This window comes from Arthrobacter sp. 210 2 (genome assembly GCF_059093025.1).
Window position 1 is genome coordinate 111,654 of the sequence record NZ_JBNHIE010000002.1, and the last position, 225,231, is coordinate 336,884.

Genomic DNA, 225,231 nt, shown 5'->3' on the forward strand with positions numbered 1-225,231 from the left:
ATGATCCGGTTCCTCTAGAACCGCGCGGAACCGGGTCAGGGGCGCGAGCGCGGGGTCGTCCCATCGTGCCTAGTACTGTGCCGGATTATGGATGATTTTTGGGCTCTTCCTATCCATCCATTCGATGGATAAACTGGTTGAGGCTTGCTGGGGAGCAGCCCAACTAGTGAAAGCCAGAAATGCAGAATCTCCCTACCCATACGGCAAAAACCGAACTGCAGCTCCTTGTCCGCGGGCTGGTTTATGCCCCCGGCGACTCTTCCTATGAATCAGAAGCCGCAGCTTTTAATCTCGCCACCCGGCACAGGCCGGACCTGGTCCTGGCCGCAGTCAACGCCGATGACGTCGTGGCTGCGGTCAAGTGGGCTTCTGCCCGCAACATGTCCATTTCCGTCCAGTCCACGGGCCACGGCGCCGCGAACGCCATCACTGACGGCCTCCTTATCAGCACCCGCTACATGCTGGAGCTATCCATCGATCCGGAGGAGCAGTCTGCCCGCGTTGGGGCCGGCATCCGCTGGCGCGACGTCCTCCGCGCGGCTGCACCGCACGGCCTGACCGGCCTGCACGGTTCCACCACCGACGTCGGCGTGGTCGGTTACACCCTTGGCGGCGGGCTGCCGCTCCTGGGCCGCAAATACGGCTTCGCCTCGGACCATGTCCTGGCTTTTGACCTGGTCACGCCCGACGGCGAACTGCGGCGTGTGGACGCCGTCAGCGAGCCGCGGCTGTTCTCCCTGCTTCGCGGCGGCAAGGGCAACTTCGGCATCGTCACCGCAATGGAGTTCTCTCTCTTCCCGGCCGGCCAACTGTATGCCGGCGGCATTTTTTACGACGGTGTGCATGCCAAAGACGTCCTTGCCGGCTTCAGGAGCTGGACGCGGGACCTTCCGCTGGGGGCCTCTGCATCACTGGCCTTCCTGCGGCTGCCGGACATGGAAGAGGTGCCCGCTTTCCTGCGGGGCACGTTTGTGATGCACCTGCGGTTCGCCTGGCAGGGCAGCGAAGCGGAGGGTGCCGCCCTTGTTGCTCCCATGCGGGCCGCCGCGCCGGTTCTGGTGGACGCAGTGGGACCGCTCCCTCATGACAGGGTGGACGAAATCCACGCAGATCCGCAGCATCCCGTCCCCGTGCGCGAAGGCGGCATGCTCCTCAAGGGCTTTGGTCCCGGGCTCGAGGACGTCCTGCTTGACCTTGCCGGCCCGGACAGCCGCGCGCCGCTCCTGCTGACCGAAATCCGCCTGATGGGCGGCGCCCTGGCCGAACCCCTTGCCGGGGCCGCTGCCGGGGCGGATTGTCTGGGCGGCCGCGACGCCGGGCTCTCGTTCTTCACCGTTGGCATCATGGCGCCGCCCATCGCACACCTGGTTCCTGAAGCAATCGAGGCTGCCCGGGCGGCGCTGAAACCCTTCGGCACCGGCGGCACCCTCGTGAACCTGCACGGCCATCTCGCCTCCCCGGACCTTGCCGCCAGTGCCTGGCCCGAAGAATTGCGGGGAAAAATGGCCGCGGCCAAGGCGGAGTTCGATCCAAAGAACCTCTTCCGCCACGGCCATGCCGTCCTCCCTTTGGTCCAGGAAGCCGCGGCGGCCTAGCAGCGTCACATATGGCGGCCATTGGCTTTATTCGAGTTGATGGATAAACTACTCGAGGCCAGGAATGGGGGGCCTCAGGAAAGGGACAGTCATTGGGGGCTGTCCCTTTGCTGCGTCTGCCTCCCACCAGCGGAAATCTACCGTCGCGCGGTGTGCCGGTAGTAGGGTCAAAGGGATACCCTCCAGGAACACGGCCAGGAGCACCGCCATGAAAAAGCTCATCAACGATCCCCGGTCTGTCGTCGAAGAATCTGTCCAGGGCTTCGGCCTGGCGCACGCAGGCCTGGTCACCGTCAGCACGGACCCAACGTTCATCACCCGCAAGGACGCGCCGGTGAACCGGAAGGTCGGGCTGGTTTCCGGAGGGGGCAGTGGCCACGAGCCGCTGCACGCAGGCTTCGTGGGGCAGGGAATGCTCGACGCCGCCGTGCCGGGGGCGGTGTTCACCTCACCGACGCCGGACCAGATCCTTCCCGCAACCCTCGCTGTGAACTCAGGCGCCGGCGTCGTGCATATCGTAAAGAACTACACCGGCGACGTGCTGAACTTCGAGACGGCTGCCGAACTGGCCGAAGCGGAAGGCGTCAGTGTCCGTACCGTCCTTGTCAACGACGACGTCGCCGTCGAGGATTCCCTGTACACGGCAGGGCGCCGCGGTGTGGGCGGAACACTGCTGGTGGAGAAGATTGCCGGCGCCGCCGCCGAAAGGGGCGACGACCTGGAATCCGTAGCCGGCATCGGTGAGCGCGTTAATGCGAACGTTGGCACGATGGGCGTGGCCCTCTCCGCCTGCACCGTTCCCCACGCCGGGTCACCCAGCTTTGACCTTGGCGAGGATGAGATAGAGATCGGGATCGGAATCCACGGGGAACCGGGCCGGCACCGCATCCCCATGGAAAATGCGGACGGAATCACCGAACGCCTGCTTGAGCCGGTCCTGGGTGACCTGAAAGTCCAGTCCGGCGACAAGGTGCTGCTCTTCGTCAACGGGATGGGCGGCACTCCGCTCAGCGAGCTGTATATCGTCTACCGGCGGGCTGCGCAGATCCTGGCAGACAGGGGAGCCGTGGTGGAACGCTCACTCGTGGGAAACTACATCACAGCCCTGGAGATGCAGGGCTGCTCCATCTCCGTCCTCCGGCTGGACGATGAACTGACCGAACTGTGGGACGCGCCCGTGCACACCGCAGCGCTCCGCTGGGGCGTGTAGCCGTGGTGCTGGATGTTGTATGGGCAGTCAAATGGCTGACGCTGTGCGCCCAGGCCATGGCCGAACACCGGGTTGAACTGATTGAGCTTGACCGCGCAATCGGCGACTCCGACCATGGCGAGAACATGGATCGCGGCTTCCAGGCCGTGCTGGACAAGCTGGCCGAAGCCGCGCCGGAAACACCCGGTGCGGCCCTGAAGCTGACGGCGATGACCCTGATGTCCAAAGTGGGCGGCGCGGCCGGGCCCCTCTACGGCACGGCGTTCCTCCGCGCGGCCGCGGCACTGGGTGACTCAGCGGAGATCGAACCGACCGCCTGGGCCGGCGCCCTGGCCGCTGCCCGGGACGGGATCGTGGCCAGGGGCAAGGCGGAGCCCGGGGACAAGACGATGGTGGATGCCTGGGCGCCCGCAGCCGAGGCTGCCCGGGCCGCTGCCGAGAACGGCGGCCCTGACGTCCTGACCGTTCTGGTGGCGGCGGCGGAGGCTGCTGAAGCCGGGGCTGTGGCCACCGATCCGCTGATGGCGCGGAAGGGCCGGGCCAGCTACCTGGGCGAGCGGAGCATCGGGCACCGTGACCCCGGGGCGGCGTCCACTGCACTGATTCTTCGGGCTGCGGTGGGGGCGGCTGCGTGACCGTAAGCATTGTGGTGGTCTCCCATAGTGAAAAGATTGCCGACGGCGCCGTGGAACTCGCCGCCCAAATGGCGCCCGACGTCGTGATCGTCGCAGCCGGCGGCACCAGCGACGGCAGGATCGGCACCAGCCTTGAGAAGGTGCTGGCCGCCCTGGACCAGGCCGCCGGCAGCGACGGCGCCGTGATCCTCACGGACCTGGGGTCGGCGGTCATGACGGCGGAGTCCGCCCTGGAGTTCGCGGACAACCCGGCCGGTGTGGTCCTGGCCGACGCGCCGCTGGTGGAGGGGCTGGTGGCAGCCGCCGTCGCGGCACAGGGCGGAGCGGACCTCCAGGCCGTCAAGCGCGCTGCCGAGGCAGCGGGCGGCCCGCCGCGGCGTACCGACGTTCCGCCGCAGCAGGTAGTGGAGGAGGGCTCGGTCACCGGCCAGGGTCCGGCCTGCACCGGCGAGTTCGAACTCATCAACCAGGCCGGAATGCATGCGCGGCCCGCAGCGAAGATCGCCGGCGGGCTGTCCTCGCTGGATGCCGAGGTCACCATCAACGGGGTGGACGGCACTTCCATGACATCGCTCATGACGCTCGCTGCCGGCAAGGGGTCCTTGCTGCATGTTGAAGCGTGGGGCGTGGACGCCGAACGGGCCGTGAACTACGTGGGCGGGCTGGTGCAGGCGGGCTTCGGCGAGCCGTAGGTTATTCCGCGAGTGCCGAATCGCGACATCGCGGTGTGTTCAGGGCATCTTTGGGGAAAGCTGCGAATAAGCTCGATGCCATGGAACGGCTCCACCTTGACGACAACTCCCCCGAAATTGAAGTGCTGGACGGGCAGATGTCTGTGGAGGAGCTGCTCGCCGAACTGGGCCTGGACTGGGATGCCGAAGCTGCGGCTGCCGGTGCCGCGGGGGAAGCGGGACATCCCTTTAGCCAACCTGCACTGTTCTGAATCAAGCCTTCCCGGGTCAGATCCGCTCGCTAAGGCCGGAGGCGTCCAGGGTCACTGATGCAGTGACGAACCTGCCGCACTGCTCCCCGAAGGGGTACTCACCGCGGGGCCGGAAATCAAGGGTGCGAACAGGCAGGGCGGTCCCGTCGGCGGCGGTCCCGGACGCAGTTACCGTCATGGGCGATTCCGTCAGCGTCTCCAGCATCAGCACCCCCACTTTGGTGCCGTCCGGCGAAGCCGTTGCGGAACAGACGCCGTCCGGGGTGCAGCCCTGGTCAATTGAGGCGCTCCCGGGATGCAGCTCGACGCCGGATTCCTTGCAGGTGCCGTCCTGGCATGCCTTGAGGTGGAGAGCGCCAACCTGCGGCGCGTATTCTGCCGCGACCGTCACGGAAACTGCCGTCGCCTGCGCGATGGCAGGGCAGGGGACGGCGCCAGGGCCGGGCCCGCATCCGGAGGCGAGTCCCGCCGTCGTCATCAATGCCAAAAGCAGCCCCGGCTTGCGCATACTTCAGCGTAGGACCGGCCCGCGCAAGTGTTCCCCGGAGCGGCCAAACTGGTACCGGCATTGTTATGGCTGCAGCCCTGTCGACAGCCAAAAGGAGACCGGGCGCCGCGTCAGCCCACCGGGAAGATGCCGATGAACCAGAACAGGGCGATGGCAAAGACTGCAAAGAACGGGACAAGGCAGCCGAGCGTGGTCCGCGGGGCCGACGAAACCTGCAGCGATTCATTCGGGTCGGCGGGGTTGTAGGCCACCTCAATGAGCGAACCGGGAACGGGCTGGGCGGCAAGGGAGATCTCGGACCTGCCCATGAACAGGGTGCCGCGGGTGTCGGTGAACTGGTAGGTGGGGAAGAAGCGACGGTTCCGGCTGGAGCCAACGCCGCCGCTTGTCCAACCAGCCACGCTTCCGGTCACTGTAGCCTGCGCCTTCGGCCAGCCCGTCATGAGCTGTTCCTGGCGCCTGATCTTCCGCGCCGCGTGGATCAGTGCAAAGACGGCGGCGGCGACGAACAGCGCCCACACGATGTACAGGATGATTTTCATGGCTTCCCCCCGGCTCCGGTCACCATGAAGTATGCCAGCTCAGGCATAATTGCACGTCAAATCCTGGTGGGCTCAGGCAGGAAGCCGGTATCCGCCGTCGTGAATTTCGGCGAGTCCGTCCGCGAGCAGCCCCGACAGGGAACGTTCCAGCTGCCCGGGCGGCGGGTTCAGCCGGTGCAGTGCTGCCAGCGGCACGCCGATTCCTTCGGGCGCAAAGCCCAGGTCGGCGGGCTCATGGGTAAACATCTCGGCCGGCACAGGGGTTTCAGCCAGGCGCAGCACGGCTATCACGGCGCCGCGGACCTGGCGGTCAGTGCCGTGCCAGGCCTGGCCTTTGGGGACGTACGACGGCGGCGGCTCACCTGCCGCGAGCCACGCACAGGAGTCCCTCACAGGGCAGGCGGAACATTTGGGCGCACGCGCGGTGCATACCAAGGCGCCCAGCTCCATGACCGCGGCGTTCCAGCGCACGGACGTGCCGTCGTCGTCCGGCAGAAGGGAGGCGGCCAGGCGCATCTCCGCTGCGGTCAGCGCCGGGGCGGGAAGCGCGACGCCGGAGACCAGCCGTGCGTGGACGCGGCGGATGTTGGTGTCCACCACCGTCTCCCGGCGGCCGTAGGCGAACGCCGCCACGGCTGCGGCCGTGTAACTTCCCACGCCGGGAAGAGCCAGCAGTTCCGCGTAGGTGTCAGGGACCTTCCCTCCGTGATCCTGGACGATGGCAACTGCCGCCGCGTGCAGGCGAAGGGCGCGGCGGGGATATCCCAGCCTGCCCCATGAGCGGACCGCCTCACCGGCAGGTTCACCAGCCAGACCTGCCGGGGTGGGCCAGCGTTTGAGCCATTCCTGCCAGACCGGCAGCACGCGGACCACGGGCGTCTGCTGCAGCATGATCTCGCTGACCAGCACGCCCCACGCGGAGCATGCGGGTTCGCGCCAGGGCAGGTCGCGGGCGGTTTCGGCGAACCAGCCGGTGATCCTGCTGTGCAGCTGCTGAAGCTCCACGCCGCTTCCCTGCAGTGTTGCGGGCGCGGCCGGAGGGGGAGTCTTAGTGTCGATCCCAACACTGTAATGGATGTGTTCCGGGAGCCTGAAAAGCGGATGTGACCAGAGCAATGGCGGCCCGGCGGCGTGGTGGGCAGGCAGAACCGGTGCGCTTCTCTAGCCTAGGAGGATGGGCAGGCAAGGGGATTCATCAGCGCGCGGCAAAGCATCGGCATCCGGTTCCAGCAGCGTCCGGAAGGCCAGCCCTGCCGTTTACCGCCGCCGTCGGCTGTTTGCGGGCGGCGCGCTGCTGATGGTCATCGCCCTGGTGGTCAGCGGGTTCGCCCTGGCGGGAGTGTTTTCGGGGTCCGAACAGGCCTCGTCCACGGATCCCGCGGGCAGCCCTGCGGCTTCAGAGTCGCCAACCGCCACGCCTGAACCGTCCGCGTCCGCTCCGTCCGCCACACCCACTCCTTCCCCCACGCCCACCTGCAACCAGAACCTGGTTACGGTCTCCGCCTCCACGGACAAGGCCGCGTACGGTCCGGAGGAAAACCCCCTGCTGACATTGAAGGTGACCAACGGCGGCACCATGCCCTGCCAGGTCAACATCGGCACCTCCCAGATGGAATTCCTGGTGACCAGCGGGCCGGACCGGATCTTCTCGTCGCGGGATTGCCAGGCCACCAGCGAGGACCTCGTGAAGACCATCGCACCCGGCGCGAGCGAGACGGCCAACTTCCCGTGGTCCCGGAACAGGACCGTGGAGGGCTGCCAGGCGGTGGAGTCCAAGCCGGGAACCGGCGGGGCGTACTACATCTTCACCGCGAAGCTCGGTTCGAAGGCCAGCCCCAAGGCTGTTTTCCAGCTGAACTGAGGCTCACGACGGCTCCGGGGGGCTGCCTAGAGGAAGCGGTCCAGCAGGCTTGCCTCAGCCATGCGGCTCAGGCCTTCGCGGACTGTCCGGGCGCGCTGGTCGCCGATCCCGTCCACGGTCATGAGGTCGTCGATGGTGGCGGCCATCAGGAACTGCAGCCCCCCGAAGTGGTCCACCAGGCGGTCGGCGACGGCCTTGGGTACTGCCTTCAGGCCGGACAGGAGGCGGTAGCCGCGGGGCTGGACCACGGCGTCAAGGTTGGCTTCACCGCCGGCGAAGCCAACAATCCCGGAGATTTTGCCGAGGTCGATCAGCTCGGTGGGGCCGAGGTTCACCAGCTCGCTGACGGCCTTTTCGATGTCCTCGGCGGAGGCATCCGGGCTTGCATAGTCGCGGATGATGACGTCGCTGCCCGGCCCGCGGCCCACGGTCAGTTCGTCAAGCTGCAGCGAGAGCAGGCGGCCATCCTCGCCGAGTTCCAGGACGTACTGGGAGATCTCCTCCGAGATGCGGCGGACCATTTCCTGCCGCTGCAGTGTGACAGCGACGTCCCGTACGGTGACCATTGCTTCGATCTCGAGGGCCGAGAGTGAGCTGGTGACCTGGTCCAGGCGGGAGCGGTAGCGTTCCAGGGTTGCCAGTGCCTGGTTGGCCCGGGCCAGGACCTTTTCCGAGCCTTCCAGCACGTGGCGCAGGCCGTTCACGTAGAGGGCGATGATCTGCATGGACTGGCTGACCGAGATCACGGGAACGCCGGTCTGGATTGCCACGCGTTCCGCGGTGCGGTGCCGGGTGCCGGATTCCTGCGTTTCGATGCTTGAGTCCGGGACAAGCTGGACGGCGGCGCGGAGGATGTTTCCGGCGTCCTTGTCGCAGATGATGGCGCCGTCCATCTTGGCGAGTTCGCGGAGGCGGGTGGGGGAGAAATCGATGCCGATATCGAACCCGCCGGAACAGATGGAGTCGATGGTCCGGTCCGAGCCCAGGACAATCAGCGCGCCGGTCCGCCCCCGCAGGATCCGCTCAAGGCCGTCACGGAGGGGGGTTCCGGGTGCCACCCTGCCCAGAGTTGCCCTGAGTGACTCTTCGGGGCTCCGCGCCATAGGTGTTCCCTTCAAAGGTGCGGACCGCCGCCCGCAAGAATGCCGGCTTTATTGGATGGCCGGCAGGATCTGAAAATGCTCAGTTTCCCGCAAGCTCAATGATAGGGGTAAGGAACCCCAACTTCCGCACGGGCAAGCCCCAAAGTGCCCCATTAGGGGCTGCCGCGGAAGCCGCTGGAAGCGCGTTCCGCGGCGGGTGCCCGAAAGGCACTTTGGCTTGGACCTGCTTCCGGACGGAGAAGCAGGTTGGGTGCACCCGGGCGCTGGCACCCTCCCTGTTAACGTTCCTGCTCTCACCGACGCGAGTCCCGCCGTCATATACTCCAAACATGCCAAACACGCGCCTGAACCGACGCATCTCCGCCCAGCCGTCCGCCGTCGCGCAGCACGGGGACCTCCTGTGAGCGGCGGCCTCGTCGCCCTGCTGGACGATGTCGCAGCCCTGGCCCGCATCGCGGCAGCCTCGGTGGACGACGTCGCGGCCGGCGCCGCCAAGGCAGGCGCCAAGGCCGCCGGCGTGGTGATTGACGACGCCGCCGTCACACCGCAGTACGTGTCCGGGAGGGACCCGTCCCGCGAACTTCCCATGATCAAGAAGATCTTCTGGGGCTCACTGCGGAACAAGCTGCTCATCATCCTGCCGGCGCTGCTGCTGGTGAGCGCCTTCGTCCCCTGGGCCATCCCGTTCATCCTGATGCTGGGCGGCACCTACCTCTGCTACGAGGGTGCCGAAAAGGTCTGGCATAAGCTCCGCGGCCACCACACCGCCGAGGAGGACGCACCGGCGGTGGACCGCGGACCGGGCGCGGAAGCCAAGGTGGTCAAGGGCGCCATCACCACCGACTTCATCCTGTCCTGCGAAATCATGGTCATCTCGATGAACGAGGTGGCCGATGAATCCCTGTGGGTCCGCGCACTCATCCTGGTAGTGGTGGCTCTCGTCATCACGGTGCTGGTCTACGGTGCCGTTGCCCTCATCGTCAAGATGGACGACATCGGCCTTCACCTGGCCACCAAGGACTCTGCCGGCTCCAAGCGCTTCGGCGAGCTGCTCGTCAAGGGGATGCCCGCCGTTCTGGCCGGGATCACGTTTGTGGGGACGATCGCCATGCTGTGGGTGGGCGGCCACATCATGCTGCAGGGTGCACACGACCTTGGCTGGCACGCCCCTTATGACCTGGTCCATGTCCTGGAGAAGCCGTTCGCCGGCATCGCCGTAGTTGGCGGCTTCCTGGGCTGGCTTGTGAACACCCTGTGCTCGGCCGTCATCGGCCTGGCCTGGGGCCTCGTCGTCATGGCTGTTGTGCACCCCCTGCTGAAAGCGCTGCCCATTGGCAAGAAAAAGGGCGGGCACGAGGAAGGCGACATCCGCGCCGAACTCGCCGGCTACAAGCCGACAAAGCCTCACGATCCCGCCTCTTAGGTTCCGGCCGGTACGCCCAAGACCGGAATTAGGGGTGGCTTCCCAGTGACGTGACCGTCTTGGTGCCGCTGTCCCACAGCCTGGCGTCGGTGCATTCGCCCTCCAACCGCAGGTCCAGAAGTTCCGCTGCCCTGCCGAGCAGGTGAGGCGGGACGCGGCGGGCGAGGGTGACGTGCGGTGTCCAGGCATCGGGCCGCGTGAGGGGTACGGCTCCAGCCGCCGCCTCATGCACGAGGCGGTGCAGTTCCAGAAGCTGCCGGGTCAGCACGATGGACCGGGAGAGAACGTACTTTCCCGGACCGCCGGGAAAAACGAGGACACCGGAAAACTCAACAGGAACGGGCAGCATCTGCAGAAACTCCTGATTTTCGCCGGAAAGCTGCAGGCCGGCACCCGCCGCGAGGGTGATGTGCGGGCGGTTGCTGGGGGCCGTGTGGGCAGCAAGGCTGGGCACGTCCGCCCCGGCGAGCATGGCCCAATCGGACCTGATGCGCGCGTCCGTATCGTCGTCGAACGTCAACTCGATACTGCGCATGCACCCATCATGCCGCTACAGGCCATAAACACCAGGAAGCGTCACCGGGAGCGTGTGCGCTCCCGCACCATCCGTTCCAGGTCCCTGCTGACTTTCACAAGGGATGCGGCGCGGAGCGCCTTCTGTTCGGCCAGCGTCTGCGTCCCGCGGCGCGGGGGCATGCCGCCTGCACCGTCCACGGGTTCGCCGCCGCGCACACCGGCGCCACCGCCGGGTGCTGACAGCCCGCCCGCAAGGGGATCAAAAAAGAGGTTGCCCGAAAAAGAGATACCGTGCACGGCTGATCAGTTCCTTTCCCCGCAGGATGTGCAACTGCCGCGGAAGGCATTGCCACGCGTCATCATGCGGCCACGGTAGCGGGGACTCATTTCGCGGCTTTGAACTGCTGGTTTCGGCGGCGTTAAGCGGGACCGCTGGGATTTGCCGCCCTGCGATAAACTGGAACTTGGCTTTCCGCCAGCCCGTTTCCCGGCCTCGGGCCGCAGCGCCCCGGCGCGCAGTGCCCGAAAGGCGCCCGGGCAGTCCCACCCGCAGCGAAAGTAGCACCGTGTCCCAAGATGTCCTGACCCCCGCCCGGATCTCGGCGATTCACAAAGAGGCAGGCCGCCGTCGGACCTTTGCTGTCATCTCGCACCCTGACGCCGGCAAGTCCACGCTGACCGAGGCGCTTGCACTGCACGCCAAGGTGATCGGCACGGCCGGCGCCTCCAGCGGCAAGGCGAACCGCAAGGAGACCGTCTCGGACTGGATGCAGATGGAAAAGGACCGCGGCATCTCCATCAGCTCGGCCGCCCTGCAGTTCTCCTACCGGGACACCGTCATCAACCTGCTGGACACCCCCGGCCACGCCGACTTCTCCGAAGACACCTACCGCGTGCTCGCCGCGGTCGACTGCGCCGTGATGCTGGTGGACGCCGCCAAGGGCCTGGAAACCCAGACCATGAAGCTGTTCGAGGTCTGCAAGCAGCGCAACCTTCCCATCATCACCGTCATCAACAAGTGGGACCGCCCCGGCCTGGACGCCCTGGCCCTGATGGACGAAATCACCGAGCGCACCGGCCTGCAGCCCATGCCCCTGACCTGGGCGGTGGGAATCTCCGGCGATTTCCGCGGCGTGTGGGACCTGCGCAATGACCGCTTCGCCCGGTTCCAGCGCAACAACGCCGGCGCGCAGATCGCCATCACCGAATACTTCACCCCCGAGGAAGCAGCGGAAAGCCAGGGCAGCAACTGGTCGGACGCCGTGGACGAGGCCGGCCTGGTGATCGAATCGAACCTCGAGTTCGACGTCGAGAGCTTCCACGCCGGCAAGGCCACCCCCATCCTGTTCAGCTCCGCCGCGCTCAACTTCGGCGTCAAGGAACTGCTGGACGCCCTGGTGGACTTCGCCCCGCCCGCAGCGCCCCGCCCGGACGTGGAAGGCACCCCGAGGCCCGTCGAATCACCGTTCTCCGGCTTCGTCTTCAAGGTCCAGGCCGGCATGAACAAGGCCCACCGCGACCATGTGGCCTTCATCCGCGTCTGCTCCGGCGTCTTCGAGCGCGGCATGGTGGTCACCCAGACCCGCACAGGCAAGTCCTTCGCCACCAAATACGCCCAGCAGGTGTTCGGCCGGGAACGCGAAGTCATTGACGAGGCCTACCCCGGCGACGTGGTGGGCCTGGTCAACGCCTCCTCCCTGCGCGTGGGCGACAGCCTTTTCCTGGAAGAACCGGTGGAGTATCCCGCCATCCCGTTGTTCGCTCCCGAGCACTTCCAGGTTGCGCGCTCCAAGGACCCCAGCAAGTTCAAGCAGTTCCGCCGCGGCATCGAACAGCTCGAGCACGAGGGCGTCATCCAGGTGCTCCGCTCCGACGTCCGCGGAGACCAGGCGCCGGTGCTCGCCGCCGTCGGCCCCATGCAGTTCGAAGTGGTGGAGGACCGCATGGCCCACGACTTCAGCGCCCCCATGCGCCTGGAGCGCCTGCCGTACTCACTGGCCAGGATTTCGACGGCGGATGCCATGCCGGCGCTGGCAAACGTGCCGGGCGCCGAGGTGCTGTTGCGGTCAGACGGCGAATACCTCGCACTGTTCAACGACGTCTGGGCGCTGCGGCGGATCGAAAAGAACCACCCGGACCTCACCCTGGTGCCCATCGGCACCCACAACCCCGCGAAGTAGGGCGACATGACAGCATCACAACCACGCGCGCTGGTCACCGGTGCCGGGACCATCAACCCGCTCGGATCGTCGGTGGCCGAAACCTGGACGGCCCTCCTGGCCGGGCAGTCCGGCATCGCCGCCCTGGAGGAGGAGTGGGCTGAGCAGCTGCCCGTCAAGATCGCCGGCCAGGCGCCCGCCGATCTTTCGGAGCACCTGAGCACCCGCGAGATCAAGCGGATGGACCGCTGCGGCCAGCTCGCGCTCATTGCCGCGCGGGAAGCGTGGAAGCAGGCCGGTGCTCCTGAGGTGGACCCGGAACGCTTCGCCGTGGTGATCGGCTCCGCGTACGGCGGCCTTGGCTCCACCCTGGAACAGGACCGCACCCTCGCGGAATCCGGGCCGCGCAAGGTGTCTCCCCATACCCTGACCCGGCTCATGGTCAACGGCCCTGCGGCCTGGGTATCGATCGACCTCGGCGCCCGCGGCGGCGCCCGCACGCCCGTCAGCGCCTGCGCGTCCGGGGCCGAGGCGATCGTCCAAGCAGCCGAGATGATCCGCTCCGGTGCTGCCGACGTCGTCATTGCAGGCGGTGTGGACGCATCCGTCAACGACCTGGTGATCACCGGTTTCTCCCAGATCCGCGCACTGTCCACCCGCTCCGACGATCCACAGCGGGCCTCGCGCCCGTTCGACGGCGGCCGGGACGGCTTTGTTCTCGCGGAAGGCGCCGGCGTGGTGGTGCTGGAAAGCGAAGAGCACGCCCGCGCCCGCGGCGCTTTGGTGCTGGGAGCCGTAGCCGGCGGCGCGGTAACCTCCGACGCGAACGACATCGTGGCGGCAGACCCCGCCATGCAGCGGCGCGTGATGCAGAAGGCCCTGGAATCGGCCGGTATGCAGCCCGCGGACATCGGCTTCGTCCACGCCCACGCCACCTCCACCCCGGTGGGGGACCGGCTCGAAGGCCAGGCCATCAACGCGATCTTCGGCGCGGACGTGCCCGTCACCTCCACCAAGGGACACACCGGCCACCTGCTGGGCGGGGCCGGCGCGCTGGCCGCCGTCGTTGTGCTTGAAGCCCTGCGCACCGGCCAGCTTCCGGGCACCCTAAACGTTGAGGCGCAGGACCCCGAAGTGGACCTGAACGTCATCACCGAGGAAGCGCACGCCCTGCCGGCGGGAAACCCCCGGGCCGGCCTGGTGAACGCCTTTGGTTTCGGCGGGCACAGTGTCGCCTTGGTGATCACCGGGGAGTAAGCACAGCAACGCGGGGTCACTACGGGCCCAATCCGAGGTGCGGATTGGGCCGAAAGTGACCCCGCGTTGCTTTAACCAGACTGCGGTAAAAAGATTGTTGAACAATCTTGATCCGTAAGGCATGATGGATGAAGAATCCAACCTGAGACGAGGGTCACATGCCTTTCATCGATTTGAACAGCGACGTCGGGGAATCCTTCGGCAACTGGACCATGGGCGACGATGCCGCCGTCTTCCGCCACGTGACCAGCGCCAATGTGGCCTGCGGCTTCCACGCGGGCGATCCTTCCACCATTGCCCGCACCTGCCGGGATGCTGTCGCCGCCGGCGTTACCATCGGCGCGCACGTGGGCTACCGTGACCTTGCCGGCTTCGGCCGCCGGTTCCTCGACTGCTCCGCCACCGAGCTTGCCGATGATGTCCTGTACCAGCTCGGCGCGCTGCAGGCCCTTGCCCGCGCAGCCGGCGCCGAGGTCAAGTACGTCAAACCCCACGGCGCCCTCTACAACACCATCGTGCACCACGAGGTCCACGCCCAGGCCGTGGTGGACGCCGTTCATGCGTTCAACCCGCACCTCCCGCTGCTGCTCCTCCCGGGCGCCGTTGCAGCGAAAAAGGCCGCTGCCCGGGGCCTTACGCCGCTCTCCGAAGCCTTCGCGGACCGCGCCTACAACCCCGACGGAACCCTCGTCTCCCGCCGGGAGGAAGGTGCCGTACTGCACGACCACAGCGCCATCACCGAGAACATGGTCCGGCTCGCCACCGACAGGACGATCATTGCCCGTGACGGGTCCGTGCTGCAGGTCCAGGCGGACAGCATCTGCGTCCACGGTGACACCCCGGGGGCGGTTGCCATGGCCGGAGCCGTACGCGCGGGACTCGAACAAGCCGGCGTCACCGTCCGGAGCTTTGTATGAGCATCATCGGCCTCCGCTGGGCCGGCCCCCGTGCCGTCCTCGTAGAGCTGACCGACCTCGCATCGGTCCTCGCCCTGCACCACCGGCTGGAGGCCGAACCCCTGCCCGGCCAGCTCGATGCCATCGCCGGCGCAGCCACCGTGCTGGTCAAGTTTGCTTCCCGGTTCCACACCGGCGCCGCCCGCGAACTGCTTCCGAACCTTGACCTCACGGCCCGCCACCACGGGACCGGCAACGAGGTCACCATCGAAGTGGTGTACGACGGCGAAGACCTCGCCGAAGTGGGCCGGCTTACCGGACTGGGTGCCGACGGCGTGATTGCCGCCCACACCGGGCAGGCATGGACCGGGGCGTTCGGCGGCTTTGCCCCCGGCTTCACCTACCTGGTGGGCGAGAACGACTCGCTGAACGTGCCCCGCCGCAGCTCGCCCCGCACCGCCGTGCCCGCCGGCTCCGTGGCGCTTGGCGGCGCATTCTCCGCCGTCTACCCGCGTCAGTCCCCGGGCGGCTGGCAGCTCCTCGGCCACACCAGCGCGGTGATGTGGGACCTGGGCCGGGAGTCCCCGGCACTGGTCCGCCCGGGAGATACCGTCCGCTACGTCGCGGTGCGGGAAGCAGTGGCAGCCCCCTCAGCTAAAGAGGCGAAGCCGGCTGCTCCAGAAAACACGGAATCCCGCTCCGGGCTCACCCTCCAGGCCCCGGGGCTGCAGTCCCTGGTCCAGGACCTGGGCCGGCCCGGTTTCGGAGACCTCGGTGTCTCCGTGTCCGGCGCCGCCGACCAGCGCTCCGTCCGCCAGGCCAACCGTCTGGCAGGCAACGAACCCGAAGCCGCCGTCGTCGAAAACCTCCTCGGCGGCCTCGCCGTGCGGGCGAATGGCGACCAGGTGCTGGCTGTTGCCGGTGCTCCGGCTGTCCTTGAAATCCGCGACGAATCCCGGACGCTCTTGCGGCACCCGGCCATGCATACACCCTTTGCCCTGCTCGACGGCGAGACGCTCACCATCGGTCCGCCCAGCGCCGGCGTGCGGAGCTACCTGGCCGTGCGCGGCGGGTTCGATGTTCCCCCGGTCCTGGGCAGCCGTTCCAGTGATTCGATGTCCGGTATCGGACCGGCCCCGCTGGCGGCGGGGACTTTCCTGCCCGTTGCCCCGGTGACGGGAGTCCGGCCGGTGGGAATACCGGAGGACGGCATGCTGGAAGTCGGGACGTCAACCACTACCCTGCGCGTGACACTCGGCCCCCGTGACGACTGGTTCGACGCGGAAGCCATCGGTCTCTTCACCGGCCAGCAGTGGCTGGTCACCGAGCAGTCCAACCGGATCGGTGTCCGGCTCGCCCCGCCGGAGGAGGGCCGCGCCCTTGAACGCGCCCGGGACGGCGAACTGCCCAGTGAAGGAACGGTGGCCGGGGCGCTGCAGATGCCGCCCAACGGACACCCGGTCCTGTTCCTGGCCGACCACCCGGTGACCGGCGGATACCCGGTGATTGCCGTCGTCGTGCCCGAAGACCTGCCCCTTGCTGCCCAGCTGCCGCCCGGGCACCACGTGGAGTTCACCATCGTGGACCCCCGCACCCTGGACCCTGTTGACCAGGAACTTGTTGACCAGGCAGCAGCCCGCCAGGAAACCCCCCGTGAATCAGCCGTAGGCGCCACCACGTTTGAAGGAAGCCAGCCATGAAAAAAGTCCTGATTGCCAACCGTGGCGAAATCGCAGTGCGGATTGCCCGGGCGTGCTCGGACTCCGGGCTCGAGTCCGTGGCCGTCTACTCCGACCCGGACGCCGACAGCCTGCACGTGCGGCTCGCTGACGAGGCCTACGCCCTGGGCGGCACCTCCAGCGCGGAAACGTACCTGGACATCGCCAAGCTCCTGGACGCCGCCCGGCGCTCAGGCGCGGACGCCATCCACCCCGGCTACGGCTTCCTCTCCGAGAACGCGGACTTTGCCGAAGCCGTCATCAATGCCGGCCTGGCCTGGGTGGGGCCGTCGCCCGATTCGATCCGTGCCCTGGGCAACAAGGTGACCGCCCGGGAGATCGCCGTCCGGGCCGGCGCACCGCTCGTGCCCGGCAGCGACGGACCCGTAGCCAATGCCGAGGAAGTGCTGGCCTTCGCCCGGGAATACGGCCTGCCGGTGGCCATCAAGGCCGCGTTCGGCGGCGGCGGCCGGGGACTGAAAGTGGCCCGGCGGATGGAGGACGTGGAGGACGCGTTCGAATCGGCGGTCCGTGAATCCACCGTGGCGTTCGGCCGCGGCGAGTGCTTTGTGGAGCGGTTCCTGGACCAGCCCCGGCACGTCGAAGCGCAGGTCCTGGCCGATACCCACGGCAACGTGGTGGTGCTGGGAACCCGCGACTGCTCACTGCAGCGCCGCAACCAGAAGCTCGTGGAGGAGGCCCCGGCACCGTTCCTCACAGCGGAGCAGCGCTCGCTGATCCACGAATCCGCCAAGGCGATCTGCCGGGAAGCGGACTACCACGGCGCCGGGACCGTCGAGTTCCTGGTGGGCAAGGACGGGATCATCTCCTTCCTTGAGGTGAACACCCGCCTGCAGGTGGAGCATCCCGTCACCGAAGAAACGTCCGGCGTGGACCTGGTCCGCGAGCAGTTCCGCATCGCCGCCGGCGGTGTCCTTGGCATCACGTCTGACCCCGAGCCCCGCGGCCATGCCATCGAATTCCGGCTCAATGCCGAGGACCCGGCCCGCGGCTTCCTCCCCGGTCCGGGAACCATTGAGGCCTTTGAACCGCCCACCGGCGCCGGCATCCGCGTCGACTCCGGCGTCCGGTCCGGCTCCGTGGTCCCGGGTGAATACGATTCCCTGCTCGCCAAGCTCATCGTCCACGGCGAGAACCGGCCGCAGGCGCTCCGCCGCGCCGCCGCCGCGCTCGAGGAGATGCGCATCGTGGGGCTGCCCACCGTCCTGCCGTTCCACCGTGCCGTGGTCCGCCATCCCGCCTTCACGGCCGAGGAAGGACTGGGCGTGCACACCACCTGGATCGAGAATGAATTTGCGGAGCAGCTGGCGGCCTCTCCGGAGATAGCCCGCACCCAGCCCGGTGCCGCCCGCAGGACCCTTACGGTGGAGCTGGACGGCAAGGCCGTGCAGCTCGGGTTGCCGGCGAAACTGTACGAAGCCCTGCTCAGCGGAGGCGGCGGCGCGGGCCATTCCGCAGCGGCGGCCGAGGAAGAGGACGGCGCCGAACTCGCCTCGCCGATGTCAGGTTCCCTGGTGAAATGGGTGGCCGAGGATGGCGAACACGTTGAGGCCGGCCAGCCAGTGGCCGTGCTGGAGGCGATGAAGATGGAAACCGTGGTGCCCGCCCACCGCAGCGGCACCCTGGCGCGGGGCCCGCAGGAGCCCGGCAACGCCGTCGGCCGCGGTGACGTCCTTTGCCGGATCGCATAGCGGCCGCCTGAACTGGGGAAGGCCAATCTTTCGATAGATTGGAACGATGCCCATGAACGCAGCACTCCAGGGGATCGCCGACGGCGCCCAGGCAGCCCACGCCCACACGGGGGCGTGGGTGGCCAGCGTGCTCCGCTCGCGCATTTCGGCCGGTGAGCTTCCGCCGGGGACCAAACTCTCGGAGCAGAAGCTCTCTGAAGCCCTCGGCGTTTCCCGGAATACCCTGCGCGAGGCCTTTACGGTCCTGGCCGGGGAGTCGATGGTGCAGCGGATTCCCAACCGGGGCGTCTATGTTGCCGCTCCCGGAGCTGAGGATGTGCGGGAGATCTACCGGGTTCGCCGGCTGATCGAGCCGGCCGCCGTCCAATGGGGCGAGATGCCGCCCGGGGCGCTGGAACACCTGGAGGCCATTGTTGCCAGGGCGCAGGCGGCCAAGGCTGCCAACTCGGTGCCCGACATGGCCGACGCCAACCAGGAGCTGCACAAGGCCCTGGTGGCCCTGTCCGGCAGCGCATCACTGTCCGAGCTGATGGAAAAGGTGCTCGCGGAAATGCGCCTGGTCTTCCATGCGATGGCCACCACGCCTGACTTCCACAGCCACTACGTGGACCGGAACGTCGCTCTGGTGCAGCAAATCCGTGCCGGCCAGCGCGAAGAGGCAGCCGCCGAGCTCCGGCGCTACCTGGACACCGCTGAGCATGAGCTGCTGGTCCATATCGGCGCTGTCCCGGCCGGGCCGGCCGCCGTGGATCCTGCCTAAGCCGCCTGGCTTCTGCAGCAGTGCCTAGGGCACCAGGTAGGAGCTGTCCCGGGCGTCCGTAATCAGCATGTGCCCCGGCGCGTGCCCGATGGCCAGTGCCGGCCGGGATTCCATCACCATCGCTTGCGGGGTCACCCCGCATGCCCAGAACACCGGAATGTGCCCCTCCGGAATCCGGACGGGATCGCCGAAGTCGGGACGGGACAGGTCCGCGATGCCAATCTCGGACGGATTGCCCACGTGGACCGGGGCGCCATGGACGGCGGGGTAGCGGGACGTGATGCGGACGGCGTCGGCCACCTGGGAGGCCGGGACGGGCCGCATGGACACCACCAGGGGCCCAGCCAGGGCGCCGGCCGGTTCGCAGCGGACGGAGGTCCGGTACATCGGGACGTTGACGCCCTGGTCGATGTGGGCGATGCGGATGCCGCCCTCCTGCAGCGCGGCCTCGAAGGTGAAGCTACAGCCCACGATGAAGGTGACCAGGTCATCCCGCCAGTACTCCGTGATGTCCGTTGGCTCGTCCACCTTCACGCCGTTTTCGTAGACGACGTACTTCGGCACGTCAGTCCGGATGTCACCGCCGGCGAGCAGCGCACTGCTTGTTTCGCCGGCGTCGAGCACCCCCAGGACGGGGCACGGCTTGGGGTTCCGCTGCGCGAACAGCAGCACGTCGAAGGCCTGCGCCTTCGGAACGATCATCAGGTTGGCCTGCGTGTAGCCTGCACTCCACCCTGACGTGGGCGTTACCAGGCCGGCCCGGAAGAGGTCCCGCGCCTGGGCGGGGGACAACGCGGCCGGGTTATCCGGACGCACGACGGCGGCGGGCGGGTTTGCGGGGATGGTCATGGCGGGCTCCTGCCGGGCACAAAGGGGGTTCAGTGACTGCAGTCACAGGGTCTTTTGCCAGCTTAACGACCGAAGGGCGGGCCGCGCAAGAGATTGTTGAACAATTTTTGCGGGCCCGCCCTGAGGTCCTTGTTGCGGAGGTTCGTCAGCCGTGGCGATCAATACCCCAGTGGCGCCTGGCGCCGCCGTCGTGCAGTCCCCTTAGGCGCGGCTGCCGACCGGCTCCTGCGCGGCGGCTTCCTCAACCTGCCCGGGAGCGGCATCGGTACGGCGCTCTTTCAGGAAGTACACCAGCCCGGCGGCGATGGTGGAGGCAGCGGCCAGCGCGAACAGGCCGGGGATAACGCTGCCGGTCTGCTCCTTGATGATGCCGAAACCGAACGGGGCCACAAAGCCGCCCAGGTTTCCGAGCGAATTGATGATGGCGATGGCCGGGGCGAGGATCATCGGGTGCAGCCCGGACTGCGGGATGGTCCAGAACAGTGGCGAGGCGCTCTTGAAGCCCATGGCCGCGATGGCCAGGAAGACCAGGGCCATCACCGGGCTTGCGATGGCCGCGGCGAACGTGCCAACGGCGGCGACCAGCAGGGCAACCACCAGCAGCGGGCGCTTGGACTTGGCCTTGTCCTGCAGTTTCGCGGCGAAGTACATGGCGAAGACGGCGCAGACCCACGGGATGGAGGACAGGAACCCCACGGTCAGGTCCGTAGTGCCGGGGATCTGCTTGATGATGCTGGGGAGCCAGAACGTGTTGGCGTAGATGGACAGCTGCACCGAGAAGTAGATGCCGCACAGCAGCAGGATCTGCGGGTTGAGCAGCATCTTCCAGCGGTTGATCTTGGCGCCGCCGGCCGTGGTGTGCTGTGCGTCCTCGTCGCTGATGGCCTGGGACAGGGCGTCCTTTTCGGCGGGGGAGAGCCACTTGGCGTCCTTGATGCGGGCGTCCAGGACAAAGAACACGGCTATGCCCACCACCACGGAGAGGGCGCCTTCGAAGCCGAAGAGCCACTGCCAGCCGCGCAGCCCCAGGGTGCCGTGGAGGCTGAGCAGCATGCCGGCGATGGGGCCGGAAATTGCCGCGGCGATGGAGGAGCCCGCGATGAAGATCGCGGTGGCCTTGCCGCGCTGGCCCGCCGGAACCCAGCGGGCAAAGTAGAAGATGACGGCGGGGAAGAAGCCCGCCTCCGCGGCACCCAGCAGGAAGCGCAGGACGTAGAACATGGTTTCGTTCTGCACGAACGCCATCAGGAACGAGACGATGCCCCAGCTGATCATGATGCGGGTCAGCCAGACCTTGGCGCCGTACTTTTCCATCATCACGTTGCTGGGGAGTTCAAAGATGGCATAGGCGATGAAGAACAGGCCAGCGCCGAACCCGTAGGCGGCGGCGCCGATGCCCACATCCGCCTGGAGGTGGTCCTGGGCATAGCCGATGTTGGACCGGTTCAGCTGGTTGCAGACCAGCATGACCAGCATGATGGGCAGAACGCGCTTGAAGAACTTCTTCGTGGCTGTCGCCACGTCCGAGACAGCATTGTCTGCAGACTTCATTGAATGTATTTCCTTTGGATAGATAACGCAGGCCGGCTGCGGGGCCCAATGCGGGGGCATAGGAAAGTAGTGGGGCACGCCACAGCGGACCCCACTACTTTACCGAAAGTGCTGCCGGAGGCTGCTAACGGACCAGGCAGGGCCGCTTCGGGTCGAAGGACCAGCCCTCGATGTAGTACTGCATGCCGATGCTGTCGTCGCGGGCATTCAGGCCCTGTTCCAGATAGAGCTGGTGTGCCTTGTCCAGGGCATCGCGGTCCAGCTCGATGCCGAGGCCCGGGGCGGCCGGAACCTCGATGGCGCCGTCCTTGATCTGCAGCGGTTCCTTGGTGAGGCCCTGGCCGTCCTGCCAGATCCAGTGCGTATCCAGGGCGGTGATTTCACCCGGAGCCGCGGCACCGGTGTGGGTGAACATGGCCAGCGAGATGTCGAAGTGGTTGTTCGAGTGCGAGCCCCAGGTGAGGCCGAACTCGTGGCACATCTGCGCCACCCGCACTGAGCCGTGCATGGTCCAGAAGTGCGGGTCAGCCAGCGGGATGTCCACGGCGTTGCTGCGGATCGCGTGCGACATCTCCCGCCAGTCCGTGGCGATCATGTTGGTGGCCGTCTTCAGGCCCGTGGCCCTGCGGAACTCCGCCATGACTTCTCGGCCGGAGAAGCGGCCTTCTGCACCGCAGGGGTCTTCCGCGTAGGCCACAACGCCCTGCATCCGCTTGCCCAGCCTGATTGCCTCGTCCAGGAGCCAGCCGCCGTTGGGGTCGAGGGTCACCCTTGCCTCGGGGAAGCGCTTGGCGAGGGCCGTGACCACGTCCACTTCGTCGTCGCCGGACAGCACGCCGCCCTTGAGTTTGAAGTCGCTGAACCCGTACCGTTCCTGGGCGGCCTCAGCCAGCGCCACCACGGCCTCGGGCGTCATGGCTTCCTGCCGGCGGAGTTCCTCCCAGCGGTCCGCGGGTGCGTCCTCCACGAGGTAGGGCAGGTCCGTCCGCTTGTGGTCCCCCACGAAGAAGAGGTAGCCGAGCATCGGGACGGAGGTGCGCTGCTGGCCGTCGCCGAGCAGTTCAGCCACGGGAACGCCGAGGTACTGCCCGTGCAGGTCCAGCAGCGCGGATTCGACGGCGGTGACGGCATGGACCGTGGTGCGCAGGTCGAAGGTCTGGAGGCCGCGGCCGCCGGCGTCGCGGTCAGCGAACTCGGCAGCGATTTCACGCAAAAGCGAGCGGTAGCGGGCCACCGGCTTTCCGGTGATCAGGGCGCCGGCTTCCTCGATGGTGTTGCGGATCTTTTCGCCGCCGGGAACTTCACCCAGGCCGGTCCTGCCGTCCGAATCGGTGATGATCACAACATTGCGGGTGAAGAACGGGCCGTGCGCGCCGCTGAGGTTCATCAGCATGCTGTCGTGCCCGGCAACCGGGACAACCTCGACCCGGGCAATGCTTGGCTGGGTGGTCATGCGTTAATTCCTGCTTTCTGTGCTTCGGCGGCTTCCACAACGCCATCGATCCTGCGGTTCAGGTGCCAGGGGTTGGTGTCCTGCAGGGGTGTGGGGAGGAGTTCCTGGGGGATGTTTTGGTAGGCGACGGGGCGCAGGAAGCGGTTGATCGCGAGGGTTCCGACGGAGGTGGTGCGGGAGTCGGAGGTGGCGGGGAAGGGGCCGCCGTGGACCATCGCGTGGCCGACTTCGACGCCGGCGGGCCAGCCGTTGACGATGATGCGGCCCACTTTCTGCTCCAGCGCGGGGATCAGGGGTGCCGCGGTGGGGTAGTCCTCTTCGGTGAGCTGCAGGGATGCGGTGAGTTGGCCTTCGAGGCGTGTGATGGCTTCGAGGAGTTCGTCGGTGCTGCCGTAGCGGATGACCAGGGAGGCGGCGCCGAAGATTTCCTCGTGCAGGACGTGGTTGGTGACGAAGTCGCGGACCTGGGTGCCGAAGATGGTGGGTGCCGGAGCGTTTTCGGTGGCGCCGGCGGTGCCCTTGCCGATCAGGTTCACGCCGTCGGCGTTGCCGAGGGCTTCTGCGCCGGCGTTCCAGGAGCCGGCGATGCCGGCTGTGAGCATGGTCTGTCCGGAGCAGCCGGAGACGGCACGGCCGACGGCGGCAGCGAGTTTGTCGCCCAGTTCACCTTCGGGGGCGAACAGCAGGCCGGGGGAGGTGCAGAGCTGCCCGGAGCTGCCGGTGACGGCGGTGACGTACTGGGCCGCGAGGGCGTCGATGTCTTCGGCGGAGCCTTTGAGGGCGCCTTCGAAGACGAAGACGGGGTTCAGGGAGGACATTTCGGCGTAGACCGGGATGGGTTCGCGGCGGGCTGCCGCGGTTTTCATCAGGGAGATGCCGGCGGCCTGGGAGCCGGTGAAGCCGACGGCCTTGATGTTGGGGTCGGCCACGAGGGCCTGGCCGATGCTGGCGCCGGGGCCGTAGATGAGGGAGAACACACCGGGGTGCAGGCCGAAGTCTTTGACGGCTTTGGCCACGGCCTGGCCGACAAGTTCGCCGGTGCCGGGGTGGGCGTTGTGTGCCTTGAAGACGACGGGGCAGCCCGCGGCCAGGGCCGAGGCGGTGTCGCCGCCGGCGGTGGAGAAGGCGAGCGGGAAGTTGCTGGCGCCGAATACCGCAACGGGGCCGAGCGGGATCTGGCGCTGGCGGATGTCCGCCCGGGGCAGCGGGGTGCGGTCCGGGATGGCGGGGTCCACGCGGACTCCGCGGAAATCGCCCTGGCGGACCACGTTCGCGAAGAGCCGCAGCTGGCCGGTGGTGCGCGCACGCTCACCCTGCAGGCGGGCGGCGGGCAGCCCGGTTTCCTGCCCGGCGCGGACGATCAGTTCCTCGCCGATGGCTTCGATGTTGTCCGCGATCGCTTCAAGGAACCCGGCGTGGGTTTCCGGGTCCAGTGTGGAGAAGGACGGGTACGCGTCAGCTGCCGCGGCGGTGGCCAGCTTCAGTTGGTCCTCGGTGATCAGGGAGTACGCGGGATCGAGCTGTTCATTGGTGGCCGGGTTGAAGCCGAATGCTGTCTTGCCGTCGCCGACGACGGTCTGTCCGGCGATCAGGGAGTGTCCGGTGAGGGTCACGATGGTTCCTCCTGGGAAGCGGTGGATCAGGGTCAGGATACGCGGGCGATAAGGGCCTTGAGGTCCGCCAGGTCCTGCTCCGCCATGTTCTGCAGAGGGGGACGGACCGGGCCGGCGGAGCGGCCGATGGCGTCCAGACCGCCCTTGACGATGGAGACAGCGTAGCCCTTCACGCGGTCACGGATATCCAGGTAAGGGATCACGAAGTCGTTCAGCTTCTTGTTGACGGCCACGCGGTCGTTGTTGCGGACATCCTGGTAGAAGTCCAGCGCGAACTGCGGGACGAAGTTGTACATCGCGCTGGAGTAGGTGCTCATGCCCAGCTGCAGCAGGGGGAGGGCGAAGGTTTCCGCGGTGGGAAGGCCGCCCAGGTAGAAGAGGCGGTCGCCAAGCTTGGCGTAAACGCGGGCGTCGTGTTCGAGGTCGCCAACACCGTCCTTGAAGCCGATGAGGTTTTCGTGCCGGTCCGCGAGGGTGGCAACAGTGGTGTCCTTGTAAATGGCGTTGGCGCGGTTGTAGATGATGACACCCAGCGAGGTGGCGCTGCAGATGGCGCTGACGTGGTCGATCAGGCCGCCCTGGTCGGCTTCGGTCAGGTACGGCGGGAGGAGCAGGAGGCCGTCAGCGCCTGCTGCTTCTGCAGCCTTGGCATTCTCAATTGCCTGTGCTGTTGATCCGCCGGCTGATGCAAGTACCGGCACCTGGTTGCCGACTTCTTCGACGGCGGTGCGCACCACGTGGGCGGATTCGGCGGGGGTGAGGGAGAAGCCTTCGCCGGTGCCGCCCGCTGCGAACAGGCCTGCCACCGGGAAGCTCGCCTGCCAGGCAAGGTGCTTCCGGTAATTTTCCTCGTCGAACTGCAGCTGGCTGTCAAAGGACGTCACCGGGAACGACAGCAGGCCGTCTTTCAGGGTGTTTGCCAGTTCCTGCGGGGTGTACTTTGCCACGATGTTGTCCTCTGTGTGAGCGCCGGGAGGGCGGCTGGTGGTGGATTCCTGTTCAGGTTAGGCAGAGGACGTAATGCCTGTCTAAGTGCATTTTTGTATGTATTGATACCTTCGGTGCATGATCCGTGTGCCGTCTACTCCATGGCAAACTCAAGGTCGCGCAGGAGGCGGGCCAGTGCCGGGTTGGTGATCCTGCGGTTCCAGAGCGCGTGCAGCTCCACCTGTTCCTCCCTCCCTGCTTCCAACGGCAGGAATTCCACGCCTTTGATGCCCAGGAGGGTAGCCGAATGGGGCACGAAGGCCAGCCCGCGTTTTGCCGCAACGAGCGAGACCATCGTGAGGATCTGGCTGACCGTGTGCACCACGTTGGCATGCTGGATGGGGAGCATGCGGACCACCAGGTCATAGAAATAGCGCGCCTGGGTGGGGGAGTGCATAATCAGGGGCTCGTCCTTGAAATCCTCGGCGGTGAGGTCCCGTCCCAACAGCGTCAAGGGATGGCCCGAGGGGACCGCCAGCACCATGGACTCGCGGTAGAGCAGGTGCGAATCAAAGGTTTCGCTGTCAAAGGGAGGGCGCGCGAAGCCAAGGTCGAGTTCGCCGGTCAGCAGGCCGTTGAGCTGCTCGCGCGTCACCAACTCCTGCAGGTCGATGTCCACGTCCGGCATGATGCCCGAGATCTCTTCCAGCAGAGGGCCCAGGATGCTGAAACCACTTGCTGCCGTGAAGCCGATCCGCAGGACGCCCGAGCGTCCGGACGCGATGCGGCGGGCTGTGACCGGGGCACGCTCCGCCAGCGCCATCAGCCGGCGCGCTTCCTCAAGGAACGTCTCCCCTGCCGAGGTGAGCTCCACCCGCCTGTTGTCCCGCTCAAGGAGCTCAGCGCCGATGATTTTCTCCAGTTTCTGGATCTGCCGGCTGAGAGGCGGCTGGGTCATGTTGAGCCGCTCCGCGGCGCGCCCAAAGTGGAGTTCCTCTGCGACGGTAATAAATCCCGCCAGCTGGTCAAACGTAAACATGATGCCTTCCGGGTATCACTTGATGCTGATTTGGGCTTAGACAGGCATCATAACGCGTCCCTAAACTCGATCCAGCAACCCGAAGTGATTCGGTTCACAGCACCGTCCGGGAGCATCCCGGAGCTTTTATGAGGAGTCCCAATGAAGCACTTCCCCACCCGCCGCTCGGTCCTCGGCGCGGCATCGGCCATCACCCTGCTGGCCATGACTGCCTGCGGCAACGTCGCCGGTGGCCAGTCCACCACGGCCGAGTACCCCTCCGGACCGGTCAACCTCACGGTCGGCCAGGCAGCCGGCGGCAGCACCGACCTGATCGCCCGTGCCCTTGCCGAGGGAGCCTCGAAGACGCTCGGCAAGCCGATGCCCGTGGTCAACAAGCCCGGCGCCAACGGAGCACTCGCTACCAAGGAAGTTGCCGGCAAGCCGGCCGACGGGCAGGAACTGGTCCTGCTGACCGCGTCCCTGATCACCATCACGCCGCTGGCAGTCTCCGCCGACGAAGCGGTCAACATCGACGATCTGGACATCATTGCCGGCCTGTCCCAGGACGACTACGTCCTGGTGGCCAGCCCGGAGTCCGGCTTCAAGTCCTTCAAGGACGTGACCGACGCCGGCCGCAACGTCACCTTCGGCACCACCGGCGTTGGCACCGGAAGCCAGCTGGCGCAGACCGTGCTCTTCAAGCAGGCCAGCGTCACCGGCACGGACATCCCGTTCGACAGCGGCAAGCCGGCGTTGACGGCCGTCCTGGGCAACCAGGTGGAACTCGCCACCATCCAGCTGGGCGAGGCCATGCCCCAGATCGAGGCCGGCAAGGTATCCCCGCTGCTGGTCTTCTCGGAGGAGCGCAACAGCTTCCTGCCCGACACCCCCACCGCCAAGGAAGCCGGATACGACGTTCCGGTGGCGCAGTACCGGGCGGTCGCCGCCCCCAAGGGCACTCCCCAGGACGTCAAGGACAAGCTGTACTCGGCATTCCAGGAGACCTTCAAGTCCGAGGCCTACAAGGAGTTCAACAAGAAGAACATGCTGACGCCCAAGGAGATCTCCGGCGAGGAAGTAGTCACCGAGTGGAAGGGCTACGCAGCGAAGTACAAGGAGCTGGTGGAGAAGTACGACATCAGCCTGAGCGGAAATAAGTGATTCCTGTGAAAGGAACCCCCGCAGTACCCGCCGGAGGAAGCAGCATGGCTGCTCCCTCCGGCGGGGGCACCCCCCACGCTCATAACGACGTCCCGGGCGACGTCCTTGATGAACTGACACCGGAGCAACTGGCAGCCCAATGGGAAGAGGAAAAGCCGCCGGCGGCCGGTCCGCTCGCCAGCATGGCATCCTCGCTGGTGGTCCTCGGCGTCGGGATCGGTGCCATCATCCTGTCCGTCGCCATGGGACTGGGCACCCCGGCCAGCCCGCAGCCGGGCCTTTGGCCCTTCATCATCAGCTGCGTCATGGTGGCGCTGGGCCTGTTCCAGCTGGTCCTGGGCCGGCACAACCGGGATGCCGAAAAGTTCACGCGCATGTCCCTTGCCCCTCTCACAGGCGTGGTGACACTGGCAGCGATGGTTGCCCTCATGCCGCTTATCGGTTTCGAGATCCCGGCGCTGATCCTCTGCATCATCTGGATGCGCTTCCTGGGCGGCGAGACCTGGCGTTCCACCCTGCTGGTCAGCGTCATCATTGTCGCGGCGTTCTACGGCATCTTTGTCCTGGCGCTCGGCACTTCCATCCCCCACCTCTTCTAGGAGACCCCCGTGGATTTTCTGAATCCCGTTATCAACGGATTTGCGGTTGTCCTGGAGCCGACCAACCTCCTCTACTGCCTGGTCGGCGTCGTCATCGGCATGCTGATCGGCGTACTGCCCGGACTGGGGCCCGCGGCAACCATCGCCATCCTGCTGCCGCTGACCTACAACGTGGAACCCGTCACCGCCATCATCATGCTGGCCGGCATTTTCTACGGCGCCCAGTACGGCGGCACCATCACCTCCGTACTCCTCCGGCTTCCCGGCGAAGCGTCCTCCGTCGTCACGGTTTTTGACGGCTACCAGATGGCCCGGCAGGGGAAGGCCGGCACCGCTTTGGGACTTGCATCCATCGGATCCTTTGTTGGCGGCACGGCAGCCATCATCGGCCTGACGTTCCTGGCGCCCATCGTTGCCAGCTTCGCGCTGGACTTCGGCCCGCCGGAGTACACCGCCCTTGCGCTGCTGGGCATCCTCCTGGTGGCAACCATCAGCAGCGGCGCGAAAGCCAAGGCGCTGATTGCCGCCGCCCTCGGTCTCCTGCTCGCGACAGTGGGCCGGGACGTCTTCACCGGGGAAAGCCGGTTCACCTTCGGCAGCCTGCAGCTGGCCGACGGCATCGACTTCGTGCCGATTGCCATGGGCATCTTCGGGCTGGGTGAAATCCTCTACAACCTGGAGGAACGGCACCGGGCCGCGAAGGCGCCGTCGAAAGTGGCCAACGTCTGGCCGTCCCGCAAGGACCTCAAGCAGGCCTCCGGTTCCATCGGCCGCGGATCCGTCCTCGGCTTCTTCCTGGGCATCCTCCCGGGCGGTGGCGCCACCATTGCCTCCATGGCCTCCTACGCCATGGAGAAGAAGCGGGCCAAGCAGCCCGAGCGGTTCGGCAAGGGAGCGCCGGAAGGCGTCGCCGGCCCGGAGACGGCCAACAACGCTGCGGCCACGTCGTCGTTCATTCCGCTGCTGACGCTTGGCATTCCGGCCAACGCCACCATGGCACTGATGTTCGGTGCGCTGCTCATCCAGGGTGTGACCCCCGGCCCGCAGCTGGTGGAACAGAACCCGGATCTGTTCTGGGGCGTTGTGAACTCGATGTACATCGGCAACATCCTCCTGCTGATCATGAGCCTGCCGCTTGTGGGAATCTTCGTCAGGATCCTGCGCGTCCGCGCAGCCATCCTGGCTCCCGTCACTGCTCTGATCACGCTGCTTGGCGCCTACACCATCAACAACAGCATGTTTGATGTCATGCTCGTGGTGGTCTTCGGCATCATCGGCTACCTCATGAAGAAGTTCGGCTTCGAACCGGGCCCCCTGGTGCTCGCCTTTGTACTGGGCGAGCTGCTCGAGAGCTCCATGCGGCGTTCCCTGCTGGTCTTTGGCGGTGACCCACTGGGCTTCTTCGGCCGTCCCATTTCGGCCACACTGCTGGTCGTTTTTGTCCTGGTGGCAGTGCTGCCGTTTATCCGCACCTCCATCGCCAAGCGCAAGCTACCCGCTACTGCATCTGCAGCCCGGCCGGACATCAAGGAGAAAGTATGAGCATCGTCGTCGGATTCGTTCCAACACCCGCGGGAGAAGCCGCCCTCAAGGCCGGCATCGCCGAAGCCCGCCTGCGGAATGAGGATCTCCTGATCGTCAACTCCGCCCGGGAAGGCGCACTGGTGGACAAGTCGGTGGCACCCGAAGAGCTGCTGGAGCAGGCCGCCCGCCGGGCCACCGAGGCCGGTGTCCAGGCGAGCGTCATCCAGCCGCCGTACCAGCATGATCTCGCCGACGAGTTCCTGGATGTGGCCCGGGACGCCAATGCATCCCTGATCGTGATCGGCCTCCGGCACCGCACCCAGGTGGGGAAGTTCATCCTGGGCAGCCACGCGCAGCGCATCCTGATGCAGGCGGACCGGCCGGTGCTTGCGGTCAAGGCCGACGGCGGAAACTTCTAGCAGAGAGCCCTTTGGAGAGGCACCATGTACATCCACAAACCGGCCCGCCGGGGAACAGTAAGCGCCGCACCGCCCCTTCCTGACTGGTCCAGGCTCTGCCGCAAGGACCACGTCGAGGTCCACACGGGCGGCCACGGCCCAATGTCCGGAATCATCGACATGATCGCCGCGGACCGCAGTGTCTTTTGGATGATCCGGGACGACGGCGCGGGCAGGACCATGGTGTGCTGCGGAGACGACGTGACCGTGGTCAAGGTTGCATCAGCCAACACGATGGCAGGGCGAATCCACGCAGCTGCCTGACAACATGCAACGTCTGGCGCAGACACGAAGGCCGGGAATCCCAGCGGATTCCCGGCCTTCGTGTGTCCTGGGCCGTGGGCGGGCAGCTTCCGGTGCAGGCCCCTTGACTGTGACCCGGCGTACTGGAAGTTCGCTTACCAGGACTTCGCGCGGACGTGCTCGGCGAGGGCGTCGAGGACCGGAATCTGGCCCTTGACCAGCTTGAGCCTTGCCTCCGGTAGTGGGAACCAGCGGGCGTCATCGATCTCCGGGTACTCCTGGATCCTGCCTGACCCCTTGGGCCACTCGAGGGGAAAAGTGTTGCTGGCAATCCGTTCCGGCTGGAAGTCCTGATCGGCCGCATAAACGGTGATGATCTTGCCGGAGGGCTGGCGGAATTCGCCCAGGTGTTCGTAGTCAGCAGCAGGTGCGGGAGTTCCCATTTCCTCGGCGAATTCCCGCAGGGCGGCCGCGAGCGGATCCTCGTCCTCGGTGTACTCGCCTTTCGGAATGGACCACGCGTGCGCGTCCTTGCGGGCCCAGAATGGCCCGCCCATGTGGGCGATCCACACCTGCAGTGCCCCGGGAACATCGGATGCGCTGGCTGGCTGTTGGCCGGCGGCGGCCCCGGGCGTTGTGCCCAGCCTGTACAGAAGGATTCCTGCGCTTCGGACCGGCATGTGTCCTCCATTTCCAGCCGCATTCAACAAGTAGCAAATTCGCCGTCCAGCGTTAACCGGCAGTTCACGGCCCTGCTTTAGGTTATTCCTTCAGGCACTTTCCTCGAAGGGACCCGTCATGGCCAACATTGCTGAGGTTTTGGGCCGGCTGACGCCGGAAGAACTTGATGAGCTTCGCAGCCTTGGCCCGCAGGGCCACCTGCCGCGGCACCTGCTCGATGCCCTGGACCGTGCTGCGGGCGGCCCCGGAAACGGGCGCGGGTACTACGTGCCCACCGGAAACGTCAGCGCCACCGGCGGCCCGCTGCTGGTGCTCCGCAGCGATGTGTCCGGCTGGCTCTTCAACGCCCACCGGGACGATCCGGAGCAGCTTCCGCGGCACCCTTAGCTGCTACCCGATCAGCAAACTCAGCGCCTCCGTCAGGTGCTCCACTTCCCGCACGGAGAACCCGGCGGGTATGGGTCCCGGCCCGGCATGGCTTGCCGGGACCACTGCGTGGGTGAACCCCAGCCGGTGGGCTTCCTGGATGCGCTGGTTGATGCCGGGCACCGGCCGGACCTCACCCGCGAGCCCCACCTCGCCGAAGGCAATCAGCCGGATGGGCAGGGGTTTGCGCGCCTTGGCTGAAGCCACGGCAAGGGCAACCGCCAGGTCCGTGGCAGGTTCACTCAGCTTCACGCCGCCCACGGTGGCCACATAGGAATCGTCCTTGTGCAGCAGGGTTCCGGCACGCTGCTGCAGCACCGCCAGGAGCATCGAGACCCGGGAACTGTCCAGGCCGCTGGTGGCACGGCGCGGCTGCGAGTTGGGGCTCTCGGCCAGCAGCGACTGCACCTCCGCGAGCAACGGCCTGCGGCCTTCCATGGTCACGGTGATGCAGGTGCCGGAGACCGGATCCTTGGTGCGGCTGACGAACAGTCCGCTGGGATCCGCGAGCCCTTCGATGCCGTTTTCGTTCAGGTCGAAGCAGCCCACGTCGTCGGTGGGTCCATACCGGTTCTTGACCGCACGGAGCAGCCGCAGCCGCGAGTGCCGTTCGCCTTCGAACTGGCACACCACATCCACCAGGTGCTCCAGCAGCCGGGGCCCGGCGATGGACCCGTCCTTGGTCACGTGGCCCACCAGCAGGGTGGTCATGTTCCGGCGCTTTGCCGCGGCGATGATGGAGGCCGCCACTTCGCGGACCTGGGAGACACCGCCGGCACTGCCGTCCACGTCCGCGCTGCTCAGGGTCTGGACCGAGTCCACGATCAGGAGCCGCGGCTCGATCTTCTCCACCTGTCCCAGCGCCTGGCCCAGGTCCGTCTCGGCGGAGAGGTACAGGGATTCCGCGACGGCGTCGATCCGCTCCGCCCGCAGCTTCACCTGCGCCGCGGATTCCTCGCCCGTCACGTACAGCACGTCCTGCGCCGTCCGGGCGAACTTCGCCGCGACATCCAGCAGGAGGGTGGACTTGCCGACACCCGGCTCACCCGCCAGCAGGATGACCGCGCCCGGCACCAGGCCGCCGCCGAGCACACGGTCCAGTTCATCCACCCCCGTGGGCAGGAAAGCCGCCGTGGTGGCGTCAACCTCGGCAATCCGGCGGGCCGGCTCAAGGACCGTTGTGGCCGCCGTCGTACGCGCAACAGCCGTGCCCGTTTCCTCTACGGTGCCCCACGCCTGGCACTCGCCGCAGCGCCCCACCCATTTGACGGTGGTCCAGCCGCATTCGGCGCATTTGTAGGCGGGCGCTTTGGAAGCCCGGGAAGTCTTTGTTGCCATGCGTTCAACCCTAGCGGCGGCCACCGACAATCCAGCGCCCGGCGTTTCGACAGGCTCAATCACCCGGCTGTAGGCCCGGCCACTCCCGATCCGGGGTGCTCCGGAGATGTTCAGAGAGCGCTCTCTTGACAGTGATCTGCGCCACGCTTACAGTTGAGGAACTTGCCAGAGAGCGCTCTCTCAGCGCCGGTAGTTCCCCCACAAAGGAGTGACCTTGAAATTCGCACGTCGACATACCGCGGCCGCCATCGCGGGCGCAGCGGCCCTGGCCCTGATGGCCACCGGCTGCAGCGGCAGTTCAGAACAGGCAGCAAGCGCAGATAATCCCGTGGAACTCACGGTCACCACCTTCGGAACGTTCGGCTACGACGATCTTTACGGTGAATACGAGCAGGCCAACCCCGGAATCAAGATCAAGGCCACCAACATCGACCGCGGAGCCAATGCCCGCACCGACGCCTTCACCAAGCTCGCGGCCGGCTCCGGCCTGAGCGACGTCGTCGCCATCGAGGAGGGCTGGCTGGGATCCATCATGGAAGTCTCGGACCAGTTCGTGGACCTGAACGAGCACGGCGCAGCTGACATCAAGGACAACTGGGTGGACTGGAAGTTCAAGCAGGGCACCGATCCGGACGGCCGCGTCATCGGGTACGGAACAGACATTGGACCGCAGGGCCTTTGCTACAACGGGAAACTGTTTGAGGCTGCCGGCCTGCCCAAGGACCGCGAATCCGTCGCCAAGCTCTTCGGCGGCGAGGACGCCACCTGGGAGACCTACTTCAAGCTCGGCGAACAGTACAAGGCGGCCACCGGCAAGGCCTGGTACGACCAGTCCGGCTTCGTCTGGAACTCGATGGTGAACCAGATGGAAGAGGGCTACTACACCAAGGACGGCGACCTTAACGTCGACGGCAACGCGGAGATGAAGGACAAGTTCGAGCTGCTGGCCGCCGGTACCGCCGCAGGACTGTCCGCCAACCAGACCCAATGGGACTGGGGCAACGGCAAGGCGTTCACTGACGGCTCCTTTGCCACCTTCGTCTGCCCGGGCTGGATGCTCGGCACCATCAAGGGCCAGCTGGAATCAGCAGGCGGCGGCACGGACAGCGGCTGGGACTTCGCCGACGTCTTCCCCGGCGGGGCCTCCAACTGGGGCGGCGCTTTCCTCTCCGTGCCCAAGACCTCCGAACATCCGGCAGAAGCTGCAAAGCTCGCCGCCTGGCTGACCGCACCTGAGCAGCAGGTCAAGCAGTCGGCCGCCGCCAACAACTTCCCCAGCACCCTCAAGGCGCAGGAGAAGCTCGTAGCGGACGCCACCCCCAACGTGCTCTTCAACAACGCCCCCACCGGCGTCATCCTTGCCAACCGCGCCAAAGGTGTGGTGGCCCAGTTCAAGGGACCCGACGATTCCGTCATCCAGGAGAACGTGTTCGGCCCCGCGCTGAAAATGCTCGACGCCGGCACCGCCGACGCTGACAAGGCCTGGTCAGAAGCACTGACCCTCCTCAACGACCTGGTCGTAAAGAACTAGCACCACCCGCTGTGGGGCCTCCCCGACGGGAGGCCCCCCGATGGAGGGCAAAAGCCCATGACAACCACCCTGAACCGCCCCGCGAAACCCGCGGCCATCAAACCGAAACCCACCTTCAGGCAGCGCCTTAACGTCTTCGACGTCAAAGCATCGCCCTACCTCTACATCGCCCCGTTCTTCATCCTCTTCGCCCTGGTGGGACTCTTCCCCCTGATCTATACCTTCGTGGTGAGCCTCTTCGACTGGCACCTGCTCAAGGGCCAGGGCGAATTCGTGGGCCTGCAAAACTTTACGGAGGTCCTGCAGGACCGCTTCTTCTGGAACTCCCTGTTCAACACCGTGAGCATCTTCCTGCTCTCCGCCATCCCGCAGCTCGCGGTCGCGCTCTTCCTGGCCGCCATGCTCGACCAGAACATCCGGGCCAGGACGTTCTGGCGGATGAGCGTCCTCCTGCCGTACATCGTGACGCCCGTGGCCGTGGCCATGATATTCACCAACATGTTCGGCGAGCAGTACGGCCTGATCAACAACGTGCTGGGCAACTTCGGCCTGGACCCCGTGATGTGGAAAAGCGAAACACTGCCCAGCCACATCGCCATTGCCACCATGGTGAACTGGCGCTGGACCGGCTATAACGCCCTGATCCTGCTGGCCGCAATGCAGGCCGTTCCCCGCGACCTCTACGAGTCCGCCGCCCTGGACGGCGCCGGAGCCGTCCGCCGGTTCTTCAGCATCACCCTGCCCAGCATCCGTCCCACCATGGTTTTTGTGGTCATCACGTCCACCATCGGGGGCCTGCAGATCTTCACCGAACCGCGCCTGTTCGATCCCGCCACAGCCGGCGGCTCCCAGCGGCAGTTCCAGACCACGGTCCTGTACCTCTGGGAAATGGCCTTCCAGCGCCAGAACTTCGGCAAGGCATCCACCATCGCCTGGCTGCTTTTCCTGATCATCGTGCTGTTCGGCATCATCAACTACCTCATCTCCCGGCGGATCGCCACCGCCGACGCCGCCAAGCCCTCCAGGGCTGCCCGGAAACGTGCCGAAAGGACCAAGCGATGAGCACCATCGAGGGGACAGCGCCTGCCGGATCCAGCACCGCCGGCAGACCCGCGCCCGCGCCTGCCCGTTCCACCCTCCGCAAGCGCATTTTCGGCTCCGGGGAAAAGCCCGGATTCCTGACCTACGGCCTGCTCCTGGCGTTCCTGCTGTCCTCGGCCTACCCCCTCTGGTGGTCCGCCGTGATCGGCAGCCGTTCCAACGAGGCCCTCGGTGAAACCTGGCCGCCCCTGCTGCCGGGCGGAAACTTCTGGACCAATGTGGGCGAGGTCTTCGACACCATCCCGTTCTGGCTCGCGCTGGGCAACAGCGTCCTGATTTCCTGCATCATCACCGTCTCGGTGGTCGGGTTCTCCACCCTTGCCGGGTACGCCTTCGCCAAACTGCGCTTCAAGGGCCGGAACGGGCTCATGCTGATGGTCGTGGCCACCATGGCCATCCCCACCCAGCTGGGCATCATCCCGCTCTTCATGGTGATGCGCACCCTGGGATGGACCGGCGAGATCGGCGCCGTGGTGGTGCCCACGCTGGTCACGGCATTCGGCGTCTTCTTCATGCGGCAGTACCTGGTGGATGTGATCCCGGACGAACTCATCGAGTCCGCCAGGATGGACGGCGCCAGCATGATTTCCACTTTCCGGCACGTGGCCATCCCGGCCGCCCGGCCCGCCATGGCCATTCTGGGGCTCTTTACTTTCATGACGGCCTGGACCGACTTCCTCTGGCCGCTGCTGGTGCTCGACGCCGGCAACCCCACTTTGCAGACGGCGCTCAGCCAACTGCAGTCTGCCCGCTACGTGGACTACTCCGTAGTCCTCGCCGGAGCGGTGCTGGCAACCCTCCCGCTGCTGGTGCTCTTCGTACTGGCCGGCAAACAACTCATCTCAGGAATCATGCAAGGAGCAGTGAAGGGCTAATGCAGCACCCAACGTACGCAAGGCAATGGCCCGAGGGCTTCCTGTGGGGATCGGCGACGGCGGCCGCACAGATCGAGGGCGCCGGCCACGAAGGCGGCAAGGAAGACTCCGTGTGGGACCACTTTGCCAGGATTCCCGGCGCCATTGCCCAGGGCGACAACCTTGAGCAGGCAGTGGACCACTACCACCGGATGCCCCAGGACGTCCGGCTGATAAAGGAGCTGGGACTGGACTCCTACCGGTTTTCCACCAGCTGGGCCCGGGTGCGGCCGGGGGACAGGGGCATCAATCACGAGGGCCTGGATTTCTACTCCCGGCTGGTGGATGAGCTCCTCGAAGCGGACATCCTGCCGTGGCTTACCCTTTACCACTGGGACCTGCCCCAGGCGCTTGAAGAAAAGGGCGGCTGGGCCAACAGGGACACCGCCTACCGGTTCGTGGAGTACGCAAACGACGTCTACTCGGCACTGGGGGACAGGGTCCGCCACTGGACCACGTTCAACGAGCCGTTCTGCTCTTCACTCCTCGGCTACGGATCCGGCGTCCACGCTCCCGGCCGGCAGGACCCGGCGGCGGCCATCGCCGCCGTGCACCACCAGCACCTGGCCCACGGGCTGGCGGTAAATGCGCTGCGCAGCCGCGGAGCGCAGCAGCTGGGGATCACCCTCAACCTGAGCAATTCCATCCCGCGGGACAGCACGGACCCGGTGGACCTCGACGCCGCACGCCGGTTCGATTCGCTGCAGAACAGGATCTTCCTTGACCCCCTCCTGCGGGGAAGCTACCCGGAAGACACCCTCCGTGACCTGGCCCCGTTCGGCTTGCAGGACGTCATTCTTCCGGGGGACCTGGAAACCATCAGCGCCCCGCTGGATTTCCTGGGAGTGAACCACTACCACGACGACCTCATCAGCGGCCACGCCGACGACGCCGGAAGCGACGGCCACTCCGGCGGCGCCGAACGGCCCTCCGCCTCACCCTGGATCGGTTCCGAGGACATCGCGTTTCCCAGCCGCGGGCTGCCGCGGACAGCAATGGGCTGGGAAGTGAACCCGGGCGGGCTGCGCACCCTGCTGGTCCGGCTGGGGGAGGAGTACCCGTCGCTGCCGCCGTTGTACATCACCGAAAACGGCGCCGCGTACGAGGACATTGTCAGCCCGGACGGCGCCGTGCACGATGAAGAGCGGACCGGGTTCATCCTGGAGCACGTGGCCGCCGTCGGCGAAGCAATAGACCAGGGCGCGGACGTGCGCGGCTACTTCGTCTGGTCCCTGCTGGACAACTTCGAATGGTCGTGGGGCTACGGGAAGCGCTTCGGTATTGTCCGCGTCAACTACGGCACTTTCGAAAGAACGGTCAAGGATAGCGGCAAGGCCTACGCGGAACTGATTGCCGCCGCGAAGCGGAACGCCTCCCGGCTCGCTGCATCCCTGCCCGCCTAAACTGAAATCCCCGGCGCAGTGCCAGCTAGATCACTGTGCCAGCTAGATCACGGAGCGAAGATTGTGAAGCCAGACCCGAGCGGAAGCCGGCCAACGCCCACCCTTGAAATGGTGGCAGCGCTGGCCGGCGTCTCCCGTGCCACCGTCTCGCGGGTGGTTAATGACGTGCCCAGCGTCGATGAGGAGATAGCTGCCAAGGTGCGGCAGGCCATTCTCGCAGTGAACTACACGCCCAACCGGGCGGCGCGTTCCCTGGCCAGCAGGCGGCCCAACTCGGTGACGCTCATTGTGCCGGAGTCCACGTCCAAGGTGTTCGCGGACCCGTTCTTCGCGTCAGTGGTGCAGGGTGTGGCCCTGTACCTGGCGGACACGGACTACACGCTGAACATGGTGATCGCCTCCGAGGCCAAGCCGGAAAAGACCAGGGCATTCCTGCTGGGCGGCAATGTGGCCGGTGCCCTGGTGGTGTCACACCATGCGGGGGACAGGTCCTGGACGCACCTGAGTGACTACATCCCCATGGTGTTCGCCGGCAGGCCGCTGGGCGAGAGTGCCAGCTACTACGTGGACGTGGACAACGAGGCCGCAGCCGCGGGAGCAACCCGGTTGCTGATCAAGCGTGGGCGGACCAACATTGCCACCATCGCCGGGCCCCAGGACATGCCGCCGGGCATCGACCGCGTCAGCGGCTGGAGAAAGGCCATGGCGGAGGCCGGACTGGATGACTCCCTGGTGGAGTACGGGGATTTCACCCTTGCATCAGGAGCGAAAGCGATGCGCCGGCTGCTGGGCAGCGGGCGGCCGGTGGACGGGCTCTTTGTCGCCAATGACCAGATGGCCGCAGGTGCCTACACGGTACTGCAGGAACGCGGGCTGCGGATTCCCGATGACGTTGCGGTGGTGGGGTTCGATGACGATTCGTTCGCCACATCCGTCAATCCCCAGCTGACCACGGTCCATCACCCGATTATCGAGATGGGAAAGAAAATGGCCGAGATCCTGGTGAACCTGATTCAGGGGAAGGACGCCGACCGTGTCACGCAGATTCCCACGTCCCTCGTGGTCCGGGACTCCGCCTGATGGGGGCGCCAGGAGAAAACATCGCCGGCAACGCCAAGCGCGTCCTGCGGTGGGGTGTTGTTGCCACGGGAAGGATCGCCCACCGGGTCACCCGCGACCTTGCCTGCCTTGAGGACGCGGAACTGCAGGCCGTGAGTTCCCGGAGCGAGGATTCCGCCCGCGCCTTCGCCGAGCAGCACGGCTTTGCCCTGAGCTACCACGACACACCGGCCGCAACCGGCCACCGGCAGTTGTTTGCCGACCCCCTGGTGGACGTGGTGTACATCGCCACGCCGCACGCCCAGCACTTCGAGGTTGCCCGTGCAGCCCTCGACGCCGGCAAGCATGTGCTGTGCGAAAAGCCGCTCACCATCAACGCCCGCGAGGCCCGGGAGCTGGTCCGGCTGGCCGGCGAACGGGGACTGTTCCTGATGGAGGCAGTCTGGACCCGCTTCCTGCCGGCAACCCGCCGCGTCCTGCAGCTTATACGCGAGGGTGAGATCGGCGCCGTCCGCTGGGTGCAGGCGGATCTGGGGTTCCCCGCTGTGTACGATCCGACCGACAGGCTGTGGGATCCGGCTGCCGGCGGCGGCGCGCTGCTGGATCTCGCGGTGTATCCGCTGACCTGGGCGGTGGCGGCCCTCGGATTTCCCGCCGCGCTCAAGGCCAAAGGGCATCTGAACCAGGACGGCGTGGACGTGCAGACCACCCTCTCCCTTGAGTACCCGGAGGGCGCCGCAGCCCAGCTGATCTCATCGATCCAGGCCGCCGGTCCGGGCATGGTCACCCTCAGTGGAACGGCGGGCTGGATCAGGACAGGAGCTCCGCTGTACAACCCAAGGACTGTGGAAATCTGCGGCCGCGACGGCCGCACCAGGATCGAGGAGTTCCCCGAGGACACCGAAGGCTTCATCCACGAACTGCGCGAAACGGCCCGCTGCATCCGCGCCGGCCTGCAGGAGAGCCCGCTGATGCCGTGGACCGAAACGGTGCAGGTGATGCAGCTGCTTGACGAAGCACGGCAGCAGCTGGGGCTTCGCTACCCGAACGACGCCGTTTCGTCCCCAGCCGCCGGGAACTAAAGCGCCGGCAGCACGTCCCGGGCTTCGCGGGCGTCCATGCCGGTGGCCTCCAGCAGGTCAACCATCAGCGGCCGGTACAGCATCACCACGGTTTCGCCTTCCAACCGCTGTACCTCCAGCAGCCTCGGGTGCAGCCGCAGCGCAATCTCGCTCAGGTCCCGCCGGGCCGTGCGCAGGTGGGCGCGGCGGACGCCGTCGTGCGTTTCCGCGAGGCCCAGCGACAATTCGTCAATCGCGGCAGCGGTCTCCTGCAGCACCTCCGCAATGTTCGCGGTGGCTTCGTCGGAGAGGGCGGCGTGGTTGATGGCGCTGGTGAGGCGGCGCGCAAAAACCCGGCTGTTCCTCAGCGCCAGGTCGATGAAATCGAGCGACTGCTTCAGCTGGTCCAGTTCCTCACGGTGCCGGCGGTAGGCGGGCGCGAGCCTGGCCACCTCGCCCGACGCCCGCAGCGAATGCCGCATAGCGTCCACCAGGGGCTGGCAGTTCCTGCCCCGCACCAGCGCATGCCAGGCCCGCGTCGAATCGCTGTCAGCCAAGGCCTCCGCGCACTCACGCAGCACCTCCGCCAGCTCATGGAGGAGCTTCTGCACGTCCTTCCGGGGCTCCCTGCGGGGATCCTTGGGGACCAGGATTGTCACCAGCAGGGCGAACAGCCCGCCGATGACGGCGTCGATGCTCCGGGTGAAGGGCCCGCCGGGCGGGGCCGGGAGCAGCACTACCAAGAGAGACTGCAGGCCCAGCTGCGTGGTGAAGATGTTGCCGCTGTCCAGGAAGCGGGCCAGCAGGATGGAGAACAGAAGGACGACGGCGGCCTGCCAGATTCCGCTGCCCAGCCAGTGCAGGAGCAGGTCACCCACCGCGATGCCGATGGTGCAGCCCAGGCCCACCTCCACCACGCGCCGCAGCCGCGGTTCCCGGGAAAACCCCAGCGCAATCAGCGACGAGGTGGCCGCGAAGAGCGGCCCCGAGTGGCCCAGGACGTATTCGGCGAAGGCGTAGGCACCCACCGCACACACGGTCATCTGGATGGCCGGAACAAGCGAGTTCCGGCTCCGGATCAGTCCGGTGCGGATACGGCCGCGCAGGAAACGCCTGCCTGCTGAAAGTCCTGCTGCGGGAGCCATGCCGTCCAGTCTATTTGCTGCCTGTGACGTTTATTTTGCGGCTGGCCCACTACGGCCGCAGATGTGATCCGCGCAATGGTGACCCGGCATTTGTAAGCCAATATCCCGCGGTCGTTAATGTTCCGTTCACCTTGGGCAGGGCATCCCTTTACCTGCGGCCCCTAACTTCGATGAAGGTACAAAACGTACGCATCGCGCTGCAGGGTTCTCCGTCCCTGTCCCGCACCTGAATAACCCTGGAAGGGGTACATCTAGTGAAGGCACTCCGCTTCGGCCGCCACGCGGCTATCGCTGTTATCGCAGCCGGCGCACTCGCGCTCACCTCCTGCGGTTCAGACAACGCCACCAACACCGCGCCCGGCGGCACCCAGACTGCTGGCGGCCCCAAGGTCACCGGCACGCTCACCGGCATCGGCTCCTCCGCGCAGGGCGCGGCAATGGACGCCTGGAAGACAGAGTTCGCCGCCGCCAACCCCGGCGCCACTGTGCAGTACTCCCCGGATGGTTCCGGTGCAGGCCGCAAGGCCCTCCTGGACGGATCCGCCCAGTTCGGCGGCTCCGACGCTTACCTGAAGGACGACGAGTACGCCACCTCCCAGACCGTCTGCGGTCCTGACGGCGCACTGAACATCCCGGTCTACATCTCGCCGATCGCCGTCGCGTTCAACCTGCCCGGCATCACCGAACTGAAGCTTGACGCCGCCACCGTTGCCAAGATCTTCCGCGGCGAGATCTCCAACTGGAACGATCCCGCCATCGCCGCCCTCAACGAAGGCGTGGACCTGCCGGACCTCAAGGTCACCCCGGTGAACCGCTCCGATGACTCGGGCACCACCACCAACTTCACCGACTACCTGGCTGCTGCTGCACCCGAGGTCTGGACGGACAAGGCCTCCGGTGTTTGGCCTGCATCCCTGCAGGGCGAGAACGCCAAGGGCACCTCCGGCGTGGTCAAGACCGTCACCGACACCCCCGGCGCCATCACCTACGCGGACGACTCCGCAGTGGGCGGAACCCTCGGTGTTGCGCAGATCAAGGTCGGCGAATCCTTCACCGAAATCTCGGCCGAAGCCGCAGCGAAGGCTGTTGACGCAGGCACCCCGGTTGAAGGCCGCTCCGCCAACGACCTGTCCATCAAGCTGGACCGCAAGACCACCAACGAGGGCGCTTACCCCATCGTGCTGGTGTCCTTCCACGTCGTCTGCTCCACCTACGACAGCCAGGAAACCGTTGACCTGGTCAAGGCCTTCGAGAACTACGTAGTCTCCGAGGAAGGCCAGCAGGCCGCCGCGGATTCCGCCAAGTCCGCTCCGCTCTCTACCGAGCTGGCTGAGAAGGCCGCCAAGGCCATCGATTCCATCAAGGTCAAGTCCTAATCACCGCTCCAAACCCGGGTTCCCCGCCTGCCACAAGGCAGTGCGGGGAACTTCGGTTTGACCGCAACATCTTCCAGTGTCAGTAAACGATCGAAGGGCCGTCGAATGACCGCCACCCCCTTGACCAGTAACCAGGGCGCCGCCCGCGCCGGGGACAAGATATTTTCCGGCGCAGCACTGGCCGCCGGTTGCCTCATCCTCGCCGTCCTCTTCGGCGTCGCGCTCTTCCTGGTGGTCCAGGCAATCCCTGCGCTCACAGCCCCGGCCGCCGAGATCCAGGGCGGGGAAGGCTTCTTCGCCTACATCTGGCCCATCGTGATCGGCACGCTCATTGCGGCTGCCATCGCACTGGTGATCGCCACTCCGATCTCCATCGGTGTGGCCCTGTTTATCTCGCACTTCGCCCCCCGCCGCCTGGCGGCAGGACTGGGCTACGTGGTGGACCTGCTCGCTGCCATCCCGTCCGTGATCTACGGCGCCTGGGGTGCCGCTTTCCTGGCCAAGGAAATCTCCCCGGCCTACAACTGGCTCGCCGCGAACATGGCCTGGCTGCCCATTTTCCAGGGACCTGCCTCCGCCACCGGCAAGACCATCCTGACGGCCGGCATCGTCCTGTCCGTTATGGTGCTGCCCATCATCACCTCCCTGTCCCGCGAGATCTTCCTGCAGACCCCCAAACTGCACGAGGAAGCCGCGCTTGCCCTCGGTGCCACGCGCTGGGAAATGATCAAAATGTCCGTCCTGCCCTTCGCCCGGCCAGGGATCATCAGCGCCGTCATGCTGGGCCTGGGCCGTGCGCTCGGCGAGACCATGGCCGTGGCCCTGGTGCTCTCCTCCGGCGCACTGACAGCCAGCCTGATCCAGTCCGGCAACCAGACCATCGCCGCGGAAATCGCCCTGAACTTCCCGGAGGCAAGCGGTCTCAAGGTCAGCACGCTGATCGCCGCCGGCCTGGTCCTGTTCGTCATCACCCTGGCCGTGAACATGATCGCGCGCTGGATCATCACCCGGCACAAAGAATTCTCGGGAGCCAACTAAATGACCTCCACGCTTACCCCGGTGCGCAGCAAGCGCTCGGCACTCACCAAGGGCCAGCTGCCCAAGTACGCCCCCTACGTGGTCCTGGCCGCCTCGCTCATTGTGGGCGCGGCCATCCTGGCGCTCGTGGGCTTCAATGCCTTCGGCTGGGGGATTGTCTCGGCACAGCTGTTCGCCATCGGCCTGGTGTCCTGGAGCGCGGTGGTTGAGGGTTCCCGCAAGGCGAAGGACAAACTGGCCACCTGCCTGGTGGTGGGATCCTTCCTGGTGGCACTGCTTCCGCTGATTTCGGTGATCTGGACCGTCCTCGTGAACGGCGTGCCAGGCCTCCTGAACCCCGGGTTCCTCACCACCTCCATGAACGGCGTCACCGGCGTGTTCGACAACCGGGCGGTGGAGAACGGTACCCCTGTGCTGGGCGGCATTTATCACGCCCTCCTGGGCACCGTGCAGATCACCCTGCTGGCCACCCTCATCTCCGTCCCGGTGGGCCTGCTCACGGCCATCTACCTGGTGGAGTACGGCAACGACGGCCGCCTTGCCCGGGCCATCACCTTCTTCGTGGACGTGATGACCGGCATCCCGTCCATCGTTGCCGGCCTGTTCGCCGCGGCCTTCTTCTTCGCCGTGGTGGGCCCGGGCACCAAGACCGGTGCCGTGGCCGCCGTCGCCCTCTCAGTGCTGATGATCCCCGTGGTGGTGAGGTCCAGCGAGGAGATGCTGAAGATTGTCCCCAACGAGCTGCGCGAGGCGGCGTACGCCCTGGGCGTGCGCAAGTGGCGCACCATCGTCAAGGTGGTCATCCCGACGGCGATCTCCGGCATCGCATCCGGCGTCACCCTGGCCATCGCCCGGGTTATCGGCGAGACGGCTCCCATCCTGGTCACGGCGGGCTTTGCCACCAGTATCAACTCCAACGTCTTCGGCGGGTGGATGGCTTCGCTTCCCACGTTCATCTACACGCAGATACTGAACCCCACCTCGCCGGCCAACCCGGACCCGTCCTCCCAGCGGGCCTGGGGCGCCGCCCTGGTGCTGATCATCCTGGTGATGATCCTCAACCTGGGGGCCCGGCTGATCGCCAGGGTCTTCGCCCCCAAGACGGGGCGCTGACCGCCCGCAGTGCCCTTCCGGTACACCCCGCCGGATCCTAGACTTCAATTCATACCCAGTTAGTGAAGGAACACCATGTCTAAGCGCATCGACGTCAAGGACCTGAACGTGTACTACGGCGACTTCCTCGCCGTGGAGGACGTCACCATCAACATCGAGGCCAAGTCCGTCACCGCCTTCATCGGCCCGTCCGGCTGCGGCAAGTCCACGTTCCTGCGGACCCTGAACCGCATGCACGAGGTCCTCCCCGGCGCCCGGGTGGAGGGCGAGGTCCTGCTCGACGGCGACAACCTGTACGGCCCCGGCGTTGACCCGGTCACGGTGCGCTCGCAGATCGGCATGGTGTTCCAGCGCCCCAACCCGTTCCCCACCATGTCCATCCGGGACAACGTGCTGGCGGGCGTCAAGCTGAACAACAAGAAGATCTCCAAGGGCGAGGCGGATGTCCTGGTGGAACGCTCGCTGAAGGGCGCCAACCTGTGGAACGAGGTCAAGGACCGCCTGGAGAAGCCCGGTTCGGGGCTGTCCGGCGGCCAGCAGCAGCGCCTCTGCATCGCCCGCGCCATCGCGGTGGAGCCGCAGGTGATCCTCATGGACGAGCCGTGCTCCGCCCTGGACCCCATCTCCACCCTGGCCATTGAGGACCTCATCAACGAGCTCAAGGACCAGTACACCGTGGTGATCGTGACGCACAACATGCAGCAGGCTGCCCGCGTTTCGGACCGGACCGCGTTTTTCAACATCGCCGGCACCGGCAAGCCGGGCAAGCTGATCGAGGTGGGCGATACCCACACCATCTTCAGCAACCCGAGCCAGAAGGCCACTGAGGACTACGTCTCCGGCCGTTTCGGATAAACATCCGCTTCGGATAAACATCCGCTTCGGATAGACACCGCTGGGAACGCCGCTGCCGCCTGAGGGTTGGCAGCGGCGTTTTTGTGCTTGTGGCGGCCGTGCTATTCCGGGACTTCCAGCTGGAAGCCGCAGCGGCAGCGCAGCACCCTGGTGGGCAGGCACACGGCGCTGAGCCCGCTTCCGCTGGTGCTGCTCCGGTAGCAGAGCCGTTCGATCTCGAACTCGGCTTCCTCCATGGGAAAGCCGCAGTGGATGTAGTCGTCCCCGAAAACAATCACTTTCGCCATCCAGCGCACCTGGTGCAGTGCCGCCGCAACATCGGCGGCGTAGGCAAGGTGCTCCTGGAACAGGTTGCAGTCATTGCAGGTGTAGGAGACGGTGACCAGGTCCCCGCCCACGGCTCCCAAGGCCATGATGGCGTGGATGGTGAGCCGGTGTTCGGTTCCGCAGGTCCCGCATTGGAGCGGCCGTGGCTGGGGGTGCCGGGGATTCGAGGTAGACATGATGCCTGCTCATTTCCGCGATGTGCATCCGGGCCGCCGGCATCCTGCAGCGGCTAACGCCCGTGGCCCTGCACGCGGCGGCGGGCGGCAGTCCCCGGCGACAGTGCGGAGGGGGCTTCATCCGAATCTACGTCACCGGCGTACGGCTGTACAGGGTTTTGGGGGTCAGCCGCCGATCGGGGAAAGCGCCAGTGCCAGGACGAAGGCCAGGGCGGCCGTGGCGGCCGGTGTCAGGACCCAGAGGCCCACAATCTGGATCACCAGCTTCCGGTTGGTGACCGAAAAGTGCTGGTTCTCGCCCGCACCCAGGACGGCCGAGGTGACCGTATGCGTGGTGGACAGCGGCCAGTGCAGCCCGATGGCGCCCAGGAACAGTATTACGGCGCTGAAGATTTGCGCCACAGAGCCCCTTAGCGGATCGATGCGGGTGATCTTGTATCCGATGGTGTGGGATATCCGCCAGCCGCCGAACAGCGTCCCCGCCGTAATCATCACCGCGGAAAGCAGGGCCACCCACATAGGGATGGTGCCGCCGTCGGAATAGCCTGCGGCCAGGAGGGAAAGCAGCAGGACCGCGCTGACCCGCTGGCCGTCCTGCAGGCCGTGGCCGAAGGCGACGGCCCCCGCCGCGATGGCCTGGCTGCGGCGGAACCGCTGGTTGACCACGTTGGGCTGGGTGTGGCGTGCCGCCCAGGTGGCGGGGTAGACCAGCATGAATGCTCCGCTGTAGGCCACCAAGGGGGACAGGACCAGCGGGAGGACCACCTGGAACAGCAGTGACTGGTCCACGCCGCCCACGCCGGTGCCGCCCACCGCCAGGCTCGCCAGACCGGCACCGGCCAGGCCGCCCACCAGCGCATGGGTGGAGGATGCGGGAATGCCGCGCCACCACATCAGCAGCCCCCAGGCGAAGGCGCTCGCCAGTCCCGCCACCACGATGCTCAGGCCGTCCGTCCCCGGCGGCAGGGTGATCCAGTGCTGGCTGACGGCCACGGCCAGGGTGGCACTCAGCAGTGCACCAATGAAGTTGAAGAAGGCGGCCAGCAGTACCGCGACGCTGGGAGTCAGCGCACGGGTACGGGTGGCCACCGCAACCGAGGTGGAGACGTCGCGGAAGCCGTTCAGGAATGCAAACCCGGCGGCCAGCAGGACCACCACGCCGAAGATGACTGGCGTCACCCTAGGATTCCTTGACGATGATGCTGCCCACCTGGGTGGCGATCCGCCGCATGTCCTTGGTGACCTCCACCAGCTGGTTGGCGATGTCCCGGTTGCGCGAGTACTGAGCCCACTTCATGTCCTTGATCATGTCCGCCACCCACACCCGGTGCGTCCGCTCGGCGCGTTTGGCCAGGCGCAGGATTTCGATCCAGTAATCCTCAAGGTCATCGAGGTTGTTCAGCCGGCGCATGGCATCCACGGTCAGTTCGGCCTGCCGGCTGATGATCTCCAGCTGGTCCGCCGCCCGCTTGGGCAGCCGCTCCAGCTTGTACAGGGCCACCAGCTCCGCGGCGGCGTCCAACTTCTCCATGGCTTCGTTGAGGTAGCGGGAGAGGGCGTACATGTCCTCCCGGGGGAGCGGGTTCACGAAGCTGGTGCGCATGTGGGTCAGGAGGGCGAAATGCAGTTCCGCGGACTTGGCCTCGTGGTTGTGCATGTCCTCAACGAGTTTGCCGTGTTCTGCCGCGGGGACTCCCAGGATTTCCGCGAGGGTGGCGCCGGCCAGCACAATCTGCTGTGCCATCTCAGAGAGGAGGTTCAGCCCGGCGGGCTCCTGGGGAAAAAGGCGCAGCTTCACAGTAATTACCGGTCTCCGGGGAAAGTACAGGGCGGGGATTGCCGCCGTGTGACTTGACCCCGGCAGGCAACTGACGCTAACTCTACCGGTCCGTAACTGCACGGCTGAAAAGGGCCCGCGGAAAATCGGCTGACAGGAAACGGGCAGAAAAATGGTGCCGAACCGGATACGCCTCTCGGCGGTAGGCCGCTCTAGGCGGCTGAGTGTTGAAGCCCGGGGGTTTCGCGGTTCGGCACCGGTTTCAGTTTTCTACGTTGCCGCCCGCAAGTCAATCTTGACAGGTGGGCCACTGCGGGGGACGGGTCAGTCCAGTTCGCCCAGACGCCATGCGTTGGCGGCATGCTCCAGGTCTTCGGCTGTTTTGACCAGCTGGTGCGAATTGCGCGTCAGCCTGCTGGCGTGCGCCTCGTTGGCGTGCTCGGCGCCATCCGCGATGGTTGCCTGGCCGAGGGCTACCACGCGGCAGAAAGCGGCGGAACGTTCCAGCGCGACGTCGAACTCGCCGTCGAACGCCCCGGACAGGATGGCATCGGCCATGGCGATCATCTCGTCCGCGCCGGGAGGCTCGGCTGCACCTGCCACCACATTGGAGACCTGCGCGGTGTCCTTGCCCGCACGGAAGTACACGGAGATACGCTCCGGGTCCTGGACGGTGGCGGCACGCAGGGCATAAAGCCGCCACAGCGCACCGGGAAGTGAACGGGCGGGACTTTCGGCCCACATCTCCGCGATGGCTTCAAGGCCCTGCTCGTCGGCGAGCTTCACCAGCCGCTCGGTAACCACGGGATCGTCGCTGTCCCGGCCGTGGCGGACCAGCGCCTGGGCGGCAAGGTGGGCGGCCTCCGAGACGCGGGCGGGATCGGCGCCGCCCGCGAACGGCTCGAAGTCGATGGGAGCGAAGGGTTTGGGCTTGTGGTGCCGGTTCGCGCCGCCGTAAGGACTGGATCCTGCTTGCTCACTCATGCCCCCACGCTACTCCTGTGCCGCAATGGAAATCGAGCATCCGGGGGCCCTCTTCCATGTCCGACGGCGGCGCCCGGGTTGTGTGCGGAGACGCCGGAACCATGGGTTAGAGTATTAACGTCCAGAAATGGATTGGGCCGGACGGGCGGACACAGCGTGTTCCAACCAGCCGGCAGGGGCCTTTAGCTCAGTTGGTAGAGCATCGGACTTTTAATCCGTGGGTCGTGGGTTCGAGCCCCACAGGGCCCACCGTTTAAGCAGGCCAGAGGCATTTAGCCCCTGGCCTGCTGTGGTTTTCCGGGGCACGGCGAGGGGCTGCTGGACGGCATCGGAAACCTCACGCCTGAACCGACGGAAGTAAGCGGCACCCGCCTGGTGACGCATGGTCCCGAGCGCCTGGGCGGAAACAAGGCGCCGCCCCTGGCATCCTTGACTCTGGCTGAACTCAAGGATGCGGTCGTTCGGAATATGGCTCCAGCGGACCGTCTGCGACGACGGCACCCATAAAGGACCCTCAGCCCATACCGAGCCCGTGAACACGCACTCCCTGTTTGGCCAAGACAAGACAGCGGGGCCACCCGTAAGGTGACCCCGCTGCACATGCGATGTGGTGGCGCCGTCGTTTGCTGCGAACGCCGTTACAAGTGGATGTCAGTGGCCGCCGCGCCACTTCTTCCCGGAGTCAACAACCTGTACTGCGGCGGCCAAGGTGCCGTCAGCCAGGCTGCCCCAGGCATAAATGATCGTGTTTTTGCCGCCCTCAACGGTAAAGTCGGCCGGCCCGATCACGGGGGCGGTTGTCCCGGCGGCGGCAACGGAGGCTGAGATGGTGCCGGCCTTCAGCTTCAGGGTCGCCTCGTCAGGATTGCTGAGCCCTTCGATCACTGCGGTTCCACCGGCCAGGACGTCGACGGCGGGGGCTGCGGCTACGTGCCTGACCGTCAGCTTGCCTTTATTGTCGTTGCGGGGAGCCTTGGTGTCGTTGGTGAAGAGTGTGGCTGTTGGGGCACCGCCGGCGTCGAGGTGGGCCACCGCAGTGTAATTTCCGCCGTTGTCGAGTTCAACGGTAACGGGCCCGATCACCGGATTGTCGGCGTTGGGGGCGTCGGAGCCGGTGATGGCGATTTTGTAGTCGCCGGCTGCAAGTTCCAGGGGACCGGCCAGGCTTCCGGGTTTGAAGTTGTCCAAGGTGCGGTTGCCGTTGACCCATACGTCCACGGTCAGGCCGGGTACACCGTGCAGGACCGAGAGCTTGGCTGGGTCCTCACCGTGGTGGTGCCAGCCTCCGGCCTGGGCTGGAGCCGCGAAGGTCAGTGCGGCTGCGAGCGACAGTGCTCCGGCGGCGATGGGTGTTTTGCGCATTTCAAACTCCTCAGAGGGACGCCCGGGGACGGGCTGTGTTTGTGCTGACACCTCTACTACCGGCGGACTGTCCTCCGTGGATGCAAATTCATGAATCTTTTAAACGCGGGGCTGGTTGCCGTCACCCCGCTGCTGCTACGCCAGGATGATTGTGCCGTTCGGCGGCAGCCCGTCCGGGAACATGATGGGAACCGGGGCAGCCACTGCCGGGTCGGGGGAGTCCATCGCCTGCAGGTGAAGGTGCGGCTCGGTGCTGTTGCCGGAGTTGCCGCAGGTCCCCACCGGATGACCGGGTACAACTGCCTGGCCCGGTTGCACGCAGATGCTCCCGCGCTTGAGGTGGCACAGGGCGATGAACACCCCGTTGCTTTCGAGGACCACGTGATTGCCCGCCAGGCCAACCCAGCCTCTGCGCACCCTGCCGGCCTGGGTGGCTGCGTAGCCGATCGACGGAAAGCCACGGAAGCTCCCGTGATCCGTTTCGCCGTCATGGACCGTCCTCACCGTCCCTGCCACCGGAGCGATCACAGGCCGCCCGAACCCGATGAACTTCTCCGGCCGCTCGGGCCGGAAGGCCGACAGCAGGCTGAACGGCGCAGAGCGTCCGCTGCCGTCGACCGGTGTGAAATCTATCGAATACCCCGTGCCGAACAGGTGCGTGCCGTGGCTGGGCACCCGGTTCGCGGGGGAGTTCTGCACCAGCCACCGGCCCCTGAACGGATAGGAGAGGTTCACCGTCATGCACCGAGCCTAGGCCCGCCCGCTGCTCCCGGGCTTGTTCGCGGGTCAGAACCTTGAAGGCCCGGATCCGCGAACAAGCCCCGGACGGCCCCCCGGTTGTGCCGTGGACGTCCTCCCCGCCCACAATAGGCACATGGCAAAAAGCAGCAAGGGCAGGATGCCGCGTCTGGAAGACGTGGCGGACGTTGCCGGTGTTTCCCATCAGACGGTCTCCCGCGTGGTCAACAACCATCCCAACGTGAGCAAGGCCACCCGCGAAAAGGTGGAGGCCGCCATTGCGGAGCTGGGGTACCGGCGGAACACCGCTGCCCGCAGCCTTGTAACCCGGCGCTCGCAGACCATCGGCGTGCTGGCCAGCGAGCTGGCCCAGTACGGCCCGGCCAACACGCTCCTCGGCGTGGAGCAGGCCGCCCGCGACGCCGGCTACTTTGTCAGCATCGCCGCGCTGCGTGAAGTCAGCCGCGACGCAATTTCGGACGCCGTCAGCCACTTCATGGACCAGGCCGTGGACGGGATCGTGGTGCTGGTGCCGCACTCGGACACCCTGCTGGCCCTGGACGAAATGGAGCTTTCAGTTCCCGTGGTTGCGGTGGGGTCCCTCGGCAACAGCAACGTCAGCGGGGCAATGGTGGACCAGCGCCACGGCGCCAAGCTCGCCGTCGAGCATCTCATCGGCCTGGGGCACCGCCAGATCGGCCACGTCTCCGGGCCGCCGGACTGGACGGACGCCGGCGAGCGCGCCGAAGGGTGGCGGGAGGCCCTCGGGGAGGCCGGGCTCCCTGACGGCCTCCTGGCGGAAGGCGACTGGAGCGCCGGCAGCGGCTACGACATCGGCCGCACGCTGGCGGCCCGGCGCAATGCCACGGCGGTTTTCGTGGGTAATGACCAGATGGCACTGGGCCTGCTGCGGGCGTTTGCCGAAGCGGGCGTCCGGGTGCCCGACGACGTCTCCGTCGTGGGCTTCGATGACCAGCCGGAATCGGGGTACTTCACCCCGCCCCTCACCACCGTCCGCCAGGACTTCGAGGAGCTCGGCCGGCGCTGCATGGACATCATGCTGAAGGAGATCGAAGCCGGGGCAGCCGTCAGCTCCACCGTTGTCACCCCGGAACTGGTCCTCCGGGCCAGCACCGCGCCGCCGGCCGCCGCCGGATAAGGGACCGCAGCGGCGCACCGCAAAAATCCGCGCAAAGAATTTTCCATGAATCTGCATCCAACTCCGGGCCTGCGCCAGTAGTAGAGGTGTAAGCAAAAAACGCCCGCCAGCCGGGCCGATCAAGGAGAAGGACATGCGCAACACGATCTTCACAGCAGGTGCCGGTGCAGCGGCAATCGCGGCTGCAATCGCTCTCGCCGGCCCCGCCCAGGCAGCCGAAGGAGACGCACAGCTCTCCGTGCTGCATGGCGTCCCCGGACTGACCGTGGACGTCTGGGTCAACGGCGAACGCACCCTGGACGACTTCACCCCGGGCACCCTGGCCGGACCGCTCGCCCTGCCGGCCGGAGCCTATGACCTGGCCATCACGGCCTCGGATGCCGCCGACGCTTCCGCCGCCGTCATCGGGCCCGTCAGCGTAACCCTGGCCGCCAACGGAAATTACACCGCCGTCGCCAACCTGGACGCCGCAGGAAAGCCCACCGCCAACCTCTTCACCAATAACGTGTCGCAGATCGAAGCTGGCAAGGGCAAGCTGACCGTCCGCCATACCGCGGCTGCCCCCGCCGTTGATGTCCTGGCCGGTGGCACCGCCGTCATCAGCAACCTGGCCAACCCGAACGAGCAGACCCTCACACTGGATCCCGGAACCATCCCGGCAGCAGTTGCCGCCGCCGGCACCACGGCCCCCGTGATCGGCCCGGCCGATGTCACCGTTGCCGAGGGTACGCACACCATCGTCTACGCGTGGGGCAGCCTGACGGACAAGAACCTCCAGCTGGCGGTCCAGACCATCGAAGGCCTGCACTCCGCTCCGGGTTCAGTACCGGGCGCCCTTGACGGCTCTGCCAAGACGGCAGCGATAGAACCGGCCGCCATCGCCCTCGGCTTCGGCGCCATCGCGATCGCCCTCCTGTTCGGCGGCATGGGTGCAGCCCGGGCACTGGGCGGACTGCGCAAGCAGCGGTAACAAGAAAAAGCAGTAACAGCAGTTTTTACGAACTGCAGGAGCAGGCCGGCTGCCCGGGGCAATCCGGGCGGCCGGCCATCATCCATCGAAAACCAGCAATCCTCCGGTGATGCGGGAAAGGCCAGCGAGATGAACAGAGGTACGACGACGGCAGGGGAGTCCCGCCGTCGTTCTTTCGATTTTGCGGGTGCTGCCTTCCTCGCGGCGGCCGCGCTGCTTCTTCCCGCCTGTGCCCCTGCCGGTCCCACCCCGCCGCAACCTCCGGCCGCAGCTTCCAGCCCCGCGGCCACCTCCAGTCCGGCTGCCACAGTGGACGGAACAACCTCCCCGCCTGCGCCTCCCGACACCACCGCTCCCGCGGCAGTGCCGGAAGCGGCGGCGCCGGTCGTCCCGGTCCGGCCCGCCACCCTACCGGCGGCGGCGCCGCAAGAGCCCGCCCCAACGTCCCTTACCGTCGCCGGAACGTCGATCGACTTCCCCGTGGTGCCCGGGGGAGTGTCGGACGAAGGGGCGATGGAGATCCCGGACGCGTTCGATGTGGCTGCCTGGTACCGGTTTGGCCCTGCCCCCGGAGCAACGGCCGGCACTGCCGTGATCGCAGGCCACATCGACACAAAGTCGGACAATGCACCGTTTTCGCAGCTGAAATCGCTGGCCGCAGGAATAGCGATCCGCGTGGGGCGTGATGGTGCTCCCGCCCTGAATTACCGGGTGGTCAAGGTCGAATTGATGGCCAAGGACAGCTTTGACGGCGAGGCACTGTTCCGCAGGTCCGGGCCGCACGAACTGAAAGTGGTGACCTGCGGCGGCAGGTGGCTGGACGAGCGGATGGACTACAGCGACAATGTGATTGTCACCGCGGTCCTTGAATGAGCGGTGAGCCAGCCGTGATTCTCGCCACCGATGCCGGGAAGGAGTCCCTCGTGACACTTCCTGGGCAGCCTTCCCGTGGATGGGAAGACGGGCTGACCGATTCCTTCCTCGCAGGGGATGAGCAGGCACTGGCCACCGCCTACCGGGAATTTGCGCCGCTGGTCCACACCCTGGCCCTGCGCTCGCTGGCGGACCGTGCGGCTGCCGACGACGTAACCCAGGAAGTCTTCATCCGGGTCTGGCGCTCCCGGGGCACGTTCAATCCGCAGGTGGCACGGCTCCCCGCCTGGATCGTGGGCATCACCCGGAACGTCATCTCGGACATGCATTCCGCGTCGGCACGGGAAGTACGCAAGGCCGTGGCCGCCGTGGGTGCCGGGATGGCCGATGAAGCAGGTCCGGGAACCGAAGCAGCCGAGGCGCTGGCGGACCGGCTGCTGCTGGACGGGGAACTGGACAGGTTGGGCGAACCCCAGGGCTCCATCATGAAACTCGCCTTTTACGAAGACCTGACGCACGAGCAGATTTCGCGGAAACTGGACCTGCCCCTTGGTACGGTCAAGAGCCACATCCGCCGCAGTTTGACGCACCTGAGGAAAAGATTGGAGGTTGACCATGCCGCACCTTGATCCGGAAGAGTTGAGCCTCCTTGCCCTGTATGGCGACTGGGAGGACGAGGCCAGCAGGGAGCACCTGAGGGTTTGCCCTTCCTGCGCCTCGGACTATGCGGCGCTGCGCCGCACCGTGGACGCCGTGAAAACTGCGCCGGACACCAGCAGCCTGTCCGTCCCCGGTCCGCAGGTATGGGCCGGCATTCACCGCGAACTTGGCCTGTCACCGTCGGTTCGGGAGGATCCGCTGAGTGCCGCCCGGCGTGACAGCGAACGGCACGCCGCCCTGCCCCATGCGGAACGGCCGGTTGCCGGCGATCTGCAGTCCGCCGCCCCTCGGGAGGCCGATCAAGGTGCCGACCCGCAGGATGCCGACCCGCGACGTGCAGTGCGGGACGCTGGACAGCAGGGCCGCGTCCCGCCGTCGGACGCTCCCCATGCCCGCATCTACCCGCGCAAGAACCCCGCCTGGTGGCAGCGCACCGGAACCTGGATGGCCGCGGCTGCGGCAGCGGTCCTGGTGGCCGTGGGCGGGATCTGGGCGCTCAACCGCCCGCCGCAGCCACAGCCGCTCGCGGAAGCCCAGCTGACGCCGCTGGCAGAATACTCAGCCACGGGATCGGCGCGGGTGGTTGAAACGGCGGGCGGCTCGCGCACCCTGGAAGTCACCCTCGACAAGGACGAGGCGCAGGGCTACCAGGAAGTGTGGCTGATCGCTCCCGATCTTTCGCGGCTGGTGAGCCTGGGCGTGATGAATGCGGACTCGGGGACGTTCCAGGTGCCCGAGGGACTGGAGCTCGCCGACTATCCCATCGTGGACGTCTCGGACGAACCCGTTGACGGCAACCCCGCGCACTCCAGCGTCAGCATCGTCAGGGGAACGCTCTCTTCCTGACGCGGCTTCCTGACGGGGCCCCTGCCGCCTCCTGACCGGGCCCTGCCGCCCGGGATTTTCAGTCCTTCCCGGCGCGTTCCTTCCGCCGTTCCTGGAAGAGCAGGCCCAACCTCCCCATCTTGCTCCACTGCGTGACAACGGCCATGGTTACCAGCGCGGCGGCCGTGTGCGCGTACAGCATGAGGTGCAGCGAATGCGGGGCCGCAGCTTCCTGGGATCCTGGTTCGGCCGGCGGAGCTCCCGCGTCATGCCCGTGCCCCGGCAGCGGAACGCCGGAAGAGACCGAGAAGGCGGCGAAGGCCAGGTGCAGGAGCTGCTGCACAAGTCCGGCTGCCAGCAGGATTGCCCAGGCCGGGAGCTGCCGGGGCCCGACCATGGACGCGGCCATCCCGAGCAGCGCGGCCAGGGCCAGGACGATCAGGACCGCCGGGGACTGGCCGCCCGACGCCACGTGCGCGGCCCAGCCAAGTCCGGTGGCAAGGGGACCTGCCAGCCAGACCGGGGCCCCGCTCCCCGCGGGAACCGGGTGCCGGGGGTTGTGCATGTGGTTCCCCTGTCCGTTGAGGTCTTTCCCTGCCTCCTGTCCTTACCCATTCTGCAGCCCAAGCACCCATGGGCTGCAGGGAAACTGCGGCAGATGGCTGTCGAGCTGTTGACTTGGTTCTTGTTAGCGCTCACAATTAAGAGCAAGCCGCGATGTTGCGGCAGCTATTGGAGGAACATTCTTATGAACGCAGTGGACGGCTCGGACGTCTTTGTCATCGGCGTGGACTACGGGACCCTTTCCGGCCGTGCCGTCGTAGTGCGGGTGCGGGACGGCAAGGAGCTCGGCAGCGGCGTGTTCGACTACCCGCATGCAGTGGTTACCGATGCCCTGCCCCGGGACGCGGCAGGGGGCGGGGCAAGCGTCCGGCTTCCCGGCGAATGGGCGCTGCAGGTGCCGAACGACTACCGGGATGTCCTGCGGAATGCCGTTCCCGCCGCCGTCGCGGACGCGGGGATCGACCCGGCCGCCGTCGTCGGAATTGCCACGGACTTTACCGCCTGCACCATGGTGCCGGTGAAGGCCGACGGTACCCCGCTGAACGAACTGCCCGGCTTTGCGGACCGGCCGCACGCCTATGTCAAGCTCTGGCGCCACCATGCGGCGCAGCCGCAGGCAGACCGGATCAACCAGCTGGCCGCCGAGCGCGGGGAGGAGTGGTTGCCCCGGTACGGTGGGCTGATTTCCTCTGAGTGGGAGTTCGCCAAGGGCCTGCAGCTGCTGGAGGAGGATCCCGAAGCGTACGCCGAGATGGACCACTGGGTGGAAGCGGCCGACTGGATCGTGTGGCAGCTCTGCGGCCGGTATGTCCGCAACGCCTGCACGGCCGGCTACAAGGGGATCTACCAGGACGGGCGCTACCCGTTGGAGGACTTCCTGGCCGCCCTGAACCCGCAGTTCAAGGACTTCGTCAGCAGCAAGCTCGAGCACACCATCGGCCGGCTGGGCGACGCCGCCGGATACCTCACGGCCGAAGCGGCCGCGTGGACGGGGTTGCCGGAAGGCATCGCCGTTGCAGTGGGCAACGTGGATGCACACGTCACTGCCCCCGCAGCAAGGGCGGTGGACCCCGGCCAGCTGGTGGCGATCATGGGCACCTCCACCTGCCACGTCATGAACGGCACCGAGCTCCACGCAGTCCCGGGCATGTGCGGCGTGGTGGACGGCGGCATCGTGGAGGGCCTCTGGGGCTACGAGGCCGGCCAGTCCGGCGTCGGCGATATCTTCGGCTGGTTCACCAAATACGGAGTTCCGCCCGCGTACCACCAGGCCGCCGAGGCCGCGGGCCTGGGGATCCACGAATACCTCACCGAACTCGCCTCATCCCAGGCCATCGGCGAGCACGGCCTGATCGCCCTGGACTGGCACTCCGGCAACCGCTCCGTCCTGGTGGACCATGAGCTCTCCGGCATTGTGGTGGGCCAGACCCTCGCCACCAGGCCCGAGGATACCTACCGCGCCCTGCTCGAAGCCACCGCCTTCGGTACCCGCACCATCGTGGACGCTTTCCGTAACTCCGGCGTTCCGGTGAAGGAGTTCATCGTTGCCGGCGGGCTGCTCAAGAACAAGCTCCTGATGCAGATCTACGCGGACGCCACCGGGCTGCAGCTGTCCACCATCGGCTCGGAGCAGGGCCCGGCGCTCGGGTCCGCCATCCACGCTGCCGTCGCCGCCGGGAAGTACGCGGACATCCGGGCGGCCGCCGCCGCCATGGGAGCGGAGCCGGGCGAGGTGTACACCCCCATCCCGGAAAACGTGGCAGCGTACGACGAACTCTTCCAGGAGTACAAGAGCCTGCATGACTACTTCGGCCGGGGAAGCAACGATGTGATGCACCGGCTCAAGGCCATCCAGCGCAGGGCTGCCGGCCCGCTCCCGGGTTCCCCGGCAGTCACAACCCAGGTCGCCGAGGAGGTGTCCGCATGAGCCCGGAAATCCTTGGGACCATTGCACGGATCCGGGAAGAGGTCTGCGCCCTGCACGCCGAGCTGACCCGCTACGGACTGGTGGTGTGGACAGCGGGCAACGTCTCCGCCCGGGTACCGGGCCATGACCTGATGGTCATCAAGCCGTCAGGCGTGTCCTATGACGCCCTGACGCCGGAGCAGATGGTGGTCACCGACCTCTACGGCGTTCCGGTGGCGGGCAACGACGACGGCGAGTGGGGCAATCCGGCGCTGTCGCCGTCGTCGGACACGGCCGCGCATGCCTACGTGTACCGGCACATGCCCGACGTGGGCGGGGTGGTGCATACGCATTCCACCTACGCCACGGCCTGGGCCGCCCGCGGGGAGGCCATCCCGTGCGTGCTCACCATGATGAGCGACGAGTTCGGCGGATCCATCCCCGTGGGGCCGTTCGCGCTGATCGGCGACGATTCGATCGGCCACGGCATTGTGGAGACGCTGAAGAACTCGAACTCGCCCGCGGTGCTGATGCAGAACCACGGTCCGTTCACCATCGGCAAGGACGCCGCATCGGCAGTGAAGGCGGCGGTGATGTGCGAGGAAGTGGCCCGCACCGTCCACATCTCGCGGCAACTGGGTGAGCCCGTGCCCATCGACCAGGGCCACATCGACTCGCTCTACGCCCGCTACCAGAACGTCTACGGCCAGTAACAGCCGGTCACCAACAACGCGGGTAACAGCGCCCGTCGTTGTCACGAAACCTTTTCCAGGAGAACCCATGAGCACTGCAGCAAACACCTCCCTCGACGGTTACGAGGTCTGGTTCCTCACCGGCAGCCAGCACCTCTACGGCGAGGACGTCCTCAAGCAGGTGGCAGCCCAGTCGCAGGAAATCGCCAACCAGCTCAACGCCAGCTCCGCCGTCCCGGTCCGGATTGTCTGGAAGCCGGTCCTGACCGACTCGGACGCCATCCGCCGCACCGCCCTCGAGGCCAACTCGGATGATTCCGTCATCGGCGTGACCGCCTGGATGCACACCTTCAGCCCCGCCAAGATGTGGATCCAGGGACTGGACCTGCTCCGCAAGCCGCTCCTGCACCTGCACACCCAGGCCAACCGGGACCTGCCGTGGGCGGACATCGACTTCGACTTCATGAACCTCAACCAGGCGGCGCACGGTGACCGCGAGTTCGGGTACATCCAGTCCCGCCTGGGCATTGCCCGGAAGACCGTGGTGGGCCATGTGTCCAACCCCGAGGTGGCGCGCCAGGTGGGCTCCTGGCAGCGCGCGGCCGCGGGCTGGGCCGCCGTGCGGACCCTGAAGCTGACCCGCTTCGGCGACAACATGCGCAACGTGGCCGTCACCGAAGGCGACAAGACCGAGGCCGAGCTGCGTTTCGGCGTCGCGGTCAACACGTGGTCCGTCAATGAGCTCGCCGACGCAGTGCACGGCGCTGCCGAGTCCGACGTCGACGCGCTGGTGGCAGAGTACGAGGACCTTTACGACGTGGTTCCGGAACTCCGCGCAGGCGCAGCCCGCCACGAGTCGTTGCGGTATGGCGCCCGGATCGAACTGGGACTGCGGAGCTTCCTGGAAGCGAACGGCTCCGCCGCTTTCACCACCTCCTTCGAGGACCTCGGAGCGCTCCGCCAGCTTCCCGGCCTGGCTGTCCAGCGGCTGATGGCTGCGGGTTACGGGTTCGGCGCCGAGGGTGACTGGAAGACCGCCATCCTGGTCCGCGCCGCGAAGGTGATGGGCGGTGACCTGCCCGGCGGGGCCTCCCTGATGGAGGACTACACCTACCACCTGGAACCCGGCGCGGAAAAGATCCTGGGTGCGCACATGCTGGAGGTCTGCCCGTCCCTGACCGCCGCGAAGCCCAGGCTTGAAATCCACCCGCTGGGCATCGGCGGCAAGGAAGACCCCGTCCGCCTGGTGTTCGACGCCGATGCCTCCCCGGGCGTCGTCGTCGCCCTGTCCGACATGCGGGACCGGTTCCGCCTGGTGGCCAACGCCGTCGACGTGGTGCCGCTGGACCAGCCGCTGCCCAACCTGCCGGTGGCACGCGCCCTCTGGCAGCCCAAGCCGGACTTCGCCACCTCCGCCGCCGCCTGGCTCACCGCCGGGGCCGCGCACCACACCGTCCTGTCCACGCAGGTGGGCATGGACGTCTTCGAGGACTTCGCGGAGATCGCCAGGACGGAACTGCTCACCATCGACGAAGGCACCACCATCCGCCAGTTCAAGAAGGACCTGAACTGGAACGCCGCGTACTACAAGCTGGCCGGCGGCATCTAGGCTGCACGCCCGGGCAGGACAGACACAGCAGGCTCCGGGGGCAAAAGCCTCCGGAGCCTGCTGTGTCTGCCCGCGGTTCGGCGGTCAGCCGTCAGTGACCGAAATGTGCGCGCGGCGGACCTTCCGGAAGCCGTTCCAAGATGTCCTCGGCGATCCTGCGCACCTTGATATTCCGGTGGCTGGACGCTTTGGCAAGGATCGAAAAGGCCTCATGGTACGAGCACCTGTTCTGCGCCATGATCACACCGCAGGCAACGTTGATGGACGTGCGGCTGTCCAGGGCGGAGCGCAGGTCTGAGGCCATGGAGCGGGCCGTGTGCAGGTCGATGGCCATCTGCAGGCTCTTGGCTGCCAGGCCGGCGAAAGCGCGGGCTTCGGCGATGACCTGGAGCGGGAACGCCTTGGCGTCCTGGGCAAAAAACGCCAGTGCCGCGGGAGTTTCCTGTGCCCCGGCGTCATCGTTGCCGGCACTGCTGTTCACCAGCAGCCGCACGCCCAGCACGCTGCCGAATCCGGCCAGCTGGAGCTGGTTGCAGTAGTGCGGCCAGCGGAAGTCCCCATTGCGCTGGAGCACGGCCACTGGCTGGCCGCCGGTCAGCACCTCGCACACCGGTCCTTCCGCCGCCTGGTGCTCCCATTCCAGCAGTTTCACCACGTCGTCGGAGGTGCCGGTGATGGCGGGTGCCCTTTTGGGCTGGTGCACTACCACGCCGCACTCGATCCGGAGCCCTGCCGTCCGGACCACCGACTGTGCGGAGGCGGTCACCAGCCGGTTGAGGGACTCTGCCAACGAGTCCGTGCCCGTGACCAGGTCCAGCAGGAGGCCCGGATTTCCGTTGTCCTGGGGCTTGGCGTCCCGGGATGCTTTGTCCGGGTGGGCGGCCATTCCGACGGCAGGAGCCGGGCGGGCGGTGTGGGTCCTCGGAGGAACAAGAGGGCCGGCGACGGCTGGGGGAGAGGCCTTGGTCTCAAAGGCCTCCTCGTCGCCGGCCCCGCTCATTACCCGTGTCCGTCGGACCGGGAAGCCTGAGCTTATATGTCGTGCATGCATTGCCAGTCTCACACCCCCTCGTGAGCAAGTACCGCGAGCCAGAACACGTCTTGTCTCTGAGATGAACTTAGTTGGGCGGCCGCGGGCGGTGAACGCGTAGGAGGTACTCGTTTTTGAGATTAGGTACTACTTGGTTTTGGGTGCCGATTACTTGCTTTCGGTGTTGCCGCAGGTGGGCGGCCCGGACGTCTCAGCCGGGAAATTAATCCCGCCCTTCCGATTCGCGTCACCCGACCGCTTGACTCACGGAGCACGAGCACCAACAATTATTTCTATAACGTTGTAAATCAGAATTGAGGATGTTCCGTGACCACAGCAGAACCAGCCGCGGCGAAAATCACCATGGACCCCGCTTTCACGGTGGGACCGGTCCGGCGGCGCACTTTCGGTGCCTTTGTGGAGCACCTCGGACGCTGTGTGTACACGGGCATTTTCGAGCCGGAGCACCCGAAGGCGGACGGGGACGGGTTCCGGAAGGACGTCCTGGAACTGACCCGGGAGCTGGGAATTTCCACCGTGCGCTATCCGGGGGGAAACTTCGTGTCCGGCTACCGCTGGGAGGACGGCGTGGGCCCGGCGGAGAAGCGCCCCGTGCGCCTGGACCTTGCCTGGCACTCGACCGACCCCAACCTGGTGGGCGTCGACGAGTTCGCCAAATGGTCAGCCAAGGCCGGAATCGAAACCATGATGGCCGTGAACCTCGGCACGCGCGGCACCCAGGAGGCGCTGGACCTGCTGGAGTACTGCAACATCGACGGCGGGACCGCCCTGTCCGACCAGCGCAGGGCCAACGGTGCGGAGAACGGCTACGGCATCAGGATGTGGTGCCTGGGCAACGAGATGGACGGGCCCTGGCAGATCGGGCACAAGAGCGCGCAGGAATACGGCCGGCTGGCGGCAGACACCGCGCGTGGCATGCGGATGCTCGACCCGGACCTCGAACTCGTGGCCTGCGGCAGCTCCGGTCCCACCATGAACACGTTCGGGGAATGGGAACGGGTGGTGCTCACGGAGACCTATGAGCTGGTGGACTTCATCTCAGCGCACCAGTACTTCGAGGACTTCGGCGACCTGCAGGAATTCCTCTCCGCCGGCCATCGGATGCAGGCGTTCATCCATGACATTGTGAGCCACATCGACCATGTGAAGTCGGTGAAGAAGTCCACCAGGCAGGTGAACATCTCCTTCGACGAGTGGAACGTCTGGCACATGAGCCGGGACGCATCGAAGCCTCCCACCGGCAAGGACTGGCCCGTGGCCCCCGTCCTGCTCGAGGACACATATACGGTGGCGGACGCCGTCGTCGTGGGTGACCTGCTGATCACGCTGCTCCGCAACACGGACCGTGTCCACTCCGCCAGCCTGGCGCAGTTGGTGAACGTCATCGCGCCCATCATGACCGAGCCGGGCGGGCGCGCCTGGAAGCAGACCACGTTCCATCCCTTCGCACTGACTTCCCGGCATGCCTCCGGCACCGTGCTGCAGCTCGCCGTCGAGTCCCCGTTGTTGAGCGGCGGCAAGACCGCAGACTTCGCCGCGGTCTCCGCCGTCGCCACCTATGACGCGGAGAAGGGCGAGGCAGTGGTGTTCGCCGTCAACCGCTCGGCAACGGACGCGCTGCGCCTGGACGCCGTGGTGTCCGGGCTGGGCACCGTGCGCGTTGTGGAGGCCGTCACCTACACGAACAAGGACCCGTACTGGCAGGCCACCGCTGATGATTCCACCTCCGTGCTTCCCACGGAGAATGTCACGGCAAAGGCCGACGACGGCTTCCTCACCGCCGAGTTGCCCGCTGTGTCCTGGTCCATGATCAGGCTGGCCGTGGGCGGATAACCCGCCTGGCAGGACCAAGCCCGGCGGGGTGCCCGATGCAACAATCCGGCACCCCGCCCCTGCCAACCTCTGGGAGGATGGACCGCATGGAACTGCACATCACGGGCGACCCCGCCGCGGACAAACTCTTGAGCGAGGACGACTTCGCCCTGCTGACCGGCATGCTGCTTGACCAGCAGGTGACCATGGAATCCGCGTTTGCCGGGCCCGAAAAGATCAAGACCCGGATCGGGTCCATGAAACCCGAAGCCATCGCCGCCCACGATCCGCAGGCCTTCGTGGAAATGTTCAAGGAACGGCCGGCCGTCCACCGTTTTCCCGGTTCAATGGCTGCTCGGGTGCAGGCGCTCGCCGAGGCGGTGCAGAGTGAGTGGGACGGCGACGCCGCCGCGATCTGGACCAAGGGCGGCCCGGATGGTGCGGAAGTGCTCCGACGGCTGAAGGCCCTGCCGGGGTTCGGTGAGCAGAAGGCGAAGATCTTCCTTGCCCTGCTGGGTAAGCAGCGCGGACTTCAGGCGCCCGGCTGGCGTGAGGCCGCCGGGCACTACGGCGAGGAGGGTGCCTACCTGTCCGTCGCGGACATCGTGGATCCCGAATCCCTGGTCAAGGTGCGCGCCAGCAAGCAGGCCGCCAAGGCGGCGGCGAAAGCGGCGAAGGCCAAGGACTGACCCGCCCGCGGACCGCCGTCGGGGGAAGGGATCGGAAGCCGGGGACTCCCTTGTGACGGGCGGTTCCCGTGCGGAGGCCTTTCTCTGCAACGATGTATCCCGGAAACCGGCGGAACCACACGAAGGAGCCAGACATGGCGGTCACCATGAACGACGTAGCGAGGGCGGCGGGTGTGTCGCTCAAGACGGTCTCCAACGTCCTGAATGACTACGAGTTCATCCGCCCTGCCACCAAGCAGCGGGTCCAGGACGCCATCGCAGAGCTGGGCTACGAAGCGAACCTCACCGCACGGAGCCTGCGGTCCGGAAAAACCTCCATGCTCGGCCTGGTCCTGTCCGATCTCTCCGCGCCCTACTACGCCGAGCTTGCGTCCAAACTAATGAAGGCGGCCGCGCAGCGCGGGTACCGCGTCCTGGTGGAACAGTCCGACGCCGAAGGCAGCGTGGAATTGAATGCCCTGCAGGGGCCGTTCCGGCAGCTCACCGACGGCCTGCTGTTCACCCCGCTGGCCATCGACGCCGATGCCGTCGCCGCCCGGGTGGGAAAGAAGCCCCTGGTGATGCTCGGTGAACACATCGTTGATCCGCGCTTTGACCTGGTCACCATGAAGAACCGGGAAGCTGCGGCTGCCATCACCACCCACCTGCTAAACAGCGGCCGCCGCCGCATTGCCGTGATCGGCGCCCATCCCGGGGAGTCAACAGGCAGTGCCGGGCTGCGGCTCAACGGTTACCGGACGGCGCTGGAGGAGGCGGGGGTCCCGTTTGATCCGGCCCTGGTGGCACCGGCAGTGTGGCGCCGCGACAACGGGGCAACCGCCCTGGCAGGGCTGCTGGACGCCGGCGTCCGCTTCGACGCCGTGTTCGGCCTCAACGACGTGCTGGCGCTCGGCGCCCTGCACGAGCTGCAGATCCGCGGAGTCAGGGTTCCGCAGGACGTTGCCGTGGCAGGCTTCGACGACATCGATGAAGCCCGGTTTGCCTCGCCCTCCCTCACCACTGTTTCCCCGGGCATGGATGAGATTGCCGAACGCTCCATCGGCCTGCTCCTGGACAGGATCACAGGGAACGAGACCGCCGCCACGGGCGTGCACGTGGAGGCCGGCTTCCAGCTGAAAATTCGCGAATCCGCACCCTAGGATCCCCCCTGCAGGTTTCGCCGGCGCCACGGGCGGGTACGGATCTGGCACCGGTTCAACAAGGGAAAGGTGCCTCCATGATTGCTCTTCTTGTCATCGACATGCAGAACGCGTACTTCGAAGCACCGGAGCTGGCGGCCCGGCAGGAGCAGCTGGTCGCCTCCTGCAACAGGCTGGTGGAGGGGTTCACGTCCAGCGGCCACAAGGCATTGCTGGTGGGCACGGAGCACGAGCGGGACAAGTCCACCTGGACGCTGAACATGCTCGACGACGACCAGGGCTTCATCTTCCGCGGCAGCAAGCAGGCCGAGGCTGTTCCCGGCCTGGCGAAGGATGGCCTGCCCCAGTTGAACAAGACCCGTGACAGCGCCTTTGTGGGGACCAACCTGCTGTCCCGGCTGCGGAACTGGGGCGCGGACGAGGTGGTGCTGGCCGGCGTCTCCACCCACAACTGCATTGCCCAGACCGGGGCAGACGCCTTCGCCCACAACATCCGGGTCACCTACGCCGAGGATGCTATGGCCTCGGAAGACAACCAGGACGCAAAGGACATGCTGCGCATCCTCTCCACCAGTTACCGCCAGCCGGTCCAGTCCACCGACGAGATCCTCGCCCGCCTCAGTGAGGCAAAGTAGGCCGCTGATGGGGAAGGGCACGTAGAGCCCCGGATTACACCCCCGAAACGTGGCCGAAACGTTCGGCACCTACTGTGGGTCCCACGCCGTCCGCAGGCCGTTGAAGGGGACCCTCATGCATCTGATGCCACGTGAGCAGGAAAAGCTCATGATCGTGGTGGCCGCCGACCTCGCCCGCCGGCGCCAGGCCCGCGGCCTCAAGCTCAACTACCCCGAGGCTGTGGCCATCATCAGCTACGAGCTGATCGAAGGCGCCCGGGACGGCCGCACCGTGGCTGACCTGATGAGCTACGGCACCACGCTGCTGGCCCGTAACGACGTGATGGAGGGCGTGCCCGAGATGATCCACGACGTCCAGATCGAGGCAACCTTTCCGGACGGCACCAAGCTCGTCACCGTCCACGATCCCATCCGCTAAAGGGGCAGGCCATGATTCCAGGGGAGTACATTCTTCGCCCCGAGCCAGTGACGGCCAACGCCGGACGCGATGCGGTCGACGTTGCGGTCACCAACACCGGCGACCGGCCCGTGCAGGTGGGGTCCCATTTCCATTTCGCCGAGGCGAACGCTGCCCTCACCTTCGACCGGGACGCCGCCTACGGCCGCCGGCTGGACATTCCCGCCGGAACTGCCGCCCGGTTTGAACCGGGGGATTCCCGGACTGTCCGGCTCATCGAACTGGCCGGCACCCGGGAAGTGTACGGACTCAGCAACGCCGTCAACGGCCCGCTGACAGACGCGAAGGCGGGAAACAAGTGAGCTTCGACATTCCCCGGCGGCAGTACGCCGACCTGTACGGCCCAACGACAGGCGACAAAGTCCGCCTGGCCGACACCGAACTGTTCCTCGAGATCGAGAAAGACCTCACCGTGTACGGCGAGGAAGTGGTGTTCGGCGGCGGCAAGGTGATCCGGGACGGCATGGGCCAGAACGGCCAGGCCACCAGGGATGGCGCTGGTTCCGGCGAAGACGTCCCGGACACCGTCATCACCAATGCCGTGATCCTCGACTACACCGGCATCTACAAGGCCGACGTGGCTATCAGGGACGGCCACATCTTCAGGATCGGCAAAGCCGGCAACCCGCAGATCACCGACGGCGTGGACATCGTGATCGGCGCCAGCACCGAAATCATCGCGGGGGAGCGGAAGATCCTCACCGCCGGCGGCGTGGATACGCACATCCACTTCATCTCCCCGGACCAGGTGCCCACCGCACTGACCAGCGGCATCACCACCATGATCGGCGGCGGCACCGGCCCGGCCGAAGGCACCAAGGCCACCACCGTCACGCCCGGAAAGTGGCACATCCAGCGGATGCTGCAGGCGGCGGAGGGGCTCCCCGTCAATATCGGCCTGTTCGGCAAGGGTCACGCGTCCGCCGTCGAACCCCTCGCCGAGCAGATCCGTGCCGGTGCCATCGGCCTCAAGGTCCACGAGGACTGGGGCTCAACGACCTCCTCCATCGACACCTCCCTGAAAGTGGCCGACGAATACGACGTCCAGGTGGCCATCCACACCGACACCCTCAATGAGTGCGGCTTCGTGGAGGACACCATCCGCGCCATCGACGGCCGGGTCATCCACACCTTCCACACCGAGGGCGCCGGCGGCGGGCACGCCCCGGACATCATCAAAATCGCCGGGATGCCCAATGTCCTTCCGGCCTCCACCAACCCCACGCTGCCTTACACCCGCAACACCATCGAAGAGCACCTGGACATGCTGATGGTCTGCCACCACCTCAACCCGGACATTCCGGAGGACGTGGCCTTCGCCGACTCCCGGATCCGTGCCGAGACCATCGCCGCCGAGGACGTCCTGCAGGACCTGGGCATCTTCTCCATCACCTCCTCCGACTCGCAGGCCATGGGCCGCGTGGGCGAGGTGATCACCCGCACCTGGCAGGTGGCGGACAAGATGAAGAAGCAGCGGGGTGTGCTGGAAGATCCCCGGGGGGACAGTGCTGCCGGGGTCCACGGTTCGGCGGGCAGCGATAACTTCCGCCTCAAGCGCTACGTGGCCAAGTACACGATCAACCCGGCCATCGCGCAGGGCATCGCGGACTCCATCGGCTCCGTAGAGGAAGGGAAGTTCGCCGACCTTGTCCTCTGGGATCCCGCGTTCTTCGGCGTCAAACCGGAGCTCGTGATCAAGGGCGGGCAGATCGCCTACGCGCTCATGGGCGACGCAAACGCCTCCATCCCCACACCGCAGCCCCGGACCATGCGGCCGATGTTCGGCGCGTACGGGAAGGCTGTGCAGCAATCGTCCATCACGTTCCTGTCCCAGGCGGCCATCGACGCCGGCGTCCCCCAAGAGCTGGGGCTCGGGAAGGTCATCCGGCCCGTTTCAGGGATCCGCACCCTCACCAAAGCGGACCTGAAATACAACGACGCCACCCCGGACATCCAGGTGGACCCGGAAACCTACCAGGTAACGGTCGACGGCGAGGACGTCACCTGCGAGCCGGCCGACGTCCTCCCCATGGCCCAGCGCTACTTCCTCTTCTAGATTTCCGGAGCCCACATGATCATCGACAAAGTCCTCGGCAACCTCCATGAACTGCCCGCGACCGACCTCGTCGCCTACGCCGGCCTGCACCAGGAAAAAGTGGTGCTGCCCAGCGCCCAGCTGGTCAAACGGATCCAACGCGCAACGACGGACCACGGCAAGGAAATCGGCATCCGGCTGCCCTCCGGCTCCGGTGACCTCCGCGACGGCGACATCCTGCACGTCGAGGACTCCAACATGATCGTGGTGTCCGTGCTGCCCACCGACGTCCTGGTCATCGCACCCCGGTCCATCCACGAAATGGGCGTCGTGGCCCACTCCCTCGGCAACCGGCACCTCCAGGCCCAGTTCTTCGACTCGTCGTCGGAGTACGAAGCCGACGTCATGGTGTGCGCCTACGACCACACCGTCGAGGACTACCTTCGCCACGTCGCCGTGCCCTACTCCCGGCAGGAACGCGTCATGCCTGTTCCTTTCCGACATGCTGAACACAGTCACTAAAGTTTTCACCGCGGGTGCGGCTGGGGACGCCGCGAGGGATGTGGGGCCGTGCCCGCTCCGCGGTGCCCGCCACGCCGCGGCCCCATATCCCTCGCGTCGCTTGCGTTCCTCACCTTGGGCGGCAGTGCGGTGAACAGTTACCAACTTGCCTTGCAGCAGCTCACTGACTCTGCGCTTCCTACTGGGGCCTTTGCCCACTCACTTGGCTTTGAGACGTACATCGATGCCGGTGTGGTTCGTGATGAGGCTGGTTTTGGGGTGTGGCTCGGTGTCTTTATCTCGCAGTCGCTTTCTTACTCTGATGGGCTTGCCATTCGGTTCTTGTATGAGGGTGTTGATGTTCTTGAACTTGATGCTCTTTTGTCCGCTTCTCTTTTGCCGCGGCAGGTTCGGGAGGCTTCCGTGAAGATGGGGCTCCGGTTGCTGGAGATTGGGGGTGAGGTGTTTCCCTCGGATGAGCTCGCATCCTACCGGGAGCTGGTTTCCGGTGGCCGGGCTGCGGGGCATCAGCCGCTGGCGTTCGCCGTCGTCGCCCGTTCACTCGGCGTGCCGCTTCCGGAGGCGCTCGCCGCCTATCTTTTTGCCACCGTCACGTCGCTCACCCAGAACGCCGTCCGGGCCATCCCGCTCGGGCAGAACGCAGGCCAGCGGCTCCTGCGGCAAGCGGCCGACGACGTTGCTGCCGCCGTCGAACGGATTGCCCACCTCACGCCGGACGACTTCGGGGCCGTGACGCCCGGACTGGAAATTTCGCAAATGCGGCACGAACGCCAACGTGCCCGGATGTTCATGAGCTGACTGTGCTTGTGATTCAAAGGAGGACACATGTCTGAACCCATCAAGATCGGCATCGGCGGACCCGTCGGCGCAGGCAAGACCCAGCTTGTGGAGCGCCTCACCCGCCACATGAGCGGCGAAATCTCCATGGCTGCCATCACCAACGACATCTACACCATCGAAGATGCCAAAATCCTCGCGGCCAACGGCATCCTGCCCGTGGACCGGATCATCGGCGTCGAAACCGGCGGCTGCCCGCACACCGCCATCCGCGAAGACACCTCCATGAACACCGCCGCCATCGAGGAACTCAAAGCCCGCCATCCCGACCTGCAGGTGATCTTCGTCGAATCCGGCGGCGACAACCTGTCCGCCACCTTCAGCCCTGAACTCGTCGACTTCTCCATCTACATCATCGATGTGGCCCAGGGCGAGAAGATCCCCCGCAAAGCCGGCCAAGGCATGATCAAGTCCGACCTCTTCATCATCAACAAAACCGACCTCGCACCCCACGTCGGCGCGGATTTGAACGTAATGGAGCGGGATTCGCGGGAATTCAGGGGCGACAAACCATTTTGCTTCACCAACCTCAAAACAGACGAAGGACTCGACGCCGTCATCGAATGGGTTCGGCGTGACGTCCTGATGCTCGATTTGGCGCAATGAGTACGGCGGCGGCAGCGACGGGCGCTTCACCGGGGATAAGGGGCCGTGCCCGCTTCGCGGTGCCCGCCACGCCGCGGCCCCTTATCCCCGGCTCCGCTTCAGCTGTCATGTCACCTCGTGGGCGGCTTGAGCTTGGCATCAGTTTGCGGGGAGGTAGGTCGATTGCCTCGCGCCAGTTCCATGAGGGCGCTCTTCGTGTACTGCGGCCGCACTATCTGGACGACTCGGGGCAGGTTTGCTACGTCGTGGTGAATCCTGGCGGCGCTTATCTTGGCGCTGATCTTTTTGTGCTCGATGTGGAAGTCGAATCAGGTGCTGATCTCTTGTTGACCACCCAGTCGGCCACGAAGGTGTACCGGACTCCCGGGTCTTTTGCTGAGCAGCGGATGACTGTCCGGCTGGGGGAGGGGGCCCGGTTGGAGCTGATGCCGGACCAGCTCATCGCCTACCGGGAGGCCAGCTACCGGCAGCGGACCTCCATTGCCCTGCGGCCGTCGTCGTCGCTGGTCGTGGCTGAGGTGGTGACCCCAGGCTGGTCGCCGGACGGGGCCGCCTTCCGGTACGAGGAAGTCCGGCTGCGCAACGAGATCCGGGTGGAACCCGACGGCGGCGGCGGCGGGACGCCTGAACTCCTGGCGCTGGACAACCTGCTGATCCGGCCGCCGTCGGGCGACGTCACGGGGCTCGGGTTCATGGAGGGTTTCAGCCACGTGGGGTCCCTCGTGGTGGTGGACGCTCGCGTGGACCAGGTGCTCGCCGATGAACTGCACCTGATCGCCACCGGATTCGATGCGTTGACCGGCATTTCCCTGACCCGGGCCGTCGCGGGTACTTCCGGCCTGGTGCTCCGCGCCCTGTCCAACTGCACCGGGGAACTGAACCTCCTCCTTTCGGCCTGCGCCAACCTCCTGCGGGAACGCTGGCACGGGCAGGGACCGCTGAACCTGAGGAAGCACTGATGACGGCCATCACGGACATCGCCGCCTACTACCGGCAGCGGGAAACGCTGCCGGTGCGGACGCGCCTCATGTTCACCTTCGGTGCGGTGGCAGCGCTGCATGCGGCCGCCGTCGTACTCCTGCTCGCAGGGAACGCCGGTGCGGCCGGTGCCCACGCGCTCACGTGGGGCCTGGTCCTGACCGCCTACCTGGCCGGCGTGAAGCACAGCTACGACTGGGACCACCTGGCTGCGATCGATAATTCGACGCGGAAGTTCGTGGCGCAGCGGCAGGAGCCTGTGAGCGTCGGCTTTGCCTTCAGCCTGGGGCACAGCTCCGTGGTGACCCTGGCCGGGGTGCTGGTGGTCGCCGGCGCTGGCGCCGTGGGCGGGTTCATGCAGGACGGGTCCGCGGGCAACCTGGTGCTCGGGTTGATCGGGAGCGGCGTTTCCGGGCTGTTCCTGCTGGCGATGGGCCTGTTCAACGGGTCGGCGTTCGCCAGGTCGGCGCGGGCCTACCGCCGGGCCCGCAGCGGCGCGGCAATCAGTCCGGCGGACCTCGAACAGCAGGGGCTCGTCGCGCGGCTGCTGGCCAGGCCACTGTCCAGGGTGCGTCGGCCACGGAACATCTACGTGATCGGCTTCCTGTTCGGGCTGGGCTTCGACACCGCCACCACCATCGGGCTGCTGATGATGACGACGGCGGCGTCCCTGGCCGGGGTGCCGCCCTTCGCGCTGCTTGTGCTGCCGCTGGCGTTTACCGCCGCGATGACCCTGTGTGATTCGGTCAACGGCATGGCGATGATGCGGATGTACCGCTCCGCCATGGACCACCCGCAGCGCAAACTCGGCTTCAATGCCTTGGTGACGGGCCTTTCCGCCGTGTCGGCGCTGTTCATCGCAGCCATCACCCTCGGCGGGTTCGCCCATGCCGCCTTTGGGCTGGATGATCATGTCACCGCCTGGCTGGGCGATATCGACCTGGGCGAGGCAGGGCTCTTGCTGGTTGCGGCCTTCCTTGCCGTTTGGGGCGGGGCGGTCCTGCGCGGCGGCCGTGGCAACAGAAGGCGGCTGCCGGCCCGGAGGCCGGCAGCCCGGGCTCCAGTTGCCCGTGAAAACCCCTCGGCGCAAAGGGTCAATTTTCGGCAGGGCGAGGATGGGAACGTTGGTCGTTTGATGATTGTGACGCGACCAGTTGCTTCTATTGCAACAGCTCCGAGACGGGCTGATCACGCGGAAAATGGAGGCTCAGATCACATCCGGGGCGGGAAAGCGGCCGATCCTCCGTTGTCTTTCTGGCACAATACTTACCAGCCTCCCCTAGGGGATTCCGGTTGACCGCCGGTACTCCTGCCCACCCGTCATCCGGTACAGAGACAGGACAAAGATGTTCGAACACTCAAAAGAAGAGCACCCCGTGCGCCACAAAACTGCCCGCCGACTGACGGCGGGCGACTGCATCATCGTGGATAAGAACGAACTGCGGAAGGCGCAGGTAGGTGCTGGGGTAGGCAACTTCATTGAGTGGTACGACATCGGAGTCTACGGCTACCTGGCCGTCGTCATGACCTCCGTGTTCACGGAGGGCATGGACGAACGCATGGGCCTGCTGGTCACCCTGCTCGGTTTCGCTGTGTCCTTCATCGTTCGCCCCCTGGGTGGAATGATCCTCGGTCCGCTGGGTGACAGGATCGGCCGGCGCAAAGTGCTCTTCTTCACGATGGCACTGATGGCCGTGGCCACAACCGGGATCGGCCTGCTCCCCACAGCAGGCGAGGTGGGCCTGTGGGTCATCATCCCCCTGTACCTGCTCAAGATGCTGCAGGGTTTCTCCACCGGCGGCGAATATTCCGGTGCCGCCACCTACATCTCCGAGTTCTCGCCCGACCGCAACCGCGGGTATATGGCCTCCCTGCTTAACTCCGGCTCAATGCTCGGCTTCGCTGCCGGTGCCAGCATGGTGGCCGCGACCACCGCCATCACCACGTCCGCGTGGGGTGACAGTGCAATGCTGGACGGCGGCTGGCGCATCCCGTTCCTGATCGCCCTTCCCCTGGGCATCGTGGCGATTCTGATGCGGCTCCGGCTCCCGGAATCACCCAGCTTCGAGGCCGCCCACGCAAAGGCCGGAACCGAAGACGTTGACCCCATCTTCGTCCGGCACAACCTGCCGAACATCTTCAAGCACTACTGGCCGCAAATCCTGATCGGCTGCTCCCTCGTTGCCGCCGACGGCACGACGGGGTACCTGCTGACCAGCTACATACCCACGTACTTGGAAACCCAGGTCGGATCCGACCCTATGCACACGGCCGTTGCCGCCGTCGTCGTCCTGGTTCTGCTGGCGCTCATGATCCCGCTTGTGGCCCGCTGGTCCGACCGCATCGGCCGGCGCCCCATCTACGCGATGGCCACGATCGGAAACCTGGTCCTGCTGCTGCCGGCCTTTACCCTGATGCAGCTGGGAACGCTGTGGTCCCTGTACCTGGCACTGTTCCTGGTGTCGCTGCCCTCGGCGTTTTTCCTCGCACTGACGGCGGCCGTGATGTCGGAGCTCTTTCCCACGGCCTCCCGGTTCGGATCGGTAGGCGTCACGCACAACCTCGCCATTTCGGTTTTCGGCGGCACCACGCCCCTGGTCAGCCAGATCCTCGTTGAGGCGACCGGGAACCTGTACGCTCCCGCGTTCTACGTGATGTTCTTCTCGCTGGTGGCGCTGTTTGCCTTGCTGAAGATGCGGGAGTCGGCGTCCCGGCCCCTGCTCGGGTCAGTGCCCGTGGTTGCCAGCCGCGAGGAGGCGGACGAACTGGTCGCCCGGCAGGACACTGATGAGCGCATCGATACCGCAACCATGCTGCTCGCGCCTGCCCCTGAGGTTCGCGAGGCTGCCGGGGCGCGCTAGCAGCCTCAGGCGGCGATCCTGCCCCTGCCGCTGCGGTGCGGCCGCTTCCGCGCCGCAGCGCGTTCCGGGGTCCGCGAACCCAGCAGGACCTGGCCGCCGTCGGGCACGGTGCTGTCCGCGTGCACGTGGACCCCGTGCTCAATGAGGACCCCGGAACCAATGCGCGAGTGGCTGCCGATGTGTACCCGGCTTCCAATCACCGTCGCACGGCCGATGCGCACGCCGTCACCCACCACCGTCCGGTCGCCGATCCTGGCTTCACGGTCAATCCAGCTCCCATGGCCGATCCGGCAGCCGGGACCGATCTGTGCGCCTTGCTCCACGTACGTCATGGCGCCGATGCGGGCGCTTTCGGCCACGACTGCCCCGGGCGCCACGAGGCCCCCGCCGTTGCCGTGACGGACGTAGCGGGTGACCTTCCCGGCGTCGTCCTCAACAGATACAAACTTCCCGTTCATTCAATCCCTCGTTTACGCGCGGGTAACTTACCGAACATTCAGTTAACGGTTGAGAACCCACAGGGATTCCCGCGCGGCCGCAAGGAAAATCAGCCCACGGGTGGTGCAGTAACGCCGTCCTCCTGCCCGGTCTCCTCTTCCTCTGTCAGCTGCAGGACCGTGCCCTGGTAAGCGGGCAGTTCAAGGAAGAAGCTGTGCAGGTCATCCACCTGGCCAACGGCATCGCCGGTGAACAGGTCGTGGACGGCAGCCCCGGGCACCAGGTGGCTGGACTGGATGCTGCCGGCAATGTCCTGGTCGGAGAAATTCAGCACCGTAACACCCAGTGCGCCGTTGTTCAGCCGGACCACCATCACCAGCAGTCCGCGGTTGGAGACGTCCGGTACATCCAGCAGGGCGCCGGTGGCGATGCCGCTTTCCTCGCGGACCGCCAGGATCCGCTGCAGGCGCCTCGCGAAGGAGGACGGGTTCTGCAGCTGCTCGGGGAGCGGGCCGTACAGGCTCCGGGCCCGGGGCATACCGGCGGAGGAGGTTACCGCGTCCGGGCTGGTGCCCATGATGTCGTGAGCACCGCGGTTGATCCAGCGGGTGTCACCCTGGGCGGTGAGTTCGGCGACGCTCTTGCGGTCCAGTGCCATGATGCCGGCCAGGTCCCAGCCGGAGAGTGCGAAGACCCCGGGCTGGAGCGCGTTGTACATGGCGAGGAGGATGTGGACATCCAGGATCCGCGCCTCCTCTTCCGGGGTCACCGCTTGGGGGTCCTTGATGCCCAGTGCGGCCATGATGAAGCTGACCGACGTGCAGGCGATGCCGTTGGTGGTGAACGTGGCGTTGTAGGGCGCGTTCTCCCCGGTCAGGCGCTCCCGCATGGTCTGCTGCACCTGTTCGGCGACCTGGGCGCCCGTCAGTTCCTGCCCGTTGAGCTCGAAGATCTCATCCCGGTGCCCCGCGGCAAAGTGCATCAGCTCGTACGTCAGTTCGTCATGGTTCTGCAGGGCGTGGACCAGTGATGCCTGGTCGACGCCGATTTCCATGGACAGCTTGAGCGTCAGCCGCAGGAACTCGGTATCGGCGGTGACCAGCGCGTAGTGGTAGGCCGGCCGGGTGATGAAGTCGTAGGAAAGGTCCGGGCCCGCCTCGGACGTCGCCTTGATGTCGTCGATGGTCAGGTTCAGCTCCTGGAAGGAGAACCCGCCCACCTTGCGGATCATGGAGCCGATGAGCTGGTTGGCTGCCTCGGACAGCGGATGCCCCTCGGACCAGCCCGGCTGCTCCTCGGCGCTCTTTTCCACCCCGAGGAAGCCGTTGGCATCCAGCCGCAGTGCGCCGGTGCCCAGGTCCACCAGGGAATGCAGTGCGTCCCCCACCACAAGGCGCATGCCGGCGAATGTGGGATCCAGCCAGTTGATGGACGGCTGGCCTGCCTTGAAGTAGTGGAGGTAGACCCAGCGGCGGGTCTTTCCTGTGGTGTCCACGATGGGCCGGGTGGCGCTCCAGTTGGTTTCCTTGACGCCCGGTTCGTAGAAGATCACCCGCTGCAGCCGGCCAATGATGTACCCGGCCTTCTGCAGGGCCTGCTCGGAATCGGGGCTCAGGTTGACGGAGTCCTGCCCCTCGGGGACGTCCGGCAGCAGGTGCCAGTCCTCCTCCGGGATATCCACCATGTGGTAGATGCCCGGGTAGTCCCGGAAATTCATTTCGGCCAGGCGGAAATCGGCGCCCTTGCCGGTGTGGCCGGGAACGATGTCATCGATGATGGTTCCGCCGTGTTCCGCGGCGACCTCGCACATCCGGCGGAACTCATCCTCGGTTCCGAACACCGGATCGATCGCCATGCTGATCCGGTCGAAGTGCCCGTCCACGCTGGGCGTCTGGGACCAGCCGCTGATGCCGCCGGCCAGTTTCACCGGACCGGTGTGGATGGCTCGGATGCCTATTTCGCTGAACGCTTCCCACATGGCCGGATCGCCCAGGGCTGAGAGGAAGGACTCAGTGGACCTGGTGATGAAGGACAGCGGATAGGCAGTGAACCAGACGGGTGCCCGCTCCACGGCAGCCCGGGGGTTCGGGTGAGCGTAGGAGTTCTGCCACATGCTGGCTTGCCCGGAGAGCTGCCGGGCCAATGTGTTGGCGTCGCCCAGCATCGCCTGGTTCCGCAACCATTCAACATAGGCCGCATTGCGTCCATCGAATTCGAAGGATGGCCTGGTGGCAAAGTATTGGCGCCGCCGGGCGGTGGGCCTTAGGGCCTTGGGCCGGGCCGGATAAAACTGCTCGTCGAAATTGACGTCCGGGTCCGCTGACGGTTCAGCAGCTGCTTCTTCGTTTTCGCCGGCAACGGTCTCCGCTTCAAAAACATCGTCGCTGGTCATCGGTTCCCGCATTGAGTCCTCTTTCTACAGTTGGTCCCGCGGTCCCAAGGCATACTGCCTGGCCACCCTGCTCATAGTCCAACGTACCCGGGGGCGCGGGGACTATTCGCGCGAACTACGAAACTACCAAGAAGTGGCTAGGACACCAGGGTGGCCGCGGCCGTGTCCATGTGCTCGAGGATGGTCTTGCGGACCAGGGCGGCGTCACCGGTGTCGATGGCGGCGACGATGTCCCGGTGACGGTCCACGCTCATGTTGCTGACGCCCTTTTCCCGGCCGGCGAACATGATGGACATCCGGATGGAGCCTTCCAGCGATTGCCAGGAATGCAGGAGCGTCTCGTTGCCGGTCAGGCGGCACAGGGTGCGATGGAATTCGAGGTCCGATTCGATCCGTTCCTCAAGCGTCCCGTCAGCTGTCGCGCTCATCGCGTCGATGGCTTTGTGCAGGGACTGCGTGACGTGTTGCCGGTCCGGAAGTTCGCAGAGGGTCCGGGCGGCAAGCGACTCCAGGGCGGCGCGGACGGCGAAGATATCCCGAATTTCCTTTTCATCCAGGTGCCGGACGGAGAGCCGGCCACGGGGCCCGGCCGAGAGCAGGCCTTCCTGTTCCAGCTGGCGCAGGGCTTCACGGAGTGTTCCCCGGCTGATCTGCAGCATCTCGGACAGCTCGGTTTCCACCAGGTGCCGCCCGGGTTCCAGCTCGCCGCTGGTGATGGCGGTCCTCAGTGCCGCGAGCGCCTGCTCGCGCAGGCTTTTCTTTTCCAGTCCCAGCAGCGGGGCTGTCAGTCCGGCCATGGCTTCCGTCCTCAATGTTGTAAGTCGACTGTTTACAGTCGTACGTCGATACTACGACAGAAAGCACGGCACCGGCCGGGACCGGTGCCGTGCTCTTTGATGCTGAAGGTCAGCCGAGTTCGGCGAGGACCTTTGCGACGATCCGGTCCACGGCAAGCCCGTAGCGGTCGTGCAGGGTGGGCAGCGCCCCGGCGTCGAGGAACTGGTCCGGCAGCGCCACGGGGACCACGCGCTTTCCTACGCCGGCGGTCACGACGGCGGAGGCGACGGTTTCGAACAGGCCGCCCACCACGGAGTGGTTTTCCAGCGTCACGGCCAGCCGGTCGGTGTTGATCTCCTTGAGAACGGTTTCGGCGTCGAACGGCTTGATGGTGGGGGCGTGCACGACGGCGACGTCCACGTTGTGTGCCGCCAGCGCTTTAGCGGCCTGCAGGGCACGCATGGTCATCAGGCCGGAGGAGATGAACACAACGTCGTTGCCGCCGCGCAGGACCTTGGCCTTGCCGAGCTCGAACGTGTAGTCGTATTCGTCCAGGACGGTGGGCACGTTGCCGCGCAGCAGGCGCAGGTAGGTGGGTCCTTCGGACGCTGCGAGCTGGGGGACAGCCTGCTCGATGTCCACCGAGTCGCAGGGGTCCACGATGGTCAGGTTGGGCATGCCGCGGAAGATCGCCATGTCCTCGGTGGCCTGGTGGCTGGGGCCGTAGCCGGTGGTGAGGCCGGGCAGGCCGCCCACGATGTTGACGTTCAGGTTGGGCTCGGCGGCGTCCAGGCACAGGAAGTCGTAGGCGCGGCGGGCAGCGAACACCGAGTAGGTGGACGCGAACGGCACCAGCCCGGTTTCCGCCAGGCCGGCCGCGGCGCCAAAGAGCAGCTGCTCGGCCATGCCCATCTGGAAGAACCGCTCCGGGAATGCCTTGGCGAAGATGTGCATGTCCGTGTACTTGCCCAGGTCCGCGGTCAGGCCGACGATCCTGTCGTTTTCCTGCGCGGCCTTGACCAGGGCGTGCCCGAACGGTGCGGACGCCGTCTTCTGGCCCGGGTCAGCGAAGGAGGCGATCATGGCCGAGGTCTTCAGCTTCGGCTTGACGGCTGTCGTGGTGTTGGGGGCCTCGGTGGTGGTGCTCATGCTGAAGCCTTTCCTTCATAGCCGGCGGTGAGCTGCTCGCGGCAGGTCTGCCATTCGTGTTCTTCGATGCGCATGAAGTGCGCCTTTTCGCGGTTTTCGAGCAGGGGTACGCCGCGGCCTACCTTGGTGTCGCAGAGGATCACGGAGGGGCGTCCGACGGCGGCGGCCTGGGCGGCTGCGTTGTCGAAGGCTGCGAGCAGCGCGGCGACGTCGTTGCCGTCCACCCGCTGGGTGTACCAGCCGAACGATTCCCACTTTTCGGTCACCGGCTCGGTGCGCAGTACCGTGTCCGTCTTGCCGTCCGCCTGCAGGGCGTTGATGTCCACCATTGCTGTGAGGTTGCCCAACTGGTGGTGGTGCGCGCCCATGGCCGCCTCCCAGGTAGAGCCTTCGTCCAGCTCGCCGTCGGAGAGGAAGTTGAACACCCTCGAATCGGAGCCCTGGTACCGGAGGCCCAGGGCCATGCCGACGGCGATGGTCAGGCCGTGGCCCAGGGAGCCGCCGGAGATCTCCATTCCGGGCGTGTAGGTGGACATGCCGGACATCGGCAGCCGCGAATCATCCGAGCCGTAGGTTTCGAGCTCGTCGACCGGGACGATGCCGGCTTCGGCCAGCGCGGCGTAGTGGCCGATGGCGTAGTGGCCGGTGGAGAGCAGGAACCGGTCCCGGGCCTCCCAGTGCGGGTCCTCGGCGCGGAAGCGGAGCTGGTCGCCGTAGACCGTGGCCAGCATGTCCGCTGCACCCAGGGCCTGGCCCACGTAGCCCTGGCCCTGCACCTCGCCCATGTTCAGGGCGTGGTGCCGGATCCGGTAGGCGGCGGCGGCGATTTTGGCGATCCGCTCCTGAGCCGCTTGGCTTTTGATGGCCGGGGCTTGGACGGTTTCTGTCGGCATGGCTTGCTCCGTGTTCGTATCGTGCGTGACGGTCATTAGACGCTCACCGTGTTGGGGGTGCTTTTGGTGGCTTCATCGGCCAGCTCGCGCTCGCGCTTTCCCCAGGTTTCGCGGGTGGCGAGTGCGGCCCACAGGCCCACTGCTGCATAGGCGCCGAACAGAAGGGCCGGGCCCATCCAGCCGAAGCTGACGAAGAGCAGCGTGGTGACGAAGGGGGTGAAGCCGGAGACCATGGCGGAGATCTGGTAGGCAAGGCTGGCGCCTGAGGCGCGGGTCTTGGCCTGGAAGAGCTCCGGGAACCAGGCGCCCTGGGCGCCGGCAAGCGAGTTCTGGCAGACGGCGTAGGAGATGGCGATGGTGGCGATGATGAAGAAGAACAGGCCGGTGTTGACCAGCAGGAACATGGGCACGGCGAACAGGACGGCGAAGGCGCAGGACCAGAGGTAGACCGGGCGGCGGCCGATGCGGTCGGTGAGGCGTGCCCAGGCGGCGGTGGCGAAGATGCCGATGAAGGATGCGATGCAGAGCGCTACGAGGGTCTGCGTCTTGTCCGCCAGCTGTTCGGTGTGCAGGTAGGAAATCATGTACGTGATGGACACGGCGTAGCCGGCAGTCTCAGCAACGCGGAGGCCGATGCCCTTGACGATGTTGCGCCAGTCGGTCTTGATGACCTCCACGATGGGGGACTTGACGATGTCACCGCTGTCCTTGACCTCGTCGAAGACGGGGGACTCGGGAACCTTGGAGCGGATGATCAGGCCCACAACCACCAGCACGATGCTGGCCAGGAACGGAACGCGCCAGGCGAGTTCGCCACCGAGATTGACGCTGACCAGGAAGACCAGGTTGGCGAGCAGGAGGCCTACCGGGAAGCCGGCCTGGACAATGCCGGTGTACTTGCCCTTGGACTTCCATGGTGCGTGCTCGTAGCTCATCAGGATGGCGCCGCCCCATTCGGCGCCGAAGGCCAGGCCCTGGACGATGCGGACAAACACCAGCAGCGCCGGAGCCAGCAGGCCCACCTGGCTGTAGGTAGGGAGCAGGCCGATCAGGAACGTGGCCACGCCCATCAGGATCAGCGAGGTGACCAGCACGGGCTTGCGGCCCACCTTGTCACCCAGGTGTCCACCAATGATGCCGCCCAGCGGGCGGGCAGCGAAGCCAACGCCCAGGGTGGCGAAGGCGGCCAGGGTGCCGGTAACGGGATCGCCGGTGGGGAAGAAAGCGGTCCCGAAGTACAGCGCAGCGGCGGTGCCGAAACCGATGAAGTCGTACGTCTCGATTACTGCGCCCACACCGGAGCCAATGGCGACGCGCTTCGCGTCCTTGGTGCCATGCACTGGACCGCGCATGTTCAGAGCATCTTTGCCCATGGTGGTTCCCTTTCGGAAAGCGGCTCGTTGGGGTAGCCGCTGTCGACGGTTAACAAAATGATAGGTCCAGTGTGATCGGCGTCATGAGCAATGTCAACAGTCAATGTCGGAGGTTGACTGTTAACATTGACAGGACTAATGTGGTCCCCATCACGAATGCCCGTGCGAGCCGGGCCAGCCAACCCAAGGGACCAAAGATGTTCCATCACAGCCAAGGAGCACCATCATGACCACCATCCAGCGCACCGCAGTCCTCACCGGGGCAACCTCGGACCGGGGCATCGGCATCACCACCGCACGCCGCTACGCCAACCAGGGCTGGGCGGTGGTGATCCTGGACCTCGACGGCGAGAAGTCCGCCAAGGTCGCCGCCGAGATCGGCAACGAATTCAACGTCCCCGCCTTTGGCCACGAAATCGACGTCGCCAACGAAGCATCCGTCAACGCCGCCTACCAGGCCGTAGCCGCGGAGGTCACCGCCGGCAACCTGCGGCCGGTAGGGGCCCTGGCCAACATCGCCGGGATCACTTCCCCCGTCCCGTTCCTGGAGACCACCCTTGAGCTGTGGCATAAGGTGATGGACGTCAACGCCACCGGCACCTACCTGGTGACCAAGGCCTTCCTGCCGGACATGATCGCCAACGGCTGGGGCCGGATCGTCAACATGTCCTCCGTATCAGCCCAGCGCGGTGGCGGGGTCTTCGGCAAGGTCCCGTACTCCGCAGCCAAGGCCGCCATCCTGGGCCTTACCAAGGCACTGGCCCGCGAACTGGGCACCACCGGCGTGACCGTCAACGCCATCACCCCGGGCGCGGTGGACACCAACATCCGGGTGGGCAGCACCGAGGAGCAGGAAGCGGCCATCAACGCCGGGATTCCGCTGGGCCGCAACGCCACCACGGAAGAAGTTGCTGCCGTGATCACCTTCCTGTCCTCCGAGGAATCCGCCTACCTCACCGGCACCACGGTGGACATCAACGGCGGAAGCCACATGCACTGACCGCGCCATGAAGTGGTTTCGCTTTCACGACTGGAGCCGGCTCGTCGGGATTCCCGTGGAGGTCCGGAAGGATTTCCAGCTGGTCCGGGCAGGGGTGGTGGATGACGCCATGCAGGATTCCTCCGCCCTCTGGCTTGCAGCGGACATGACAGCGGGCAGGGCCCTGTTCTCGGCAGCCGAGGGCTATGAGGTGTGGATCCATCCCCGCGAACTCGGCGGGCAGCTGTGCTACAAAATGGCGTCCGTCCAGCTGGCCGGACGGAAAACGGCTGCGGCGGCCGGGCGGGCGTAGGGCGGCGGGGCTGTGCATCCCGCCAGCCCGTTCCTACACTGGGGTGATGATCACAGTCACCGGAAGCGTGGAAACCAAGCTGTCTGCCGAAAAGGCCTTTGCCTTCATGAGGGAGTTCGAGAACACGAGCACGTGGGACCCCAACACTCCCGTGATGGACAAGCTGACGCCGGGCCCGGTGGCGGTGGGCCACCGCTACCACGCGGAGTCCGAATTCCGGGGGAAGCGCCAGACCCTGGAGTACGAGGTCATCGAGCTGACGGAGAACCACATCAAGCTCCGCGGCGAGAACAAGACCGTCACGGCCTTCGACTCCGTTGACGTAAGCCCGTCCGGCACCGGGTCGCTGGTGAAGTACACGGCCGAGTTCAGCATCAAGGGACCGGCCAAGATTATTCAGCCGCTGCTGAAGCCTGCCTTCATGCAGCTCCGGGACCCCGCGTTGAACGGGATCCGGGACACCCTCAACGCCCAGGCTGCAGGCTGACCCGGTTCGCCTCGAAGAACTTCCTGATGTCCCGGCGCGGATCCGCGTCCACCCGGGGTGCCGCGCCGAGGATCATGGTATTGCGGTGCCGCCCGTATTCCGGCCACTCCAGTCCGGGCAGGCCGGGTATTCCGGTCCGCGCGAATGACGCCCATGCACCGCTCATGGTGTCGCTGAGGGATTGCGGTGCCCGGCCGCGGGTGAGGAAGGCAGCCTCCGGCGCATCCAGGTGCCGGAAGACGAACGGGATGTCCAGGGCGTGGCATGCTCCGAGCTTTCCGCCCATTGCCGGGCTGCGCCAGGTGAAGAGGTAGGAAAAGGTCCGGCCCGGCGCCCCGTGCCGGGCGCCACTACCGCGCGCGTCCAGCAGGTTGTTGCTGGGCTGGCGGTAGACGGAATCGGCAATGGCGGCTTCGAGGAGTTCCTTGCCGGACACATCCCGTGACAGGCCTGCGTCCCGTGACTGGCCGGCGTCCTGCGGCAGGCCGGCCTCCAGCGACAGAACCTTGGCGAGGGCGGACGCGTAATCGGCCGCCCGATCCCCGGCAATCCCGGCGGCCGTGAGCACGGCGGCGGCGCGTTCCGGATAGCCGGGATCCTCCGGGGCAGTGGGCCGCATTTCCACCGCGAAGGACCCCTCGTTGAGGTTGGTCCCAACAATAAGATCCACTCCGGCGTTGAACCCTTGCCGGACCGCATCCAGGGGCGGCTGCGGCAGTGAGGGCGTCCCCACCGTCGGCTGGAAGGGCAGGGGAACGGCGAATGTTTCCCGGCCCACCTCCTGCACCAGCTTTTCCTGGGCCTCCAGCAGCCGCTCCACGGGCAGGGCCAGCAGCTCGGCGGCCGAATGGCTGTCCAGGCCGCACAGGGCGAGGAACTTCCGGCTGATGCTGGCAGAGTCAACGGGCGTGCGCCAGCGTTCGGCGGTGCCGCTTTGCATGATGGCCCGGCGGAACAGGCCTTCCGACGCCGGCATGCCCAGGAGGGTGCCGATGGCCGCGGCCCCGGCCGATTCCCCAAACAGGGTCACGTTCTGCGGGTCCCCGCCGAACCCGGCGATGTTGCGGCGGACCCAGCGCAATGCTTCAAGCTGGTCCAGGAGGGCAATGTTGGAGGAGTCTTCGTAGCCAGGTCCCAGGAGGTCCGCCAGGTGCAGGAAACCGAGCGCTCCCAGCCGGTAGTTGATCGTGACCACCACGGCATCGCCCGCGGCGGCGAGGTTGGCGCCGTCGTACATGCCGTCACTGTTGGAACCACTGAGGTAGGCGCCGCCATGGATCCACACCATCACGGGCCTGGCCGGGCCGTCCGTGGCGGGAGTCCAGATGTTGAGGTTGAGGCAGCCCTCCTCGCTCCAGATCCGCGGTTTGGCGCCGGGCGGTGCCGGCGACTCGGGGTTCTGCGGGGCGGCCGGACCCGGCGCGGTGCCGTCGAGCACACCGGGCCATGGGGACACGGGAACGGGCGGGCGGAAACGGCGTTCCCCCGTCGGCGGCTCCGCGTACGGAACCCCCAGGAAACTGTGCACCGGGACGCCGCCGGCCGTCACTGTTCTACCGCGGACGGAGCCGCTGTGGCTGGAGGCGGGCTTCATGGTTGACAGGTTACGTCCTTCGCACGGGTAGGCTGGAATGACCGTTTGGCAGTGAGCGGCCATGTTGTTATGGCTTTTCATTTTCGTCCGGGAGGAAAGATCCTTGGTGGTCACCGATGTTGCGGATGGCAGAGTCTTTGCCGATGTTGCAGCGCACCTGCAGGACCTGGTCCTCGGGAACCGCGGCGTGGAGCAGCTCCTTCGGGACCTCGCAGAGTACTCTGCCGCGCGCCTGGGCAGTGCCGGCCGGGACGTGTCCTGCGGCATCAGGCTGACCCGCCCCAAGAAGCCCACCGCCATGGCCGGCAGCAGCCCCGGCTCCTGCCTGCTCACCGAGCTGGAAGACACGCAGGGGGACGGCCCGGGCCTGGCCGCCATCCGGACCAGGGGAACAGTCCTCGTCCCGGACCTGGAACACGAAGACCGCTGGCCGGAGTACGTGGTGGCCGCCCGGGAGCAGGGCATCGGGTCTGTGCTGGGCATCCCGCTGATCCTGGAAGGCAAGGACCTCGGCGCTCTTACCCTTCACTTCGAGCAGCCGGGGGCGTGCAGCGGTGACGACGCCGCCACCGCCGAGGCTTATACCGAACAGGTCTCCAAGGGGCTCACGCTTGCCCTGCGGATGGCCAGGCTTCAGGAGTCCAGGGACGGCATGAGTGCGGCCATGCAGTCACGGACGGTCATCGACCTGGCCACCGGTGCCATCATGGCGCAGAACCGCTGCAGCCAGGCCGCCGCCTTCCAGGTCCTGCGCGAGGCCTCCAATTCCAGGAACGTGAAGCTGCGGGACGTCGCGGCCACCGTGGTCTCCTCCGTGGCGGGCGGCACTGACACCTTCACCTACTTCGACGAGTAGGGATCCTGCCGTTCCTTCTGCGGAAGCGCGAGGAGGGAACCGCTGAAGGGTGCCCGGACCAGTGCGTTCGCCGCGGCACAGTGCTCATTCACTGCCTGGGTCAGGGCGTCCCGGTCATCTTTTGACAGTGCCGCCGTCCCGGAGCTGTAATCCCTGATGTCCTGTTCGGAGGCGTCCCCGCCGAGGGCAACAAAGTCGAGCCACACCTCGGCGAGGTCGAGGCTGTGCCTCTTGATCACCGCTCCGGTCAGGGCCTGCTGGTCCGCTTCATCCATCGTCCCGTCCTAGCTTTGGGAGTTTTGTCCCAAGGGATTCGGAGCGGGCGGCCGGACTGATGGGTGAAGTGCCGGATCTCCCTAGGCAGGCTGCGTCACGTGTGACAGCGCATGCTCACGGGCGAGGCTCCCCAGCCAGTGGGCGCTTTCCTTCGGAGTGCGCTCCTGCGTGCCGCGGTCGACGGCGATGAGCCCGAACTTGGGCCGGTAGCCGAAGATCCACTCGAAGTTATCGAAGGCGGTCCAGGCGATGTAGCCCCGGACGTCGATGCCGTCCGCCAGGCAGGCCGCGACGCCGTCGACGGCCACCTGAAGGTAAGCCACGCGCTGGGCGTCGTCCTCGGTAGCCAGGCCGTTCTCCGTCACCATGACGGGAATGCCCGCGATCCGGTGCGCTTCGCGGATGGTCGCCTCCAGTGCCTGCGGGTAAATTTCCTCGCCCATCTGGTTGACCTCCGCGCCTTCGGGCGCCGGTGCGTGGCCGTCCGGACCGTATACCGTGCGGCCGTACGTCTGGATCCCCACGAAGTCATCGCCCCGGGATGCTTCGAGGAAGCGCTCGTTGACGTCCCGGCGGACCCGGTCTGCGAGCTCGCGGCCGCCCTCGATGGACTGGATGTCCGAGTTGGCAAGCGTCCAGCCCACCTGCAGCCCGGGCCGGTGCGCCTTGATCGCTGCGGTGGCGGCCCGATGAGCCGCCAGCTTGACGGCGAACCCGGCCTCGGTGGAGCAGAACTGGAAGGGCGCCACGGTGCTGGCATCCACGCGCAGGCGTTCCGCGGCGGCAGCCCACATGGGCACCGAAACACGGTTTTCCGGCGCTTCACCGCCGATGCCGAACGATTCCAGCAGCCACGGCAGGTTCGGTTCATTCAAGGTGCAGGCGACGCCGACCAGGTCACCCAGGTGCGCCATCACACGGTCGCAATAGCGGGCAAAAAGCTCCGCCGTCCGCGGGCCCTCCCACCCGCCCATGGCCAGCAGCCACCGCGGTGACGTGAAGTGGTGGAAGGTCACAACCGGGGTCAGTCCATGGTCACGGCACGCCTCCAGCATGCGGCGGTAATGGTCCAGTTCGGCAACCGAGAAATGGCCTTCCTCGGGTTCTATCCGCGCCCATTCCAGCGAGAACCGGTAGCTGGTGAAGCCGAGTCCGGCGATCATGGCGATGTCCTCGCGGTACCGGTGGTAATGGTCCACGGCGTCACCTGAGGGCTCGGCAAAAATCGTTCCGGGCAGGTGCTCCAGGAGCCACGTGTCGCTGTTGATGTTGTTTCCTTCCACCTGGTGCGCGGCGCTGGCCACACCCCACAGGAAGTCGGGCGGGAAAAAGGGGGAGACGGTCATGGTGATCCTTTCGGTGCAACGCCGGGTCCCGGCGCCAGGCTTCGCTGCCTTGACATTCATCCTGTCCTGCGCCGTGACCCGCGCCACAGAAGTATTCCAACCAATGAAATAGTCGTGTCTGGCGAAAACGTGCCCACAGCATTCTTGAGGAAGCCGGCCACTCGCCTGGCCCACACAGTCCTCTCCGTTGTCACATCAGAATGCAAAGGCGCACTACATGAAACTCCTGAACTCCACCGGCCGTGGCAGCTCCGCCGTTCTGGCCGGCGCCCTCCTGCTGGGATCACTCACCGCCTGCGGCGGCGGCTCCGGCCAGGCGGCCGCCAAAGTGGACACCAGCACCCTGACCCTCGCCATCGACAGCGACTCCGCATCCTTCGGCTTCGATCCGCTGCGTGTGTCGGCCGCCCAGCGGCAGTTCTTCGAAGGGCTCTACGAAAGCCTGATGACCCTGCAGCCGGACGGCTCGGCAGGCCCGGGCCTGGCCAAGGAGTTCAGCTACAACGCTGACAACACGGTCCTGACCCTGACCCTCAAGGACGACGTCACGTTCACGGACGGGTCAAAGCTCGACGCCGAACTGGTCAAGGCAAACCTCGACCGCCGCTCCGACCCGGCCTTGACTGCCTACTCCGCCGTCGCCAAGGGCGGCGCGCAGGAGATCGCCTCGGTGGACGTCGTCAGCCCCACGCAGGTGGCCCTGACCTTCGCCAAACCGCAGCCGGGGTTCGAAAAGAACCTGGCCTCCACCACCGGCATGATCGTCGGCAAGACCGCCGTTACAGACACCGCGAGCCTCGCTGCAACCCCGGACGGCTCAGGCCCCTACACGCTTGATCCCTCCACCGTGAAGGGCAACAAGTACGTCCTGGTCAAGAACAGCAAGAGCCCGGAAGCCTCCAAGTACGCCTTCGACAAGGTCATCTTCAGTGTGGTCCTTGACCCGCAGGCCCGGGCGAACGCCCTGGTCTCCGGCCAGGCCGACGTTGCCATGCTGACGTCCTCCACGGTGGACTTCGTGAAGACCAAGGGCGTGGGGGTGTCCCAGATTGGCGGCACGGTCAACACCATGATCTCCTTCGACAAGATCGGTAAGACTGCTCCGGCGTTCGCCGAGGAAAAGGTCCGCCAGGCCATCCAGTACGCCATCAACCGCCAGGCTCTGGTGGACGCGCTCCACAAGGGTGACATCCCGGCCTGGAACGCCCTGCCCAAGGACTCCGCCGGCTTCACCAAGGACCTCGAAACGGCGTTCGCCTACAACCCTGAGAAGGCCAAGAGCCTGCTCGCGGAAGCAGGCTACCCGGACGGCTTTGAGTTCACCATCATTGCCGGCGCCCAGACCCAGACGGACCTGCAGGCAGTCCAGAAGGACCTCGCCGCCGTGGGGATCACCATGAACGTCAAGATGGCCGCCTCAACGGACGAGGCGTTCGCCGCCGTCGCCACCACCCCGCTCGGCTACGCACCGCTGAACTGGGACAACCCCGTGGGCGTGATGTACGGAGCAGTCCTGAGCGGCTTCACCAACGTCCAGAAGGCCACCGACGAGCAGCTCAGCGCCGCCACCGGTGAGCTGGCTGCCGCGAAGGACGACGCCGCCGTCAAGGCCGCGGCCACCAAGCTGAACACCCGGCTGGTGGAATCCGGCTGGATGATTCCGCTGTACGAGGCGCTCACCAACCAGGGCTACAACACCAGGAAGGTGGCGCCGGTGGAGTTCGCCGGCACCAACGCCTACCCGCTCCTCTCGTCCTACAAGCCGGCCAGCTAACACCCGCACCTGCCGGACGGGCCTTCCCCCACAGGAGGGCCCGCCCGGCAGGGCCTGACCGATGGAGGTCACCATGGCACTATTCATCACCAAACGCCTGCTGATGGCGCTTGCCACCGTTCTGGTGGTTGCGGTGCTGGCATTCCTGCTGGTGCACGCGATGCCCGGAAGCCCCGGAGCCGTCTCGCTCGGAGCCGGCGCCACCCAGGAGGCCATCGACGAAGTCAACCAGCGGCTGGGCTGGAATGATCCGCTGCTGACCCAGTTTGTCCGCTGGCTGGGCGACGCCGTCCAGGGCAATCTCGGCACTTCGCTGATTGACGGCCGCTCCGTCAGCGCCGACCTGGCCAGCAGGCTTCCCGTCACCGCGTCCCTGGCCGCCGGGGCCACGCTGCTCAGCGCTCTTTTGGGCATCACCCTGGGCGTCACCGCAGCGGTCCGCGGGGGAACGGCAGACCGCATCATCGGCGCTGCCTGCGGCATGGGTGTGGCCCTGCCCAACTTCTGGGTGGGCGTCATCTTCGTGTACCTGTTCGCGGTCCAGTCCTCCATCTTCCCCGCCACCGGCTACGTCCCGTTCGAGGCATCCCCGCAGGACTGGGCACTGTCCCTTGCCCTGCCTGTCATCACCCTGGCAGTGGGCGGCGCAGCGTTCATCGCCCGCCAGACCAGGGCCTCCATGCTTGAGGCGCTGCAGCAGGAACACATCCGGACCCTTCGCGCCACCGCTACCCCCACCTGGAAAATCCTCTACGTCCACGCCCTGCGGTATGCCAGCCTCCCCATCGTTGCCGGCATCGCACTGCAGTTCATCCAACTGTTCGGCGGCTCCGTCATCGCGGAGCAGCTGTTCGCCATGCCGGGCCTGGGCCAGGCTGTCCAAACCTCCGTCAGCACCCATGACGCTCCGTCCGTCCAGGGCGTGGTGGTGATCGCCACCGTTGTGGTGGTTGCCGTGAACCTGGTGCTGGAACTCGCCACCAAGTTCCTCGACCCGAAGTTGCGTGCCTCATGATCCCCTCAGTTGCCCCTGCCCCCGCGGATTCCCCCGCCGAGGCTCCCGCCGCCGGTGCCGCAGCGCCCACAGTGTCCCGCCGGCCGGCACTTACCCGCTTCTCCGGGAGCAAGCTGTTCGCCTCACCGGGAAGCATCGCCGGGGTGGCCTGGCTGGCCGCCATGGTGGCCGCGTCCGTGACCGCGCCGCTCTGGCTGCCCTTCAAGACCGAGGACCAGGACTTCACCGCAGTCCTCTCGGGCCCCACGGCCGCGCACTGGCTCGGCACCGACGAACTGGGCCGGGACCTCCTCAGCCGCATCTTCGCTGCCGCGGCCGGCACCCTGGGAACGTCCATGATCACGGTGCTCGTCGCCGTCGGGCTCGGGACCATCCTGGCCATGCTGGCAGCCGCCGGCGGGGACCGCACGGAGTCGGTCATCAGCCGCACCACCGAGATCATGATGTCGATCCCCGGCACCGTGATCATCCTCGCCGTGATCGGCGCGGTGGGCACCAACATCCCCGTGGTCATGGCCATCCTGGGCATCCTCATTTCCGCCGGCATCTACCGCGTCATGCTGGGCCAGGCCAAGTCGCTGCAGTCCCAGCTGTATGTGGACGCAGCCAAGGTGGACGGCGTCAGCATGCTGGGGATCAGCCTCCGGCACGTCCTTCCCGGACTGACCAACACCATTGTGGTGCAGTCCGCCCTCATCTTCGCGGTCGGCATGCTGATCCAGGCCGGCCTCGCCTTCATCGGGTTCGGCCCGCCCATCCCGCAGCCCAGCTGGGGCGGGATGATCCAGAGCGCGTCCCAGCACGTCTACGACGCCCCCTGGCTGATGGTTCCCACCGGCGCCGTGCTGGCCCTGACCGTGCTTGCCGCCAACGCCATCGGCAACGCACTGGGCAAGTCGCCCAACGCCACCGCCTCCCACCTGCCGTCCGCAGCAGCCCGCCGCCAGCGGGCAAAGGCCGTCTCCGCCATCGCCGCAGCATCCCCGGTAAACCCGGAGGAGGCACCGGCGCAGGACCAGCTCAGCGTCCGGAACCTCTCCGTGGGCGTGGACGGCAGCGTCCGCCTGGTCACCGACGTCTCGTTCGACGTCGAACGCGGCACCGTGCTTGGCCTGGTGGGGGAGTCCGGCTGCGGCAAGACCATGACCGCACTCTCGCTGCTGGGACTGCTGCCCTCCGGAGTGTCCGTGACCGGCGGGGAAATCCTCTGGAACGGCAGGAACCTGGCCGCGGCAACCGACAAGGACATGGAAGGCATCCGTGGACGGGAAATCGCCCTCATTTCGCAGGAACCCATGCGCGCCCTGGACCCGATGTTCACGGTGGGCTACCAGCTGACCGCGGCGATCCGCCGGCTCCGCGGCATGGGCAAGGCCGAAGCCCGCACCGAAGCCCTGGGCCTGCTGCAGAAGGTAGGCATCGTGGACGCCGAACGCATCCTGAAGACCTACCCGCACCAGATCAGCGGCGGCATGGCACAGCGCGTCGCCATCGCCCTGGCACTGTCCGGCAGGCCCCGCCTCCTTGTCGCCGACGAACCCACCACCGCCCTGGACGTGACAGTGCAGGCGGAAATCCTCTCCCTGCTGCGCTCGCTGGTAAAGGACACCGGCATGTCGGTGGTCATCGTGACGCACGATCTCGGCGTGGTGGCCGACATCTGCGACAAGGTGGCAGTGATGTACGCGGGCCAGGTGGTGGAAAGCGGCCAGACAACCGCCATCCTGGACAACCCCCGGCACCCGTACACCCTGGCGCTCCTCGCGGCCGATCCGCACGCCAATTCCGCCGCGGACATGCCGGAGCGGCTGGCCACCATCAGCGGCCAGGTGCCGCAGCCCAAGGACTGGCCCGCAGGCTGCCGGTTTGCCGCCCGCTGCCAGTTCGCCGGCTCCGCCTGCGCCACCCCGGTGCCGCTGCTGCCGTCCGGTTCGGAATCCGGGCTGGTCCGCTGCGTCAAGGCGGACGAACTCGCGGTTGAGGGCCTGGCATGGGTGCCCACCGAAGTGCCCACCCACCGTCTGCTGGACGTTACCCCCAAGGTTATGACTGTTGAAAAGGACCTGGCATGAGCATCGAGACCCCGGCCCGACAGGCACCAGCGGCCGTCCTGGCCCCCCCCATCCTCGAGGTCAACGACCTCGTGGTCCGGTACGGCCGCGGCCGCAAGGCTGCCGCAGCCCCTGCCGCGGTGGACCGCGTCAGCTTCACCATCCAGCCCGGCGAAACCGTTGGCCTGGTGGGGGAGTCCGGCTCCGGAAAGTCCACCATCGGCAAGGCCATCCTGGGCCTGCAGAAGGTCTCCGGCGGATCCATCAGCTACCAGGGCAAGGACATCACGCACGCCGGGTCCGGTCAGCGGCGGGCCCTGGGCAGCGAACTGCGGGCTGTGTTCCAGGATCCCAACTCCTCGCTCAACCCCCGCCAGACAGTGGGCGCCTCCCTGGCCGAACCCCTCCGGATCCGCGGCGTTGCCGCACCGGAAGCCCGGGACAGGGCAGAAGCCATGCTGGAACGCGTGGGCCTTCCCCGTGAAGCCGTGGACCGGTACCCCAGCCAGTTCTCAGGCGGCCAGCGCCAGCGCATCGCCGTGGCCAGGGCGCTGATCTGCGAACCCAGCCTGGTGGTGTGCGACGAGGCCGTGAGCGCCCTTGACCTATCCACCCAGGCCCAGGTGCTGAACCTCCTGGCAGACCTTCGCGATGAGCGGGGACTGAGCTACCTGTTCATCGCCCACGACATCTCCGTGGTGCAGTTCCTGGCCCAGCGCGTCGTGGTGCTGTACCGGGGGCAGGTGATGGAGAGCGGGCCTGCCGCCGCCGTCACGGAGGACCCGAAACACCCCTTCACCCAGGCGCTCGTGGCAGCGTCCCCCGTGCCCCGGCCGGCCGAGCAGGCCGAGCGGCGAACGCTGCGTGAATCCATGGGAGTGCGGACGGCATCGTCGGTTTCCGCCACCCCGGGCGGCTGCCCGTTCCGGCAGCGTTGCCCGCTGGCCACTGAACTGTGCGCCACGGAACGTCCCGCCCTCCGCGCGGTGGGCGGATCTGACGTCGCCTGCCACTACGCCTGACTCCACCACTGCCCCAAGCACGCCTCCCTGCAGACCTATAGAACGGAACCCTTCATGACACCCACGTGGCACGCCGCCATGATTTCACCGCAGCAGGACTTCGACGGCGCCCCGCGGCTCCGCAAGGAGTTCCGGCTTGAGGAGGGCCACGGGGCCATGGTGAAGGCGACGCTGCGCGCCACCGCCTTCGGTGTCTACGAGGCCTTCATCAACGGCGCCCCGGTGGGCGACGACGTCCTGAGCCCGGGCTGGAGCTCCTACGAATGGCGGCTCCGCTACCGCACCTACGATGTGACGGCCCTCGTGGCACCGTCCACCGTGATCGGCGTGGAACTGGGCAACGGCTGGTACCGCGGCCGGCTTGCCTGGCACGGCGAATCCAACCTGTACGGCAGCGAGCTGGGGTTCTACGGGCAGCTGGACATCGAATACGCGGACGGGCACGTCCAGTCCGTCGCCTCGGACAGCACGTGGCAGGCCGGCCCCTCCGCCACCACCTTTAACGAGATCTACGACGGCCAGGCCATCGATGCCCGCCGCACCCAGCCCGGCTGGACCAAGCCAGGCTTCGGCGGCGGCGGCTGGACGGGCGTGCGTGAGGTGGAGTTCGACGCCGGCCGGCTGGCAGAGCCGGTGGGCCCTCCCGTGGTGCGTGCCGGCGTCGTCAAGCCCGTCAGGGTCTTCACCTCACCCGCCGGAAAAACCCTCGTGGACTTCGGCCAGAACCTGGTGGGCTGGCTGCGGTTCACGGTCCAGGGCGGGCCCGGTGAGGTAATCACGCTGCGGCACGCGGAGGTGCTCGAAGACGGCGAGCTGGGCGTCCGCCCGCTGCGCTCGGCCAAAGCCACGGACACGTTCATCCTCTCCGGAGGGCAGGACTTCTTCGAGCCCACCAAGACCTTCCACGGCTTCCGCTACGCCGAGGTGACCGGCTGGCCCGGCACCCTCACCGAGGACTCCCTCGAAGCCGTGGTGGTCCACTCCGAACTGGAGCGCACGGGGACTTTCGAATGCTCCAACGAACTGGTCAACCAGCTGCACCGCAACATCGTCTGGGGGCTCCGCGGCAACTTCCTGGACCTCCCCACCGACTGCCCGCAACGCGACGAGCGGCTCGGCTGGACGGGCGACATTGCCGTCTTCGCGCCCACCGCGGCGTTCCTCTACGACGTCAAGGACTTCCTGCAGGACTGGCTGCTGGACCTCGCCGCCGAGCAGGAAGCCGCCGACGGGCTGGTCCCCATCACCGTCCCGGATATCCTCAAGTACTGCCCGCAGCCGCCGGAGTTCCCGAAGCCCGAGTCATCCGCGCTGTGGAGCGAAGCCTCCGTCTGGGTGCCGTGGGCGCTCTGGGAGGCCTACGGCGACGTCGGCGTGCTGGAAAACCAGTACGCGTCGATGGCCTCGCACACCCGGCGGGTGGAGGGCCTGCTCTCACCCACGGGCCTGTGGGACCAGGGCTTCCAGTTCGGCGACTGGCTGGACCCGGATGCCGCACCGGACGAGCCGTGGGCTGCGAAGGCTGACACCGGCGTGGTGGCCACCGCCTGCCTCTACCGCACCGCGTGCATCACCGCCCAGACCGCGAGGCTCCTGGGCAAAACGGACGACGCCGCGTACTTCGAGCAGCTTGCCGGCCGGGTCCGGGCGTCCTTTGCCGAGCACTATGTGGCCGCGGACGGAACCATCCGCAGCGACTGCACCACCGTCTATGCCCTGGCCATTGCCTTCGACGTGCTGCACACCGAGGGCCTGCGGGAGTTCGCCGGGAACCGCCTGGCGGAGCTGGTCCGGGACAACAACTACCGCGTTTCCACCGGGTTTGCCGGCGCGCCGTTCATCACGCACGCCCTCACGGACACCGGCCACGCCGACGAGGCCTACCGCCTGCTCCTGGAAGAGGGCTGCCCCTCCTGGCTCTACCCCGTAACCATGGGCGCCACCACGGTGTGGGAACGCTGGGACTCCATGCTGCCGGACGGGACCATCAACCCCGGCGAGATGACCAGCTTCAACCACTACGCCCTGGGCGCCGTGGCCGACTGGATGCACAAGGCCATCGGCGGCATCCGGCCCCTCGCCCCGGGCTACGGAAAAGTCCGGATTGCGCCGCTGCCGGGAGCCGGAATCGACTGGGCCAGGACTGCGCTGAAGACCCCGCACGGCACCGTCAGCGTGGAATGGCGGCTCGACGGCGGCGCCCTCCACGTGGAGGCGACGGTCCCTGACGGGCTGGAGGCCGACGTCGACCTTCCGGGCCGCGAGCCCTTCACTGTCCTCGGCGGCACCCACCGCTTCACGGCGGATGCGGGCCTGTTGGCGACGTAGCCTACTTGGAAAAACGCAAAGGCCGGGGGCCGGAACAGATGTTCCGGCCCCCGGGCCTTTGAGTGCTGGCTGGCGCTGCAGCGTCAGTTGGCGGTGCCTTCCAGCAGGTACTCCTCGTCCTCCGCCACGTTCGAATCCCGGCCGAGGGCCAGGCCCACCATGGTGAGCAGGCAGGCAGCGGTCAGGTAGATGGCCACCGGGAGCCAGCTGTTGAAGGCGCCCATCAGGAGGGTGAACATGAACGGTGCCAGCGCGCCGCCGATGATTCCGGCGAAAGTGTAGGCCAGGGAGCTGCCGGTGGACCGGAGCCGCGGGCTGAACTGCTCCACCACGAAGGCTGCCTGGGGGCCGTACATAAAGGAGTGGAACACCAGTCCCATCACCGTGCCGATGATCAGGACCGTGGGCGACTTGCCTTCGAGGACGAAGAAGAACACGAAGGCCCACACTGAGGCGCCAACGGCAGCGGCACCGTAGACGAGCCGGCGGTTGATGCGGTCCGAGATGGCTCCTGCCAGGGGCATCGTGAAGAGCTGGAGTGCCGAGCCGATCATCACTGCCACCAGGACCTGGCCGCGGTCGAACCCGAGTTTCTGGATGCCGTACGTGAGCGTGAAGACGGTGCACAGTGCGTACAGCACGTCCGGGCCGATGCGGCTCAGGATGGCTGCTGCCAGCGGGCGGCGCTGGGTGAGCAAAACTTCGCGGATGGGTGCGTTGGGCTTTTCGCCGCGGGCCTCAAGTGCGCGGAAGACGGGGGTGTCCTCAAGCTTCAGCCGGATCCACAGGCCGAACGCCACCAGGACGGCCGAGATGAGGAACGCGATCCGCCAGCCGTAGTCAAGGAATGCCTGCTCGGAAAGGACCAGGGTGAGGACGGCCAGGGCGCCGTTGGCCATCAGGTTGCCGGCGGGCGGGCCGATCTGCGCGGCGGAGGCCCAGAACCCGCGGCGGTTGGGGTCGCCGAACTCGCTGGAAAGCAGGACGGCGCTGCCCCACTCGCCGCCTACTCCCACGCCCTGGGCAAACCGCAGCAGGACCAGCGCGGCCGGGGCGATGATGCCGATGTTGCCGTACGTCGGCAGCAGGCCGATCAGGAAGGTTGCGACGCCGATCAGCATCAGCGTGATGACCAGCACCTTCTTGCGGCCGATCTCGTCCCCAAGCCGGCCGAAGATGATGCCGCCCACGGGCCGGGAGATGTACCCCACGGCGTAGGTGGAGAAGGCGAGCAGGGTGCCGGTCAGCGGATCCTGGGCGGGGAAGAAGATGAGGGGAAAGACGATCGCGGCTGCTGCCGAGTAGACGGCAAAGTCGTAGAACTCAAGCGCGGTGCCGGTGAGGCTGGCGGCAAAGGCTTTGTACATGTCCTTGCGTCCGACAACCGTTGTCGGCTCGGCGGCAGGTACTGGCGTGATGGCCATTGGTGTCCTCCAGAGGGGATGCGGTGCGGTGTTGCGTACGGCTGAAATTGCCGGCGGTGGCCGACGACGCGTCCGGGTCATGGCGGCATGGCCTGGCGAAGACGCTGGGTTGGGCGGGCATCCGGCGCTGTGCAATAGCCGCTTACCGGACGGTAACTTCTCGACTCAGGTTGTTGAACAATCTGAGGTTGTTGAACAATCTAATGTGAAGTGGGCCACTACGTCAAGGGGTGGGCACAAAAGAGGCATCCACCCGCCGCCGCAGCAGAAGTGGATGCCAAGCCGCACCAGGTGAAGGGCGGCTACGGGTCAGCGCCCGAAGGGACGCGCCTCCAGCCGTTGTTTGGTCTGCAGGCCGCACTGATGGATGGCCCGAAGGAACAGCGCTGCGAGCCGCGGAAGGACCACGGCATCCGCCTCGCGTGTCTGGATCCGGATCTCGCCCTCCAGGTCCGTTAACAGGGCGGACAGCCGCTCGGCACCTACGGCATGGCTGGACAGCTTGAGACCCTGGACGGCGTCCAGCGACCCCTCGAGGTCGCCCGTGGTCAGGGCCAGGCGCAGCTGGTTGAAGCGCCGCGGCAGGCCCTCGATAAAGTCGTCCGCAAACACCCTCCGGCAGCCTTCGTATTCGTCCAGCTCCTCGCGAAGCCCGTCAAGGAATGACGGCCCCACCACCGGCAGTGTGGCATCGCCCAGGGCGCCCGTTGCGCCCCTGCGGCCGGATTCCGCGGAAGGGGCGGTGCATTCGGTTCGCAGCTTCATCGTTGTCCATCCCCTGCCGGCAGCCTGCACCAGGACAGCTGCCCGGCGGCGCCGGTGCTGTGCTGGTTTTGTGCCACGGTAGGCCGGAGGGCTTGGAATTTGTTTGGCGGATCAGGTCCGGTTCCGGGCCCGGCCGCCTAGGGTTTTTCCAACGTTTAAATCCCGTTGCCGATCGTTATGGATCGCCTGACCCAAACAGGGATTGGAGCCGTTCAGCCCTGGGAGTGGGTCCGCACATCCGGGCTGACCGCAGCCTGGTGCCCCAGGCTGCGGGACACCGCCCTGGCGGCGGCACGGACCGCCGGGGCCAGCACATTCGGGGGAGTGGAACCGTCCGGAACCACGATGGACAAGGCGGCCACCACCGCGCCCTGTGCATCGAAAATCGGCGAGGCGACCGAGACGGTCCGGGACGGGACGGTGCGGCGGATCATGGCGATGCCGGTACGCCGCACATCCGACAACGTCCTGCGGACCTGGCCTTCCGGCATGGCGGCCACGCCGGGCTCGTTCTCCGGGGCTTTCGCCAGGATGGTTTCCTGGAACTGCTGGTCCGCGCCGGCCAGCAGCACGAGTCCGACGGCGGTGGACCGCAGGGGTGCCCGGCCTCCCACCCGGTAGGCCACTTCGGTGGCGTCCTTGGCGGAGAGCCGCTCGATCAGCACGGCTTCCTCGTTGTCCCGCACGGCCAGCAGGACGTGGTGCCGGGTGACTTCGAACAGGTCCTCCAGGTACGGCAGGGCGATCTCGCGGACGCCGTGGCCGCGCGGGGACAGCGACGCGACTTCCCACAGCCGGACGCCTACGACGTACCGCCCGTCGTCGAGCCTTTCCAGCGCGCCCCAGGCCACGAGCCGGGCAATCAGCCGCAGCGCCGTGGGGGCGGGCATGTCCGCGTACCGCGCCATCTCTGACAGGGTCAGCGCCCTGCGCCGGTCGGAGAAAACTGCCAGCAGGCTCAACGCGCGGTCGATGACCGGCTCACCCTGCTTGGGCCGCTTTCCACGGGCAGGAGGGGTGTCCGTTCCGGAGGGTTGGGTCATGGCAGAAGTTCCTAGCGCCGTTGATCGATGCACCCAAGGTCATGGGGTCCGCAGTGAGCTGCCCCACAATACTATTCCAGTCAATGAAAGTGAGCTGTGGGCCGAGGTAGTCCGGAAACGAAGCTGGAAGCGTCAGCCACCCCACGTTCAGGAGTCCGCCCCATGACTGCCCCCACCCGGCTTCGGGCCGAGCACCTGGCCGAAGCCATCGGCCTCACCACCACGCGGCCGCGCCTGAGCTGGACACCGCCGGCCGGGACCACAGCCCAAACGGGCTACCAGATCCAGGCCACCAACGGGTGGGACACCGGCCGGGTGCCCTCCGGCCGGCACCTGCTGGTGCCGTACACGGGCCCTGCCCTGCAGTCGAGGAGCCGCTTCGAATGGCGTGTCCGGACATGGAACATCCGTGACGACGGCACCGAAACGGACAGCGGCTGGTCCGCGCCGATGGCCGTGGAACTGGGACTCCTGCACCCTTCCGACTGGCAAGCCCGGTGGATCGGCCCGGAGGAGCGGGAAACCCCTCCGCCGGGACAGCGCCCCGGCTATGCCCTCTCCACCAGCTTCTCCCTGGCGAACGCCCCGGACGTGGCCCGCGCCTACGCCACCGCTCATGGCATCTACGAACTGTTCATCAACGGGCAGCGCGTTGGCAACCAGGAGCTCACGCCCGGATCCACCAGCTACCACAGCACCCTCCAGGTCCAGACGCACGATGTCACCCCGCTGCTGCGCGCGGGCACCAACACCGTCACGGCGGTGCTCACCGACGGCTGGTACCGCGGCACGTTCGGCTACACGCGCGACGCCGACATGTACGGAACACAGACGGCCTTCCTTGCCCAGCTGGAACTGGAGTCCGGGCCGGGGCGGAGGGTCATCGGCACCGACGCGTCCTGGCACGTCGCACCCACCGAAATCGTGGCCGCAGACCTGATGGCGGGCCAGCGCGTGGACTTCCGGGTTCCCGGCAACACGGGGACGGCCGGCGGCGCACCCACGGCGGGTGCCGCCGTCGTCCGCAACTGCTCGTACCGCAACCTGGCAGGACCAACCGCGCCGCCCACCCGCGTGGTCCGGGAGTTCGCACCGGTGTCCATCACGCGCCTGGCGGGCGGGAACCAGGTGGTGGATTTCGGCCAGAACATCCACGGCTGGGTGCGGCTCGGAAAGCTGGGGGACCCGGACGAGACAGTCACCCTGGCCTACGGTGAGGCGCTGGACAAAACCGGCGACGTCACCCGCGACCACCTCCGCCCGCACGACTTCCGTTCCCCCGGCGCCTTCCTTGACGCGGGGCAGGTGGACTCCGTCACCGCCTCGGGAACGCCCGGGGAAATGTTCGAGCCGCGGCACACCACGCACGGCTTCCGGTACGTCTCCGTCCAAGGGCTCCGGGCCGATCTGCTGCCGGGGGACATCACCGGCTGCCTGGTCCAGACCGACCTGGAGAGCATCGGCTCCTTCAGCTGCAGCGAAGACCGGCTGAACCGGCTCCATGACATCGTGGAATGGAGCTTCCGGGACAACTCCTGCGAGGTCCCCACCGACTGCCCGCAACGCGAAAAGGCCGGCTGGACCGGGGACTGGCAGCTCTTCGTCCCCACCGCCGCCTATCTGTTCGACGTCACAGGCTTTTCCCGCAAGTGGCTTCGGGACGTGCGGGCGGACCAATGGGACAACGGGATTATTGCCAACATTTCACCTTCGCCCGGGCCCGCCGCCACCTCCGCCGACTTCATGGCCTTCGTGAACGGGTCCGCCGGTTGGGGCGACGCTATCGTGATGGTCCCGTGGGAGCTGTACCTGGCCACGGGGGACGCTGACATCCTTGCGGAAAACTGGGACGCCATGAACCGCTGGCTCGGCTTTGTCCGTTCCACCGCCGAATCGCAGCGGCACGCCTCCCGCGCAGCCGCCGGTCCCGTAGCCGCGCCGCACGAGAAGTATTTGTGGGACACCGGCTTCCACTGGGGCGAATGGATGGAACCGGGCGGGCCGCCGCCCAACCTGTTCGCCGCCCGCGATGCCGACCACGGCATCGTGGCCACCGCCTTCTACCGGAACACCACCGCGCTGATGGCACGGATCGCCCACGTCCTGGACCTCCCCGCCGAAGCCCGGGACCTGGCCGCGCTCTCGGCCGGCATCCGGCAGGCATGGGAAACCGAATACCTCGATGCTGCCGGACAGGTCACGGAGGCCAGCCAGGCGAACTGCGTCCGCGCCCTGGCCTTCGACCTGGTCAGCCCCGAATACCGGGCCGCCGTCACCGCGCAGCTGGTGTCGCTGATCCAGGACGCCGGCACCCACCTGGGCACCGGCTTCCTGGCCACGCCCTACCTGCTGCCCGTCCTCGCGGACAACGGCGAACTTGACCTGGCGTACGAGCTTTTGATGCAGGACACCGAACCGTCCTGGCTGGCCATGGTGGACCGGGGCGCCACCACAATGTGGGAACTCTGGAACGGAGTGGATGCGGACGGCACCCCGCACCAGTCGCTCAACCATTACAGCAAAGGCGCCGTGGTGTCCTTCCTGCACCGCTACACCGCCGGGCTCCGGCAGGCGCTGGGCAGCGCGGGCTACAAACAGGTCATCATCGAGCCGCGCCCCGGGGCAGGACTGACGTCAGCCCGCACCTCCCACCAGGGCCCGCAGGGCCTGATTGAAGTGCAGTGGGCAACGGACGACGGCGGGCTGACGCTCACCGCCGTGGTCCCGTCCGGCACCAGCGCCGAGGTACGGCTGCCCGGCCGGCCCGCCGCCGTCGTGGGCCCCGGGACACACACCTTTCTTGCCGCCGCCGGCGGCGTCCGGAAACCCGAGCTTGTGAGGAGCATACGATGACAGTGGAAGAAGCAACCGACGTATTCGATCCTGCCCGCCAGAATGTCGCCCCGCTGGACACTTCCCGACTGGACATTTCCCCGCCGGACACTTCCCGCCCTGGCGGGGTGGATGTTCCGCCGTTCCCCGTCTTCGACGCCCCCGGCACTCCGGAACCGGCCTCGGACATTTCAACCGTGCACCGGGAACTCACCTATGCGCGCGCCATCGGGTTCCGGCCGCTGAAGATGGACGTCTGGCTGCCCCGCCAGGCGTCCGGCCCGGTCCCGCTGGTGCTCTGGGTCCACGGCGGCGCGTTCCAGCTGGGGGACCGGCGCGAGCTGCCGCCCACGTTCGCGCCGGACTCGGTGTTCCGCCTGCTCAACGAGGCCGGCATCGCCTGTGCCACTGTGGACTACCGGCACTCACTTGAAGCACCTTTCCCTGCGCAGCTGCATGACCTCAAGGCCGCTGTCCGCTACCTCCGGGAATTCGCGGAGGTCCTGGGCGTGGACCCCGCCCGGTTCGGGGCCTGGGGCGAATCCGCCGGCGGCCACCTCGTGGCCATGCTGGGGCTGACCGGGAACCGCGGGGACCTTGACGGCGGGCTCGGCGCGCAAGGGCACCCAAGTGCCATCAGCGCCGTCGTCGATTTCTACGGCGTCTCCTCCCTCGTTGACATCCCGCCCATGGCCAGGCCGGACGGACTGTTTCCGCCGGCGTTGACGGCCGCAGTGCCGGCCGGGATGTCACTGCAGCCCGAGTACATGCTGGTGGGCGGCTCGGATGATCCTGCGCTGCTTACCGCCGCAAGCCCGGTCACGTATGCCGATGCCGGGGCGCCGCCATTCCTTCTGGTCCATGGCGACCGCGACGGACTGGTGCCGCACGCCCAGACCGACCTCCTGGCGGCGGCGCTCGCCGCTGCCGGAGTGGAGCATGAAGTGGTCACCATCAAGGGCGGTGACCACTGCTTCTTCGGCGCGGAGGACCAGATGGACACCATCCTGGCTACCGCCGTTTCGTACCTCTCCCAAAAGCTGGGGCAGCCGTGATGTCCCCGCAAACAGGACATACCGCTCCGGTTGCCGGCAGCGGCCTGGCACCCGACGCCGGTTTTGCCGAATACCTGGCCACCCCGGAAGGCCCTCAATTCCTTAACCCGGACGCTGTCCGCTCCCCGGGGCCGGACGTTCCCATCCGTACCGTCTCCGCTGACGGCCGGCACGGTCCGGTCAGTGTCCGGATCTACGGTGCGGCGACTTCCCCGGACAGTCCGGCCCTGGTGTGGCTGCACGGGGGAGGGTTCGTCAGCGGCGGGCTGGACATCCCCGAATCCGACTACCTCGCCCGGGTGCTGGCCGACGGCGGGACGCCGGTGCTCTCCGTCGACTACCGGCTGGCCCGGGACGGCGTCTCTTTCCCGGTTCCGCACGACGACGCCCTGACAGGGTGGTTCTGGGCACGGCAGAACGCCGGGTCCCTTGGCCTGGACCCGGAGCTTCTGTGCTTGGGCGGGGCGGGCGCCGGCGGAAACCTTGCGGTGGGTGCCGCCCTGTACTTGATTGACGCCGGAAAACCACTGCCGGCCAAGCTCCTGCTGGCGTACCCGTTCCTGCACGCGGAACTTTCGCCGCCGGCGAAGGGCCTGGACGAGGAAGTGATGGCGCGGCTGCCGCGGCACCTGCGGTTTACGCCCGAGGACTGCATCCGGCAGGCGGAAAACTACGTGGGCGGGCCGGTGAGCATGGCATCGTCCTATGCGATGCCGGGCTACGCCGACCCTGCCGGGCTTCCGCCCACGGCCCTGCTGGCGTGCGAGTACGACGACGCCCGCGGCTCGTCCGAGCTGTTCGCCTCGGCCCTGGAACTGGCAAAGGTTCCGGTGACGTACTTCCTGGCGGAAGGTGCGTTCCACGGTCACCTGAACCACACGGCCGGACTTCCCGAGGGTCAGCCGGCGCTGGATTTCCTGGCCAGGGAGCTGTCCTCGGCGCGTGCCCGGTGACTGCTTCCAGCGCCTGCCGGGGCCTGTCCAGACCCAGCCGAACTCTTTTCATTCAGTGAAACCGCCCGCGCCGGGCAGCAGCCATATGCCCGAAAGTGGAGTCAGGACGCAGCCCGCACGGCAGGCCCGCGGACAACAAAAACACGGACAGAACGGCGTAGTGCACATGGAGTCAACGATGACGGCAGGGCGGATCCTTCAAGGCATTGAGTTCGCATGCCCCGAGGGTTCGAGCCCGCTGCTGCTGGATCTCTACCTGCCGGCTGGCGCATCCACCGGAGGCACTTTTCCCGCCGTCGTCCATTTCCACGGCGGCGGCTGGCGGACCGGCGGGCGCTCCTCGCTGGGCCCCACCGTCGATAGCTTCGGACTCAGCCCCATCGAGCAGCTGGTGGACGCGGGCTTTGTGGTCGCGTCCGCCGACTACCGGTTGACCACGGTTGCCACCTTCCCGGCGCAGCTGCTGGACGCCAAGGCGGCGGTTCGGTGGCTTCGGGAACACGCCGCCGAATACAACGTGGACCCGCACCGCATCTACGCCTGGGGTGATTCGGCAGGAGGGCACCTCGCCAGCCTGGTGGGCCTAACCGCCGGCGCCAAGGAATTCGGCGAACCCGGCAACGCAACTGATGAGGCAGTGGCCGCAGTAGCCGCCTGGTACCCGCCCACCGACCTGAACCGGATGGGCGCACAGGCCCGGCCGGACGCCGTCGCGCGCGCCGACGATCCCGGCTCGCGGGAAGCCCTGCTGATCGGTGCGCAGCCCGCGGACGCTCCGGACAAGGCCGCCGCCGCCAGCCCGATCACCTACGTACACCCGGATGCGCCGCCCTTCCTTCTGGCCCACGGAACCAGCGACCGGTACGTCCCCGTGGCCCAGTCCGCCACCTTTGCCGCGGCGCTGGAAGCCGCAGGCGCCGCCGCCGAACTTCTCCTGATCGATGAGGCTGACCACATGTGGGCCCTTCCGGATGCGAGCCAGGCCGCCGCGCAGCAAGCCACCACCGCCACCATCGATTTTTTCCGCCGCCAGGCGCAGAACCACTGAACAAGACCACCCAGCAGAACCACAGACCAGCAACCCGGCACCCAAGCGTGCCGGGCAGACCCGAAAGGCTTCACATGCAGTTCATCGGCATCAACCACCTTGGCGAACCCTGGGCAGCGGCCCTCGCAGGCACGCGCGTTGTCCCGCTCACCCCGGTTTCGGACTTCTGGGCGGACGCGGAGGGCTGGCAAGACAAGTCTGTCTCGCTGGTGTCTGCAGCGTCCGACGCCGGCACCTCGCTGGAGCGCGGCAGCGTCGCTGAAGTACCGCTCGTCCCCGCCTCCGCGCGGGTCATCTGCGTGGGACTGAACTACAAGGCCCACGCCGCCGAGGGCAGCTACAAGGACCAGGAACTTCCGCCGTACCCCACCCTGTTCGGGCGCTGGACGGCATCCCTGTCAGTTGGCAACATTCCCGTTCCCGTCCCGGCGGGCGAAGCGGGCCTGGACTGGGAAGGCGAAGTTGCCGCCTACATCGGCCGCCGGGTGGAATCTGCGGACGAGGCCACGGCCGCAGAGGCGGTCTTCGGCTATTCAACCTTCAACGACATCACCTCCCGCACCGCCCAAAAGCTCACCTCGCAGTGGACGCTGGGCAAAAACGGCGACTTCAGCGGCCCGCTCGGCCCGCTGGTAAGCCGCGATGAGGTGGGCGACCTCCGGGACGGGCTGCAGGTGCGCACCCGGGTCAACGGTGTGGAGGCCCAGAACGGCAACACCCGGGACATGATCTTCTCCGTACCGGCCATCATCTCGCTGATCAGCGGGACCTTCACGCTGCACCCGGGCGACGTCATCGCCACCGGCACCCCAGAAGGTGTCGGCTACGCCCGCACGCCCCAGTGGCTGCTCCAGCCGGGCGACACCGTCGAGGTGGAGATCGACAAGCTCGGCACCCTCACCACGCCCGTCGGTGATGTTTCACTCCGGAGCCGTGCCTGATGCCCACCTTCCAGGACGCCCCGGCAAGCGGGATCCCGGAGGAGGCGCAGGTCCTCATCTCCGGAGGCGGCCCCAGCGGGCTCTTCCTGGCGCTGGACCTGGCCGCCCGCGGTATCCCCAGCACAGTCATTGAGCCCCGGACAACCGTGGACCACACCCGGCCGAGGGCGAAGACCACCAACGCCCGCACCATGACCCACCTGCGAAGGCTCGGCCTCGCCGACGCGCTCCGGAACGCCTCACCGCTCCCGGTGGAATACTCGCAGGACGTCATCTTCTGCACGGGCCTTACCGGTCCCGCCGCGCATGAGCTGCGCCGTTTCCGCAACGCGTTCCAGCTGGTCCCGGGCCGGTACGGCCCCCAGCCCGAATGCGGACAGCAGGTTCCGCAGCCGGTCCTGGAGGAGGTGCTGCGCGATGCGGCGGTACACAATCCGCTGGTGACCTTTGTGACGGGCTGGTCCGTGACGGAGGTTTCCGGGGAAGACGCGCCGTACGCCGTCGCCGTCGCCAGCCCTTCCGGCGGCAGCCGGACCATCACCGCGGACTACGTGATCGGGGCCGACGGCGGATCCTCCACCGTGCGGCGCAGCCTTGGCATCAGGCTGGAAGGCGGGTCCGCGGCGCTGTCCAACATCAGCATCCTCTTCCGTTCCAGCGGGCTCGCTTCTGCCGTGGCACTGGACCCCGCCGTCCAGTACTGGGTGGTGGGCTCGGAGGCAGCAGGCATGGTGGGACCCATGGACCTGCAGGACACCTGGTGGGCCATTGTGCAGGGGGTTGACCCGGACCGGGACGTGGACCAGGAGGAGGCCGGCGCCCTGGTGCGCTCCCTGGTGGGTTCGGACGTGGATGTTGATGTGCTTGCCACCGACCCCTGGACGGCCCGTATGCTGCTGGCCCCCGAATACAGCAGAGGCAGGATCTTCCTGGTTGGCGACGCCGCCCACCTCAACCCGCCCTGGGGCGGACATGGCTTCAACACGTGCATCGGTGACGCCGCCAACCTGGCCTGGAAGCTCGCCGCCACCATCACGGGATGGGCCGGTCCCGCGCTCCTGGCCAGCTACGGGGAGGAGCGCCGGCCGGTGGCCGCCCGCACCATCAGCGACGCCGCGGCCAACGGCAAGGCACTGGCCTACCATTTCGCCGACCCTGGTTTGGTCGCGGCAGGCCCGGCAGGCGAAGCCGCCCGGCAGGCGGCGGAGCAGGCACTCGCCGTGAAGCAAAGCGAGTTCGATTCCCTGGGCCTGGTGCTTGGGTACGCCTACGGTGATTCATCCGTGGTGGTGCCCGACGGTTCGCCAGTCCCCGCCGAGGACCCCATCCGCTATATTCCCTCCGCGAGCCCCGGCGCACTGCTGCCGCACGCCTGGCTGGAGGACTCCACGTCTGTCTACAGCCGGCTGGGCTCTGGCTTCACCCTGCTGGCCGATGCCGGTGCGCTGGGTGGAGTGCCGGTAGCCGAGGCGTTTGCGCCGGTGCTGGACGCCGCCGCCCGGCTGGGCATCCCGGTGGCCGTTGCCGCCGTCGGCCCTTTCGACGACGGAACACCGCCCTCCGAGCTGTGGGGAGCGGACGCCGTGCTGGTCCGTCCGGACCAGCACGTGGCATGGCGCGGCAGCTCCACCGAAGCTGCGGCCGCAGCACTGTCCACCGCCGCCGGCTGGGCAGCAGCCCGGCAGCCGGAATCCCGGCAGCCCGAATCCCAGGAGCCGGTCTTCGAAAGCCCGGCATCCCACGACGATTTCAGGAGCACCCGTGTCGACGCTGTCATTCCGTGACTTCCTTTTTGCCCCGGACCACCCCCGGGTGGCGGAAATCAGGGGCCTGAACGCCCGCGAATACGCGGAAACGGCCACCACCGATTCCTTCGCCGGGCCCATGATTGAAGGCTGGAAAAAGCTCTATCCGCAGCCCTTCACCGGCATTACCAGCGACGGCGTCCGCCGTGAAGGCCTGTTTCCGCTGGCCGCCGCACGTCCCGGCGAAGAAGCGCCGACGGCGGACATGGTGGCGGCAGCCGGCAAGCTGCTCGGAGCGGTCACGCCCGAGCAGAAGCTGAAGCTGTGCTACGCCGTCGACGCTCCGGGATGGCAGAGCTGGGCCAACCCCGAGTTTATGCAGCACGATACCGGGCTACGGCTGGATGAGCTGGAACCGCCGGTCCGCGACGCAGCCCTGGCGCTGGTGGAGGCAAGCCTGAGCGCCGAGGGCTACGGGTTGGTGCGGAACCTGATGCGGATCAACGGATTCCTGGGTGACCTGGTGGAGTTGCCGCTGCTGATGAACGAGTTCAGCTACAACGTGGCCCTGTACGGCGAGCCGTCCGAGACCGAGCCGTGGGGCTGGCAGATTTTCGGCCATCACGCCGCGCTGAACTGCCTGATGGCCGGGACGCAACTGGTGATCTCACCTGTGTTTATGGGCGCCGAGCCGGACATGATCGACGACGGCCCCTATAAGGGGGTCAAGGTGTTCAAGGAACGGATCGCCTTGGCCCGCGCTCTGATGGCTGCGCTGCCGGACGGCCTCCGGGCGGAGGCAACCGTGTACCAGGAGATGGTGGATCCCGCCATGCCCGAGGGGCGCATCCATCCCGGCGACGAACGCCACCTGGGCGGCTGCTTCCAGGACAACCGGGTGATCCCGTACGAGGGCATCCCGGTGACCGGCATGCCGGCGGACGCCCGTGCGCTGCTGGATGCCGTGGTGGACGACTTCATCGCCTACCTCCCGGATGGTCCGAGGGCTGCCCGACGGCGGGAGATCCAGGAGCACTATGGCGAGACCTTCTTCAGCTGGATCGGCGGCTGGAAAGGTGAGGAGGCGTTCTACTTCCGGATCCAAAGCCCGGTGGTGGTCCTGGAACTCGACCACCACACAGGCGTGTTCCTCAGCAACGACGAGCCCGCACCGTTCCACATGCACACAGTGGTCCGCACGCCCAACGGCAACGACTACGGCCGCGAACTGGTAAAGCAGGCCCGCTAACACAGCAAGAAGGCCCGGACTTTCAAAAGTCCGGGCCTTCTTTGGTGCTGCTTTTTGGCATTGCGGCGGGACGCTAGGGGATGTCGAGTGCCGCCCGGCGCTGCGGCGGGGGACCCACCACGGTCAGGTCCATCTCGGCCTGGGCCCGGCCGAAGCCCTCCATGTCCATGTAGGGCTCGCCGCCCTCCGTGTACATGTAGTCCTCGGTGGGCTTGTTGAAGTACTCGAAGAAGCCGTTGAAGACGGACGGCGTCAGGAAGCCCAGCATCTGGGTGTTGTGGGAATCGAACGCGAACGAGTGGATGGTGCCGGCGGGGGCGTGCACAAAGTCGCCCTTGGTCAGCAGCACCTCCCGGCCGTTGGCGTACAGCCACATCCGGCCCTCGGTGCAAATGAAGTTCTCCGTGTGCTCGGAGTGGAAGTGCAGCGGAATGTAGGGCGACTTGGCGCCTTTGGTGTGCACCGCGAAGTAGTTGGAGCCGGTGTTGGCGGGCCGGGACAGGTAGGTGAACATGGTCTGGTAGCTGACCAGGCGCTCGCCTTCTCCGGCACTGAGGAAGTAGGGGCTCTGCGTGGGCGGCAGGCCGGCGTCGTGCTTGAACGAAGGGGCCGCGCGCTCCACGTCGGGGAAGGTGATGCCGAACTCGGCACCTACCTCGGCCTGCTCCTGCAGGCTTGCCGAGTGGCCGGCGCGCACCGGCGGGACATGGGAGTTGATGGGGGTGCCCACCCGCTCGTAGTACGCCTCCGCGCCGCCGGGGGTCATCCAGTTCAGGAAGCGGGTGTAGTGGCTGGCCATCCGGTAGGCGTGCGGGGTGTTCGGCGGGATGACGACCGAGTCGCCCGGGGCGAGGATCCGGCTTTCGCCGGGCAGCCAGACGTGCAGGATGCCGTCAAAAACGTAGAGGGTTTTGTGCTCCACCTTGTGGCTCACGAAGGGGGATTCCGCGCCCATGCCGCCCGAGATGTAGGCGGCGCTGAAGATGCCGCCGGTGTCCGCCGCGCGGGCGATTACCGTCACCAGCTGGCCATTGATTTCGTAGCGTGCGCCCTCGCCGGACGCCATGTAGTAGGGGACCGCTTCGCCGGGCAGCACGTTGGCTGCCGGGAGCTGGGTGTTCATTTCCTCAACGCTGAGGGACATGGTTTCCTTCTTTCCAGTCGGCCGGCCCTTGCCGGAGCGTGACCTACATCATGGCTGGCAGCAGCTCCGGCCACGACCGGAAATTCCAATGGATGAAAACCAAAACCCCAGGCAGCTGTGATTCCCGGCGGAAGCGGAGTGGCCCGCTTCCGCCCTGCAGCTGCTCCCCGTCAGGACTCGCACTCCCGGCAGTACTTGTTGCCGTCCTTTTCCCTCGCCAACTGGCTGCGGTGGTGAACCAGGAAACAGGACATACAGGTGAATTCGTCGGCCTGGACCGGGACCACCTGGATCTGGAGTTCCTCGTTCGAAAGGTCGGCTCCGGGCAGCTCAAAGCTGTCCGCGAGGTCCGTCTCGTCAACGTCGGGGGTTGCCTCCCGGCGCCCCGGCTTCTCGGTCTTGAGCTCCTCCAGGGCGACATTGGGTTCTTCCTCCGGTGTCACCCGCGGAGCGTCGTAGTCAACTGCCATTGATGCGTTCTCCTGTCCGGCTTCTGGTGCCCAGATTATTCTGGACAGAGCGAAAACCCGGGGCGGTCCCCAGATATTCCCGGCGCTGCCAAGATACTGAATTACGGTTGCAGACGCCATAGCGCTGGGACGGCGCCAGCCACGGCTCCCACGATGCCGATGGGTTCCTGCTGGTTGTGCTTGCCGGATCGACCTGCCGGCTCACTTTATGGTCCGGCCGCGGTGTGGGACTTTCCTGGGTTGATGGGCGGGTTGTCCCGGAGCGCCAAAGCGGCCTGCACCAGCGCGGCGTGGGTGAGGGCCTGCGGGTAGTTGCCCAGGAGCGCGCCCGATGCAGGGTCCAGCTCTTCGCTGAAGAGCCCCAGCGGGGAAGCCAGGTCCAGCAGGGAGCGGAACGCCGCCTCCGCCTCCGCGCTCCTGCCGGTCATGGCCAACGCCTGCACCAGCCAGAAGGAACACGGGAGGAAGGCGCCTTCGCCGCCGGCCAGCCCGTCCTTCCCCGGCGGGTATCGGTACAGCAGGGGGCCGCCGGCGGCCAATTCCGTCCTGACGGCATCCACGGTGGCCCGGACCCTGGCCGATTCCGGTTCGTCCAGTCCAATCAGCGGAAGAACCAGCAGGGCTGCGTCCAGGTCCTGCGAACCGTAGGTCCGGGTGTACGTGTTCCGGGCCGGATCCACGCCTTTGCTGCGGATCTCCGCCGCAAGCGCTTCCCGCGCCAGCTGCCAGCGACGGCGGTGGCCGCTGCTGAGGCGGTGCGTGGTTCCGATGCGCAGCGCCCTGTCCAGTGCAAGCCAGGCCATCAGTTTGGAATGGACATGGTGGGCGGCGTCAGCGCGGATCTCCCAGATGCCGGCGTCGGGTTCGGCCCATTGCGCCGCCACAAGGTCGGCAAACCCGCGCATGGCCCGCCACGTTTCCGAATAGAGCGGGTGACCGCCGTCCACCAGGACGGATGCCGCGTCCAGCACCCAGCCGTATCCGTCCAGCTGGTGTTGACCGGCCGCGCCGTTGCCGGTCCGCACCGGCCTGCTCCCCGCGTAGCCGGGCCAGCCCTGAAGCACCCGTTCCCGAGGAACATGCCCGCCGGCCAGCGTCAGCAGTGCGGGGAGCCGGGGGCGCTGGAGCCGGCTGGCATGCAGCAGCCAGCCGAGGAAAGCGAGGGCTTCGTCGGTTTTGCCTGCCCGCAAAAAGGCGCCGACGCCGATGCTTGCGTCCCGCGGCCAGGCGTACCTGTAGTCCCAGTTCCGTATTCCGCCGGGGTCCTCCGGCAAGGATGTTGTGGGGGCGGCGACCGGAGCGCCCGAGGGGGAGTAGGTGAGCAGCCGGAGGGTGAGCAGGCTCCGCAGCACGTGCGCGCGGAACGGCATGTCCGCGTCGACCGCCTCCGACCAGGCCTCCCACCGCTGTTCGTCCCGGCGGAGCAGGTCCCAGGCTGCCGATGGGTCCAGATGGATGAGCGGTTCCCCGTACGCCTGTGCGAGGACCAGCGTGACCGGCCGGCCGGGGTGCACGGTCAAGGTCTGCTGCGTGCCGCATTCCAACGGAAACTCCGTACTGCAACCCAGCGAGAGCGCCAGCGGTCCCCACTCGCAGACCATGTCCCGGCCGCGTTTGCTCACCCGTGGCCGGCGGTGGTGTTCGCCCAGGCGAGGATTGAAACTGACGGTGGCGGCTATGGGGGCACCTTCAGCACTGAGCCGCCTGACAAGGACCGACGCCGGGAGAAGGGCTCCCGAGACTTCGGCCACCATCGCCTCCGTCAGGGTCAGCCGTCCCCTGCCGGACTGCCAGACGGTTTCCAGGGTGGCGGTGTTGCCCCGGTACCGGCGCCCTGCCAGTTCAGCCGGTCCGGCGGGACCTGCCAAAAACCAGCCGGCCTCCTCTCCTCCCAGCAGGGCACCGAAGATGGGCTCGCCGTCGAAAGCCGGAGCACACATCCAGTCCACCGACCCCCGGGCGGACACCAGGGCCGCCGTCCGGGTGTCGCCCACCAGCCCGTAGTCCGCGATGGGCGCCGGCTGCCAGGGGTGGGCAGGACGGGGAGGTGGGTGAGCCGGAAGGGGTGGTGCCGTGGCCTTCCTGCCGGGCATGGCCTGTTGCCACGGCGCCGGCCCGCGTTTCATAGCGCCCTCAACAGGAGTCCGAGCATGGCGCCGTAGACCAGATGGGCCACGACGGCGACTGCCGGCGTCTGGATGCCGTAGTTCAGTCCCAGCAGCCCGGGGGGCTCCAGCACGGCTGCAGTCCCGGGGCCCGCCCTGGTGGACGCCATCCTCGGATGGACGCCCGGCAGCAGGGGCAGGATGACAGTCAGCGCCACCGCCACGTGCAGGAGCCCCAGCAGTGCGCCGATCCACCAGGTTGCCCGGCCCAGCAGTGCGAACGTTGCGGCGTACCCGAGGGCGAACACCTGGCCAACAACGAGGTGGATGAAGAAGCCCACCACCCGTGCCCGGTCCGGATCCGGCGTCACCATGGTGCCGAGCACCAGCGGAAGGTCAAGCCGCGTGAGCCCTGCCATCTGCGCGGCGATCAGGACAACTGTCAGTGCCGCCGTTGCAAGCAGCCCGAAGAGGGCCCACCCTTGCCAGTCCATCTCATGCCGCCCCGCTCCGGGCTTGCCCTCCGGAGGCCCGGGCCGGTGCAACGCCGGCGAAGGTATGGATTGTGGGAGAAAGCATGGCTCCTCGCTCTAAAAAGGAATACCTTGAATTTAGAACCGGTGCAGGGGCGTGTCAAGACGCTTCGAGCAGGGCGTGAGGAGCTGCGTCGGACGGCAAGGTGGCGGCTGAACGGACGCGGCCGTAGTCGAGAAGGATTGCTCGAGATGCGAGATGCGAGACCGGCGCCTGCGGGAGAAGGTCGCCTTACGGACGATTGGCGAGCCGGGAGCACTCTTCCCAAAGCCGCCGGCGAGCCTGTGGGTCGGCGCCCATTCCCGGCGTCGGCAGTTCCTTGCGCCGGGCCCACAGCTTGCCGGTTACTCCAGCAGTTTCGCTTGAGGTGGCCAGCCATAGGGGGGTGTCGGCAGCCTTTTCGGCCGGGCTGCCGAACGTGTTGGTGACCCACCGGAAGGGCCCGCCCACGTCCCGCAGCAGTGCGGTGTTCTTGACCAGGCCCGGATGTGCAGCGTTTGCCACAACGCCGGATCCCTTCAGCCGCTCCGCGAACTCCTGCGTCAGGAGGACGCGGGCGAGCATGGTGGGTGGAGTGGAGCGGAGGTAGCTGTACTTGCCCTTGGTGGTCTGCAGGTCGTCAAAGGTGAGCCGCGTATTCCCGTACCTCGAAGCGATGTTCACAATCCGTGCAGACCCGTTCGTGGCGGCACCTCTCTTGAGGGCGTCCAGCAGAAGGCTGGTCAGCAGGAAGTAGGACATCACGTTGGTGGCGAAGGTAAGTTCAAGCCCGTCGGCGGTCTCGTGGCGTTCCTTGCGGAACACCCCCGCCGCGTTGACCAGGACATCGAGCCGGTCATGCCGGGACAGGAACGTGTCCGCGGCGGAACGGATCGAGGATTGCAAGGAAAGGTCACAGGCGAGCGGCTCAAGCGTCGCTGCCGGAACCCGGCTGCGGATTTCCCCCATCGCTTCGTCCGCCCGCGCCGCGGTGCGGCTCACCACCACGACCGTGGCGCCTTCCCGGGCCAGGCCGGCGGCCACTGCCTTTGCCAGGCCGCCCGTCGCCCCGGTTACCAGCGCAACGCGTCCATCCATCGAACCCACGGCCATCGCCTCCCGACGCTTCCCATCCCGTCAATATCCCAGCACGAATCACCGGTCCTGGCCATAGTCAAGGGATTGCCCGAGAAGGCTGGTGAAATCTCTCCACGTAGGTAGACTGGTCTACCTACTCTTAGGAGCTGTATGTCCCACAACGTTTCCATCCCGCCCAGGCGTCGGGCCCGGGAGTTGCTCCTCGAGGCCGCTTCCCGGCTGTTCTACGCCCGGGGCGTCGCCGCCACCGGTATCGACACGATTACCGCGGAAGCGGGAGTGGCAAAGAAGAGCCTGTACAACAACTTCTCGTCCAAAGCCGACCTGGTGGCGGCCTACCTGGAAGCCCGGCATGAGGAATGGCTCAGCCTGTACCGGGGGAGGCTGGAGGCGGCGAGGGGTCCCCGGGACGGCGTACTTGCCATCTTCGACGCCTATGTGGACCACGCCAACGCCGCCTACAGCCACGGTTTCCGGGGTTGCGGCCTCCTCAATGCGGCAGCGGAACTGCCGGCGGGCGACCCCGGCAGGCTTGCCGTCCGGCAGCATAAGGACGAAGTGGAAAGCCTCCTGGCGGAGCATGTGGCCGGGCTGCTGCCGGGGGAGGAAGAACGGGCCGCGGACCTGGCCCGGCACCTGTCCTTCCTGCTGGAGGGTGCCATGGCCAGGGCAGGCCTGGAGGGCCGGGATGACCGGCTCCAGGACGCCCGGGCCATCGCCATGCGGATGCTGGAAGACCTGTGACAGCAGATCACAGCCACCCGAACGCCCCGCTCTGGGGCGCCCTCTTTGTGGTGGCGGCGTCAATACTCTGGGGAACCACAGGAACAGCGGCCACGTTTGCCCCGTCCGTGAGCCCGCTTGCCATCGGAGCCGTAGCGATGGGCATCGGCGGGCTGCTGCAGGCGGTGTACGCGGCCAGGCACATCATGGACCAGCGGCGCGGCCTGCTGGAGCGATGGCGCCTGGTATCCCTGGCGGCAGCAGCCGTGGCCGTCTACCCCCTTGCCTTCTACAGCTCGATGCATTTTTCCGGGGTGGCCATCGGAACCGTGGTCTCCATCGGTTCGGCCCCCGTTGCCGCGGCGCTGATCGAGCGGTTCGCGGACCGCAAGCCGCTCACCCGGCGGTGGGTCATCGGTGCGGCGCTCGGAGTGGCCGGCGCGGGGCTGCTGTCCCTTGCCGGCCATAGCCCGTCCGGCCCCGAAAGCGCCGGCCCGTGGGCCTCGACCGCTGGGATCCTGCTGGGGCTGGTGGCCGGCGGCACATATGCCCTTTATTCCTGGGCTGCACACCGGCTGATCGGCGGCGGTATCACGTCCAGGGCCGCCATGGGCGCGGTTTTTGGCATCGGCGGGCTGTTGCTGATGCCGGTGCTGGCTGTGACGGGCAGGCCACTTTTGGAGTCGTGGACCAACTTCTCGGTGGGCGCGTACATGGCGCTCGTTCCGATGTTCGCAGGGTACGTCCTGTTCGGCTGGGGGCTGGCCCGCATCCGGGCAAGCACTGCCACCGGCATCTCCCTGCTGGAAACGGTGGTAGCCGCGGTCCTCGCCGTGCTGGTGGTGGGGGAACGGCTCCCGGCACTTGGCTGGCTTGGCGCCGCCGTCGTACTGGGAAGCCTGTTCATCCTGACGCCGGTCACCCGCCGTGCCACGGGCCGCACGCCGGGCGGCAGAGGGCGTGCGTCAACCGGTGGGCTGTTCCCGCCGCCGCTGCCAGTGGGGGAAGAACCGGGCCAGTACCAGGCAGGCGCCCAGCCCCAGCAGCAAAATACCCAGGACGACGGCGGCAGGCGCCTCGCTGCCGATTCCCGCCATCAGGAGTACGAGCCCTATCAGGCAAACGGCTGAGCCAGTGAAAAGGCCTGCCGGAAATCGGCGGGCCGGGTAACCGGAGAGCAGCTCCATGGCCAGGTGGGGATCGTCGGCAATCAGGCCCAGCTCCAGCTCCTTGAGCAGCCTCCGCTCCTCTTCGGACATTGGCATTGCATGCCCCTGCATTTCATGAGATGCGGATATCGGTATTGACCGTAGGAGCGTTATCCCGCCCAGTCAAGACCTGCCGGCGCCGGGCTTGACGCCCCTCTCCACCCAGCCCTTCTCTTCGGACCAGCTGGTCTTTATGGACGGCACGGCCAAGGCGGGTTAGAGGCTGATCCTGGCGGGACTCCCCGCCCTGGCGCTCCGGGCGGGTTACCATGTGGCCCTGCGCCGTGTCCGGCGGCGGGGTAGCCCACCGCAGCTACCGCCGTCGCAGTTCCGCGAACTCGATGGACGGGACAATTGCGCCGGCGTCGCGCTCCACGAAGTTGGTGCCCGGCGGTACCAGGTCATCGATGGCGTCCAGGACGGATTCGCCGAGCCGGACATCCGCCGCGCGCAGGTATGCCTGCAGGTGCTCCTCGTTGCGCGGGCCGATGATCACGCTGCTGATGGCCGGGTGGGCCAGGGCAAAGCCAACCGCCAGGTCCACGAGCGAGAGCTCCAGCTTGTCCGCCAGCCGGGCCAGTGAGTCCGCGGCCAGGAGTTTGCGCTCGCTGGACGGTCCGGAGATGTCATACCGTCCGGGGAGCGAATGGACCCGGGTGGGCGCCTGGCCGGACTCGAGCACAAAGTTGCCGGACAGCCAGCCGCCTGCCAGCGGCCCGTAGGCCAGGACGCCCAGGCCGTACTGCTGGGCGATGGGCAGCACGTCGCGCTCGTTGCCGCGCACCAGCATGGAGTACGGCACCTGGTTGCCCAGCGGCGGAATGAGGTGGTTGGTGGTGGCCAGCCACTGCGCCTCCACGAGCTGCGCCGGGGTGAACACGGACGTGCCGTAGTAGAGGATCTTGCCCTGCCGGATCAGGTCGTTGAGGGTGGTGATGGTTTCCAGGACATCGGTGTTGTAGTCCGGCCGGTGGGCCTGGTACAGGTCGATGCGGTCGGTCTGCAGCCGGCGGAGGCTTCCCTCCACGGCCTGCGTGATCCAGCGGCGCGAGTTTCCGGAATGGGCGGGGTTGGCACTCATTTGTCCATGGAACTTGGTGGCGAGGAAGACGTCGTCGCGGCGGCCGCGCAGTGCCCTGCCCACCACCTGCTCGGACTGGCCCTGTGAGTAGACGTCCGCGGTGTCGATGGCGGTGATCCCGGCGTCGAGCGCCGCGTGGATGATGCGGATGCTCTCCTCGGCGCCGGTGGGCGCGCCGGACGGTCCGCCCGTTCCTTCGCCGAGATTCATGGTGCCCAAAGTGAGCGGACTGATGGGGGTCCCCGACCGCCCGAACACCCGCAGTTCGCTGAGGCTCATCCCCGGTCTCCTCCCGATGCCTTGCGTTGCATGCCCTTGATCGTCACGAGGCTACACAGATCCGCCGGAGGCCTGAAGATTCCTGCCTTAGTCCTTCTCTTTTCGACGCACGGAGTAACCATGAAGTGCCGCGATGACGTTTTATGGCGCGCGCGGAGCCCGTCCCCAGGCTTATATTGGGGAATGGCCACCCCAAGTTCTGACGAGCAGTTCGCTAAGCTGCACGACCTGATAATCGGCAGCACCAACGTGAACGGCTTCCTCGGCGAGCTGTCCACGGTGGCGGCCTCATCTGTGTCCGAATCCGCCGGTTCGGTCATCGAATGCGGCGTCACGCTCCGGCGGCGCAAGCGCAGCACCACGGTTGCGGGCAACAGCGACCGCGCACGCGAGCTGGACGAGCTGGAACAGGCGCTGGGCCAAGGGCCTTGCCTGACCGCACTGGAGATAATGAAGCCCGTTGTCCTGGCAGACGTGGACACGGAACCGCGCTGGCCGCAGTACCGGAAAGTCCTCGCCGAACACGGCTGCCGCAGCGCCCTGGGAGTTCCCCTGGAACTGGACCAGCACCAGTCGGCCGCGCTGAACTTCTTTGCTTCCGAACCCGGGGTCTTTTCCGATGCCGTCATCTCCACGGCACAAGGCTTTGCGGACCTCGCCGGCCGTGCACTGCGGCTGGCCCTGAAGATTGCCGATGCGCAGAACCTGGCCGATGACCTGACGGCAGCCATGGAACACCGCACCACCATCGACCTCGCCTGTGGCGTGATCATGGCCCAGAACCGCTGCTCCCAGGAAGAGGCGATGGCGCTCCTCACCAAGGCGTCCAGCCACCGCAACCAGAAGCTCCGGGAACTGGCGGCGGACATCCTGGTGCGGGTGAATGGTGGAGCGGTCACCACGCACTTCGAGCCCTGAACCGCGCCCTGCGGGCCTTGAACCACACACTTGGAGCCCTCATCGGGAGGGCATGGAGGAAGTCCGGCTGAAACCGGCGCTGCGGACGGCAGCTCCGGTTCCAGCCGGACGGCGTTACAGGTGGGCAGCAGCTCTAGGAGACCGCGGCCACCGTGTAGTCGAACCTTCCGGAGCCGATCTCCACGGGTTCCTGCCCGGGCAGCTCCACCCGTGCAGTGGTTCCGGTGGGCACCTCAACCTCTACGCTCAGGCCGGTGTCTGTGGTGCGCCATGAAATGGCGGCCCGTCCGTAGGGGGTTTCATGTGCCGCCGAGGCCCAGGCGAGACCGCCGCCGGGCTGCGGCCGGAAGAGGATCCGCCTGTACCCAGGCTCCAGGGGCGCCAGGCCGGCGACGCAGCGGTGCATCCAGTCCGCCACCGCGCCCAGCGCGTAGTGGTTGAAGGACGTCATTTCGCCGGGATTGACGGTGCCGTCGGGAAGCAGGGAATCCCACCTTTCCCAAATGGTGGTCCCTCCCTGTTCCACGGAGTAGAGCCAGGAGGGGCACTCCTTCTCCAGCAGCAGATCGTACGCGGTTTCCAGCTCATCCACCTCGGCCAGCGCGTCGGTGATCACCGGGGTTCCTGCGAAGCCGGTGGCGATGCGGTTGCCGGCTTCCCGCACCAGCACGGCCAGCCGCTTCCCGGCGAGCTTCCGAAGCTCCACAGTGGGAAAGAGGTCAAACACAATTGCCAGCGCGTAGGCCGTCTGCGCGTCGCTGGTCATCCGGCCATCAGGCAGGATGTACTCGGCGGCGAAGGCAACAGCCGCAGCCCGCGCCAGCTCCAGGTAGTGCAGCTCATCCCCGGACTTGCCCAGGACGCCGGCCATTTTGGCAAGGTGCCGGGCAGACCAGGCAAAGTATGCGCTCGCCACCAGATGGCGGTCGGTCTTTGCCTCGCTCGGCTTTTCGGGCGGGGCGCTGGGGTCCAGCCAGTCACCCAGCTGGAAACCTGTATTCCACAGATGGCTGTCTCCGGCCAGCTTGTCCAGCAGGTCCACCCACGCTTTCGCGCTGGGGTACTGGTCAGCCAGGATCCCGGGATCGTTAAACCGTTCATGGAGGACCCACGGAGTGAGGACCGCGACGTCGCCCCACACCGCGCCGGGCCGCACGGGCGTCCAGTAGTTCCCGCCGGGAATAACGGGAACATACCAGGGAACGGTTCCGTCCGGCGATTGTTCGGCGGCCACGTCCTTGAGCCACGAGGAGAGCATGCCCGAGCAGTCATAGAGGAAGGTGGCGGTAGGGGCAAAAACCTGGAGGTCCCCGGTCCAGCCCAGGCGCTCGTCGCGTTGCGGGCAGTCGGTGGGGATGTCCACGAAGTTGCCCTTCATGCTCCAGCGGACGTTTTCGTGCAGCCGGTTGAGGCCGGAGTCGGAGCACTCGAACCAGCCGGTGCGTTCCATGTCGGTGTGGTAGACGCGGGCCACGACGTTTTGGGCGACGTCCCCGCCGGTCCAGCCCTCGATCTCGGCATAGCGGAAGCCGTGGATGGTGAAGCGGGGCTCCCACGTTTCCGGTGCTCCGCCTGCCAGCGTGTAGACGTCCGTCGCGGCTGCTCCCCGCAGCGGCCGGGTGTAGAGCTCGCCGTCCTGCAGAACCTCCGCGTGGCGCAAGATGACTTTGGCACCTGTTTCGCCGTGGACAGTGATCCGAAGCCTGCCCACCAGGTTCTGCCCGAAGTCCAGGATGAGTTTCCCCGACGGCGACGTGGAGACGTTCAGCGGCTTCACCTCATCGGTGCACCGTACAGGAGGACCTTCGGGAGCCACCAGGGTGGCAGGGTCCCTGGTGACGGCGGCAACGGGCTGCCAGCCGCCGTCGTCGAACCCCGTGCTGCTCCAGCCCGCGGGGAGCTGGCGGGCGTCGTGGTCCTCGCCCTCGTACAGGCCGGTGAACAGGATGGGCCCGAAGGCGGCCTTCCACTCGCTGTCCGTTCCCACTATGGTGACGGAGCCGTCGTCGTGCGTGACATGCAGCTGCGCCAGCAGCGCCACCTTGTCGCCGTAGAGGTTCCGGTGCCCGCCGTGGAAGCCGAAACGGCCGCGGTACCAGCCATCTGCCAGCCAGGCGCCCATGGCGTTCTCACCCTCGGCAAGCTGGGCCGTGACGTCGTAGGTGTAGTAGCGCAGCCGTTTGCCGTATACGGTCCAGCCGGGGGAGAAGGCGTCGCTTCCGATCCGGGTCCCGTTGACCTCCATTTCGTACAGCCCGTGCGCGGTGACGTACAGGCGGGCCGACGCCACCGGCCTGGACAGCGTGAAACCGCGCCGCAGCAGGGGCGGACGCCGGTCCGAATCCGGGTCCTCATCCCAGGCAGGGGTGATGGGGGTTGCCGTCCAGTCAGCAGGTGACAGCAGGCCGGTTTCGACGGCGGCGGCGGGACTCCAGGGGCCGGGCGCCTCATCTGCGTCCCCCCAAAGCCGCACGCTGACGTCCGCGCGCTCGCCGGAACCAAGCGGCCGGGCCGGCCACGGCTGAAGCACCGAGTCCTGCGACTCGATGCGCTCACTGAGCCAGGTGCCCGCCGCCGAGGTCACGGACACCTGGTAGGCGGACTGGGCCCAGCCGGGATCGGCGCGGGTCTTCCAGGAGATACGGGGTGTTGCGGTCCCGATGCCCAAGGCACCGGGAAGATGCTCGAAGGTCACCGGTTGGACGGTGGCAGACATAAGGCCTCTTCCATGCAGGGGTGATGAACGTGGGGGCGGCGGCAGGGCCACCGCGGAGTTGGTATAAGGGGTCCGGGTCCTAGCCCTTGACGGCGCCGGCAGTCATTCCGGCCACGATCTGGCGGTTGAAGAACAGGTACATGACCAGCGGCGGGATGGTGATCAGCAGGATGTTCATGAAGAGCAGGTTGTAGGCGGTGGTGAACTGGCTCTGGAAGTTGAACAGGGTCAGCTGGACAGTGGCGTTGGCGTCCCCGGGCAGGAAGTAGAGCGGGTGCTGGAAGTCGTTGAAGACGGCAACGGACTGCACCACGATCACCGTGACGATCACCGAGCGCAGCAGCGGGAAGATCACCCGGAAGAAGAGCCGCACGGGCCCGCACCCGTCAATGACCGCAGCCTCGTCCAGTTCACGGGGAATGGTGGAGATGAACGCCCGGAACAGCATGATGCAGAACGACAATCCAAACGCGACTTCGATGAGGATCAGGCCGGGCAGGGTCTTGAACAGCCCCAGTCCTTGGAGGACCCAGATGGTTGGCACCACGGCAGGCGGGATGATCAGGCCGGACAGGATCAGGAAATTGATCAGCGGATTCCAGCGGCTGCGGCGGCGCTGCAGTACCCAGGCAACCATGGCCGCCAGGATCACCATGATGGCTACGCTGGCGACGGTGAGGATGGTGCTGTTGATGAAGGCCGTGACCAGCATGAACCTGCGGGCGGAGAGGACTTCCTGGAAGTTCTCGATCAGGGCGAAGTTGGTGGGCCAGGAAAATTCGAGCTTGTTGGCTTCCCGGCGGTCCTTCATCGCGGTCAGGGCCATAAAGAGCAGCGGAATAACAAACAGCACCACGGTGACGGCGATGGCCAGGATTCCCACGCCATAGCGCTTCAGGGCGGCGGTCATGCCTCTACCTCCTTGCGGTTCAGGATCATGGACAGGGGCACGATGACGGCCGTGACAATCAGGAACAGAACCACGTTGCCGGCGGTGGAGAGCCCGTAGAAGCCCGCCTGGTACTGCTTGTAGATCACCGAGGCGATGACGTCCGAGGTGAAGCCGGGTCCGCCTTTGGTCATGGCCCAGATCAGGTCGAAGGAACGCAGCCCGCCGATCAGGGACAGGATGATGACGGTTGCGGTTGCGGGACGGGCCAGCGGCACGGTGATATTCCAGAAGCTCTTGAATGAGCTGGCGCCGTCAACTTTGGCGGCCTCGAAATACTCCTGCGGAATGGACACGATGCCTGCGATGAAGATAACGGTCGCGAGGCCAACGCCCTTCCAGACGTCCACGAAGGCCACCGACATCAGCGCCCAGGCAGGGTCCGTGAGCCACTTCGGGCCCTCGATGCCGACGACGGCGAGCGCTTCGTTGATCATGCCCCGGGAGGGGTCCATCAGCACGGTGAAGACAATGCCGACGCCGATGCTGCTGAGCAGGACGGGGAAGAAGATCACGGAACGGAGGTAGCCGCGGGCAATAATCTGCGAGGTGAGGAGCACTGCCAGCAGCATTCCGAGGACCACCTTGAGGGTGGAGGTCACCACGCCGTAAATGAAGGTGTTGGTCAGCCCTTTGAGGAGCGCTGGTTCCGAGAAGAACTGGACGAAGTTGTCCATGCCGATCCACGTGAATTCGGTCAGGTTCCAGCGCGTGAAGCTGAAGAAGAACGAGGCAAAGGTCGGAACCAGGAACAGGGTTGTGTAGACGAGCGCGGCCGGCAGGTAGAACCAGTAAGGGTAGGACGACTTGCGCTGGCGCCTCTTGGGTGCCGCGGCTGTCAGGGTCCGCCCGGCAGGAGCGGCCACGGTGGTGTTGGTTGTCATGTCAGTATCTCCAGTTGCCGTCCGGGCCGGCGTGCGGCCCGGACGGCAGGGTTGGTGGCGGAGGTCAGTTCCAGCCGGGCAGGTTCAGCTGCTGAGCCTGCTTCTTGACGTCCTCGTCGTAGAGGGCGGCGCCGTCATTGGCCGAACGGATGCCCGAACCCACCTCGACGGTGATCTGTTCCAGGGCCGGGCCCTTGACGGGGGAAAGGAACTCGAGGGCCGGGCTGTTCTTGCTCTCGTCCTCGAAGAACGGCAGCATATCCTTCACCGCAGCGGGGACATCATCAGGCAGGTCGCACCCCTCCACCAGGTAGGGGCCGTTTGCGCCCACGGCTTCGGTTTGGGAATCGCAGCCTTCCTTGCTGGCAATGAAGGCCAGGAACTTCTTGGCTTCCTCCACGTTCTGCGTGGACTTGGGCAGGTAAACGCCGCCGGGCAGCCAGACGGTCAACGGGTTCTTGGATGCGTCATCACTGGGAAGCGGGAAGATGCCCAGGTCATTGATCTTGTCCGGGTAGCTGACCTGGATCTCAGGCAGCGCGAAGCTGAGGATCGGGTAATGGGCGCCTTCCGCGTTGACCAGCTTCTCAAGGCCCTGGGCATAGGTGGCAGAGGCGAAATCTTCATTGAAAAGACCGGCCTTGAAGGCTTCCTCCTGGTGTTCGAAGCCCTTGATGGCGGCGGGGTCGGTAGCGTATTTGACCTTGTTCGCCGTGTAGTCCTCCGCAAAGGTGGGATTGGCCGCGGCAACGTTGGCAAAGTCGCCCAGGACGAACAGTTGGGATGTCCACGTGGTCTGGTACGTCTGGATGATCGGATCGATGCCGGCGTCCTTGACCTTCCGGCTGTTCTCCATGAATTCGTCCCAGGTCTTGGGTACGGAAAGGCTCAGCTGTTCGTAGACCTTCTTGTTGTACATGACGCCGCCGGCCGAGCCGGTTCCCACCGGGACACCGTAGACCTCGCTGCCGGATGTGACGACGGGCTTGTAGGAATCCGACACGTTATCCATGTAGGGCTCGCTGGTAAGGGGCACCAGGTTCTGCTCCGGGTTGATCTGCTGGAACAGCGATCCGGTGTTGTAAGAGAACACATCGGCCATATCGCCGGTGGCCAGTTTCGTCTTGACGATGTTGTCACCGTCGCCGCCCTGGGGCCGGGTTTCGATTTCGACCTTGATGTCCGGGTTGGCTGCGTTGAAGTCTTCGGCGAGCTTTTCCGCGTAGGTGATGGTGTTCTCGGTGTTGTCGACGAGCCAGGTAATGGTCTTGGCATCGCTGCTTTCGCCGCCGCCGGCGGAGCAGCCGGTGAGGATCAGCGCTGCCGCCGTCACGCTTCCGGCGATTACGGGCCAGCGCCGTTTAGGGGTGGTGTTCATCTTTACCTCCTCGTAAAGCCGCAGGCCCTTACAGGTCCTGTGGAACGTTTCAAGGCAGTCATTGCATTCCGATTACTGAGGGATGACTGCCGGAGATCTTGTAGATCGGTCTACGTTTTTAATGTAAGCCACGCCACGTCCAAGGCGCAAGGGATTTTCGTAGATCAGTCTACAATTTCTTTAGAAGCCAATCGGATGGGGGCGTTGTGGACGGGCAGCAGAAGCGGGCAACTATCAGTGATGTTGCCGAGCACGCGGGTGTCTCGCGTGCTGCTGTCTCCAAGGTCCTCCGCGGCGCGTACGGCGTGAGCGACGTTATGAAAAAGCGCGTCGAGGAGTCGATGGAAGCCTTGGGGTACCGCCCCTCGGCCCTGGCGCGCGGCATGCGCGGCAGAAGCTTCACCCTGGGCGTCTTCGTCGTGGATCTCTCCAATACGTTCGTTACCGTCCTGATTGAAGGCATCCGTGCTGAAGCGGAGAGCCGCGGCTACCAGGTGTTCATCGGCGAGGCGGACATGGGGCTGGCCCAGCAACAGCAGATGATCGATGCCATGCTGGACAGGAAGATGGATGGGCTGGTACTGATTGCCCCGTTCGGCCCCGAGGAAGAGCTGGAGAGAATCGGCAGAAGCACCCCCACGGTGGTGCTCGGGCGCCACGGCCCGGGCCAGGGTTATGACACGGTTGCCAGTGACGACATCGCCGGCAGTGCCCTGATTGTTGACCATCTGGTGTCCCTTGGCCACCGCCGGATTGCGCACCTGAAGCACGTCGGCCGGGAGAAGAACGAGAGCACCATGCCGCAGTCGGTTCGTGCCGAAGGCTACGTTCAGGCAATGGTGCGCAACGGCCTGGAGAAGGAGGTGGATGTGATCGAATCGCGGTGGAACCACGAAGGCGGCGCCGCAGCCGTTGACCTCATGCTCAAGCGCGACACTCCGCCTACTGCCGTGCATACCGGAACCGACATGGCAGCGTTCGGTGTGCTTGCCCGGTTCTTCGAGCTGGGTCTGCCCATTCCGGAGAACTTTTCGGTGGTCGGCTACGACAACGCCCGTGCTGCATCTCTTCCCCAGGTTGCCCTCACTACCGTGGACCAGTCCGGGTTCGAAATGGGCACCCTGGCCACGAAATTCCTGGTGGAGCGGATCGAAGGACGCCAGGAGCCCCAAGCCGCACTGGTCCAGCCGACGCTGATGATCCGCAGGACCACCGGGCCGGCGCCGGACGCCGGCTAGGCGCAGCGGAAGGTTGCGGCACGACGGCTGAAAGCCCGGGTGTGAAGCGGCCCGGTTTCGTCTCCGTGCCGCCCTGCAATAATCTGAACCAACGGTTGTGCGCGGGGTGCAAACGCCGGTACAACAAGCAGCACTGTAAGTTCGGGCCCATCACACCAGACGAGGCGGACACGCATGACGGCTTCAGACCAGCAGCACGCACCACGGCCAGGGATGCCGGTGGATCCACCGAATGTTCCTGCCGGTGCCCGCGGAAGTGCTGCCCAAGACGCTGAAGCACGTGGAGCCGTGGACCCCCACCTTCTCCAACAGCTGGCGGACGCGCACGGAGTGGGCACTTCATTCCAGGGCTGGGACGGGTTGCCCCATGCTGTTGCCGAGGAAACGCTCATCAAAGTCCTGGCTGCCCTTGGCGTCCAGGCCCAAACGAACCAGCAGATCCAGGCAGCCCTTGCGGAAGCGGAACTGGCTCCCTGGCGGCGGATGCTGCCTCCCGCCGTCGTAATCCAGCAGGGTGAACCCGCGCAGGTCCCGGTCCATGTGCGGGACGGTGCGACGGCGGACCTCACCATCACGCTCGAAGGAGGGGCGGGCACCCGGAAAGCTGTGCAGCAGGATGTCCGGATGCAGCCCCGCGACGTGGACGGCGTGTCCGTCGGGCGCGCCACCTTTGCCCTCCCGCAGGACCTGCCGCTGGGCTGGCACACGCTTCACGTCGAATCCGAAAGCACCACCGCGTCAACCACCCTGGTGGTGGTTCCCGCGAGGCTGGAAACTGCCAAAGCATTGGAAAAGCGCCGCGGCTGGGGCTTGGCGACGCAGCTGTATTCGGTGCGGTCCAAGCGGTCGTGGGGAATCGGCGACTTCGCGGACCTGGCTGACCTGGCCGCGCTGACCGGTGCCCGGGGTGCCGACTACGTGCTGGTCAACCCGCTGCATGCTGCCGAACCGGTGCCGCCCGTCCAGCCCTCGCCGTACTCGCCGTCCACGCGGCGGTTCTTCAACCCGCTGTACATCCGCATCGAAGCCATCCCGGAATTGGCCTACCTCAAACCCCGCAAGCGCGCCCTGGTGGAGCGGCTCCATGAGGAGGTGGCCGGCTTGAACAAGGACGCCAACCGGCTGGACCGGGACGCGGTCTATGCCGCCAAGCTGCAGGCCCTCGAACTGCTGTACCACACCCGCCGGTCGCCGGCCCGGCAGGCCGCCTTCGATGACTTCTGCCGGATTTCGGGCAGTGGCCTGGACGACTTTGCGCTCTGGTCGGCCATCCGCGAGGACCTCACCCCCGATGATCCGCTGTGGAAGGATCCCGCCTGTGCCCTGGGCACTCCGGAGGCCGAAGCCCTCCGTGAAAAACTCGCCGACCGGATTGGTTTCCACCGCTGGCTGCAGTGGATCTGCGACGAGCAGCTTGAGGATGCCCAACGGACCGCACTGCGGTCGGGAATGCGCCTCGGTGTGGTCCATGACCTGGCCGTCGGCGTCGACCACAGCAGCGCCGACGCCTGGACCCTGCATGATGTGCTGGCTCCCGCCACCAGTGTTGGTGCGCCGCCGGACATGTACAACCAGCAGGGCCAGGACTGGGGCCAGCCGCCATGGCACCCTGCGCGTCTTGCCGAGGCCGGCTATGCGCCGTTCAGGAACATGCTGGCCACGGTGCTGCGGCATGCCGGCGGCATCCGCGTGGACCACATCCTGGGCCTGTTCCGGCTCTGGTGGATCCCGGTGGGCAATGCCCCCGGCGACGGCGCCTACGTCCGCTACGACCACGAGGCACTGATTGGCATCCTTGCACTCGAAGCGCACCGTGCCGGCGCCGTGGTGATCGGCGAGGACCTGGGCACCTTCGAGCCGTGGGTGCGGGACTACCTTGCCGCGCGCGGCATCATGGGCACGTCCATCCTCTGGTTCGAGTACGACGGCGATTCGCCCCTTGCGCCCGAAAAGTACCGCACGCAGGCGCTTGCCAGCGTCAACACGCACGACCTGCCGCCCACCGCCGGCTACCTCGCCGGGGACCATGTGGCCCTGCGAAGCCGGCTTGGCCTGCTGGAGCGCTCCGAAGCGGAGGAGCGCGCCGAGCACAACGCGTCCCTCGAGAAAATGCTCGCCTTGCTGCGGGAACGGGGCTACCTGCCCGACGGCGGCGCCGGCGGCGGACCTTCCGCGTCTGAAGAGCAGACCATCGAAGCTTTGCACCTGCTGCTGACGCAGACGCCGTCGGTATTGCTTGGCGTGGCACTCGTGGATGCGGTGGGGGAGCGGCGCGTACAGAACCAGCCCGGAACCACGGAAGCCCTTTACCCCAACTGGCAGGTTCCGCTGGGTGGACCGGACGGCAGGCCAGTGTTCCTTGACGACCTTCCCGCCAACGCGCGGTTCAACACGCTCCTCGCGGCGGTGGAGGAGGCCTTGCACCCATAGGCCAACAGCGAGGACACACAGCAACGCGGAGTCACTTTTCGCCCGATCCGATGCCTCGGAGCGGCCAAAAGTGACCCCGCGTTGCTCGGTGAAGCGGGCCTACGTTACTGCTGTTCCGGTTAGCTAACCCGCCGTGATGATGTGGTTGAAGTGGTCGTAGCGGAAGGTGACCGGTCCGCCGTCGTGCTCATACAGAATGTTGGCGCCGGGGGACACCCCGCCCGCGCCGTAGCTGACGTCCCAGGTACGGTTCAGGGCTGCCTTGAACTCGTAACTGCCCGCAGGAAGGTTCCCGACGGTCAGTTTCCACACGAGGTCAGCCGGGTCCAGGGTGAGCTGGGCCTGGTCGCAGCTGGGCTCCCAGTCCGTGGCGCAGCCCAATGCCTTGTTGAGGCTGCCCGCCACGGCCACCGCCGAGGGCTGCTGGGCTGCATACACGGCACTGATGACATGCGTGCTGTTGTCATAGCGGAACGTCACTGTGCCCCCGGGGTGGTCAAGCACGATGTCCCCTCCGCCGGCCGAGCCGCCGGCTCCGTAACTCACATCCCAGGTGCCGTTAAGCGCGGCCTTGTACCCGTACTGTCCCTTCGGCAGGTCCACCGTCAGGCGCCAGATCTTGTCTGCGGGGTCCAGCTTCAGCATGGCCTGTGTGCAGGATGGCTGCCACGGTTCGGTGCAGCCCATCAGCTGGTTCATGGATCCGGCCACCGTCACAGAGTCCGGCTGCGGCGCGTCACCCACTGTCACGGTCCGCACGTCGCTGACCACGTTGAAACCGGCTCCTGTCATGGAGGCGCGGTACCGCACAGTGATGCCGTCCGCCAGCCGGGACACGTCATCTGTTACCGAGTAGACGGGCGACGAATCGTCGGTTCCGACGGCGGTCCACTCACCGCCGCCCACGCTGCGCTCGAAGGACACCACATGGCTGGCCTTCTCCGGGTCGGCGGTGGCGCTGAGTTCCACCGTGCCCTTGGCGCTGCTGCCTTCCACGGGCTTCTGCAGGGTCAGCACCGGGGCAGGAACGCTTGCCGTGCGCGGCTGGCTCGTGGCCGTGTGTCCGCCGTTGTCCAGCACGGTGGCGCGGTACTCCACAGCAGTGCCGGCGTTCAAGTCCGCCACATCATGGAACACCTGGTAGGGCGCCGTGTCGTCGGTGCCGACCGCCTGCCAGTCCCCGCCTGCCTTCTTCGCTTCGAAGGTGACCTCGTAGAACGAGGAACCGCCGACGTCGGCCGTCACCTTGAGGCGCCCGTTGTCACCGGGCGCCGCCGCCGGCTCCTGGAGGACGACGGCGGGGGCGTCCTTTGAGTGCGGGATCCTGCCTGAGGACTGGTACACCACGGCGGAAAGCGGCGGGACGGTGACCGTCAGCTTTCCGTCTGCGGAGGTCTTGGCTTCCTCTGCCCCATTCCCGTACACCCGGGTGTAGTTGCGCTTGCTGATGTAGGTGGGCACCTCCGCTGTCTTGGCCTGCTCGCTGTTGTTCAGTGCCACCACATACTCGCGCTGGTCTTCGGCGTCCGTCCGCGAAAAGGCATAAATTCCGGCACCCTCGGATGCGTAGCGGTGCTGGTGGGCGCCGTCCCGCAGCGCGGGATGCTCCTTCGTCAGGGCAGCCAGCTCACTGATCTTCGCGTACAGGGGGTGGCTTGTGTCGAAGTTGTCCGTCCCGTGGGTGGCGTCGGTTCCCAGCAGGTCGTCGTCAAGGTACTCCGGAACCTGGCTGGCGAAGAGCGTCTGCCGGGCGTCCTGGTCCCCGCCGGGGCCGGTGAAGCCCTGCTCGTCACCGTAGTAGATCACCGGGTTGCCGCGCGAGAAGTACATCAGCTCGTGTGCCAGCTGGTCGCGGGCCACCTGCTCGGCGTCGGTTGACCCGGGGTTGTCCGCGGCGATGAAGCTGCCAATGCGGCCCATGTCGTGGTTCCCCAGGAAGGTGGGCAGCTGGTAGACGTTGGAATCGGCGTCGGTGTACCAGTCGTCGCCGGCAAAGAAGGTCTCCAGGCTCTTCGTGCCCTGGCCCTTCGAGGCGAAGTTTCGGGCGGCATCCTGGAACGGGAAGTCGAGCACTGCCTGCATGTGGTTCCGTGTGGTGAACTGCGAGGTGAAGCTCTTGCTGGTGTCGAAGACCTCGCCGAACATAAAGAACTCGTCCTTGCCCTGTTCCTTGGCATAGTTCAGGACGTCCGGGCCGAATTCCTGCCAGAACTCGTTGTTGACGTGTTTCATGGTGTCGATCCGGAAGCCGTCCACGCCGAAGTCGCGGATCCACGTCTTGTAGATGTCCTTCATGCCGTCCACCACGGTGGGGTGCTCGGTGAAGAGGTCATCCAGGCCGAAGAAGTCGCCGTAGTAGGCGTCCTCGCCTGCAAAGGTGGTGTCGCCGCGGTTGTGGTAGAGCGTGGGATCGTTCAGCCAGTCCGGAACTTTGAGGTCCTCCTCGCCCGGTTGCAGGACAGGAACGTAGGGGAAGGACGCCGCGGGGTCGAGCTTCGGAAAGCTGTCAGAGCCTGCGAAGTCACGGTCATCGAACTCCTCGCCGTCCGCGGTCCTGTAAGGCTCTGCATCCTTGGACGTGTAGCCCTTGCGAGCACCCTTCCCATCCGCGCCCTCGTAACCTATGACGTCGGCAGTGTGGTTGGTGATGATGTCGAAGTACACCTTCATGCCGCGGGCGTGGGCCTCATCGATGAGCGTCTTCAGTTCGGCATTGGTGCCCAGGTGCGGATCGATCTGGGTGAAGTCGGTGATCCAGTAGCCGTGGTAGCCGGCGGACTTGTCCTCCGGCTGGACGGCCTTGTTCTTGAAACTGGGGGTAAGCCAGATGGAGGTGGTGCCCAGGCCCTGGATGTAGTCGATCTTGTCCAGGAGGCCTGCGAGGTCTCCGCCGTTGTAGAAGCCCTTCTTGGTTGGATCAAAACCCGACACCATGGGATCGGAGCCGAGGCCGCCCTGATCGTTGACGGTGCTGCCGTTACTGAACCGGTCCGCCATGACAAAGTAGAAGTTTTCGTCAGTGACAGGGGCACGGAGTGAGTGGGTCGCGGCTACCGAACCCGGATCCTTTGTACCGGGGGCGGCCTGGGCGGGAATTACTGCGGCGGAAACGGCGACAGCTGCTGCGAGGAGCCCTGCTGCCGACCGGAAAGCGGCTGTGCGCGCTGGAGTTCCGGTGTGGCGTGCTGTTGTTTTTGCACACGGGGGCGCGCTGGATGGGGTGCGAAATATCAAGGTTGAGACCTTTCCTGGAGAGCGGCGCTGCTGTACAGGCTTGCGGTGGCAAGGTTGTGCGGCGAGGATGCCAGGTTCACAAGACAACATGCTGACTTGTGAACCACGTCACAACTGTAAGCGCTTGCACCGGATAACTCCAGCGTTTAGGTAATGACCTTCCGCGGTGGGATGCTCACCAGTGTTGAGCCTGTTGTCAGACCCGTCCGGACTATCGGCACGTCTGCTTTCAGCGCCGTCCGAACCAGCGGCAGGGCGGGCAATCAGCTGGCGGGGACCAAGGCAGTGGGCGATGGCGCGTGCACATCGTGGATCACGGGACCGGGCAGTCCGGTGACCGGGTCCAGGGCGAAGGAGGCAACGTTGTCTGAGCGTTCATGGGCCACATGCAGCCACGTTCCCCGCACCAGGTGATGACGGGGCCAGTCGCCGCCGCTGGGTGTGTCCTGCACAGGCAGCAGTTCGGTGCCGCCGGCGCCGACCTCCAGGGTGCTGATGATGTTGGTGCCGCGGACGCCGGCATAGGCGTAGCTGCCGTCCTGGCTGAGGCAGATCTCGGCCGCGGAGTCGCCCTGCTGGCTGCCGCCCGATGTGGCGGGGCCCCGGAATACAAGTTCGAAGGTGCCAGCTTCGGGCCGGACGATGAAGACCTCCACGGAGTACTCGGAGACCACAAAGACGCTGCCGCTCGAGTGCTGCACAAGGTGCCGGGGGCCGCTGCCGAACGGGAGGGCCACTTCGTGGTCCGCGACCAGGCCTCTGCCGGGCACATAGTTCCAGACGCGAAGGATGTCATGGCCCAGATCAGTGGTCATGATGCGTCCATCCTGGAGCATCAGGCTGGCATGGGCCCGGCTTTGCCGTGGTTCGCCGGGAGAAAGGCTGGCATGCGGGTCCGCCGACGGTGGGGCGGGGAAGCGCCCTGTTATGCCGCCGTCGGAATCCAGCTCGTAGAGAAGGACCTGGCCGTCGCCCCAGCAGGCGGCGGTGACGAAGCGTCCATGTGGGTCAACGGCAACATGGCAGGTGGCCTCGCCTGCCGGCTGCGGTGCCCCTTGGGGCTCCAGGCCAAACTCTCCAGCCCTGCGGTAGGCCTGAACCATCTTCCGCTGCTCCGCCACGGCGTACACAACGGGCACCGTGGGGTGCACGGCAACGAACGACGGCGACTGCGCGGCCACAGCGGTGCCCAGCCATTCAAGGCTGCCGTCCTGGTGCGCGCGGAGGGCGCCGATGCCCTCGGCCCGGCCACCTCCGTCCGGGGTGTAGGTGCCGGTCCAGATGATGGTGTTGTCCGTGGCGGAGGTCATGGTTCCATCCTGCCAATAATTCTGCTTCCTTCGGGTGCAACCCGGCGTCCGTTAGCATGGAATTTCCAGCACCGGCAGAAGGAGGTGAGTCCGATTACCGCTGTACCAGTTTCGGGTTCACCCTTCCACCGCTGTCCGGTCCGCTTGGCCTAAATCATGTGCGGGGTGCCCATCGGCTCACCGAAAGGGCGTTCCATGCCGGCTCCTGAATCATTAACCGCTTCCCCTGCTTTTGCCCGTATCGTCTCCGAACTGCGGCGCGCCGGCTGCGTTTTCGCCGAGGAGGAGGCGGAACTCCTCATAGCTGAGGCTTTCGACCCAGTGGAACTTGAGGGCGATGTCCGGCGCAGGGCCGCCGGCATCCCGCTGGAGTACATCCTGGGCTGGGCCTGGTTTGCCGGACGGCGCGTCATGGTGGAACCCGGCGTTTTTGTGCCGCGCCGCAGAACCGAATTGCTGGTGAACGAGGCCGTCGTAATTCTCGAGGCCGCTGGTGCTTCGCAACCCCGTGTGGTGCTGGACCTCTGCTGTGGATCCGGGGCGGTGGGCGTCGCCCTTGCCATGCGTGTCCCGGGGCTCGAGCTGCACGCCACGGACATCGACCCTGTCGCTGTCAGGTGTGCCAGAGGAAACGTCGAGCCTATGGGCGGCCACGTACACGAGGGCGATCTCTTCGGAGCACTCCCGCTGCTGCTCCGCGGCCGCGTGCAAGTGCTCGCCGTAAACGCACCGTATGTTCCCACCAGGGCCATCCGGACCATGCCGCCGGAAGCCCGGCTCCATGAATCAAGACTCTCCCTTGACGGCGGTGCGGACGGTCTCGATGTCCACCGGCGGGTGGCCGCTGCTGCCCCCGAATGGCTTGGTCCTGCAGGTCATCTGCTCATCGAAACGAGCGAGCAGCAGGCCTTGGCAACCGCCTCGATTGTGTCTGCTGCGGGCTTCACAGTGAGGATCGTCCGCTCAGAGGAGTTGGACGGCACGGTTGTTGTTGGGGTGCTGCCTGACTTTGCCGGAGCACTGCCGCGCTAGTTCCGGGGTTTCCTCCCGGCAGTGTTCGGTACATGTCCTCCGCGCACACCTATTCAGGGAAGGGCATCTCCTCCGCATATCCAAGGAGCGGCATCGGTTGGAGTTCAGCTCCCCGGATAACATGTCACGCTCGCTCTCCCATGACCGCCCACTTGGGATGATTCCGGTGCCGTGCCTCAACGCACGCCTTGGCGGTCTGCGGAATCAGTCTTTTGCTTCGGTGCGCGACGTCAGCCCACTGCTCCTTCGGGTTCCCCGCTTTATTCCCTGGGGTGGGGTGGTGGTGGGGGTTTGAAGTAGTGGTTTTGTTGAGGTTTTTGGGTGGGGTCGATGTGGGGTGGGGGGATGAATGTTGGGGTGCCGTGGGTGGTGGTGATGGTCCATTGTTCTTTGTGGATGAGGTGGTGGTGGTGTGTGCAGAGGAGGGCGCCGTTGGTGGTGGTGGTTGGTCCGCCGTGTGACCAGTAGGTGATGTGGTGGGCTTCGCACCAGGGTGCGGGGATGGTGCAGTTGGGGAAGGTGCAGCCTTGGTCGCGGGCGGTGAGGGCGAGGCGTTGGGCGGGGGTGAAGAGGCGTGTTTTGCGGCCGAGGTCGAGGATTTCGCCGTTGGTGCCCAGGAGTGCGGGGATGATGTCGGCGTCGCAGGCGATTTTGCGCAGGGTGGTGGCGGCGACGGGGCCGGTGAACACGAACGCCCCGGTCCCGGCCCCGGCCCCGGCTACGGTGTGGGTGCGCGTTTCGCTTCCGGCCCCGGTTGCGTTGCTGGTGTTTGTCGTCGTGCTGGTGGCCCTTGCGCCGGTGTCTGTGGGTGTTCCGGGGCGTGGGGTGGTGCGGGGCCCGGTGGCTGTGTCTGTGGTTGGCCAGGGGTTGTTGGTGGGGTTGGGGAGGTGGGGGAGGAGGTCTTGGTAGTTGATGGTGGCGATGATTTGGGGGCGGTTGCCGCCGGTGGTGGGTAGCAGGTTGGTGGTGAGGGCTGCTTTGACGGCGGAGACGAGTCCGTCGAGTTGTTGCTGGGCCCGGGTACGCCGTTCCAGGTCCACGCTGGCCTCCCGCCCGGGGTTGGCGCGTTCGTCCGGGTCAGGGTCGGGGCCGGGGTTTGTGGTGCTGGTGTTGGGGGTGGCGGTGCGGGGGTTGGTGGCGGTGTTCATCACGGTGAGGAGGTGTTCGTATTGGTCGGTGGTGGCGAAGATTTCGAGGCGGTGCAGGCCGTGACGGGGTTTGCGGATGAACGCGCCTTGGGTGTGGCGGAGGGCTTCTTCGGTGGGTTCGGTGCCGTCGGCGTCGATGGTGTCGTTCCAGCGTTGGGCCAGGCGGGTGAGGAAGTCGGGGTCGGCGGTGATGGCGGTGGTGGTGAGGTGCTGTTCGATCCGGTCGAGGGTGTCGGGGGTGGTGTGGTGCTGGAGCCGGTCCAGGGTGGCGGTGATGATGGTCGCGGCGTGTGAGGAGAGCACCGGCCCCGCAATCAGGCCCGGATCAGTGGTGGTGTGGGCGGGTTCGCCGGTGGTGGTGTTGGTGGGGGTGAGGGCTGTGGTGAGGTGTTCGCGTGCCGGCGGGAGGGGTTCGCCGGTGAGGCTGGTGCCGGGCAGGGCCTGATGGGCGAGGGTGAGGCGGCGGCGGGCTTCGCGGAGGGGGATCCGGAGCCGGAGCCTGAGGAACTCGGCGGTGTTCCTGCACCCGTCATCGGCCGGCGACGTCACCACCGGCGCTGTCACCACCGACGAGGTCAGCACGGGGGATGTGCTCGCCGGACGGGTAACCTCGGCTCCTGATACTGCCTGGTTGGGTGGTGCGGGCTGGTTGGGCGGTGTCCCGTTGCCGGTAGCTGCGGGGTCGCCGGTGGGTGCGGGCCAGTTCGCGTCGGTTTCGTTGAGGGTCTCGACGCCGTTGGCATCCCAGCCGGTTACCCAGCCCCGGCCCGGTCGCCCAAGTCGGCCCGCCCTGGCTTGGCTGGTGCGGGCGGCGTCCGCGGCGGTGATGGCCTGGGTCCGGGTCCGGTCCACGGTGGAGGCGGCGAGCAGTTGCAGGTACTCCACGGTCCGGGAAAAGTCCTCGACCTGCCCGGCGAAATTGGCCGCTGAAACATAGTCCGCCCTGGCCAGCTCATCGCGGGCGGCAACAGCAGCCGCCACCAGCAGGGCTCCGATCCCGGCCAGGCCAACCGGATCCTCAACGACGGGTGCAGGGGTGGGATCGGGTGCGCTCGGTGACCTGTATGTCCCAGTGCCAGCGGATGCCGAAAAAGGGGCGGTTTTGGATTCAGTCGCAGCGCTGCCGGGGTCAGGTTCGGAGGCAGTTGGGCCGGCGCCGGGGCAGGGGCGTGGGCCCGGAACGGGAATGTCAGGAGCCGTCGTGGCCGGAATGGCGTGAAGGCGCACGGGAAGCCTGAGCGGGGCGTCGCCGTCGTACCCGTCACGCCGGGAACCACCGCCAGGGTGGAGAACCCGCGGGAGCGCGGCGGTGGGACTGCCGAACTCCGCAAACTGCTCCCCAATGGCCTCCATGGGACAACTCTGCCAGTGACCACTGACAAAACAGCCTGCCCAAAGCTGCTATGTGGAAAACCGGATGCATCCGGTTGTCATCCCTCCGTCACTTCACCAGAACCGACCGGATTGCGAGAGCAGCGGGTCCTAAATCTGTTGGTGGGGCCGTTTGAATCGCTGGTTGGACCACCGTGGCCTCGTTGCTTCAATGAACCAATGCGCGGACCATGAAGGCATGCGCAGAACCAATAGTCCTGGCCGCCGGCGGCTGTGGGCGCTGACAGTAGCGGTTGCCAGCCTGGGCCTGGTGATTGGGCTTGTGGTGTTCAAGCCCTGGCTCCTCTTCGTGGATGTGCGCGTGGATGAGCAGCTCCCGATCGCCGCGAGCGCGCCTGCCGGGACGCAATCCGCCGTTGCCGAACCGGTGCCGCCTGCCACAACTCCGGCTGGTTCTGCTGACACCGCGCAGGGGTCCTCGCCGCCTGCCGGTCCGCAGCAACTGGCGGTGGGCACGCTGGTCAGTCACGAACACACGACGACGGGCACGGTGCGTATCGTCCAGCAGCCGGATGGCTCCCGCTTCCTTACGCTGGAAAACCTCGACACCTCCAACGGGCCCGATGTGCACGTCTGGTTAAGCGCGGCCCATGTGGTGGAGGGGACGGACGGGTGGTTCACAGCAGGCTCTGCCGAACATTACGACCTGGGCCTCATCAAGGGAAACCAAGGTAACCAGGTTTATGAGATACCCGCCGGAGTGGACCTCTCAAAATACCGGTCAGTGGATTTGTGGTGCGTGCAGTTCAGCGTATCTTTCGGTGCTGCTGAACTGGGGGCCTGAGGACTGGAAACCCGCGCCCAGTCAGCGGAAACGCCGCCGGCCGCCGCGTCCCCCAAGGATCGCGACGGCCGACAATGCGATTCAGTTGTAACACAGAGTTCCAGCAACCCCCGTGTCAAGAAAGGCTTCCGCGTCATGAAACGGAAGCCGTGGCTTCAGCTAGGGCTTGGAGCCAGCTTCACCGGAGGTGCCCAAATTGGTTGTTTCCGGGTGCGTGCTGTGGGCGGGGATGTGGTCCTCGCCAAGCTCGCTGTCGTCGCTGAGCGTTCCGGAGGTCCCGGCCGCACCGGCAGTCCCGGCGGACGTGCCAAGGGTGCCCGACGTGCCGAGGGTGGCTGACGTCCCGAGCGTATCCGTAGTGCCGGCAGTACCCGACGTGCCGAACCCGCCCGATGTACCTGAAGTACCAGCAGCACCGGTGCCGGAAGCGCCCGCGGAAGTGGCGTCGTCGGAGGTTGTGGACTTGGCGCCGCCCGGGGAGCTGTCACGGTGCATGGCAGAGCCGATGACGGTGCCTGCCCGCCGTGCCGCCTCGGTCAGCTGGTCGGCAACATCGGGTGCCTTTTCCTTGATGGCTTCGGTGGCAACAGCCACTTTGTCCTGGACAGGCTTGCTGTCCCAGATGCCCGCTGCCCGCGCCTTGAGCTTGTCGTAAGCGGCGCGGCCGGACCGCGATCCGAGGACGTAGCCTGCGGCAATTCCAACGCCCAAAAGAAGTTTGTTTTTCACGATGAACTCCTGCTCCGTGAGAAGGTTTTCAGTTCCGGCCTCGTGGCCGGGAAAGTGAAAACCGGCCTGGGGGATTGTGGTCCCCAGGCCGGTTTCCTGGCTTGCGCGCCGTGTTAGCCGCGCACGCTGCGCTTGGTGATCATGCCGTACACCAGCAGCACGATGAGCGCGCCACCGATGGCCAGCAGCCACGTCTGCAGGGAGAAGAACTCCTGCAGTCCGGTGCCGAAGATCATGCCGCCGATCCAGCCGCCGAGGAGGGCCCCAACGACGCCGAGCACGAGGGTGATGAGCCAGCCGCCACCCTGCCTGCCCGGAAGGATCGCCTTAGCGATCGCACCAGCAATAAGTCCGAGAATCAGAAATGCAATAAATCCCATTTTTCGTTCCTCTTCCTAAGTAAAGGAGGCCTCCGGATCCCGGAAGCACTTCATCCTTCTGCATCAATAGTAATCATGCTTACTATCTCTTTGCCAACCCCGAAGATAACAAAAAGCGCACTTCAGGCCTGTTTTAGTGCCCGGTTACGTCGGAATCATTGCCGGCCCCGGGACCCTCGTCGAGGATGGACAATTCCGCGAGATCCTGCGGATCCAGGGCGAAATCAAAGATGTCCAGGTTCTCCCTCATCCGGTCCGGATCAGCAGTTTTCGGAATCGTTACAAGTCCATGCTGAATATGCCATCTCAGGACCAGTTGGCCGGGCGTTTTTCCATGCTTTTCAGCGAGCTGCGTCAGGATGGGAGCGCCCAGCAGGCCTGCCCCTGATCCGCCGAGCGGGCTGTAGGACTGGGTGACAATCCCATGCTTTTCGTGGAACTCCCGCTCGGCGGCCCGCGTAATGGCCGGAGTGAGCTGAATCTGGTTGACCGCCGGGACCACGTTGGTCTCCGCCATCAGCCGTTCCAGGTGGGCGGGCTTGAAGTTTGAGACCCCGATGGACCGGACTTTACCCTCCGCCTGCAGCCGTTCGAATGTTTTCCACGTGGAGATGTACTCATCCCGTGCAGGCAGCGGCCAATGGATCAGCAGCAGGTCCACGTACTCCAGCCCAAGCCGCCTCAGCGAGCCCTCCAGGCCCTCCACCGCCCTGTCCTTGCCCTGGAACTGGCCGTCCAGCTTGGTGGTGACGAAGACGTCAGATCGGTCCACGCCGCTGGCACGGATGCCGTTGCCGACACCGCGTTCATTGCCGTACTTCACGGCGGTATCGATGTGCCGGTAGCCGGCTTCCAAGGCCTGCACGACGGCGGTGGCCGCCTGATCGTCATCCAGCGGCCAGGTGCCAAGACCCAGCTGCGGGATGGAGTATCCGTCATTGAGTTTGATGAGCGGTGCAAGTGTCATTTGAACAGTCTCTCCCGTAGAAGGCGGCCTAGCCCCCAAAAGCCCGGAGAATATTCTCCGCATTGTGGTTCAGCACCACCCGGGCAGTGTCCGATACCGTGTCCGGACCCTTCTGCTGGGCAAGGAAGTCCACAAAGCGCTGGACGGTCCGGGCGGCCTTGCCGGCGTCGCCATCCTCCACCGCCTTGCCTGCCTGCTGCACGCTGGCAGCCAGCTGGCTGGCCACCGGTCCGGCAACATCGCCCGAATCCACCAGGTCCTCCAGGACGTGCTCCAGTGCCTTGACGCTGCCGGGCAGCCAGGCGGCGCGCAGCGGGACGTTGGCGAAGTCCATATCGGAGGCGAAATAGAAGTCGGTGTAGGACGGCTGGTTGTAGGTGGTGTTCTGCCGGGCAACTTCGGCGCGGTACTGCGGATCGTGCATGAGCGTGTACAGCTTGTGGCTGGTCACTTCCGTGCTCATGTACATCCGCAGGGCGGAACTGTCGGCGGTCCGGACCAGCATTTCCTCGCGCCAGTCGCCCACCACGTCCGCCACCAGGCTGGGCGTGCCCTTGGTGCCGTTGTTGGTCCGGGTGCCATCCGCGGTCAGCAGCCGGCCGCGCTTCCAGTCGTCGATGGTGGGGGTCTGGTCTCCGGAGCCGTTGACGATCTGGGTGGTCATGTCCGCCGCCCACTTGATGCTCATGTTGGTGCCGGGCCCGGTGGAGGAGAGCTTGTCGCCGTCGGCGGACTGCATGCCGATGGCCCAGTTCTCGATGCCGGGTACGGCCGGATCCACGTCACCGATCATGCCGCGGCCGGTGTCCTTGCCGGAGTAGGCACCGAACAGCACTTCGCCGGTGGCGGCGTCGCGCATGGCGTAGCCGTAGGGCGCGTAGGTGGCGCCCTCGTGGACCGTGAAGATCTCCTTGCCGGGCCGTGCCGGATCGATGTCCGTCACGTGCATCGCATCGCCGTGGCCCAGCCGCGCCGCTTCGCCGGGCGCGGCGCTGCCGGCGGGCAGTGTGCCGAACGAGCTGTACAGCAGCGAGCCGTCGTCGTCGATCGTTGCGGAGCCGTAGACGATCTCCTGCTTGCCGTCGCCGTCCACGTCCGATGCGCTCAGCGAGTGGAAGCCCTGCGTGGTCAGCTTCCCGTACTCCGGATCGGTTCCGTCGCGGCCGTGCGGCGAATCGTTGAACGGGTTGGTCATGGGTGTCCAGCCCGAGTCGATGTTCCACACGGGGGAGAGGTTCGTCCCGTCCCAGGTGTAGGTGGCCAGGGTGGTGCGGGTGTAGTAGCCCCGGGCGAAGACCGCCGCGGGCTTCTTGCCGTCAAGGTAGGCCACGCCGGCGAGGAACCGGTCCACGCGGTTGCCAGGCTCAATGCGGCCCATGGCGTAGTCGCCCCACATCAACCCGTCGTCGTGCCTGCCGGGCTCGTAGGCTACCGTCTTCAGCTCCTTGCCGGTGGCGCCCTCGAAAACGGTGAGGTACTCCGGCCCGGACACGATGAAGCCCTCGAATGCCCGCAGGTTGTTCCGTGCGCTGCGGGAGGGGGCGTAAACGTCCATGAAGTAGTCGGCCAGCGCTTTGGCGTCGGATGTGGACAGCGGGTACTGGTACTTCGGCGCAATGCCGAAGGCTTCCTCGAGGGTGGCGGGCCAGTTGCCGGCCTTGACCTCCGGGTGCTCGGTCCAGCCTTGGAACGTCTTGACCATGTGCTGGTAGTAGTCCGCCGCGCTCATCCGGTAGTCGTCCGTGTTGGCGTAGCCGGCGTCGACGTCGGACTGCAGCAGGGTGATGAACGCGCTGGAGGCAATGCTGCCGTCCGCGTTGTAATTGGTGCTCTTGGTTCCCGGCGCGGTCTTCATCATCATCTCGGCGCGCCCGTCGCCGTCGAAATCGTTGACCAGCAGTTGGGTGTAATGCGCGCCGGAGCGGATGTTCACGCCCAGGTCGATCCGGTGCAGGAGCGTGCCGTCCGCTTTGTAGGTGTCCACGTAGGTGTTGCCCGTGTAGCCCACCTGTGAAACGTCCTTGGAGTTGTTCGGGTCCCATTTGACGATGAACTCATACTGGCCGTCGCCGTCCACGTCGCCCACCGACGCGTCATTGGCCGCGTAGGTGTAGGCCTGTCCGGAGGGCGTGACACCGTCGGCCGGCTTCTTCAGCGGGATGTCCTTGAAGTTGCCGCCCCAGGATGTGGCGGTTGCGCTGCGGTCCAGTTCAACGCCCCCGACGACGGCCCGCACCTGGTACTCCGACGCTGCGGTTCCAGCTGGGTCTAGGTAGTTGGTGCTGTCGGTGACCGTGGCGAGCTTCTGGCCGTCGCGGTACACGTTGAAGTCGGTACCGGTAAGGCCGGTGGCTGAGGACCCGGTGGCTTCATGCCCCAGGAGGCGCCAGCTCAGGAAGACGCCCTCGGACGTTCCGGCGGCCACCAGTCCACGGTCGAGGTGGTCCAGCTGGACGGCGGGGTTGGCGGGCTTGGCGGAAGGTCCGACGGCGGATGCAGGGGCGGCGAGGCAGCCGATGGTCAGTGCGAGGCCGACGGCCCCTACCGAGAGGAGGCGCAGGGGAGTCCTGTGGGGATTCATCGATGAATCCTTTCAATCGTGAGACGGGAAAACGCTTCCCCAGTAACTTAGAGTGGGGGAGGGGACAAAACAACCCCTTGCCAGAGTTGCCGGAAGAGGGTATTTAGAACGTTGTAGAAACGCCCGATACCAAGCCCGGAGTCGCCCTTATACGCCCTTGCGGGCCCATCCGGTAAGGCGGTCGCTGAGGTCCATGTAGCTCCGGTCCACCACCTGCAGTCCGGGGTTGGCGTCATACCATCGAACAATCTCGCGTGCACCGTCCGCGAAGGGGATGGTGGCCGTGTAATCCGGAACCAAGGATTTGATCTTGGTGTTATCGAAAATTACCGAATGGGACCGGTCGCCGAGCAGGTTGGAGCCAAGTTCAGGGCTGTGCGCAGCGATGGTTTCGGACGCAACGTGGACGAGGTCAGGCTCAGGGGTGCCCGCGGCCCGCGCGAACAGCCGGTAGATCTGGTTCCAGGGCAAGTACTCGTCCGACGTGATGGTGTAGCTCTCACCCACCGCCTGCGGCCTGCCGAGCAGCCCCACGAAAGCCTTCGCGAAGTCGCGGCTGTGGGTGAGCGTCCAGAGGGATGTGCCGTCGCCGTGCACCATGACCGGCAGCCCGGAGCGCATCCGGTGGATGTCGGTCCAGCCGCCCACCATGGCGATCTTGGTGCGGTCGTAGGTATGCGAGGGACGCACCACCGTGAGTGGAAAGTCTTCCTCCCGGTAGGCCCGGTAGAGCAGTTCCTCGCAGGCGATCTTGTCCCGCGAATATTGCCAGAAGGGATTCTTCAGCGGGGTGGACTCCCGGATCGGCAGGCGGGAGGGCGGCTTTTGGTAGGCCGAAGCGGAGCTGATGAAGACGTACTGCCCCGTCCGGCCCCTGAACAGGTCCAGGCTGGTTTGCGCCTGATCCGGAGTGTACGCAATAAAGTCGGCAACGGCGTCGAACTCCCGCCCGCCCAGCACGTCCCGGACGGAGGCTGCGTCACGGACGTCGGCGGCCAGGACCTCCACCCCTTCCGGGACAGGCCGCGTGGACCGGCCCCGGTTCAGGATGGTCAGCCGGTGGCCCAGCGCGGCGGCCCGTTCGGCCGCCGCTGTGCTGATGACCCCGGTGCCGCCGAGAAACAGGATTGTCCTCGGCGCCACCGTATCGGCTGCGTGCAAAGCGTCTACCACGCGTAGTCTTCCGGGGCCGTCCGGTGCCCGGGGAAGATGTCGTCCAGCCGCTTGAGGGCGTCGGCGTCCAGGGTGACATCAAGGGCGCGGATGGCGGCGTCCAGCTGTTCCTGCGTCCGCGGACCCACGATGGGCGCCGTGACCGCAGGCTGGTGCAGCAGCCAGGCCAGGGCCACGTCCCCGGGTTCGTGCCCCAGTTCGTCCGCAAAGTCCTCGTATTGGCGGATCTGGTCCTCATGCTTCTTCAGCGTCTCCGCTGCCCGTCCCTCGGTGCGGCGGACGCCGTCGCGCTCTTTCTTCAGTACCCCGCCCAGAAGCCCGCCCTGCAGCGGGGACCACGGAATAAGGCCGAGGCCGTACTGCTGCGCGGCCGGGATGACCTCGAGTTCCACCTGGCGCATGAACAGGTTGTAGATGGACTGTTCGCTGACCAGCCCGGTGTAGTGCCGCCGGCGGGCCGCTTCCTGGGCCTGGGCGATGTGCCAGCCGGCAAAGTTGCTGCTGCCGGAGTACAGGATCTTGCCCTGCTGCACCGCCACTTCGATGGCCTGCCAGATCTCGTCCCAGGGGGTGTCCCGGTCGATGTGGTGGAACTGGTAGACGTCGATGTAGTCCGTCTGCAGCCGCTTGAGGCTGGCATCCAGGGCGCGGCGGATGTTGAGCGCGGACAGCTTGGACTCATTGGGGCGGTCAGTCATGGTGCCGTAAAGCTTGGTGGCCAGCACCGTGTGTTCACGGCGCTCGCCGCCCTTCGCGAACCAGCGCCCGATGATTTCCTCGGTCCACCCGCGGTGCCCGGCACCGCCGTAGACGTTGGCGGTGTCGAAGAAATTGATGCCGTTGTCATGGGCGGAATCCATGATGCTGTGGGCGTCCGCCTCATCGGTCTGCGGCCCGAAGTTCATGGTGCCCAGGCAGAGTCGGGAGACTTTCAGGCCGGAGCGGCCCAGATGGGTGTACTGCATTGTTGGATCCTTTCGGTAGTACTGCCTGCCGAGCCGGTGGCTGAGCTTCTCGAAGCCGGCTAAAGCTGGCTGAAGGAAGCGACGGCGGGATCGGAACCGAGGCGCGCCCCCGACTCGAGGGCGGTGATGGCCGCGAGCTCCTCGCCGGAAAGCGTGAGTGACGAGGCCGCGAAATTTTCCCGGATGCGGGCCGGATCGACGGACTTCGGGATGACGATGTTTCCGGTGGCGAGGTGCCACGCGAGGACTACCTGGGCAGTGGTGGCGTTGTGCGCATTCGCGATGGTGGTGACGGCGTTTCCGTTGAGGTCGGCGCCCCGGCCCAACGGACTGTAGGCCTCCACCTCGATGCCCAGGCTCCGGCACTTTGCTGCCAGGTCCGCCTGCTGGTAGCTCGGGTGGAGTTCGATCTGGTTGACGGCGGGGACGATCTCGGCGGACTCAAGCAGGGTGTCCAGGTGTTCGGACAGGAAGTTGGAGACTCCGATGGCCCGGATCTGGTTGTTCTCGTAGAGCCGCTCCATCTCTTTCCAGGCCTGGACGTACAGGCCCTGCGAGGGGACCGGCCAGTGGATGAGGTAAAGGTCCACGAAGTCCAGGCCCAGCGCCTTGCGGCTGTTCTGGAAGGCCTCCTGTGCCCGGCCCTGCTCGCCGTTCCGGAGCTTGGTGGTGACAAAGATGTCCTCACGCGGGATGCCGGTAGCGGCGATGGCCGCCCCCACGCCTGCTTCATTCCGGTAGCCGGCGGCGGTATCAATGTGCCGGTAGCCTGCTTCGAGGGCGTCCTCCACGATCCGCTGGGTGTCCTCGGGCGGGACCTGGAAAACGCCGAGGCCAAGCTGGGGGATGGTGACGCCGTTGTTGAGTGTCAGCTCTGACATGGGTGCTCCTTGCATAGTGCTGGTGCTGTGCTGCTGGGAAGGTGCCGGTTGGTCGACGCCGAGAAAGCGGTTTCCGCTGGCTCAACATTGAGCCTATGCAGTTTTTGTCCCATAGTCAGCAGGTAAGGCTGATTCTGTTTTTCCTAGGATTGCCAGTCCTACCTTCGTTGTAGAAGGGATCACTCTTGCCGGGCACAATGGTCACCATGGGTCAAAGCGCCGAGTTCGGAAAGTTCCTCAAAGCCATGCGGTCCCGGCTAAGCCCGGAGGACGCGGGAGCGGGCCCCACCTCCGGCGCCCGCAGGGTCCCCGGCCTGCGGCGCGAGGAGGTGGCCCGGCTGGCAGGGGTCAGCACCGATTACTACGTCCGGCTGGAACAGGGCCGGAATATCCACCCCTCACGCGCCGTGCTCGAGGCCGTGTCACGGGCGCTCCGCCTGGACAGCAGCGAGCATGTGCACATGATGGACCTGCTGGAGAACTGCGCGAACAATCCCCGCACCCCCGGCAGCCCGTCAGTCCAGGGTGTCCGGCCGGCGCTGCGCCACCTCCTGGAGGCTGTGGGCGATGTGCCGGCCATGCTGCTGGGACGTCGCAGCGACGTCCTGGCGGGCAACCGGATGGCGTTCCTTCTCTTTACGGACTTTGCGGCGCTTCCCGCCGGGGAACGGAACCTCACCCGCTGGCTGATCCTCGATCCGGCGGCCAGGACCTTGTTCCGCGATTGGAAAACCGTCGCGGCGGAAGCCGCCGGGGCCCTTCGGATCGACGTAGGGCGGCACCCCAACGACCCCCAAACAAACCAGTTGGTGGGCGAACTCGCAGTGAACAGCGAGCACTTCCGGCAATGGTGGGCAGGGCACCGGGTGGCAACCCGGTCTGCCGGGACCGTCAGGCTGCACCACCCGGCCGTTGGCGACCTGGAACTGAACTTTGAAAACCTTGCCCTTCCCGACGAGCCCGACCAGACACTGCGGGTGTACTCCGCCCGGCCTGGATCGCCGTCGTCGGACGCCCTCGCGCTGCTGGCCAGCCTGGGCGCCGGCCCCGCCCCGGTGGGGGAGCGCAGTATTTCCAGCCCGGACGCGGCAGTCGTCGAACGGGGAGAGGTGTCCTGAGCGCGCCACTCCTGCTGTGCATCTGGCCAAGCCAATACGCCAATTCTGGCCAGCCGTCCATTGGTTGGCGATCGTCCTGTTCCTAGGCTGGAGAAACAAGCTTTTCGCCACCAAGGATGGTCTCAACGATGAAACGCATCGCACTGCTCAAGGAACGCCAGGCGGGTAACGCCGGCACCGCCTCCTCCACGGCCACCGGCTCGCATTGCCCGGTGTCCGGCCTTTGGAGCCCGGACCACGACCCGCACACCGTGCTGTCCTTCTTCGAAGGGCACGTGTTTCCCGCGTTCGACGGCATTCCCACCGTGTGGCGCCGCCGTTCAGCCGGCACTGTCTCGGCCAACTAGCGCCGCTTTAACCCAAACTGACCCGCAGCCAACCCCGTCAAAACCAGGTTTTGCGACGTTTGACTGCGGGTCAGTTGGGTGTATCTAGTGCTCTTCGAGCCGGAAACCGAGCTTGATGGTCACCTGCCAGTCAGCGATCTGGCCTTCTTCCAGGTGGCCGCGGATTTCCTTCACCTCAAACCAATCGAGGTTGCGGAGGGTCTGCGATGCCTTGGCGATGCCGTTGCGGACGGCGTCATCCACTCCCTGGGTCGATGTGCCGACAATTTCAGAAATGCTGTACGTGTGGTTGGACAACTTCGCTCCTCTTGATCATCGTTGCTCCCGGTTGCGGGCCGTTCTTGAAGACTAGTAGCACTCCCAGAGCCCTGACCAGCCCTTATCCGCCTGCCCTTTGTGGATATGACGTGGTGTCATTTCTCCTATGAGGATCGATATAGTGCGTGACGGATGAATCCAGCTGCCCGGATCCGGCTCCCCGTTCAACCCGTTCTTGTGCGGCAGGTGCGGGTTCAATGGGCAGATGCGGGCCGGGTATGCCCGATACTTCCGGAGCCAGTAATTCGACCGGAGTGGCCGCGTTATAGGCGTCCAGCACGCTGACATGGCGCCCGTTCACCCATGTGCCCTCTTCATCTATTCCAGTGCCACCAAAGTTCCGGATGATCTGGGCAGCAGGAATGCCCGGCGCCAGCTCAAACGTGTTGTTCCGCGCGATGATGCTCGACTCCACGCCGACGCCCCAGGAGTACTGGTAGCGGTCAGGGCTGGTTACCCTGTACACGTTGTTATATACATGGGCCTGCCCAAACCGCACGCGGGGTGCGCGCTGATCAAGATCAATCAATTCGTTGTGGTGCAGCGTAACGCGGAGGCGGCCACGATCGCCGATGGCACCGTCGCCATTGCCCCACAGCAGGGATTTGTCATGCCCCACCATCCTGCTCCACGAAATGGTCACCAGGTCTGCCTGGCGGACGACGTCCAGGAGACCGTCGTGCCGCAGGAAGGGCTCACCAAAATACTCGGGCTGCTCAGCGTCGGCTGTCCCGCCGTCATCCAGTGTCAAGTGGTCCAGCCACACGTGGGTGGAGCCTGACACCACCAGGTTGTCCCACTCCGTTTTCCAGGTGTCCCCGTTCCAACCCGGGAAGCAGTCATAGGCGTCGGACAGGCGGAGATTGCGGACAATCACGTTGTCCACCCCATCAATATTCAACGTAAAGCCCGTGAGCTGGACATCGCCCAGGCCAACAATGGTTGTGTTGGCGCCGATGTCGATCCGGATTTGCTTCCGCTGGTTGGCGCTTGATGCCTTGCGGGCATCTTCGAGGGGGCCGGATGCCTGCCCCGCCCAGTGCGCCGGGTCGAACGCTGCGAGGTAGGCGTCCAGGGAGTAGCCGTCCACGGCGTAGTCTTCGCAGGCGATCGGAGTCCCGTCCGGGGCGGTATTTGCGTTGATGTGCTGTTCTACGTACACAATCTTGGGCTCGTTTCCGGCCACTGCCGCGGCAAGTTCATCCCTCGTTGAAACCTTGTGCACGTCTTCCGGCGCTGCATTGGCACCCCCGGTGGTGCCGCCGTCGGCAGACGCCCATCCGTCGCCTGCCGCAAGAGTCTGCCTCCCAAGGTCGGTGGAGATCGGGTTGCGGTCAGCAGCATGCGGCGCTGGTGCGGGAACTGACGAACTGAGGGCAAGGCCGGTGGCCATGACGATGGACAGGGGGATGGACATCATCTTCGATGCTCCTTGGGGTGTTTGCTGCCGGCCATCTCAACCACGTCCCGCCGGGGTCCAGTCGCCAAGGAAGGTTTCCTTGGTGAATTTCGGGGCGTTTTCCGGTGAGAGCTGCGGGTGGAATTCGTTCACCTGGGCGCCCGGCCCTGAGTTGTTGTACTCGGCAAACCGTCCTTCCTTCCAGGAGTGGCCGCTCATGTCCGCCCAGCCCTGGACGGCGATATGGCTGCCCAGCACCGAATCCCGGATGACCGCCATGGGGTGCGCCTGCGGATCGCTGCTGGCGAACCACGGACGGCCCAGGCTGACGGTGCCGGCTGCCGCGTCAGAAGTGAGGGCGCTGTTGACGATCAGGATGCCGTAGGGGTTGGAGTTCTTGGTGCTTGGAGCCACGATGTAGCCGTTGTTGGTGCTGCTTCCGCGGTCCAGGGAGTGGATGGTGCAGCCGTCCAGGACAGCAGTTCCCCGGCCGTAGATGAAGTCCACGTCACCTTCGATGTAGCAGTCCTTGAGGTAGGTGCGGGCAGTCGCGTCCCGCCCTGTGGTGTCTGCGAGATAGGTGTCCTGATTGCCCAGGAAGCGGGTGCCGTCGAACGTTACACGGTCCGCCACGCTCCGGACCGCAAGTGCCTGGCTGCCGCCGTTGGCGGCTTCGTCGTAGGCGTTTTCCACCGTCAGGTTGCGGACGGTGGTGCCCTCGGCGAGGACGTTGAGGGTGGCGCTGCCGCCCGCGCCCCAGGTGCCGCCGAAGAACTTCACGCCGTTGGCCGGAAGGTCGTAGGTGATGACGACGTCGGCCGGGTTGGCTGTTGCGCCCTGGATGGTGAGGTTGGGCCGGTCAGCCCAGATATTGACGGATTCCCGGTACGTGCCGGGCTTGACCGTGATGGTGCGCGGCAGCGTGCTGCCGCTGGGGATCGAGCCGATGGCGGCCTGCAGGCTGCCGAAGTCCCCGGTGCCGTCCAGGGCAACGGTGATCTCCGTCGTCGTATTCGGGGCGCTGTTCCCGCGGGGGCCCGCTCCGGCTGCCACGATTTCCGGCACCCGGGCGGCGTCGTCCTTCTGGTAGCTGTAGTTCTGCGTCGGATCGAAGGCGGATCCCACGTTGTCCTTGCGGCCGCGGGTGCCGTTGAAGACGTTGTCCCGGTTCACTACTTCGGTGGCGGGGTCCTTGGCGACGATGGGGTCCTGCACGGCGCTGAAGCTGTTGCCTTCGAGGACCACCTTGGCGGCGTTGCGGCCCATCATGCCGTACTGGCCAATGTCCTGTAGGAAGTTGTTGTAGACATGCGCCGCCGCAGTGTTGTCCAGGCTGAAGTTGCGCTGGGTGGTGTTCCGGATCCAGTTGTGGTGGATGGTCATCCGGGTCACGGCGTTGGCGGTCCAGCCCACGCCGAGAGCCTTGTTGTTGTCCGCGAACACGTTCCACGAATAGGTGACCAGGTCCGAGTCCTTGCGGGTGTCGATCAGTCCGTCGCCCATCCGCTGGATGGCCATGTGGTCAACCCAGACGTGGTGGGTGGTGTCCAGCTGGATGCCGTCGCGGTCGTTGTCCGGGCGTTTGCCGTCCCAGTCGCCGGGGATGTAGGAGTCCCGGATGGTGAAGTTCCGGAAGATGACGTTGGAGACGTTGATGAGTTTGAAGCCGGCATTTACCACTTCCGCGCCCGCTCCAACACCGATGAAGCTCTTGTTGGCGGCGACGGGAATCTTGATGTAGTCCGTGGCGGCAAGGCTGCCGCTGATGAAGATGACCAGGGGCTCGTCGGCCCCGGCATAGTCCTTGAGTTCCTGGATGGTGGACGCGGTGACCATCCTGCCGGACTGGCCGCCAGTTGTTCCCGGCAGCCCGTATCCGGGCAGCGCCGCGAAGCCGTCCGGCGTCTGCTTCCAGAGCGCTTCCGGAGTGCCTTCGGCCTTGGCGGCGGTAGTGGCAGGTGTGCCGGCTTCCTGGCCCGGACCGGGCGGTGCTGCCTGGGCTGGTGCCGCCGTGAGGCTTCCCAGCATAACGACGGCGGCAGCCGCGCCGAATAGACGTCGCAAACTCATGCAAAACTCCTTTGTTTTGTTCCCGGGCAGCCTCCAGCCCAGGGTTCAATAGGGTGTTCAGTGATGCGCGCGGAAGGGAAAGGGGCTTGCGTCAGCCCCGGGCTATTTCAAACCCGTGGTGGCGATGCCGTTGATGAGGTATTTCTGGCCCGCAATGAAGAATCCAATGATCGGGGCGATGGATACCACCGACATGGCGAACATGGGACCCCACATACTTTGGCCTTCCGAGTCCATGAAGGCGCGCAGCGCCAGGGGAACGGTGTAGAGGTCCTGGTTCTGGATATAGAGCAGCGGACCGAAGAACTCGTTCCAGGTCGAGATGAACGTGAAGATGGCGGTGGTGGCCATGGCGGGAACACACAGCGGCAAAATGACCCGGAGGAACGTGCGGAAGGGGCCGCATCCGTCGATCTGCGCGGCGTCGTCCAGCTCTTTCGGCAGCGCCTTCATGAACTGGACCATCAGGAAGATGAAGAACGCGTTGGTGGCCATGAAGTTCGGCACGATCAGGGGCAGGTAGGTGTCCAGCCAGCCGAGTTGGGAGAAGATGATGTACTGCGGGACCAGGAGCACGTGGCCGGGCAGCATCAGGGTGCCCAGCATCAGTGCGAAGAAAAGCTTCCGGCCCGTGAACTCCATGCGTGCGAACGCATAGGCGGCCAGGGCACAGGAGAAGATGTTGCCCACGATCGAGAACACCACCACGATCATCGAGTTGATCAGGTATACGTGGAACGGCTGGTTCAGTGCCGTCCAGCCCTGTTCGTAGTTGCTGAAGTCCCAGTTTTCCGGCCACAGCCCCAGCTGCCGGAAGATGTCATTGCTCGGTTTGAAGGAGCTGGAAACCAGCCAGAGCAACGGGTACAGCATCACCAGGCCCACCAGGCACAGGATCAGGTGGCGGGAAAAGCGGGTGGTGGGTGTCCCCGCCAGGGCGTCTTCCGGGTCCTTCGGCTTGGCGGGCTTGTCTTGTTTGCGCTTCGTGGGTAGTTCGAGGAGTGCCATGGGGGTTGCCTTAATTGTCGTAGAAGACCCAAAACTTGGATGCGATGAAGTTGATGGCGGTGAAAATCGCAATGATCATCAGCAGCAGCCAGGCCATCGCGGAGGCATACCCCATCTCGAATTCCGTGAAGCCCTTTTGGTAGAGGTACAGGTTGTAGAACAGGGTGGAATCCGCCGGTCCGCCGGTTCCGCCGCTCATCACGTAACCCTGCGTGAAGGTCTGGAAGGACCCGATGAGCTGCATGATCAGGTTGAAGAAGATGATGGGGCTGATCAGCGGAATGGTGATGCTGCGGAACTGCCTCCACCTGGACGCACCGTCAATCGAGGCTGCCTCGTAGTACATGGTGGGGACCTGCCGCAGGCCTGCCAGGAAGATCACCATGGGCGAGCCGAAGGTCCAGACATTCAGCACAATAAGGGTGCTCAGCGAGAAGTCGGGGTCGGTGACCCAGGCGGGCCCGGCAATCCCGAACAGGCCCAGGAAGCCGTTGACGATGCCGTCGTTCCCGAAGATGTAGCGCCAGAGCATCACGATGGCCACGCTGCCGCCCAGCAGTGAAGGCAGGTAGTAGATGGAACGGTAGATGGCCAGCCCCTGCAGCCCCCGGTTGAGCACCAGGGCGATCAGCAGGGCAACGGCCAGCGAGATGGGCACGGACACGAACGTGTAGATGAACGTGACTTTCAGTGACTGCCAGAGCCGGGGGTCTTCGGTCATGGCCTGGAAGTTCGCCAGGCCCACGAAGTTCGGCTCGGTGAACAGGTTGTAGTCCGTGAACGCCAGGTAGAGGGATGCGAAGAACGGGATGATCGTGAACAGCATGCCCAGGAACCAGGGCAGCAGGAACAGGTACCCCGAGCGCTGGTTCTTCCGCCGGGCAGTTCCCCTCCTGGATTTGCCCGGCCCTCCGGAGGCCAGGGCGGCGGCCGCGCCGGGGGCTTGTTTGGTCAGCACTGACATGCGTCAGGCTCCTATCTGCTTCTGGTGCTGCGGTGTCCGGACGGAATGGCCCGGATTACTTGTTGATGGCTGCATTGCTCTTCTCGAGGAAGGTCTTGGCGGCGTCCGCCGGAGTGACACGGCCGAATTCAACCTCGGTGGCAAGCTGCTTGAGGGTGTCAGCCACCACGCTTGCGCCCTTGGGGTACACGTAGGCCGGTGCAAGCTCGTCTTCCTGGATGGCGGCCACCATGTCCACGAAGGCGGTGTCGTCCTTGCCAAGCTTGGGTTTGATGGCATCGGCCACATCAGGATTGATGGGCACACCGCGCTGGGTCAGCGTCTCCACCGCTCCGTCCGCGTCATTGATGAGGAAGTTCAGCAGTTTGGCAGCTTCCTTGGGGTGCTTGGACTTTGCGGCGATGGACCACAGCATGCTCGGGTCAGCGGAGTAGCCGCGGCGCTCGCCGGTGGTTTCGCCGGGCATGCGGAGCAGCACCAGGTTTCCGCCGGACGCCTCGTTGTAGCCCTTGAAGTTGTTGATGGGAATGATCTGGGAAGCCACCGTTCCCTTGGCCAGGTAGGACTGCGCGGGCGAGCCGCCGATTTGTTCGAAGAAGCCCGCCGGGGGATAGCCGCCGGCATTCCGCAGGTCCACGCTGTACTGGAACCACTCGCGGATGGTTTCCTCGCTGACGCCGAGCTTGTTGTCCTTGGTGTAGAAGTCCTCGCCGCGCTGCCGGGCAAGAAGGATGGGCCCGGTTTCCGTGGCCACGTCGTACCCGGCCCCGTAGATCTTTCCTCCCGTTTTTTGGGTCACCTCGGTGGCAAATTTTGCGTAGTCTTCCCAGCTCCAGGTCTTGTCGTCCGGGATGGTGACGCCGGCCTGGTCCGTGATGGTCTTGTTGACCACCATGCCGATGGTGGTGACGCCGGTGGCCAGCCCGTACAGCTTGCCGTCCACCTCGCCGCGGCTCTGGATAGTGGCGGGAATGTTGGCGAGGTCGATCTCAGGCAGGGACTTCAGGTCCGCCAGCGTGCCGCGCTGCGCATACTCAAGCAGGCTGCGGTTGGCCATGTTCAGCACGTCCGGCGGATTGCCGCCGGCGAACCGGGTAGCAAGCTTGTCCGCGTAGGGGCCGCTGTCCTGGTATTCGCTCTTGACGGTGATGCCGGGGTTCTTCTCCTCAAAGATCTTGATGGCCGCGTCGGTCATTTTGGCCCGGTTGGAGTCGCCCCAGTAGACAAAGTTCAGTTCCACGTTCCCGCCTGCCGACGGGGACGACCCACCGCCGCAGCCGCTCAAGGCCAATCCTGCGGCTGTTATGGCCGCGCCCAGGAAGACCCTGCGCGGGACCCCGGTGGTTGCTGTCTTCTTCATTGAATGACGCCTTTCTGTGGCTGCCCGGTGATGGGCGATCGGTACATCCGAACGGAAACTTTCTGATTCTCTTGCGCGAGACACTGCTGAGTTGCGGTTGCGGAGCGCGGGTTTTCGGCAAGAGGAAAAGGTGAGTAAACGATTTCTAGCAAGGAAGGACTGTGACTGTCAACACAATTTTCTAAAGCTGCATCACTCTAAATCAGAAACTTTCTATGCTTATTGCTGATTGTTTCCGCGATGCCTATGCTGTTCTCCATTGCCACGCAGCAACTCGCAGGAAGGAGGCCTGATGGCAGAGCGAACTCCCAATCTCAATACCCTGGTGGGCCGGCATAGCGGCCGGGACCTTCCCGGGCCCAGCTCACCCCGGCCATACCTTCATCCGGTCCGTTCTCTGGCAGGGACCCGGCTCACGGAGGTGGCACCGGAAGACCATCCTCACCATCTGGGGCTGTCGATCGCCTTCGCCGACCTCAACGGCACCAATTTTTGGGGCGGCTCCACCTTCACGCCGGACGGCCCGGCCGTATTGCCCAATCATGGGCGCCAAGTGCCCTCGGGCTGGACAGACTCCCCAACCGAAGCTTCCCCAACCGGGGCCGCCGGCACGGTGGTGTGGCGCTCGGAGCAAGGGGTGGACGTGGCCGTTGAACAGCGGAACATCCGCTGCTTCAGCCACCCGCAGCCGGGGACCTGGAGCCTGTCCGTGGAGTCGGTGATGGTTCCCGCCGGCAACGTCGGCCGCCTGGAGGTCTCGTCGTCGGCCGTTAAAGGACGGGCGGGCGCCGGCTACGGCGGGATCTTCTGGCGTTTCCCGGCCCCGCGCTCCCAGCCCTTGGTGCTGTCAGCCAACGGTGAAGGAGCTGCGGCTGCCCACGGAAGCCGTTCGCCCTGGCTGGCCATCAGCACCACCGTCGACTGCGCCCCGGTCAGTGTTGTCCTGGGCCAGGGCGGCAGCCTCCGTCCCTGGTTCGTCAGGACAGCCGGCTACCTGGGCGCGGGACCTGCCGTCGCGTGGTCTGAAAAGGCCGTCGCCAACGCCGCCAGCCCACTGGCCCAGTCCCTGCATGCCGTCATCCACGACGGGCTGGTGGATACACCAACAAAGGCCGTGGAACTCCTTCAGCACCATCCCGGAATCCCGGCCCTCAGCCCTCCCGACAGGACACCATGACATCCCGAAACGCCGTCCCCGTGTACACCAACCCGATCCTCAATGCCGACTGGCCGGACCCGGACGCGGTCCAGGTGCAGGGTGTCTACTACCTCATCGCCTCCAGCTTCAACCGGGTGCCAGGGCTGCCCGTCCTGCGTTCCCGGAACCTTGTTGACTGGGAGCACGCCGGGCACGCCCTTCCCCACCTGCCGCAAGGCAGCCATTACTCTTTGGTCCGCCATGGCGGCGGGGTGTGGGCGCCCTCCCTGCGCTACCACGACGGGCGCTTCTGGATCTTCTATCCCGATCCGGACCACGGCATCTTCGTCCTGAGCGCCGAAAAGGCGGAAGGCCCGTGGACCGAGCCGCACCTGCTCTACCCCGGACGCGGGCTCATTGACCCGTGCCCGCTCTGGGATGACGACGGCCAGGCGTACCTGGTCCACGGTTGGGCCCACAGCAGGGTGGGGGTCAAGAACCGGCTCACGGTCCACCGCATGAGCCCGGATGCCAGCCGCCTGCTGGACCACGGCACACACGTCATCAACGGCGAGGACCTGCCCGGCTACACCACGTTGGAGGGGCCGAAGTTTTACAAGCGGGACGGCTGGTACTGGATTTTCGCTCCGGCGGGCGGCGTGGCCACCGGCTGGCAGTCGGTGTTCCGCTCCCGCTCCCCGTTCGGTCCCTACGAAGGGCGCCGCGTCCTGGAGCAGGGGGATACCGCGGTGAACGGTCCGCACCAGGGGGCCTGGGTAACCAGTCCACGCGGCGAAGACTGGTTCCTGCATTTCCAGGACCGCGGACCCTACGGCAGGGTGGTCCACCTGCAGCCCATGGGCTGGGATGACGACGGCTGGCCATGGATGGGCGCGCGGGCGTCCGACGGCGGACCGGGCACCCCCGTCTCCAGCCACCCCTACCCGGCGGGTACTTCGCCGAAGGATGCAGCGCCACCTGCCAGCGACGATTTTTCGACGGCGACGTTGGGGCCGCAGTGGCACTGGCAGGCGAATCCGCAGCAAGGCTGGGCGCACCAGTGCGGGGGTGGGCACCTTGTGCTCAGGCCAAAAGCCAACGATCCGGTGAACCTGAGGGAGCTTCCCAACGTGCTCGGGCAGATCCTCCCGGGCACGCCCTCCACCTTCACCACGTCCCTTGAGCTGCAGGATGTTCCGCCAGGAACGCGTGCCGGCGTGGTGGTACTGGGCCAAAAATACGCCTGGCTGGGAATTGTGCGGACGTCCGAGGGATACGTCCTGGGAAGCGGCACCGGGGGAGACGGGCCCCACGAGCAGGCGCCGGGCCGGAGGGTTATGCTGCCGGGTTCGAGGATCGAGCTCCAGATCCGCACGGACGGCACACCCCGGTCCACCTTTGCCTGGCGCACCGGCCCGGGTGAACCGTGGGAAGTCCAGGGCTGGAATTTTGAGGTGGTGGAAGGGAGGTGGATCGGTGCCGAGCTAGGCATCTTCGCCACGTCACCCCTGGGATCGCAGGAAGGCGGCAGTGTTATCGTGGGACCCGTGCGGGTGGACACCGCGCCCGTGCGCCGGGCCACAGCCCCGCAACTCGCCGCCGCAACCACATGACCCCAAGGACTGCACCGTTGACCGCCACCCCGCGTCCCAAGATCGCTGACGTCGCGGCGGCTGCCGGCGTCTCCGTGCCCACCGTGTCCAAGGTGCTCAATGGACGCACCCACGTCTCCGAGGCTACCCGCGCCAAGGTGCAGCAGGCGTTGGAAGAACTCGACTACTCCAAGCGCAACACTCCGGCGGGCCAGCCGGGAATGCTGCAGCTGGTGGTCAACAACTTCGATTCGCCCTGGATCCTGGAAACGATGGCCGGCGTGGAAGCCGCGGCGGACCGCCTGGGCTACGCGGTGGCGTATGCCCGGGCGGAGCACGCCACGGCCGAGCGCTGGCGGAAGCTGCGGGAACCATCGGTGAACCGGCTGGACGGGGTGCTGCTGCTGGCTCCCAGGAAGGGATCCATGCTGGTGACCACCCTTCGGACGCTGAAAATCCCGGCGGTGGCGATCGATCCGGAGGGTACCGAGGGCCTGCCCATCCCCAGCGTCAGCCCCGCGTCCTTCTCCGGTGCGCTGACCGCCGTCGGACATCTGCTCGAACAGGGCCACCGCCGCATTGGCATCATCACGGGACGGAAACACAGCCCCGGGCACGGCCGGGCGCGGTATGCGGCCTACGCGGCAGCCCTGCACGAGGCAGGCCTTCCTGTGCTGCCCGAACTGGTGCGGGACGGCGACTTCAGCATTGAGTCCGGCATGCGGCTTGGCGCCGACCTGCTGGATCTGCCCGAGCCGCCCACGGCCATCTTCACCGGCAGCGACCTGCAGGCCATGGGCGTGATGAATGCGGCGGGGCAACGCTCGCTGCGGGTCCCGCAGGACCTGAGCATTGTGGGCTTTGACGACATCGCCCAGGCGGCGCTGACATCGCCGCCCCTCACCACCGTCCGCCAGCCGCTGGCGCAACTGGCCTCCATGGCGGTGGGCATCCTGGCCGAACAACAGGACCAGCAGCTTGCCCAGCTGCCTTCTGCCCTCGAAGTGGCAACGGAGCTGGTGGTCCGCGGAACAACGGCCCCACCCGGGCGGCAGGCGCCGTAACGCATCCGGGCCGGCCGATCCGTATGGTTGGAACAGATATTGGTTGCGTAAGGAAGGCCGCCGCATGATCGAGATCCTGAACCCCGCCGAACTGCTCAGGGCCAAGGAGACGGGCTCGCTAGTCGCCAACATCCTGCAGACCCTGAAGAGCCGGAGTGCGGTGGGCACCAACCTCCTGGACATCAACCGGTGGACCAAGGCCATGATCGTCGACGCCGGAGCGCAGTCCTGCTACGTGGACTACGAGCCCTCCTTCGGACGCGGGCCCTTCGGCCACTACATCTGCACGGGCGTCAACGATGCCGTGCTCCATGGGAAGCCGCACGACTACACGCTTGCCGACGGCGACCTGCTGACCCTCGATCTCGCCGTCACCAAGGCCGGAGTTGCTGCAGACGCTGCCATCAGCTTCATCGTGGGCGAATCAAGGCCGGCGGAGAGCGTCGCCCTGATCAGCGCAACCGAACGCGCCTTGAGTGCAGGAATAGCCGCAGCCGGGCCCGGCGCCCGCATCGGTGACATCTCGCATGCCATCGGCTCCGTCCTCAGCGAGGCGGGGTACCCGATCAACACCCAGTTTGGCGGTCACGGCATCGGATCGACCATGCACCAGGACCCCCATGTTCCCAACATCGGACAGCCGGGCCGGGGATACAAACTCCGCCCCGGGTTGCTGCTCGCCCTGGAGCCCTGGGTCATGGAGGATACTGCCCAGCTCGTCACCGACCCCGACGGGTGGACGCTCCGAAGTGCCACCGGCTGCCGGACGGCACACACCGAGCACACCATCGCCATCACCGCTGACGGAGCCGAAATCCTCACCCTGCCACAGCAGGCGCAGACGTAACAGGGCCGCTGAAAACGGACCTGTCGGCATCCTAACCGCGCACAGCCCGTTCCGCGCCAAATCCCCGTTAGCGCCGCCACCGGTTATTTGGCGGGCAGCACCAGGTTCTTCAGGTCATCCAGGGTCTGCTGCATGTGCGCATCCATGGCCTCCCGTGCCCGTGTTGCATCCCGGGACTGGAGTGCATCCGCGATGTTCTCGTGATGCCCAATGGCATGGACCTGGATTTCCGGTACGGCCGAAGTTTCTGCCCGCCGCTTTTCCAGGACCCGGTGCAGCGGCTCGAACAGCACGGACACAAACACGTTGCCCGAGGCGCGCAGGATCACGTCGTGGAAGGCAAGGTCGGCCTCGACAAAGGCGGTAACGTCATTGATGGCATGGGCTGCCTTCATGGCTGAAATGTAGGAAAACAGGGACGCGATGTCCGCTTCCGCGATCCTCCCGGCGGCCAGTTCGCAGGCGCCCGTCTCCAGCATCCTGCGGAGCTCGATGAGCTGGACCGAAGATTCGGCCTCGTTCTTACCCTCGGACGCCGCCCGCAGGACGGCTTCCAGCGAGGTCCAGCGGTTCAGGGGATTAACGAACGTGCCCCGGCCCCGCTCCACGCTGAGGATCTGCTGGGCCTGCAGGGTTTTCATGGCTTCCCGCACGGTCATCCGGCTTACCTCGTGCCGCGCGCTCAGTTCGTGCTCCCCGGGAACTGTGGCGCCAGGCGGAAATTCGCCTTCGATGATGCGGTCCAACAGCTCGTCGGCCACGACGCCGACCAACGATTTCCTTGCCATGATGCCCCCGATTCCTGCCCGCGCCCTTGCCCAGCGGATATGTCGGACAAGTCTACTTGCGCGTCTTTATGTCCTATGCCACACTAGCATCAGATGCAAGATGTCAGACATCTTACAGATACATTTACATCAGGATCCGCCACCTCGGATCACTACACAACGGAGTGCACTGTGACGCTTGAAGCAGACCTTCTGGCCGCCTACCCGGCTGAAATCCAGATCCCGGCGGGGCTGGTTGCGGACACGCTGGCCGCGTCCAATGCAGAGGTTCCCCGGGTGCTGGTAGTGCTCGACGACGACCCCACGGGAACGCAGTCCGTGTCGGACCTGCCCGTGCTCACCCGCTGGGAGGTTGAAGACTTCATCTGGGCCTTCGGCCAGGCCAAGCCCGCCGTATATGTCCTGACCAACACCCGCAGCCTCGATCCGGCCGAAGCAGCCGCCCGCAACGGGGAAGTGGTCCGCAACGCCCTCTCCGCCGCCGGCTCGCCGGACGCACTGCGCCTGGGGTTTGTCAGCCGCAGCGATTCCACCCTCCGCGGCCATTACCCGTTGGAACCCGACGTCATCGCCGCCACCGTTGCGGAAGTCAGCGGCGAAACCACCGACGGCGTGGTCCTGGTCCCTGCCTTCCCCGACGCCGGGCGCGTCACCATCGGCGGCGTCCACTACATGCGGGGCACCGGTGACGCCGCCGGGACGCTCACCGCGGTCTCCGAAACCGAGTTCGCCAAGGATGCCACCTTCGGCTTCACCACCTCCGTGATGGCCGAGTACGTCCAGGAGAAGTCGCAGGGCCGCTTCGCGGCGGACTCGGTGATTGTCCTGGACCTCAACATCATCCGCGCTGGTGCCGCAGCAGGGAACCCCGCCGAGAGCGCAAAGATCAGCGCCAACACAATCGCCGACGCCATTGCCGGCGCCACCCATTCCACTCCGATCGTGGCCGACATCGTCACCGAAAACGACCTCCGCGCCCTGGCCCTGGGCCTGGAAGAATCAGAGCGCCGCGGCAAGAAGCTCCTTTACCGCGTGGGCCCGCCCTTCGGCCGCGCCAGGATCGGCCAGGACATCCGCGCCGAATTGACCGGAGCCGAGGCCTACGCCGGCAACACACCGTCCGAGGCCGGCGGCCTGATCGTCGTCGGATCGCACGTGGGAGTCACCACCCGCCAGCTCAAGGCACTGACCGAACAGCACAGCTCGGCCCGGATCATCGAGATCGACGTCGAAAAGCTGCTGGGCGATGAAGCAGCCGCCGCCAACCACCTGGAACAGACAGTGGACGCCGTTGTGGAGGCCCTCCGCGGCGGCGACGTCATTGTGCACACCAGCCGCCTGCTGATCAAGACAGACGACCCCGCCGAAAGCCTGCGGATCGCGCGCACCGTGTCCGCCGCCGTCGTCGCCGTGGTCAACCGGACCCTGAAGACCTTCCCGCCGCGGTTCGTCATCGCCAAGGGCGGGATCACCTCCTCCGACGTGGCGGCCCACGGCCTGGAAATCCGCCACGCCATCGTCCGCGGCCCCATGCTCCCCGGCATCGTCAGCCTGTGGGAACCGGTTGACGGCCCCGCAAAGGGCATCCCGTACATCGTCTTCGCCGGCAACGTAGGCGACGACCAGTCCCTCGCCGACGTCACCCGCAAGCTCAGCACCACCTTCTAAAAGTTCCGCACACATTCAATGGAGAACACCATGACCAGCAACTACACCGTCACCGTCCTGGGCCTCGGCGCCATGGGCCTGCCCATGGCCACCCGCCTCGCCAGCCAGCTGACCGTCCACGGCTTCGACATCGCCGAACCTCGCCTGAAGCTCGCCGAAGAAGCCGGCATCGCCACCTTCGCTACCGCCCGCGAAGCGGCCAAGGGCGCCGACGCCGTCCTGCTCGCCGTCCGCAATGGCGAACAGCTCAACGACGTCCTCTTCGGCGAGAACGGCGTGGCCTCCGTGCTGGAACGCGGCGCCGTGGTCATCCTGGGCAGCACCGTGGGCACCGAAGCCATCCCCGCCACCGTGGAGAAGCTGGCCGAATACGGCGTCGAACTGGTGGACGCCCCACTGTCCGGCGGCCCCAAGCGCGCCGGCGAAGGCGACCTGCTGATCGTGGTGGGCGCTTCCCCCGAAGCCCGCGAAAAGGCTGCTCCCGCCCTTGAACTCCTGGCTTCCACGCTGACCGTGGTGGGTGACAAGCCCGGCGATGGCCAGGCCCTCAAGACCGTCAACCAGCTCCTCTGTGGCGTCCACATCGCCGCCGCCGCCGAGGCCATGGCCCTCGCGGACGCGCTGGGACTGGATCAGGCCAAGACGCTCGCCGCCCTCGAAGCCGGTGCCGCCGGCTCGTTCATGCTCTCCAACCGCGGCCCGCGCATCCTCGAGGCCTACACCGAGGAAGGCGCCGAGGTCCTGTCCCGCCTGGACATCTTCGTCAAGGACATGGGCATCGTTGGCAAAGCCACCCGCGCCGCCGGCCTCGCAGCCCCCGTGGCTGCGGCAGCGGAGCAGCTCTACCTCCTGGGCCAGGCCCAGGGCCTCGCCGCCGCCGATGACTCCGCCGTCATCAAGGTCGTCGCGCCCACCAAGCGCACGAAGTAGCAAGCCACCTCCCCCCTCAACGTACGGCGGCGGCGGTCCCCCCTCCGCCGCCGTCGTACACACCCAGCTCGCTAGGCTTAACTAGCGACGTCAAAGGAGACACACGATGAGCGCACTAGCTCTCCTGGCCATCGCAGTTGCGGGCGTCGCCCTGCTGCTCGTGGCCGTCATAAAGTTCAAGATCCCCGCCTTCCTTGCCCTGCTCGTGGTCAGCGTCTCCGTGGCGCTGGTGGCAGGCATCCCGCTGCCGGACGTCATCAAGACCGTTACAGAAGGCATGGGCGGCACCCTTGGGTCCGTCGCCATTTTGGTGGGCCTCGGCGCCATGCTGGGCAAGATGATCGAGATTTCCGGCGGCGCACAGTCACTGGCCGGCAAATTCACCCAGCTGCTCGGTCCCCGCCGCGTCATTGCCGCCCTGACCTCCGCAGCCTTCCTGCTGGCAATCCCGGTCTTCTTCGACGTCGGATTCATCATCCTGATCCCCATCATTTACGGTTTCGCCAAAGCTGCCGGGGTCAACCCGGTCAAGATCGGCCTGCCCGTCGGCGGCATCATGCTGGCCATCCATGTTGTTGTCCCGCCGCACCCCGGCGTTGTTGGCGGTGCTGGAATCCTCGGCGCAGACATCGGCTGGACCACCATCATCGGCCTCGCCCTCTGCATCCCCGTGGGCGTCCTGGGCTATTTCGTTGCCCGCAGGCTCAACCGCCGTGATTTCGCCATGCTGCCCGCCACGGCCGAGCAGTTCCGCCTCTTTGGTACCGGCACTTCACAGGTCGAGCAGGAAGCTGCCCAAGGCACGTCCAACGTCGCCGTCAAGAGCCAGGTCAAGACGGCTCCCAGCCCGACCATGATCATCACCCTCATTGTCCTTCCGATCCTCATGATCATGGTGGGCACGGTGGGCGCGGTGATCCTGCCCAAGGACAGCTTCGCTTCCCAGCTGGCCGCGTTCATCGGAGCGCCGCTGATTGCACTCCTCACCGCGCTGGGCCTGGCCTACTACTTCCTGGGCATCCGCCGCGGCTGGTCCTCCCAGCACACCGGTGAGGTCATGGACTCCGCGCTGGCTCCCACCGCCATCGTCATCCTCGTCACCGGTGCCGGCGGCGTCTTCGGCAAGGTCCTGACTGTATCCGGCATCGGCAAGGCCCTTGCAGAAGGCCTGCAGACTGCCGGCCTCCCGGTCATCGTGATGGCCTTTGTCCTGGCAGCCATCCTGCGGGCATCGCAGGGGTCTGCAACGGTGGCCATCATCACCACCTCCGGCTTGCTGGCAGCCTCCGTGGCGGACGGCGGCTTTTCGCCGTTCCAGACGGCACTCATCCTGGTGGCCATGGGCTTCGGCGCCTTTGGGCTCAGCCACGTCAATGACTCCGGCTTCTGGATCGTGACGCGCTTCCTCGGCTTGTCGGTGGCAGACGGACTCAAGACCTGGACTGTGCTCACCACCGTCCTGGGCCTGGCCGGGTTCGCGCTCACGTTCCTGGTCTGGATCGTTACCGGCGGACTCACCGTCTGATGCGCACCCGACTGGACCACCTCGTCACTTCCGCCCTGCAGCAGGGCTCAGCAGTCCCCGCCTTCACCTGCTACGACTTCACCACCGCCCTGGCCGTCGTGGGCGCTGCTGAGGAGTCGGGCCGCGGCGTCATCCTGCTGGTGGCGCCCAAAACCGCCGCCACCGCCAACGGCCTGCGGCTGATCGCCGCGCTCCGAGGCCTGGCGGATGCGGCGTCCGTGCCTGTGGCGGTCCAGCTGGACCATGCCTCGGACCTTGCAGTGATGGCCGACGCCGTCGCGGCAGGGGCGGATTCCGTCCTTGCCGACGGTTCCTCCCTTCCCTACGAGGACAACATTGCGCTGGTCCGGAAGGCCCGCGCACTGCTGGGCTCCGACGTCGTGCTTGAAGCGGAACTTGGCGGCCTGGCCGGTGACGAGGACCGCGCCTTTGGTGCGGATGAGGCCGGCGTGTCTGTGGCCGGCCTGACCGACTCTGCCCAGGTGGAAGACTTCGTGTCCCGCACCGGAGCTGAGCTCCTTGCCGTGGCCGTGGGCAATGTGCACGGCAAGTACAAGGGAGAGCCGCAGTTGCGGTGGGACGTGCTGCAGGACATCGCGGTGCGGACCCACATTCCCCTGGTGCTGCACGGCGCATCCGGCATTCCGGCGGAGGAACTGGTGAAGGCGGCGTCCATGAACGTGGGCAAGGTCAACTTCAACACCGAGCTCCGTGCCGGCGTGCTGGCCACCCTGCAGGAGCAGCTGCCGGCGCACCGCGCCGACGGCGAAAACCTGCAGGCGCTGCTGGGCCACTGGAACCGGTCTGCAGGAGGATTCGCCACGGCTGCGCTGGGCATGCTGACGCGCTGACGGACTGCGCTGCGGCTACCGTAAGGGCGCCATAAGGCAGGGAGGCTAGGATCAAGCAATGATCCTGGCCTCCCTCCTTTTTGCCTTCCTCGCTGCCGCCCTCCACGTTTTCATCTTCACCATGGAGTCCCTGACCTGGACCCGGCCGGCCACCTGGAAGCGCTTTGGGGTTGCCTCCCAGTCCGACGCCGAGACCACCAGGCCGCTCGCCTACAACCAGGGCTTCTACAACCTCTTCCTGGCCATCGGCGCCTTCATCGGCATCGGCTGTATCGCGCTGGCACCCGAAGGATCAACGCAGTCCATAGCCGGGCAGTCCACAGTGGGTTGGACGCTGATCTTCGCCAGTTGCGGCTCGATGGTCCTCGCCGCATTGGTCCTCGCCCTGACCGGCAAAAAGTACCTCCGCGCGGCCGTGACCCAGGGCGCCACGCCGCTCCTCGCCGTCGTCCTGGGCCTCCTCGCGGTGGTGCTGTAAGCATCGGCATGCACTTTTTTCGTAGCCCTAGTCTTGCTGCGCGGGCATTGCCAGCAGGATGAAGTAGTGCCAATGTCGAACCATGACCGAGAACACGATGTCCACCGAGGATAAGTTCACGCCGGATGTCACGCTGCGGCGCAATGATGCGCAGCACCGCTACGAACTGCTGGTGGGCGGCACGCTGGCCGTCCAGTCCTTCTTCGAGGACCTTCCCGGACACATCGACTTCATCCGCACGGAAACGGGGCCGGACTTCGAAGGCCGGGGCCTGGGAAAAGTCCTGGCGCACTTCGCCCTGGATGATGTGGTGGCCACCGGCAAACGCATCGTCCCGCATTGCCCGTTCATTGCCGGCTACCTGCGGAAGCACGAGGGGTACGAACAGTTCGTCGACTGGCCTGAGTGAGCACAAAGCCTTCCCGTCGTTAGAGGCCTGTCCCACCGGGTAATCCATCTGCAGGAAATCAAGCCGATGGCAGACCGGGAGGGACTATATGGTTCATGGGGAACTGTTCGACGTGGCAGTTATCGGCGGCGGCCCGGCGGGCCTGAGCGCGGGCGTCGCCCTGGCCAGGGCCTTGCGGTCCGTTGTGGTGATCGACGCCGGGGAACAGCGGAATCTGAAGGCCGAGGGAGTGCACGGTTTCCTCAGCCGCGAAGGCATGAGCCCGAGGGAGCTTGTTTCCGCGGGCCGGGAGGAGCTTGCCCGGTATGGCGGGACGGCCGTTGAGGGGTTCGTGACGTCAGCCAGCCGTGACGGCGGCAATTTTATCCTCAGCCTCAAGGACGGCTCCACCATGAGCGCCCGGCGCCTGCTGATCGCGTCCGGGATCACCGACGAACTGCCGGAGCTTCCGGGCGTGGCGGAACGCTGGGGACGGGACGTCCTCTATTGCCCGTATTGCCATGGCTGGGAAATCCGGAACCAGCGGATCGGCATCCTGGCATCGGACTCCAATGCCGCTCCTGAGGCGCTGACCTTCCGGCAGTGGAGCCCCGACGTCACGCTGTTCCTGAACGGCGCATTGTCCCTGAGCTTGGAAGAGGAAGAGCAGCTGCGTGCCCGGGATGTCCGCGTGGTGGACGGAAGGGTCCAACGGCTGGAGACCGGCAATGACAGGCTTGTGGGGGTGGTGCTCGACGGCGGTTCCGTTGTCCCGCTGGATGTGCTGGCCGTCAGTCCGGCAACCGTCAGCAAAGCGAGTATGCTCCAGCGCCTTGGGCTTGAACCGTGTGGCCTGGACGAGGGGGAGGGCACCTGCCTGGAGACGGATGAATCCGGGCTCACGTCCTGCCCCGGAGTGTGGGCTGCCGGTAATGCCACGGACGTCTCGGCCCAGGTGATGACGGCGGCGGCAGCCGGCCTGCGGGCCGCCGCCGCCATCAATGCTGATCTGGTTCTTGCTGATACACGGCAGGCCGTGCAGGAGGCCAGGGCCTACGCGCGGTAGCCGCAGCGCATTGGGAACGGCGGTAGCCGCACAGTCCGGGAACAGTGCCTGCAGCTGCCGGTAGTTCCAGTGCCAGTCAGCTGGCCAGGGCGTGACCGCCCGCCGCCGGGTTGAACGGGGTTGTAGTGAATTCGGTTGCGTTGAATTCGGTTGCGTTGAAGCAGGCGGCATCAGCTGCGGGATCATCGATGGTGAAGCCGCAGGCGCATCGGTAGGTCACGACGTTGCCGGCGGCGGCGCCTGCACCGAGGGGAACCACTCCTGTCCCGTCAACGTAGACAGGCTGCCGTACGGGCAGTTCGTTAGGATCAATGCGCTGCATCGGGGTGCGGCAATGCATCCGCGAATTCAGGGTGAACAGAAGCCCCACGTCTACGGGCCCGTTGGTTCCGACGGGAGCCAGTGCTCCCTCTGTGCGTTCCCCAAACGCCGTCAAGTGATCTTCTGTAACGCTGGTCATGATGTTCATCCTTGGGCTTCTTCACGAAGCTGCCGGCGTTGGCAGCTCCGCCGCGAACTGCTTGCGGAGGTTCATTTACCCCAATACCTAAGCATGCTTACTAATCGTCACGCAAATCAGCTTGTGGTCCAGGGCACACCCCGCGTCAGCGGATCCGGTGTCACGCCGAATGGGTTTTGGCGACGTGTCTTGCGGGTGGCTGCGTAGGCTGCTTCACCTATCCGCGCCGCTTCTGCCACTGCAGCGCGTGCCAGAACAGCAGGCACAAAAGTGCTGCGATTCCGAGGAGAATAGCGTAGGGCGCGTTGGTCAGGACCAGGAACGACACGGGCACCTGCCCGTTCGGGGAGAGCTGGTTGCCCATGCCGTAGAAGAAGGCCGCAGCGCCACCGGCAATGAGCCCAATGGCAAACAGCCACAGCACCACAATGAACGGATTCACGGCCGCCCACGCGCCAGGCGTCCAGGCAGGAGCCTCTGTTGCCCCGGTTTCATGCGGCAGCGGGTTCCCGTCGCGGTCCACTTCCCGGAATCCGGTGGCTCCGGATGGCGGCTGATCCATGCTTCCCCCCTTGCATTTCAGCGTTCCGGCCAAGCTGCCGGAAACCCCAGCCTAGCCGAGAGTCTTCCGGCCTTGGGCAGTCGCGGGGTGAAGGGCATTTTGCAGCAGAACGCTTCCGCCCGCCAGTCAATGACCTCTTTGGGACTTCAAAAACCCCGGGTTTCTGCGGCTCCAGCGAAATACAACACAAAAGTTTGATTAAAAGGTTCGCCTAAGTAAGGCTTGCCTTTGCAATCCAAGAAAAACCGCTGACCGAAGGATGACCAGTGTCGCTGATGCCCCGCCTTGACGAGTTACACGTGCATGACCCGCACACCAGCGAAGTCCATGCCAAACAGGATCCGCCGGGGCAGGATTTCGGCTCGCGGGTGGAGCTCGCATTGGGGGCAACCAACCATCTCTTCAACGCCAGGAACTCACCCCGCTACGTGGCGCAGGTGCTGCAGGGCGTCACCGCAGTGGCAACCAAGCTGGAACGGACCACCCGGCCCTTTACCGGCGTCGGGCCTTCCGAGATGAAGGCGCGCGTCGGCGCCGTGGACCTGGACACCCCGCTGCCGGACACGGCGGCCGCGCTGCAGGAACTCGAAACCGTTTATCTGCGGGACGCCATCTACTTCCATGACGCAAAGTACGCAGCCCACCTGAACTGCCCCGTGGTAATCCCCGCACTGGTGGGAGAGGCCATCCTGTCCGCCGTGAACTCCTCCCTGGACACCTGGGACCAGAGCGCCGGGGCCACCATGATCGAACGGCGCCTCATCGACTGGGCAGCAGAGCGGCTGCACCTCGGTGACAACGCGGACGGCATCTTCACGTCCGGCGGCAGCCAGTCCAACCTCCAGGCCCTGCTGATCGCGCGCAACCACGCCGTAGCCGGCCTCCGCCGGGACCCCGCCCGCAGCGGGCTCCGCCTTCCGGCCCTGCTGGATACGCTGCGGATCTTCACCTCCGAGGACAGCCACTTCAGCATCCAGAAGTCTGCCTCCATGCTGGGCCTCGGCTTCGACGCCGTCATCACCGTTCCCTGCACGCCCGACCACCGGATGGACCCGGCCGCGCTCGCTGAGGCCATGGCGTCAGCCAGGGATGCCGGCCTGACACCGATGGCCGTAGTTGCAACCGCCGGAACCACCGATTTCGGCGCCGTGGATCCGCTCGCCGAACTCGCCGCATTGGCCCGTGCCTACAGGGCCTGGTTCCACATCGACGCCGCATACGGCGGCGGGCTGATGGTCTCCGGGCGCTACCGCCACCTGCTGGACGGAACCCGCCTGGCGGACTCAGTCACCGTTGACTTCCACAAGACCTTCTTCCAGCCGGTGAGCTCAAGCGCCCTCCTGGTCCGCGAGTCTGCCATGCTGCGCCACATCACTTACTACGCCGATTACCTGAACCCGGAAAGCGCGGCACTGGCGGACATCCCCAACCAGGTGGACAAGAGCATCCAGACCACCCGCCGGTTCGACGCCCTGAAACTGTGGCTCACCCTGCGGATCATGGGTGCCGACGCCATCGGCGCGCTGTTTGACGAGGCGATCGACCTCGCCGCCCGCGTCGGCTCGCTCCTGGCTGCCGACGACGACTTCGAACTTGCCGCTGCACCCCAGCTGAGCACCCTGGTGTTCAGGTACCGTCCCGTCGTCGACGGCGTCCGGCTCCCGGAAGATACCGCCGACGTCCTCAACCCGGCCATCCGTGCCGCCGTTTTCGCCTCCGGTGAGGCCGTGGTGGCCGGCACCAAGGTGGGCGGCCGCCACTACCTGAAGTTCACCCTCCTCAACGCCGAGGCCACCCTCGAGGACATCGCCGAGATCATCGGGCTCCTGCGCCGCACCGGCGCGGACCTGCTGCAGAGCGAGGTGTCCGCATGACCCGCATACACGACTTCGCTGCCATCGGCGCCGGGCCCTTCAACCTGGGCCTCGCCGCGCTCACCGAACCGCTGGAGGACGTGGACGGCATCTTCCTGGAACAGCGGGCGTCCTTTGACTGGCACCCCGGAATGATGCTGGAACCCGCCCACCTTCAGGTCCCGTTCATGGCGGACCTGGTCACCCTGGCAGACCCCACCTCGCCCTACTCGTTCCTGAACTTCCTGAAGCAGACAGGGCGCCTGTACCGCTTCTATATCCGGGAGAACTTCTACCCCCTGCGGGCTGAGTACAACCAGTACTGCCAGTGGGTGGCCGGCCAGCTGCCGTCCGTCCGTTTTGGCACGGCTGTGCTGGATGTAACGTACGACGCCGGCGTGTACCGGCTGGCTGTCTCCGGTCCGGACGGGCCGGAGGTGCTTTTGGCGCGGCGGCTGGTGCTGGGCACCGGCACATCCCCCTATGTTCCGGAAGCGGCTGCCGGAATCGTTGCCGACGCAGCGGCAGGGCGCGGGGGAGTGGTCCTGCACAACGCCGACTACCTGGCGCGGAAGGCCGAACTCCAGCAGCAGCGCAGCATCACCATCCTGGGCAGCGGCCAAAGCGCGGCCGAGATCTACTACGAGCTCCTGCAGGAGGCCGACGCCCACGGTTACCAGCTCAACTGGGTCACCCGCTCGGGCCGGTTCTTCCCGCTGGAATACACCAAACTGACCCTCGAATTGACGTCCCCCGAGTACGTGGACTACTTCCATGGCCTCCCGCAGCACCAGCGCGACCACCTCAACAAGACGCAGAAGAACCTCTACAAGGGGATCAACTCCGATCTCATCGACGCCATCTACGACCTGCTCTACACCAAGAGCCTTTCCGGCATGGTGGACACCCAACTGTTGACCCACTCCACCCTTACAGCAGCACAATGGGACGCAACGGCTGGAACCCACATCCTGCACCTCCACCACGGCGAACAGGGCAGCTCCTACACCCTTGACAGTGAAGCGGTCGTCCTGGCCACGGGCTACGGCTACCGGGAGCCCGGGTTCCTGGCCGGCGTGCAGGACCGGATCTCCCGGGACAGCGCCGGACGGTTCGCCGTGGACCGGAACTACAGCACGGGTGTCGAACCCGGCGAGATCTTCGTCCAGAACGCCGAGCTGCACACCCACGGCTTCGTCACCCCGGACCTGGGCATGGGCGCATACCGCAACTCCTGCATCCTCCGGGAGATCACCGGCCGCGAGGTCTACCCGGTGGAGCAGAGCATCGCGTTCCAGCAGTTCGGATCACCTACGGGTATTGGCGCCCGGGCGGACGTGGGGACAAGCGCGGACGTGGGGACAAGCGCGGACGTTAGCGTTGCGGCAGGGGTGTCCGCATGAGGTTCACGTTCCGCTGCCTTGACGCGAAGGCCGACGCACCGCTCCTGCACAGCTGGGTGACCCAGCCGTACGCCTCGTTCTGGGGAATGCTCTCCGCCGGCGTGGAGGATGTGGTGGAGGAATACGCCAGGATCCAGGCCAGCGGGCACCATCACGCCCTGCTGGGGCTCGACGGCGGCGTCCCCGCCTTCCTGATGGAGGAGTACCTTCCGGAGTCCTCGCCGCTGGCAGGCCTGTACGCCGTCCAGCCCGGCGACGTGGGCATGCACCTGCTGGTGGCGCCGCCGTCGGAAGGCCCGGAACCCGGGTACACCACGGCGGTGATGGACGCCGTCCTGGACCACCTGTTCGCCAGGCCGGAGGTGCAGCGCGTCGTGGTGGAACCGGATGCGCGGAACACCAAAATCCACGCGCTAAATGAACGGCTTGGATTCCAGCCCGCAGGCATAGTCACCCTGCCGGACAAGGACGCCCTGCTGAGCTTCTGCAGCCGCTCCGACTACCTGGCCGCCCGCGCCGCACTCGACACTCTGTCCACACCCGTCCCGCAGGGAGCTGCATTGTGACCGTCCATCTCGATTCCGCCGTGTCCGCCCTTGCCGCGGGCCCTGCCACCGCCGGCACTGCCAATGCCGCACCCCACCTCGCCGGAGACCGGTGGGACCAGGCCAACCGGCACCTGCTCCGTAAGGCACTCGCCGAGTTCTCGCACGAACGGATCATCGCTCCGGACCTCCTGAGCGGTGAACCGGGGGACAAGGGGACCGGCAGCTACCGGCTCCGCAGCGACGACGGCTCGCACGAGTACCGCTTCTGCGCCCGGATCCTGGAACTTGACCACTGGTCCATCGACGCCGGCTCCATGCGGTGCTTCCGGGACGGCACCGAAGCGCCGCTGGACGTGCTGGAGTTCATCACGGCGTTCCACACCACCCTGGGCATCAACGTCCAGATGCTCCCGGTCTACCTGGAGGAGATCAGCAGCACCCTGGCCAGCCACGCCTACAAGCAGTGGGCCGGGCAGCCGTCCGCCGCCGAACTCGCGGCCGGCGTCACGGGCGGGCGCGATGCCGCCGCCGACTTCCAGGCCATCGAACGCAGCATGACCGAGGGCCACCCCTGCTTCGTGGCCAACAACGGCCGGCTGGGCTTCGGCATCAGCGACTACCATGCGTTTGCCCCGGAGACCGGCGCCCCGGTCCGGCTGCAGTGGATCGCCGTCCACCGCAGCCACGCCGTGTTCACCTCAAGTGCAGGGCTGGACTACCAGGCGCATCTGGACGCCGAACTCGGCCCGCTGGCCGGCCACTTCACCAACGAACTGCAGCTCCAGGGCCTGGACCCCGAGCAGTACTTCTTTATGCCCGTCCACCCGTGGCAGTGGGAGAACAAGCTGACGGTCACGTTCGCGGCTGAAATCGCCCGCCGGCGCATCGTGTACCTGGGCGCCGGGACGGACGTGTACCAGGCCCAGCAGTCCATCCGCACCTTCTTCAACACAAGCGCCCCGGCCCGGAACTACGTCAAAACCGCCATGTCCGTCCTGAACATGGGGTTCATGCGCGGGCTGTCGCCGCAGTACATGAAGGCAACACCGGCCATCAACGACTGGCTGCGCACCCTGATCGAGGATGACGGGGCGCTGCAGCAGCGCGGATTCACCATGATCGGCGAAATCGCCGCCCTCGGCTACCACAACGGGTACTACGAGGCGGGGTCAGCGCCCGGTTCCCCCTACCGCAAGATGCTCTCTGCCCTGTGGCGGGAAAGCCCCCTGCCGCTGCTGCGGGACGGGCAGCAGCTGGCCACCATGGCCTCCCTCCTGCATGCCGATGCGGCGGGCAAACCGATGGTTTCCGCGCTGATCCGGCGCTCCGGGCTGGCGCCGGCGGACTGGCTGCGCCGCTACTTCGAGGCCTATCTCGTTCCGCTGGTGCACTGCCTCTACCGGTACGAGCTGGCGTTTATGCCGCACGGCGAGAACGTCATCCTGGTCCTCGAGGACGGCGTTCCCGTCCAGGCCATCATGAAGGACATCGCCGAGGAGATCGTGGTCATGGGGGACCGGCTGGACCTTCCCGAGGAGGTGTCCCGGATCCGGGCTGCCATCCCGGACGGGGAAAAGGTGCTGGCCATCTTCACGGACATCTTCGACTGCATCTTCCGCTTCCTCGCAGCACTCCTGGAAGAGGACGGGATCCTGGGCCAGGAGGAGTTCTGGCGGACGGCAGCAGCGGCCATCAGGGACTATCAGGGCCAGCACCCGGAACTGGCGGACCAGTTCGCCCGCCACGACCTGTTCGCCCCGGACTTCGAACTGTCCTGCCTCAACCGGCTCCAGCTCCGCAACAACCAGCAGATGCTGGATCTCGCGGATCCCTCGGGCGGGCTGCAGATGGCCGGGCGCCTGGCCAACCCGCTGGCGAAGTTCGCCGGGCGGTAAGAGCCGGGAACATCCGCCGGAGGTCAAAGTGGCTAGGCTGGCAGCATGATGCCAACCACTTCCCGAACAACCGCACTCGTCACCGGGGCCAGCGCGGGGCTGGGCGCCGAGTTCGCCCGCCAGCTCGCTGCCCAGGGCACCAACCTGGTCCTGGTGGCGCGGAACCGGGCCCGCCTTGAACATACGGCGGCGGACCTGGAACGGCGCTACGGAATCATGGCTGAGATGCTTCCCGCGGACCTGACCGACGACGCCGGCGTGACCGCCGTCGTCGGACGCCTGTCCGATGCGCAGCGGCCGGTGGGCATCCTGGTGAACAACGCGGGGATCGGGCTGCTTCACAACTTCGAGGACAACTCCATCACCGAGGAGAAAAAGCACCTGAAGCTGCACGGCGAAACGGCCATGGTGCTCACGCACGCTGCCCTCAAAGGCATGCTGGAGCGCGGCGAGGGCCGGATCATCAACGTGGCCAGCATTGCCGCGTTCCTGCCCCGGGGCACGTACTCGGCGGCAAAGGCGTGGCTGGTGAGCTTCAGCCGGTGGGCCAACCTCGCCTACCGCAAGCAGGGCATCAAGGTCACGGCGGTGTGCCCCGGCTTCACCCACACCGAGTTCCACGACCGGATGGGCATGGACAAATCCGTGGCGCCGTCGTGGGCCTGGCTGCACGCCGGCCGTGTGGTCCGCGAAGGCCTTGCCGACAACGAACGCGGACGGGCGGTGTCCATCCCGTCCAAGCGGTACAAGGTGGTGGCCGCGGTGGCGCGCGTAGCTCCCGCCAAGCTAGTGGCGGGGCCTCCCCGCACGCCCAAATAAGGGGAGGCGCCCCAACAGGGGAGCCCGTCCCAGCAGGGCCGCAGGGCTCCGCGACCCCGCCCGCCGCACGGCCACCACCACCAGGATTCCCACCAGGGCGCCCACCAGCGTTTCCACGCCACGCTCCAGGATCAGGAGGGCAGGGTCGATGGGTGCGGCAAGCTGTGTCATCAGCAGGATGACGGGTGTGAAAGAGACCATGGCAAAGCCGTAATGGCGGGCCATGAACAGCTCAGTGGTGAACTGGAACAGGATCACCAGCAGCGCCAGCAGGATGGCCTGCTGCCCGGGGAAAAGCCCAGTGAGGGTCCATGGCTCAGGGAGAATGACGACGGCGGTGACCGCCAGCCCCACGAAGGTCCCCACGATGCGGTGGACGCCGCGGCGGACGCTGCTGGGGAGGTCTGCCCCGGCCAGCGGGACGGCAGCCGCCGCCATGGCCCAGTGCGGGTGGCCGCTGCCGCTGAGCACGCCCAGCGAACCCGCAGCCCCTACCGCCAGCACATACCTGACGGCGTGCAGCATCACGTCCCGGCGCCCGGCCGAACCCGGATTCCTCGCCGCGCCGCGCTGCCAGGACCGCCGGCGCAGCCAGCCGCTGAAACCCACCGCCACGGAGAACGCGGCACTGCCTGCGGCAATCAGCATGGCCACGTACCAGGGAACCACCGTGGGGACGGAGGCGCAGGCGCCCAGCGCGAGGATGCCGAAGAACGGGCCGTTGGGCTTGAGCCGCACCCGGTCGGAATACACGGATCCCACCCCGGCAAGCACGGCTTCAACAGCCACCAGCCACCAGGAGTGAAGATGGTTGACGGACAGGAACACGCCCACGCCTACGCCGGACAGGAGCACCAGTGCGGCCTGGGCCTGGTGGCGGAGCCGCAGTTGATGCTGCTCGTTCCGCCCGTACATACCCGTAAGTGCCCCGAACACGGCATAGATGATGAGGTCCGGCCGGCCGGCAACCAGAAGCAGCAGCGAAGGGACTGCCACGCTGGCGGCCACCCGGAGCGCCGCGAGGTGGTCATTGTTGGCAGGCTCCAGCCGGTGGAGGGCGCGGACCTGCTCAACCACCCGTTTCATCCCGCACCATCCCCGCCGTTGTTGTCCGGGCCCTTTACCGGCCCACCAAAAATTATTGCCGGACGGCCTGAACGGAGTCATATCCTTCGGCGCCGTACGGACACACAAGGACATGGGCCGCCCAGGAGAGCCGGCCCAGCACACAGGCCTGCCTGTCCCGCCGCGGGGCAATGAAAAAGCGGTACGGCAAAGGCCCGCCCTGCATGCTTCCCCCAAGGAAACATGCCGGACGGGCCTTTGAAGCGTGGGCTACAAGACGCGCCTGCCTCCCGCCGGAAATCTAGACCCCGGTGGGAACCTTTTCGGCCGCACGGGCGTCCGTGACGTCCTGCGTTTCGAATGGCAGCTGGTCCAGGTCGATCAGCGGGTTCTCGTCCTGGGTGGCCACCAGTTCCCGGGCTTCCGCCTGGGTGTCAACGCTGGGCATGGAACCCGGCAGCGGACGCTGCGCTGATTCCTTCAGGAAGTAGATGGCCACCGCACCCACCAGGGACGTGCCCATCAGGTAGTAGGCGGGCATCATGTCGTTCCCGGTTGCACTGATCAGGGCGGCAACAACGAAGGGGGTGGTCCCACCGAAGATCGCCACCGAGAAGTTGTAGGCGATGCCCATGGCGCCGTAGCGGCTGGACGTGGGGAACTGCGCCGGCAGTGCGGAGGCCAGGTTGGCCACGTAGAAGGTCACCGGGAAAGCGATCAGGGCGAGGCCCGCAAGGGTGGACCAGATCTCACCGATGCCGATCAGCATAAAGGCCGGCGTTGCCAGGACCACCGTGCTCAGGGCGCCGATCCACAGGACCGGCCTGCGGCCAATCCGATCGGACAGCTTGCCGGTCAGCGGAATGCAGAGGCTCATGACCACCAGGACGGGAATGGTCAGCAGGGTGCCGTGCACTTCGTCGTAGCCCTTGGCCTCGGTGAGGTACGTGGGCATGTAGGAAGTGAGGGCGTAGCCGGCCGTGTTGGCGGCGGCCACCAGGATCATGGCCACGATGATGGAGCGCCAGTAGGCCTTGACGATGCCCACCGGGCCCTTGGCCGCGGCTTCGTCAGTGGCGGCAGCGTTCTTGGCGATGTCCTCCTGGGCATCCAGGGTGGCCTGGAACTGGGGGGATTCCTCGATCCTGCTGCGGAAGTAAATGGCGACCAGGCCCAGCGGACCGGCAATCAGGAACGGGATGCGCCAGCCCCATTCCTCCATGGCAGCCTGTCCCAGGGTGAGCTGGAGGGCAGAGACCAGGGCGGCACCCAGGGCGAAGCCCAGGTAGCTGCCCATGTCCAGGAAGCTGGCAAAGAACCCGCGGCGCTTGTCCGGCGCGTACTCGCTGACGAACGTGGTGGCGCCGGCGTATTCGCCGCCCGTGGAGAAGCCCTGCACGATTTTCAGCAGCACCAGCAGGCCGGCGGCCCACAGGCCGATCTGGGCGTAGCCGGGCAGGAGGCCGATGGCGAAGGTGCTCGCGGCCATCAACATGAGGGTGGCGGCAAGGATCTTCTGCCGGCCCATTTTGTCGCCCATCCAGCCGAAGATCACACCGCCCAGGGGACGGGCGATAAACGTGGCGGCGAAGGTTCCGAGCAGGAACAGGGTCTGCGTGGTGGGGTCGGATTCCGGCAGGAAGACCGGCCCCATGGTGGTGATGAGGTAGCCGAAAACGCCTACGTCGTACCATTCCATGGTGTTGCCGACGATGGTGCCGCCGAGTGCCTTTTTGAGCATCGGCTGGTTCACGACGTTGACATCGGATTCCTTGAGCCGGCGGCGTGGCAGCCGCCTGGGCTTCTTGGCAGCCGTGACGGCTGCCTGGTCTGTTCCGCTGGCGTTCCTGGCGCCTGCTGAAGAGTCGGTCATGCTTCGGTCTGTGGGCATTTGGGCAACTCCTGTGGAGGTCATTTGCTTGCGACTTGTAGCTGCCCCGCTCCGGGCAGGCCTTCAATTTTACGGGAAAACCATGGCTTCCCCGCCCGAAATGCCGTACGATCAGCTCTTTTGGGGCCGTTTACGCTGACTTTTCCCACATTGTTTTCCCGCCTTTTCCCGCGTCATTACGGGGATGGCGCCCGCCAGCACGGATCGTTACCGAATTTTTTTGGCTGCAACCCGGTTGGGGATGCTTTTTGCGGGTACTCCGTCGCCAAAAGTGAGCGCCCTCACCCAGTCTCCGTGCCTCCCTTCCGTCCCCGCAGCGGCGTCGTGGCGCGGGCCTCAAGGACCGCCATCGGCCTTCTTTTCCGTCCTCGAGCCAAGGGGTTCACAGGCGGCTGTGCGGTGCCTATGGTGGACCCATGGAAAACCTTCCCTTTGAGTAGGCGGACGTGTGCGGCCGGACCCGGTCCGGCTGCGCCCCGCCCATCCGGTCAGGCCCGCGCAACACTTGCTGGGCACGGTACGCATTACAGTCCGCTGGCATTTTCAGCGATCCCCGGACGCCCCCGTGGCGGCAACGGGCAACACTTCGTTTCATCGCGGAAAGGAAGATCACATGGCTGACAAAGTCCGTACATCACACATCAAACCCGAGCTTGCCGACCACCTGGCGGCGGCGATGAACACTCCGGACCTGCCTGGTCCCGCAGTGGCCGGTGCAACCGGAATGCCGCAGCAGAACGCGTGGCCGGATGGCAACGGAAAGCGGCGGCACCCGAAGGAACGCGGCTCCGGCCTTGGCAGGATGGGCCACGAAGCCGCGGTGACGGCCGTTCACCGCACCAGCCGGCCGCAGATGCCGCATTCGTCCTGACCTGGCCCGGACAACCATCGCGCTGGCGACACCCTGAATAACCATCGACACGCAAATTGCCTGGCGACCCCACTATGTGGTGGTCGCCAGGCAATTTCCGCGTCACGGATGAAGGTGTGCGTCGAAAGCCCGGCTCAGGCTTCGCGCACCACCTCGGACGGTTCCTTGTCGAGTCGCCAGCCCCGCCATACCGGGTGGCGCAACCGCCCGGGGCCGGTCCACTCGCTGTAGGTCACCTCACCCACGAGCTGCGGGGCAATCCAGTGGGCGTCCGCGGCGTCGGGGCGTGGGACGTCGTGGAACGGTGAGGTTTTCCTCGCGAGGCGCTCCACCGTCTGCCGGAGTTCGGCCAGCTCGCGGGTGCTGAACCCACTGCCCACCCGCCCCACGTACTGCAGTTTGTCCCCATCAGGGATGCCCACCAGCAGTGAACCCACAGTGTCCTGGCGGCCGCCCTTGCCCGGCCGCCAGCCGCCCACCACCACTTCCTGCGTCTGTTCAATCTTGAGCTTGATCCACGTGCGGGTCCGCTGCCCGCTCACATAGCGGCTGTCCGTCCGTTTGGCCATCACGCCTTCGAGGCCCAGCTCCCGGGCGCTTTCCAGGATGTGTTCAACCTTGTCCTCGAGGACAAGGGAGAGGTCCACCGGGCAGCCGGAGGGGCGAAAGAACTGCTCCAGCCTTTGGCGCCGCTTGGTGAGCGGCAACCGCCGGAGGTCCGTCCCGTCGTTGTACAGCAGGTCGAACAGCACCAGCCGCACTGGGATGGCTGTCCGGGCCTTCGCGACGTCGGCCGGTCGGGTCAGCTTCATCCGGCCTTGCAGCAGTCCGAAGTCAGGCCTGCCGGCGGGCCCGACGGCGATGATCTCACCGTCCGCTACGAAGGGCTGCTCGGGCCAACACGACCGGTCCGTCAGCTCCGGATAGGTCCGCGTGACGTCGTTGCCGTTGCGGCTGAAGATGCGCACAGTGGTCTCGTCCGCGACCATGATGGCGCGCACCCCGTCCCACTTGAGTTCGAACTGCCAGTTGCTGCCCTGGAGGTCGGCGGTGTCACCGGAAGTGGCCATCATGGGCCCGAAATCCTGGGGTGAGAGATTCGGGCGCGAAGCGGCAGCCGGCGCCTCCTTCTTTTCCGGCGCGTCCTCCGGCGCCTTCTTATCCGGGACGTCCTCAGGCTCCTCTTCCGGCACCTCCGCCGGCTCTGGAGGCGGCGCCGCGTGCCGTCGTCGTCCGCGTTGATGCTCCGTGTCCATGAGGTGGATGAGCCACTGCCCTTCAGCGTCCTTGCCCTGCCCGCGGCCGGTGTGGATCAGCGCGACCTTTTTGGTCCCGCCCAAGCCGCCGCCCTCGGACCCATTGAGGGTGACGATGACCTCGCGGCCGTTGATCCACTTGTGCAGCTCATAGGTGCCGGTGTCCCAGATGGTCATCTCGCCTGCGCCGTACTCCCCTTTGGGGATCGTGCCGTGGAAGGTGAGGTAGTCCAAAGGGTGGTCTTCGGTCTGGACGGCAAGGTGGTTCTTGCCGCCGGATTCCGGGACGCCCTTGGGCAGGGCCCAGGACACCAGGACGCCCTCGTGCTCCAGCCGGAGGTCGAAGTGAAGCCGGCTGGCGTGGTGCTCCTGGATGACGAACGCGTCGCCGCTGCCGGCCGCGCCGCTGAACGGTTCGGGCGTCTTCTGCGGGTCGCGCATGGAGCGGTACTTCCCCAGGCGCGGGTTCCCGTCGTGCCCATCGCTGCCGTGCCCGTTCCCGCCGTGCCCTCTGGCGTCGCCGGAAGGATGGCCCGCGGCCTGGACGACGGCGGCAAACGGGTCCTTGCCGTCCTGCACCCGCCGCAGGACTGCTTTATAGTCCAGGTGCTTGAGCCCCGGAGAACTGATTTCCCGCCACGTGCGGGGCGCAGCGACCATGGGCGTGGGGCGGCCGCGCAGTGAGTAGGGCACGATGGTGGTTTTGGCCGCGTTGTTCTGGCTCCAGTCCACCAGCACCTTGCCCTTGCGGAGGGTTTTCTTCATGTCACTGACGGCCAGGTCCGGATGGTCCGCCTCCAGGGCGCGCGCCAGTTCCCGGGCGAATGCCGAGATCTGGTCCGAGCTCTGGCTGCGATCCAGGGCGGCATACAGGTGGATGCCCTTGCTGCCGCTGGTCACCGGTACCGGGTCCATGCCCACGTCCTGCAGGATGGCCCGCGCCAGGAGCGCCACCTCAACGCACTCCTCGATGCCCGCGCCCTCGCCGGGATCCAGGTCCAGGACCAGCCGGTCCGGGTTCAGCTGGTTTCCGTGGGAGTCCACCTGCCACTGCGGCACGTGGATTTCCAGGGAATTGATCTGGCCGAACCAGGTCAGCGTGGCGGGGTCGTTCACCATGGGGTAATGGATGGTCCGGTCTTTATGGGTGATGGCGGCCCGGGGGAGCCAGCCCGGTGCGGAGTCCTCGAGGTGCTTCTGGAAGAACACCTCGCCGGGTTTTTCGGCGGTGCCCACTCCGTTGACCCACCTTTTGCGGGTGGCCGGCCTGCCGGCTGCCGCGGGGATCAGGACGTGGGCGACGGCTGCGTAGTAGGCAAGGACGTCGGCCTTGGTGGTGCCGGTCTCCGGATAGATTATTTTGTCCAGGTTGGTGAGCGTGAGTTCACGTCCGGCAACGCGGACACGCTCCTTACTTGCCGCCATAGGGCTTCACCTCCGGCCCGGACTGATGTTGACTGTAGGAATGAGAGCCATCTGGAAAGGTGCCATCGCGTTTGGCCTGGTCAACGTGCCCGTGAAGGTCTACAGCGCCACTGAAGATCATGACATCAGTCTGCACCAGGTTCACAATGCCGACGGCGGCAGGATCCGCTACCAGCGCCGCTGCGAGGTCTGCAGCCAGGTCATCGACTACTCCGACATCGAGAAGGCCTACGAGGAAGACGGCCGGACGGTCGTCCTGTCCAAGGACGAGCTCAAGTCCATTCCGGCGGAGAACAGCCACGAGATCGAGGTGGTGCAGTTCGTCCCGTCCGAGCAGCTGGAACCCATGATGTTCGAGAAAAGCTACTACCTGGAGCCGGATTCCAAGACGCCCAAGGCCTACGTGTTGCTGCGGCGGGCCCTTGAGGACACGGACCGGGTGGCCATTGTCCAGTTCGCGCTGCGGGAAAAGACACGCCTGGGCGCCCTGCGGATCAAGGACGACGTGCTGGTGCTGCAGTCCCTCCTGTGGCCGGACGAGGTGCGTGAAGCCAACTTCCCCGCATTGGACACGTCCGTCAAGATCTCACCCCAGGAGCGCGAGATGTCAGCCGCGCTGGTGGAATCCATGGCGGCGGACTTCGATCCCGTCTCCTTCACGGACGAGTACCAGGTGCAGCTGCGCCAGCTGATCGAGGCCAAACTCGAGCAGGGCGACGCCCTGGATACGGAAGCAACCTTTGGCGTGGAGGAAGGCGAAGGCGGCAAGGGTGAAGTCATTGACCTGATGGAAGCCCTGAAACGGAGCCTGGACCGGAAGCGCGGTGCCGGGGCGGCTGCCTCGTCCGGTGATGAGTCCGGCGGGGAGTCCGATGAGGAGGAGGACAGCGGCGAGGAGGAGGCCAAGCCCGCGCGCCGGGCCTCCGGAACAAAGACGGCGGCAGCCAAAGCGGGGACCACCTCCACGGCATCAAAGCCGGCCACGAAGTCCACGGCTGCCAAAGCCGGGACCGCCAAGACCACGGCAGCCAAGACCACCGCTGCGAAGTCGACGGAAACGAAGTCCACTGCCGCGAAGTCACCGGCCACGAAAGCAACCGGCACAAAGACCGCCGCCAAGACCACGGCAAGCAAGACCGCAAGCAAGACGGCGTCCGGCAAAGCCTCCGCTGAACCTGCCGCGAAGTCCACCTCCACCAGGGCCCGCAAGCCAGCCTGATCCGGGATCCGGGCAGTACGCCAGCCGGATCCGAAGGGGACTGCCCGACGCGCCCCCGATCCACCTGGGTCAGCCTCGGAAGCAGTGCGATCTTTACAGCGGGCTACTGCGCGTCCACAATGAGTCGCATCGCAGCCTCCGCTGTGCCCACAGCGCGCTGACACCTGAGCGGCCAGTAAAGGAGCGCGGACCATGAACGATCAGACGGATACGGCGGAGGCGGACCGGGCGCTGAAGCAGAAGCACCGGGCCATGTGGGCGTCCGGGGACTACCCTGCCTTGGCGGACGAGATGCTGCTGGAACTGGGCGCCATCCTGGTGGAAGCATGCGGAATCACGTCCCGCCACCGGGTGCTGGACGTGGCAGCAGGCTCCGGCAATGCGGCAATTCCGGCGGCGATGATGGGCGCCAAGGTGGTGGCCAGCGACCTCACGCCCGAGCTTTTCGAGGCCGGCCGCCGGGAGGCCGCGAACCGGGGAGTCAGCCTGGACTGGCAGGAGGCGGATGCCGAGGCCCTGCCGTTCGGCGAGGCCGGGTTCGACGTGGTGATGTCCTGCCTCGGCGTTATGTTCGCGCCGCACCACCAGGCTGCTGCCGACGAACTGGTCCGGGTCTGCAAGCCCGGCGGCACCATCGGCCTGCTGAGCTGGACCCCGGAAGGGTTCATCGGCAAGATGTTCGCCACCATGAAGCCCTTCGCCCCGCCGCCCCCGCCCGGTGCCCAGCCCGCACCGCTGTGGGGGAGCGAGGAGCACGTCCGGGAACTGCTGGGGGACAGGGTTACCGAGGCCAAGGCGCGCAAGCAGACGCTGGCGGTCCGCAGCTTCCATCAGCCAGCCGATTTTGTCCGCTATTTCAAGTCCCACTACGGACCCACCATCTCGGTGTACAAGTTCATCGGCGAGGACCCGGAAAAGGTCAAAGCACTGGACCAGGCCCTCACGGAGCTGGCTGATTCCTTCGGGGACGCGCACGGCGATTCGCCGTTCCAGATGGAGTGGGAGTACTTGCTGTTCACCGCGAAGAAGGCTGGCTAATGCCGGGAAACCACGTGGCAACGTCGTCCATCGTGATCGGTGCTCCGGCGAGCCATGTCTGGGACGTCATTACCGACCCTCGGGCCGTCAAGGAGTTTATGTTCGGCGCGGACCTGGTGACGGACTGGATTGTTGGCGGGCCCATCGTTTGGCGCGGCGAGTGGGAGGGCAAGGCCTATGAGGACAAGGGCTACATCCTCGAGGTGGAGCCCGGCCAAAGGCTTGTCCATACGCACTTCAGCCCGCTCGGCGGCGAAGACGACAAGCCGGAAAACTACCACACGCTGACCTGGACCCTTGAGGACCAGGGCGGCGCCACCAGGCTCACCCTCAGCCAGGACAACAACGCCACCGAAGAGGCGGCCGCCCACGCCCAGGGCATGTGGGACATGCTCGTGGCAGACGTCAAGAAGATCGCCGAGCGCGGCTGACCTACCCTGGGCACCGGGATTAACGCGGCGGGACTAAACAGCAGCGGCCGCCGTCGGGCGCATCCCCTGGGGGACACGCGCGACGGCGGCCGCCGGCACGCTGCTGTCACAACGCGGTGCTGCTACTCGGCGTCGTGATCCGTTTCCAGGATCTGGACCAGGCGGTCCAGTGCGGTGTCAGCGCCGTCGCCTTCGGCGCGGAGGACCACCACGTCGCCGTGGGAGGCACCCAGGCTCATGAGGGAGAGGATGCTGGCGGCATCCATGGCCTCGTCGGCCGGCTCGCCTTCACGGGCGATGGTGATGTCCAGGTCGAACTCTCCGGCTGCCTCGGCAAAGATGGCGGCGGGGCGGGCGTGCAGGCCTACGCGGCTGGCGACGGTTGCGGTGCGTTCTGGCATTGTTGCTCCTTTTGTCTTTCGGCTTGCTGTGCTTCAGCGCCGGATGGGTAGGTGGCCGGATCAGACCGTTGCTGGAACGGTTTCCACCGTAGCAGCGGTCTTGGGGGCTGCCCAGCGTTTGAGGGCTACCACGGCCAGCGCGCTGACGATGGTTCCGGCGAGGACTGCGACGACGAACATCAAGAAGTTACCGATGGCGAAGAAGACGAATAGTCCGCCGTGGGGTGCCTGTGACGTGACGTTGAAGGCCATGCAGAGTGCGCCGGTGAGGGCACCGCCCACCATGCTGGCAGGGATGACACGCAGCGGATCGCTCGCGGCGAACGGGATGGCACCTTCCGAGATGAAGGACGCGCCCAACAGCCAGGCTGCCTTGCCGTTTTCACGCTCGTTCAGGGTGAAGAGCTTCTTGTCCAGAACGGTGGCCAGGGCCATGGCCAGCGGTGGCACCATGCCTGCAGCCATGACGGTTCCCATGATCAGCCATGGCGCCTGGTTGTCGGCGTTGCCGGCACTCAGGCCGGCGACCGCAAAGGCGTAAGCCACCTTATTGACCGGGCCGCCGAGGTCGAAGCACATCATCAGGCCGAGGATGACGCCCAGGACGACGGCCGAGGCGCCGCTCATGCCGGTGAGCCAGCCGTTGAGGGCTGCCGTCAGGCCTGCGATGGGACCGCCAAGGACCAGGAACATTGCGCCGGAGGCAACTATTGAGGCGAGCAGCGGGATGATCACCACGGGCATCAGGCCGCGCAGCCAGCGGGGCACCTGCCAGGTCCCGATCAGGTGGGCGATGTAGCCGGCCAGCAGGCCGCCGATGATGCCGCCGAGGAAGCCGGCATCCATGAATCCTGCGACGGCACCGGCAACGAAGCCGGGTGCGATGCCGGGCCGATCAGCAATGGCGTAGGCAATGTAACCGGCCAGCGCCGGGACCAGGAAGCCCATGGAGAGGGCGCCGATCTTGAACATCACCGCGCCGAGATAGATGGCAAGGCCGCCCTCGGGCAAGTTGCCGAAGCTGTTGTTGAGAACCACGTCGTCTGCGACTTCAGTGATGTCGTAACCACCCAGCAGGAAGCCCAGGGCGATCAGCAGGCCGCCGCCGGCGACGAACGGAATCATGTAGCTGACGCCGGTGAGCAGCGCACGCTTCAGCTTCTGGCCGATGTGCTCGCCCTTTTCCTCGGCGTCGTGCTCGGCCTGTTCCTCGGCACCGAAGTGCGGGACGCGGCGGGCGTTCGGGTTGTCCGCGGCGGCCAGTGCTTCCTGGACCATCTTGGCGGGCTCGTCGATGCCGCGCTTGACGGGAGCGTTGATGACCGGCTTGCCGGCGAAGCGTTCCTTGCCGCGCACGTCCACGTCCACCGCGAAGATCACGGCGTCGGCGGCAGCGATCACGGCGGGGTCCAGCGGCTTGGCGCCGGAGGAGCCCTGCGTTTCCACCTGCAGGTCAACGCCGGCTTCCTGGGCCGCGGCCACGAGGGAGTCGGCAGCCATGTAGGTGTGGGCGATGCCGGTGGGGCATGCCGTCACGGCAACGAGGCGCCTGGGGCCGGAGGAACCAGCCGCTGCACCTGCGCCCGCACCTGCCACTGCCGAAGCCCCGGACTGGCCGGTTGAGTTCAGCGATCCAGCTGCCTCCGCCGGGGCGGCGGCAGCATGGGCGGCCGGCTTGTCGGCGAGGGCGCCATCCACCAGCTCGACGATTTCCTCCCGGGAGGACGCGGCGCGCAGGGCTGCGGTGAAGTCCTTTTTGATGAGGGAGCGGGCCAGCTTGGAGAGCAGCTTCAGGTGCGCCTGGTCTGCTCCGTCCGGGGCGGCGATGAAGAAGATGAGGTCGGCGGGGCCGTCCTTGGCGCCGAAGTCCACCTTCGGGTCCAGGCGGGCCATGGCCAGGGTGGGCTCCGTGACGGCGGCCGAGCGGCAGTGCGGGATGGCAATGCCGCCGGGGATGCCTGTGGCGGTTTTCTGTTCGCGGGCGAAGGCGTCGGCGAAGAGGCCTTCAACCTCTGTTGCGCGTCCGGCGGCAGCTACCTTGCTTGCCAGATGCCGGATCACCGCCTCGGGCGCGTTGCCCAGGTTCTGGTCGAGCTCGACCAGTTCCGTGGTGATGAGCTGAGTCACTGTCAATCCTTTCGAAGGGCCGTGATGGTTACGGCATCCGGGGTGGTTTGGTGAACTGCCGGAACGGTGGAACCGGGCAGGGAGGCGGCAGCGGCACCGTGGGCCACTGCCTGGCGAAGGCAGTCGGCCGGGGCGGCGCCCTGGCCGTGGGCGAGCAGATAACCGGCCAGCGCGGAGTCGCCCGCGCCCACCGTACTGACCGCGGCGACCGGCGGATGCGTGGCCAGCCACGCGCCGTCGGCCGTTACCAGCACAGCTCCCTTGGATCCGAGAGTTGCCAGCACAGCACCCACACCGGTACGTACGACGGCAGCGGCGGCTGCCGCTGCAGCCGCCGGGTCCGCTTCCAGTTCGTCAGCGGTGGCCGGGGCAAAGCCGGCCGCGGCGGCCAGTTCTGCCAGTTCTTCGGCGTTGGGCTTCAGGAGGTCCGGCATGCCCGCCGCCCCGCCAGTGAGGGCGGCGGCGAGCGGCTGTCCGGATGAGTCGACGGCGATGCGCGGGGCGGCGCCGTCGGCGGAGGAACGGAGGCGCTGGGCCGCCGTTGCGTAGAAGTCTGCGGGGAAGCCCGGAGGCAGGGAGCCGGCCATGACCACCCAGCTGGCGCCGCGGGAGCTTTCCAGCAGCAGCTTGATCAGGGCTTCCTGCTGGTTTTCGTCCAGCAGGGGGCCCGGCTCGTTGATCTTGGTGGTCACGCCGCCGGGCTCGGTGAGCGCAACGTTGGTCCGCAGCGGCTCGCCGATCGGCAGGGAGACGAAGGGTACCGCGCTGTCCCGGAGGCCGGCGAGGACCGGATCGCTGTCGGCGCCGGGAAGGACCGCCACCGACTCCAGGCCGGAGGCCACCAGGGCGCGCGAGACGTTGACGCCCTTGCCGCCGGATTCCTGGCTGACGGAGACGGCGCGCTGCACCTCACCGCGTTCGAGGGGACCGGGAAGGGCAACGGTGCGGTCCAGGCTGGGGTTGGCCGTGAACGTGACGATCATGCGATCACCACATCGACGCCGGCCTCTTCCAGGGCGGCTGCGAGTTCAGGTCCGGGTTCGCTGTCTGTAATCAAGGTGTCCAGATCTTTCAGGGAGGCGAACTGGACCAGGGTTTCCGTGTCCAGCTTGGTGGAATCGGCCAGCACCACAATGCGGCGTGCCGAGTGGACGAATGCTGCCTTGACGGCGGCTTCTTCAGGATCGGGGGTGCTGAGGCCGAAGCCTGCGTGGATGCCGTTGGTCCCCACGAAGGCGATGTCCGGGCGGATCCTTCCCGCGGCGTCTACGGTTGCCTGGCCCACGGCTACCTGAGTGATGCCGCGAACCCGCCCGCCCAGGATGTGCAGGGCAATCCCGGGAACACTGGAGAGCTTCCCGGCGATGGGAACGGCATGGGTGATGGCCACCAGTTCGGGCCGTGGCCCGGCGCCATCGGAATGTTCGACGGCGGTGCGCCGGGCGAGCATGTCCGCCAGGACTTCCGTGGTGGTGCCGCCGTCGATCAGGACGCTGCCGGGGGAGTTGCGTGGGATGAGGGCCAGGGCGGCTTCGGCAATCCGGACCTTTTGGTCGGGCCGCTGGATGGCGCGCTCGTTGACGCTTTCCTCGGTGGTGCTGAAGCGGTCGGCCGCCACGGCGCCACCATGGACCCGGCGGACGGTTCCGGCGTTTTCGAGGGTGGCAAGGTCCCGGCGGACCGTTTCGGTGGTGATGCGGAAGCGCTCGGCCAGGAGGGTCACGCTGACCCGGCCGCTGCCGGCAACAAGCTCGGCAATCTTTTGCTGGCGCTCCTCGGCGAACACGTACCCTCCGTTGCGTAGTGGCTGGGATTGCGGTAATTACTCGGCGTGACTGGCATCACATGATGTTGAGTTACTTGACTTTATCTTTGATTCTGTTGGTTTGTCAACGGAAACCAACACGAAACAAAATGCCTGCTGATTCGGGAGTGCTGAGCGCGGCCACGGAGCAAGCGAAAAAGCCGGGCCGGACCATGGTGGTCCGGCCCGGCTTTCGGGCTTGGGGGGCACGTCGTGCCTGGTCACTCCTGCAGCGCTCTCCCGGCGCTTCCGGCCCGGCTAGATTCCGCCGTCCCTGCTTTCGTTGCGCGTGATGCGCTCGCCAGTGTTGGGGTCCACCACGGAGCGGGTTTCGCTGACGCGCCTGCTGCGGCCCGGGGAGGCGAGAATGAGTGAGGCGATAAGCCCGATAACGCCCACGGCCATCAGGATGTAGCCCACCAGGACCTGGTCCACAAAGGGGATAAGTCCTGGGGCCACGGCCCAGGCGAGGATGGCGCCCAGGGCGATGAGGAAGATTGACGATCCGATTCTCATAACGTGCTCCTTTATAGGCCGCGGAAAGTGCGGCGCCGGTAGGGCATTGTTGGAACGGTATTGCCTGCGTATCAACTGCTCAGCATGCTGCTGTTAGGCGCCACGCTACAGCGCGGAGTTGCCGGATTCAATGACCCGCGCGGTGCTCCGGCAGCGGAAAGGCCTGGTGCAGGAGGGAAAGCAGTGACGCAAGGGCTTTGTCCCGGGGGTCACCGGCATCGCTAGGCTGGGCGGATGGAAACAGTTGTGTGGTCCAAGCCGGAGGACCAGCGCGCAGGAACTCCGCTGCTGGTGATGATGCACGGTTACGGCACCGACGAGTCCCGCATGGTCCGCCTCTTCGATTACCTGCCTGCGGAATTCACCTTCGCCGCGCTGAGGGCGCCGATGCCCATCGGCGACCACTATGGCTGGTTCCTGCTGGACTACTTCCTGGCCAATGATTTCGCCGACGTCATCACCATCACCAGCAAGGTTCACGGCTGGATCAGGTCCGTCAGGGACCAGCACACCAGTGTCAGCCTGATGGGATATTCGCAGGGGATGGCCATGGCGAGCACGCTCCTGCGGTTGCATCCGCAGGAGTACAAAGCAGTGGTGGGGCTGTCCGGCTTCGTTTTGGACAACGAGCTCCTGGCGCTGACCGACTCATTTGATCCCAAGCCGCCGTTCTTCTGGGGCCGCGACAAGGCGGACCTGGTGATCAATGAAGACGCCATCGCCCACACCGCTGACTGGCTTGAGAAGAACACACTCCTGACCGCCCGGACCTACCCTGGCATGGGGCATGCCATGTCCAAGGCCGAGATGGTGGACGTCAGCGCGTTCCTCAGGCACTACGCCCTGCGCTAGGGGCTGCCCGCCTCCGAGATTTCCGTCACATTGGCGCGCCAGGCCGGCGGGTCGAAAAAACAGTTGCCAGCCAAATTTGTAAGCGCTTACACTCATCTTCGGCCGTAACAGCGCGGCCCTGAACTGGGCGGACGAGGAGGCCAGTGACATGCAGGCACCATGCCGCGGCCGCAACACCTGCGCCGGCCGTCCCACTGCAGGCACTCTCCTGCACGACACCGGCCGGGCAGGGCTTGCCCGCCGGGTTGTTCCGTGGGGCCAACAGCCCCATCATGGAAGAAGTATCTGGATTAGCAGGCCCCCGCGCGCCGCAGCTTCTTACGCCGGCAGCCGCCCGCCGCACGTGCAGATCACCCCGGGCACCGAAGCCAACACTTACGCCACCAACCCGTCTTCACGGCTGCCCGCCGTCTGAAAGGACAATGTACTGCTGATGACTGCACCTTCCGCAACCGAGACCGCCGCCTGGACCGGGGCTTCCGCCATCCTGTTCGACCTGGATGGAGTCCTCACACCCACTGCAACCGTGCATGAGCAGGCATGGCAGGAACTGTTTGAGGGCTACCTTGCCTCACAGCCTCAGGTGCCCGGCTACAGCGAAAGCGACTACTTTGACCACATCGACGGTAAGCCGCGCTTCGACGGTGTCCGCGACTTCCTGGCGTCCCGCGGAATCGTGCTTCCCGAAGGCTCCTTGGATGACGACCCCGCGAACTCCACGGTCCAGGGCCTGGGCAACCGTAAAAACCGGATCTTCAACGACATCGTGAGCGCCGGCGTGGAACCGTTCGAGGGCTCAGTGCGTTTCCTCAAAGCCGCGCTGGACCGCGGCCTGAAGGTCGCCGTCGTCTCCTCCTCCCGCAACGCCCCCGCGGTCCTCGAAGCTGCCGGCCTGAGCCGCCACTTCGCCGTTGTGGTGGACGGTGTGGTGGCTGCGAAGGAAGGGCTGCCCGGAAAACCCAGTCCGGCCACCTACGACTATGCCGCCCGGTTGCTGGAGTTGCCCAGCGAGGAGTGCGTGGTAGTGGAGGATGCCGTGTCCGGCGTGCAGGCCGGCCAGGCCGGATCCTTCTATTCCGTCATCGGAGTGGACCGTGGCGCCGGACGGCAAACTCTCCTGGACGCCGGGGCAACCCTGGTGGTCAACGACCTCCAGGAACTCCTGCCGTAGCCCGCCCGCCGCCTTCCCCCGGGCGGCACCGGCTGCCACCCCCGGCAGCGGCAATCCAAGCACCTCCCTCCCTACGAATACCCTGTGCCGGCCGTGCCGGTTGTACAGCACACGCCTAAGGATCCCAACACCATGGCCATCATCACCGCGGACCGCGAGCGGTTCCCGAACACCCCTTGGCAGCTTGTGGAAACACGCCACGAACCGGGTGACGCCGGGACCCTGGAGACGCTTTTTTCCCTGGGCAACGGGCACCTGGGCATCCGCGGTGCCCACTGGGCTGCCGCCGACTCCGACCTGCCGGGCAGCTTTATTAACGGCCTGCACGAGATCTGGGACATCAAGCACGCCGAGAACGCTTTTGGTTTCGCCAGGACGGGCCAGCGCATCCTGTACATCCCGGACGCCAACAACTTCACGGTGATCATTGACGGCGAGACCCTGAGCCTTGCCGAATCCGAGGTGCTGGACTACATCCGCTCCGTTGATTTCGCCACCGGAACCTACGAGTGCCGGATCACCTGGCAGTGCCGCTCCGGCGCCTCCGTGACCACTACGGAACGCAGGGCCCTGGGCTTCGCTTCCCGGGGCAGCCTGGGGATTTCGCTCCAGGTGGCGGCCGACCGCGACGTTGCGCTGGACGTGACGTCATCCGTCATCAACCGCCAGGACCAGCCGGTGGAGGACCACTCCGTGCACGATCCCCGCCGGGCCGGCCGCCACGCCGGCCGGGTGCTGCTGCCGCTGCGGCTCGACGGCGGCGACGGCTCGCTGCGCCTGGCCTGGGAAGCTGCCGAATCGAAGCAGCGCGTGGGCATCGCCGTGGACCACTGGACCTCGGCCGGCTACCAGCCGTTCGACACCCAGGTGGACCAGGACGACAGCAGCGTCCGCTACGTGCTGGCCGTCAGCGCGGACCAACCCTTCACGCTGGAGAAGAGCGTCAGCTATGCGGCCGGGCGGGCAATCCAGGACGCCGGAATCGACGCGGCCGAGGTGGCCGAAGCAGGCCTCCGGTCCGTCCAGGACATCTTCGCCGAGAGTGCAGCCCACTTCCGCGACTACTGGGCAACCTCGGACATTGTGGTTGACGGCGGCAGCCCGGAACTGCAGCAGGCCATCCGCTGGAACCTGTTCCAGCTGGCCCAGGCCACTGCACGTGCCGGCGTGGCCGGCATCCCCGCGAAGGGTGTCACCGGCTCCGGCTACGAGGGCCACTACTTCTGGGACCAGGAGGTTTACCTCCTGCCGTACATGACCTACACCAACCCGGAGGGCGCCCGCCAGGTCCTGGAGTTCCGCCACGGCATGCTTCCCGAGGCCAGGATCCGTGCCAAGGAGCTCAGCGTGGACGGCGCACTGTTCCCCTGGCGCACCATCAACGGGCTGGAGGCCAGCGCCTACTACGCAGCCGGCACGGCACAGTTCCACATTGCCGCAGCGATCGCCTTCGCCACGAACAGGTACCTCTGGGCTACCGGGGACACCGCGTTCCGTGACGGGATGGGTGCCGAGCTGCTGATCGAAACCGCACGCATGTGGATCTCACTGGGCTTTTTCGGCAAGGACGGGCTCTTCCACATCCACGGCGTCACCGGCCCGGACGAGTACACCGCCGTGGTCAACGACAACCTCTACACGAACGTCATGGCCCGCTTTAACCTCCGCGCTGCTGCCGCCCTGGAGCATGCCGGCGTCACCCAGGAAGAACGGCAGCTGTGGGAGGCCGCGGCCAACCTGATGCAGCTGCCGTACGATGACCGCATGCAGGTCCACTCCCAGGACAACGACTTCATGACCCTCGAAGCCTGGGACTGGACCACACCGCGGTCCAAATACCCGCTGCTGCTGCACTTCCACCCGCTGGTGATCTACCGCCACCAGGTCCTCAAGCAGGCTGACACCGTCCTGGCGATGTTCCTGCAGTGGCAGGACTTCACCGCGGAGGAAAAGCAGCGGGCGTTCGACTTCTACGACCCCATCACCACGGGCGATTCCACCCTCTCCGCCTGCGTGCAGGGCATCATGGCCGCCGAGGTGGGGTACTCCAAGGAAGCACTGGACCACTTCACCAATGCCGTGTTCATCGACCTTGATGACACCCACGGCAACACCATCGACGGCGTGCACATCGCCTCCACTGGCGGGGTGTGGAGCTCGCTCGTCTGCGGCTTTGCCGGCCTCCGCGACCAGGGGCCGGTGCCCTACTTTGACCCGCGCCTGCCGGCTGAGTGGAACGGGCTGACCTTCCACCTCAAGATCCGGGGCCGGCTGCTGCTCGTGCAGCTCGCGTCCGGTTCGCTGACGCTGACAGTCCAGGACGGCGAAACACTCGAGGTGGATGTCCGCGGCCAGCGGCTGTCTGTTGGGGCCGAGCCGGTCCGGGTGGCACTTGAGCCCGTCATTGAACCGGAGCCCACGGTCTTCCCGAGCGGACTTCCGACGGCGAGCATCCCGGTGGTGCGCGGCCACAGCTGAGCCGCTGCCCACCCCAGCGCGGGCTAAGCGGGGGAGGAGGCGGCGGCTGGCCGCCGCCTCACTCTCCTGCCGCCGTCGTCCGTTCCACCTCGGGTGACCGGTCCAGGGGGTGGGCCAGTTCGTCGTCGGGCATCCTTGCCACTGCCATGGCGACCACCGCCATGACGGGGCAGACGCCGCCGGCCAGCAGGAAGATCAGCCAGATGGGCAGGACCTCCGCCGCGGGGCCGGCCAGGGCCATGGACACCGGCATCAGGGCGAGCGACACGAAGAAATCCAGGCTGGAAACCCGGCCCAGCAGGTGGGGCGGAACACGCCGCTGGAGCAGCGTGCCCCAGATGACCATGCCCACGCTGCCGGTCACGCCCCACACAAACAGGGCTGCGGCCATGACCCAGAAATTGTCCATGAGGCCGACGGCCGCCAGCGGCATGCTGCCGATTCCCCAGGACACCATCATCACCGTGAGGTAGCGCCGCGGCAGCCGAAGCGACGCCGTGACGAGGGAGCCCGCTGCCGCGCCGACGCCCATGACGGCCAACAGGAAGCCGAACATGCTGGAGTCGCCGCCCAGCTGGTCGCGCACCACGAACGGGAGCAGCACCTCGATGGGGCCGATAAGGAACAGCACGGAGATGCATGCCCAGATCAGGGTCCAGAGCAGCCACGGCGTACGCAGGGTGTAGCTGACGCCCTCGCGAAGGTCATTCAAGAATGACTGTTTCCGGTGCTCCCCGGGGGTCTGTCCATGCCCGCCGTGCTGCGTGGCCAGGGTATGGCGGCCCAGGAAGTTCAGCACGATGAATGCCAGCAGGTGGCACATGGCCACACCCGTCACCGCATGCGACGGCGAGAGGGCGGCCACCAGGATGCCCGCCACGGCAGGGCCTGCAGCCTGCTGGAGGACCGGCCGCATGGTGCCTTCCATGCCGTTGGCTGCCAGCAGGTCCTCGGCAGGGAGGATGCGCGGCAGGATGGCCGAATAGGCGGGGAAGAAGAAGGCGGCGCCGACGCCCAGGACGAACGCGCCCGCCGCAACATGCCACAGCTGCAGCCAACCGGTTATCGCCAGTCCGCTGATGGTTGCGATAACCGCCAGGTTGGCGCCTTCGACGGCGATGATCAGCTGGCGCTGCGGGATCCGGTCGGCTGCGATGCCGCCGGCCAGGACGAACGCCACCAGGCCGATGCTGCCGGCAGCCGCCACCATGGAGAGTTCAAGCGGTCCGCCGCCCAGGTGGATTACCTGGTAAACCATGGCCACGGCCCACATGCCCGAGCCGAAGATGGAAATGGCCAGCGCTGCGATCAGGACCCGGTACTCACGGTGGGCAAACGGGCGCAGGGCTTTGGGGGCGGGCATGGGGTTAATTCTAGGCTCTGGGCGACAGCCGGGGACCGGCCCGAAACCCCCTCCCGAAGGCAACGCGGGGTCACTCCCGGCCCAATGTCCGCCGTTCTTTGGGCCTGTTCTGACCCTGCGTTGCTTCGCCTTAGCCGGCGAGGAGGGTGCTGGCTTCCTGGCGTGTGGTGCCGGAGTCCTGGATGCCGTCGGCGATGTGGGCGAGGGCGGCGGGGATGTCGCGGCCTTTTTTGCGCATCGCGGTGGCCCAGAGCCGGCCGGCGCGGTAGGAGGAGCGGACCAGGGGCCCGGACATGACGCCGAGGAAGCCGATCTCGTCCGCTTCCTGCTGGAGGTCCACGAATTCCTGGGGTTTGACCCAGCGGTCCACGGGCAGGTGGCGTTCGGAGGGGCGCAGGTATTGGGTGATGGTGATCAGGTCGCAGCCGGCGGCGTGCAGGTCGCGGAGGGCTTCGGAGATTTCCTCGCGGGTTTCGCCCATGCCCAGGATCAGGTTGGATTTGGTGACCATGCCCAGGTTCCGGCCCTGGGTGATGACGTCCAGGGACCGGTCGTACCGGAACGCGGGGCGGATCCGCTTGAAGATGCGGGGCACGGTTTCGACGTTATGCGCGAACACTTCGGGCTTGGAGTCGCAGATCGCGGCGATGTGCTCGGGTTTGCCGGAGAAGTCCGGGATGAGCAGTTCGACGCCGGTGCCGGGGTTCAGTTCGTGGATTTTGCGGACGGTTTCGGCGTAGAGCCAGACGCCTTCGTCTTCGAGGTCATCGCGGGCCACGCCGGTGACGGTGGCGTAGCGCAGCTGCATGGCCTGGACGGAGCGGGCCACCTTGGTGGGTTCGAACCGGTCCACGGGGGAGGGTTTGCCGGTGTCGATCTGGCAGAAGTCGCAGCGGCGGGTGCATTCGGAGCCGCCGATCAGGAAGGTGGCTTCCTTGTCTTCCCAGCATTCGAAGATGTTGGGGCAGCCGGCTTCTTCGCAGACGGTGTGCAGGCCTTCCTTTTTCACCAGGTTTTTCAGCCCGACGAACTCCGGGCCCATCTGGACCTTGGCCTTGATCCAGTCCGGCTTGCGCTCCACCGGGGTGGCCGCATTGCGCTGCTCGATCCGCAGCATCTTCCGGCCTTCAGGTGCCAGTGTCATGGTTGTTTCCTTTGTTCGTGCGGGGTTGTTGTGCTCCGGCCGGCAGCGGTTGCTAGCATTCGACGACGTTGACGGCGAGGCCGCCCATGGCGGTTTCCTTGTATTTGGAGGACATGTCCTTGCCGGTTTCGCGCATGGTGATGATGACCTCGTCGAGGGAGACGCGGTGGGTGCCGTCGCCCCAGAGCGCCATTTTCGCGGCGTTGATCGCTTTCGCGGCGGCGATCGCGTTCCGTTCGATGCACGGGACCTGGACCAGCCCGCCGATCGGGTCACACGTCAGGCCCAGGTTGTGTTCCATCGCGATTTCCGCGGCGTTTTCCACCTGCGCCGGGGACCCGCCCATCACCTCGGCCAGGCCCGCGGCCGCCATCGACGACGCCGACCCCACCTCGCCCTGGCAGCCCACCTCCGCCCCGGAAATGGACGCCTGTTCCTTGTAGAGCACCCCGACGGCACCGGCCGCGAGCAGGAACTTCACCACGACGTCGTCGCGGTCCTGCTGGCCGGCCTGGTCCATGCCCGGGGCGAAATGCAGCGCGTAGAACAGCACCGCCGGGATGATCCCGGCCGCGCCGTTGGTCGGGGCGGTCACCACCCGCCCGCCCGAGGCGTTCTCCTCGTTCACGGCCAGGGCGATCAGGTTCACCCACTCCTGCCAGTACTTCGGGTCGTGGAAGTCCTGGGTCTGGCCGTCACTGTCCGGGGTGCCAGGTTCCAGGCGTGAGCTTTCCTTCTTCAGCCGCTGGTACCAGTCAGGGGCCCGGCGGCGGACCTTCAGCCCGCCCGGCAGCACCCCCTCACGCTTCAACGACGTGTGAACGCAGTCCTCCATCACGGACCAGATATGCAGCAGCCCGGCGCGGATGTCCTCCTCCGTGCGGGAGGCCTTCTCGTTGACCAGCATGACATCGCTGATGCCCAGCCCGGTTTCGCGGCAGTGCTCCAGGAGCTCGGCGGCGGTGCGGAACGGCAGCGGCAGTTCCTTCTTCGACTCCTCCAGCTCCTGCTGCGCCGCGTCCTCCTCACCCTCACGCACGATGAACCCGCCACCGACCGAGAAGAACGTCGCCGTGTGCAGCACCCGACCGTCTGCGCCGGTGACGGTGAAGGTCATCCCGTTGGTGTGCCGCGGCAGCACGGTCAACGGCCGCAGCACCATGTCCTTCACCCCGTACGGCAATGCCACCGCCCCGGCCAGCTGCAGCACACCGGTCTCCGCTATCGCAGCCAGCCGGGCCTCCACCTCATCGGGCAGGATCAGCTCCGGATGGAACCCCTCCAACCCCAACAGGATCGCGGTCATCGTCCCGTGCCCGTGACCGGTCGCGGCCAGCGACCCGTACAGGTCCACCCGCAACCCCGCCACCTCCGCCAGCACCCCGGAAGCGTTCAACTCCTCCGCAAACATAGCAGCAGCCCGCATCGGCCCCACAGTATGGGAACTCGAAGGCCCGATCCCAATCGAAAAGAGATCAAAGACTCCAACAGCCATGGCAGGTCTTCCTAACTGAATGGAGAAGGGGAAAGGAACAGCGGGGCCGGGGTTTCGACAGGCTCAACCACCGGTGGTTGAGCCTGTCGAAACCTTGCCGGTTCAGCTAAGCGGTGCTATGCCCGGGTAGAGGGGGTGGGCTGCAGCCAGGGCCTCGACGCGGTTCCGCAGCCCGGAAAGGTCCGTATCGGCGTCGGCCGTTAAGGCCTCGGCGATGATGTCCGCAACCTCGCGGAACGCTGCTTCGCCGAAGCCGCGGGTGGCGAGTGCGGGCGTGCCGATGCGGAGGCCGGAGGTGACCATGGGCGGGCGGGGGTCGAAGGGGACGGCGTTGCGGTTGACCGTGATGTCGATCGCCGCGAGCCGGTCTTCGGCCTGCTGGCCGTCGAGTTCGCAGTTGCGCAGGTCAACCAGGACCAGGTGGACGTCGGTGCCGCCGGAGATCACGTTGATGCCCTTGGCGGTGACGTCGGGCTGGACCAGGCGCTCTGCCAGAATGCGGGCACCGGCCAGGACGCGCTCCTGGCGTTCCTTGAACTCGGCAGACGCCGCGATCTTGAACGCCACGGCTTTGCCGGCGATGACGTGCTCGAGTGGCCCGCCCTGCTGGCCCGGGAACACTGCCGAGTTGATCTTCTTGGCCACGTCGGCGTCGTTGGACAGGATGATGCCGCCGCGTGGACCGGCGAGGGTCTTGTGCGTGGTGGACGTGGTGACGTGCGCGTGCGGCACGGGGGAGGGGTGCAGTCCGGCGGCAACCAGGCCGGCGAAGTGGGCCATGTCCACCATCAGGTAGGCGCCCACCGAATCGGCGATGCGGCGGAATTCGGCGAAGTCCAGCTGCCGTGCGTAGGCGGACCAGCCGGCCACGATCAGCTGCGGCTTGTGCTCCTGGGCCAGGCGCTCCACCTCTGCCATGTCAATGGTGTGGGTGTCTTCGCGGACCTGGTACGGAACCACGTTGTAGAGCTTGCCGGAGAAGTTGATCTTCATGCCGTGGGTGAGGTGCCCGCCGTGGGCCAGGTTCAGGCCCATGATGGTGTCGCCCGGCTTGATCAGCGCGTGCATGACTGACGCGTTCGCCTGGGCGCCGGAGTGCGGCTGGACGTTCGCGTACTCGGCGCCGAAAAGGGCCTTGACGCGGTCGATCGCCAACTGCTCGATCACGTCCACGTGTTCGCAGCCGCCGTAGTAGCGCTTGCCCGGGTAACCCTCGGCGTACTTGTTGGTCAGCACGGAGCCCTGCGCCTGCATGACAGCAGCGGCCGTGTGGTTCTCGGACGCGATCAATTCCAGGCCGTCGCGCTGGCGGCCCAGTTCGTCGTCGATCTTTGCGGCGATCTCAGGGTCCAGCTCGGACAGGTCTGCGTCCAGGGACGGGGAGATGACCTGCTCGAAGGCTGCCGTTACGGCAGCGGTGCCGCTCACAGCTCGCCGCCGTTGGCTGCGGCGTACTCTTCAGCGGACATGAGCGGGCCTTCTTCAGTGACCGCCACCTTGAAGAGCCAGCCGGCACCGTAAGGGTCGGTGTTGATGAGGGCGGGGTCCGAGACGACGCCGTCGTTGATCTCGACGACCTCGCCGGTGACCGGGGCGTAGAGGTCGGAGACAGACTTGGTGGATTCCACCTCGCCGCAGGTTTCGCCGGCAGTAACCGTGGAGCCAACCTCGGGGAGGTCCACGTACACAATGTCACCCAGGGCGTCGGCAGCGACAGCGGAAATCCCTACCCCCGTGGGCCCGGACCCGTCACCGGCAACCCATTCGTGCTCGGCGGAGTACTTCAGTTCAGCAACAACTTTGCTCATGTGTAATTCCTTAGTTCTTGGAGTGTGAAAAGTGAAAGAGCGTTTGGTTCAAACCTGCGAAAGGTGAGAGAGCGTCGGAGGGCTACCTGTCGCGCTTGTAGAACGGGAGTTCAACGACCTCGAACTTCTCTGGCTTGCCGCGGAGGTCGATGTCCAGGACGGTGCCGGGGGTGGCGAATTCGACGTCGACGTAGGCCATGGCCACGGGGTAGCCGAGCGTCGGGCTGGGCTGGCCGGAGGTGACTTCCCCTACCAGGGTGCCGTCCTTGAGGACGGGGTAGTGGGCCCGGGCAGCGCGGCGGCCGGTTCCCTTGAGGCCCACCAGCTTTTGGCCGACCGTTGATCCGAATCCGGCAGCCTTGATTGAGGCCAGCGCCTCCTTGCCCACGAAGTCGCTCTCCTTGGTGAGCGACACAACGGGGCCGAGGCCCGCGGAGTAGGCGTTCACGTGGCGGGACAACTCATTCCCGTACAGCGGCATGCCGGCTTCAAGGCGGAGCGAGTCGCGGGCGGCGAGGCCGGCGGGGATCAGGCCGGAGCCTTCACCTGCTTCCAGCAGCGCGTCCCAGAGCCCGGCCGCGTCCAGGTTGCCAATGTAGATCTCGAAGCCGTCCTCGCCGGTGTACCCGGTGCGGGCCACAAGGAGATCCTGGACCGCACCGCTGACGGTGATGCCCACCTCAACGGCGGCGTAGTACTTGAGTTCCGTGACCAGCGGGTGCTGGTGCGCCGGGACGAGCTTCAGCAGGATTTCTTCGGCCGCCGGTCCCTGGATGGCGATCAGCGAAATGTCGGCAGAGGCGTCATCGACGGCGACATCGAAGTCCGCCGCCCGCTCCAGGAGCGCCCTGGCCACGACGGCGGCATTGCCCGCGTTGGGAACCACCAGGTACTGGTCCACGCCTTCCTCCGGCGAAGGGCGGCGGTAGGTGATGAGGTCGTCGATGATGCCGCCGTCGGCGTCGCAGATCAGTGAGTACTTCGCCTTGCCGACGGCAACCGCGGAGAGTTTTCCGGCCAGGGCGTAGTCCAGGAACGCTGCGGCGTCGGGACCGGTCACCCAGACTTCACCCATGTGGGACAGGTCGAACAACCCGGCAGCATTGCGGACCGCGTGGTGTTCCGCCAGCTCTGATGCGTACTTGAGCGGCATCTGCCAGCCACCGAAGTCCGTAAAGGAGGCGCCGGCTTTTTTGTGCTGCTCGAACAGGGCAGTGTATTTCTCGGTCATCAGGAATCCTTACTGTTGCCGGTGGTTGAGCCTGTCGAGATCCAGGTTTCGACAGGCTCAACCAACGGGCGAATTAGTTTTCGAAGTCTTCGAGCGGCGGGCAGGAGCAGATGAGGTTGCGGTCCCCGGCTGCGCCGTCGATGCGGCCGACGGGCGGGAAGTACTTGTCCTGCCGCAGTGCAGAGACAGGGAAGGCGGCCTGCTCGCGCGGGTAGGCGCGGTCCCAGTCAGAGCTGACGACGGCGGCTGCCGTGTGGGGTGCGTTGCGCAGCGGCGAGTTTTCCAGGGTGAAGTCCCCGGCGGCCACCTGATCGATTTCGGCGCGGATGGTGATCATCGCGTCGATGAAGCGGTCGATCTCGGCGAGGTCCTCGGACTCGGTGGGCTCCACCATCAGCGTCCCGGCCACCGGGAATGCGAGGGTGGGGGCGTGGAAGCCGAAATCGATGAGCCGCTTGGCCACGTCCTCGGCGGTGACACCCGTCTTCGCGGTCAGTTCGCGCAGGTCCAGGATGCACTCGTGCGCCACGAGCCCGCCCTCACCGGTGTACAGGACCGGGAAAAACTCGTTCAGCCGGGAAGCGACGTAGTTGGCCGCCAGGAGTGCGGCCTTCGTTGCCTCGGTCAGGCCCTCGCCGCCCATCAGCTTCACGTAGGCCCATGAAATGGGGAGGACACCGGCGGAGCCGTATCGTGACGCGCTGATGGCCACGCCGTGGCCCTCCTCATGCGCGGCTTTGTTGGCGTCGCCCGGCATGAAGGGTGCCAGGTGTGCCTTGGCAGCTACGGGTCCGACGCCGGGGCCGCCGCCGCCGTGCGGGATGCAGAAGGTCTTGTGCAGGTTCAGGTGGGACACGTCGCCGCCGAACTTGCCGGGTTGAGCCAAACCGACCAGGGCGTTGAGGTTTGCCCCGTCGACGTAGACCTGCCCGCCCGCGGCGTGGATGGCGTCGCAGACCTCGCGGACGTCGGCGTCGTACACACCGTGGGTGGAGGGGTAGGTGATCATGATGCAGGACAGGACGTCCCTGTTGGCCTCGATCTTCGCGGTCAGGTCCGCGTGGTCGATGGTTCCGTCGGCGGCGGTGGCCACCACAACAACCTTCATGCCGGCCAGGACCGCGGAGGCAGCGTTGGTGCCGTGCGCGGAGGCCGGGATCAGGCAGACGTTGCGCTGGTCGTCGCCGCGTGACAGGTGGTAGCCGCGGATCGCCAGCAGCCCTGCCAACTCACCCTGGGATCCGGCGTTGGGCTGGATGGACACCTGGTCGTAGCCGGTGATCTCGGTGAGGTCGGCTTCCAGGCCTTCAATCAGTTCGCGCCAGCCCTCGGTCTGCGAGTCGGGGGCGAAGGGGTGGATCGAGGCGAACTCCGGCCAGGAAATGGCTTCCATCTCCACGGTGGCGTTCAGCTTCATGGTGCACGAACCCAGCGGGATCATGGTGCGGTCCAGCGCGAGATCCCGGTCCGAAAGGCGGCGGATGTACCGCAGCAGCTGGGTCTCGGAGCGGTGGGTGTTGAACACCGGGTGCTGCAGGTAGCCCGAGGTGCGGAGCACCGTTTCGGGCAGCTCGTAGCCCTGTGCGTCCCCGATGGGACCGGCGCCAAAGGCGACGGCAACAGCGGAAAGTGTTGCCGCCGTCGTCGTCTCATCGATGGAAACACCCACAGTGTCTTCGTCGACGAAGCGCAGGTTGATGCCCCGGGCCTCAGCCGCGGTGATGGCCTTGCGGGCCTTGCCGGGGACACGGACGGTAAGGGTGTCGAAGAAGGAGTCGCTGACGAGCTCCCGGCCCACCTTGGCGAGGGCGGTGGCGAGCACCCGGGTGTTGTTGTGGACCCTCTCGGCGATGGCCTTCAACCCGTCCGGGCCGTGGTAAACGGCGTAGAAGGAGGACACGATGGCGAGCAGCGCCTGGGCGGTGCAGATGTTCGAGGTCGCCTTTTCCCGGCGGATGTGCTGCTCGCGGGTCTGCAGCGCGAGACGGTAGGCGGGGGCGCCTGCATTGTCCTTGGACACGCCGACGATGCGGCCCGGCAGGGTGCGTTCCATGCCGGTCCGGACGGCCATGTAGGCTGCGTGCGGGCCGCCGAAGAACAGCGGAACGCCAAAGCGCTGGGTGGAGCCGACGGCGATGTCGGCGCCCTGCTCGCCTGGAGGGGTGATCAGGGTGAGGGCGAGGAGGTCGGCAGCGACGGTGACGAGGGAGCCGCGTTCCTTGGCTTCAGCGATGACCGCCGACTGGTCCCACACCCGGCCCGAGACGCCGGGCTGCTGCAGCACGATGCCGTTGATGGCGCCGTCGGGCAGTCCGTTGGACAGGTCGGCGACCTCCACCTCGAAACCGAGCGCCTCGGCGCGGCCCTGGACGATGGCAATGGTCTGGGGAAGGCAATCGGCATCCAGGACGGTCTTGCCGTCCTTGGCGTCCTTATTCTTATTGGCCCGGCGCATCAGCAGCACGGCCTCTGCCACGGCGGTGGCTTCGTCCAACAGCGAGGCGTTGGCGACCGGAAGCGCGGTCAGGTCCTGGACCATGGTCTGGAAGTTCAGCAGCGCCTCAAGCCGGCCCTGGGAAATTTCAGGCTGGTAGGGGGTGTAGGCCGTGTACCAGGCCGGCGCTTCCAGGACGTTGCGGCGGATGACGGCCGGGGTGATGGTGTCGTAGTAGCCCTGGCCGATCATCTGGACCGCGGTCTTGTTTTTGGCGGCGATCCGGCGCAGCTCGGCCAGGACCTCAACCTCGCTCATGGCGGCTGCCAGCCGGAGGGCCTTGTCCTGGCGGATCGAGGCAGGGACGGCAACGTCCACGAGACCGTCCACGCTGTCGTAGCCCACGGCTTTGAGCATCGCGTCGACGTCGGCCTGGCGGCGCGCGCCGATGTGCCGGTCGGCAAAAGTCGATGGAAGGGATTGAATCGTCATGAGGAACTCCAGGTCTGGCCGGCCACGGGTGGCGCGGCATGGTTTGGGTTCCTCCCCGCTCTGTATTGGACCTGAGAGATTCCGGTGGAGCCTGTTTGTGGCAGGGCCCCCCTTGCACCGTCGGTGAGTCCGGGACCCCTCGTCAAAGGGATATAGCCGGGCTGCTTTCCAGAGTCGCCTCGCCGTGACGGTACATGGGCCTGAGAGATTCCTGGGGAGGATTTGCTCCTACGGCGCCTGCCCGGTGTTGCTCCGGGAGGACTCTCCCGTCACAGCTCGAAAGGCTTATTCAAATGTGGGTGATTCGGCTCACAAGGTACAGGCTGAAGGGCTTCGAAAGCAAATCCGTCCAGTCATGACGGCCGGGAGCAGTCGGTTCGCTACGTTGTTGCGGGCAGGGGTTTGACAATCGTTCGTGACCGGAACCACACTGAACCCGTGATCGGCGTCCCCTGCCGGACTGGCTCAACCTACTCTGGGCAGTCCGTGCCGGGATGGGGCTGGAAATGCTCCGCAACTGATCACGACTTCTAACTTAAAATGCCTTTGACCTGCGGCGGGAGAGTCCTGCCCGGTACATTCAGCAGGCGCCGTAGGAGCAAACCCTCCCCAGGAAACTCTCAGGCCCCCGTACCGCCGCGGAAAGGCAACTCTGGAAAGCAGCCAGGCAGGTCCTGGCTCACCGACGGTGCAAGCACGCCTTGATGGCTGCGGAAACTCTCAGGTCCTGTACAGAGCGGGGAGGAACCGAATCTTTGCGGCACCTGACGGTGCTGCTTGAACGATGGAGTTCCTCATGACGATTCATCCCCCGACGTCCCCCAGCGGCCAACCACACCCAGGCAAAGCCCAACACAGCGAACCGCCACACCTTGAGCGGCAGCTCAGCAACAGGCATATCCAGCTCATCGCCATCGGCGGCGCCATTGGCACCGGCCTTTTTATGGGCTCAGGCAAAACCATCTCCGCCGCCGGACCGTCCGTGATCTTCGTGTACATGATCATCGGGTTCATGCTGTTCTTCGTCATGCGGGCCATGGGCGAACTGCTCCTGAGCAACCTGAACTACAAGTCCTTCAGCGATTTCGCGGCCGACCTCCTGGGGCCCTGGGCCGGGTTCTTCACGGGATGGACCTACTGGTTCTGCTGGGTGATCACCGGCATTGCCGACGTCATCGCCATCGCCGGGTACTCCCGGGAACTCTGGCCCTCACTGCCGCTGTGGATCCCCGGGCTGGCCACGGTCGCCATTCTCCTGCTGCTCAACCTCGCCACCGTGAAGGCGTTCGGTGAAACGGAATTCTGGTTCGCCCTCATCAAGATCATCGCCATCGCAGCGCTGATCATCGTGGGCCTGTTCATGATCTTCACGGGGTTCCAGAGCGACGCAGGAGCCGCCGGGTTCAGCAACCTGTGGAGCCACGGCGGTTTCTTCCCCAACGAATTCATGGGTTTCGTGGCCGGCTTCCAGATCGCCGTTTTCGCCTTCGTGGGCATCGAGCTTGTTGGCACAACGGCCGCCGAGGCCAAGAATCCTGAACGGAACCTGCCAAAGGCCATCAACGCCATCCCCATCCGGGTGCTGCTCTTCTACGTCGGCGCCCTGATCATCCTGATGTCCGTTACCCCTTGGACCCAGTTCGCGGCCGGCCATAGCCCATTCATCGGAATGTTCTCCCTGGCCGGGCTTGGAGCCGCAGCCACCGTCGTCAACCTGGTAGTCCTGAGCTCCGCCATGTCCTCCGCCAACTCGGGCATCTACTCCACGTCCCGGATGGTCTTTGGCCTGGCCCAGGAAGGCGACGCTCCCGGAATCTTCAGCCGCCTCTCCGCGAGGAAAGTACCCAGCAACGCGCTGTTCCTGTCCTGCGTGCTGCTGCTCTCCGGCGTCGTCCTGATGTATGCCGGCCAGGACGTGGGCAAGGCCTTCGAGATGGTCACCACCGTGTCCGCCGTCTGCTTCATCTTCGTCTGGTCCATCATCCTTGCCAGCTATCTCGCCTTCCGGCGCCGCCGCCCGCACCTGCACTCGGCGTCCGCGTTCAAAATGCCCGGCGGCATCCCCGTGGTGTGGCTGATCTTCGCCTTCTTCGCCTTCGTCCTTTGGGCCCTCACCACCCAGCCCGACACCCTTGCCGCGCTGCTGGTCACCCCCGCATGGTTCCTTGTGCTGGGCGTTGCGTGGGCCATCCTGCGGCGCCGGCCGGCACACCTCGCCCGCTTCGCCGTCTTTCAGGCCGAGCTCCGGGCCGATGAGGCTGCAGCGGGCCGCAGCAAGGGGACAGCGAATGACAGGACTCCCCAGAAAGAGCAGGCGCCGAAGTGATCGGCACCGAACTGACGGGTGCGGCAAGCGAGCGGGTCATCCGGTCCGGCTCCAACCCGCATACGCGGGCGTCCCGGGAAGCCAGGAGCCTTCCCACCCGGCTGGAGATCATCCCGACGGAGGGCATCACCGCCGGCGTCCGGGCCCACGTTCCTCCGGGCTCCACCATCACCGTGACGTGCCTGCCGCACCATGGCATCGCGCGGACCATGCAGACGGCGCTGCAGCTGGCCGGTATGGGATACAGCGTGGTCCCGCACCTTGCTGCCCGGAGCATCGGGAGCCGCGGGCAGCTGGAAAACGCGCTGCGGGACTGCCGGGATGCAGGGATCACGGAGGTGTTCGCCATCGGCGGTGATGCTGCGGAAGCTGCGGGCCCATACAGCAACTCCCTTCAACTGCTGGAGGACATCATGGAGCTTTCGGACGGGGACATCTCGGCGGGAGTGGCGGGCTACCCGGAAGGGCACCCGCATCACGGAGAGCTCCACATGCTCGACGCCCTGCTGGAAAAGCAACACCTGGCATCCGGCGTCACCACCCAAATGTGCTTTTCCGTTCCCCGGATCAGCTGGTACGCGGAAACCCTCCGGCGCGAAGGTGTCCAGCTGCCCATCTGGGCGGGGGTGCCCGGCGCCGTCCCCCGTGCCAAGCTCATTGCGCTCGCGGCAAAGATCGGCGTCGGTCCGTCCCTGAAGTTCCTCACCCGGCAGGGGCAGCTCGGCCGCCGTCTGCTCAGCGGCAGCAGCTACTCGCCCCGGCCGATCCTGGACCAGCTCCGCGATGTTCCGGAGATTGCAGGCGTGCACCTGTACACCTTCAACAGCCTGGTCCATGGAAACCCCCAGGCCACGTCATAGAAGTTAAGCATGCTTAGTGTTGATCCACTTAGGATGGAGAAGCACGGCAGCCCACCGCTGCAGGTCGATTTGAATGAAGGTGACCATGGCCAGGAGCAGCAATCCCGCAGTACGAATCGCACAGGAAACCGCCCACAACGCGGTGTTCGACGCCGACGGCAAGCCCAAGCCGGGCGTCCACAACATGCTCCTGAAGGCGGTGGAAATTCAGCGTCCACTGGTGGTGGCCTACATCCGCCGGCTGCAAAAGAAGCATCCCCGCGCCACGGCGGCGCAGCTGGCGGACATCCTGGAACGTGACTACCTCCGTGCCGTCACCGGCGGGGGTGCAGTGGTGGGCGCTACCGCCGTCGTTCCCGGGGTGGGAACGGTGGCGTCGCTGGGACTGTCCGCTGCCGCCACCGTGGGGTTCCTGGAAGCAACAGCCCTGTACGCGACGTCCCTGGCGGAGCTGCACGGCATCCGCCTCACCAACCCCGAGAAGGCCAGCACCATGGTCATGGCCATCATGCTTGGCGAAGAGGGGACGGCGCTGCTGGGAACCCTGAGCGGCCAGGCCGCGGGCAGCGGAGTCAACGCCACCAGGGCCTGGGGCAGCATGCTCTCCAAGTCCATGCCCATGCCGGGATTCAGCAGCATCCGGAGCAGGATCCAGAAGGCTTTCCTCAAAAACCTCCTCAAGCGCCAGGGCACGGCACTGTTTGGCAGGGCCCTGCCGTTCGGCATCGGGGCTGTGGTGGGTGGAGCAGGTAACCTCATGATGGGCCGCGCGGTGGTGTCCAACGCCAAGGAAGCGTTCGGCCCCATGCCGGACACCATTCCCGGGGAGCTTAAGCCCACCGCTGCCGCTCCGGACAACCTGACGCTGGAAGGCAACACACTTGGATCTCAACGCTGACCTCGGCGAATCATTCGGCTCCTGGACGATGGGAGACGACGCCGCGATGTTCCAGCTGGTGACCAGCGCCAACGTGGCCTGCGGGTTCCACGCCGGGGACCCCATCACCATGCTGGACAGCTGCCGGGCAGCCTACGAGCTCGACGTGACGGTGGGTGCGCACGTCGGCTACCGCGACCTGCCCGGCTTCGGTCGGCGCTCCCTGGACACAAGCTTCGATGAGCTGTTCGGCGACGTGCTGTACCAGCTGGGTGCGCTCGACGGCGTTGCCCACGCCGTGGGTGCCTCCGTGGACTACGTGAAGCCCCACGGCGCGTTGTACAACCGGCTGGTCCACGACGCCGAGCAGGCCTCGGCTGTGGTTGCAGCGGTCAACGCGTACGATCCCGGGCTGCCCATCCTGGGACTGCCGGGCTCGGAACTGCTGAAGCAGGCACAGGAAGCCGGGCATCCGGTGTTCATCGAGGCCTTCGTGGACCGCGCCTACCGGGGCGACGGCACGCTGGTGCCGCGCTCGCAGGAAGGTGCCGTCCTGCACGACGTCGATGCGATCGTTGAGCGCGCAGTCCGCCTGGCAACCAAGGGCGAAGTGGTGGCCGTCGACGGAACAGTGGTGCAGGTCCGGCCGGACTCCCTGTGCATCCACGGCGACACCCCCGGTGCGGTGGAGATGGCCGCGGGTGTCCGGGCAGGACTCGAGGCAGCCGGCGTTGAGCTGGAGTCGTTCGCGTAGGCCGCCCTCCTCAAGCAACGCGGGGTCACTCCTGGCCCGCCGGAGGCCGTTTATTGGGCGTTGCCTGACCCCGCGTTGCCGTGCAGGAGCTGGCTCACCCGAAAATCAGGTGCGCCACCGTAAAGATCGCCAGCCCCGCCAGGGACCCCACAACCGTTCCGTTGATCCGGATGAACTGCAGGTCCTTGCCCACCTGCAGCTCAATCTTCTGCGAGGTTTCCTCCGCGTCCCAGCGGGCAACGGTATCCGTGATGACCCCGGCAATGTCGGACCTGTAGGTCCGCACCAGATAGCCGGCGGCGTCGCCGATCCAGGCGTTGACCTTGCCGGCCAGTTCGGGGTCGTTGACCAGCCTGGAGCCGAAGTCGCGGACGGCTGCCTTGAATTTGATGGTGAGGTCGCTGTCCGGATCCTCCACCGCTCCGAGCAGGGCGTTCTTCACCGTTCCCCACGTGCGCGACGCGAGTTCCCGGACCTCCGGGTCACCCAGGACCTGGGCCTTGATGTCCTCGGCGCGGGCGATCATCACAGGATCGTGCTGCAGGTCCTGGGCAAGGTCGTTCAGGTACTTGTCGATGGACTGCCGGACCTGGTGGTTCGGATCGGACTGCACGGCACGCACGAACTTGAGGAACTCGATGTAGACCTTGTCGCCCACCAGCCCGTCCACGAACTGCGGCACCCAGGTTGGCGAACGCTCCGAGACCAGCCGGCTGACCGTTTCGTGGTTTTCGCTGACCCAGTCGGCCGCGCGGTCCACCAGCAGGTCCACCAGCTTGTGGTGGTGCCCGTCGTGGAAAATCCGCTCCGCCATCCTGCCCACCGGAGGTCCCCACGGCGGAGTGAGAAGGTGCTTGCGCACCATTCCCTCGATGACGGCCTGGACGTCGTCGTCGTTCAGGACCTTGAACAGGCCCCGGATGACCGCCGCACCCTCTTTGGCCACCCGGTCGGCGCCGGCCGGAGCGGCCAGCCACTCGCCGGCCCGGCGGGCAATGTTGACGCTGGCCAGCTTCTCCTGCACCACCTGCTCGGAGAGGAAGTTGGTCTCCACGAACTCGCCCAGCGAGGCGCCGATCTGGTCTTTGCGCCGCGGAATGATGGCAGTGTGCGGGATCTTGATGCCCATCGGGTACTTGAACAGCGCGGTCACCGCAAACCAGTCGGCCAGCGCGCCCACCATGCCGCCTTCCGCCGCCGCCCGCACGTACTGCAGCCACGGGTACTCCTTCTGCAGGGCGAAGGCGAAGACAAAAACCACCGCCATGGCGATCAGCAGGCCCAAGGCCACAAGCTTCATTTTCCGCAGCGCTGCCGCCTTTTCGGCATCGCCGGCGCTGAATTGGCGGCCGACGGCGGCGGCACCTGCCTGTGCGTCCGCCAGCACCGCGCGGGATGGCTGGGCCGGGGCTTCCTGGGTAGTTGGCTCAGAGTTCACCTGCATGTGCCAAGCCTAGCCCCGCAGCAGGGGTGTGGTCGGCTACCGTGTCTCCATGACAAGTGAGGAGTCGGTGCCGCAGCGGCCCCTGGTCTTTGCCCACCGCGGTGCCAGCGCGGCGTTCGCCGAACACACCCGCGCCGCCTACCTGCAGGCGTTGGCGGACGGAGCCGACGGTGTCGAGTGCGACGTCCACCTCACGCGCGACCAGCACGTGGTCCTCCTGCATGACGCCAACCTGGACCGCACCTCGGACGGAACGGGGCCCGTGGCCGAGCGGACCCTGCGCCAGCTGCGCCACCTGGACTTTTCGTCGTGGAAGGGCGCCCGCATCCCGGAGATTTACGGGGCACGCTCTGAACAGTTCCTGACCCTTCCGGAGCTGCTCGATATCCTCCGTGGAGCGGGACGGCCGGTAAAGCTCGCCATCGAACTGAAGCATCCCAGTCCCTATCAGCTCAAGCTGGAGGACCGGGTGCTGGAGGTACTCCGGGGCGAAGGCTGGAACCCGGCAGGCTCAACGGTGGACAACATCGCCGTGACATTCATGAGTTTCAGCCCGGACTCCGTCCGGCACCTGCTCCATTCTGTGCCGGCGCAATACATCTGCCAGCTGGTGGACGACATCAATATCCACGAGATCCGCGGCGGGTTGGGCCTGGGACTGATCACCGGCGGAGCCATCGCCAACCTCATGAAGGCAACCCAGCTGGAGGCCGAGCGGATCCTGGACGCGCGGCTGGCAGGCCTTGCAGGCCCGGGCATCGACTACGTGCGCGAGCATCCGGACACAGTACGGCGCTGGCTGGATGCCGGCCGGCGCTTCCGGGTGTGGACGGTGGATTCCGCGGAGGACGTGGCGCTCTGCCAGGAGCTGGGCATCCATGAGATCACCACCAACGTGCCGGCCCGGGTGCTGAACCAGCTGCAGGTGGCCTCGCCGCAGGGAAGGTAGGACTTGGCATGAGCAGGCATCCGGCCGACGGCGGCCCCCGCCGCTGGTGGGCAGGTCCCCTGGACGTTGAGGGGCTTGCCCTGGGGGCCGTGAGTACCGCGGCTGCGGCCCTGAACCTCTACGCGGGATCGCCTGGCCGGTTCACCACCACCTCACAGCTGACCGCAGCCGCCTTCGATTCCTCAGGCCTTCTTCGGATTGCCGGCCGGAAGCTGCAGGGGTTCGCGCCTTTGTCCGGGTTCCGGCGCACGCAGGACGGTTGGATCCGGCTCCACGCCAATTACCCGCACCACGAGAAGCGGCTGATGCAGGCGCTCGGTGCTACCGCCGCAGCGGAGGTGGATGCCGCCCTCCTGGAGATGACATGGCTGGAGGCCGAAGCGGAAATCCAGGGCGCCGGCGGCATTGCCGCTGCCGTCCGGACGCGCAGTGGCTGGCTCGCCACCGGAATGGGCCAGGCGGCGGGCTCCGGTCCATGGATCTCCGTCACTTTTCCCGATGGTCAACACGCGGGGCTGGGCCTATACAAGCCGGGGAACGGGCTTGAACTGACCGGGCTGGACCTTCCACCAGCGCCTGCGCCACGCCATGCCACAGGTCCCGCCCGACCGCTCGCAGGTGTCCGGGTCCTCGACCTCACCAGGGTCATCGCCGGTCCTGTCGCCACCAGGCTCCTCGGAGCACTGGGTGCCGAAGTCCTGCGGATCGACCCGCCCGCGATGCCCGAACTTCCCGACCAGTTCGTGGACACCTGCTTCGGCAAGCGCAGCGCCGAGGCGGACCTTGGCACCCCCGAAAACCAGCGCCGGCTGCAGCAGCTCCTGGCGGACGCCGATGTGGTGGTCAGCGGCTACCGCCGAGGGGCTCTGGACCGTTTCGGGCTCCACGCCGGCGCCCTGCTGGCTTCCCGGCCCGAGCTGGTGGTGGTCACGCTCGACAGCTGGGGCGGTGCAGGACCCTGGAGCGCGCGCCGCGGCTTCGACAGCATCGTCCAGGCCGCGAGCGGCATTGCCCACCTCTACGGAAAGGAGTACGACGGCGGATGGCGCCCGGGTGCCCTGCCTGTCCAGGCGCTAAACCACGCCACCGGGTACGGCGCTGCTGCCGCGGCTGTCGCCCTGCTCGCCGTCCGCCGGCAGACAGGCCTGGGCGGAGCAGCCCGGCTCTCCCTGGCCAGGACCGCCGAAGAGCTCTTCTCCCTGCCTGAGAACCTTGAGGAGGCTGCAGAATTGCCCGGGCCCGAATACCGGACCATGCCCAGCTCCTTCGGGGAGCTGCGCTATGTCCGGCCGCCGCTGTTGATCGACGGCCACCCGCTCGACTACCGCAACCCTCCGCCGCCCTATGGCAGCTCGGGGCTGGCATGGGCCTGACGACGCATCACGGCGGAGCGGGCGGTTTCAACCACCGGCTGCGCCTGTGATTGAGTGGAGCCATGTCTTCTCCCCGGTCCGGCCGGGCTGCCCGGAACCTCTCCGCCGCGGCCATGAGCGCCCTGCTCCTGGCCAGCGCCAGGCAGCATTTCCGGAACCCCGGTTTTTACCACCAGGTGGTTCCCGGCTACCTCTGCCGGGACGACGCATCAGCCGCAGACGGCGCCGCCAGCACAGGCAGCACCGCAGACGGAAGTGCAGGGACGCCCGACGCCGGCCCACGCCATAGTGCGCAGCCTCCACGTCCGTTCGCCGCGCTGTCACGGGAGGAATGGATCGCAGCCAGCGGACTGCTGGAACTGGCGGCCGCCGTCGGGATCCTTGTCCCTTGGACGCGGACGGCGACCGCCACCGGACTCGCGGCGATGTTCACCGCGTTCCTGGCGGGACATGTGGATGCGCTCCGGCGGGCCTACGGTCCGCACGGTACTCCTGCCCAGCGGAAGATCCATACGGTGCGCCTGCCGCTCCAGGCCCCGCTCATCCTGTGGGCGTGGAGCCTCCGCAGAGCGGCGCCGTCCAGCCTGACAGCAGGGCTGCTGCGGTGAAGCTGCTGGTATCTCCGGCAGTGCGGGTGGGCATCTCCATCAGCATCGCCACGGGTCTGTACGGGGTGTCCTTTGGGGCGCTGTCCGTAACATCCGGGCTCGACATCTGGCAGACCATGGCCCTGAGCCTGCTGCTGTTCAGCGGTGGCTCGCAGTTCGCGTTCATCGGGGTGGTGGGCGGCGGCGGCTCCGGCATCGCCGCGATGAGTGCCGCCACGCTGCTGGGCATGCGCAACGGCATCTACGGGATGCAGTTGAACGCCCTGCTGCGGCCCACCGGCTGGCGCAAATACGTCAGCGCCCAGCTGACCATCGACGAATCCACGGCCACCAGCACCGGCCAGACCGATCCTGCGGAGCAGCGCCGGGGGTTCTGGGCCGCCGGCATCGGGATCTATGTGCTCTGGAACTTCTTCACGGCCGTGGGCGCGTTTGCCGGAAGCGGGCTGGGCGACCCCAAACAGTGGGGACTCGATGGTGCTGCCGTGGCCGCTTTCCTGGCGCTGCTGTGGCCGCGGCTCAAGGGCCGCGAGCCGGTGGCCATTGCCGTGGCGTGCGCGCTGGCCACGGTGATCGCCGTGCCGTTCGTTCCGGCCGGCGTGCCCATCCTGGTGGCTGCCGTGGTTGCCGCGGTGATCGGCTGGTTCAGCCATGGCCGCAGCGACGAGGGCCTGGAGCCGGATGTGGAGCCGTACCGCGAGCATCACGGCCACGACGGCGGGCGGTACACCCATTGGGGAAATGAGGGAGATCAGGGCGGCCAGGAGGATCACGACGGCGGCCGGTACCGCCGCCGGGACGGCACCGTTCCGGGAGCTGACTCATGAGCCTCTGGTTCTGGCTTTTGCTTGCCTGTGTGTTGGCCTACGCCTGGAAGCTGGTGGGCTACTTCGTGCCGGCCCGGTTCCTGGAGGACCCGCGGATGTCCCGTATCGCCGGCACCATGACCATCGGACTGCTCGCGTCCCTGACCGTGGTGAACGCGGTGGCGTCCGGGCAGGCGCTGGCTGCCGATGCGCGGCTGGGCGCCCTGGCAGCCGCAGCCATAGCCCTGGCGCTCCGGGCCCCGTTCCTGGTGGCGGTCCTCGCAGGTGCAGGTGCTGCCGCCCTCTTGCGCATGCTCGGGTGGAACTGACACCGAATCCGGGCGGGACGGAAGCATGCGACGTGCCGCGCCGCAATCTGCGTGATGCAGGTCACGCCGGATGCGTGCCTGCGGCTGTACTATGAAACCGGCTGATGCAGTTGGCCGCGGAAGTTCGGCGAATGGCGACAATGGACAATCAGCTGCACGCTGCCGGAGAAAGAGCCGGCAGGCCCCACCACAAAAACGCCCGACGGCGGGCGGGGCTGCCCCCCAAACGCTTCTACGCCCGCTACGCCGGTTTGTCCGGTGTCCCGCCGGAGGACCTGGAGCAGCTCTCCGAAAGCCTGGGCCACTCGCTTGACCTTGATCCGTCGTCGCCCATTCCGGCGCTTCAGGCCCTGGTGCGGCAGGAGATCCGTAAGCGGGGAGACGCTGCCCGCGGCTGACATCCTGCCAGCATTCAAAAGTCCAACTGTGATGGACTGAAGAAAGGGCCGCACCATGTCACGGCGGCCAGGAGGAGGTACCAGATGAACGAACAGTCACCGCCCGTAGAGACGGAAGACGCCCGGGACGCCGGGGAGGCCGGGAAAAAATCCGCCGAAAAGCAACTGCCGGGTCTGCCGGCAGGGGAGTCCCAGGCAAAATCCCGCACCAGCTATCTTGACCCCCGGGGATCCGAATCCACCCGTGAAATGCGTGATACCGCACGGCGCCGCCGGGACGCCGAGGAGAAGCTGCAGCAGCATCTCCTGCAGGCGAAGGACCACATCCCCAACGAACACCACCAGCACCCTGAACACAACGGCTCCGGACATCGCGGATAGCAGGCCAAAAAGAGCCTGGCGGAAAGAAGCCCTGGCGCGCGGAAACAAGCCCTGATGCGCAGGGTGGGAATTGCGGGTGGCCCAGGGGCCGGGGGAGTTGCTATGCCACTCCGTGGGCGGCGCCGTCCGGCGAGACGCTCCTGCGGCAGCTCTCTTCGACGGCCATTTCGTACCAGGCCTCCGCGCCAAATTCCGGTTCGGGAGTGTCCAGATTCTGGTAGAGGCCGTCCAGCAGGTCCGCCAGTTCCCCCGAGGTGAGCGTGGGAAGGACCTCTTCAGGCCCCCGCGGATCGTTGAGGTAGCGCGACAGCTTGGAACTGTTCATCGCACTGCGACCGTTGGGCGCCGGAAATGCAGGAACTGCTTCATGGGGATGGCTCTCCATCTCGAATGTACAGAGGCTGGCTGCGTAACCCTCTAGAAGTCTATGGCACCTGCTGGGCGCCCACAATGGTCGAAGTTGGAGGCCAGGAAGGCCGGTACGTACCTGTGGGCAGCAAGCTACCCGGGCAGGATACCGGCCGGTAGTGCGGCGGAAGCGGAAGCCGGCACCGGCACGTGGGCAGGAAGCGGCCGGCTTGGCCGCGTGGTGCGGATGGCATCTTCCACCAGAGCCAGCGGACGCTGCCAGGCGTCCGAGCCCGGTTCCATGGTGTCCACCACTCCGATCAGCATGGCGAGCAGGCGGAACATATCGGTCATGGAGATGTCCGCCCGCAGGCTCCCCTGTCCCTGGCCGCGGACCAGCAAAACGCTGATGGATTCCATGAGGGAACCCGAAATGCCGGTCAGCAGCTCCCGGCGCCCGGCCACGGCTCCCAGCAGGTTGGCGTCCGCGCTGGCAGCATCCATCAGCGCCTCCAGTACCCGGAACAGGCCCGCAGCGGCGTCGATGTCCGCCAGGGCGCCGTCAATCACGGGATCCACGGTCAGCCGGAGTTGCCGGTTCAGCGCGGCAAGGACCAGTTCCTCCTTGTCCGCGAAATTCCGGAAGAGGGTGGCCGGGCCGACGCCGGCGGTCACTGCGATGGTCTGCAGGGGGACATCCGGGCCAAACTCACGGAAGCACTGCCGCGCCGCTGTGATGATTTTGTCCACGTTGCGCGCCGCGTCGGCACGAAGGGGCTTACGGGCGACGGCGAGACTCATGCGAAAAGGTTAGCAACGGAGCTGCAGGCGTTCACCGTTACTGGGGGGTAGGTGCTCATTGTGACGGACGCACCCCATCCGCCCCTGCACCGGCCCCTGGCGCGTGGCAGACTGGCCTTATGCTGCTTGCTTTTTCCGTTGCCCCCTCCGGCGTTCCCAGCGAAGGTTCCCGGCCTGGTGACGCGTCCGTGCACGACGCCGTTGCCGCCGCGGTGAAAATCGTCCGGGAGTCGGGACTGCCCAACCAGACGGATTCGATGTTCACCACCATCGAGGGCGAATGGGACGAGGTGTTCGACGTCGTCAAGCGCGCCACCGAGGCAGTGGGGAAGTACGGCAGCCGGGTGTCCCTGGTGATCAAAGCCGACATCCGGCCCGGCTACACCGGTGAACTCACCGCCAAAGTGGACCGCCTGGAGGAAGCCCTCACCGACGGTTCCTGAGCCGCAGGCCTCCGGGGAGTTCCAGGACCTGTCAGTCTCTGGACCCGTACGTCGCTCCGTGCCAAACTGTGGCAATGTTCGAGCACAAGCCACGTCCGGAGTGGATCGCCACCGAAAAGTTCCTGTCTGACGTTGTGGTTCATCCGGACCCTGCACTGCAGCAGGCCATTACCTCCGCCGCCGAGGCGGGCATGCCGGCCATCGAGGTGGCACCCAACGCGGGAAAGCTCCTCAAGCTCCTGGTCCAGCTGTCCGGCGCCCGCCGCATCCTGGAAATCGGAACCCTCGCCGGTTTCAGCACCATCTGGATGGGCCGCGGCCTTCCGGACGACGGCACCCTGGTGACGTGCGAATTCCTGCCCAAGCATGCGGAAGTGGCGTGGGCGAACATCGATGCTGCCGGGCTGGGCGAGAAGGTGGAGATCCGGCTGGGACCGGCGCTGGATACCCTTGCTGCGCTTGAGGAAGAGGACAGGGAGCCCTTCGACTTCATCTTCATCGATGCCGACAAGGAAAACGACAGCCAGTACCTGGAGTGGGCGGTGCGGCTGGGCCGGCCGGGTGCCACCGTGGTACTGGACAACACCATTTGGGAAGGTGCGGTGCTGGACCCGTCCATGGACCCGGTCAACGCCCCCGGCATCATCGAGGCCCTCCGGCTGCTGGGGGAGCACCCGGCGCTGGACGCAACGGTCATCCAAACGGTGGGTTCCAAGGGCTGGGACGGATTCGCGCTGGCCCGCATCCTCTGACGCGTCCCCGGCCTGGGACCGGTTTGACTGGCCGCACCGCAATTGTAAGTATGCTGAGCATAAGCGTCCGGCTGACGGGAAGCCGGACAGGCCGCAACGGAGGAAAATGATGAAAGCGTCACCCACCCTTGCCAGCAACCTGCAGATGGTCCTCACCGACCTGATTGAGCTGCACCTGCAGGGTAAGCAGGCGCACTGGAACCTGGTGGGCACCAACTTCCGGGACCTGCACCTTCAGCTCGACGAGATCATTGCTGCCGCACGGCTCTTCGCGGACCAGACAGCGGAGCGGATGCGTGCCCTGCATGCCCTTCCCGACGGACGCAGCAGCACGGTCACGGCGGACAACCGCCTTGAGGAGTTTCCGGAGGGCCTGACCTCCACCAAGGACACCGTCAAGCTGATCACCGGCAGGCTCGAACGCGCCGTGAAGACGATGCGCGACGTGCATGACGAGGTTGATGAAGAAGATCCCACGAGTGCCGACCTGCTGCACGCCGCCATTGAGCGCCTGGAACAGCTGGCATGGATGGTCAACGCCGAAATCATGGCCGCCTCCGCTGCGGTAACCGAACCGTCGTCGTAAGCGTCCGGAACCCTCACCCGGCAAGCCGGACACGAAAAAGGGCTGCTGCGGTAAACGCAGCAGCCCTTGTGCCTGGACCTATTCCTTCTTGAAGGCGTCCTTGACCTTCTCGCCGGCCTGCTTCAGGTCGGCCTTGCTCTGGTCCATCTTGCCTTCGGACTCAAGCCCCGGATCATCCGTAGCCCGGCCCGAGGCTTCCTTGGCCTTGCCGCCCAATTTCTCGGCGGCATTTTCGATCTTGTCATCCAAACCCATGGCATTTTTCCCTTCGGCTGGTGACCGGCGGACCAGAATGCCGCCGGTCATGCTTTTATGCTAGCCAGACGCGCAACACTGCAACAGAGGCGCGCACGCGCCTGACCTGCAAAAAGCCATCAAGGGAAGGGTCGGAATGTCAGACCAGGTCAGGAGCGCTGGCGACGATGTAGTCAGCCGCGGCAGGACCCGTCATCGAGAGGTTGTTACTGTCGGGGTTGATGCCCTGCTCCTGCAACGCTTCCCAGAGGGCTTGGGGAGGTTGCAGCGGGGCTTTGTGGAGCAGGCACCAGCTGGTGTACAGGCCATAAAGCTCGTCGCGTCCGAGGCCCAGGCCGGGCTCCCTGTCTGGGACAACTGCTTCGGCAAGAAAGTCTTCAAAGTGTGTAGCAGGCATGTCCGCTCATTAAGGGTCGACCGTGATGCCGCCGTATCTGCTTCAGCGGCCCTGCCGGCACCAAAAGGGCCAGCAGAGTAATCATGAAAGTATTGCAGTACGGATCATTTTGTCCAGTCGTACCCTCTAAATGTGCTTGGACCCCCGCCGGTTCAACCGGATCGAGGGGGCCGACGGCGACTGGGGGGACTGGCCTCGGTCTCAGAAGAGGCCATCTCACCGCCGGCCCCGCCTTGCCCTGGGCTGCCGACAACCCGGGAAACTTGAACAGGACCTTCACAACAATTTTCCCCCATTGTGGAGGTCCTGCCTAGTCCTTTGGGCTGCGTGCCTAACGGCCGCCGTTTCCCTGGCCGTCGTCGTCGCGCGTGGCGCGGTCCTGCACCTTGTCGCGGACGCGGTCGCGGTGCGGCTGCGTTTCCTGGCCTGAGCTCCGGTCCTCACCTGAATCGTCAGCCTGGGCGTCATCGGCGCTGTACTTCTCGCGCAGTTCCCGTCCGTGCTTGATGTCCTCTTCTTCCTGTTTCTGCAGCTTCTCGCTCTTCTTGGTGTCACGCGGCGGCAGCTGAATGGTCTCTTCCGCCTCGATACCTGCCTGGAGCTGGCGGCCCCGCTCCATCTCGGCGTCGAACTCTGCGCCGAAGAGCAGCGACATGTTCAGGATCCAGAGCCACAGCAGCATGACGATGACACCGCCCAGTGCGCCGTAGGTCTTGTTGTAGTTGCCGAAGTTACCCACGTAGAACCCGAAGCCGAGCGAGGCGAGCAGGAACACGAACAGGGCAATGCCGGAGCCCATGCTCATCCACTTGAACTTCGGCTGCTTGACGTTGGGAGTGGCGTAGTAGAGGACAGCGATGATGACGATGATCAGGGCCACCATCACCGGCCATTTGGCGATGTTCCAGACCGTGAGGAACACGCCGCTGAGGCCGATCAGCCCGCCCACGGCCTCGGAGACCGGGCCGCTGAGGACCAGCATGCCGGCGAGGAGGGCAATGATCACAATGGCGAGCAGCGTGACTGCGAGCATGGTGCCGCGGAGCTTGATGAACGCCCGGCCCTCATCCACCTCGTAGACGCGGTTCATGGCGCGGCCGAAAGCCCCTACGTACCCCGACGCGGACCAGAGGGCAGTGGCGAGGCCGATGACCAGCGTGAACCCTGCGGCCGGCGCGTTGGCCAGTTCCGAGACCGTGCCGCTGACAGTGTTGACCGTCTCAGCCGGAGCGAAACCACGCACGATCTGCAGGAGGGCGTCGGTGGTTTTTTGCGGATCCCCGAAAATCCCGATCAGTGAAACGAGTGCCAGGATGGCCGGGAACAGCGACAGCACCGCATAGTAGGTCAGGGCCGCGGCAAGGTCGGGACACTGGTCCTTGTTGAATTCCCGCAGGGTCTTCTTGGCAATGTACTTCCAGTTCGGCTTGTCCAGGTCCTTGGGGCTGTCCGGTTTCCGTGAATCATTTGGATCCGGGGCCTGGCCTGCCTTGGCAGTGCTGGTCTCGGATGCGTCATGAGTGGCCATGGGGTGTCCTCTCGATAAGGGTGCGAAAACTGAGAGGCCGGCTCCGCGGATGGCGGGGCCGGCCTCTCAGATGGTGCTCGTGCCTCTTGGTGCCGCGTCCAGTGGCGGGTCAGGTGTTTTGGACGTTGGTTTTGGCGTCGGTGGCGCGGTCCTTGACGTCGGTGGCGGCGTGCTGGCCTTCGGCTTTGACGTTCTGGGCTGCGTCGGTGGCGGTGGCCTTGACGTTTTCCATGGCTTCCTGGGCCGGTTCCTTGAGGTCCTGGACCATGTCCTTGGCGGCGTCGGTGACCTGGGTGGCCAGGGGCTGCGCGGCGGTCTTGAGCTGGTCGGCCGCTTCGCGTTCCTTTTGGCTGGCCGGGATCAGGGACGAGACGAGCATCCCGGCGCCGAACGCGATCAGGCCTGCGGCCAGGGGGTTGCCCTGGGTTTTGGCTTTGACCTGGTCCGGTGCGTGGGAGATGGCGGTGCCGGCGTCGCTGAGTTTGGCCGCGGCGGTGTCCTTGGCCCCGTGGAGGGTGTCGCCGGTGCTGTGCAGGGCGTTGCCGGTGTGTTCGGTGCCGGTGTGGACCCTGTCCTGGACCCGGGTGGTGGCGGTGTCTGCTGCTCCCATGATTTTCTCCTTGACCCCTGTGACAGCGTCTTTGACCTTGTCGGTCTGGCGGTGGACGATGTTGGACGGGGTGACCTTGTCCGCGACGGCGTCCACGTTGGTGCCCAGGCGTGCGCGGGTGGCTTCTATGTCTGAACGGATTGCGTCAGGGTTATCGCTCATCGGTTTACCTCACCTGGTTTTAGGGTTGGGGGAATTTCGGACAGTGTTTCGCCGGTCTGGGGCATGCCCTTGATCTGCTTGAGTTCCTTGCGTCCGATTGAGGCCAGGACCGCGGCGATGATGCCCCAGATCACGGCGACGATCACGGCGGCCCAGCCCAGCGGCATCAGGGCGCCCAGGGCGAACATCAGCGCCAGGGACAGGAAGAGCAGGACGAAGTGTCCGGCCACGCCGGCGCCGGCGAGCATCCCGGCGCCCTTCCCTGCCTTGGTGGCGGACTGCTTGGCTTCGGCCTTGGCGAGTTCCACTTCCTGGCGCATCAGGGTGGACAGGTCCCGGGTCACATCACCCAGCAACTCACCCAGCGACGCGTTATCCGCCTTCTGATGCGCCTCAGTCGGAGGAGGCTCCGGAATCTGACTGCTCATCAGAGCCCGCCTGACTGGCCGCCTGCGCGACGGTCGCGGGTCAGGGGATCGTTGGTCATCGGCTCGTCGGCGAGATCGCGGTCTCCCAAGGGGTCATTGGCAACCTGGTTTCCCGACCACGGTTCCTCGACCAGTTGCGGGCTGTCCAGCCCACTGGCCGGGCGCGCGGTCTCACCGTAGACGCTGCCGGGAGCGCCGCCGTCGTACCCTGCCGTGGTGGTAGCCGGGCCAGGGAGCTGAACCGGCGGGGGCGGGACGGTGCCACCGGCCGGTACGTAGGATTCGCTGTACTGGTCGCCGTAGGGGGTGCCGGAGTACTGTCCTGCCAGCCCGGCTGTGCGGGGCGTGGTGGTGGAGCTCTCCTGGGCGCCTGCGGTGAGTCCGCGGGTGAGGCGGCCGGCCAGGATGCCGGCTCCTGCTGCAAGGAGCAGGAAGGTGCCGGGGCGGTTCCGTGCGAAGCGCTGGACCTCGCCGAGCAGGTCGCCCGGCTGCCTGTTCTCAAGCCAGGAAGCCATGGACTCGCTGCGCTCCGCGGCCTGCCGGATGAGGTCGCTGGCCACGCCCTGCTGCTCAGGAGCATTAGCCATGCTCTGCAGCTGGCTGGAAATGGTGCGGATGCCCTCGGCCGCCTTCTGCTGCTGGGTGCCGGCCTGGCTGCTCAGCCCGGACTTGGCCTGGTTGAGGAGATCCTTTGCGCTGTTCTTCGCTTCGTACGCAACGTTGGCCGCCTCTTCCTTGGCTGTTTGCGCCACATTCTGAGCGGAGCCTTTTGCCGTGCGGGCTACGTCTGCTGCTTCTTCCTTTGCCGCATCCTTTCGGGACGCCCCGGAGGTGTCACCGGTCTGTGTAACCCCGGTCTGTGTAACTCCTGTCTGAGGAGTAGCGGCGGGTGGAAAGGTGGAGGCAGTCCGCTCGCCCGGAATTCCCGTAGAGGCCGGGGGAGCCGTGTAAGCGGGATCCTCGGGCCATTGGTTCTCTGTCATCTTCGCTCTCTCTTTCCAAGAAGGCCGGTTGTTGATCAAGAACCAGCAATACTGGCCGTAAAATAATAAGCATGATTACTAATAAAAGGTAAGTACCCTTGCTAAGCGAGTTATAACGGTTCCAGAAGTCAGCCGGAATGGCGCAGGCCTGCACGGTCACATCGAGTGGAAAGTGGTGGGTAATTTGGAAACAGCTCCATGGGTTTGGGTGGTCGTCGCCATTGTTGTAGTGGTGCTGATTGTGCTGCTGCTGTTAACCGGAAGGCGCCGGAAGGCGTTGCAGCAAAAGCGCGATGAAGCGCACCGGGAAAAGGCAGCGGAAATTCGCCGCGAGGCGGAAAAGATGGAACTGGACGCCCGGGAGCGCGAGGCTAAGGCCACCCGTGCGCGTGCTGATGCGGAACAGGCTCAGGTGGACGCTGCGCGGCTCCGGCAGGAAGCTGAGTCGACCGCCAGGGAAGCCCAGTCCCTTCGCGCTGACGTGGCCAGCCATACCCGCAAGGCGGACGAAGTGGATCCCGATGTCCAGAAGGACGGCACCAGGAGGAGTGCCGCCACCCGTGACGACGCTGTCAGGGACGCCGCAACGGACAGGGATCCAGGAACCGGCCCGGGTGGTGGAGTGGGCGGCGCTCGGGGCGAGGGCTTGCACGCGGACCGTGGGCGGATGGATGACGAAGAAGCCCGCCGCATCGACGCTGCGCGCCAGGACGGGACGCCGGCAGAAACTGACGGGCGCAATCCGATCCGCAGCGACGCTGCCCGTGCCGAGGCTGCGCGGGAGGCAGCCGCCCGCAGGGACAGGGAAAACCCGCGAAATGGTATCTAGTCGCCGGTATCAGGCTTTCGTAGGGTCGGCCTGGCGCCGCTGAGGCCGTCAGGGCCGGCGCGGCTTGAGGAGGGGGGAAGGGCTGACGCCCTTCCCCTTTCCCATGCCCTCGAGGACTTCCTTGACCGCATCGACGGATGAGGTTTTCGCTTCCCATCCCAGGATGCGGCGGGCCCGGCTGGTGTCCATGATGGGAGCCCCTGCCGCCATTTCCACCCATCCGGAGTCCGTAGGCTGCAGCCGCAACCTCCACGCGATGTCCACAACCGCATGGAGCAGTCCCATGGGGACGGGGAGAATTCTCCGTGCCCCCACGATCCGGGCGAGTTCCTGGGGTGTCAGTACAGGCTCGGCAGCAATGTTGAAGGCTCCTGACGCGCGCTGGTCGATGGCCCGCCAATAGGCCTCCGCCACGTCGTCGGCATGGACCGCCTGGAAGATCAGGTTGTCCGGGGCCGGCAGCAGCGGAACCCTAAGTTTGCCGGGCAAGAGCCGGGGTATGACCCGGCCCAGGAAGTACCTGCCGATCTCGCTCCCAGCCTCGCTTTGGAAGATTAGGCCCGGGCGGAGCCTTGCCACAGCAATGCCGGGCTCTGCTTCCGCAAAACGGTCCAGGATCTCTTCCTGCTCTGCCTTGTGCCGGCTGTAATGCGAGCCGGCCATGCCCCCTGCCGGCCACGACTCGTCGACGCGCCGGTCCTTGGGGGCTTTGCTGTAGGCGCCCACGGAGGAAGCACAGACGATCTGCTTGACGCCCGCGGTCCTGGCCGCTTCCAATACGCGCCTGGTGCCGTTGACGTTGGTCCGGTACAGCTGCTCCAGGTCCCGGTTGGGCTGGATCTGCCAGGCCAGGTGCACTACGGCATCCACTCCGGCCAGTGCCGACTCCAACAGTGGCTTGTCGCTATCCACGCCGATATCCAGGGTGTGCCACTCGACGCCCGCGTAGGGTTCGCGGGAGGTGTCGGGGAGCCTGCGGCTGATCCCGGTCAGCTGCAGGCTTCCGGGCTTTTTGGCCAGCTGGCCCTGAAGGTTGCGGAGAAGTGCAGTTCCTGCATTTCCACTGGCTCCGGTAATGGCGATGCGCATGAAAAATACTCCTTGGCGGGTGGGTATTTCCGCTGACATGCCGAGCCTATAGCCAGGAAGGATTGTTTTATAAGCAGGCTTATGATTTCCTACTGCTAAGTCTTGCCGCAGGCTTTCGGAACCAGACCGGAGGTACCAACGACAATGCCCGACTCTCTTGCCGCACTTGCCGTGGATGTTACGCCAGTCCGCCAACAACAACCAGAACTTACGCACAGGAATGCTTCGACCGCCTCTTCGGGACGGTTGCGGCAGGCCTTCGAGAACGACCTTGTCCTGGGCTACCTGGACCTCGCGGAGGCCCTTGCTGGGCGGTTCGAAGCCCGCGGCCGCGAACGCGCAGACCTGAACCAGGTGGCCTACCTGGGGCTGGTGAAGGCAGCCCGCGGCTTTGACCAGTCCAAGGGTGAAAGCTTTCCTGCCTATGCAGCCCCCACCATCACCGGTGAGCTGAAGAGGTACCTGCGCGACCGCACGTGGGTGGTCCGTCCTCCACGCCACATCCAGGACCTGAGAACCCGCATGTTCCGCGCAGAGCCGGAGCTGACCCAGGCGCTGGGACGGAACCCCAGCGTGGAGGAGTTGGCCGGGGAGCTCGGGACGGACCCGGCGGAAGTGCAGGAGGCAATCTCGGCCTCCAGCAGCATGCACCCGGATTCCCTGGACGCCGTCAATCCGCACTCGGACGCTCCGTCCATCGGGGAGTTGCTGGCGTGTCCGGATACTCCGCTCGAACGGCTGGAAGAACTGGCCTGCCTGCGCGACGCCATGCAGGACCTGGACGCGGAGGACAGGGAACTGCTCTATCGCCGCTACTTCTGCGAGGAGACCCAGGTGCAACTGGGAAAGCGGCTGGGCATGTCGCAGATGCAGGTTTCACGGAGGCTGGCCCGTGTGCTGGTGGAACTCCAGCGGCGGCTTGAGAGCAGCTCGCGGCTTGGTGGAACTGGCGATGACCACAATGGTGGCGGAGAAGCGCGGCTCAGTGCCGGCGCTGGCCGTGCGGCCGGCTCCACGGGTTCCTGCAGGTCCGTCCGGAGTGTGAATGCCCGCGCAGCAGATGACGTTCCGGTCCGCCGGATCGGTGCCAGGGCAAGGACCAGGTAGCGGCCGGCCAGCCGCTTCCCGCACGCCAAACCACCCCCCGAAACCACCCCCGCGTACAACGCCAAGGCGGCCCCGAAGGAGCAGCAGCAGTCCCGTAATTCCTATCTTGCCTGTTCAACGGCTCGGAACTTCTCTGTCCGAAAGCCGAGAAAAGCGTCCGGCCCTGTTTAGGAGCAGGAGCAGTGGGGAACAGTGTGGATATGGGAAGCTCCGTAACCTCCAAGCTCCGGGCTGTCCTGTTCGACCGGGACGGGACCCTGGTGGTCGATGTGCCCTATAACGGGGACCCCGCGTTGGTCAGGCCGATGCCGGGCGCCAAAGCCGTGCTGGACGGCCTCCGGGCTGAAGGCATAGCTACCGGCGTCATCAGCAACCAGTCGGGTATTGCGCGTGGCCTGATCACGGAAGCCGACGTGGCAGGGGTCAACGCCAGGGTGGAAGAACTCCTGGGACCCTTTGATGTGTGGGAAGTGTGCCCGCATTCCGAGCAGGACGGCTGTACCTGCCGCAAGCCGGCGCCCGGCATGGTCCACAGTGCCTGCAGGAAACTCGGAATCCGGGAATCGGAGGCAGCGCTGATCGGAGACATCGGGGCGGACGTCGGCGCTGCGGAAGCCGCCGGAGCCACAGGCGTGCTGGTTCCCACCCCGGTGACCCGGGCTGAGGAGGTGGCCGCAGCGCGGCTGGTCGCACCGGACCTGGCGGCCGCCGTCGGCCTGCTGCGGGAGGCACCCTGATGGGCCGGGTCCTGGTGGCGCGCCTGGACAGCATGGGCGATGTCCTCCTGGCGGGGCCTGCTGTCCGGGCCGTGGCGAACGGCCGGATCCCTGACGGCAGCGGTGCCAACCACGTGGTGATGCTGTGCGGCAGGCAAGGCGAGGCCGCCGCGGGATTGCTGCCCGGGGTGGCGGAGGTCTACAGCTGGGACAGCCCCTGGATCATGAATCCCGCGCCGAAGATGACCGGCCCGCACGCCGACAGGCTCATCGAATACGTCCGCAATTCCAGGATCACCGAAGCCATCATCCTGACCTCCTTCCACCAGTCCCCGCTGCCGCTGGCACTGCTGCTCCGGCTGGCCGGCGTTCAACGGATCACCGGGGCGTCCACCGACTACGCCGGATCCCTGCTGGACGTCCGGCTCAAGCCGGGGGAAGACTTTCCGGAAGACCAGCCCGAGGCGGAACGTGCCCTGGGCATCGCCGAGGCCGCAGGGTTCCGGCTGCCGGCGGGCGACGACGGCAAGCTCCGGGTGGCAACGGTCCCCGACGTCCGGGACCTCGTGGGACACGAACCCTACGTGGTGGTCCATCCCGGGGCTGCCGTCCCGGCCAGGGCCTGGCCGCCGCTGCACCACGCGGCCGCCGTCGAACTCCTCCAGGGTTCGGGCCACCGGGTGGTGGTGACCGGCGGACCGAATGAAACCTCCCTCACCGCAACCGTTGCCGGCCCTTCGGCCCTGGACCTTGGTGGTCGCACTGACCTTCAGACGATGGCCGGCGTTATGGCGGGGGCTGAGGCGGTGGTCACCGGGAACACCGGCCCGGCGCACCTTGCCGCCGCCGTGGGGACCCCCGTCGTCTGTCTCTTTTCACCCGTGGTGCCGGCCATCCGCTGGGCACCGTACGGGGTGCCCCTGGAACTCCTCGGCGACCAGAACGCGCCCTGCCGGATGACCCGCGCCCGCGGCTGCCCCGTCCCGGGCCACCCCTGCCTTGACTCCGTATCCCCTGAGGAAGTGGTGGCAGCCGTGGAACGGCTGATGGGCGGAGTGAGCTCCTTCAGCACCCACGTCAGCACCCGTAGAAAGGCCCGCAACAGATGAAAATCCTGCTCTGGCATGTCCACGGTTCCTGGACGGACGCCTTCGTCCGCGGCCGTCATGAGTACCTGCTTCCAGTCTTGCCGGAAGGCGGTGCCTGGGGACTTGGCCGTGCCGGCAGGGACTGGCCGGCATCCGTGCGGGAGGTGGACCTGGCGACGCTCGACGCGGACGCTGTTGACGCCGTCGTCCTCCAACGCCCCGAGGAGATAGGGGAGGTCACCCGGATACTCGGCCGCACCCCCGGGCTGGACCTCCCGGCGGTTTACGTGGAGCACAACACGCCGAAGGGCGACTTCCCGTTCACCACCCACCCGCTCGCGGACCAGCACAACATCCCGATCGTCCACGTGACCCACTTCAACAGGCTGGCCTGGGACAACGGTTCCGCGTCCAGCACGGTCATCGAACACGGGATCCCGGACCCCGGGCAGCTTTACACCGGTGAGCTGGCGGAGCTGGGGGTTGTGGTCAACGAACCGGTCCGCCGCGGCCGCGTCACAGGCACCGACCTGCTGCCGGCATTCGCCTCGGTGGCCCCGCTGCAGGTCTTCGGCATGAAGACGGACGGGCTTGCCGCCGCCACTGGGATCGCGGAGACACGCCTGACGGCGCGGGGAGACCTGCGGACGCAGGAACTCCATCGCGAACTGGCGCGCTGCCGCGTCTATGTACACCCGATGCGCTGGACTTCCCTGGGCCTGTCCCTCCTGGAAGCCATGCATCTGGGAATGCCGGTGGTGGCCCTGGCCACCACCGAAGCGCCGCGGGCGGTGCCGCCGGAGGCCGGCGCCGTTTCCGCCGATGTTGATGAGCTGCTCCGCTGTGCGCGGCGGCTGATCGCCAATCCGGATGAAGCCCGACGGCGGGGCGTTGCCGCGCGTGAGGCGGCATTGGAACGTTACGGCCTGGGCAAGTTTCAGGACCGCTGGGATGAGCTCCTGGCGGACCTGCGCGGCCTGCCCCGGCACTCCGTCAACGAGCACCCGGACGAGCGGATCCTTGTCCCGGCGCGAGAGAGGAAGACACCATGAAGATCGCCATGATTTCCGAGCACGCCAGTCCGCTGGCGGCGCTGGGCGGGGTGGATGCCGGGGGGCAGAACGTCCATGTTGCCGCGCTCTCCGAGGCGCTTGCCAAGCGGGGCCACCACGTCACCGTTTATACCCGCAGGGACGCGACGGGGCTTCCCTCCCGGGTGCGGGTGGGGCGCCGGTTCGATGTGGTCCACGTCGATGCAGGCCCTGCCTGCCATGTTCCGAAGGATGAGCTGCTGCCGTACATGGGCGAGCTCGCGGACGGTGTGGCCAGGGACTGGGGCCAGCGTCCGCCGGATGTGGTGCACGGCCACTTCTGGATGTCCGGGCTGGCCGCACTGGACGCAGCAAGGCGGCCCGACGCCGGCTACCGCGTCCCGGTCATCCAGACCTTCCACGCCCTGGGCACCGTCAAGCGGCGCCACCAGGGCGCCGAGGACACCAGCCCGCAGGAACGCCGCTGGCTGGAACCGGGTGTGGGCCGCTCCGCGGACAGGATCATTGCCACCTGCTCGGACGAGGTCTTTGAGCTCAAAGCCATGGGCATCACCACCGGCAAGGTTTCCATCGCGCCCTGCGGCGTGGACCTCGGCTTCTTCTCCGCGGACGGCCCCATCGCCGCCAGGAA

The 225,231-nt window shown here is 66.3% G+C and carries 207 protein-coding genes, 1 tRNA gene, 2 pseudogenes and 3 riboswitches (2 of these 213 running past the window's edge); of the genes and pseudogenes, 120 read left to right on the forward strand and 90 right to left on the reverse strand.

Annotation, left to right across the window (positions count from 1 at the left end):
• The 6 genes from AC5RWA_RS04920 to AC5RWA_RS04945 all read left to right on the forward strand — a co-directional run.
• Nucleotides 1-18, forward strand: the final stretch of a protein-coding gene (locus AC5RWA_RS04920) for an amino-acid N-acetyltransferase (RefSeq protein ID WP_494056769.1). Its footprint begins 492 nt before the window's first position; 18 of the gene's 510 nt are visible here — the last part of the coding sequence; its start codon lies off the left edge, out of view; its stop codon occupies nt 16-18.
• A gap of 161 nt (nt 19-179) precedes the next feature.
• Entirely contained in the window at nt 180-1,595 is a 1,416-nt protein-coding gene (locus AC5RWA_RS04925; protein ID WP_494056770.1) for an FAD-binding oxidoreductase, read from the forward strand.
• 208 nt (nt 1,596-1,803) lie between these two features.
• Complete coding sequence (gene dhaK / locus AC5RWA_RS04930; RefSeq protein ID WP_494056771.1) at nt 1,804-2,805, forward strand: dihydroxyacetone kinase subunit DhaK; 1,002 nt, start codon at nt 1,804-1,806, stop codon at nt 2,803-2,805.
• Nucleotides 2,806-2,807: 2 nt separating this feature from the next.
• On the forward strand, nt 2,808-3,440 hold the full coding sequence (gene dhaL, locus AC5RWA_RS04935) for a dihydroxyacetone kinase subunit DhaL (protein WP_494056772.1): 633 nt from the start codon (nt 2,808-2,810) through the stop codon (nt 3,438-3,440).
• The gene (gene dhaM, locus AC5RWA_RS04940) at nt 3,437-4,132 is read left to right on the forward strand and encodes a dihydroxyacetone kinase phosphoryl donor subunit DhaM (protein ID WP_494056773.1); all 696 of its coding nucleotides are present in this window, start codon (nt 3,437-3,439) and stop codon (nt 4,130-4,132) included. The genes dhaL and dhaM overlap by 4 nt, the downstream gene beginning before the upstream one ends.
• An 80-nt stretch (nt 4,133-4,212) precedes the next feature.
• The gene (locus AC5RWA_RS04945) at nt 4,213-4,383 is read left to right on the forward strand and encodes a hypothetical protein (protein WP_176156831.1); all 171 of its coding nucleotides are present in this window, start codon (nt 4,213-4,215) and stop codon (nt 4,381-4,383) included.
• Nucleotides 4,384-4,399: 16 nt separating this feature from the next.
• On the opposite strand, the gene AC5RWA_RS04950 is transcribed toward AC5RWA_RS04945, so the two are convergent.
• The 3 genes from AC5RWA_RS04950 to AC5RWA_RS04960 all read right to left on the reverse strand — a co-directional run bounded on the left by AC5RWA_RS04950 (nt 4,400) and on the right by AC5RWA_RS04960 (nt 6,324).
• Nucleotides 4,400-4,891 (reverse strand): hypothetical protein, encoded by a 492-nt coding sequence (locus AC5RWA_RS04950; RefSeq protein ID WP_079596839.1) that lies wholly within the window; start codon nt 4,889-4,891, stop codon nt 4,400-4,402.
• A gap of 110 nt (nt 4,892-5,001) precedes the next feature.
• Nucleotides 5,002-5,433 carry a DUF3592 domain-containing protein gene (locus AC5RWA_RS04955; RefSeq protein WP_494056774.1) on the reverse strand — a complete coding sequence of 144 codons (432 nt, stop codon included), beginning with the start codon at nt 5,431-5,433 and terminating at the stop codon, nt 5,002-5,004.
• A 72-nt stretch (nt 5,434-5,505) separates the two neighbouring features.
• Nucleotides 5,506-6,324, reverse strand: coding sequence for an HhH-GPD family protein (locus AC5RWA_RS04960; protein ID WP_494057071.1), 819 nt, complete (start codon nt 6,322-6,324; stop codon nt 5,506-5,508).
• A gap of 283 nt (nt 6,325-6,607) precedes the next feature.
• Here AC5RWA_RS04960 and AC5RWA_RS04965 point away from each other — a divergent pair, with 283 nt between their 5' ends.
• Nucleotides 6,608-7,294 (forward strand): hypothetical protein, encoded by a 687-nt coding sequence (locus AC5RWA_RS04965; RefSeq protein WP_494056775.1) that lies wholly within the window; start codon nt 6,608-6,610, stop codon nt 7,292-7,294.
• A gap of 26 nt (nt 7,295-7,320) precedes the next feature.
• On the opposite strand, the gene disA is transcribed toward AC5RWA_RS04965, so the two are convergent.
• A complete protein-coding gene (disA, locus tag AC5RWA_RS04970; RefSeq protein WP_079596836.1) occupies nt 7,321-8,397 on the reverse strand; it encodes a DNA integrity scanning diadenylate cyclase DisA in 1,077 nt (358 codons plus the stop codon).
• Between the two features lie 400 nt (nt 8,398-8,797).
• On the opposite strand from disA, the gene AC5RWA_RS04975 reads away from it, so the two are divergent.
• Nucleotides 8,798-9,820 (forward strand): DUF808 domain-containing protein, encoded by a 1,023-nt coding sequence (locus AC5RWA_RS04975; protein ID WP_494056776.1) that lies wholly within the window; start codon nt 8,798-8,800, stop codon nt 9,818-9,820.
• Nucleotides 9,821-9,848: 28 nt separating this feature from the next.
• On the opposite strand, the gene AC5RWA_RS04980 is transcribed toward AC5RWA_RS04975, so the two are convergent.
• Both AC5RWA_RS04980 and AC5RWA_RS04985 read right to left on the reverse strand, forming a co-directional pair.
• Nucleotides 9,849-10,355, reverse strand: coding sequence for a 2'-5' RNA ligase family protein (locus AC5RWA_RS04980; RefSeq protein WP_494056777.1), 507 nt, complete (start codon nt 10,353-10,355; stop codon nt 9,849-9,851).
• Nucleotides 10,356-10,396: 41 nt separating this feature from the next.
• Nucleotides 10,397-10,633, reverse strand: a complete 237-nt coding sequence (locus AC5RWA_RS04985) for a hypothetical protein (RefSeq protein ID WP_494056778.1) — start codon at nt 10,631-10,633, stop codon at nt 10,397-10,399.
• 269 nt (nt 10,634-10,902) lie between these two features.
• Between AC5RWA_RS04985 and AC5RWA_RS04990 the strand changes: the two genes are divergently transcribed.
• The 6 genes from AC5RWA_RS04990 (at nt 10,903) to AC5RWA_RS05015 (ending at nt 18,838) form a co-directional block, all read left to right on the forward strand.
• A complete protein-coding gene (locus AC5RWA_RS04990) occupies nt 10,903-12,516 on the forward strand; it encodes a peptide chain release factor 3 (protein ID WP_275730192.1) in 1,614 nt (537 codons plus the stop codon).
• A 6-nt stretch (nt 12,517-12,522) separates the two neighbouring features.
• On the forward strand, nt 12,523-13,752 hold the full coding sequence (locus AC5RWA_RS04995) for a beta-ketoacyl-[acyl-carrier-protein] synthase family protein (RefSeq protein WP_494056779.1): 1,230 nt from the start codon (nt 12,523-12,525) through the stop codon (nt 13,750-13,752).
• A 158-nt stretch (nt 13,753-13,910) separates the two neighbouring features.
• On the forward strand, nt 13,911-14,669 hold the full coding sequence (locus tag AC5RWA_RS05000) for a LamB/YcsF family protein (RefSeq protein ID WP_494056780.1): 759 nt from the start codon (nt 13,911-13,913) through the stop codon (nt 14,667-14,669).
• On the forward strand, nt 14,666-16,348 hold the full coding sequence (locus tag AC5RWA_RS05005; protein ID WP_494056781.1) for a 5-oxoprolinase subunit B/C family protein: 1,683 nt from the start codon (nt 14,666-14,668) through the stop codon (nt 16,346-16,348). The genes AC5RWA_RS05000 and AC5RWA_RS05005 overlap by 4 nt, the downstream gene beginning before the upstream one ends.
• Nucleotides 16,345-18,078: an acetyl/propionyl/methylcrotonyl-CoA carboxylase subunit alpha gene (locus AC5RWA_RS05010; protein ID WP_494056782.1), complete on the forward strand. Its 1,734-nt coding sequence runs from the start codon at nt 16,345-16,347 to the stop codon at nt 18,076-18,078. The genes AC5RWA_RS05005 and AC5RWA_RS05010 overlap by 4 nt, the downstream gene beginning before the upstream one ends.
• Nucleotides 18,079-18,124: 46 nt before the next feature.
• Nucleotides 18,125-18,838, forward strand: a complete 714-nt coding sequence (locus AC5RWA_RS05015; protein ID WP_275730203.1) for a GntR family transcriptional regulator — start codon at nt 18,125-18,127, stop codon at nt 18,836-18,838.
• A gap of 24 nt (nt 18,839-18,862) precedes the next feature.
• Here the strand turns inward: AC5RWA_RS05015 and AC5RWA_RS05020 are convergent, their stop codons facing one another.
• The 6 genes from AC5RWA_RS05020 to AC5RWA_RS05045 form a co-directional block, all read right to left on the reverse strand.
• Complete coding sequence (locus AC5RWA_RS05020) at nt 18,863-19,687, reverse strand: putative hydro-lyase (RefSeq protein WP_494056783.1); 825 nt, start codon at nt 19,685-19,687, stop codon at nt 18,863-18,865.
• A 201-nt stretch (nt 19,688-19,888) separates the two neighbouring features.
• On the reverse strand, nt 19,889-21,238 hold the full coding sequence (locus AC5RWA_RS05025; RefSeq protein ID WP_494056784.1) for an MFS transporter: 1,350 nt from the start codon (nt 21,236-21,238) through the stop codon (nt 19,889-19,891).
• A gap of 124 nt (nt 21,239-21,362) precedes the next feature.
• Nucleotides 21,363-22,691 carry an enolase C-terminal domain-like protein gene (locus AC5RWA_RS05030; protein WP_494056785.1) on the reverse strand — a complete coding sequence of 443 codons (1,329 nt, stop codon included), beginning with the start codon at nt 22,689-22,691 and terminating at the stop codon, nt 21,363-21,365.
• Nucleotides 22,688-24,304, reverse strand: a complete 1,617-nt coding sequence (locus AC5RWA_RS05035; RefSeq protein WP_494056786.1) for an aldehyde dehydrogenase (NADP(+)) — start codon at nt 24,302-24,304, stop codon at nt 22,688-22,690. Before AC5RWA_RS05035 ends, AC5RWA_RS05030 begins: the two co-directional genes overlap by 4 nt.
• A gap of 32 nt (nt 24,305-24,336) precedes the next feature.
• A complete protein-coding gene (gene kdgD, locus AC5RWA_RS05040; protein WP_476244659.1) occupies nt 24,337-25,251 on the reverse strand; it encodes a 5-dehydro-4-deoxyglucarate dehydratase in 915 nt (304 codons plus the stop codon).
• A 134-nt stretch (nt 25,252-25,385) separates the two neighbouring features.
• Nucleotides 25,386-26,270, reverse strand: coding sequence for a LysR family transcriptional regulator (locus AC5RWA_RS05045; protein ID WP_494056787.1), 885 nt, complete (start codon nt 26,268-26,270; stop codon nt 25,386-25,388).
• Nucleotides 26,271-26,411: 141 nt separating this feature from the next.
• Here AC5RWA_RS05045 and AC5RWA_RS05050 point away from each other — a divergent pair, with 141 nt between their 5' ends.
• Genes AC5RWA_RS05050 through AC5RWA_RS05070 form a run of 5 tightly spaced genes read left to right on the forward strand, consistent with a single transcriptional unit; the run spans nt 26,412 to nt 30,258 of the window.
• Nucleotides 26,412-27,413 carry a Bug family tripartite tricarboxylate transporter substrate binding protein gene (locus AC5RWA_RS05050; RefSeq protein ID WP_115523982.1) on the forward strand — a complete coding sequence of 334 codons (1,002 nt, stop codon included), beginning with the start codon at nt 26,412-26,414 and terminating at the stop codon, nt 27,411-27,413.
• Nucleotides 27,414-27,457: 44 nt separating this feature from the next.
• Nucleotides 27,458-28,012: a tripartite tricarboxylate transporter TctB family protein gene (locus tag AC5RWA_RS05055; RefSeq protein WP_494056788.1), complete on the forward strand. Its 555-nt coding sequence runs from the start codon at nt 27,458-27,460 to the stop codon at nt 28,010-28,012.
• Nucleotides 28,013-28,021: 9 nt separating this feature from the next.
• Nucleotides 28,022-29,554: a tripartite tricarboxylate transporter permease gene (locus AC5RWA_RS05060; protein ID WP_494056789.1), complete on the forward strand. Its 1,533-nt coding sequence runs from the start codon at nt 28,022-28,024 to the stop codon at nt 29,552-29,554.
• Nucleotides 29,551-29,955, forward strand: coding sequence for a universal stress protein (locus tag AC5RWA_RS05065; RefSeq protein WP_275729686.1), 405 nt, complete (start codon nt 29,551-29,553; stop codon nt 29,953-29,955). The genes AC5RWA_RS05060 and AC5RWA_RS05065 overlap by 4 nt, the downstream gene beginning before the upstream one ends.
• A gap of 24 nt (nt 29,956-29,979) precedes the next feature.
• Nucleotides 29,980-30,258 carry a hypothetical protein gene (locus AC5RWA_RS05070; protein ID WP_494056790.1) on the forward strand — a complete coding sequence of 93 codons (279 nt, stop codon included), beginning with the start codon at nt 29,980-29,982 and terminating at the stop codon, nt 30,256-30,258.
• Between the two features lie 134 nt (nt 30,259-30,392).
• Here the strand turns inward: AC5RWA_RS05070 and AC5RWA_RS05075 are convergent, their stop codons facing one another.
• Nucleotides 30,393-30,917 (reverse strand): NUDIX hydrolase, encoded by a 525-nt coding sequence (locus AC5RWA_RS05075; protein WP_494056791.1) that lies wholly within the window; start codon nt 30,915-30,917, stop codon nt 30,393-30,395.
• 118 nt (nt 30,918-31,035) lie between these two features.
• On the opposite strand from AC5RWA_RS05075, the gene AC5RWA_RS05080 reads away from it, so the two are divergent.
• Nucleotides 31,036-31,305 (forward strand): hypothetical protein, encoded by a 270-nt coding sequence (locus AC5RWA_RS05080; protein WP_494056792.1) that lies wholly within the window; start codon nt 31,036-31,038, stop codon nt 31,303-31,305.
• A 3-nt stretch (nt 31,306-31,308) separates the two neighbouring features.
• On the opposite strand, the gene radA is transcribed toward AC5RWA_RS05080, so the two are convergent.
• Nucleotides 31,309-32,682 (reverse strand): DNA repair protein RadA, encoded by a 1,374-nt coding sequence (gene radA, locus AC5RWA_RS05085; protein ID WP_079596813.1) that lies wholly within the window; start codon nt 32,680-32,682, stop codon nt 31,309-31,311.
• Nucleotides 32,683-32,956: 274 nt separating this feature from the next.
• On the opposite strand from radA, the gene AC5RWA_RS05090 reads away from it, so the two are divergent.
• The 6 genes from AC5RWA_RS05090 to AC5RWA_RS05115 all read left to right on the forward strand — a co-directional run bounded on the left by AC5RWA_RS05090 (nt 32,957) and on the right by AC5RWA_RS05115 (nt 39,772).
• Nucleotides 32,957-34,213, forward strand: a complete 1,257-nt coding sequence (locus AC5RWA_RS05090) for an ABC transporter substrate-binding protein (RefSeq protein WP_494057072.1) — start codon at nt 32,957-32,959, stop codon at nt 34,211-34,213.
• A gap of 57 nt (nt 34,214-34,270) precedes the next feature.
• Nucleotides 34,271-35,275 carry a carbohydrate ABC transporter permease gene (locus AC5RWA_RS05095; RefSeq protein ID WP_494056793.1) on the forward strand — a complete coding sequence of 335 codons (1,005 nt, stop codon included), beginning with the start codon at nt 34,271-34,273 and terminating at the stop codon, nt 35,273-35,275.
• On the forward strand, nt 35,272-36,189 hold the full coding sequence (locus AC5RWA_RS05100) for a carbohydrate ABC transporter permease (protein WP_115523991.1): 918 nt from the start codon (nt 35,272-35,274) through the stop codon (nt 36,187-36,189). The genes AC5RWA_RS05095 and AC5RWA_RS05100 overlap by 4 nt, the downstream gene beginning before the upstream one ends.
• Complete coding sequence (locus AC5RWA_RS05105; RefSeq protein ID WP_494056794.1) at nt 36,189-37,631, forward strand: GH1 family beta-glucosidase; 1,443 nt, start codon at nt 36,189-36,191, stop codon at nt 37,629-37,631. Before AC5RWA_RS05100 ends, AC5RWA_RS05105 begins: the two co-directional genes overlap by 1 nt.
• A 63-nt stretch (nt 37,632-37,694) precedes the next feature.
• A complete protein-coding gene (locus AC5RWA_RS05110; RefSeq protein ID WP_494056795.1) occupies nt 37,695-38,711 on the forward strand; it encodes a LacI family DNA-binding transcriptional regulator in 1,017 nt (338 codons plus the stop codon).
• Nucleotides 38,711-39,772, forward strand: a complete 1,062-nt coding sequence (locus tag AC5RWA_RS05115) for a Gfo/Idh/MocA family protein (protein WP_494056796.1) — start codon at nt 38,711-38,713, stop codon at nt 39,770-39,772. The genes AC5RWA_RS05110 and AC5RWA_RS05115 overlap by 1 nt, the downstream gene beginning before the upstream one ends.
• Here the strand turns inward: AC5RWA_RS05115 and AC5RWA_RS05120 are convergent.
• Complete coding sequence (locus tag AC5RWA_RS05120) at nt 39,769-40,896, reverse strand: FUSC family protein (protein ID WP_494056797.1); 1,128 nt, start codon at nt 40,894-40,896, stop codon at nt 39,769-39,771. The two genes, AC5RWA_RS05115 and AC5RWA_RS05120, sit on opposite strands and share 4 nt — an antisense overlap.
• A gap of 254 nt (nt 40,897-41,150) precedes the next feature.
• Here AC5RWA_RS05120 and pstS point away from each other — a divergent pair, with 254 nt between their 5' ends.
• The 4 genes from pstS to pstB all read left to right on the forward strand — a co-directional run bounded on the left by pstS (nt 41,151) and on the right by pstB (nt 45,278).
• The gene (gene pstS, locus AC5RWA_RS05125; RefSeq protein WP_494056798.1) at nt 41,151-42,272 is read left to right on the forward strand and encodes a phosphate ABC transporter substrate-binding protein PstS; all 1,122 of its coding nucleotides are present in this window, start codon (nt 41,151-41,153) and stop codon (nt 42,270-42,272) included.
• 105 nt (nt 42,273-42,377) lie between these two features.
• Entirely contained in the window at nt 42,378-43,310 is a 933-nt protein-coding gene (gene pstC / locus AC5RWA_RS05130) for a phosphate ABC transporter permease subunit PstC (RefSeq protein WP_079596804.1), read from the forward strand.
• Nucleotides 43,311-44,423, forward strand: a complete 1,113-nt coding sequence (gene pstA, locus AC5RWA_RS05135) for a phosphate ABC transporter permease PstA (RefSeq protein ID WP_494056799.1) — start codon at nt 43,311-43,313, stop codon at nt 44,421-44,423.
• Between the two features lie 75 nt (nt 44,424-44,498).
• Nucleotides 44,499-45,278 carry a phosphate ABC transporter ATP-binding protein PstB gene (gene pstB, locus AC5RWA_RS05140; protein WP_079596802.1) on the forward strand — a complete coding sequence of 260 codons (780 nt, stop codon included), beginning with the start codon at nt 44,499-44,501 and terminating at the stop codon, nt 45,276-45,278.
• Between the two features lie 101 nt (nt 45,279-45,379).
• On the opposite strand, the gene AC5RWA_RS05145 is transcribed toward pstB, so the two are convergent.
• The 4 genes from AC5RWA_RS05145 to AC5RWA_RS05160 all read right to left on the reverse strand — a co-directional run bounded on the left by AC5RWA_RS05145 (nt 45,380) and on the right by AC5RWA_RS05160 (nt 48,542).
• Nucleotides 45,380-45,781, reverse strand: coding sequence for a hypothetical protein (locus tag AC5RWA_RS05145; protein ID WP_115523996.1), 402 nt, complete (start codon nt 45,779-45,781; stop codon nt 45,380-45,382).
• Nucleotides 45,782-45,946: 165 nt separating this feature from the next.
• Nucleotides 45,947-46,960 (reverse strand): inorganic phosphate transporter, encoded by a 1,014-nt coding sequence (locus AC5RWA_RS05150; protein WP_079596800.1) that lies wholly within the window; start codon nt 46,958-46,960, stop codon nt 45,947-45,949.
• Nucleotide 46,961: 1 nt separating this feature from the next.
• A complete protein-coding gene (locus AC5RWA_RS05155; protein ID WP_115523997.1) occupies nt 46,962-47,579 on the reverse strand; it encodes a DUF47 domain-containing protein in 618 nt (205 codons plus the stop codon).
• Nucleotides 47,580-47,882: 303 nt separating this feature from the next.
• Complete coding sequence (locus tag AC5RWA_RS05160; RefSeq protein ID WP_079596798.1) at nt 47,883-48,542, reverse strand: hypothetical protein; 660 nt, start codon at nt 48,540-48,542, stop codon at nt 47,883-47,885.
• Nucleotides 48,543-48,718: 176 nt separating this feature from the next.
• On the opposite strand from AC5RWA_RS05160, the gene AC5RWA_RS05165 reads away from it, so the two are divergent.
• Nucleotides 48,719-48,791, forward strand: a tRNA-Lys gene (locus AC5RWA_RS05165).
• A 402-nt stretch (nt 48,792-49,193) separates the two neighbouring features.
• On the opposite strand, the gene AC5RWA_RS05170 is transcribed toward AC5RWA_RS05165, so the two are convergent.
• Together AC5RWA_RS05170 and AC5RWA_RS05175 are read right to left on the reverse strand one after the other, a co-directional pair.
• Nucleotides 49,194-49,904: a DUF4397 domain-containing protein gene (locus AC5RWA_RS05170; protein ID WP_494056800.1), complete on the reverse strand. Its 711-nt coding sequence runs from the start codon at nt 49,902-49,904 to the stop codon at nt 49,194-49,196.
• A 135-nt stretch (nt 49,905-50,039) separates the two neighbouring features.
• Complete coding sequence (locus tag AC5RWA_RS05175) at nt 50,040-50,645, reverse strand: M23 family metallopeptidase (RefSeq protein WP_494056801.1); 606 nt, start codon at nt 50,643-50,645, stop codon at nt 50,040-50,042.
• A 133-nt stretch (nt 50,646-50,778) separates the two neighbouring features.
• Here AC5RWA_RS05175 and AC5RWA_RS05180 point away from each other — a divergent pair, with 133 nt between their 5' ends.
• The 5 genes from AC5RWA_RS05180 (at nt 50,779) to AC5RWA_RS05200 (ending at nt 55,150) form a co-directional block, all read left to right on the forward strand.
• Nucleotides 50,779-51,801 carry a LacI family DNA-binding transcriptional regulator gene (locus AC5RWA_RS05180; protein WP_494056802.1) on the forward strand — a complete coding sequence of 341 codons (1,023 nt, stop codon included), beginning with the start codon at nt 50,779-50,781 and terminating at the stop codon, nt 51,799-51,801.
• A gap of 133 nt (nt 51,802-51,934) precedes the next feature.
• Nucleotides 51,935-52,771, forward strand: coding sequence for a DUF4397 domain-containing protein (locus AC5RWA_RS05185; protein ID WP_494056803.1), 837 nt, complete (start codon nt 51,935-51,937; stop codon nt 52,769-52,771).
• 129 nt (nt 52,772-52,900) lie between these two features.
• Nucleotides 52,901-53,644 carry a class F sortase gene (locus AC5RWA_RS05190; RefSeq protein WP_494056804.1) on the forward strand — a complete coding sequence of 248 codons (744 nt, stop codon included), beginning with the start codon at nt 52,901-52,903 and terminating at the stop codon, nt 53,642-53,644.
• A gap of 50 nt (nt 53,645-53,694) precedes the next feature.
• Nucleotides 53,695-54,273, forward strand: coding sequence for an RNA polymerase sigma factor (locus AC5RWA_RS05195; protein WP_494056805.1), 579 nt, complete (start codon nt 53,695-53,697; stop codon nt 54,271-54,273).
• Nucleotides 54,260-55,150, forward strand: coding sequence for an anti-sigma factor (locus tag AC5RWA_RS05200; protein ID WP_494056806.1), 891 nt, complete (start codon nt 54,260-54,262; stop codon nt 55,148-55,150). Before AC5RWA_RS05195 ends, AC5RWA_RS05200 begins: the two co-directional genes overlap by 14 nt.
• Nucleotides 55,151-55,208: 58 nt before the next feature.
• On the opposite strand, the gene AC5RWA_RS05205 is transcribed toward AC5RWA_RS05200, so the two are convergent.
• Nucleotides 55,209-55,694 (reverse strand): hypothetical protein, encoded by a 486-nt coding sequence (locus AC5RWA_RS05205; protein WP_104443465.1) that lies wholly within the window; start codon nt 55,692-55,694, stop codon nt 55,209-55,211.
• A 183-nt stretch (nt 55,695-55,877) separates the two neighbouring features.
• Here AC5RWA_RS05205 and araB point away from each other — a divergent pair, with 183 nt between their 5' ends.
• The 3 genes from araB (at nt 55,878) to araA (ending at nt 59,900) form a co-directional block, all read left to right on the forward strand.
• Nucleotides 55,878-57,620, forward strand: a complete 1,743-nt coding sequence (araB, locus tag AC5RWA_RS05210) for a ribulokinase (protein WP_494056807.1) — start codon at nt 55,878-55,880, stop codon at nt 57,618-57,620.
• On the forward strand, nt 57,617-58,312 hold the full coding sequence (locus AC5RWA_RS05215) for an L-ribulose-5-phosphate 4-epimerase (RefSeq protein WP_494056808.1): 696 nt from the start codon (nt 57,617-57,619) through the stop codon (nt 58,310-58,312). Before araB ends, AC5RWA_RS05215 begins: the two co-directional genes overlap by 4 nt.
• A gap of 67 nt (nt 58,313-58,379) precedes the next feature.
• Nucleotides 58,380-59,900 carry an L-arabinose isomerase gene (gene araA, locus AC5RWA_RS05220; RefSeq protein WP_494056809.1) on the forward strand — a complete coding sequence of 507 codons (1,521 nt, stop codon included), beginning with the start codon at nt 58,380-58,382 and terminating at the stop codon, nt 59,898-59,900.
• 91 nt (nt 59,901-59,991) lie between these two features.
• Here the strand turns inward: araA and AC5RWA_RS05225 are convergent, their stop codons facing one another.
• Nucleotides 59,992-60,900: a GAF and ANTAR domain-containing protein gene (locus AC5RWA_RS05225; RefSeq protein ID WP_494056810.1), complete on the reverse strand. Its 909-nt coding sequence runs from the start codon at nt 60,898-60,900 to the stop codon at nt 59,992-59,994.
• A 357-nt stretch (nt 60,901-61,257) separates the two neighbouring features.
• Here AC5RWA_RS05225 and arfA point away from each other — a divergent pair, with 357 nt between their 5' ends.
• The 13 genes and pseudogenes from arfA (at nt 61,258) to AC5RWA_RS05290 (ending at nt 73,522) form a co-directional block, all read left to right on the forward strand.
• A complete protein-coding gene (gene arfA, locus AC5RWA_RS05230; protein ID WP_494056811.1) occupies nt 61,258-62,784 on the forward strand; it encodes an arabinosylfuranosidase ArfA in 1,527 nt (508 codons plus the stop codon).
• A 77-nt stretch (nt 62,785-62,861) separates the two neighbouring features.
• A complete protein-coding gene (locus tag AC5RWA_RS05235; RefSeq protein ID WP_275727164.1) occupies nt 62,862-63,452 on the forward strand; it encodes an HhH-GPD-type base excision DNA repair protein in 591 nt (196 codons plus the stop codon).
• Between the two features lie 134 nt (nt 63,453-63,586).
• Nucleotides 63,587-64,591, forward strand: a complete 1,005-nt coding sequence (locus AC5RWA_RS05240) for a LacI family DNA-binding transcriptional regulator (protein ID WP_494056812.1) — start codon at nt 63,587-63,589, stop codon at nt 64,589-64,591.
• Between the two features lie 77 nt (nt 64,592-64,668).
• On the forward strand, nt 64,669-65,226 hold the full coding sequence (locus AC5RWA_RS05245) for a cysteine hydrolase family protein (protein ID WP_079596783.1): 558 nt from the start codon (nt 64,669-64,671) through the stop codon (nt 65,224-65,226).
• A gap of 115 nt (nt 65,227-65,341) precedes the next feature.
• On the forward strand, nt 65,342-65,644 hold the full coding sequence (locus AC5RWA_RS05250) for an urease subunit gamma (RefSeq protein WP_494056813.1): 303 nt from the start codon (nt 65,342-65,344) through the stop codon (nt 65,642-65,644).
• 11 nt (nt 65,645-65,655) lie between these two features.
• Entirely contained in the window at nt 65,656-65,985 is a 330-nt protein-coding gene (locus AC5RWA_RS05255) for an urease subunit beta (RefSeq protein WP_494056814.1), read from the forward strand.
• Entirely contained in the window at nt 65,982-67,739 is a 1,758-nt protein-coding gene (gene ureC, locus AC5RWA_RS05260) for an urease subunit alpha (protein WP_494056815.1), read from the forward strand. Before AC5RWA_RS05255 ends, ureC begins: the two co-directional genes overlap by 4 nt.
• Nucleotides 67,740-67,754: 15 nt before the next feature.
• Nucleotides 67,755-68,240, forward strand: coding sequence for an urease accessory protein UreE (ureE, locus tag AC5RWA_RS05265; protein ID WP_494056816.1), 486 nt, complete (start codon nt 67,755-67,757; stop codon nt 68,238-68,240).
• 129 nt (nt 68,241-68,369) lie between these two features.
• Entirely contained in the window at nt 68,370-69,038 is a 669-nt protein-coding gene (locus AC5RWA_RS05270; RefSeq protein ID WP_494057073.1) for an urease accessory protein UreF, read from the forward strand.
• A 27-nt stretch (nt 69,039-69,065) separates the two neighbouring features.
• On the forward strand, nt 69,066-69,683 hold the full coding sequence (ureG, locus tag AC5RWA_RS05275; RefSeq protein WP_275727181.1) for an urease accessory protein UreG: 618 nt from the start codon (nt 69,066-69,068) through the stop codon (nt 69,681-69,683).
• A gap of 107 nt (nt 69,684-69,790) precedes the next feature.
• The gene (locus AC5RWA_RS05280) at nt 69,791-70,642 is read left to right on the forward strand and encodes an urease accessory protein UreD (protein ID WP_494056817.1); all 852 of its coding nucleotides are present in this window, start codon (nt 69,791-69,793) and stop codon (nt 70,640-70,642) included.
• Nucleotides 70,642-71,670: pseudogene (locus AC5RWA_RS05285) on the forward strand (HoxN/HupN/NixA family nickel/cobalt transporter); the annotation flags it as partial. The gene AC5RWA_RS05280 and the pseudogene AC5RWA_RS05285, both read left to right, overlap by 1 nt.
• A 367-nt stretch (nt 71,671-72,037) precedes the next feature.
• Complete coding sequence (locus AC5RWA_RS05290) at nt 72,038-73,522, forward strand: MFS transporter (protein ID WP_494056818.1); 1,485 nt, start codon at nt 72,038-72,040, stop codon at nt 73,520-73,522.
• A 5-nt stretch (nt 73,523-73,527) separates the two neighbouring features.
• On the opposite strand, the gene AC5RWA_RS05295 is transcribed toward AC5RWA_RS05290, so the two are convergent.
• The 6 genes from AC5RWA_RS05295 to AC5RWA_RS05320 form a co-directional block, all read right to left on the reverse strand.
• Nucleotides 73,528-73,980: a DapH/DapD/GlmU-related protein gene (locus tag AC5RWA_RS05295; protein ID WP_079596773.1), complete on the reverse strand. Its 453-nt coding sequence runs from the start codon at nt 73,978-73,980 to the stop codon at nt 73,528-73,530.
• A gap of 89 nt (nt 73,981-74,069) precedes the next feature.
• A complete protein-coding gene (gene treS / locus AC5RWA_RS05300; RefSeq protein ID WP_494056819.1) occupies nt 74,070-76,364 on the reverse strand; it encodes a maltose alpha-D-glucosyltransferase in 2,295 nt (764 codons plus the stop codon).
• Between the two features lie 125 nt (nt 76,365-76,489).
• Nucleotides 76,490-77,149: a GntR family transcriptional regulator gene (locus tag AC5RWA_RS05305; protein ID WP_079596771.1), complete on the reverse strand. Its 660-nt coding sequence runs from the start codon at nt 77,147-77,149 to the stop codon at nt 76,490-76,492.
• A gap of 109 nt (nt 77,150-77,258) precedes the next feature.
• On the reverse strand, nt 77,259-78,278 hold the full coding sequence (locus AC5RWA_RS05310) for a transketolase family protein (protein WP_494056820.1): 1,020 nt from the start codon (nt 78,276-78,278) through the stop codon (nt 77,259-77,261).
• Nucleotides 78,275-79,171 carry a transketolase gene (locus tag AC5RWA_RS05315; RefSeq protein WP_494056821.1) on the reverse strand — a complete coding sequence of 299 codons (897 nt, stop codon included), beginning with the start codon at nt 79,169-79,171 and terminating at the stop codon, nt 78,275-78,277. Before AC5RWA_RS05315 ends, AC5RWA_RS05310 begins: the two co-directional genes overlap by 4 nt.
• A gap of 35 nt (nt 79,172-79,206) precedes the next feature.
• A complete protein-coding gene (locus AC5RWA_RS05320) occupies nt 79,207-80,544 on the reverse strand; it encodes an MFS transporter (RefSeq protein WP_494056822.1) in 1,338 nt (445 codons plus the stop codon).
• Between the two features lie 226 nt (nt 80,545-80,770).
• Between AC5RWA_RS05320 and AC5RWA_RS05325 the strand changes: the two genes are divergently transcribed.
• The 3 genes from AC5RWA_RS05325 to AC5RWA_RS05335 are packed head-to-tail and all read left to right on the forward strand — an operon-like array spanning nt 80,771 to nt 82,323.
• On the forward strand, nt 80,771-81,544 hold the full coding sequence (locus tag AC5RWA_RS05325) for an SDR family NAD(P)-dependent oxidoreductase (RefSeq protein WP_494056823.1): 774 nt from the start codon (nt 80,771-80,773) through the stop codon (nt 81,542-81,544).
• Nucleotides 81,545-81,551: 7 nt separating this feature from the next.
• A complete protein-coding gene (locus tag AC5RWA_RS05330) occupies nt 81,552-81,836 on the forward strand; it encodes a hypothetical protein (protein ID WP_079596767.1) in 285 nt (94 codons plus the stop codon).
• Between the two features lie 46 nt (nt 81,837-81,882).
• Nucleotides 81,883-82,323 carry an SRPBCC family protein gene (locus AC5RWA_RS05335; RefSeq protein ID WP_079596766.1) on the forward strand — a complete coding sequence of 147 codons (441 nt, stop codon included), beginning with the start codon at nt 81,883-81,885 and terminating at the stop codon, nt 82,321-82,323.
• Here AC5RWA_RS05335 and AC5RWA_RS05340 read toward each other — a convergent pair.
• The gene (locus tag AC5RWA_RS05340; RefSeq protein ID WP_494056824.1) at nt 82,301-83,917 is read right to left on the reverse strand and encodes a carboxylesterase/lipase family protein; all 1,617 of its coding nucleotides are present in this window, start codon (nt 83,915-83,917) and stop codon (nt 82,301-82,303) included. The genes AC5RWA_RS05335 and AC5RWA_RS05340 overlap by 23 nt on opposite strands.
• Nucleotides 83,918-84,023: 106 nt before the next feature.
• Here AC5RWA_RS05340 and AC5RWA_RS05345 point away from each other — a divergent pair, with 106 nt between their 5' ends.
• On the forward strand, nt 84,024-84,773 hold the full coding sequence (locus AC5RWA_RS05345) for a GAF and ANTAR domain-containing protein (RefSeq protein ID WP_494056825.1): 750 nt from the start codon (nt 84,024-84,026) through the stop codon (nt 84,771-84,773).
• Here AC5RWA_RS05345 and AC5RWA_RS05350 read toward each other — a convergent pair.
• A complete protein-coding gene (locus tag AC5RWA_RS05350; protein ID WP_275727581.1) occupies nt 84,758-85,048 on the reverse strand; it encodes a hypothetical protein in 291 nt (96 codons plus the stop codon). The two genes, AC5RWA_RS05345 and AC5RWA_RS05350, sit on opposite strands and share 16 nt — an antisense overlap.
• An 81-nt stretch (nt 85,049-85,129) precedes the next feature.
• Nucleotides 85,130-86,395, reverse strand: coding sequence for a glycoside hydrolase family 1 protein (locus AC5RWA_RS05355; RefSeq protein ID WP_494056826.1), 1,266 nt, complete (start codon nt 86,393-86,395; stop codon nt 85,130-85,132).
• Nucleotides 86,396-86,612: 217 nt separating this feature from the next.
• On the opposite strand from AC5RWA_RS05355, the gene AC5RWA_RS05360 reads away from it, so the two are divergent.
• The 5 genes from AC5RWA_RS05360 (at nt 86,613) to AC5RWA_RS05380 (ending at nt 94,585) form a co-directional block, all read left to right on the forward strand.
• A complete protein-coding gene (locus AC5RWA_RS05360) occupies nt 86,613-88,169 on the forward strand; it encodes an ABC transporter substrate-binding protein (RefSeq protein ID WP_494056827.1) in 1,557 nt (518 codons plus the stop codon).
• A 61-nt stretch (nt 88,170-88,230) separates the two neighbouring features.
• A complete protein-coding gene (locus AC5RWA_RS05365) occupies nt 88,231-89,184 on the forward strand; it encodes an ABC transporter permease (protein ID WP_079596761.1) in 954 nt (317 codons plus the stop codon).
• A complete protein-coding gene (locus AC5RWA_RS05370; protein WP_494056828.1) occupies nt 89,181-91,256 on the forward strand; it encodes a dipeptide/oligopeptide/nickel ABC transporter permease/ATP-binding protein in 2,076 nt (691 codons plus the stop codon). Before AC5RWA_RS05365 ends, AC5RWA_RS05370 begins: the two co-directional genes overlap by 4 nt.
• Nucleotides 91,253-92,257: an oligopeptide/dipeptide ABC transporter ATP-binding protein gene (locus AC5RWA_RS05375; RefSeq protein WP_494056829.1), complete on the forward strand. Its 1,005-nt coding sequence runs from the start codon at nt 91,253-91,255 to the stop codon at nt 92,255-92,257. Before AC5RWA_RS05370 ends, AC5RWA_RS05375 begins: the two co-directional genes overlap by 4 nt.
• Before the next feature lie 54 nt (nt 92,258-92,311).
• Nucleotides 92,312-94,585, forward strand: a complete 2,274-nt coding sequence (locus AC5RWA_RS05380) for an alpha-L-rhamnosidase (RefSeq protein WP_494056830.1) — start codon at nt 92,312-92,314, stop codon at nt 94,583-94,585.
• A gap of 83 nt (nt 94,586-94,668) precedes the next feature.
• Here the strand turns inward: AC5RWA_RS05380 and AC5RWA_RS05385 are convergent, their stop codons facing one another.
• The 3 genes from AC5RWA_RS05385 to AC5RWA_RS05395 all read right to left on the reverse strand — a co-directional run bounded on the left by AC5RWA_RS05385 (nt 94,669) and on the right by AC5RWA_RS05395 (nt 97,817).
• On the reverse strand, nt 94,669-96,009 hold the full coding sequence (locus AC5RWA_RS05385; protein WP_494056831.1) for an MFS transporter: 1,341 nt from the start codon (nt 96,007-96,009) through the stop codon (nt 94,669-94,671).
• A gap of 309 nt (nt 96,010-96,318) precedes the next feature.
• Entirely contained in the window at nt 96,319-96,774 is a 456-nt protein-coding gene (locus AC5RWA_RS05390; RefSeq protein WP_494056832.1) for an Hpt domain-containing protein, read from the reverse strand.
• 212 nt (nt 96,775-96,986) lie between these two features.
• Nucleotides 96,987-97,817: an IclR family transcriptional regulator gene (locus AC5RWA_RS05395; protein ID WP_115524034.1), complete on the reverse strand. Its 831-nt coding sequence runs from the start codon at nt 97,815-97,817 to the stop codon at nt 96,987-96,989.
• Between the two features lie 162 nt (nt 97,818-97,979).
• Here AC5RWA_RS05395 and AC5RWA_RS05400 point away from each other — a divergent pair, with 162 nt between their 5' ends.
• The 7 genes from AC5RWA_RS05400 (at nt 97,980) to AC5RWA_RS05430 (ending at nt 107,640) form a co-directional block, all read left to right on the forward strand.
• The gene (locus tag AC5RWA_RS05400; protein ID WP_494056833.1) at nt 97,980-100,670 is read left to right on the forward strand and encodes a family 78 glycoside hydrolase catalytic domain; all 2,691 of its coding nucleotides are present in this window, start codon (nt 97,980-97,982) and stop codon (nt 100,668-100,670) included.
• Nucleotides 100,667-101,704: an alpha/beta hydrolase fold domain-containing protein gene (locus tag AC5RWA_RS05405; RefSeq protein ID WP_494056834.1), complete on the forward strand. Its 1,038-nt coding sequence runs from the start codon at nt 100,667-100,669 to the stop codon at nt 101,702-101,704. Before AC5RWA_RS05400 ends, AC5RWA_RS05405 begins: the two co-directional genes overlap by 4 nt.
• On the forward strand, nt 101,704-102,657 hold the full coding sequence (locus AC5RWA_RS05410) for an alpha/beta hydrolase (protein ID WP_494056835.1): 954 nt from the start codon (nt 101,704-101,706) through the stop codon (nt 102,655-102,657). Before AC5RWA_RS05405 ends, AC5RWA_RS05410 begins: the two co-directional genes overlap by 1 nt.
• Before the next feature lie 178 nt (nt 102,658-102,835).
• Nucleotides 102,836-103,705, forward strand: a complete 870-nt coding sequence (locus AC5RWA_RS05415) for an alpha/beta hydrolase fold domain-containing protein (protein ID WP_494056836.1) — start codon at nt 102,836-102,838, stop codon at nt 103,703-103,705.
• 74 nt (nt 103,706-103,779) lie between these two features.
• Nucleotides 103,780-104,646, forward strand: a complete 867-nt coding sequence (locus tag AC5RWA_RS05420; protein WP_494056837.1) for a fumarylacetoacetate hydrolase family protein — start codon at nt 103,780-103,782, stop codon at nt 104,644-104,646.
• Nucleotides 104,646-106,430, forward strand: coding sequence for an FAD-dependent monooxygenase (locus AC5RWA_RS05425; RefSeq protein ID WP_494056838.1), 1,785 nt, complete (start codon nt 104,646-104,648; stop codon nt 106,428-106,430). The genes AC5RWA_RS05420 and AC5RWA_RS05425 overlap by 1 nt, the downstream gene beginning before the upstream one ends.
• The gene (locus AC5RWA_RS05430; RefSeq protein WP_494056839.1) at nt 106,408-107,640 is read left to right on the forward strand and encodes a DUF3500 domain-containing protein; all 1,233 of its coding nucleotides are present in this window, start codon (nt 106,408-106,410) and stop codon (nt 107,638-107,640) included. The genes AC5RWA_RS05425 and AC5RWA_RS05430 overlap by 23 nt, the downstream gene beginning before the upstream one ends.
• Before the next feature lie 73 nt (nt 107,641-107,713).
• On the opposite strand, the gene AC5RWA_RS05435 is transcribed toward AC5RWA_RS05430, so the two are convergent.
• From AC5RWA_RS05435 to AC5RWA_RS05455, 5 genes are all read right to left on the reverse strand, one after another.
• A complete protein-coding gene (locus AC5RWA_RS05435) occupies nt 107,714-108,784 on the reverse strand; it encodes a quercetin 2,3-dioxygenase (RefSeq protein WP_494056840.1) in 1,071 nt (356 codons plus the stop codon).
• 170 nt (nt 108,785-108,954) lie between these two features.
• Complete coding sequence (locus AC5RWA_RS05440) at nt 108,955-109,254, reverse strand: DUF4193 domain-containing protein (protein WP_079596747.1); 300 nt, start codon at nt 109,252-109,254, stop codon at nt 108,955-108,957.
• A gap of 206 nt (nt 109,255-109,460) precedes the next feature.
• Nucleotides 109,461-111,380, reverse strand: coding sequence for a glycoside hydrolase family 15 protein (locus AC5RWA_RS05445; protein ID WP_494056841.1), 1,920 nt, complete (start codon nt 111,378-111,380; stop codon nt 109,461-109,463).
• A complete protein-coding gene (locus AC5RWA_RS05450; protein ID WP_494056842.1) occupies nt 111,377-111,853 on the reverse strand; it encodes a hypothetical protein in 477 nt (158 codons plus the stop codon). The genes AC5RWA_RS05445 and AC5RWA_RS05450 overlap by 4 nt, the downstream gene beginning before the upstream one ends.
• 271 nt (nt 111,854-112,124) lie before the next feature.
• Nucleotides 112,125-112,985 carry an SDR family NAD(P)-dependent oxidoreductase gene (locus AC5RWA_RS05455; RefSeq protein WP_494056843.1) on the reverse strand — a complete coding sequence of 287 codons (861 nt, stop codon included), beginning with the start codon at nt 112,983-112,985 and terminating at the stop codon, nt 112,125-112,127.
• A 135-nt stretch (nt 112,986-113,120) separates the two neighbouring features.
• Between AC5RWA_RS05455 and AC5RWA_RS05460 the strand changes: the two genes are divergently transcribed.
• Nucleotides 113,121-113,714 carry a TetR/AcrR family transcriptional regulator gene (locus tag AC5RWA_RS05460; protein ID WP_494056844.1) on the forward strand — a complete coding sequence of 198 codons (594 nt, stop codon included), beginning with the start codon at nt 113,121-113,123 and terminating at the stop codon, nt 113,712-113,714.
• Nucleotides 113,711-114,823 (forward strand): DMT family transporter, encoded by a 1,113-nt coding sequence (locus tag AC5RWA_RS05465; protein WP_494056845.1) that lies wholly within the window; start codon nt 113,711-113,713, stop codon nt 114,821-114,823. Before AC5RWA_RS05460 ends, AC5RWA_RS05465 begins: the two co-directional genes overlap by 4 nt.
• Here the strand turns inward: AC5RWA_RS05465 and AC5RWA_RS05470 are convergent.
• Nucleotides 114,779-114,973 (reverse strand): annotated as a pseudogene (locus AC5RWA_RS05470) (DUF3040 domain-containing protein); the annotation flags it as partial. The gene AC5RWA_RS05465 and the pseudogene AC5RWA_RS05470 overlap by 45 nt on opposite strands.
• A 241-nt stretch (nt 114,974-115,214) precedes the next feature.
• Entirely contained in the window at nt 115,215-116,261 is a 1,047-nt protein-coding gene (locus AC5RWA_RS05475; RefSeq protein WP_494056846.1) for an aldo/keto reductase, read from the reverse strand.
• Nucleotides 116,262-116,444: 183 nt separating this feature from the next.
• Between AC5RWA_RS05475 and AC5RWA_RS05480 the strand changes: the two genes are divergently transcribed.
• Nucleotides 116,445-117,179, forward strand: coding sequence for a GAF and ANTAR domain-containing protein (locus AC5RWA_RS05480; RefSeq protein ID WP_079596740.1), 735 nt, complete (start codon nt 116,445-116,447; stop codon nt 117,177-117,179).
• 133 nt (nt 117,180-117,312) lie between these two features.
• Here AC5RWA_RS05480 and AC5RWA_RS05485 read toward each other — a convergent pair whose 3' ends face one another.
• The 4 genes from AC5RWA_RS05485 to AC5RWA_RS05500 all read right to left on the reverse strand — a co-directional run bounded on the left by AC5RWA_RS05485 (nt 117,313) and on the right by AC5RWA_RS05500 (nt 123,106).
• Nucleotides 117,313-119,895, reverse strand: a complete 2,583-nt coding sequence (locus AC5RWA_RS05485; RefSeq protein ID WP_494056847.1) for a family 78 glycoside hydrolase catalytic domain — start codon at nt 119,893-119,895, stop codon at nt 117,313-117,315.
• A gap of 79 nt (nt 119,896-119,974) precedes the next feature.
• Nucleotides 119,975-120,805: a carbohydrate ABC transporter permease gene (locus AC5RWA_RS05490; protein WP_079596738.1), complete on the reverse strand. Its 831-nt coding sequence runs from the start codon at nt 120,803-120,805 to the stop codon at nt 119,975-119,977.
• Nucleotides 120,802-121,728, reverse strand: a complete 927-nt coding sequence (locus AC5RWA_RS05495) for a carbohydrate ABC transporter permease (RefSeq protein ID WP_079596737.1) — start codon at nt 121,726-121,728, stop codon at nt 120,802-120,804. Before AC5RWA_RS05495 ends, AC5RWA_RS05490 begins: the two co-directional genes overlap by 4 nt.
• Before the next feature lie 64 nt (nt 121,729-121,792).
• The gene (locus tag AC5RWA_RS05500; RefSeq protein WP_494056848.1) at nt 121,793-123,106 is read right to left on the reverse strand and encodes an ABC transporter substrate-binding protein; all 1,314 of its coding nucleotides are present in this window, start codon (nt 123,104-123,106) and stop codon (nt 121,793-121,795) included.
• A 206-nt stretch (nt 123,107-123,312) separates the two neighbouring features.
• Between AC5RWA_RS05500 and AC5RWA_RS05505 the strand changes: the two genes are divergently transcribed.
• Both AC5RWA_RS05505 and malQ read left to right on the forward strand, forming a co-directional pair.
• A complete protein-coding gene (locus AC5RWA_RS05505) occupies nt 123,313-124,344 on the forward strand; it encodes a LacI family DNA-binding transcriptional regulator (RefSeq protein ID WP_115524051.1) in 1,032 nt (343 codons plus the stop codon).
• A gap of 174 nt (nt 124,345-124,518) precedes the next feature.
• Nucleotides 124,519-126,774 carry a 4-alpha-glucanotransferase gene (gene malQ, locus AC5RWA_RS05510; RefSeq protein ID WP_494056849.1) on the forward strand — a complete coding sequence of 752 codons (2,256 nt, stop codon included), beginning with the start codon at nt 124,519-124,521 and terminating at the stop codon, nt 126,772-126,774.
• Between the two features lie 123 nt (nt 126,775-126,897).
• Here malQ and AC5RWA_RS05515 read toward each other — a convergent pair whose 3' ends face one another.
• Both AC5RWA_RS05515 and AC5RWA_RS05520 read right to left on the reverse strand, forming a co-directional pair.
• The gene (locus tag AC5RWA_RS05515; protein ID WP_494056850.1) at nt 126,898-129,771 is read right to left on the reverse strand and encodes an alpha-amylase family glycosyl hydrolase; all 2,874 of its coding nucleotides are present in this window, start codon (nt 129,769-129,771) and stop codon (nt 126,898-126,900) included.
• 500 nt (nt 129,772-130,271) lie between these two features.
• Nucleotides 130,272-131,318, reverse strand: a complete 1,047-nt coding sequence (locus AC5RWA_RS05520) for a lactonase family protein (RefSeq protein WP_494056851.1) — start codon at nt 131,316-131,318, stop codon at nt 130,272-130,274.
• Nucleotides 131,319-131,513: 195 nt separating this feature from the next.
• Here AC5RWA_RS05520 and AC5RWA_RS05525 point away from each other — a divergent pair, with 195 nt between their 5' ends.
• Nucleotides 131,514-132,350: a putative protein N(5)-glutamine methyltransferase gene (locus AC5RWA_RS05525; protein ID WP_494056852.1), complete on the forward strand. Its 837-nt coding sequence runs from the start codon at nt 131,514-131,516 to the stop codon at nt 132,348-132,350.
• 260 nt (nt 132,351-132,610) lie between these two features.
• On the opposite strand, the gene AC5RWA_RS05530 is transcribed toward AC5RWA_RS05525, so the two are convergent.
• A complete protein-coding gene (locus tag AC5RWA_RS05530; protein ID WP_494056853.1) occupies nt 132,611-134,851 on the reverse strand; it encodes an HNH endonuclease signature motif containing protein in 2,241 nt (746 codons plus the stop codon).
• Between the two features lie 217 nt (nt 134,852-135,068).
• Between AC5RWA_RS05530 and AC5RWA_RS05535 the strand changes: the two genes are divergently transcribed.
• Entirely contained in the window at nt 135,069-135,674 is a 606-nt protein-coding gene (locus tag AC5RWA_RS05535; RefSeq protein WP_494056854.1) for a DM13 domain-containing protein, read from the forward strand.
• A 159-nt stretch (nt 135,675-135,833) separates the two neighbouring features.
• Here the strand turns inward: AC5RWA_RS05535 and AC5RWA_RS05540 are convergent, their stop codons facing one another.
• The 7 genes from AC5RWA_RS05540 to AC5RWA_RS05570 all read right to left on the reverse strand — a co-directional run bounded on the left by AC5RWA_RS05540 (nt 135,834) and on the right by AC5RWA_RS05570 (nt 143,350).
• The gene (locus AC5RWA_RS05540) at nt 135,834-136,403 is read right to left on the reverse strand and encodes a hypothetical protein (RefSeq protein ID WP_494056855.1); all 570 of its coding nucleotides are present in this window, start codon (nt 136,401-136,403) and stop codon (nt 135,834-135,836) included.
• 113 nt (nt 136,404-136,516) lie between these two features.
• The gene (locus tag AC5RWA_RS05545; protein ID WP_079598656.1) at nt 136,517-136,783 is read right to left on the reverse strand and encodes a GlsB/YeaQ/YmgE family stress response membrane protein; all 267 of its coding nucleotides are present in this window, start codon (nt 136,781-136,783) and stop codon (nt 136,517-136,519) included.
• 133 nt (nt 136,784-136,916) lie between these two features.
• Nucleotides 136,917-137,750 carry an aldo/keto reductase gene (locus AC5RWA_RS05550; protein WP_494056856.1) on the reverse strand — a complete coding sequence of 278 codons (834 nt, stop codon included), beginning with the start codon at nt 137,748-137,750 and terminating at the stop codon, nt 136,917-136,919.
• Between the two features lie 28 nt (nt 137,751-137,778).
• Nucleotides 137,779-140,331 (reverse strand): rhamnogalacturonan lyase, encoded by a 2,553-nt coding sequence (locus AC5RWA_RS05555; protein ID WP_494056857.1) that lies wholly within the window; start codon nt 140,329-140,331, stop codon nt 137,779-137,781.
• Nucleotides 140,332-140,478: 147 nt separating this feature from the next.
• A complete protein-coding gene (locus tag AC5RWA_RS05560) occupies nt 140,479-141,504 on the reverse strand; it encodes an NAD-dependent epimerase/dehydratase family protein (RefSeq protein ID WP_494056858.1) in 1,026 nt (341 codons plus the stop codon).
• Nucleotides 141,498-142,469, reverse strand: coding sequence for an aldo/keto reductase (locus AC5RWA_RS05565; protein WP_494056859.1), 972 nt, complete (start codon nt 142,467-142,469; stop codon nt 141,498-141,500). Before AC5RWA_RS05565 ends, AC5RWA_RS05560 begins: the two co-directional genes overlap by 7 nt.
• Nucleotides 142,470-142,528: 59 nt before the next feature.
• A complete protein-coding gene (locus tag AC5RWA_RS05570) occupies nt 142,529-143,350 on the reverse strand; it encodes an aldo/keto reductase (protein ID WP_275725563.1) in 822 nt (273 codons plus the stop codon).
• Between the two features lie 206 nt (nt 143,351-143,556).
• Here AC5RWA_RS05570 and AC5RWA_RS05575 point away from each other — a divergent pair, with 206 nt between their 5' ends.
• Nucleotides 143,557-144,468 (forward strand): helix-turn-helix domain-containing protein, encoded by a 912-nt coding sequence (locus tag AC5RWA_RS05575; RefSeq protein ID WP_494056860.1) that lies wholly within the window; start codon nt 143,557-143,559, stop codon nt 144,466-144,468.
• A gap of 128 nt (nt 144,469-144,596) precedes the next feature.
• The gene (locus AC5RWA_RS05580) at nt 144,597-144,815 is read left to right on the forward strand and encodes a hypothetical protein (protein ID WP_494056861.1); all 219 of its coding nucleotides are present in this window, start codon (nt 144,597-144,599) and stop codon (nt 144,813-144,815) included.
• Nucleotides 144,816-144,899: 84 nt separating this feature from the next.
• Here the strand turns inward: AC5RWA_RS05580 and AC5RWA_RS05585 are convergent, their stop codons facing one another.
• From AC5RWA_RS05585 to AC5RWA_RS05610, 6 genes are all read right to left on the reverse strand, one after another.
• A complete protein-coding gene (locus AC5RWA_RS05585; RefSeq protein WP_275725568.1) occupies nt 144,900-145,112 on the reverse strand; it encodes a dodecin in 213 nt (70 codons plus the stop codon).
• A gap of 82 nt (nt 145,113-145,194) precedes the next feature.
• Complete coding sequence (locus tag AC5RWA_RS05590) at nt 145,195-146,553, reverse strand: pectate lyase family protein (RefSeq protein ID WP_494056862.1); 1,359 nt, start codon at nt 146,551-146,553, stop codon at nt 145,195-145,197.
• 36 nt (nt 146,554-146,589) lie between these two features.
• Complete coding sequence (locus AC5RWA_RS05595; RefSeq protein WP_494056863.1) at nt 146,590-148,602, reverse strand: pectinesterase family protein; 2,013 nt, start codon at nt 148,600-148,602, stop codon at nt 146,590-146,592.
• A 102-nt stretch (nt 148,603-148,704) separates the two neighbouring features.
• Nucleotides 148,705-149,610 carry a carbohydrate ABC transporter permease gene (locus AC5RWA_RS05600; RefSeq protein ID WP_079598648.1) on the reverse strand — a complete coding sequence of 302 codons (906 nt, stop codon included), beginning with the start codon at nt 149,608-149,610 and terminating at the stop codon, nt 148,705-148,707.
• A 10-nt stretch (nt 149,611-149,620) separates the two neighbouring features.
• Nucleotides 149,621-150,574 (reverse strand): carbohydrate ABC transporter permease, encoded by a 954-nt coding sequence (locus AC5RWA_RS05605; protein ID WP_494056864.1) that lies wholly within the window; start codon nt 150,572-150,574, stop codon nt 149,621-149,623.
• A 55-nt stretch (nt 150,575-150,629) separates the two neighbouring features.
• Nucleotides 150,630-151,934 carry an ABC transporter substrate-binding protein gene (locus AC5RWA_RS05610; RefSeq protein ID WP_494056865.1) on the reverse strand — a complete coding sequence of 435 codons (1,305 nt, stop codon included), beginning with the start codon at nt 151,932-151,934 and terminating at the stop codon, nt 150,630-150,632.
• 292 nt (nt 151,935-152,226) lie between these two features.
• Here AC5RWA_RS05610 and AC5RWA_RS05615 point away from each other — a divergent pair, with 292 nt between their 5' ends.
• The 4 genes from AC5RWA_RS05615 (at nt 152,227) to map (ending at nt 156,575) form a co-directional block, all read left to right on the forward strand.
• Nucleotides 152,227-153,111 carry a DUF6807 family protein gene (locus AC5RWA_RS05615; protein WP_494056866.1) on the forward strand — a complete coding sequence of 295 codons (885 nt, stop codon included), beginning with the start codon at nt 152,227-152,229 and terminating at the stop codon, nt 153,109-153,111.
• Nucleotides 153,108-154,685 (forward strand): glycoside hydrolase family 43 protein, encoded by a 1,578-nt coding sequence (locus AC5RWA_RS05620; RefSeq protein ID WP_494056867.1) that lies wholly within the window; start codon nt 153,108-153,110, stop codon nt 154,683-154,685. The genes AC5RWA_RS05615 and AC5RWA_RS05620 overlap by 4 nt, the downstream gene beginning before the upstream one ends.
• Nucleotides 154,686-154,702: 17 nt before the next feature.
• Nucleotides 154,703-155,728, forward strand: coding sequence for a LacI family DNA-binding transcriptional regulator (locus AC5RWA_RS05625; protein WP_254865645.1), 1,026 nt, complete (start codon nt 154,703-154,705; stop codon nt 155,726-155,728).
• A 64-nt stretch (nt 155,729-155,792) separates the two neighbouring features.
• Complete coding sequence (gene map, locus AC5RWA_RS05630) at nt 155,793-156,575, forward strand: type I methionyl aminopeptidase (protein ID WP_494056868.1); 783 nt, start codon at nt 155,793-155,795, stop codon at nt 156,573-156,575.
• Between the two features lie 83 nt (nt 156,576-156,658).
• Here map and AC5RWA_RS05635 read toward each other — a convergent pair whose 3' ends face one another.
• Nucleotides 156,659-157,363: a FadR/GntR family transcriptional regulator gene (locus AC5RWA_RS05635; RefSeq protein WP_494056869.1), complete on the reverse strand. Its 705-nt coding sequence runs from the start codon at nt 157,361-157,363 to the stop codon at nt 156,659-156,661.
• A 171-nt stretch (nt 157,364-157,534) separates the two neighbouring features.
• On the opposite strand from AC5RWA_RS05635, the gene AC5RWA_RS05640 reads away from it, so the two are divergent.
• The 7 genes from AC5RWA_RS05640 to AC5RWA_RS05670 all read left to right on the forward strand — a co-directional run bounded on the left by AC5RWA_RS05640 (nt 157,535) and on the right by AC5RWA_RS05670 (nt 164,269).
• Nucleotides 157,535-159,031, forward strand: coding sequence for a four-carbon acid sugar kinase family protein (locus AC5RWA_RS05640; protein ID WP_494056870.1), 1,497 nt, complete (start codon nt 157,535-157,537; stop codon nt 159,029-159,031).
• A 30-nt stretch (nt 159,032-159,061) separates the two neighbouring features.
• Nucleotides 159,062-159,961: an NAD(P)-dependent oxidoreductase gene (locus tag AC5RWA_RS05645; RefSeq protein WP_079598640.1), complete on the forward strand. Its 900-nt coding sequence runs from the start codon at nt 159,062-159,064 to the stop codon at nt 159,959-159,961.
• 106 nt (nt 159,962-160,067) lie between these two features.
• Nucleotides 160,068-161,486 carry a GntP family transporter gene (locus AC5RWA_RS05650; RefSeq protein ID WP_079598639.1) on the forward strand — a complete coding sequence of 473 codons (1,419 nt, stop codon included), beginning with the start codon at nt 160,068-160,070 and terminating at the stop codon, nt 161,484-161,486.
• A complete protein-coding gene (locus tag AC5RWA_RS05655) occupies nt 161,486-162,337 on the forward strand; it encodes a class II fructose-bisphosphate aldolase (protein ID WP_494056871.1) in 852 nt (283 codons plus the stop codon). Before AC5RWA_RS05650 ends, AC5RWA_RS05655 begins: the two co-directional genes overlap by 1 nt.
• Nucleotides 162,338-162,395: 58 nt before the next feature.
• A complete protein-coding gene (locus AC5RWA_RS05660) occupies nt 162,396-162,815 on the forward strand; it encodes a DUF1304 domain-containing protein (protein ID WP_494056872.1) in 420 nt (139 codons plus the stop codon).
• 82 nt (nt 162,816-162,897) lie between these two features.
• Entirely contained in the window at nt 162,898-163,224 is a 327-nt protein-coding gene (locus AC5RWA_RS05665) for a GNAT family N-acetyltransferase (RefSeq protein ID WP_115524074.1), read from the forward strand.
• Nucleotides 163,225-163,312: 88 nt separating this feature from the next.
• Nucleotides 163,313-164,269 (forward strand): NAD(P)/FAD-dependent oxidoreductase, encoded by a 957-nt coding sequence (locus tag AC5RWA_RS05670; protein ID WP_494056873.1) that lies wholly within the window; start codon nt 163,313-163,315, stop codon nt 164,267-164,269.
• Nucleotides 164,270-164,345: 76 nt separating this feature from the next.
• Here the strand turns inward: AC5RWA_RS05670 and AC5RWA_RS05675 are convergent, their stop codons facing one another.
• Together AC5RWA_RS05675 and AC5RWA_RS05680 are read right to left on the reverse strand one after the other, a co-directional pair.
• Nucleotides 164,346-164,729 carry a hypothetical protein gene (locus tag AC5RWA_RS05675; protein WP_494056874.1) on the reverse strand — a complete coding sequence of 128 codons (384 nt, stop codon included), beginning with the start codon at nt 164,727-164,729 and terminating at the stop codon, nt 164,346-164,348.
• A 217-nt stretch (nt 164,730-164,946) separates the two neighbouring features.
• Complete coding sequence (locus AC5RWA_RS05680) at nt 164,947-165,291, reverse strand: hypothetical protein (RefSeq protein ID WP_494056875.1); 345 nt, start codon at nt 165,289-165,291, stop codon at nt 164,947-164,949.
• A 275-nt stretch (nt 165,292-165,566) separates the two neighbouring features.
• Between AC5RWA_RS05680 and AC5RWA_RS05685 the strand changes: the two genes are divergently transcribed.
• From AC5RWA_RS05685 to AC5RWA_RS05705, 5 genes are read left to right on the forward strand one after another with little or no spacing between them, the layout of a single operon-like run.
• Complete coding sequence (locus tag AC5RWA_RS05685; protein WP_494057074.1) at nt 165,567-167,165, forward strand: pyridoxal phosphate-dependent decarboxylase family protein; 1,599 nt, start codon at nt 165,567-165,569, stop codon at nt 167,163-167,165.
• Nucleotides 167,162-168,547, forward strand: coding sequence for a lysine N(6)-hydroxylase/L-ornithine N(5)-oxygenase family protein (locus AC5RWA_RS05690; RefSeq protein WP_494056876.1), 1,386 nt, complete (start codon nt 167,162-167,164; stop codon nt 168,545-168,547). The genes AC5RWA_RS05685 and AC5RWA_RS05690 overlap by 4 nt, the downstream gene beginning before the upstream one ends.
• A complete protein-coding gene (locus AC5RWA_RS05695) occupies nt 168,544-169,113 on the forward strand; it encodes a GNAT family N-acetyltransferase (RefSeq protein WP_494056877.1) in 570 nt (189 codons plus the stop codon). Before AC5RWA_RS05690 ends, AC5RWA_RS05695 begins: the two co-directional genes overlap by 4 nt.
• Entirely contained in the window at nt 169,110-170,990 is a 1,881-nt protein-coding gene (locus tag AC5RWA_RS05700) for an IucA/IucC family protein (RefSeq protein WP_494056878.1), read from the forward strand. The genes AC5RWA_RS05695 and AC5RWA_RS05700 overlap by 4 nt, the downstream gene beginning before the upstream one ends.
• Before the next feature lie 45 nt (nt 170,991-171,035).
• Complete coding sequence (locus AC5RWA_RS05705) at nt 171,036-171,809, forward strand: SDR family NAD(P)-dependent oxidoreductase (protein ID WP_494056879.1); 774 nt, start codon at nt 171,036-171,038, stop codon at nt 171,807-171,809.
• Here the strand turns inward: AC5RWA_RS05705 and AC5RWA_RS05710 are convergent.
• A complete protein-coding gene (locus AC5RWA_RS05710; protein ID WP_494056880.1) occupies nt 171,777-172,895 on the reverse strand; it encodes an FUSC family protein in 1,119 nt (372 codons plus the stop codon). The genes AC5RWA_RS05705 and AC5RWA_RS05710 overlap by 33 nt on opposite strands.
• 280 nt (nt 172,896-173,175) lie before the next feature.
• A complete protein-coding gene (locus AC5RWA_RS05715) occupies nt 173,176-174,765 on the reverse strand; it encodes an MFS transporter (RefSeq protein WP_494056881.1) in 1,590 nt (529 codons plus the stop codon).
• Between the two features lie 613 nt (nt 174,766-175,378).
• Here AC5RWA_RS05715 and AC5RWA_RS05720 point away from each other — a divergent pair.
• Nucleotides 175,379-175,636: a hypothetical protein gene (locus AC5RWA_RS05720; protein WP_115524082.1), complete on the forward strand. Its 258-nt coding sequence runs from the start codon at nt 175,379-175,381 to the stop codon at nt 175,634-175,636.
• A 134-nt stretch (nt 175,637-175,770) separates the two neighbouring features.
• Here the strand turns inward: AC5RWA_RS05720 and AC5RWA_RS05725 are convergent, their stop codons facing one another.
• Complete coding sequence (locus AC5RWA_RS05725; RefSeq protein ID WP_494056882.1) at nt 175,771-178,317, reverse strand: ATP-dependent DNA ligase; 2,547 nt, start codon at nt 178,315-178,317, stop codon at nt 175,771-175,773.
• Nucleotides 178,318-178,357: 40 nt separating this feature from the next.
• Between AC5RWA_RS05725 and ku the strand changes: the two genes are divergently transcribed.
• The 3 genes from ku (at nt 178,358) to AC5RWA_RS05740 (ending at nt 181,005) form a co-directional block, all read left to right on the forward strand.
• A complete protein-coding gene (gene ku / locus AC5RWA_RS05730) occupies nt 178,358-179,536 on the forward strand; it encodes a non-homologous end joining protein Ku (RefSeq protein WP_494056883.1) in 1,179 nt (392 codons plus the stop codon).
• Nucleotides 179,537-179,728: 192 nt separating this feature from the next.
• Nucleotides 179,729-180,574, forward strand: coding sequence for a class I SAM-dependent methyltransferase (locus AC5RWA_RS05735; RefSeq protein WP_476244765.1), 846 nt, complete (start codon nt 179,729-179,731; stop codon nt 180,572-180,574).
• Complete coding sequence (locus AC5RWA_RS05740) at nt 180,574-181,005, forward strand: SRPBCC domain-containing protein (protein ID WP_476244766.1); 432 nt, start codon at nt 180,574-180,576, stop codon at nt 181,003-181,005. The genes AC5RWA_RS05735 and AC5RWA_RS05740 overlap by 1 nt, the downstream gene beginning before the upstream one ends.
• 122 nt (nt 181,006-181,127) lie before the next feature.
• On the opposite strand, the gene AC5RWA_RS05745 is transcribed toward AC5RWA_RS05740, so the two are convergent.
• The 5 genes from AC5RWA_RS05745 to AC5RWA_RS05765 form a co-directional block, all read right to left on the reverse strand.
• Nucleotides 181,128-181,406: an HPr family phosphocarrier protein gene (locus AC5RWA_RS05745; RefSeq protein WP_079598623.1), complete on the reverse strand. Its 279-nt coding sequence runs from the start codon at nt 181,404-181,406 to the stop codon at nt 181,128-181,130.
• Between the two features lie 60 nt (nt 181,407-181,466).
• Nucleotides 181,467-183,533, reverse strand: coding sequence for a PTS fructose transporter subunit IIABC (locus tag AC5RWA_RS05750; protein WP_494056884.1), 2,067 nt, complete (start codon nt 183,531-183,533; stop codon nt 181,467-181,469).
• Between the two features lie 2 nt (nt 183,534-183,535).
• Nucleotides 183,536-184,516, reverse strand: coding sequence for a 1-phosphofructokinase family hexose kinase (locus AC5RWA_RS05755; RefSeq protein ID WP_494056885.1), 981 nt, complete (start codon nt 184,514-184,516; stop codon nt 183,536-183,538).
• Complete coding sequence (locus AC5RWA_RS05760; RefSeq protein ID WP_494056886.1) at nt 184,513-185,319, reverse strand: DeoR/GlpR family DNA-binding transcription regulator; 807 nt, start codon at nt 185,317-185,319, stop codon at nt 184,513-184,515. Before AC5RWA_RS05760 ends, AC5RWA_RS05755 begins: the two co-directional genes overlap by 4 nt.
• Nucleotides 185,320-185,595: 276 nt before the next feature.
• Nucleotides 185,596-185,853, reverse strand: a complete 258-nt coding sequence (locus tag AC5RWA_RS05765) for a DUF6458 family protein (protein ID WP_079598619.1) — start codon at nt 185,851-185,853, stop codon at nt 185,596-185,598.
• Between the two features lie 234 nt (nt 185,854-186,087).
• Between AC5RWA_RS05765 and AC5RWA_RS05770 the strand changes: the two genes are divergently transcribed.
• From AC5RWA_RS05770 to AC5RWA_RS05780, 3 genes are all read left to right on the forward strand, one after another.
• A complete protein-coding gene (locus AC5RWA_RS05770; protein ID WP_494056887.1) occupies nt 186,088-186,705 on the forward strand; it encodes an alpha/beta hydrolase in 618 nt (205 codons plus the stop codon).
• A 433-nt stretch (nt 186,706-187,138) separates the two neighbouring features.
• A complete protein-coding gene (locus AC5RWA_RS05775; protein WP_494056888.1) occupies nt 187,139-187,876 on the forward strand; it encodes an HAD family hydrolase in 738 nt (245 codons plus the stop codon).
• A 132-nt stretch (nt 187,877-188,008) separates the two neighbouring features.
• The gene (locus tag AC5RWA_RS05780) at nt 188,009-190,354 is read left to right on the forward strand and encodes a glycoside hydrolase family 65 protein (protein WP_494056889.1); all 2,346 of its coding nucleotides are present in this window, start codon (nt 188,009-188,011) and stop codon (nt 190,352-190,354) included.
• Between the two features lie 58 nt (nt 190,355-190,412).
• Here the strand turns inward: AC5RWA_RS05780 and AC5RWA_RS05785 are convergent, their stop codons facing one another.
• The 7 genes from AC5RWA_RS05785 to gcvP all read right to left on the reverse strand — a co-directional run bounded on the left by AC5RWA_RS05785 (nt 190,413) and on the right by gcvP (nt 200,321).
• Entirely contained in the window at nt 190,413-191,717 is a 1,305-nt protein-coding gene (locus AC5RWA_RS05785) for an MFS transporter (protein ID WP_494056890.1), read from the reverse strand.
• A gap of 130 nt (nt 191,718-191,847) precedes the next feature.
• Complete coding sequence (lipA, locus tag AC5RWA_RS05790; RefSeq protein ID WP_115524093.1) at nt 191,848-192,861, reverse strand: lipoyl synthase; 1,014 nt, start codon at nt 192,859-192,861, stop codon at nt 191,848-191,850.
• A gap of 52 nt (nt 192,862-192,913) precedes the next feature.
• A complete protein-coding gene (locus AC5RWA_RS05795; protein ID WP_494056891.1) occupies nt 192,914-194,356 on the reverse strand; it encodes an L-serine ammonia-lyase in 1,443 nt (480 codons plus the stop codon).
• 102 nt (nt 194,357-194,458) lie between these two features.
• Nucleotides 194,459-195,784 carry a serine hydroxymethyltransferase gene (gene glyA / locus AC5RWA_RS05800; RefSeq protein WP_494056892.1) on the reverse strand — a complete coding sequence of 442 codons (1,326 nt, stop codon included), beginning with the start codon at nt 195,782-195,784 and terminating at the stop codon, nt 194,459-194,461.
• Nucleotides 195,781-196,164, reverse strand: a complete 384-nt coding sequence (gene gcvH, locus AC5RWA_RS05805) for a glycine cleavage system protein GcvH (protein ID WP_275730844.1) — start codon at nt 196,162-196,164, stop codon at nt 195,781-195,783. The genes glyA and gcvH overlap by 4 nt, the downstream gene beginning before the upstream one ends.
• 82 nt (nt 196,165-196,246) lie before the next feature.
• Nucleotides 196,247-197,395, reverse strand: coding sequence for a glycine cleavage system aminomethyltransferase GcvT (gcvT, locus tag AC5RWA_RS05810; protein ID WP_494056893.1), 1,149 nt, complete (start codon nt 197,393-197,395; stop codon nt 196,247-196,249).
• A 73-nt stretch (nt 197,396-197,468) separates the two neighbouring features.
• On the reverse strand, nt 197,469-200,321 hold the full coding sequence (gene gcvP / locus AC5RWA_RS05815) for an aminomethyl-transferring glycine dehydrogenase (protein WP_494056894.1): 2,853 nt from the start codon (nt 200,319-200,321) through the stop codon (nt 197,469-197,471).
• Between the two features lie 178 nt (nt 200,322-200,499).
• Nucleotides 200,500-200,600, reverse strand: a riboswitch (glycine riboswitch).
• A 268-nt stretch (nt 200,601-200,868) separates the two neighbouring features.
• Nucleotides 200,869-200,967: riboswitch (glycine riboswitch) on the forward strand.
• Nucleotide 200,968: 1 nt separating this feature from the next.
• Nucleotides 200,969-201,066, forward strand: a riboswitch (glycine riboswitch).
• Between the two features lie 51 nt (nt 201,067-201,117).
• Between gcvP and cycA the strand changes: the two genes are divergently transcribed.
• The 4 genes from cycA (at nt 201,118) to AC5RWA_RS05835 (ending at nt 205,138) form a co-directional block, all read left to right on the forward strand.
• Nucleotides 201,118-202,647 (forward strand): D-serine/D-alanine/glycine transporter, encoded by a 1,530-nt coding sequence (gene cycA, locus AC5RWA_RS05820; protein ID WP_494056895.1) that lies wholly within the window; start codon nt 201,118-201,120, stop codon nt 202,645-202,647.
• Entirely contained in the window at nt 202,644-203,507 is an 864-nt protein-coding gene (locus tag AC5RWA_RS05825; protein ID WP_494056896.1) for a methylenetetrahydrofolate reductase, read from the forward strand. Before cycA ends, AC5RWA_RS05825 begins: the two co-directional genes overlap by 4 nt.
• Before the next feature lie 85 nt (nt 203,508-203,592).
• Nucleotides 203,593-204,405, forward strand: coding sequence for a hypothetical protein (locus AC5RWA_RS05830; protein WP_494056897.1), 813 nt, complete (start codon nt 203,593-203,595; stop codon nt 204,403-204,405).
• Complete coding sequence (locus AC5RWA_RS05835; RefSeq protein ID WP_494056898.1) at nt 204,389-205,138, forward strand: LamB/YcsF family protein; 750 nt, start codon at nt 204,389-204,391, stop codon at nt 205,136-205,138. Before AC5RWA_RS05830 ends, AC5RWA_RS05835 begins: the two co-directional genes overlap by 17 nt.
• A gap of 94 nt (nt 205,139-205,232) precedes the next feature.
• On the opposite strand, the gene AC5RWA_RS05840 is transcribed toward AC5RWA_RS05835, so the two are convergent.
• The gene (locus AC5RWA_RS05840) at nt 205,233-206,582 is read right to left on the reverse strand and encodes a DUF445 domain-containing protein (protein WP_494056899.1); all 1,350 of its coding nucleotides are present in this window, start codon (nt 206,580-206,582) and stop codon (nt 205,233-205,235) included.
• Nucleotides 206,583-206,631: 49 nt separating this feature from the next.
• Between AC5RWA_RS05840 and AC5RWA_RS05845 the strand changes: the two genes are divergently transcribed.
• The 7 genes from AC5RWA_RS05845 (at nt 206,632) to AC5RWA_RS05875 (ending at nt 211,426) form a co-directional block, all read left to right on the forward strand.
• Nucleotides 206,632-207,531: a glycerophosphodiester phosphodiesterase family protein gene (locus AC5RWA_RS05845; RefSeq protein WP_494056900.1), complete on the forward strand. Its 900-nt coding sequence runs from the start codon at nt 206,632-206,634 to the stop codon at nt 207,529-207,531.
• Between the two features lie 8 nt (nt 207,532-207,539).
• Complete coding sequence (locus AC5RWA_RS05850) at nt 207,540-208,904, forward strand: CoA transferase (protein WP_494056901.1); 1,365 nt, start codon at nt 207,540-207,542, stop codon at nt 208,902-208,904.
• 62 nt (nt 208,905-208,966) lie between these two features.
• Nucleotides 208,967-209,512 carry a DoxX family protein gene (locus AC5RWA_RS05855; RefSeq protein WP_494056902.1) on the forward strand — a complete coding sequence of 182 codons (546 nt, stop codon included), beginning with the start codon at nt 208,967-208,969 and terminating at the stop codon, nt 209,510-209,512.
• Nucleotides 209,509-210,339, forward strand: coding sequence for an AzlC family ABC transporter permease (locus AC5RWA_RS05860; protein ID WP_494057075.1), 831 nt, complete (start codon nt 209,509-209,511; stop codon nt 210,337-210,339). Before AC5RWA_RS05855 ends, AC5RWA_RS05860 begins: the two co-directional genes overlap by 4 nt.
• Nucleotides 210,336-210,647: an AzlD domain-containing protein gene (locus tag AC5RWA_RS05865; protein WP_494056903.1), complete on the forward strand. Its 312-nt coding sequence runs from the start codon at nt 210,336-210,338 to the stop codon at nt 210,645-210,647. The genes AC5RWA_RS05860 and AC5RWA_RS05865 overlap by 4 nt, the downstream gene beginning before the upstream one ends.
• Nucleotides 210,648-210,787: 140 nt before the next feature.
• Nucleotides 210,788-211,045, forward strand: coding sequence for a hypothetical protein (locus AC5RWA_RS05870; RefSeq protein WP_494056904.1), 258 nt, complete (start codon nt 210,788-210,790; stop codon nt 211,043-211,045).
• Between the two features lie 84 nt (nt 211,046-211,129).
• Nucleotides 211,130-211,426: a hypothetical protein gene (locus AC5RWA_RS05875; protein ID WP_494056905.1), complete on the forward strand. Its 297-nt coding sequence runs from the start codon at nt 211,130-211,132 to the stop codon at nt 211,424-211,426.
• 100 nt (nt 211,427-211,526) lie between these two features.
• Here AC5RWA_RS05875 and AC5RWA_RS05880 read toward each other — a convergent pair whose 3' ends face one another.
• Together AC5RWA_RS05880 and AC5RWA_RS05885 are read right to left on the reverse strand one after the other, a co-directional pair.
• Nucleotides 211,527-211,751: a hypothetical protein gene (locus tag AC5RWA_RS05880; protein ID WP_079598601.1), complete on the reverse strand. Its 225-nt coding sequence runs from the start codon at nt 211,749-211,751 to the stop codon at nt 211,527-211,529.
• A 176-nt stretch (nt 211,752-211,927) separates the two neighbouring features.
• Nucleotides 211,928-212,575, reverse strand: coding sequence for a TetR/AcrR family transcriptional regulator (locus AC5RWA_RS05885; RefSeq protein WP_079598600.1), 648 nt, complete (start codon nt 212,573-212,575; stop codon nt 211,928-211,930).
• Between the two features lie 119 nt (nt 212,576-212,694).
• Here AC5RWA_RS05885 and AC5RWA_RS05890 point away from each other — a divergent pair, with 119 nt between their 5' ends.
• The 3 genes from AC5RWA_RS05890 (at nt 212,695) to AC5RWA_RS05900 (ending at nt 214,356) form a co-directional block, all read left to right on the forward strand.
• Nucleotides 212,695-213,018, forward strand: coding sequence for a thiamine-binding protein (locus AC5RWA_RS05890; RefSeq protein WP_494056906.1), 324 nt, complete (start codon nt 212,695-212,697; stop codon nt 213,016-213,018).
• A 74-nt stretch (nt 213,019-213,092) separates the two neighbouring features.
• A complete protein-coding gene (locus tag AC5RWA_RS05895; RefSeq protein WP_494056907.1) occupies nt 213,093-213,770 on the forward strand; it encodes an O-methyltransferase in 678 nt (225 codons plus the stop codon).
• A gap of 109 nt (nt 213,771-213,879) precedes the next feature.
• A complete protein-coding gene (locus tag AC5RWA_RS05900; protein WP_115524103.1) occupies nt 213,880-214,356 on the forward strand; it encodes a Dps family protein in 477 nt (158 codons plus the stop codon).
• A 78-nt stretch (nt 214,357-214,434) separates the two neighbouring features.
• On the opposite strand, the gene AC5RWA_RS05905 is transcribed toward AC5RWA_RS05900, so the two are convergent.
• The 6 genes from AC5RWA_RS05905 to AC5RWA_RS05930 all read right to left on the reverse strand — a co-directional run bounded on the left by AC5RWA_RS05905 (nt 214,435) and on the right by AC5RWA_RS05930 (nt 218,719).
• Complete coding sequence (locus tag AC5RWA_RS05905; protein WP_494057076.1) at nt 214,435-214,611, reverse strand: CsbD family protein; 177 nt, start codon at nt 214,609-214,611, stop codon at nt 214,435-214,437.
• 139 nt (nt 214,612-214,750) lie between these two features.
• Nucleotides 214,751-215,008, reverse strand: coding sequence for a hypothetical protein (locus AC5RWA_RS05910; RefSeq protein WP_494056908.1), 258 nt, complete (start codon nt 215,006-215,008; stop codon nt 214,751-214,753).
• Nucleotides 215,009-215,339: 331 nt separating this feature from the next.
• Entirely contained in the window at nt 215,340-216,536 is a 1,197-nt protein-coding gene (locus AC5RWA_RS05915; RefSeq protein ID WP_494056909.1) for a YihY/virulence factor BrkB family protein, read from the reverse strand.
• Between the two features lie 109 nt (nt 216,537-216,645).
• Entirely contained in the window at nt 216,646-217,308 is a 663-nt protein-coding gene (locus AC5RWA_RS05920) for a DUF3618 domain-containing protein (protein WP_494056910.1), read from the reverse strand.
• Nucleotides 217,305-217,736: a phage holin family protein gene (locus tag AC5RWA_RS05925; protein ID WP_494056911.1), complete on the reverse strand. Its 432-nt coding sequence runs from the start codon at nt 217,734-217,736 to the stop codon at nt 217,305-217,307. Before AC5RWA_RS05925 ends, AC5RWA_RS05920 begins: the two co-directional genes overlap by 4 nt.
• Nucleotides 217,736-218,719: a hypothetical protein gene (locus tag AC5RWA_RS05930; protein WP_494056912.1), complete on the reverse strand. Its 984-nt coding sequence runs from the start codon at nt 218,717-218,719 to the stop codon at nt 217,736-217,738. The genes AC5RWA_RS05925 and AC5RWA_RS05930 overlap by 1 nt, the downstream gene beginning before the upstream one ends.
• Before the next feature lie 184 nt (nt 218,720-218,903).
• Between AC5RWA_RS05930 and AC5RWA_RS05935 the strand changes: the two genes are divergently transcribed.
• Nucleotides 218,904-219,548 carry a hypothetical protein gene (locus AC5RWA_RS05935; protein ID WP_494056913.1) on the forward strand — a complete coding sequence of 215 codons (645 nt, stop codon included), beginning with the start codon at nt 218,904-218,906 and terminating at the stop codon, nt 219,546-219,548.
• Nucleotides 219,549-219,596: 48 nt separating this feature from the next.
• On the opposite strand, the gene AC5RWA_RS05940 is transcribed toward AC5RWA_RS05935, so the two are convergent.
• Nucleotides 219,597-220,637 (reverse strand): NAD-dependent epimerase/dehydratase family protein, encoded by a 1,041-nt coding sequence (locus AC5RWA_RS05940; protein ID WP_494056914.1) that lies wholly within the window; start codon nt 220,635-220,637, stop codon nt 219,597-219,599.
• Between the two features lie 144 nt (nt 220,638-220,781).
• Between AC5RWA_RS05940 and AC5RWA_RS05945 the strand changes: the two genes are divergently transcribed.
• From AC5RWA_RS05945 to AC5RWA_RS05965, 5 genes are all read left to right on the forward strand, one after another.
• Nucleotides 220,782-221,744: a sigma-70 family RNA polymerase sigma factor gene (locus tag AC5RWA_RS05945; RefSeq protein WP_494056915.1), complete on the forward strand. Its 963-nt coding sequence runs from the start codon at nt 220,782-220,784 to the stop codon at nt 221,742-221,744.
• Nucleotides 221,745-221,944: 200 nt separating this feature from the next.
• The gene (locus AC5RWA_RS05950) at nt 221,945-222,481 is read left to right on the forward strand and encodes a D-glycero-alpha-D-manno-heptose-1,7-bisphosphate 7-phosphatase (RefSeq protein ID WP_476244807.1); all 537 of its coding nucleotides are present in this window, start codon (nt 221,945-221,947) and stop codon (nt 222,479-222,481) included.
• Nucleotides 222,481-223,569, forward strand: coding sequence for a glycosyltransferase family 9 protein (locus tag AC5RWA_RS05955; RefSeq protein WP_494056916.1), 1,089 nt, complete (start codon nt 222,481-222,483; stop codon nt 223,567-223,569). Before AC5RWA_RS05950 ends, AC5RWA_RS05955 begins: the two co-directional genes overlap by 1 nt.
• The gene (locus AC5RWA_RS05960; RefSeq protein ID WP_494056917.1) at nt 223,566-224,600 is read left to right on the forward strand and encodes a glycosyltransferase; all 1,035 of its coding nucleotides are present in this window, start codon (nt 223,566-223,568) and stop codon (nt 224,598-224,600) included. The genes AC5RWA_RS05955 and AC5RWA_RS05960 overlap by 4 nt, the downstream gene beginning before the upstream one ends.
• On the forward strand, nt 224,597-225,231 hold the 5' portion of the coding sequence (locus AC5RWA_RS05965; protein WP_079598354.1) for a glycosyltransferase. Its footprint extends 619 nt past the window's final position; 635 of the gene's 1,254 nt are visible here — the first part of the coding sequence; the start codon lies at nt 224,597-224,599; its stop codon lies off the right edge, out of view. The genes AC5RWA_RS05960 and AC5RWA_RS05965 overlap by 4 nt, the downstream gene beginning before the upstream one ends.

Excerpts from the sequence above, each read along its gene's own strand:
- AC5RWA_RS05250 (WP_494056813.1), top strand. The coding sequence starts at position 65,342 with ATGCATCTGATGCCACGTGAGCAGGAAAAGCTCATGATCGTGGTGGCC.
- AC5RWA_RS05890 (WP_494056906.1), top strand. The coding sequence starts at position 212,695 with ATGCTGCTTGCTTTTTCCGTTGCCCCCTCCGGCGTTCCCAGCGAAGGT.
- AC5RWA_RS05565 (WP_494056859.1), bottom strand. The coding sequence starts at position 142,469 with ATGCAGTACACCCATCTGGGCCGCTCCGGCCTGAAAGTCTCCCGACTC.
- AC5RWA_RS04955 (WP_494056774.1), bottom strand. The coding sequence starts at position 5,433 with ATGAAAATCATCCTGTACATCGTGTGGGCGCTGTTCGTCGCCGCCGCC.
- AC5RWA_RS05415 (WP_494056836.1), top strand. The coding sequence starts at position 102,836 with ATGACGGCAGGGCGGATCCTTCAAGGCATTGAGTTCGCATGCCCCGAG.
- AC5RWA_RS04965 (WP_494056775.1), top strand. The coding sequence starts at position 6,608 with ATGGGCAGGCAAGGGGATTCATCAGCGCGCGGCAAAGCATCGGCATCC.
- AC5RWA_RS04950 (WP_079596839.1), bottom strand. The coding sequence starts at position 4,891 with ATGCGCAAGCCGGGGCTGCTTTTGGCATTGATGACGACGGCGGGACTC.
- AC5RWA_RS05915 (WP_494056909.1), bottom strand. The coding sequence starts at position 216,536 with ATGGCCACTCATGACGCATCCGAGACCAGCACTGCCAAGGCAGGCCAG.
- AC5RWA_RS05770 (WP_494056887.1), top strand. The coding sequence starts at position 186,088 with ATGGAAACAGTTGTGTGGTCCAAGCCGGAGGACCAGCGCGCAGGAACT.
- AC5RWA_RS05545 (WP_079598656.1), bottom strand. The coding sequence starts at position 136,783 with ATGGGATTTATTGCATTTCTGATTCTCGGACTTATTGCTGGTGCGATC.
- AC5RWA_RS05930 (WP_494056912.1), bottom strand. The coding sequence starts at position 218,719 with ATGACAGAGAACCAATGGCCCGAGGATCCCGCTTACACGGCTCCCCCG.
- AC5RWA_RS05050 (WP_115523982.1), top strand. The coding sequence starts at position 26,412 with ATGAAGCACTTCCCCACCCGCCGCTCGGTCCTCGGCGCGGCATCGGCC.
- ku (WP_494056883.1), top strand. The coding sequence starts at position 178,358 with ATGAGAGCCATCTGGAAAGGTGCCATCGCGTTTGGCCTGGTCAACGTG.
- AC5RWA_RS05005 (WP_494056781.1), top strand. The coding sequence starts at position 14,666 with ATGAGCATCATCGGCCTCCGCTGGGCCGGCCCCCGTGCCGTCCTCGTA.
- AC5RWA_RS05205 (WP_104443465.1), bottom strand. The coding sequence starts at position 55,694 with ATGCACAACCCCCGGCACCCGGTTCCCGCGGGGAGCGGGGCCCCGGTC.
- AC5RWA_RS05020 (WP_494056783.1), bottom strand. The coding sequence starts at position 19,687 with ATGACCATCCCCGCAAACCCGCCCGCCGCCGTCGTGCGTCCGGATAAC.
- gcvT (WP_494056893.1), bottom strand. The coding sequence starts at position 197,395 with ATGACCGAGAAATACACTGCCCTGTTCGAGCAGCACAAAAAAGCCGGC.
- AC5RWA_RS05745 (WP_079598623.1), bottom strand. The coding sequence starts at position 181,406 with ATGCCAGAACGCACCGCAACCGTCGCCAGCCGCGTAGGCCTGCACGCC.
- AC5RWA_RS05185 (WP_494056803.1), top strand. The coding sequence starts at position 51,935 with ATGCGCAACACGATCTTCACAGCAGGTGCCGGTGCAGCGGCAATCGCG.
- AC5RWA_RS05670 (WP_494056873.1), top strand. The coding sequence starts at position 163,313 with ATGGTTCATGGGGAACTGTTCGACGTGGCAGTTATCGGCGGCGGCCCG.
- AC5RWA_RS05335 (WP_079596766.1), top strand. The coding sequence starts at position 81,883 with ATGATCACAGTCACCGGAAGCGTGGAAACCAAGCTGTCTGCCGAAAAG.
- AC5RWA_RS05320 (WP_494056822.1), bottom strand. The coding sequence starts at position 80,544 with ATGGGCAAAGATGCTCTGAACATGCGCGGTCCAGTGCATGGCACCAAG.
- malQ (WP_494056849.1), top strand. The coding sequence starts at position 124,519 with ATGACGGCTTCAGACCAGCAGCACGCACCACGGCCAGGGATGCCGGTG.
- AC5RWA_RS05895 (WP_494056907.1), top strand. The coding sequence starts at position 213,093 with ATGTTCGAGCACAAGCCACGTCCGGAGTGGATCGCCACCGAAAAGTTC.
- AC5RWA_RS05885 (WP_079598600.1), bottom strand. The coding sequence starts at position 212,575 with ATGAGTCTCGCCGTCGCCCGTAAGCCCCTTCGTGCCGACGCGGCGCGC.
- radA (WP_079596813.1), bottom strand. The coding sequence starts at position 32,682 with ATGGCAACAAAGACTTCCCGGGCTTCCAAAGCGCCCGCCTACAAATGC.
- AC5RWA_RS05385 (WP_494056831.1), bottom strand. The coding sequence starts at position 96,009 with ATGGCCATCACGCCAGTACCTGCCGCCGAGCCGACAACGGTTGTCGGA.
- AC5RWA_RS05675 (WP_494056874.1), bottom strand. The coding sequence starts at position 164,729 with ATGACCAGCGTTACAGAAGATCACTTGACGGCGTTTGGGGAACGCACA.
- AC5RWA_RS05695 (WP_494056877.1), top strand. The coding sequence starts at position 168,544 with ATGAGGTTCACGTTCCGCTGCCTTGACGCGAAGGCCGACGCACCGCTC.
- AC5RWA_RS05710 (WP_494056880.1), bottom strand. The coding sequence starts at position 172,895 with ATGAAACGGGTGGTTGAGCAGGTCCGCGCCCTCCACCGGCTGGAGCCT.
- AC5RWA_RS05075 (WP_494056791.1), bottom strand. The coding sequence starts at position 30,917 with ATGCCGGTCCGAAGCGCAGGAATCCTTCTGTACAGGCTGGGCACAACG.
- AC5RWA_RS05160 (WP_079596798.1), bottom strand. The coding sequence starts at position 48,542 with ATGAGTGAGCAAGCAGGATCCAGTCCTTACGGCGGCGCGAACCGGCAC.
- AC5RWA_RS05940 (WP_494056914.1), bottom strand. The coding sequence starts at position 220,637 with ATGCGCATCGCCATTACCGGAGCCAGTGGAAATGCAGGAACTGCACTT.
- araB (WP_494056807.1), top strand. The coding sequence starts at position 55,878 with ATGAACGCAGTGGACGGCTCGGACGTCTTTGTCATCGGCGTGGACTAC.
- AC5RWA_RS05530 (WP_494056853.1), bottom strand. The coding sequence starts at position 134,851 with ATGGAGGCCATTGGGGAGCAGTTTGCGGAGTTCGGCAGTCCCACCGCC.
- AC5RWA_RS05590 (WP_494056862.1), bottom strand. The coding sequence starts at position 146,553 with ATGATGTCCATCCCCCTGTCCATCGTCATGGCCACCGGCCTTGCCCTC.
- AC5RWA_RS05780 (WP_494056889.1), top strand. The coding sequence starts at position 188,009 with ATGGCCATCATCACCGCGGACCGCGAGCGGTTCCCGAACACCCCTTGG.
- AC5RWA_RS05200 (WP_494056806.1), top strand. The coding sequence starts at position 54,260 with ATGCCGCACCTTGATCCGGAAGAGTTGAGCCTCCTTGCCCTGTATGGC.
- AC5RWA_RS05615 (WP_494056866.1), top strand. The coding sequence starts at position 152,227 with ATGGCAGAGCGAACTCCCAATCTCAATACCCTGGTGGGCCGGCATAGC.
- AC5RWA_RS04945 (WP_176156831.1), top strand. The coding sequence starts at position 4,213 with ATGGAACGGCTCCACCTTGACGACAACTCCCCCGAAATTGAAGTGCTG.
- AC5RWA_RS05400 (WP_494056833.1), top strand. The coding sequence starts at position 97,980 with ATGACTGCCCCCACCCGGCTTCGGGCCGAGCACCTGGCCGAAGCCATC.
- AC5RWA_RS05395 (WP_115524034.1), bottom strand. The coding sequence starts at position 97,817 with ATGACCCAACCCTCCGGAACGGACACCCCTCCTGCCCGTGGAAAGCGG.
- AC5RWA_RS05295 (WP_079596773.1), bottom strand. The coding sequence starts at position 73,980 with ATGAACGGGAAGTTTGTATCTGTTGAGGACGACGCCGGGAAGGTCACC.
- AC5RWA_RS05425 (WP_494056838.1), top strand. The coding sequence starts at position 104,646 with ATGCCCACCTTCCAGGACGCCCCGGCAAGCGGGATCCCGGAGGAGGCG.
- AC5RWA_RS05065 (WP_275729686.1), top strand. The coding sequence starts at position 29,551 with ATGAGCATCGTCGTCGGATTCGTTCCAACACCCGCGGGAGAAGCCGCC.
- AC5RWA_RS05855 (WP_494056902.1), top strand. The coding sequence starts at position 208,967 with ATGTCTTCTCCCCGGTCCGGCCGGGCTGCCCGGAACCTCTCCGCCGCG.
- AC5RWA_RS05600 (WP_079598648.1), bottom strand. The coding sequence starts at position 149,610 with ATGGCACTCCTCGAACTACCCACGAAGCGCAAACAAGACAAGCCCGCC.
- AC5RWA_RS05280 (WP_494056817.1), top strand. The coding sequence starts at position 69,791 with ATGTCACCTCGTGGGCGGCTTGAGCTTGGCATCAGTTTGCGGGGAGGT.
- AC5RWA_RS05070 (WP_494056790.1), top strand. The coding sequence starts at position 29,980 with ATGTACATCCACAAACCGGCCCGCCGGGGAACAGTAAGCGCCGCACCG.
- AC5RWA_RS05500 (WP_494056848.1), bottom strand. The coding sequence starts at position 123,106 with ATGAACACCACCCCTAAACGGCGCTGGCCCGTAATCGCCGGAAGCGTG.
- AC5RWA_RS05655 (WP_494056871.1), top strand. The coding sequence starts at position 161,486 with ATGCGCACCCGACTGGACCACCTCGTCACTTCCGCCCTGCAGCAGGGC.
- AC5RWA_RS05960 (WP_494056917.1), top strand. The coding sequence starts at position 223,566 with ATGAAAATCCTGCTCTGGCATGTCCACGGTTCCTGGACGGACGCCTTC.
- AC5RWA_RS05955 (WP_494056916.1), top strand. The coding sequence starts at position 222,481 with ATGGGCCGGGTCCTGGTGGCGCGCCTGGACAGCATGGGCGATGTCCTC.
- AC5RWA_RS05840 (WP_494056899.1), bottom strand. The coding sequence starts at position 206,582 with ATGCAGGTGAACTCTGAGCCAACTACCCAGGAAGCCCCGGCCCAGCCA.
- AC5RWA_RS05875 (WP_494056905.1), top strand. The coding sequence starts at position 211,130 with ATGAACGAACAGTCACCGCCCGTAGAGACGGAAGACGCCCGGGACGCC.
- lipA (WP_115524093.1), bottom strand. The coding sequence starts at position 192,861 with ATGACACTGGCACCTGAAGGCCGGAAGATGCTGCGGATCGAGCAGCGC.
- AC5RWA_RS05380 (WP_494056830.1), top strand. The coding sequence starts at position 92,312 with ATGACACCCACGTGGCACGCCGCCATGATTTCACCGCAGCAGGACTTC.
- AC5RWA_RS05645 (WP_079598640.1), top strand. The coding sequence starts at position 159,062 with ATGACCAGCAACTACACCGTCACCGTCCTGGGCCTCGGCGCCATGGGC.
- AC5RWA_RS05215 (WP_494056808.1), top strand. The coding sequence starts at position 57,617 with ATGAGCCCGGAAATCCTTGGGACCATTGCACGGATCCGGGAAGAGGTC.
- AC5RWA_RS05690 (WP_494056876.1), top strand. The coding sequence starts at position 167,162 with ATGACCCGCATACACGACTTCGCTGCCATCGGCGCCGGGCCCTTCAAC.
- AC5RWA_RS05325 (WP_494056823.1), top strand. The coding sequence starts at position 80,771 with ATGACCACCATCCAGCGCACCGCAGTCCTCACCGGGGCAACCTCGGAC.
- AC5RWA_RS05660 (WP_494056872.1), top strand. The coding sequence starts at position 162,396 with ATGATCCTGGCCTCCCTCCTTTTTGCCTTCCTCGCTGCCGCCCTCCAC.
- AC5RWA_RS05030 (WP_494056785.1), bottom strand. The coding sequence starts at position 22,691 with ATGACCACCCAGCCAAGCATTGCCCGGGTCGAGGTTGTCCCGGTTGCC.
- AC5RWA_RS05595 (WP_494056863.1), bottom strand. The coding sequence starts at position 148,602 with ATGAGTTTGCGACGTCTATTCGGCGCGGCTGCCGCCGTCGTTATGCTG.
- AC5RWA_RS05080 (WP_494056792.1), top strand. The coding sequence starts at position 31,036 with ATGGCCAACATTGCTGAGGTTTTGGGCCGGCTGACGCCGGAAGAACTT.
- AC5RWA_RS05575 (WP_494056860.1), top strand. The coding sequence starts at position 143,557 with ATGGGTCAAAGCGCCGAGTTCGGAAAGTTCCTCAAAGCCATGCGGTCC.
- AC5RWA_RS05795 (WP_494056891.1), bottom strand. The coding sequence starts at position 194,356 with ATGGCTGTTGGAGTCTTTGATCTCTTTTCGATTGGGATCGGGCCTTCG.
- AC5RWA_RS05310 (WP_494056820.1), bottom strand. The coding sequence starts at position 78,278 with ATGAGCACCACCACCGAGGCCCCCAACACCACGACAGCCGTCAAGCCG.
- AC5RWA_RS05525 (WP_494056852.1), top strand. The coding sequence starts at position 131,514 with ATGCCGGCTCCTGAATCATTAACCGCTTCCCCTGCTTTTGCCCGTATC.
- AC5RWA_RS05460 (WP_494056844.1), top strand. The coding sequence starts at position 113,121 with ATGTCCCACAACGTTTCCATCCCGCCCAGGCGTCGGGCCCGGGAGTTG.
- AC5RWA_RS05475 (WP_494056846.1), bottom strand. The coding sequence starts at position 116,261 with ATGAGCCTCAGCGAACTGCGGGTGTTCGGGCGGTCGGGGACCCCCATC.
- AC5RWA_RS05180 (WP_494056802.1), top strand. The coding sequence starts at position 50,779 with ATGGCAAAAAGCAGCAAGGGCAGGATGCCGCGTCTGGAAGACGTGGCG.
- AC5RWA_RS05420 (WP_494056837.1), top strand. The coding sequence starts at position 103,780 with ATGCAGTTCATCGGCATCAACCACCTTGGCGAACCCTGGGCAGCGGCC.
- AC5RWA_RS05950 (WP_476244807.1), top strand. The coding sequence starts at position 221,945 with ATGGGAAGCTCCGTAACCTCCAAGCTCCGGGCTGTCCTGTTCGACCGG.
- AC5RWA_RS05865 (WP_494056903.1), top strand. The coding sequence starts at position 210,336 with ATGAGCCTCTGGTTCTGGCTTTTGCTTGCCTGTGTGTTGGCCTACGCC.
- AC5RWA_RS05440 (WP_079596747.1), bottom strand. The coding sequence starts at position 109,254 with ATGGCAGTTGACTACGACGCTCCGCGGGTGACACCGGAGGAAGAACCC.
- AC5RWA_RS05115 (WP_494056796.1), top strand. The coding sequence starts at position 38,711 with ATGGGGGCGCCAGGAGAAAACATCGCCGGCAACGCCAAGCGCGTCCTG.
- AC5RWA_RS05105 (WP_494056794.1), top strand. The coding sequence starts at position 36,189 with ATGCAGCACCCAACGTACGCAAGGCAATGGCCCGAGGGCTTCCTGTGG.
- AC5RWA_RS05375 (WP_494056829.1), top strand. The coding sequence starts at position 91,253 with ATGAGCATCGAGACCCCGGCCCGACAGGCACCAGCGGCCGTCCTGGCC.
- gcvP (WP_494056894.1), bottom strand. The coding sequence starts at position 200,321 with ATGACGATTCAATCCCTTCCATCGACTTTTGCCGACCGGCACATCGGC.
- AC5RWA_RS05870 (WP_494056904.1), top strand. The coding sequence starts at position 210,788 with ATGGACAATCAGCTGCACGCTGCCGGAGAAAGAGCCGGCAGGCCCCAC.
- AC5RWA_RS05580 (WP_494056861.1), top strand. The coding sequence starts at position 144,597 with ATGAAACGCATCGCACTGCTCAAGGAACGCCAGGCGGGTAACGCCGGC.
- AC5RWA_RS05360 (WP_494056827.1), top strand. The coding sequence starts at position 86,613 with ATGAAACTCCTGAACTCCACCGGCCGTGGCAGCTCCGCCGTTCTGGCC.
- AC5RWA_RS05305 (WP_079596771.1), bottom strand. The coding sequence starts at position 77,149 with ATGGCCGGACTGACAGCCCCGCTGCTGGGACTGGAAAAGAAAAGCCTG.
- AC5RWA_RS05845 (WP_494056900.1), top strand. The coding sequence starts at position 206,632 with ATGACAAGTGAGGAGTCGGTGCCGCAGCGGCCCCTGGTCTTTGCCCAC.
- AC5RWA_RS05775 (WP_494056888.1), top strand. The coding sequence starts at position 187,139 with ATGACTGCACCTTCCGCAACCGAGACCGCCGCCTGGACCGGGGCTTCC.
- AC5RWA_RS05570 (WP_275725563.1), bottom strand. The coding sequence starts at position 143,350 with ATGTCAGAGCTGACACTCAACAACGGCGTCACCATCCCCCAGCTTGGC.
- AC5RWA_RS05705 (WP_494056879.1), top strand. The coding sequence starts at position 171,036 with ATGATGCCAACCACTTCCCGAACAACCGCACTCGTCACCGGGGCCAGC.
- AC5RWA_RS05550 (WP_494056856.1), bottom strand. The coding sequence starts at position 137,750 with ATGACACTTGCACCGCTCATCAAACTCAATGACGGATACTCCATCCCG.
- AC5RWA_RS05515 (WP_494056850.1), bottom strand. The coding sequence starts at position 129,771 with ATGGCGGACCGGTTCAGTAACGGCAGCACCGTCAACGATCAGGGCGGC.
- AC5RWA_RS05340 (WP_494056824.1), bottom strand. The coding sequence starts at position 83,917 with ATGAAGCCCGCCTCCAGCCACAGCGGCTCCGTCCGCGGTAGAACAGTG.
- AC5RWA_RS05120 (WP_494056797.1), bottom strand. The coding sequence starts at position 40,896 with ATGGCTCCCGCAGCAGGACTTTCAGCAGGCAGGCGTTTCCTGCGCGGC.
- AC5RWA_RS05520 (WP_494056851.1), bottom strand. The coding sequence starts at position 131,318 with ATGACCTCCGCCACGGACAACACCATCATCTGGACCGGCACCTACACC.
- AC5RWA_RS05435 (WP_494056840.1), bottom strand. The coding sequence starts at position 108,784 with ATGTCCCTCAGCGTTGAGGAAATGAACACCCAGCTCCCGGCAGCCAAC.
- AC5RWA_RS05410 (WP_494056835.1), top strand. The coding sequence starts at position 101,704 with ATGTCCCCGCAAACAGGACATACCGCTCCGGTTGCCGGCAGCGGCCTG.
- AC5RWA_RS05445 (WP_494056841.1), bottom strand. The coding sequence starts at position 111,380 with ATGAAACGCGGGCCGGCGCCGTGGCAACAGGCCATGCCCGGCAGGAAG.
- AC5RWA_RS05485 (WP_494056847.1), bottom strand. The coding sequence starts at position 119,895 with ATGTCTGCCACCGTCCAACCGGTGACCTTCGAGCATCTTCCCGGTGCC.
- pstB (WP_079596802.1), top strand. The coding sequence starts at position 44,499 with ATGTCTAAGCGCATCGACGTCAAGGACCTGAACGTGTACTACGGCGAC.
- AC5RWA_RS05620 (WP_494056867.1), top strand. The coding sequence starts at position 153,108 with ATGACATCCCGAAACGCCGTCCCCGTGTACACCAACCCGATCCTCAAT.
- ureE (WP_494056816.1), top strand. The coding sequence starts at position 67,755 with ATGATCATCGACAAAGTCCTCGGCAACCTCCATGAACTGCCCGCGACC.
- AC5RWA_RS05170 (WP_494056800.1), bottom strand. The coding sequence starts at position 49,904 with ATGCGCAAAACACCCATCGCCGCCGGAGCACTGTCGCTCGCAGCCGCA.
- AC5RWA_RS05925 (WP_494056911.1), bottom strand. The coding sequence starts at position 217,736 with ATGAGCAGTCAGATTCCGGAGCCTCCTCCGACTGAGGCGCATCAGAAG.
- AC5RWA_RS05635 (WP_494056869.1), bottom strand. The coding sequence starts at position 157,363 with ATGGCAAGGAAATCGTTGGTCGGCGTCGTGGCCGACGAGCTGTTGGAC.
- AC5RWA_RS05240 (WP_494056812.1), top strand. The coding sequence starts at position 63,587 with ATGGCGGTCACCATGAACGACGTAGCGAGGGCGGCGGGTGTGTCGCTC.
- AC5RWA_RS05315 (WP_494056821.1), bottom strand. The coding sequence starts at position 79,171 with ATGCCGACAGAAACCGTCCAAGCCCCGGCCATCAAAAGCCAAGCGGCT.
- AC5RWA_RS04995 (WP_494056779.1), top strand. The coding sequence starts at position 12,523 with ATGACAGCATCACAACCACGCGCGCTGGTCACCGGTGCCGGGACCATC.
- AC5RWA_RS04925 (WP_494056770.1), top strand. The coding sequence starts at position 180 with ATGCAGAATCTCCCTACCCATACGGCAAAAACCGAACTGCAGCTCCTT.
- pstA (WP_494056799.1), top strand. The coding sequence starts at position 43,311 with ATGACCTCCACGCTTACCCCGGTGCGCAGCAAGCGCTCGGCACTCACC.
- AC5RWA_RS05610 (WP_494056865.1), bottom strand. The coding sequence starts at position 151,934 with ATGAAGAAGACAGCAACCACCGGGGTCCCGCGCAGGGTCTTCCTGGGC.
- ureG (WP_275727181.1), top strand. The coding sequence starts at position 69,066 with ATGTCTGAACCCATCAAGATCGGCATCGGCGGACCCGTCGGCGCAGGC.
- AC5RWA_RS05785 (WP_494056890.1), bottom strand. The coding sequence starts at position 191,717 with ATGCCCGCCCCCAAAGCCCTGCGCCCGTTTGCCCACCGTGAGTACCGG.
- AC5RWA_RS05055 (WP_494056788.1), top strand. The coding sequence starts at position 27,458 with ATGGCTGCTCCCTCCGGCGGGGGCACCCCCCACGCTCATAACGACGTC.
- AC5RWA_RS05355 (WP_494056826.1), bottom strand. The coding sequence starts at position 86,395 with ATGACCGTCTCCCCCTTTTTCCCGCCCGACTTCCTGTGGGGTGTGGCC.
- AC5RWA_RS05245 (WP_079596783.1), top strand. The coding sequence starts at position 64,669 with ATGATTGCTCTTCTTGTCATCGACATGCAGAACGCGTACTTCGAAGCA.
- AC5RWA_RS05850 (WP_494056901.1), top strand. The coding sequence starts at position 207,540 with ATGAGCAGGCATCCGGCCGACGGCGGCCCCCGCCGCTGGTGGGCAGGT.
- cycA (WP_494056895.1), top strand. The coding sequence starts at position 201,118 with ATGACGATTCATCCCCCGACGTCCCCCAGCGGCCAACCACACCCAGGC.
- AC5RWA_RS05000 (WP_494056780.1), top strand. The coding sequence starts at position 13,911 with ATGCCTTTCATCGATTTGAACAGCGACGTCGGGGAATCCTTCGGCAAC.
- AC5RWA_RS05535 (WP_494056854.1), top strand. The coding sequence starts at position 135,069 with ATGCGCAGAACCAATAGTCCTGGCCGCCGGCGGCTGTGGGCGCTGACA.
- AC5RWA_RS05945 (WP_494056915.1), top strand. The coding sequence starts at position 220,782 with ATGCCCGACTCTCTTGCCGCACTTGCCGTGGATGTTACGCCAGTCCGC.
- AC5RWA_RS05015 (WP_275730203.1), top strand. The coding sequence starts at position 18,125 with ATGCCCATGAACGCAGCACTCCAGGGGATCGCCGACGGCGCCCAGGCA.
- AC5RWA_RS05450 (WP_494056842.1), bottom strand. The coding sequence starts at position 111,853 with ATGGACTGGCAAGGGTGGGCCCTCTTCGGGCTGCTTGCAACGGCGGCA.
- AC5RWA_RS05100 (WP_115523991.1), top strand. The coding sequence starts at position 35,272 with ATGAGCACCATCGAGGGGACAGCGCCTGCCGGATCCAGCACCGCCGGC.
- AC5RWA_RS05145 (WP_115523996.1), bottom strand. The coding sequence starts at position 45,781 with ATGTCTACCTCGAATCCCCGGCACCCCCAGCCACGGCCGCTCCAATGC.
- AC5RWA_RS05555 (WP_494056857.1), bottom strand. The coding sequence starts at position 140,331 with ATGAATCCCCACAGGACTCCCCTGCGCCTCCTCTCGGTAGGGGCCGTC.
- AC5RWA_RS04980 (WP_494056777.1), bottom strand. The coding sequence starts at position 10,355 with ATGCGCAGTATCGAGTTGACGTTCGACGACGATACGGACGCGCGCATC.
- AC5RWA_RS05725 (WP_494056882.1), bottom strand. The coding sequence starts at position 178,317 with ATGGCGGCAAGTAAGGAGCGTGTCCGCGTTGCCGGACGTGAACTCACG.
- AC5RWA_RS05010 (WP_494056782.1), top strand. The coding sequence starts at position 16,345 with ATGAAAAAAGTCCTGATTGCCAACCGTGGCGAAATCGCAGTGCGGATT.
- AC5RWA_RS05365 (WP_079596761.1), top strand. The coding sequence starts at position 88,231 with ATGGAGGTCACCATGGCACTATTCATCACCAAACGCCTGCTGATGGCG.
- AC5RWA_RS05390 (WP_494056832.1), bottom strand. The coding sequence starts at position 96,774 with ATGAAGCTGCGAACCGAATGCACCGCCCCTTCCGCGGAATCCGGCCGC.
- AC5RWA_RS05090 (WP_494057072.1), top strand. The coding sequence starts at position 32,957 with ATGGCCACCGGCTGCAGCGGCAGTTCAGAACAGGCAGCAAGCGCAGAT.
- pstC (WP_079596804.1), top strand. The coding sequence starts at position 42,378 with ATGACCGCCACCCCCTTGACCAGTAACCAGGGCGCCGCCCGCGCCGGG.
- AC5RWA_RS05735 (WP_476244765.1), top strand. The coding sequence starts at position 179,729 with ATGAACGATCAGACGGATACGGCGGAGGCGGACCGGGCGCTGAAGCAG.
- AC5RWA_RS05350 (WP_275727581.1), bottom strand. The coding sequence starts at position 85,048 with ATGGATGAAGCGGACCAGCAGGCCCTGACCGGAGCGGTGATCAAGAGG.
- AC5RWA_RS05900 (WP_115524103.1), top strand. The coding sequence starts at position 213,880 with ATGAAAGCGTCACCCACCCTTGCCAGCAACCTGCAGATGGTCCTCACC.
- AC5RWA_RS05830 (WP_494056897.1), top strand. The coding sequence starts at position 203,593 with ATGGCCAGGAGCAGCAATCCCGCAGTACGAATCGCACAGGAAACCGCC.
- AC5RWA_RS05235 (WP_275727164.1), top strand. The coding sequence starts at position 62,862 with ATGGACCGCATGGAACTGCACATCACGGGCGACCCCGCCGCGGACAAA.
- AC5RWA_RS05650 (WP_079598639.1), top strand. The coding sequence starts at position 160,068 with ATGAGCGCACTAGCTCTCCTGGCCATCGCAGTTGCGGGCGTCGCCCTG.
- AC5RWA_RS05190 (WP_494056804.1), top strand. The coding sequence starts at position 52,901 with ATGAACAGAGGTACGACGACGGCAGGGGAGTCCCGCCGTCGTTCTTTC.
- dhaK (WP_494056771.1), top strand. The coding sequence starts at position 1,804 with ATGAAAAAGCTCATCAACGATCCCCGGTCTGTCGTCGAAGAATCTGTC.
- AC5RWA_RS04960 (WP_494057071.1), bottom strand. The coding sequence starts at position 6,324 with ATGCTGCAGCAGACGCCCGTGGTCCGCGTGCTGCCGGTCTGGCAGGAA.
- AC5RWA_RS05755 (WP_494056885.1), bottom strand. The coding sequence starts at position 184,516 with ATGATCGTCACGTTCACGGCCAACCCCAGCCTGGACCGCACCGTTGCC.
- AC5RWA_RS05370 (WP_494056828.1), top strand. The coding sequence starts at position 89,181 with ATGATCCCCTCAGTTGCCCCTGCCCCCGCGGATTCCCCCGCCGAGGCT.
- gcvH (WP_275730844.1), bottom strand. The coding sequence starts at position 196,164 with ATGAGCAAAGTTGTTGCTGAACTGAAGTACTCCGCCGAGCACGAATGG.
- AC5RWA_RS05405 (WP_494056834.1), top strand. The coding sequence starts at position 100,667 with ATGACAGTGGAAGAAGCAACCGACGTATTCGATCCTGCCCGCCAGAAT.
- AC5RWA_RS05605 (WP_494056864.1), bottom strand. The coding sequence starts at position 150,574 with ATGTCAGTGCTGACCAAACAAGCCCCCGGCGCGGCCGCCGCCCTGGCC.
- AC5RWA_RS05685 (WP_494057074.1), top strand. The coding sequence starts at position 165,567 with ATGCCCCGCCTTGACGAGTTACACGTGCATGACCCGCACACCAGCGAA.
- treS (WP_494056819.1), bottom strand. The coding sequence starts at position 76,364 with ATGCGGGAACCGATGACCAGCGACGATGTTTTTGAAGCGGAGACCGTT.
- AC5RWA_RS05025 (WP_494056784.1), bottom strand. The coding sequence starts at position 21,238 with ATGAAGTCTGCAGACAATGCTGTCTCGGACGTGGCGACAGCCACGAAG.
- araA (WP_494056809.1), top strand. The coding sequence starts at position 58,380 with ATGAGCACTGCAGCAAACACCTCCCTCGACGGTTACGAGGTCTGGTTC.
- AC5RWA_RS05665 (WP_115524074.1), top strand. The coding sequence starts at position 162,898 with ATGACCGAGAACACGATGTCCACCGAGGATAAGTTCACGCCGGATGTC.
- disA (WP_079596836.1), bottom strand. The coding sequence starts at position 8,397 with ATGGCGCGGAGCCCCGAAGAGTCACTCAGGGCAACTCTGGGCAGGGTG.
- map (WP_494056868.1), top strand. The coding sequence starts at position 155,793 with ATGATCGAGATCCTGAACCCCGCCGAACTGCTCAGGGCCAAGGAGACG.
- AC5RWA_RS05910 (WP_494056908.1), bottom strand. The coding sequence starts at position 215,008 with ATGCCTGCTACACACTTTGAAGACTTTCTTGCCGAAGCAGTTGTCCCA.
- AC5RWA_RS05455 (WP_494056843.1), bottom strand. The coding sequence starts at position 112,985 with ATGGCCGTGGGTTCGATGGATGGACGCGTTGCGCTGGTAACCGGGGCG.
- AC5RWA_RS05905 (WP_494057076.1), bottom strand. The coding sequence starts at position 214,611 with ATGGGTTTGGATGACAAGATCGAAAATGCCGCCGAGAAATTGGGCGGC.
- AC5RWA_RS05255 (WP_494056814.1), top strand. The coding sequence starts at position 65,656 with ATGATTCCAGGGGAGTACATTCTTCGCCCCGAGCCAGTGACGGCCAAC.
- AC5RWA_RS05175 (WP_494056801.1), bottom strand. The coding sequence starts at position 50,645 with ATGACGGTGAACCTCTCCTATCCGTTCAGGGGCCGGTGGCTGGTGCAG.
- AC5RWA_RS05330 (WP_079596767.1), top strand. The coding sequence starts at position 81,552 with ATGAAGTGGTTTCGCTTTCACGACTGGAGCCGGCTCGTCGGGATTCCC.
- AC5RWA_RS05720 (WP_115524082.1), top strand. The coding sequence starts at position 175,379 with ATGGCTGACAAAGTCCGTACATCACACATCAAACCCGAGCTTGCCGAC.
- AC5RWA_RS05225 (WP_494056810.1), bottom strand. The coding sequence starts at position 60,900 with ATGAGCGGGGCCGGCGACGAGGAGGCCTTTGAGACCAAGGCCTCTCCC.
- AC5RWA_RS05095 (WP_494056793.1), top strand. The coding sequence starts at position 34,271 with ATGACAACCACCCTGAACCGCCCCGCGAAACCCGCGGCCATCAAACCG.
- AC5RWA_RS05495 (WP_079596737.1), bottom strand. The coding sequence starts at position 121,728 with ATGACAACCAACACCACCGTGGCCGCTCCTGCCGGGCGGACCCTGACA.
- AC5RWA_RS05045 (WP_494056787.1), bottom strand. The coding sequence starts at position 26,270 with ATGTTTACGTTTGACCAGCTGGCGGGATTTATTACCGTCGCAGAGGAA.
- AC5RWA_RS05740 (WP_476244766.1), top strand. The coding sequence starts at position 180,574 with ATGCCGGGAAACCACGTGGCAACGTCGTCCATCGTGATCGGTGCTCCG.
- AC5RWA_RS05880 (WP_079598601.1), bottom strand. The coding sequence starts at position 211,751 with ATGAACAGTTCCAAGCTGTCGCGCTACCTCAACGATCCGCGGGGGCCT.
- AC5RWA_RS05490 (WP_079596738.1), bottom strand. The coding sequence starts at position 120,805 with ATGACCGCCGCCCTGAAGCGCTATGGCGTGGGAATCCTGGCCATCGCC.
- AC5RWA_RS05765 (WP_079598619.1), bottom strand. The coding sequence starts at position 185,853 with ATGAGAATCGGATCGTCAATCTTCCTCATCGCCCTGGGCGCCATCCTC.
- AC5RWA_RS05920 (WP_494056910.1), bottom strand. The coding sequence starts at position 217,308 with ATGAGCGATAACCCTGACGCAATCCGTTCAGACATAGAAGCCACCCGC.
- AC5RWA_RS05680 (WP_494056875.1), bottom strand. The coding sequence starts at position 165,291 with ATGGATCAGCCGCCATCCGGAGCCACCGGATTCCGGGAAGTGGACCGC.
- AC5RWA_RS05715 (WP_494056881.1), bottom strand. The coding sequence starts at position 174,765 with ATGCCCACAGACCGAAGCATGACCGACTCTTCAGCAGGCGCCAGGAAC.
- AC5RWA_RS05480 (WP_079596740.1), top strand. The coding sequence starts at position 116,445 with ATGGCCACCCCAAGTTCTGACGAGCAGTTCGCTAAGCTGCACGACCTG.